At 37.9% G+C, this 230,686-nt stretch carries 224 protein-coding genes, 1 tRNA gene and 1 pseudogene (1 of these 226 running past the window's edge); 116 read left to right on the top strand and 110 right to left on the bottom strand.

Annotation, left to right across the window (positions count from 1 at the left end; genetic code table 11):
- The 5 genes from RMB06_RS14980 to RMB06_RS14960 form a co-directional block, all read right to left on the bottom strand.
- Positions 1–669 carry the 5' end (the start) of a family 2A encapsulin nanocompartment cargo protein cysteine desulfurase gene (locus tag RMB06_RS14980; protein ID WP_311080154.1) on the bottom strand. Its footprint begins 1,293 nt before the window's first position, so 669 of the gene's 1,962 nt are visible here — the first part of the coding sequence; its start codon is at positions 667–669; its stop codon lies off the left edge, out of view.
- On the bottom strand, positions 644–1,576 hold the full coding sequence (locus RMB06_RS14975; RefSeq protein WP_001107594.1) for a family 2A encapsulin nanocompartment shell protein: 933 nt from the start codon (positions 1,574–1,576) through the stop codon (positions 644–646). Before RMB06_RS14975 ends, RMB06_RS14980 begins: the two co-directional genes overlap by 26 nt.
- A 240-nt stretch (positions 1,577–1,816) precedes the next feature.
- Positions 1,817–2,758, bottom strand: coding sequence for a serine O-acetyltransferase EpsC (gene epsC / locus RMB06_RS14970; RefSeq protein WP_311080153.1), 942 nt, complete (start codon positions 2,756–2,758; stop codon positions 1,817–1,819).
- 18 nt (positions 2,759–2,776) lie between these two features.
- Complete coding sequence (locus RMB06_RS14965; protein WP_311080152.1) at positions 2,777–3,286, bottom strand: rhodanese-like domain-containing protein; 510 nt, start codon at positions 3,284–3,286, stop codon at positions 2,777–2,779.
- A 236-nt stretch (positions 3,287–3,522) separates the two neighbouring features.
- Positions 3,523–4,260 (bottom strand): SDR family oxidoreductase, encoded by a 738-nt coding sequence (locus tag RMB06_RS14960; protein ID WP_311080151.1) that lies wholly within the window; start codon positions 4,258–4,260, stop codon positions 3,523–3,525.
- A gap of 125 nt (positions 4,261–4,385) precedes the next feature.
- Here RMB06_RS14960 and RMB06_RS14955 point away from each other — a divergent pair, with 125 nt between their 5' ends.
- On the top strand, positions 4,386–5,306 hold the full coding sequence (locus RMB06_RS14955; RefSeq protein WP_311080150.1) for a LysR family transcriptional regulator: 921 nt from the start codon (positions 4,386–4,388) through the stop codon (positions 5,304–5,306).
- A gap of 38 nt (positions 5,307–5,344) precedes the next feature.
- Here the strand turns inward: RMB06_RS14955 and yghU are convergent, their stop codons facing one another.
- The 3 genes from yghU to RMB06_RS14940 form a co-directional block, all read right to left on the bottom strand.
- Positions 5,345–6,205 carry a glutathione-dependent disulfide-bond oxidoreductase gene (gene yghU / locus RMB06_RS14950; protein WP_311080149.1) on the bottom strand — a complete coding sequence of 287 codons (861 nt, stop codon included), beginning with the start codon at positions 6,203–6,205 and terminating at the stop codon, positions 5,345–5,347.
- 33 nt (positions 6,206–6,238) lie between these two features.
- Positions 6,239–6,865: a glutathione transferase gene (yfcF, locus tag RMB06_RS14945; protein ID WP_311080148.1), complete on the bottom strand. Its 627-nt coding sequence runs from the start codon at positions 6,863–6,865 to the stop codon at positions 6,239–6,241.
- A gap of 120 nt (positions 6,866–6,985) precedes the next feature.
- A complete protein-coding gene (locus tag RMB06_RS14940) occupies positions 6,986–7,891 on the bottom strand; it encodes a LysR substrate-binding domain-containing protein (protein WP_311080146.1) in 906 nt (301 codons plus the stop codon).
- A gap of 110 nt (positions 7,892–8,001) precedes the next feature.
- Here RMB06_RS14940 and RMB06_RS14935 point away from each other — a divergent pair, with 110 nt between their 5' ends.
- Together RMB06_RS14935 and RMB06_RS14930 are read left to right on the top strand one after the other, a co-directional pair.
- Positions 8,002–8,433 carry a CidA/LrgA family protein gene (locus RMB06_RS14935; RefSeq protein WP_002114274.1) on the top strand — a complete coding sequence of 144 codons (432 nt, stop codon included), beginning with the start codon at positions 8,002–8,004 and terminating at the stop codon, positions 8,431–8,433.
- A gap of 11 nt (positions 8,434–8,444) precedes the next feature.
- Positions 8,445–9,134 (top strand): LrgB family protein, encoded by a 690-nt coding sequence (locus tag RMB06_RS14930; protein ID WP_004792992.1) that lies wholly within the window; start codon positions 8,445–8,447, stop codon positions 9,132–9,134.
- A gap of 7 nt (positions 9,135–9,141) precedes the next feature.
- On the opposite strand, the gene RMB06_RS14925 is transcribed toward RMB06_RS14930, so the two are convergent.
- Complete coding sequence (locus RMB06_RS14925; RefSeq protein WP_311080145.1) at positions 9,142–10,632, bottom strand: PLP-dependent aminotransferase family protein; 1,491 nt, start codon at positions 10,630–10,632, stop codon at positions 9,142–9,144.
- 115 nt (positions 10,633–10,747) lie between these two features.
- On the opposite strand from RMB06_RS14925, the gene RMB06_RS14920 reads away from it, so the two are divergent.
- Both RMB06_RS14920 and RMB06_RS14915 read left to right on the top strand, forming a co-directional pair.
- Entirely contained in the window at positions 10,748–11,383 is a 636-nt protein-coding gene (locus RMB06_RS14920) for an FMN-binding negative transcriptional regulator (protein ID WP_311080144.1), read from the top strand.
- A 42-nt stretch (positions 11,384–11,425) separates the two neighbouring features.
- Positions 11,426–12,019 (top strand): GNAT family protein, encoded by a 594-nt coding sequence (locus RMB06_RS14915; protein ID WP_311080143.1) that lies wholly within the window; start codon positions 11,426–11,428, stop codon positions 12,017–12,019.
- Between the two features lie 8 nt (positions 12,020–12,027).
- Here RMB06_RS14915 and RMB06_RS14910 read toward each other — a convergent pair whose 3' ends face one another.
- On the bottom strand, positions 12,028–13,215 hold the full coding sequence (locus RMB06_RS14910; RefSeq protein ID WP_311080730.1) for an MFS transporter: 1,188 nt from the start codon (positions 13,213–13,215) through the stop codon (positions 12,028–12,030).
- Positions 13,216–13,624: 409 nt separating this feature from the next.
- Here RMB06_RS14910 and mdcA point away from each other — a divergent pair, with 409 nt between their 5' ends.
- The 9 genes from mdcA to madM are packed head-to-tail and all read left to right on the top strand — an operon-like array spanning position 13,625 to position 20,930.
- Entirely contained in the window at positions 13,625–15,304 is a 1,680-nt protein-coding gene (gene mdcA / locus RMB06_RS14905; protein ID WP_021510706.1) for a malonate decarboxylase subunit alpha, read from the top strand.
- Positions 15,304–16,188, top strand: a complete 885-nt coding sequence (locus tag RMB06_RS14900; RefSeq protein ID WP_311080142.1) for a triphosphoribosyl-dephospho-CoA synthase — start codon at positions 15,304–15,306, stop codon at positions 16,186–16,188. Before mdcA ends, RMB06_RS14900 begins: the two co-directional genes overlap by 1 nt.
- A gap of 2 nt (positions 16,189–16,190) precedes the next feature.
- Entirely contained in the window at positions 16,191–16,490 is a 300-nt protein-coding gene (locus tag RMB06_RS14895; RefSeq protein WP_013198183.1) for a malonate decarboxylase subunit delta, read from the top strand.
- Entirely contained in the window at positions 16,483–17,334 is an 852-nt protein-coding gene (locus RMB06_RS14890) for a biotin-independent malonate decarboxylase subunit beta (protein WP_311080141.1), read from the top strand. Before RMB06_RS14895 ends, RMB06_RS14890 begins: the two co-directional genes overlap by 8 nt.
- A complete protein-coding gene (gene mdcE / locus RMB06_RS14885; RefSeq protein ID WP_311080140.1) occupies positions 17,331–18,158 on the top strand; it encodes a biotin-independent malonate decarboxylase subunit gamma in 828 nt (275 codons plus the stop codon). Before RMB06_RS14890 ends, mdcE begins: the two co-directional genes overlap by 4 nt.
- Positions 18,149–18,757, top strand: coding sequence for a malonate decarboxylase holo-ACP synthase (locus RMB06_RS14880; RefSeq protein ID WP_311080139.1), 609 nt, complete (start codon positions 18,149–18,151; stop codon positions 18,755–18,757). Before mdcE ends, RMB06_RS14880 begins: the two co-directional genes overlap by 10 nt.
- Positions 18,758–18,769: 12 nt before the next feature.
- On the top strand, positions 18,770–19,708 hold the full coding sequence (gene mdcH, locus RMB06_RS14875) for a malonate decarboxylase subunit epsilon (protein WP_311080138.1): 939 nt from the start codon (positions 18,770–18,772) through the stop codon (positions 19,706–19,708).
- Positions 19,709–19,756: 48 nt separating this feature from the next.
- The gene (gene madL / locus RMB06_RS14870) at positions 19,757–20,173 is read left to right on the top strand and encodes a malonate transporter subunit MadL (protein WP_005132242.1); all 417 of its coding nucleotides are present in this window, start codon (positions 19,757–19,759) and stop codon (positions 20,171–20,173) included.
- Complete coding sequence (gene madM, locus RMB06_RS14865) at positions 20,166–20,930, top strand: malonate transporter subunit MadM (protein ID WP_005132241.1); 765 nt, start codon at positions 20,166–20,168, stop codon at positions 20,928–20,930. The genes madL and madM overlap by 8 nt, the downstream gene beginning before the upstream one ends.
- A 36-nt stretch (positions 20,931–20,966) precedes the next feature.
- Here madM and RMB06_RS14860 read toward each other — a convergent pair whose 3' ends face one another.
- The 5 genes from RMB06_RS14860 to RMB06_RS14840 form a co-directional block, all read right to left on the bottom strand.
- Positions 20,967–21,899 carry a LysR family transcriptional regulator gene (locus RMB06_RS14860; RefSeq protein WP_005132240.1) on the bottom strand — a complete coding sequence of 311 codons (933 nt, stop codon included), beginning with the start codon at positions 21,897–21,899 and terminating at the stop codon, positions 20,967–20,969.
- Positions 21,900–21,999: 100 nt separating this feature from the next.
- Positions 22,000–23,418 carry a PLP-dependent aminotransferase family protein gene (locus tag RMB06_RS14855; RefSeq protein WP_311080137.1) on the bottom strand — a complete coding sequence of 473 codons (1,419 nt, stop codon included), beginning with the start codon at positions 23,416–23,418 and terminating at the stop codon, positions 22,000–22,002.
- A 93-nt stretch (positions 23,419–23,511) separates the two neighbouring features.
- The gene (locus RMB06_RS14850; RefSeq protein WP_000749813.1) at positions 23,512–23,646 is read right to left on the bottom strand and encodes a hypothetical protein; all 135 of its coding nucleotides are present in this window, start codon (positions 23,644–23,646) and stop codon (positions 23,512–23,514) included.
- Positions 23,647–23,660: 14 nt separating this feature from the next.
- Positions 23,661–24,668, bottom strand: coding sequence for a cytochrome d ubiquinol oxidase subunit II (gene cydB / locus RMB06_RS14845; protein ID WP_060466432.1), 1,008 nt, complete (start codon positions 24,666–24,668; stop codon positions 23,661–23,663).
- Complete coding sequence (locus RMB06_RS14840; protein WP_311080136.1) at positions 24,661–26,106, bottom strand: cytochrome ubiquinol oxidase subunit I; 1,446 nt, start codon at positions 26,104–26,106, stop codon at positions 24,661–24,663. The genes cydB and RMB06_RS14840 overlap by 8 nt, the downstream gene beginning before the upstream one ends.
- A 643-nt stretch (positions 26,107–26,749) precedes the next feature.
- On the opposite strand from RMB06_RS14840, the gene RMB06_RS14835 reads away from it, so the two are divergent.
- The 4 genes from RMB06_RS14835 (at position 26,750) to RMB06_RS14820 (ending at position 32,224) form a co-directional block, all read left to right on the top strand.
- Positions 26,750–27,568 (top strand): hypothetical protein, encoded by an 819-nt coding sequence (locus RMB06_RS14835; RefSeq protein ID WP_311080135.1) that lies wholly within the window; start codon positions 26,750–26,752, stop codon positions 27,566–27,568.
- 133 nt (positions 27,569–27,701) lie between these two features.
- Positions 27,702–28,997 (top strand): acyl-CoA dehydrogenase family protein, encoded by a 1,296-nt coding sequence (locus RMB06_RS14830; RefSeq protein WP_311080134.1) that lies wholly within the window; start codon positions 27,702–27,704, stop codon positions 28,995–28,997.
- Between the two features lie 174 nt (positions 28,998–29,171).
- On the top strand, positions 29,172–30,563 hold the full coding sequence (locus tag RMB06_RS14825) for an LLM class flavin-dependent oxidoreductase (protein ID WP_311080133.1): 1,392 nt from the start codon (positions 29,172–29,174) through the stop codon (positions 30,561–30,563).
- A gap of 194 nt (positions 30,564–30,757) precedes the next feature.
- Positions 30,758–32,224, top strand: a complete 1,467-nt coding sequence (locus RMB06_RS14820) for an MFS transporter (RefSeq protein WP_038346933.1) — start codon at positions 30,758–30,760, stop codon at positions 32,222–32,224.
- Positions 32,225–32,285: 61 nt separating this feature from the next.
- Here RMB06_RS14820 and RMB06_RS14815 read toward each other — a convergent pair whose 3' ends face one another.
- A complete protein-coding gene (locus RMB06_RS14815; RefSeq protein WP_311080132.1) occupies positions 32,286–33,470 on the bottom strand; it encodes a hypothetical protein in 1,185 nt (394 codons plus the stop codon).
- A 441-nt stretch (positions 33,471–33,911) separates the two neighbouring features.
- On the opposite strand from RMB06_RS14815, the gene tauA reads away from it, so the two are divergent.
- From tauA to tauD, 4 genes are read left to right on the top strand one after another with little or no spacing between them, the layout of a single operon-like run.
- Positions 33,912–34,952: a taurine ABC transporter substrate-binding protein gene (gene tauA, locus RMB06_RS14810; RefSeq protein ID WP_311080131.1), complete on the top strand. Its 1,041-nt coding sequence runs from the start codon at positions 33,912–33,914 to the stop codon at positions 34,950–34,952.
- 9 nt (positions 34,953–34,961) lie between these two features.
- Positions 34,962–35,756: an ATP-binding cassette domain-containing protein gene (locus RMB06_RS14805; protein WP_311080130.1), complete on the top strand. Its 795-nt coding sequence runs from the start codon at positions 34,962–34,964 to the stop codon at positions 35,754–35,756.
- Positions 35,753–36,622: a taurine ABC transporter permease TauC gene (tauC, locus tag RMB06_RS14800; protein WP_044102059.1), complete on the top strand. Its 870-nt coding sequence runs from the start codon at positions 35,753–35,755 to the stop codon at positions 36,620–36,622. The genes RMB06_RS14805 and tauC overlap by 4 nt, the downstream gene beginning before the upstream one ends.
- Before the next feature lie 8 nt (positions 36,623–36,630).
- Positions 36,631–37,512 (top strand): taurine dioxygenase, encoded by an 882-nt coding sequence (gene tauD, locus RMB06_RS14795; RefSeq protein WP_311080127.1) that lies wholly within the window; start codon positions 36,631–36,633, stop codon positions 37,510–37,512.
- A gap of 67 nt (positions 37,513–37,579) precedes the next feature.
- Here tauD and RMB06_RS14790 read toward each other — a convergent pair whose 3' ends face one another.
- Together RMB06_RS14790 and RMB06_RS14785 are read right to left on the bottom strand one after the other, a co-directional pair.
- On the bottom strand, positions 37,580–38,314 hold the full coding sequence (locus RMB06_RS14790) for an aspartate/glutamate racemase family protein (protein ID WP_311080125.1): 735 nt from the start codon (positions 38,312–38,314) through the stop codon (positions 37,580–37,582).
- Positions 38,311–39,780, bottom strand: coding sequence for an NCS1 family nucleobase:cation symporter-1 (locus RMB06_RS14785; RefSeq protein WP_311080124.1), 1,470 nt, complete (start codon positions 39,778–39,780; stop codon positions 38,311–38,313). The genes RMB06_RS14790 and RMB06_RS14785 overlap by 4 nt, the downstream gene beginning before the upstream one ends.
- A gap of 400 nt (positions 39,781–40,180) precedes the next feature.
- Here RMB06_RS14785 and RMB06_RS14780 point away from each other — a divergent pair, with 400 nt between their 5' ends.
- Positions 40,181–40,921 (top strand): GntR family transcriptional regulator, encoded by a 741-nt coding sequence (locus RMB06_RS14780; RefSeq protein ID WP_069036383.1) that lies wholly within the window; start codon positions 40,181–40,183, stop codon positions 40,919–40,921.
- A 49-nt stretch (positions 40,922–40,970) separates the two neighbouring features.
- Here the strand turns inward: RMB06_RS14780 and RMB06_RS14775 are convergent, their stop codons facing one another.
- Positions 40,971–41,861, bottom strand: coding sequence for a LysR family transcriptional regulator (locus RMB06_RS14775; RefSeq protein ID WP_005802433.1), 891 nt, complete (start codon positions 41,859–41,861; stop codon positions 40,971–40,973).
- Positions 41,862–42,057: 196 nt separating this feature from the next.
- Here RMB06_RS14775 and RMB06_RS14770 point away from each other — a divergent pair, with 196 nt between their 5' ends.
- The 3 genes from RMB06_RS14770 (at position 42,058) to RMB06_RS14760 (ending at position 45,148) form a co-directional block, all read left to right on the top strand.
- Positions 42,058–42,744, top strand: a complete 687-nt coding sequence (locus RMB06_RS14770; RefSeq protein ID WP_001043290.1) for a hydrolase — start codon at positions 42,058–42,060, stop codon at positions 42,742–42,744.
- Positions 42,745–43,054: 310 nt separating this feature from the next.
- Entirely contained in the window at positions 43,055–44,929 is a 1,875-nt protein-coding gene (locus RMB06_RS14765) for an amidohydrolase (RefSeq protein WP_311080122.1), read from the top strand.
- A gap of 57 nt (positions 44,930–44,986) precedes the next feature.
- Positions 44,987–45,148, top strand: coding sequence for a DUF1427 family protein (locus tag RMB06_RS14760; protein ID WP_000784879.1), 162 nt, complete (start codon positions 44,987–44,989; stop codon positions 45,146–45,148).
- A gap of 69 nt (positions 45,149–45,217) precedes the next feature.
- Here RMB06_RS14760 and arsC read toward each other — a convergent pair whose 3' ends face one another.
- Positions 45,218–45,646, bottom strand: a complete 429-nt coding sequence (gene arsC, locus RMB06_RS14755) for an arsenate reductase (glutaredoxin) (protein ID WP_311080121.1) — start codon at positions 45,644–45,646, stop codon at positions 45,218–45,220.
- 84 nt (positions 45,647–45,730) lie between these two features.
- On the opposite strand from arsC, the gene RMB06_RS14750 reads away from it, so the two are divergent.
- From RMB06_RS14750 to arsB, 3 genes are read left to right on the top strand one after another with little or no spacing between them, the layout of a single operon-like run.
- Positions 45,731–46,060: a metalloregulator ArsR/SmtB family transcription factor gene (locus RMB06_RS14750; protein WP_033849748.1), complete on the top strand. Its 330-nt coding sequence runs from the start codon at positions 45,731–45,733 to the stop codon at positions 46,058–46,060.
- Between the two features lie 4 nt (positions 46,061–46,064).
- Positions 46,065–46,538, top strand: coding sequence for an arsenate reductase ArsC (locus tag RMB06_RS14745; protein ID WP_033849751.1), 474 nt, complete (start codon positions 46,065–46,067; stop codon positions 46,536–46,538).
- Between the two features lie 10 nt (positions 46,539–46,548).
- Positions 46,549–47,583, top strand: coding sequence for an ACR3 family arsenite efflux transporter (gene arsB, locus RMB06_RS14740; protein ID WP_238517403.1), 1,035 nt, complete (start codon positions 46,549–46,551; stop codon positions 47,581–47,583).
- Between the two features lie 90 nt (positions 47,584–47,673).
- Here arsB and RMB06_RS14735 read toward each other — a convergent pair whose 3' ends face one another.
- Positions 47,674–48,576: a LysR family transcriptional regulator gene (locus tag RMB06_RS14735; RefSeq protein WP_057068133.1), complete on the bottom strand. Its 903-nt coding sequence runs from the start codon at positions 48,574–48,576 to the stop codon at positions 47,674–47,676.
- Positions 48,577–48,677: 101 nt separating this feature from the next.
- Here RMB06_RS14735 and RMB06_RS14730 point away from each other — a divergent pair, with 101 nt between their 5' ends.
- The 3 genes from RMB06_RS14730 (at position 48,678) to ahpF (ending at position 51,505) form a co-directional block, all read left to right on the top strand.
- Positions 48,678–49,238: a chromate transporter gene (locus tag RMB06_RS14730; RefSeq protein ID WP_017386148.1), complete on the top strand. Its 561-nt coding sequence runs from the start codon at positions 48,678–48,680 to the stop codon at positions 49,236–49,238.
- Complete coding sequence (locus tag RMB06_RS14725; protein ID WP_311080118.1) at positions 49,238–49,759, top strand: chromate transporter; 522 nt, start codon at positions 49,238–49,240, stop codon at positions 49,757–49,759. Before RMB06_RS14730 ends, RMB06_RS14725 begins: the two co-directional genes overlap by 1 nt.
- Positions 49,760–49,939: 180 nt before the next feature.
- Positions 49,940–51,505, top strand: a complete 1,566-nt coding sequence (gene ahpF / locus RMB06_RS14720; RefSeq protein ID WP_311080117.1) for an alkyl hydroperoxide reductase subunit F — start codon at positions 49,940–49,942, stop codon at positions 51,503–51,505.
- A gap of 53 nt (positions 51,506–51,558) precedes the next feature.
- Here ahpF and RMB06_RS14715 read toward each other — a convergent pair whose 3' ends face one another.
- From RMB06_RS14715 to RMB06_RS14680, 8 genes are all read right to left on the bottom strand, one after another.
- Positions 51,559–53,565: an alpha/beta fold hydrolase gene (locus tag RMB06_RS14715; RefSeq protein ID WP_311080115.1), complete on the bottom strand. Its 2,007-nt coding sequence runs from the start codon at positions 53,563–53,565 to the stop codon at positions 51,559–51,561.
- Between the two features lie 116 nt (positions 53,566–53,681).
- Complete coding sequence (locus RMB06_RS14710) at positions 53,682–54,620, bottom strand: ABUW_2363 family tetratricopeptide repeat lipoprotein (protein WP_017399898.1); 939 nt, start codon at positions 54,618–54,620, stop codon at positions 53,682–53,684.
- A gap of 105 nt (positions 54,621–54,725) precedes the next feature.
- A complete protein-coding gene (cysE, locus tag RMB06_RS14705; RefSeq protein WP_017403186.1) occupies positions 54,726–55,538 on the bottom strand; it encodes a serine O-acetyltransferase in 813 nt (270 codons plus the stop codon).
- On the bottom strand, positions 55,531–56,370 hold the full coding sequence (locus RMB06_RS14700) for an RNA methyltransferase (protein WP_017399896.1): 840 nt from the start codon (positions 56,368–56,370) through the stop codon (positions 55,531–55,533). Before RMB06_RS14700 ends, cysE begins: the two co-directional genes overlap by 8 nt.
- A 14-nt stretch (positions 56,371–56,384) precedes the next feature.
- Positions 56,385–59,948, bottom strand: a complete 3,564-nt coding sequence (gene dnaE, locus RMB06_RS14695) for a DNA polymerase III subunit alpha (protein ID WP_064784037.1) — start codon at positions 59,946–59,948, stop codon at positions 56,385–56,387.
- Between the two features lie 197 nt (positions 59,949–60,145).
- Positions 60,146–61,213, bottom strand: a complete 1,068-nt coding sequence (locus tag RMB06_RS14690; RefSeq protein WP_014206524.1) for a type II asparaginase — start codon at positions 61,211–61,213, stop codon at positions 60,146–60,148.
- A gap of 670 nt (positions 61,214–61,883) precedes the next feature.
- Entirely contained in the window at positions 61,884–63,191 is a 1,308-nt protein-coding gene (locus tag RMB06_RS14685; RefSeq protein ID WP_002114420.1) for a dicarboxylate/amino acid:cation symporter, read from the bottom strand.
- A 473-nt stretch (positions 63,192–63,664) separates the two neighbouring features.
- Entirely contained in the window at positions 63,665–65,095 is a 1,431-nt protein-coding gene (locus RMB06_RS14680; protein ID WP_311080113.1) for a pyridoxal phosphate-dependent aminotransferase, read from the bottom strand.
- Positions 65,096–65,334: 239 nt separating this feature from the next.
- On the opposite strand from RMB06_RS14680, the gene msrB reads away from it, so the two are divergent.
- From msrB to RMB06_RS14660, 4 genes are all read left to right on the top strand, one after another.
- Complete coding sequence (gene msrB / locus RMB06_RS14675) at positions 65,335–65,754, top strand: peptide-methionine (R)-S-oxide reductase MsrB (protein WP_002114184.1); 420 nt, start codon at positions 65,335–65,337, stop codon at positions 65,752–65,754.
- Complete coding sequence (locus RMB06_RS14670) at positions 65,751–66,236, top strand: glutathione peroxidase (protein WP_002114194.1); 486 nt, start codon at positions 65,751–65,753, stop codon at positions 66,234–66,236. The genes msrB and RMB06_RS14670 overlap by 4 nt, the downstream gene beginning before the upstream one ends.
- Positions 66,237–66,244: 8 nt before the next feature.
- Entirely contained in the window at positions 66,245–67,081 is an 837-nt protein-coding gene (locus RMB06_RS14665) for an AraC family transcriptional regulator (protein WP_311080112.1), read from the top strand.
- A 64-nt stretch (positions 67,082–67,145) separates the two neighbouring features.
- On the top strand, positions 67,146–67,778 hold the full coding sequence (locus tag RMB06_RS14660; protein ID WP_311080110.1) for a LysE family translocator: 633 nt from the start codon (positions 67,146–67,148) through the stop codon (positions 67,776–67,778).
- Positions 67,779–67,832: 54 nt separating this feature from the next.
- Here the strand turns inward: RMB06_RS14660 and dapC are convergent, their stop codons facing one another.
- The 6 genes from dapC to RMB06_RS14630 form a co-directional block, all read right to left on the bottom strand.
- Positions 67,833–69,002 (bottom strand): succinyldiaminopimelate transaminase, encoded by a 1,170-nt coding sequence (gene dapC / locus RMB06_RS14655; RefSeq protein WP_311080728.1) that lies wholly within the window; start codon positions 69,000–69,002, stop codon positions 67,833–67,835.
- A gap of 25 nt (positions 69,003–69,027) precedes the next feature.
- A complete protein-coding gene (gene glnD, locus RMB06_RS14650) occupies positions 69,028–71,691 on the bottom strand; it encodes a [protein-PII] uridylyltransferase (RefSeq protein WP_000608324.1) in 2,664 nt (887 codons plus the stop codon).
- A gap of 27 nt (positions 71,692–71,718) precedes the next feature.
- The gene (gene purT, locus RMB06_RS14645) at positions 71,719–72,936 is read right to left on the bottom strand and encodes a formate-dependent phosphoribosylglycinamide formyltransferase (protein WP_311080108.1); all 1,218 of its coding nucleotides are present in this window, start codon (positions 72,934–72,936) and stop codon (positions 71,719–71,721) included.
- Positions 72,937–73,038: 102 nt separating this feature from the next.
- Positions 73,039–73,428: a tautomerase family protein gene (locus tag RMB06_RS14640; protein WP_014206529.1), complete on the bottom strand. Its 390-nt coding sequence runs from the start codon at positions 73,426–73,428 to the stop codon at positions 73,039–73,041.
- Between the two features lie 133 nt (positions 73,429–73,561).
- Positions 73,562–73,903 (bottom strand): L-valine transporter subunit YgaH, encoded by a 342-nt coding sequence (ygaH, locus tag RMB06_RS14635; RefSeq protein WP_002133404.1) that lies wholly within the window; start codon positions 73,901–73,903, stop codon positions 73,562–73,564.
- Between the two features lies 1 nt (position 73,904).
- Positions 73,905–74,627 (bottom strand): AzlC family ABC transporter permease, encoded by a 723-nt coding sequence (locus RMB06_RS14630; RefSeq protein WP_311080726.1) that lies wholly within the window; start codon positions 74,625–74,627, stop codon positions 73,905–73,907.
- Between the two features lie 121 nt (positions 74,628–74,748).
- Here RMB06_RS14630 and RMB06_RS14625 point away from each other — a divergent pair, with 121 nt between their 5' ends.
- Positions 74,749–75,219 carry a hypothetical protein gene (locus RMB06_RS14625; RefSeq protein WP_025464664.1) on the top strand — a complete coding sequence of 157 codons (471 nt, stop codon included), beginning with the start codon at positions 74,749–74,751 and terminating at the stop codon, positions 75,217–75,219.
- A gap of 71 nt (positions 75,220–75,290) precedes the next feature.
- On the opposite strand, the gene RMB06_RS14620 is transcribed toward RMB06_RS14625, so the two are convergent.
- A complete protein-coding gene (locus RMB06_RS14620) occupies positions 75,291–75,626 on the bottom strand; it encodes a hypothetical protein (protein ID WP_262451638.1) in 336 nt (111 codons plus the stop codon).
- Positions 75,627–75,797: 171 nt separating this feature from the next.
- Positions 75,798–76,505, bottom strand: a complete 708-nt coding sequence (locus tag RMB06_RS14615; protein ID WP_014206532.1) for a Crp/Fnr family transcriptional regulator — start codon at positions 76,503–76,505, stop codon at positions 75,798–75,800.
- Between the two features lie 92 nt (positions 76,506–76,597).
- Here RMB06_RS14615 and RMB06_RS14610 point away from each other — a divergent pair, with 92 nt between their 5' ends.
- A complete protein-coding gene (locus RMB06_RS14610; RefSeq protein ID WP_057062663.1) occupies positions 76,598–77,119 on the top strand; it encodes a DUF962 domain-containing protein in 522 nt (173 codons plus the stop codon).
- A gap of 43 nt (positions 77,120–77,162) precedes the next feature.
- Here RMB06_RS14610 and ychF read toward each other — a convergent pair whose 3' ends face one another.
- The 8 genes from ychF to RMB06_RS14570 all read right to left on the bottom strand — a co-directional run bounded on the left by ychF (position 77,163) and on the right by RMB06_RS14570 (position 85,645).
- Positions 77,163–78,254, bottom strand: a complete 1,092-nt coding sequence (ychF, locus tag RMB06_RS14605) for a redox-regulated ATPase YchF (protein WP_002050104.1) — start codon at positions 78,252–78,254, stop codon at positions 77,163–77,165.
- Between the two features lie 93 nt (positions 78,255–78,347).
- Positions 78,348–79,007: a methionine ABC transporter permease gene (locus tag RMB06_RS14600; protein WP_005069679.1), complete on the bottom strand. Its 660-nt coding sequence runs from the start codon at positions 79,005–79,007 to the stop codon at positions 78,348–78,350.
- Complete coding sequence (locus RMB06_RS14595) at positions 78,988–80,064, bottom strand: ATP-binding cassette domain-containing protein (RefSeq protein ID WP_311080101.1); 1,077 nt, start codon at positions 80,062–80,064, stop codon at positions 78,988–78,990. Before RMB06_RS14595 ends, RMB06_RS14600 begins: the two co-directional genes overlap by 20 nt.
- 5 nt (positions 80,065–80,069) lie before the next feature.
- Complete coding sequence (locus RMB06_RS14590; RefSeq protein ID WP_311080098.1) at positions 80,070–80,903, bottom strand: MetQ/NlpA family ABC transporter substrate-binding protein; 834 nt, start codon at positions 80,901–80,903, stop codon at positions 80,070–80,072.
- Positions 80,904–80,916: 13 nt separating this feature from the next.
- The gene (locus RMB06_RS14585; RefSeq protein ID WP_017399883.1) at positions 80,917–81,747 is read right to left on the bottom strand and encodes a MetQ/NlpA family ABC transporter substrate-binding protein; all 831 of its coding nucleotides are present in this window, start codon (positions 81,745–81,747) and stop codon (positions 80,917–80,919) included.
- A 14-nt stretch (positions 81,748–81,761) separates the two neighbouring features.
- Entirely contained in the window at positions 81,762–83,174 is a 1,413-nt protein-coding gene (locus RMB06_RS14580) for an LLM class flavin-dependent oxidoreductase (RefSeq protein WP_311080095.1), read from the bottom strand.
- Entirely contained in the window at positions 83,174–84,397 is a 1,224-nt protein-coding gene (locus RMB06_RS14575) for an SfnB family sulfur acquisition oxidoreductase (RefSeq protein ID WP_311080093.1), read from the bottom strand. The genes RMB06_RS14580 and RMB06_RS14575 overlap by 1 nt, the downstream gene beginning before the upstream one ends.
- Positions 84,398–84,409: 12 nt before the next feature.
- Entirely contained in the window at positions 84,410–85,645 is a 1,236-nt protein-coding gene (locus tag RMB06_RS14570) for an SfnB family sulfur acquisition oxidoreductase (RefSeq protein ID WP_311080091.1), read from the bottom strand.
- Between the two features lie 344 nt (positions 85,646–85,989).
- Between RMB06_RS14570 and RMB06_RS14565 the strand changes: the two genes are divergently transcribed.
- The 5 genes from RMB06_RS14565 to RMB06_RS14545 all read left to right on the top strand — a co-directional run bounded on the left by RMB06_RS14565 (position 85,990) and on the right by RMB06_RS14545 (position 90,555).
- Positions 85,990–86,754 carry a glutathione S-transferase family protein gene (locus tag RMB06_RS14565; RefSeq protein WP_086394089.1) on the top strand — a complete coding sequence of 255 codons (765 nt, stop codon included), beginning with the start codon at positions 85,990–85,992 and terminating at the stop codon, positions 86,752–86,754.
- 533 nt (positions 86,755–87,287) lie between these two features.
- Complete coding sequence (locus RMB06_RS14560; protein ID WP_068531233.1) at positions 87,288–88,181, top strand: amino acid ABC transporter substrate-binding protein; 894 nt, start codon at positions 87,288–87,290, stop codon at positions 88,179–88,181.
- Between the two features lie 94 nt (positions 88,182–88,275).
- Entirely contained in the window at positions 88,276–89,118 is an 843-nt protein-coding gene (locus RMB06_RS14555; protein WP_002114400.1) for an amino acid ABC transporter permease, read from the top strand.
- 2 nt (positions 89,119–89,120) lie between these two features.
- On the top strand, positions 89,121–89,798 hold the full coding sequence (locus tag RMB06_RS14550) for an amino acid ABC transporter permease (RefSeq protein WP_002114551.1): 678 nt from the start codon (positions 89,121–89,123) through the stop codon (positions 89,796–89,798).
- Between the two features lie 13 nt (positions 89,799–89,811).
- Positions 89,812–90,555 carry an amino acid ABC transporter ATP-binding protein gene (locus RMB06_RS14545; RefSeq protein WP_002114298.1) on the top strand — a complete coding sequence of 248 codons (744 nt, stop codon included), beginning with the start codon at positions 89,812–89,814 and terminating at the stop codon, positions 90,553–90,555.
- Between the two features lie 51 nt (positions 90,556–90,606).
- Here RMB06_RS14545 and RMB06_RS14540 read toward each other — a convergent pair whose 3' ends face one another.
- On the bottom strand, positions 90,607–91,920 hold the full coding sequence (locus RMB06_RS14540; RefSeq protein WP_311080088.1) for a DcaP family trimeric outer membrane transporter: 1,314 nt from the start codon (positions 91,918–91,920) through the stop codon (positions 90,607–90,609).
- Positions 91,921–92,265: 345 nt separating this feature from the next.
- On the opposite strand from RMB06_RS14540, the gene RMB06_RS14535 reads away from it, so the two are divergent.
- On the top strand, positions 92,266–92,736 hold the full coding sequence (locus RMB06_RS14535) for an Lrp/AsnC family transcriptional regulator (RefSeq protein WP_002050132.1): 471 nt from the start codon (positions 92,266–92,268) through the stop codon (positions 92,734–92,736).
- Between the two features lie 45 nt (positions 92,737–92,781).
- On the opposite strand, the gene RMB06_RS14530 is transcribed toward RMB06_RS14535, so the two are convergent.
- The 3 genes from RMB06_RS14530 to RMB06_RS14520 all read right to left on the bottom strand — a co-directional run bounded on the left by RMB06_RS14530 (position 92,782) and on the right by RMB06_RS14520 (position 94,997).
- Positions 92,782–93,531, bottom strand: coding sequence for a YebC/PmpR family DNA-binding transcriptional regulator (locus tag RMB06_RS14530; RefSeq protein ID WP_002114471.1), 750 nt, complete (start codon positions 93,529–93,531; stop codon positions 92,782–92,784).
- A gap of 161 nt (positions 93,532–93,692) precedes the next feature.
- Positions 93,693–94,238: a 1-acyl-sn-glycerol-3-phosphate acyltransferase gene (locus RMB06_RS14525; protein ID WP_141316714.1), complete on the bottom strand. Its 546-nt coding sequence runs from the start codon at positions 94,236–94,238 to the stop codon at positions 93,693–93,695.
- Positions 94,239–94,424: 186 nt separating this feature from the next.
- A complete protein-coding gene (locus RMB06_RS14520) occupies positions 94,425–94,997 on the bottom strand; it encodes a TetR/AcrR family transcriptional regulator (protein ID WP_005069654.1) in 573 nt (190 codons plus the stop codon).
- 278 nt (positions 94,998–95,275) lie between these two features.
- On the opposite strand from RMB06_RS14520, the gene RMB06_RS14515 reads away from it, so the two are divergent.
- Positions 95,276–96,139, top strand: a complete 864-nt coding sequence (locus RMB06_RS14515; protein ID WP_311080086.1) for an iron-containing redox enzyme family protein — start codon at positions 95,276–95,278, stop codon at positions 96,137–96,139.
- A gap of 169 nt (positions 96,140–96,308) precedes the next feature.
- Here the strand turns inward: RMB06_RS14515 and RMB06_RS14510 are convergent.
- Positions 96,309–96,385: transfer RNA gene (locus RMB06_RS14510), tRNA-Ile, on the bottom strand.
- A gap of 1,101 nt (positions 96,386–97,486) precedes the next feature.
- Positions 97,487–98,371: a LysR family transcriptional regulator gene (locus tag RMB06_RS14505; RefSeq protein WP_078220715.1), complete on the bottom strand. Its 885-nt coding sequence runs from the start codon at positions 98,369–98,371 to the stop codon at positions 97,487–97,489.
- Positions 98,372–98,460: 89 nt separating this feature from the next.
- On the opposite strand from RMB06_RS14505, the gene RMB06_RS14500 reads away from it, so the two are divergent.
- On the top strand, positions 98,461–98,898 hold the full coding sequence (locus RMB06_RS14500) for a PACE efflux transporter (protein WP_311080725.1): 438 nt from the start codon (positions 98,461–98,463) through the stop codon (positions 98,896–98,898).
- 59 nt (positions 98,899–98,957) lie between these two features.
- On the opposite strand, the gene RMB06_RS14495 is transcribed toward RMB06_RS14500, so the two are convergent.
- The 3 genes from RMB06_RS14495 to RMB06_RS14485 all read right to left on the bottom strand — a co-directional run bounded on the left by RMB06_RS14495 (position 98,958) and on the right by RMB06_RS14485 (position 102,246).
- Positions 98,958–100,373 carry a cytosine permease gene (locus RMB06_RS14495; RefSeq protein WP_033849803.1) on the bottom strand — a complete coding sequence of 472 codons (1,416 nt, stop codon included), beginning with the start codon at positions 100,371–100,373 and terminating at the stop codon, positions 98,958–98,960.
- A gap of 241 nt (positions 100,374–100,614) precedes the next feature.
- Positions 100,615–101,079 carry a hypothetical protein gene (locus RMB06_RS14490; RefSeq protein ID WP_014206549.1) on the bottom strand — a complete coding sequence of 155 codons (465 nt, stop codon included), beginning with the start codon at positions 101,077–101,079 and terminating at the stop codon, positions 100,615–100,617.
- A gap of 237 nt (positions 101,080–101,316) precedes the next feature.
- The gene (locus RMB06_RS14485; RefSeq protein WP_311080080.1) at positions 101,317–102,246 is read right to left on the bottom strand and encodes a DMT family transporter; all 930 of its coding nucleotides are present in this window, start codon (positions 102,244–102,246) and stop codon (positions 101,317–101,319) included.
- A 94-nt stretch (positions 102,247–102,340) separates the two neighbouring features.
- Here RMB06_RS14485 and RMB06_RS14480 point away from each other — a divergent pair, with 94 nt between their 5' ends.
- Complete coding sequence (locus tag RMB06_RS14480; RefSeq protein ID WP_311080723.1) at positions 102,341–103,192, top strand: LysR family transcriptional regulator; 852 nt, start codon at positions 102,341–102,343, stop codon at positions 103,190–103,192.
- A 54-nt stretch (positions 103,193–103,246) separates the two neighbouring features.
- On the opposite strand, the gene RMB06_RS14475 is transcribed toward RMB06_RS14480, so the two are convergent.
- From RMB06_RS14475 to RMB06_RS14455, 5 genes are all read right to left on the bottom strand, one after another.
- On the bottom strand, positions 103,247–103,426 hold the full coding sequence (locus tag RMB06_RS14475; RefSeq protein ID WP_057070710.1) for a hypothetical protein: 180 nt from the start codon (positions 103,424–103,426) through the stop codon (positions 103,247–103,249).
- A gap of 559 nt (positions 103,427–103,985) precedes the next feature.
- Complete coding sequence (locus RMB06_RS14470) at positions 103,986–105,005, bottom strand: fimbrial protein (RefSeq protein ID WP_199996833.1); 1,020 nt, start codon at positions 105,003–105,005, stop codon at positions 103,986–103,988.
- Positions 105,002–107,458 (bottom strand): fimbria/pilus outer membrane usher protein, encoded by a 2,457-nt coding sequence (locus RMB06_RS14465; protein ID WP_311080721.1) that lies wholly within the window; start codon positions 107,456–107,458, stop codon positions 105,002–105,004. The genes RMB06_RS14470 and RMB06_RS14465 overlap by 4 nt, the downstream gene beginning before the upstream one ends.
- 139 nt (positions 107,459–107,597) lie before the next feature.
- Entirely contained in the window at positions 107,598–108,341 is a 744-nt protein-coding gene (locus tag RMB06_RS14460) for a fimbria/pilus periplasmic chaperone (protein ID WP_311080076.1), read from the bottom strand.
- 73 nt (positions 108,342–108,414) lie between these two features.
- Positions 108,415–108,987 carry a fimbrial protein gene (locus tag RMB06_RS14455; RefSeq protein ID WP_014206555.1) on the bottom strand — a complete coding sequence of 191 codons (573 nt, stop codon included), beginning with the start codon at positions 108,985–108,987 and terminating at the stop codon, positions 108,415–108,417.
- 409 nt (positions 108,988–109,396) lie between these two features.
- On the opposite strand from RMB06_RS14455, the gene RMB06_RS14450 reads away from it, so the two are divergent.
- Both RMB06_RS14450 and RMB06_RS14445 read left to right on the top strand, forming a co-directional pair.
- Positions 109,397–109,747 carry a hypothetical protein gene (locus RMB06_RS14450; protein WP_017386793.1) on the top strand — a complete coding sequence of 117 codons (351 nt, stop codon included), beginning with the start codon at positions 109,397–109,399 and terminating at the stop codon, positions 109,745–109,747.
- 63 nt (positions 109,748–109,810) lie between these two features.
- Positions 109,811–110,023: a hypothetical protein gene (locus RMB06_RS14445; protein WP_014206557.1), complete on the top strand. Its 213-nt coding sequence runs from the start codon at positions 109,811–109,813 to the stop codon at positions 110,021–110,023.
- A 48-nt stretch (positions 110,024–110,071) separates the two neighbouring features.
- Here the strand turns inward: RMB06_RS14445 and bioB are convergent, their stop codons facing one another.
- Together bioB and queG are read right to left on the bottom strand one after the other, a co-directional pair.
- Positions 110,072–111,061 (bottom strand): biotin synthase BioB, encoded by a 990-nt coding sequence (gene bioB / locus RMB06_RS14440; RefSeq protein ID WP_005069622.1) that lies wholly within the window; start codon positions 111,059–111,061, stop codon positions 110,072–110,074.
- Positions 111,062–111,148: 87 nt separating this feature from the next.
- A complete protein-coding gene (gene queG / locus RMB06_RS14435) occupies positions 111,149–112,249 on the bottom strand; it encodes a tRNA epoxyqueuosine(34) reductase QueG (RefSeq protein ID WP_033850158.1) in 1,101 nt (366 codons plus the stop codon).
- Positions 112,250–112,275: 26 nt separating this feature from the next.
- Here queG and RMB06_RS14430 point away from each other — a divergent pair, with 26 nt between their 5' ends.
- A complete protein-coding gene (locus RMB06_RS14430) occupies positions 112,276–113,736 on the top strand; it encodes an NAD(P)H-hydrate dehydratase (RefSeq protein WP_311080070.1) in 1,461 nt (486 codons plus the stop codon).
- A 4-nt stretch (positions 113,737–113,740) separates the two neighbouring features.
- Here RMB06_RS14430 and ruvC read toward each other — a convergent pair whose 3' ends face one another.
- On the bottom strand, positions 113,741–114,286 hold the full coding sequence (gene ruvC / locus RMB06_RS14425) for a crossover junction endodeoxyribonuclease RuvC (RefSeq protein WP_002121356.1): 546 nt from the start codon (positions 114,284–114,286) through the stop codon (positions 113,741–113,743).
- A gap of 196 nt (positions 114,287–114,482) precedes the next feature.
- Here ruvC and RMB06_RS14420 point away from each other — a divergent pair, with 196 nt between their 5' ends.
- Both RMB06_RS14420 and RMB06_RS14415 read left to right on the top strand, forming a co-directional pair.
- Complete coding sequence (locus RMB06_RS14420; RefSeq protein WP_311080068.1) at positions 114,483–115,076, top strand: XRE family transcriptional regulator; 594 nt, start codon at positions 114,483–114,485, stop codon at positions 115,074–115,076.
- Positions 115,073–115,618 (top strand): GNAT family N-acetyltransferase, encoded by a 546-nt coding sequence (locus RMB06_RS14415; protein WP_057070717.1) that lies wholly within the window; start codon positions 115,073–115,075, stop codon positions 115,616–115,618. The genes RMB06_RS14420 and RMB06_RS14415 overlap by 4 nt, the downstream gene beginning before the upstream one ends.
- Positions 115,619–115,698: 80 nt before the next feature.
- Here RMB06_RS14415 and blaOXA read toward each other — a convergent pair whose 3' ends face one another.
- Entirely contained in the window at positions 115,699–116,520 is an 822-nt protein-coding gene (gene blaOXA, locus RMB06_RS14410) for an OXA-213 family carbapenem-hydrolyzing class D beta-lactamase (RefSeq protein WP_311080066.1), read from the bottom strand.
- A gap of 416 nt (positions 116,521–116,936) precedes the next feature.
- Between blaOXA and RMB06_RS14405 the strand changes: the two genes are divergently transcribed.
- Positions 116,937–117,503: an FxsA family protein gene (locus tag RMB06_RS14405; protein ID WP_002121432.1), complete on the top strand. Its 567-nt coding sequence runs from the start codon at positions 116,937–116,939 to the stop codon at positions 117,501–117,503.
- 66 nt (positions 117,504–117,569) lie between these two features.
- Here RMB06_RS14405 and RMB06_RS14400 read toward each other — a convergent pair whose 3' ends face one another.
- Positions 117,570–117,761: a hypothetical protein gene (locus RMB06_RS14400; protein ID WP_032034812.1), complete on the bottom strand. Its 192-nt coding sequence runs from the start codon at positions 117,759–117,761 to the stop codon at positions 117,570–117,572.
- Between the two features lie 259 nt (positions 117,762–118,020).
- Between RMB06_RS14400 and RMB06_RS14395 the strand changes: the two genes are divergently transcribed.
- Positions 118,021–118,269: a hypothetical protein gene (locus RMB06_RS14395; RefSeq protein ID WP_002121448.1), complete on the top strand. Its 249-nt coding sequence runs from the start codon at positions 118,021–118,023 to the stop codon at positions 118,267–118,269.
- Positions 118,270–118,397: 128 nt separating this feature from the next.
- Here RMB06_RS14395 and metK read toward each other — a convergent pair whose 3' ends face one another.
- Positions 118,398–119,564, bottom strand: a complete 1,167-nt coding sequence (metK, locus tag RMB06_RS14390; protein ID WP_005069601.1) for a methionine adenosyltransferase — start codon at positions 119,562–119,564, stop codon at positions 118,398–118,400.
- Between the two features lie 536 nt (positions 119,565–120,100).
- Between metK and tkt the strand changes: the two genes are divergently transcribed.
- Complete coding sequence (tkt, locus tag RMB06_RS14385) at positions 120,101–122,089, top strand: transketolase (RefSeq protein WP_005076314.1); 1,989 nt, start codon at positions 120,101–120,103, stop codon at positions 122,087–122,089.
- A 56-nt stretch (positions 122,090–122,145) separates the two neighbouring features.
- Here the strand turns inward: tkt and RMB06_RS14380 are convergent, their stop codons facing one another.
- Positions 122,146–122,553: an OsmC family protein gene (locus RMB06_RS14380; RefSeq protein ID WP_311080063.1), complete on the bottom strand. Its 408-nt coding sequence runs from the start codon at positions 122,551–122,553 to the stop codon at positions 122,146–122,148.
- 215 nt (positions 122,554–122,768) lie between these two features.
- Here RMB06_RS14380 and RMB06_RS14375 point away from each other — a divergent pair, with 215 nt between their 5' ends.
- The gene (locus RMB06_RS14375; protein WP_002121395.1) at positions 122,769–123,359 is read left to right on the top strand and encodes a YceI family protein; all 591 of its coding nucleotides are present in this window, start codon (positions 122,769–122,771) and stop codon (positions 123,357–123,359) included.
- 45 nt (positions 123,360–123,404) lie between these two features.
- On the opposite strand, the gene RMB06_RS14370 is transcribed toward RMB06_RS14375, so the two are convergent.
- Positions 123,405–123,995, bottom strand: coding sequence for a lecithin retinol acyltransferase family protein (locus RMB06_RS14370; RefSeq protein WP_126646049.1), 591 nt, complete (start codon positions 123,993–123,995; stop codon positions 123,405–123,407).
- Between the two features lie 193 nt (positions 123,996–124,188).
- On the opposite strand from RMB06_RS14370, the gene RMB06_RS14365 reads away from it, so the two are divergent.
- Positions 124,189–124,935, top strand: a complete 747-nt coding sequence (locus RMB06_RS14365; protein ID WP_311080060.1) for a phosphodiester glycosidase family protein — start codon at positions 124,189–124,191, stop codon at positions 124,933–124,935.
- Positions 124,936–124,971: 36 nt separating this feature from the next.
- On the opposite strand, the gene RMB06_RS14360 is transcribed toward RMB06_RS14365, so the two are convergent.
- From RMB06_RS14360 to putA, 4 genes are all read right to left on the bottom strand, one after another.
- Positions 124,972–125,202, bottom strand: a complete 231-nt coding sequence (locus RMB06_RS14360) for a hypothetical protein (RefSeq protein WP_000011679.1) — start codon at positions 125,200–125,202, stop codon at positions 124,972–124,974.
- A 248-nt stretch (positions 125,203–125,450) separates the two neighbouring features.
- Positions 125,451–126,536, bottom strand: a complete 1,086-nt coding sequence (gene trmA, locus RMB06_RS14355) for a tRNA (uridine(54)-C5)-methyltransferase TrmA (protein WP_311080057.1) — start codon at positions 126,534–126,536, stop codon at positions 125,451–125,453.
- 113 nt (positions 126,537–126,649) lie between these two features.
- Positions 126,650–127,117, bottom strand: coding sequence for a GrpB family protein (locus tag RMB06_RS14350; protein WP_064784064.1), 468 nt, complete (start codon positions 127,115–127,117; stop codon positions 126,650–126,652).
- A 105-nt stretch (positions 127,118–127,222) separates the two neighbouring features.
- The gene (putA, locus tag RMB06_RS14345) at positions 127,223–130,975 is read right to left on the bottom strand and encodes a trifunctional transcriptional regulator/proline dehydrogenase/L-glutamate gamma-semialdehyde dehydrogenase (protein ID WP_311080056.1); all 3,753 of its coding nucleotides are present in this window, start codon (positions 130,973–130,975) and stop codon (positions 127,223–127,225) included.
- Positions 130,976–131,099: 124 nt separating this feature from the next.
- On the opposite strand from putA, the gene RMB06_RS14340 reads away from it, so the two are divergent.
- Positions 131,100–131,588, top strand: a complete 489-nt coding sequence (locus tag RMB06_RS14340; protein WP_005304655.1) for an Lrp/AsnC ligand binding domain-containing protein — start codon at positions 131,100–131,102, stop codon at positions 131,586–131,588.
- 34 nt (positions 131,589–131,622) lie between these two features.
- Here RMB06_RS14340 and putP read toward each other — a convergent pair whose 3' ends face one another.
- From putP to RMB06_RS14270, 14 genes are all read right to left on the bottom strand, one after another.
- Positions 131,623–133,113 carry a sodium/proline symporter PutP gene (gene putP / locus RMB06_RS14335; protein WP_311080054.1) on the bottom strand — a complete coding sequence of 497 codons (1,491 nt, stop codon included), beginning with the start codon at positions 133,111–133,113 and terminating at the stop codon, positions 131,623–131,625.
- Positions 133,114–133,526: 413 nt separating this feature from the next.
- Positions 133,527–134,234, bottom strand: coding sequence for a Sir2 family NAD-dependent protein deacetylase (locus RMB06_RS14330; RefSeq protein WP_311080052.1), 708 nt, complete (start codon positions 134,232–134,234; stop codon positions 133,527–133,529).
- A gap of 106 nt (positions 134,235–134,340) precedes the next feature.
- Complete coding sequence (gene gcvH, locus RMB06_RS14325) at positions 134,341–134,715, bottom strand: glycine cleavage system protein GcvH (protein ID WP_005069578.1); 375 nt, start codon at positions 134,713–134,715, stop codon at positions 134,341–134,343.
- Positions 134,716–134,752: 37 nt separating this feature from the next.
- Entirely contained in the window at positions 134,753–135,778 is a 1,026-nt protein-coding gene (locus RMB06_RS14320; RefSeq protein WP_002121430.1) for an AraC family transcriptional regulator, read from the bottom strand.
- 108 nt (positions 135,779–135,886) lie between these two features.
- Entirely contained in the window at positions 135,887–136,327 is a 441-nt protein-coding gene (locus RMB06_RS14315) for a MaoC family dehydratase (protein ID WP_002121358.1), read from the bottom strand.
- Positions 136,327–138,174: an ABC transporter ATP-binding protein gene (locus RMB06_RS14310; protein WP_014206581.1), complete on the bottom strand. Its 1,848-nt coding sequence runs from the start codon at positions 138,172–138,174 to the stop codon at positions 136,327–136,329. The genes RMB06_RS14315 and RMB06_RS14310 overlap by 1 nt, the downstream gene beginning before the upstream one ends.
- A gap of 361 nt (positions 138,175–138,535) precedes the next feature.
- Complete coding sequence (locus tag RMB06_RS14305) at positions 138,536–139,072, bottom strand: DUF2058 domain-containing protein (RefSeq protein WP_311080051.1); 537 nt, start codon at positions 139,070–139,072, stop codon at positions 138,536–138,538.
- A 3-nt stretch (positions 139,073–139,075) separates the two neighbouring features.
- On the bottom strand, positions 139,076–139,756 hold the full coding sequence (locus RMB06_RS14300) for a YoaK family protein (protein ID WP_311080050.1): 681 nt from the start codon (positions 139,754–139,756) through the stop codon (positions 139,076–139,078).
- Positions 139,757–139,761: 5 nt separating this feature from the next.
- Positions 139,762–140,964: a serine/threonine transporter SstT gene (gene sstT, locus RMB06_RS14295; RefSeq protein WP_057070726.1), complete on the bottom strand. Its 1,203-nt coding sequence runs from the start codon at positions 140,962–140,964 to the stop codon at positions 139,762–139,764.
- A gap of 407 nt (positions 140,965–141,371) precedes the next feature.
- On the bottom strand, positions 141,372–141,683 hold the full coding sequence (locus tag RMB06_RS14290) for a metalloregulator ArsR/SmtB family transcription factor (RefSeq protein WP_002121379.1): 312 nt from the start codon (positions 141,681–141,683) through the stop codon (positions 141,372–141,374).
- A gap of 468 nt (positions 141,684–142,151) precedes the next feature.
- The gene (locus RMB06_RS14285; protein ID WP_002121343.1) at positions 142,152–142,715 is read right to left on the bottom strand and encodes a TetR/AcrR family transcriptional regulator; all 564 of its coding nucleotides are present in this window, start codon (positions 142,713–142,715) and stop codon (positions 142,152–142,154) included.
- A 353-nt stretch (positions 142,716–143,068) separates the two neighbouring features.
- Entirely contained in the window at positions 143,069–144,232 is a 1,164-nt protein-coding gene (locus RMB06_RS14280; protein WP_311080049.1) for a cupin domain-containing protein, read from the bottom strand.
- A 30-nt stretch (positions 144,233–144,262) separates the two neighbouring features.
- Complete coding sequence (locus RMB06_RS14275; RefSeq protein WP_311080048.1) at positions 144,263–144,856, bottom strand: Maf family protein; 594 nt, start codon at positions 144,854–144,856, stop codon at positions 144,263–144,265.
- Positions 144,856–145,239 carry a DUF2237 family protein gene (locus RMB06_RS14270; protein WP_002121396.1) on the bottom strand — a complete coding sequence of 128 codons (384 nt, stop codon included), beginning with the start codon at positions 145,237–145,239 and terminating at the stop codon, positions 144,856–144,858. Before RMB06_RS14270 ends, RMB06_RS14275 begins: the two co-directional genes overlap by 1 nt.
- A gap of 138 nt (positions 145,240–145,377) precedes the next feature.
- Here RMB06_RS14270 and RMB06_RS14265 point away from each other — a divergent pair, with 138 nt between their 5' ends.
- From RMB06_RS14265 to fba, 3 genes are all read left to right on the top strand, one after another.
- A complete protein-coding gene (locus RMB06_RS14265; RefSeq protein ID WP_057070728.1) occupies positions 145,378–146,565 on the top strand; it encodes a phosphoglycerate kinase in 1,188 nt (395 codons plus the stop codon).
- 123 nt (positions 146,566–146,688) lie between these two features.
- Entirely contained in the window at positions 146,689–146,934 is a 246-nt protein-coding gene (locus tag RMB06_RS14260) for a hypothetical protein (RefSeq protein WP_002121463.1), read from the top strand.
- 121 nt (positions 146,935–147,055) lie between these two features.
- On the top strand, positions 147,056–148,093 hold the full coding sequence (gene fba / locus RMB06_RS14255; RefSeq protein ID WP_002121428.1) for a class II fructose-bisphosphate aldolase: 1,038 nt from the start codon (positions 147,056–147,058) through the stop codon (positions 148,091–148,093).
- 118 nt (positions 148,094–148,211) lie between these two features.
- On the opposite strand, the gene RMB06_RS14250 is transcribed toward fba, so the two are convergent.
- Both RMB06_RS14250 and RMB06_RS14245 read right to left on the bottom strand, forming a co-directional pair.
- Positions 148,212–149,522 carry a peptidylprolyl isomerase gene (locus RMB06_RS14250; protein ID WP_311080044.1) on the bottom strand — a complete coding sequence of 437 codons (1,311 nt, stop codon included), beginning with the start codon at positions 149,520–149,522 and terminating at the stop codon, positions 148,212–148,214.
- Positions 149,522–151,957, bottom strand: coding sequence for an LPS-assembly protein LptD (locus tag RMB06_RS14245; RefSeq protein WP_311080042.1), 2,436 nt, complete (start codon positions 151,955–151,957; stop codon positions 149,522–149,524). Before RMB06_RS14245 ends, RMB06_RS14250 begins: the two co-directional genes overlap by 1 nt.
- Positions 151,958–152,077: 120 nt before the next feature.
- On the opposite strand from RMB06_RS14245, the gene RMB06_RS14240 reads away from it, so the two are divergent.
- The 28 genes from RMB06_RS14240 to pyrF all read left to right on the top strand — a co-directional run bounded on the left by RMB06_RS14240 (position 152,078) and on the right by pyrF (position 174,133).
- Entirely contained in the window at positions 152,078–153,091 is a 1,014-nt protein-coding gene (locus RMB06_RS14240; RefSeq protein WP_069030651.1) for an aminoglycoside phosphotransferase family protein, read from the top strand.
- Positions 153,091–153,780: an N-acetylmuramate alpha-1-phosphate uridylyltransferase MurU gene (gene murU, locus RMB06_RS14235; RefSeq protein ID WP_002121402.1), complete on the top strand. Its 690-nt coding sequence runs from the start codon at positions 153,091–153,093 to the stop codon at positions 153,778–153,780. The genes RMB06_RS14240 and murU overlap by 1 nt, the downstream gene beginning before the upstream one ends.
- An 87-nt stretch (positions 153,781–153,867) precedes the next feature.
- Complete coding sequence (gene rsmG, locus RMB06_RS14230; RefSeq protein WP_311080038.1) at positions 153,868–154,500, top strand: 16S rRNA (guanine(527)-N(7))-methyltransferase RsmG; 633 nt, start codon at positions 153,868–153,870, stop codon at positions 154,498–154,500.
- 21 nt (positions 154,501–154,521) lie between these two features.
- Positions 154,522–155,304, top strand: coding sequence for a ParA family protein (locus tag RMB06_RS14225; protein ID WP_002121458.1), 783 nt, complete (start codon positions 154,522–154,524; stop codon positions 155,302–155,304).
- Positions 155,301–156,188 carry a ParB/RepB/Spo0J family partition protein gene (locus tag RMB06_RS14220; protein ID WP_032034851.1) on the top strand — a complete coding sequence of 296 codons (888 nt, stop codon included), beginning with the start codon at positions 155,301–155,303 and terminating at the stop codon, positions 156,186–156,188. The genes RMB06_RS14225 and RMB06_RS14220 overlap by 4 nt, the downstream gene beginning before the upstream one ends.
- 50 nt (positions 156,189–156,238) lie before the next feature.
- Positions 156,239–156,874 (top strand): MotA/TolQ/ExbB proton channel family protein, encoded by a 636-nt coding sequence (locus tag RMB06_RS14215; RefSeq protein ID WP_311080037.1) that lies wholly within the window; start codon positions 156,239–156,241, stop codon positions 156,872–156,874.
- Between the two features lie 15 nt (positions 156,875–156,889).
- Positions 156,890–157,318 (top strand): biopolymer transporter ExbD, encoded by a 429-nt coding sequence (locus RMB06_RS14210; RefSeq protein WP_005069548.1) that lies wholly within the window; start codon positions 156,890–156,892, stop codon positions 157,316–157,318.
- On the top strand, positions 157,315–159,042 hold the full coding sequence (gene msbA / locus RMB06_RS14205) for a lipid A export permease/ATP-binding protein MsbA (protein WP_068611362.1): 1,728 nt from the start codon (positions 157,315–157,317) through the stop codon (positions 159,040–159,042). The genes RMB06_RS14210 and msbA overlap by 4 nt, the downstream gene beginning before the upstream one ends.
- A gap of 2 nt (positions 159,043–159,044) precedes the next feature.
- Positions 159,045–160,055 carry a tetraacyldisaccharide 4'-kinase gene (gene lpxK, locus RMB06_RS14200; protein WP_069035663.1) on the top strand — a complete coding sequence of 337 codons (1,011 nt, stop codon included), beginning with the start codon at positions 159,045–159,047 and terminating at the stop codon, positions 160,053–160,055.
- A gap of 9 nt (positions 160,056–160,064) precedes the next feature.
- On the top strand, positions 160,065–160,826 hold the full coding sequence (kdsB, locus tag RMB06_RS14195; protein ID WP_311080030.1) for a 3-deoxy-manno-octulosonate cytidylyltransferase: 762 nt from the start codon (positions 160,065–160,067) through the stop codon (positions 160,824–160,826).
- A gap of 13 nt (positions 160,827–160,839) precedes the next feature.
- A complete protein-coding gene (locus RMB06_RS14190) occupies positions 160,840–161,820 on the top strand; it encodes a DNA polymerase III subunit delta' (RefSeq protein ID WP_017482275.1) in 981 nt (326 codons plus the stop codon).
- A gap of 10 nt (positions 161,821–161,830) precedes the next feature.
- Positions 161,831–162,172: a PilZ domain-containing protein gene (locus tag RMB06_RS14185; RefSeq protein ID WP_002121335.1), complete on the top strand. Its 342-nt coding sequence runs from the start codon at positions 161,831–161,833 to the stop codon at positions 162,170–162,172.
- 17 nt (positions 162,173–162,189) lie between these two features.
- Positions 162,190–162,963, top strand: coding sequence for a TatD family hydrolase (locus RMB06_RS14180; protein WP_044100051.1), 774 nt, complete (start codon positions 162,190–162,192; stop codon positions 162,961–162,963).
- A gap of 36 nt (positions 162,964–162,999) precedes the next feature.
- Positions 163,000–163,608, top strand: coding sequence for a TetR/AcrR family transcriptional regulator (locus tag RMB06_RS14175; protein ID WP_057085321.1), 609 nt, complete (start codon positions 163,000–163,002; stop codon positions 163,606–163,608).
- A gap of 6 nt (positions 163,609–163,614) precedes the next feature.
- The gene (locus tag RMB06_RS14170; RefSeq protein ID WP_068527582.1) at positions 163,615–164,169 is read left to right on the top strand and encodes a type II secretion system protein; all 555 of its coding nucleotides are present in this window, start codon (positions 163,615–163,617) and stop codon (positions 164,167–164,169) included.
- Positions 164,159–164,539 carry a type II secretion system minor pseudopilin GspI gene (gspI, locus tag RMB06_RS14165; protein ID WP_002121425.1) on the top strand — a complete coding sequence of 127 codons (381 nt, stop codon included), beginning with the start codon at positions 164,159–164,161 and terminating at the stop codon, positions 164,537–164,539. Before RMB06_RS14170 ends, gspI begins: the two co-directional genes overlap by 11 nt.
- On the top strand, positions 164,539–165,240 hold the full coding sequence (gene gspJ, locus RMB06_RS14160; RefSeq protein ID WP_311080024.1) for a type II secretion system minor pseudopilin GspJ: 702 nt from the start codon (positions 164,539–164,541) through the stop codon (positions 165,238–165,240). Before gspI ends, gspJ begins: the two co-directional genes overlap by 1 nt.
- On the top strand, positions 165,241–166,200 hold the full coding sequence (gene gspK, locus RMB06_RS14155; protein ID WP_311080023.1) for a type II secretion system minor pseudopilin GspK: 960 nt from the start codon (positions 165,241–165,243) through the stop codon (positions 166,198–166,200).
- 228 nt (positions 166,201–166,428) lie between these two features.
- Positions 166,429–167,025, top strand: coding sequence for a 6-carboxytetrahydropterin synthase (locus RMB06_RS14150; protein WP_182923991.1), 597 nt, complete (start codon positions 166,429–166,431; stop codon positions 167,023–167,025).
- A 53-nt stretch (positions 167,026–167,078) separates the two neighbouring features.
- Positions 167,079–167,792 carry a uracil-DNA glycosylase gene (gene ung, locus RMB06_RS14145; RefSeq protein ID WP_005069527.1) on the top strand — a complete coding sequence of 238 codons (714 nt, stop codon included), beginning with the start codon at positions 167,079–167,081 and terminating at the stop codon, positions 167,790–167,792.
- Positions 167,789–168,913 (top strand): enoyl-CoA hydratase/isomerase family protein, encoded by a 1,125-nt coding sequence (locus RMB06_RS14140; RefSeq protein ID WP_238516968.1) that lies wholly within the window; start codon positions 167,789–167,791, stop codon positions 168,911–168,913. The genes ung and RMB06_RS14140 overlap by 4 nt, the downstream gene beginning before the upstream one ends.
- A gap of 5 nt (positions 168,914–168,918) precedes the next feature.
- Positions 168,919–169,422 carry a tRNA adenosine(34) deaminase TadA gene (tadA, locus tag RMB06_RS14135; RefSeq protein ID WP_002121378.1) on the top strand — a complete coding sequence of 168 codons (504 nt, stop codon included), beginning with the start codon at positions 168,919–168,921 and terminating at the stop codon, positions 169,420–169,422.
- 70 nt (positions 169,423–169,492) lie between these two features.
- Positions 169,493–169,933, top strand: coding sequence for an SRPBCC family protein (locus RMB06_RS14130; protein WP_014206600.1), 441 nt, complete (start codon positions 169,493–169,495; stop codon positions 169,931–169,933).
- Positions 169,934–169,943: 10 nt separating this feature from the next.
- Positions 169,944–170,624, top strand: coding sequence for a (d)CMP kinase (cmk, locus tag RMB06_RS14125; RefSeq protein WP_005069521.1), 681 nt, complete (start codon positions 169,944–169,946; stop codon positions 170,622–170,624).
- A gap of 111 nt (positions 170,625–170,735) precedes the next feature.
- The gene (rpsA, locus tag RMB06_RS14120; protein ID WP_002121348.1) at positions 170,736–172,409 is read left to right on the top strand and encodes a 30S ribosomal protein S1; all 1,674 of its coding nucleotides are present in this window, start codon (positions 170,736–170,738) and stop codon (positions 172,407–172,409) included.
- Between the two features lie 156 nt (positions 172,410–172,565).
- Positions 172,566–172,868, top strand: coding sequence for an integration host factor subunit beta (locus RMB06_RS14115; protein WP_002121337.1), 303 nt, complete (start codon positions 172,566–172,568; stop codon positions 172,866–172,868).
- 25 nt (positions 172,869–172,893) lie between these two features.
- Positions 172,894–173,259 (top strand): lipopolysaccharide assembly protein LapA domain-containing protein, encoded by a 366-nt coding sequence (locus RMB06_RS14110; RefSeq protein ID WP_002121360.1) that lies wholly within the window; start codon positions 172,894–172,896, stop codon positions 173,257–173,259.
- A 175-nt stretch (positions 173,260–173,434) separates the two neighbouring features.
- Entirely contained in the window at positions 173,435–174,133 is a 699-nt protein-coding gene (gene pyrF / locus RMB06_RS14105; RefSeq protein WP_206218264.1) for an orotidine-5'-phosphate decarboxylase, read from the top strand.
- On the opposite strand, the gene RMB06_RS14100 is transcribed toward pyrF, so the two are convergent.
- Both RMB06_RS14100 and RMB06_RS14095 read right to left on the bottom strand, forming a co-directional pair.
- Complete coding sequence (locus RMB06_RS14100; protein WP_064784085.1) at positions 174,130–175,041, bottom strand: lysine exporter LysO family protein; 912 nt, start codon at positions 175,039–175,041, stop codon at positions 174,130–174,132. The genes pyrF and RMB06_RS14100 overlap by 4 nt on opposite strands.
- 46 nt (positions 175,042–175,087) lie before the next feature.
- Positions 175,088–176,635, bottom strand: a complete 1,548-nt coding sequence (locus RMB06_RS14095) for an NAD(P)/FAD-dependent oxidoreductase (protein ID WP_206223051.1) — start codon at positions 176,633–176,635, stop codon at positions 175,088–175,090.
- A 121-nt stretch (positions 176,636–176,756) separates the two neighbouring features.
- On the opposite strand from RMB06_RS14095, the gene RMB06_RS14090 reads away from it, so the two are divergent.
- From RMB06_RS14090 to RMB06_RS14075, 4 genes are all read left to right on the top strand, one after another.
- Entirely contained in the window at positions 176,757–177,779 is a 1,023-nt protein-coding gene (locus RMB06_RS14090; RefSeq protein WP_262451616.1) for an AraC family transcriptional regulator, read from the top strand.
- A gap of 77 nt (positions 177,780–177,856) precedes the next feature.
- A complete protein-coding gene (zapE, locus tag RMB06_RS14085) occupies positions 177,857–178,999 on the top strand; it encodes a cell division protein ZapE (protein WP_311080014.1) in 1,143 nt (380 codons plus the stop codon).
- Positions 179,000–179,367: 368 nt separating this feature from the next.
- Positions 179,368–181,533 (top strand): malate synthase G, encoded by a 2,166-nt coding sequence (locus tag RMB06_RS14080; RefSeq protein WP_002117981.1) that lies wholly within the window; start codon positions 179,368–179,370, stop codon positions 181,531–181,533.
- A gap of 99 nt (positions 181,534–181,632) precedes the next feature.
- A complete protein-coding gene (locus tag RMB06_RS14075; protein WP_311080012.1) occupies positions 181,633–182,094 on the top strand; it encodes a GNAT family N-acetyltransferase in 462 nt (153 codons plus the stop codon).
- 56 nt (positions 182,095–182,150) lie between these two features.
- Here RMB06_RS14075 and RMB06_RS14070 read toward each other — a convergent pair whose 3' ends face one another.
- The 6 genes and pseudogenes from RMB06_RS14070 to RMB06_RS14045 form a co-directional block, all read right to left on the bottom strand.
- Positions 182,151–182,564: a biopolymer transporter ExbD gene (locus RMB06_RS14070; protein ID WP_002117898.1), complete on the bottom strand. Its 414-nt coding sequence runs from the start codon at positions 182,562–182,564 to the stop codon at positions 182,151–182,153.
- Positions 182,565–182,583: 19 nt separating this feature from the next.
- Positions 182,584–183,006, bottom strand: a complete 423-nt coding sequence (locus RMB06_RS14065; protein WP_002118000.1) for a biopolymer transporter ExbD — start codon at positions 183,004–183,006, stop codon at positions 182,584–182,586.
- 15 nt (positions 183,007–183,021) lie between these two features.
- On the bottom strand, positions 183,022–183,903 hold the full coding sequence (locus RMB06_RS14060) for a MotA/TolQ/ExbB proton channel family protein (protein ID WP_311080010.1): 882 nt from the start codon (positions 183,901–183,903) through the stop codon (positions 183,022–183,024).
- A 40-nt stretch (positions 183,904–183,943) separates the two neighbouring features.
- A complete protein-coding gene (locus RMB06_RS14055) occupies positions 183,944–184,654 on the bottom strand; it encodes a TonB family protein (RefSeq protein WP_311080008.1) in 711 nt (236 codons plus the stop codon).
- 109 nt (positions 184,655–184,763) lie between these two features.
- Positions 184,764–187,451, bottom strand: coding sequence for a TonB-dependent receptor (locus RMB06_RS14050; protein WP_057070746.1), 2,688 nt, complete (start codon positions 187,449–187,451; stop codon positions 184,764–184,766).
- A 520-nt stretch (positions 187,452–187,971) separates the two neighbouring features.
- A pseudogene (locus tag RMB06_RS14045) lies at positions 187,972–188,093 on the bottom strand (hypothetical protein).
- Between the two features lie 131 nt (positions 188,094–188,224).
- Between RMB06_RS14045 and RMB06_RS14040 the strand changes: the two are divergent.
- The 7 genes from RMB06_RS14040 (at position 188,225) to RMB06_RS14010 (ending at position 198,502) form a co-directional block, all read left to right on the top strand.
- Positions 188,225–190,015, top strand: a complete 1,791-nt coding sequence (locus tag RMB06_RS14040) for an ABC transporter substrate-binding protein (protein WP_262451613.1) — start codon at positions 188,225–188,227, stop codon at positions 190,013–190,015.
- Between the two features lie 15 nt (positions 190,016–190,030).
- Positions 190,031–191,854: an ABC transporter substrate-binding protein gene (locus tag RMB06_RS14035; protein ID WP_311080004.1), complete on the top strand. Its 1,824-nt coding sequence runs from the start codon at positions 190,031–190,033 to the stop codon at positions 191,852–191,854.
- The gene (locus tag RMB06_RS14030; RefSeq protein WP_311080002.1) at positions 191,855–193,888 is read left to right on the top strand and encodes a M3 family metallopeptidase; all 2,034 of its coding nucleotides are present in this window, start codon (positions 191,855–191,857) and stop codon (positions 193,886–193,888) included.
- A gap of 12 nt (positions 193,889–193,900) precedes the next feature.
- A complete protein-coding gene (locus tag RMB06_RS14025) occupies positions 193,901–194,839 on the top strand; it encodes an ABC transporter permease (RefSeq protein ID WP_000881922.1) in 939 nt (312 codons plus the stop codon).
- Between the two features lie 7 nt (positions 194,840–194,846).
- Positions 194,847–195,989 carry an ABC transporter permease gene (locus RMB06_RS14020; RefSeq protein ID WP_014206615.1) on the top strand — a complete coding sequence of 381 codons (1,143 nt, stop codon included), beginning with the start codon at positions 194,847–194,849 and terminating at the stop codon, positions 195,987–195,989.
- Between the two features lie 12 nt (positions 195,990–196,001).
- Complete coding sequence (locus tag RMB06_RS14015; protein WP_311080000.1) at positions 196,002–197,735, top strand: ABC transporter ATP-binding protein; 1,734 nt, start codon at positions 196,002–196,004, stop codon at positions 197,733–197,735.
- Between the two features lie 107 nt (positions 197,736–197,842).
- Complete coding sequence (locus RMB06_RS14010; protein WP_311080718.1) at positions 197,843–198,502, top strand: SOS response-associated peptidase family protein; 660 nt, start codon at positions 197,843–197,845, stop codon at positions 198,500–198,502.
- 59 nt (positions 198,503–198,561) lie between these two features.
- Here RMB06_RS14010 and RMB06_RS14005 read toward each other — a convergent pair whose 3' ends face one another.
- Complete coding sequence (locus RMB06_RS14005) at positions 198,562–198,930, bottom strand: hypothetical protein (RefSeq protein WP_005069482.1); 369 nt, start codon at positions 198,928–198,930, stop codon at positions 198,562–198,564.
- A 295-nt stretch (positions 198,931–199,225) separates the two neighbouring features.
- Between RMB06_RS14005 and RMB06_RS14000 the strand changes: the two genes are divergently transcribed.
- Both RMB06_RS14000 and RMB06_RS13995 read left to right on the top strand, forming a co-directional pair.
- Positions 199,226–200,083, top strand: a complete 858-nt coding sequence (locus RMB06_RS14000; RefSeq protein WP_057070752.1) for a 3'(2'),5'-bisphosphate nucleotidase CysQ — start codon at positions 199,226–199,228, stop codon at positions 200,081–200,083.
- A gap of 57 nt (positions 200,084–200,140) precedes the next feature.
- The gene (locus tag RMB06_RS13995) at positions 200,141–200,875 is read left to right on the top strand and encodes a histidine phosphatase family protein (RefSeq protein WP_002117975.1); all 735 of its coding nucleotides are present in this window, start codon (positions 200,141–200,143) and stop codon (positions 200,873–200,875) included.
- Positions 200,876–200,932: 57 nt separating this feature from the next.
- On the opposite strand, the gene rpsT is transcribed toward RMB06_RS13995, so the two are convergent.
- Positions 200,933–201,199 carry a 30S ribosomal protein S20 gene (rpsT, locus tag RMB06_RS13990; protein WP_002117906.1) on the bottom strand — a complete coding sequence of 89 codons (267 nt, stop codon included), beginning with the start codon at positions 201,197–201,199 and terminating at the stop codon, positions 200,933–200,935.
- A 212-nt stretch (positions 201,200–201,411) separates the two neighbouring features.
- Here rpsT and RMB06_RS13985 point away from each other — a divergent pair, with 212 nt between their 5' ends.
- The 8 genes from RMB06_RS13985 to RMB06_RS13950 all read left to right on the top strand — a co-directional run bounded on the left by RMB06_RS13985 (position 201,412) and on the right by RMB06_RS13950 (position 210,669).
- Positions 201,412–202,077 (top strand): NAD(P)H-binding protein, encoded by a 666-nt coding sequence (locus RMB06_RS13985; RefSeq protein ID WP_017399521.1) that lies wholly within the window; start codon positions 201,412–201,414, stop codon positions 202,075–202,077.
- 12 nt (positions 202,078–202,089) lie between these two features.
- A complete protein-coding gene (gene rraA, locus RMB06_RS13980) occupies positions 202,090–202,596 on the top strand; it encodes a ribonuclease E activity regulator RraA (RefSeq protein WP_311079995.1) in 507 nt (168 codons plus the stop codon).
- Between the two features lie 24 nt (positions 202,597–202,620).
- The gene (locus RMB06_RS13975) at positions 202,621–203,400 is read left to right on the top strand and encodes a glutathione S-transferase N-terminal domain-containing protein (RefSeq protein WP_057070753.1); all 780 of its coding nucleotides are present in this window, start codon (positions 202,621–202,623) and stop codon (positions 203,398–203,400) included.
- Positions 203,401–203,543: 143 nt separating this feature from the next.
- Entirely contained in the window at positions 203,544–204,476 is a 933-nt protein-coding gene (locus tag RMB06_RS13970; RefSeq protein WP_014206621.1) for a Dyp-type peroxidase, read from the top strand.
- An 81-nt stretch (positions 204,477–204,557) separates the two neighbouring features.
- Positions 204,558–204,914 (top strand): hypothetical protein, encoded by a 357-nt coding sequence (locus RMB06_RS13965; protein ID WP_005076223.1) that lies wholly within the window; start codon positions 204,558–204,560, stop codon positions 204,912–204,914.
- A gap of 134 nt (positions 204,915–205,048) precedes the next feature.
- Positions 205,049–208,510 (top strand): transcription-repair coupling factor, encoded by a 3,462-nt coding sequence (mfd, locus tag RMB06_RS13960; protein WP_311079992.1) that lies wholly within the window; start codon positions 205,049–205,051, stop codon positions 208,508–208,510.
- Positions 208,511–208,711: 201 nt separating this feature from the next.
- Positions 208,712–209,146, top strand: a complete 435-nt coding sequence (locus RMB06_RS13955) for an HIT domain-containing protein (RefSeq protein ID WP_002117900.1) — start codon at positions 208,712–208,714, stop codon at positions 209,144–209,146.
- A 56-nt stretch (positions 209,147–209,202) separates the two neighbouring features.
- Positions 209,203–210,669, top strand: coding sequence for an adenylate/guanylate cyclase domain-containing protein (locus RMB06_RS13950; protein WP_005069459.1), 1,467 nt, complete (start codon positions 209,203–209,205; stop codon positions 210,667–210,669).
- Between the two features lie 54 nt (positions 210,670–210,723).
- On the opposite strand, the gene fdx is transcribed toward RMB06_RS13950, so the two are convergent.
- The 8 genes from fdx to RMB06_RS13910 all read right to left on the bottom strand — a co-directional run bounded on the left by fdx (position 210,724) and on the right by RMB06_RS13910 (position 216,839).
- Complete coding sequence (gene fdx, locus RMB06_RS13945; protein ID WP_009387062.1) at positions 210,724–211,062, bottom strand: ISC system 2Fe-2S type ferredoxin; 339 nt, start codon at positions 211,060–211,062, stop codon at positions 210,724–210,726.
- Positions 211,063–211,079: 17 nt separating this feature from the next.
- Positions 211,080–212,939, bottom strand: coding sequence for a Fe-S protein assembly chaperone HscA (gene hscA / locus RMB06_RS13940; protein ID WP_311079988.1), 1,860 nt, complete (start codon positions 212,937–212,939; stop codon positions 211,080–211,082).
- A gap of 37 nt (positions 212,940–212,976) precedes the next feature.
- Positions 212,977–213,495 carry a Fe-S protein assembly co-chaperone HscB gene (gene hscB / locus RMB06_RS13935; protein ID WP_005076214.1) on the bottom strand — a complete coding sequence of 173 codons (519 nt, stop codon included), beginning with the start codon at positions 213,493–213,495 and terminating at the stop codon, positions 212,977–212,979.
- A gap of 90 nt (positions 213,496–213,585) precedes the next feature.
- Positions 213,586–213,906, bottom strand: coding sequence for an iron-sulfur cluster assembly protein IscA (gene iscA, locus RMB06_RS13930; RefSeq protein WP_002117986.1), 321 nt, complete (start codon positions 213,904–213,906; stop codon positions 213,586–213,588).
- Between the two features lie 30 nt (positions 213,907–213,936).
- Complete coding sequence (gene iscU, locus RMB06_RS13925) at positions 213,937–214,323, bottom strand: Fe-S cluster assembly scaffold IscU (protein WP_002117907.1); 387 nt, start codon at positions 214,321–214,323, stop codon at positions 213,937–213,939.
- A 66-nt stretch (positions 214,324–214,389) separates the two neighbouring features.
- Positions 214,390–215,607: an IscS subfamily cysteine desulfurase gene (locus tag RMB06_RS13920; protein ID WP_311079984.1), complete on the bottom strand. Its 1,218-nt coding sequence runs from the start codon at positions 215,605–215,607 to the stop codon at positions 214,390–214,392.
- 1 nt (position 215,608) lies between these two features.
- Entirely contained in the window at positions 215,609–216,082 is a 474-nt protein-coding gene (locus RMB06_RS13915; RefSeq protein WP_002117915.1) for an Rrf2 family transcriptional regulator, read from the bottom strand.
- 109 nt (positions 216,083–216,191) lie between these two features.
- Complete coding sequence (locus RMB06_RS13910; RefSeq protein ID WP_032003551.1) at positions 216,192–216,839, bottom strand: hypothetical protein; 648 nt, start codon at positions 216,837–216,839, stop codon at positions 216,192–216,194.
- Positions 216,840–217,047: 208 nt separating this feature from the next.
- Here RMB06_RS13910 and RMB06_RS13905 point away from each other — a divergent pair, with 208 nt between their 5' ends.
- From RMB06_RS13905 to RMB06_RS13895, 3 genes are all read left to right on the top strand, one after another.
- Entirely contained in the window at positions 217,048–217,503 is a 456-nt protein-coding gene (locus tag RMB06_RS13905; protein ID WP_002117904.1) for a phasin family protein, read from the top strand.
- 169 nt (positions 217,504–217,672) lie between these two features.
- Positions 217,673–217,945, top strand: coding sequence for an HU family DNA-binding protein (locus RMB06_RS13900; RefSeq protein WP_001043034.1), 273 nt, complete (start codon positions 217,673–217,675; stop codon positions 217,943–217,945).
- Positions 217,946–218,076: 131 nt separating this feature from the next.
- The gene (locus tag RMB06_RS13895; protein WP_311079981.1) at positions 218,077–219,942 is read left to right on the top strand and encodes a SurA N-terminal domain-containing protein; all 1,866 of its coding nucleotides are present in this window, start codon (positions 218,077–218,079) and stop codon (positions 219,940–219,942) included.
- Between the two features lie 48 nt (positions 219,943–219,990).
- Here RMB06_RS13895 and RMB06_RS13890 read toward each other — a convergent pair whose 3' ends face one another.
- Complete coding sequence (locus tag RMB06_RS13890; protein ID WP_311079979.1) at positions 219,991–220,953, bottom strand: AraC family transcriptional regulator; 963 nt, start codon at positions 220,951–220,953, stop codon at positions 219,991–219,993.
- Positions 220,954–221,124: 171 nt separating this feature from the next.
- Here RMB06_RS13890 and RMB06_RS13885 point away from each other — a divergent pair, with 171 nt between their 5' ends.
- Positions 221,125–222,336 (top strand): alkane 1-monooxygenase, encoded by a 1,212-nt coding sequence (locus RMB06_RS13885; RefSeq protein WP_311079978.1) that lies wholly within the window; start codon positions 221,125–221,127, stop codon positions 222,334–222,336.
- Between the two features lie 125 nt (positions 222,337–222,461).
- Here the strand turns inward: RMB06_RS13885 and RMB06_RS13880 are convergent, their stop codons facing one another.
- From RMB06_RS13880 to RMB06_RS13865, 4 genes are all read right to left on the bottom strand, one after another.
- Positions 222,462–223,667 carry an acyl-CoA dehydrogenase family protein gene (locus RMB06_RS13880; RefSeq protein WP_017386864.1) on the bottom strand — a complete coding sequence of 402 codons (1,206 nt, stop codon included), beginning with the start codon at positions 223,665–223,667 and terminating at the stop codon, positions 222,462–222,464.
- A gap of 23 nt (positions 223,668–223,690) precedes the next feature.
- On the bottom strand, positions 223,691–224,974 hold the full coding sequence (locus RMB06_RS13875) for an acyl-CoA dehydrogenase family protein (RefSeq protein ID WP_171259426.1): 1,284 nt from the start codon (positions 224,972–224,974) through the stop codon (positions 223,691–223,693).
- A 228-nt stretch (positions 224,975–225,202) separates the two neighbouring features.
- Positions 225,203–226,576 (bottom strand): AarF/ABC1/UbiB kinase family protein, encoded by a 1,374-nt coding sequence (locus RMB06_RS13870; protein WP_069140399.1) that lies wholly within the window; start codon positions 226,574–226,576, stop codon positions 225,203–225,205.
- A 234-nt stretch (positions 226,577–226,810) separates the two neighbouring features.
- A complete protein-coding gene (locus tag RMB06_RS13865) occupies positions 226,811–227,113 on the bottom strand; it encodes a hypothetical protein (RefSeq protein ID WP_005076193.1) in 303 nt (100 codons plus the stop codon).
- Positions 227,114–227,302: 189 nt separating this feature from the next.
- Between RMB06_RS13865 and ybaK the strand changes: the two genes are divergently transcribed.
- Together ybaK and RMB06_RS13855 are read left to right on the top strand one after the other, a co-directional pair.
- Positions 227,303–227,770, top strand: coding sequence for a Cys-tRNA(Pro) deacylase (gene ybaK / locus RMB06_RS13860; RefSeq protein WP_005069426.1), 468 nt, complete (start codon positions 227,303–227,305; stop codon positions 227,768–227,770).
- A gap of 157 nt (positions 227,771–227,927) precedes the next feature.
- Positions 227,928–230,159 (top strand): TonB-dependent receptor, encoded by a 2,232-nt coding sequence (locus RMB06_RS13855; protein ID WP_311079975.1) that lies wholly within the window; start codon positions 227,928–227,930, stop codon positions 230,157–230,159.
- Positions 230,160–230,686 lie beyond the last annotated feature (527 nt).

Below are 230,686 nucleotides of genomic sequence, written 5' to 3'. Positions count from 1 at the left end.
CAAGTCTAAAAAATAAAATGCAGAGCTTGCCGAACTTTGGGGAGGCGTGTTCGTTGCAAAACGATCTTCTGTCAGCAATGATTTCAGCTGATCACCATGTGGTAACTGAAAAGACTGTGCAACTGAATAATTATCTTCAACACCTTTAACAGACGGTTCTGCTGTATTGGGAGCAGAAAAATCATTTAAAAAATAATAAGGTGATTCACCTGCACCAGTGGGTAAGTTTGGTTCAATGCGTGGCACATTGGGTTCACTATGAGCAGCTTGTGGCAAATATGGTTCAAATGGTGGGCGTGGCAAATTAGCTCCACCAACCACAGGCGCAGACGCTACAATTCGGCGTTCAGGGTAGTCTGGCAAATTTGGAATATGCTCAGGATATTCCGGATTGAGACTTTTCTGAAAGGCGATATTGGGCGCACGACCACTGAGTGCAGAAAATGGTTCACCCGGTTGTGGTGGATGCGGTGGCGCTCCGACTGGTAAGTCCAAGTTAAGGCCCGATGGAGAAGCTGAACTGCTTGAGCTTGGCACTGCTGAAAAAAACTCATTAGCAAGTCGAGCAATGGTGGACTCATCAGGGAAGTTGGCTGGTGGGTTAACACCAGTCACTTTAGGCCCCGTTGAACTACCTTGCAGATTACTTGTAGTTAACTGGGTAGTCATGATATTTGTCCACCTCCACATCATCTAACACTGCTAAAGCATCGTCTGTTAATACTGCAAGTGAGCAATATAACGAGATTAGATATGACGCAATTGCGTTACGGTTAATGCCCATAAAACGTACTGAAAGCCCTGGTGACTGTTCACCAGCAAGACCCGGTTGGAACAAACCAACAATTCCTTGACGCTTTTCACCAACACGAAGCAGCAAGATTTTAGTTTTGCCATCTTCTACAGGAATTTTATTTGATGGAATAAGTGGAATTCCGCGCCATGTAATGAACTGCGAACCGAACAGACTAACCGTTGGAGGCGGTACACCACGGCGTGTACATTCACGTCCAAATGCTGCAATCGCATCAGGGTGTGCTAGGAAAAATCCCGGTTCTTTCCAGACTTTACGTAGCAAATCATCAAGATCATCTGGCGTCGGTGGGCCATTTAAAGTCGAAATACGTTGGTCATCTGTCACACTTGCCAGTAAACCATATTCAGGGTTATTGATAAGCTCACTTTCTTGACGTTCTTTAATGGTTTCAATCGTTAAACGGAGCTGTTCTTTAATTTGGTCGTGTGGGCTGCTGTAAAGGTCAGCAACACGTGTATGTACATCTAAAACAGTAGATACACCGTTTAAAAAGTATTCACGTGGCTCTGGATCATAATCGACAAAAGTTTGTGGCAAAGTTGCTTCATCACGTTGTGTGCAAGCCACTTGAATATCATCGGTATTATTGACACGGTTTAGGCGATAGATACCTGCTTCAACAGGAATCCATTGCAGTAAATGAGTCAGCCATCGGGGAGTAATTGTAGAAAGTTGGGGAGCTGTTTTTGTTGCATTGGCCAGTTGACGGGCTGCGTGGTCCCCCAGCGCAAGTTGGGCTTTGTCAGTATTTTTCGCCATGAATCATTTTTCCTTATTACTTTGGCTTTTTGAAAATAAAAATTCTAGGATGCATATAAACTAGAATTAGTTCTGGTTTTAAAATTAAAATAGCGTTATAAATTTTTTAAATAGAGAGCTTATTAATGAGTTATCTATTTTCTAAATAAAAATATATTTAAACTAGAAATAAGCATTTTATTAATCTGCACGTTCTTTGTTTATTTATCTCCTTATCTATTTATTTCACATCTATAGTTTTTAACCGGCTATATGATTTTTTTGATAAGACTCATTAGGAGACTGTAAAATCTGACTACCTGCAGCAACACTATGTGTAAGCCAGACATTCCCCCCAATAATTGACCCTCGGCCAATGGTAATACGGCCTAAAATAGTGGCGCCTGCATAAATCACGACATCATCTTCAACAATTGGATGGCGTGTATAGTCTTTTTTCAAAGCACCATCATCATTGGTTTCAAAGCGTTTTGCTCCAAGAGTCACTGCTTGATAAATACGAACACGTTCCCCAATAACGCTAGTTTCACCAATCACCACACCCGTACCATGATCGATGAAGAATCCTTTACCGATTTTTGCACCCGGATGAATATCAATACCAGTTGCAGAATGCGCCAACTCGGAAATAATGCGAGACAATAAAGGCACTTGGGCATACAGTTGATGCGCAATTCGATGATGAATAATCGCAAATATGCCCGGATAGCAAAGTAATACCTCATCCACACTATGCGCCGCTGGATCGCCTTCATAAGCAGCACGCACATCGCCGTCTAAAAGACGTCGTATAGAGGGCAAGGTATTAGCAAAATCCTGCACAATATTTTGAGCAAGTTCGTCTGGCTGTTGGACGGTGTTCGAATGACTCAAATGACGTTTTGCTTCATAGTTCAAAGCCAGTTGTACTTGAGCATGTAACGCTGTGAGTACCCGATTTAAAGTATAGGCAATATAAGAATCTTCAGTTTCTTGACGTAAGTCAGCAGGGCCTAAACGCATTGGAAATAAAATTCCGCACAGGTCATCTAAAATGGCTTTTAAAGCTTCTTTAGATGGAAGTTCGCGGCCCCCAAATTCTTTGGTCCTGTGTTGCTGCTGACGCCAGTCATGCCTTGCTTGTTGTAAACCTTGTACAACAGCATTAATATTCCATTGAGTCACAAGCTTTCCTTGATCCACTGAAAATTGATTGAAGTATTAGTCTTGTTGCCAAGGAAGTTGGTGGATGCGCCAGCCATTTTTCTGATTACGCTGTTGCTGATCATTTAGATCGCCTTCGAAGCCTTCAAGAACGTTATAAATATGCTCAAAACCAGCATTAAATGCGGCCTCGGCAGCTTGTGCTGAACGGTTGCCACTACGGCATAACAAAAGAATAGTTTTGTCTTTGCCAACTTTTGATTCGAGTTCTTTTAAAAAGCGTGGATTACGGTTAAACGATGTGCCTGTTGCCCAAGCGACATGAAAACTTTCAGGGACATAACCCACAAATTTACGTTCTTCATTGGTACGCACATCAACTAAAACTGCTTCTCCTTGTTGTACGAGCTGCCATGCATCAACAGGTGATAAACTGCCACTAAAATTAAGTTCATGTTCCTGTGCGTATTGCTGTGCTTTACTAAGAATAGTGTCTTTTGACAAAGATGTATTAGAACTCGAAGAGATAAAACCAGATGGGTTTTCTGTATTTAATTTGGCATTCATTTAAATAATTCCTTATCTTCGATTCAGATTGTTATTGTTCAATTTACGCGTTTTTAAATATAAGCAAAAATAAGTAATATCTATTTATATATATTTTTTTAATAAATAAGAAAGCTAAATATTTTATATAAAACCGTATTAATTAATCTTATAAAGTTCTTCTAATAATATGTTTAATGGATTTTAATATTTGGTAAAAACCATATGGATTAAAATAATCCATATGGTTTTTAATATTAAGCAAATCCACCATTTACTCGAATGACTTGTGAATTTACCCAACGTCCATCTGGGCCAGCTAGCATGGCAACTACACTGGCAATTTCTTCAGGTGTTCCGATTCTTTCCAAGGGAGCGAGTTTTGCAATTGCTGCCACTTGCTCATCACTTTTTCCATTATAAAAAAGGTCTGTTCCTGTCGGGCCAGGCGCAACAGCATTTACAGTAATATTTCGGCCGCGTAACTCATTTGCTAATACATGTACTAAGCCTTCTACACCGGCTTTCGAGGCAATATAGGGACCATATAAAGGAAAAGATTTGGCAATTACACTCGTTGAAAGCGTAATAATTCGGCCACCATCTGGAACTGTTTCGGCCGCATGCGCCAAAATTAAAAACGCGCCACGTAAATTGGTATGAATTACTTTATCGAAATCTGGCAGACCTTCAGGTGTAATTTTTGCCATAGGCATAATACCGGCACTATGAATCACAACGTCTAATTGACCGTTAATGGCTTTTGCTTCTTGAAACAAACGACTCACCTCATGTTCATTTGCAACGTCTGCTTGAATAGCAGAGGCTTGACCACCTTGCTCAATAATATGATCTACAGTTGCTTGGGCATGCACTTTATTGCCAGCATAGTTAACAATCACATAAAAGCCATCTTGAGCTAAACGTTCTGCAATAGCACGGCCAATACCACGTGATGCACCAGTAACCAGAGCTGTTTTTCTTGAAATATTCATTTTTAGATTGCCTGTTTGAGTAGGTATGGCTTATTTTAATAATATAGAAATATGGGATAAATCTTCATAATTGGATAAGATAATTCCATATAAATTAATAATAGATAGGGTTAAAAGAGAGCACCATGGACAAATTTGATACCTTGCAACTTTTTACCCGCATTGTAGAGCTGGGTAGTTTTAGTCAGGCAGCCGATCAGCTAAATATCCCACGTGCTACTGCAAGTAATGCCATTAAGGAGTTAGAGAGTAATTTACAGTGCCGTTTGCTAGAACGGACGACTCGGCATGTAAGACCATCACTAGATGGACAAGCATTTTATGAACGCTGCACACAAATATTATCGGAACTTGATGATGCAGAATCGTCTTTACGTAATGTAATTGCTCAGCCCCGTGGTTTATTACGAGTCGATTTATCAGGCGCACATGCGACTAAAATTGTTTTACCCAGTATCGACCAATTTCACGAGTTATATCCCGATATTGAACTGGTAATCAGTACGGGTGATCGCTTGGTTGATCTGATTAGGGAAGGGATAGACTGCGTGGTGCGAGCGGGGCGTTTGGATGATTCCACTTTAATTGCTAGACATTTGGTCGATATGCCACAAGTGATTTGTGCAAGTCCTGACTATTTAAATAAACATGGAATACCACAGCAACCAGAGGATTTGTTATCACATTATTGTGTTAATTTCTTCTCGACATCAGGCGGACGGAATTATCCATTTGAATTAATGGTGAATGGCAAAAAACAAGATTATTTTTTGAAAAGCTGGATCGCGGTAAATGATGCTGAAAACTATGTATTATCTGCTTTACGTGGGGCAGGTTTAATTCAGGTCCCGCGCTACCATGTGGCAAATGAATTAAAAAATGGGCGACTGGTTGACGTTTTATCTGAGTGGGAAATCCCGAAGATGTCAGTTTCTGCTTTATATCCGCAGCATCGGCAGCTCTCGCCACGCGTACGAGTTTTTGTTGCTTGGCTGAGTGAGTTATATACGGGTTATTTTGCTAACTTTGAATACCCGCAAAAATGAAATATCTTGCGGGTAAGTCAAAAAACTGAATGATATTTTTAAGACTGATTCTGTAATTTATCTTGAGTATTGGTCTCAAAATCGCTCGCATCATGACGTTCATGCAACTGTGTGGCTAAATCACCAAAGGTACGGTTGACCATACGGCCACGTTGTACCGCAGGGCGCGCTAAAATCGCATCTGCCCAGCGCTGAACATTTTTATATTGGTCGACACCTAAAAACTCCGCGCCGTTATACACCCAGTTTTTAAAAAGACCACCATACCAAGGGAATGCTGCAATATCAGCGATACTATATTCAGAACCTGCCAAATATTCATTTTTTGCTAGATGCTTATCTAACACATCAAGTAAACGTTTTGTTTCCAAGGCAAAGCGGTTAACCGCATATTCAATTTTAACGGGTGCATAAGCATAAAAATGCCCAAAACCGCCACCTAGGTAAGGCGCGCTGCCCATTTGCCAGAATAACCAATTGAGACATTCAGTACGTGCAGCAATATCAGTTGGAATGAAAGCTTTAAATTTTTCAGCCAAGTAAAGCAAAATTGAGCCAGATTCAAACACTCTTAATGGCGGGTTTTGGCTATGGTCAACCAATGCTGGAATTTTAGAGTTTGGATTAACTTCTACAAAGCCACTGCCAAATTGCTGTCCTTCTCCGATTTTAATCAACCAAGCATCATATTCAGCATCTTGGTGTCCTAATGCTAAAAGCTCTTCTAGCAAAATAGTGACTTTTTGACCATTAGGCGTTGCTAAAGAGTAGAGCTGAAGCGGATGTTTCCCTACAGGAAGTGTATGTTCGTAGCGAGGGCCTGAGGTAGGTTGGTTTAAATCGGTTTTTTCTCCAGTCCATTGCCAAACTTGTGGAGGAATATAGTTTGAATCGCTCATTTTTTATCTCGTGTTTGGTGTAAATATAAGGATTTATTTATGTCGCAAGGCAAGCCATTTTTGTACGGTCGGACGTTGCCATTGCTGTAATGCATAGTTTTTTAAGCGTTCTGGTACAGCATCACCATTTTGAATAAGGCGTTGCAACATCAGGGCAAGTTCAGCATCCACAATGCTCCATGAACCAAAAAGAAATTCGGCATCAGACGCAAGAAGTTTTTCTGCAACAAAGAAAAGTTTCTCCGCAGCTTTTTTGCCTTCTTCTGAAAGTGGAGTGGAGGTGGGCTGAATAAAAATAACATCGGTTGGACGCTCAGTTCTTAGTGCAACTAAGTCTGATCGGAACCATGCCTGAATTTGTCTTGCTCTTGCGCGTGCTTGAATATCTTTCGGATAAATAGCTGTGTTTGGATAAAGCTCTTCAAGATATTCCAAAATGGCGGAGGATTCTGATAAGGCAAAATCGTTATGCTCGAGTACAGGCACTTTGGCAGTTAATGACTTTGCTACATAAGATTTTTCAAACTGGCCTTGTTGGCCTAAGTTAATGGTCGCAATTTCAAATGGAATTTGTTTTTCATGTAGCCCTACAAAAACTGTAAACGCATAGGGGCTTAGAAATTGTGAATCTGTGTACAGCTTAAAATGTTCATTATTCATTGTTATTGTCCATGTCATAAAACAATCGGATATAGTCTAAGTGAGCTGATCCAAGATTGGGTAGCTTTTTTGTGGAAAAGCTTTATCGGTTTTTGAATTAAGCCATTTCAGTGTTCAACGTTAGGGCTTAATGTGCTGAAAATGTTGACGAACAATACTAAGCCACGCCTGTACCGCTGGTGAGACAGGAAGATTCTTTTTCCAAGCCATCACTAAGTGCCATTGAATATTTGGTTTCTCAAGTGGCACTGCTGCAAATAAAGTCGGGTCAAGCATGTCGGTATAATATTGAGGAAGAAGTGCGATCCCCATACGTTGTAACACCATGTCTGCTAAGAGGTGCCATTGGCTGGTCCGGCACGCAATGGTTGGGTAGAAACCATGCTGCTTACATGCATCGAGAATAATACTGTTTAAAGAGAAATTTTCAGGAAACATTAAAAATGATTGGTGTTGTAGCTCTTCTAGATTTATTTTTTTGCGTGTTGCCCAAGTCGCATCCCGACGTAAAAGAACCATTAAAGGGTAGTTACATAGCTCAATGCTATTGAAAATTTGCGTATCAAAGGGCTGCAATAAAACGCCAACGTCTAACTCGTTATTGAGTAAGGCTTGTTCAATACCACGTGAACCCACTTCCATAAAAGCCAATTCAATATCTGGTAATTGTTGATGATAATCAAATAGGGCAGTCGTTAAGAGCTGCGAGCCTAAAGGCGGAACGCCAAGTTTTAAAGTCCCAGTTTTTAATTGTTGGTAGTTTTCAATTTCAAGAAAGATGTTCTGTTCTGCCTGAAGAAGCTCGACCGCATGTTGATAAATGCGCTCTCCAATTTCAGTTAACTCGATTTGTCTTTTACGGCCATGATCGGGTTTAACCAAAAGCTGTACCTGAAGTTGCTCTTCAAGCTGCTGTAATATTTTACTAATAGTGGGTTGAGTCAGATACAACTCTTCAGCAGTACGTGTAAAGCTTTTAGTTTTTACCAGCGTAACGAAGCACTGTAGTGATTTTAGAGAAAGCATAATAAAGAATAAATTATTCCATTTTAGAATAATATTAACATAAATAATTCATATTTAGCAGGTCTAACCAAGCTAGCATAATAGTGTAGTTAACCATCTAATTTCGCAAAATGAGTACTGAATCTGCTTCTGGAACACCCAAACAACCTTCACTTTTAGTTTTAGTTAAACAAATTTTGATTTTGGCTGGATTTTGGTGGATCGGGTATCTTTTACATCAAAAGCTCGGTGTACCTGTCTCGGCAGGTATTTTAGGTATGTTTTTATTACTTTTATGCCTGTTCTTTAAAATTATCAAAATGGATCAGGTGGCAATGGGAGCAACTGTGGTTTTAGGTGAGCTATTACTGTTTTTTGTGCCTGTAGTCGTTGCCGTAGTTCAGTATAAAACCTTGTTTATGACTGAAGGGTGGCAAATTGTCTTGAGCATTGCGGTTGGGACCATTTCAGTCATGCTCAGTACCTGCCTCACGATTCACTATTACAATCGTTTGAAAGCTTATTTACAGGCCCGCAAACGCCTTCAACATAAGCATATCTAAGAGAAAATGACATGAATATCTGGTCAATTCTTTGCCTGATCTGGACTTTGGTAGCCTATGTTGTAGCAAAGAGAATCTATCAGAAAAATCCAAAACTTTGGTTATCACCAGCGATTAGCGTGCCGGTACTCACCATTATTTTGATGACGATTTTTGGAATTTCATATCAAACTTATGCTGAAGATACGCAGTGGATTGTTAATTTATTAGGACCAGCAACGGTTGCTTTCGCTGTACCGATTTATCGTTATCGGGAAACGATTCGTAAAAACCTTGGGGTCCTTTCGATTGCGATTATTGTAGGCATGAGTGTAGGTGTGATGTCAGCCTATGAGATGGCACAGTGGTTCCACTTTAGCCCTGAAGTCACCAATAGTTTGATGGCACGCTCTATCTCAACACCATTTGCCATGATTTTAGCGGAAGATATTCACGGTTCGGCAGCATTGGTTTCACTATTTACCGTTATTACGGGTTTGGTCGGTATGATTTGCGGCGATGCGATTTTAGCGATTACTAAAATCCGTTCTAATGTGGCAAATGGGGCAGCCTTCGGCAATGCAGCGCATGGTTTTGGTACAGTTAGAGCACAGCAGCGCAATAGTGAAGAAGGTGTGATTGCCAGTTTAACCATGGTCATTGCAGGTATTTTAATGGTGCTGATTGGGCCATTTGCCATTCATCTATGGTTGCTACTGTAAACTTGGTTTAAGTTGGCTTGTCATGTTGTTGAATAATCTTTGATAGTTTTTTGATGGCTTGTTTCATTAGTTCGGGTTCAAAATCGCCTAAGCCGACAATTAAACCCGAACGTTGCCGCTCTTTTGAAAATGTCGGTGAAATTGCTTTGATGGCAATGCCTGCATCGAGTGCCGAGCTTGCAACATCAATATCATTAATATGTTGAGCAAGCCATAACACCATATGCATGCCTTGATCGCCCGGCTGTAACCAAGCCAGTTCTTGAGGTATGTATTTTTCAATCAAACTAATAATGTATTCTCGAACTTCTGCATAGACATTTCGAGTACGCCGAATATGTCGTTCCAAATAACCCTCTTGAATAAAAGCAGCCAAAACGTGTTGGTCGGCAGCAGGTGGGTGTCTATCAATTAATACCCTTAGCCCACAAAAAGGTGCCACCAATTCTTTAGGCAATACTGCATAGCCAAGTCTGAGTGACGGAAATAAGACCTTACTGAAAGTCCCAAGATAAATGACTTGGTCGGGTGCCATGCCTTGTAAAGATGGGAAGGGCTGACCGTTATAACGGAGTTCGCTGTCATAGTCATCTTCAATGATCCATGCATTTTGCTGTTTTGCCCAAGCCAATAAAGCAGTGCGTCTTGCTAGACTCATCGGCATGCCAAGTGGATATTGGTGAGACGGTGTTACAAACGCAGCACGTGCATGTTTAGAAAGTTTAATTCCGGTTTCAACTTGAATACCTTCTTCATCGACAGGAACACGCACCATTCGAATATTTTGTACAGCATGCTCAAAAATAGCCGTTGTACCCCGATAAGCTGGATCTTCAACCCAAACTTCATCTTTCGCCTCAAATAAAATTTGGCTGCAAATATAAAGTGACTGTTGAATACCAGGTGTAATCACAATTTGGTCAGGTTCGCAGTGGACAGAACGTGACCGTCGTACATAGTCTGCTATAGCAACTCTCAGCGATAATACACCTTGCGGTTCGCCATAACCCGAAGGGGCACCTGCACCTCGTGATCTATATTTATTACCAAACTTACGCCAGATGTCGCTCGGTTGAGTACGACTGACGGGGACAGATACCGCAAAAGGAACATGAGGAAGTGGCTTAAATTCATCAAGCACTTTGGCATAAGAACGTGCCGATTTGGTCAAAGATATCGAGTTAGATTTATTTTCTTTTGATGAATGTTGTATTACAGATGTTTTAACCAAAGCATGAGACACATAAGTACCAGTTCGTGGTTGAGAGTCAAACACACCTTCAGCTAAAAGCTGATCGTAAGCTTCAATAATGGTTCCGCGAGCGACCCCAAGTGTTTGAGCCAGTTCACGTGAAGAAGGCAACGGATCGCCGGGCTGTAAATCACCACTTTGTACAGCTTCTCGCAAAGCTTGGGTCAGTTGAGCACTTATCTTTCCTTGGCTTTTATCAATCTTTGCAATCGACGGAAGTTCAACAACTTTTGCCATTCTTGCCATAATTCTGGTCTACTTAAAAAAATACAAAGTGGTTCTTTTTAATAAACCACAGAAACCAGAAAATTTACAACACAAAATATAAATAACCCTGATCTTTACAGTGAGGTTTTGAGCCATGTATATCCCCGATGATTTTGCAGAAAACCGTTTGGATATATTGCATTCTCTTATTACTGAACATCCGTTTGGTGTGCTTTTTACTCATGGAAGTAATGGCTTAGATGCAAATCATCTTCCATTTGAATTACAGGCAAGCGAAGGGGAATTGGGTGTACTACGTGCGCATGTTTCTAGAGTTAATCCTGTCTGGCAGGACATTAAAAATGGAGATGATGTACTCGTCGTGTTTCAAGCAGGCGATGCTTATATTTCACCAAACTGGTACCCATCCAAACATGAACAGCATAGACAAGTACCGACATGGAACTATAGGGTTGTGCATGCCTATGGCAAAGTGACGATTCGCGATGATGAACGTTACGTCCGTGGTGTTGTGGCTCGTTTAACCCGTACTCATGAAGCATCTCAACCTGAACCATGGAAAATGTCAGATGCACCAAAGGATTATCTTGAACCGATGTTAAAAGCCATTGTAGGTATTGAGATTGAAATTACCAAGTTGCGAGGAAAATCAAAACTTGGGCAAAACAAAGAACGCCGAGACATTTTAGGCGCGGCAGATGGCCTATCGAAATCTGGTCATCAAACTATAGCGAATGCCATGTACAGTGTGGCTGAGTTAAATAAATAATTTTGAAAATATAAAAGCTTAAGATCAATTGAGGAGATAAAGATGTCTTTGACTACACCTGTTGAGTTGCTAGGTAAACACGTTATTTTAAAGCCGTTAGATGTAACTCAAGCTGAAGCGCTCAAAGAGGCCGTTTGTGATGGGGAGCTTTATAATCTTTGGTATACCCGTGTGCCAAGACCTGAACAAATGGTTGCTGAAATTGAAAGACGTCTCGGTTTACAAAGTTCTGGGTCTATGTTGCCTTTTTATATTGAAGACCGAAAAACGGGGCGAGCGCTTGGCATGACGACCCTCATGCATATTGAAGAAGCACATCGCCGTGTAGAAATTGGTTCAACGTGGTACCGCAAATCTGCACAACGTACGCCTGTAAATACGGAATGTAAAAAGCTATTGTTGGCTCACGCATTTGAGACTTTAAACTGTATTGCGGTTGAGTTACGCACATCTTCTTTAAATGTTCAAAGTCAAGCCGCGATTGTACGGTTGGGTGCAAAGCTCGATGGCGTGCTGAGAAGTCATCAAATTGTAAAAGATGATATTTTACGGGACACTCACGTTTATAGCATTTTAAAATATGAGTGGCCTGCGGTTCGCCAAAATCTGGAATGGATGTTGAATAAACCGCGCTAAAAGGAATTTTAAGCAAGCTGTTTTTCTCTTTTTTGGCTTAGCCAGAAGAGAGAAGCTGCGGCAATCACCAGCCATGGTATTAAAGCCATATTCATTGCTTTCCAGCCAAATAAATCCAGTAAAGCACCTGCACTAAAAGAACAAATTAAGCCGACAACAAAAACAGTCATGTCGTTAATGGCTTGAGCCTTGGCTTTTTCAGCCGCTGTATACGTTCCTGTAAGTAAAGAAGTGCTGCCAATAAATAAAAAGTTCCATCCCACACCTAATAAAATGAGTGAGATTGCAAACGATGCGAACTGAATACCTGAGAGGGAAAAACCAATATAACTAGCAAATAATATAAGACCTACAAACATGATTTTAAGCACACCAAATCGAGCGATTAAATGTCCAGTAAAGAATGAAGGTAGGAACATACCAAGCACATGAAGCTGAATGACAGTTGTAATCGTGCCTAGTTCATGGTGTGAATGTCGCATGGCAATGGGTGTTGCGGTCATACCTAAAATCATAATGCCGTAGCCTGTGACTGCACCAAACAGAGCAACTAGATAGGTAGGCTGAAAGACAATCTGTTGCCATGGGCGACCAGCAGTAAAGTCAGACTTTTGCTCAACTGTATTGGCAATATGTAGGCTAGATAAAATGCCCATTGCCACAAGTGAAATGATACTAATAATTAAAAATGAACCGATATATTCTAAATGTTGAAATAATGGGCCACCAAAGCGCGCCAAAGTCGGACCAATCAGTGCGGCAACAATTCCACCTGCCATAACCCAAGAAATGGCACGTGAACGGAACGTATCATCTGCTACTTCACTGGCAGCAAAACGATAAAACTGAGCAAAGGATTGGTAGGCTCCGACACATAACGTGCCTAAGGCTAAGAAAGTAAGTGAACTATAAAAGATACCAATGGCAGCAATAATACCGCCAATTACACCTAAAAAAGCGCCGAAAAGAAAACCCTTACGCCGTCCTATATGTGCCATCAACATTGATGCAGGGAACATCATTAAGGCTGTACCCAAAAACATAGATGCGATGGGTAAAGTTGCAAGTATCGGTGTATTAGAAATATTTGCCCCAGCCAAACCACCAATCGTCATGACCATGATCGATACGGTTTGGTAAAGTGACTGAGAACTCGCCAAAATAAGAACTTGGCGATGCATCGTATTTTGAAGTATGAGAGCCTTTAATTATATGTGTTAATCGATGAGTCTGGGTGCTGAGTTTTTACATAGGAAGAAAGTATCAACAGCTCAGCTTGAAAATGTTGAGGCGTTCTTGGCGGTAGATATAACAATATTTCTTTGGCATAAACTATTTTTTATCAAGTAATTGCAGCTGAATAATCAGACTTAATATTCTATCATCTGATAGTTTGATACAAAATAATTGAAGCCCCAATTTTTCTAAATAAGTCTATTTATTTAAGACATTTAATATGTCTATTCTCTCAAATTCTTTTTCAGCCACCCTAAAAATAAATCATTAACCTGAAGTTAATAACAGCTCATCTAGGTTGATTGATCGAAATTCCATAAAGCGTTTTTATAGATACAGAACAAAACTGCGATCTATATAGGTAAGCACATGGAAGGATCAGTTCAGAATAAAGAACGGTTATGGACAAAGCGGCGTCATGCCAAACAATTAAAACTAGAGATGGCAAACCAATATACCGATGGTGTGGTGATTCCAACTCAAGACATTATTAAAGTTTTAGAAACCTTAATTACACCGGGTGACAAAGTTGTACTCGAAGGAAATAACCAAAAACAGGCTGATTTCCTTTCGCGTTCTTTAGCACAAACCAATCCAGATATTTTACATGATTTACATATGATCATGCCAAGCGTCGGACGTTCGGAACATCTTGATCTATTTGAAAAAGGCATTGCACGTAAGCTCGATTTTTCTTTTGCTGGCCCACAAAGTTTACGTATTAGTCAGTTAATTGAAGATGGACTGCTAGAGATTGGTGCGATTCATACCTATATCGAACTATATTCACGTTTGGTGGTCGACCTTATTCCAAATGTGGTGCTCTCGGCGGGCTTTATGGCAGACCGTCAAGGCAATATCTATACAGGACCAAGTACCGAAGATTCTCCAGCACTCATTGAACCTGCTGCTTTTAGTGACGGTATCGTGATTGTTCAGGTCAATGAACTGGTCGATGACGTCTCAGAGTTACCGCGTGTCGATATTCCTGCTTCTTGGGTTGATTATGTGGTGGTCGCAGACCAGCCATTTTATATCGAACCGTTATTTACTCGTGACCCGAAACATATCAAGCCAGTACATGTGCTTATGGCCATGATGGCAATTCGTGGAATTTATGAAAAGCATAATGTGCAATCGTTAAACCATGGTATTGGTTTTAACACTGCGGCAATTGAACTGATTTTACCGACCTATGGTGAATCTTTAGGTTTAAAAGGAAAAATTTGCCGAAACTGGACACTGAATCCGCATCCAACCTTAATTCCAGCGATTGAAACAGGTTGGGTTGAAAGCGTGCATTGTTTTGGTACCGAACTCGGTATGGAAAAATATGTTGCAGCTCGTCCTGATGTGTTCTTTACAGGTCGTGATGGTGCTTTACGTTCCAACCGTATGATGTGTCAGCTTGCAGGTCAGTACGCCGTTGATCTATTTATTGGCGCAACTTTGCAAGTCGATGGCATGGGCCATTCTTCGACTGTCACAAAAGGTCGTTTAGCTGGTTTTGGTGGTGCACCAAACATGGGGCATGATCCACGCGGACGCCGCCACGATACGCCAGCATGGCTAGATATGCGTTTGCAAGGCGCTAATGAGACAGAAACCTATTTGGCACGTGGTAAAAAACTCGTTGTGCAAATGGTAGAAACTTTCCAAGAGGGTGGCAAGCCAACTTTTGTGGATCGCCTTGATGCGATTGATGTGGCTAAAACGGCTGGTTTACCTTTAGCACCGATCATGATTTATGGCGATGATGTCACCCATTTACTGACCGAAGAAGGTATTGCTTATCTATATAAAGCAAGCAGCCAAGAAGAGCGCCAAGCCATGATTGCTGCGGTGGCAGGTGTGACCAGTATTGGTTTAACTCAAGACCCGAAAACAACAGCACGTTTAAGAAGCGAAGGCTTGGTGGTATTCCCTGAAGATTTAGGTATTCGCCGCACCGATGCAACACGTGAGCTTTTAGCTGCAAAAAATATTGCCGACTTGGTGACATGGTCAGATGGTTTATATCAACCCCCTGCGAAATTTAGGAGTTGGTAATGATGGCACAAGTTCAATATCAAACACTTAGCGATAGTCAGCTTTTAGCAGATATGGCGGTCGAGGCTTTAATTGATGAAGTTAATCTGACGCCTAAACCAGCTTTGGTCGATCGCCGTGGCAGTGGTGCACACAATGACCTGACTTTGGAGTTAATGGAGCGCTCTGCAAAAAGTTTAGGACCCATGTTTGAAGAAATGGCTCAAGCAGCCATACATCATGGTGAGGTTTGTTTAGCTTTACGTGAAGACATTGGAGAAATTGGCCGCCAAGGTGAAAAGACCATGATGTTGGCGACAGATGGTGTCAACACACACCGCGGTGCAATTTGGGCCTTGGGTTTAATGGTTACGGCAGCAGCATTGGCGCGCACCAATCAACAATATTTATCGGCTGTTGAACTATGCCAGTTAGCAGGGCAGATTGCTCAGCTTGAAGATCGTTTTATTCCAGAGCAGACCTTGAGTCATGGTCAGCAAGTCCAAAAGAAATTAGGCATCTTAGGTGCCAAAGAACAGGCTCAACAAGGTTTTCCAACTATTGTGAATTTTGGTTTAAAGCAACTTCATCAAAGTCGTAGTAAACCAATGAAAGAAGAGTTCGCTCGTTTAGATGCGTTACTTGCGATGATGACTGATCTAACTGATACCTGTGTGCTTTATCGATCTGGAACATCTGGTTTAAAGCGTATGCAACAAGGTGCTCAGCAAATACTGGATTTGGGCGGCAGCTCAAGCTTGGAAGGTCGACGTGCTTTGCATCTTTTAGAGATTGATCTGCTTCGAATGAAAGCTTCCGCAGGTGGTGCCGCAGATTTGTTGGCAGCAACATTGTTTATAGATCGTGCTGAGCAGTCATCTGTGAAAAATAAAAAGGGATTTTAATTATGGAAACACTTCATTTTGAATTTGTGGCCACAGAGCCACCTGTAAAAAAAGCACTAGTAGGATGTGTTGGCTCGGGTGATTTAGAAATTTTGATGGAACCTGGCGAAACAGGAAAAGCTTCTATTCACGTGGTGACTTCGGTAGATGGCAGTGCAGCACGTTGGCACAATCTTTTTGAACGAATTTTTACTGCGCAAATACCGCCAGCGGTCAATATTGATATTCATGACTTTGGTGCAACTCCCGGTGTCGTTCGCTTACGTCTGGAACAAGCATTGGAGGAGATAACTCATGACTGATATTCAGAGTTTGTTAAATAAACAAGATTTTATTGAACTCAGCGCAAGAGAACGCGCCAAAGCACTATTAGATGAAGGGACTTTTCGAGAGTTACTCGACCCATTTGCACGTGTTATGTCGCCTTGGTTGGCTCAGCAAAATATCGTGCCGCAAGCCGATGATGGTGTAGTGATTGCAAAAGGATCTATTCAAGAACGCCCAGTGGTTTTAATTTCTATTGAAGGCTTATTTCAAGGTGGAAGTTTAGGCGAGGTAGGCGGAGCTAAAATTGCGGGTGCCTTAGAACTTGCAGTTGAAGACAATTTGAAAGGTATTCCAACAGCGGCAATTTTACTATTGGAAACGGGCGGCGTTCGCTTACAAGAAGCAAATCTGGGTTTGGCTGCAATTGCTGAGATTCAAGCTGCAATTGTGAACTTACGTCAGTATCAACCCGTGATTGCCGTGGTTGCAGGTAGTGTAGGGTGCTTCGGCGGTATGTCAATTGCAGCTGGCCTATGTAGCTATATTGTAATGACACAAGAAGGACGTTTAGGGCTAAATGGACCACAAGTGATAGAACAAGAAGCTGGTGTACAAGAATATAACGCCAAGGATCGTCCATTTATATGGAGTATTACTGGCGGGAACCAACGGTTTGCTAGCGGTTTGGCAGATGCTTATGTTGACGATGATCGCCAGAAAATTCGTCAGCAAGTCATCGATTATTTAACTCAAGGCGTGCCACAGCAGCACCGTAGTTCAAACTACTCATTCTATTTAGCGAAGCTACAACAAGTCGATACTGCTGAGCAAATTACTCCAGCACAGGTTCAGGCTTTGTATCAAGGAGAGCAAGCATGAATATCGCCGTTGATACATTAAAAGCATCTACTCGTGGTGCACATTGGTTTAAAGCACTGACGCAAGGCTTTAAGACTGTTGATGGTTTTCCAGCTTCTATTTGGGTAGCTGATGGTCAGATTGATCAGCAAGCAGTACGTGTAATTGCAGTTGTCCAAGACAGTAATAATTTGTTCCCACGTGCAAGACAAGGTGAAGTTGGGCTGCTAGAAGGCTGGAGCTTGGCAAAAGCGGTTGATGACGTGATTCAAGCCGATGCACAGGCTGAAACTAAACGCGGCATTTTATGCTTGGTTGATGTGCCAAGTCAGGCCTATGGGCGCCGTGAAGAATTATTGGGTATTCATCAAGCTTTAGCGGGTGCAGTAGATAGTTATGCCAGAGCCAGATTGGCAGGCCATCCTGTTGTCAGTTTATTGGTAGGTAAGTCAATGTCGGGTGCTTTCTTGGCGCATGGATACCAAGCCAATCGTATTATTGCCTTAAAAGATTCAGGTGTTATGGTGCATGCGATGGGTAAGGAATCTGCTGCACGCGTTACCTTGCGGTCGGTTGATGAGTTAGAGCAATTGGCATCAAGCATTCCGCCAATGGCTTATGACATTGAAAGTTATGCCACGCTTGGTTTGTTATCTGAACTGTTATCTGTCGAAAACCCTGAACAACCGACAAACGAAGATCTTTTGTTAGCGAAGCAGGTAGTTGCTCGAGCATTTAAAGAAATTAATGCTGATCAATCTAGAGGATTGGAACAAAGACTTCACGGCCAAAACCGTCAAATGTCTAAAAAGGTCCGTGAATTATTGCGTGAGCAATGGTCATGAAACTTAAGCTCGAAGCCCATGATTTACTGTGGGGCATGACAGTTGATTGCTTGGCTGATGATGCTCCACTTTGGGTGAAAGAGGTATTGCAACGAGGTGATCCTGTTGTAGTTCGACGGGCAATTATTCCTGTAGATCAGGTGGCTGTGGGTGTAAGAGGGAAATTTCGCTATCAACGATATGCAGCTCAAATGCCGCGATCAGCGATTAGCAGACAGCTTAAGCCAGAAGCGCTGACTCACGTAGATAAGCAACAGTTTGAGCACTTGGCAGAACGTTTACAGAGCATTTCCAGCATTATGAAAAACTTTTCAGGATGTTGGGGATATACAGGAAGTTTCGGGTTTGAACTGGCAACGGGCATTAAAACAGTAACCGAGCAAAGTGACATTGATTTGTTGATTCGAGCTGAACAACCTTTTGCCAAAAAGGAGGCAGTTGAGCTACTCGAAAATTTTCAGCAAGCAGGGCTGAATGTGGATATACAGCTACAACTTTCACAAGGTGGGTTGGCGTTAAAAGAATGGGCTGGGAACAGTGGAAAAGTTCTATTGAAACGTCCTGACGGTGCTGTTTTAGTAGAAAACCCATGGAATTAGGGAATAGATATCATGGCTTCAATTTGGGTATATCCGGGACAAGGTGTGCAACGAGGCAATATGTTGCACGACTTAGCTCAAACCGCTCTAGTTAAAGAATACCTTGAGCGTGCATCGGATGCACTCAAAGAAGATGTCTTGATGCTAGATAGTCCGGCTGCATTGCAATCGACACGTGCAGTACAGCTTTGTTTACTGATTTCAGGTGTGGTGAGTTCAGCTTTATTAACAGCGGAAAACTTAACACCTGATTATGTGGCTGGTCTATCAATTGGTGCATGGTCTGCTGCAGTTGTAGCAGAAGTTTTAGCCTTTGAGGATGCTGTTCGTTTGGTTGCCTATCGAGGTGAACTCATGCAAAACGCCTATCTTACAGGCTATGGTATGACTGCCTTGATTGGTACAGACCGTGCAGCTGTTGAAACATGGGTCAAACAGATTTATGAAATAGCGCCAGAGGTGTTTGTCGCAAATATTAATACACATAACCAGATCGTTATTTCAGGAAGTTTTGAGGCCATGAACCAAGTTGCTGTTTTGGCAAAGCAACAAGGCGTGGTGGCAAAAAAATTAGATGTATCGGTGCCATCACACTGTGAATTATTAAGTCAGCAAGCAACGCAACTTGCAGCGTCTATGGAGGGAGTGACTTTAAAGCAGCCTAAAATACGTTATTTAAGTGGTACAACGGCTCGTACGCTTAGCAGGCCAGAACAGATTGGTGATGACTTGGCTTTTAATATGAGTCGAACTGTAGATTGGGAAAGTACCATCCAAGCTGCATGGGAGCGAGGTGTGAGGTTACAAATCGAAGCTTTGCCGGGAACGGTGCTTACTACACTTGCACGCCGAACATTTAAAGAAGGAACCGTGTTGTCATTTCAAGCGACACGCATAGACACTATTCAGATGGCAATGCAAAAAGAACAGGCGAATAGTTTTTCTTTTTGAGTCAGATTTTACAAAAGCATAAATGATCCAAGGATATGAGGGATTGTCATGATTATATATGGAGTTGGTTTACTCGCTCTTTGCACCTTGGTGGGTGTTATTGTCGGCGATTTGTTGGGCGTTTTATTGGGTGTAAAGTCCAATGTTGGTGGCGTGGGTATCGCCATGATTTTACTCATTTGTATACGGTTATGGATGGAAAAACGTGGTGTTATGACAGTTGAAACCGAAAAAGGCGTTTCATTCTGGGGCACCATGTATATCCCTGTTGTTGTTGCTATGGCAGCACAACAAAATGTGGTTACAGCATTATCTAGTGGACATATGGCACTGTTTGCTGCGGTAGTTTCAGTTATCGTTTGCACACTCACCATTGCAGGCTTAAGCCGCTACAACAAGGCAAGCCCTTTACCGAAGGAAGAAGACACCACATTAAACCGCATTGGAGGCAAAGTTCATGGTTGAATTATTATTAAAGGACTTAACCCATTTAGGTTTAATTACAGCTTTCGCTTTAATTGCTTTAATTATGTGGTTGTCGACCAAGCTATCTAAATATTTAACCAAGGGACGAGTGCATGCTTCAGCAATTGCGATTGTAATTGGTTTAATCTTGGCATGGTTTGGCGGAAAAATGACAGGCGGTGAAAAAGGGATTACCGATCTTGCACTCTTTACCGGTGTCGGGCTTATGGGCGGTGCAATGCTTCGTGACTTTACCATTGTCGCAACTGCATTTGAGGTACAAGCGACTGAGGCGAAAAAAGCCGGGTTTATTGGTGCCTTCTCTTTATTTCTCGGAACCATTTTGCCATTTATTGTCGGTTGTATGTTTGCGTGGATTTTTGGCTATCGCGATGCGGTGAGTATTACTACAATTGGTGCGGGTGCAGTGACTTATATTGTGGGACCAGTGACAGGTGCTGCCATTGGAGCAAGTTCTGAGGTTATGGCGCTTTCAATTGCAACGGGGCTGGTGAAAGCAATTTGTGTAATGGTTTCAACACCGCTTACAGCAAAATTTATGGGATTAGACAATCCACGTTCTGCCATGATTTTTGGTGGCTTAGCAGGAACTGTAAGTGGTGTGTCAGCTGGTTTAGCAGCTACAGATCGCCGTTTAGTGCCTTACGGTGCGCTCACGGCAACGTTCCATACAGGTCTTGGCTGCTTAATGGGGCCAACTGTTTTGTTCTTTGCAGTTAAAGCTTTAGTCGGTTAATAAATATTTAATACTCAGCCAAAAAGACCGTTGCTACTAACAACGGTCTTTTTTATTTTTGAAATTAGAGGCAAACATTCGACATTCAGCAATCAGAGCAAGTAAGTTTGGATCGCGCTCTTTACTTTTTAAAAAGACGAGACCAATTTCTTGTTGCATGTGATATTGCTGTTTGAGTGGAATAAGTTTAACTGAACTTTCATAAACCGCAGAAATACGGCCGGGTAGTAGAGCAAAACCGACACCTGAGCTGACCATACTAATTAAGGTAAAAATATCATTGACCTGTAAAGCAACTTTAGGTGAAAAACCAGCTTTTTTAAAAATGATGTCACTGTCGTTATGAGTTGCAAAACCCTTGGTTAAAGTTAAAAAAGTTTCTTCTTTTAAAAGGCTTAAATCAATGTCTTTAAAATCGGCATATTTTGAATCTTTATTGACGGCCAAAAAAATGTCGTCTGAAAACATCGGCAAAATTTCAAAGTCATCATCTTGAGTGGTTTCATTTAAAGCCACGATAATGGCATCCAGCTCGGTTGCTTTAAGCTTTTTCACCAAATCCTGATTTGAACTCAGCAATAGTTGAATATCAAGCTCACTACGTCTGAGTTTAAGACCGCTAATCACATTTGGAATCGTATTTACAGTTAAAGAATAAAGAGATCCTAAATGTAAAACCTTGGCTGCAAAACCAGCGGCTTCTCTGGTTTTATTTACGGTGATAAAAATGTCTTGTACGATTTTTTGTGCCCGTTCTTCAAAGACATAAGCACTTTTTAAAGGAATGAGGTTACGGCCTTCATTTTTAAAAAGAGGGCAACGTAAAGCGCTTTCTAAAGAATGTAAGGCTTTATGAACACTGACATTGCTCAACTGCATTTCTGTGGCTGTTTTAGACAAATTTCCACAGCGCATGAAAGCCAAAAAAATCTGTATTTTTTTAAGGGTGAGTTCTTCATCAATTTCCATATTAATCCTTTGAACCTGCTTCCCTAAAACCAATAGATTTGAGCTATAAAGTTACCACAAAATAAAGTCTATAAAATTGTGCTTAGGTCGAAGCATTTCTTTAGAGACTTGCTTCAACTCTTTGTTGAATGGTTTTGATAACCTGATCTAATGCGCTTTGAATTTTAGTGTTCCATTCAAAAGAACAGTTAATTCTCAAATAATGCTGCTGTGCGGGTAAAACACTAAACAGAGGGCTTGGTGCAACGCCAATATCTTGCTGAATCAACTCTTCATAAACTTGCATACTGTCTAGCGTACTAGGAAGTTTGACCCATAGAAAATAGCCACTTGGGTAGTAATACACTTCGCAAGAGCTAGGTAAATGCTGCTTTAAATAGTGATAAAACTGCTTTTTATAACGCTCAAGTGAAAGTCTAAGTGTACGCAAGTGCTTTTCATAATGATGATGAGATAAAAACTCAACCAATGCATTTTGAATGAGAGCATTTACTGAAATGGTGCTCATAAGCTGCAAGTGTTGAATATGGTCTGAAAATTTACCTGCATAGACCCAACCGACCCGAAAACCTGCACCTAATGTTTTAGAAAAAGACGAGCAGTGAAGCACCAGATTTTGTTGGTCAAAATACTTCATTGAAAGTGGTTTTTGGCCACCATAGAAAAGCTCTTCATAGACATCATCTTCAATCAAATAAATTTGGTGTTCATGAAGCAACTTGGCAATTTTATATTTAATGTGATCACTGACTGTAAAACCAATCGGGTTATGGGCATTCAGCATGAGCCAACACACCTTGATAGGATATGTTTGAATGACTTGTTCAAAAGCTTCTAGGTCAAAACCATGTTGAGGATGTTCAGGAATGGTAATCACTTTAAGTCCTAAACGCTCTGCAGCTTGCCAAGCGCCGTAAAACACGGTTTGCTGTAATAAAATATAATCGCCAGGTTGAGCAACAGCTTGTAGAGAAAGATTCAGTGCATCCAAACCTCCAGATGTAATGACAATGTCATCTGGATCAGTCTGTATGCCTTGCATACAGTAGCGCTGAGCAATCAGTTTTCTTAAGGCTAAATTGCCTGGCGGTAGGCTCGTGGTCTGGTCATAACTTTGTCTTTGGCGCGCAAGCTGTCCCATAATTTGAATGAGTTTGGGAGCTGTTAAAAGCTGACTGTCTGGAAAAGCTGAACCAAAAGGTACGACAGATTCATGTTGAATTGACTTAAGATATTTAAAAACTAAGGAATTAATTTCAATTTTAGAGTTCAGTGAAACAACTGAATATTGCTCTAAAGGTTTAAGTGCAATTTGCTCGGCAACAAAGTACCCTGACTTTTCTTTTGAATAGATCAGACCTTGTGATTCAAGCTCCTGATAAGCATTCATTACGGTCATTAAACTAAAGCCAGAGCGTTGTACCTGATCTCTCAATGACGGTAATTTTTCATGCGCACTTAAAGTGCCGCTTTCAATGAGTTGGCGAATGCTATGGGCAAGTTGTTCTGATTTATACATGTATGAGCTGCACGAAATAAAAAAAGATGCACTGAATCAATAATAAATGCCGTTTGCAGAATCTACAAACGGCATTTGTTTATAAAATTGGAATTACTTTAAGTAAGGGGCTGCATAAATCAATATCACTTTAAACAATCCAGCAATCACAGCTAAGGCTAAAAAACCACCGAGCCATAGCAGAATAAACCATTGGGTTTGATTGAGTTTAACAGATGACTTTTTCATAAAACCCTCCATACTTAATGATAGCCTTCATCACCTACACGGACTTTGTCTCTAAATACCCAGTAAGACACAATGGTGTAAGCAATAATGATTGGAATCAAAATAAGTGCACCGACCAAAGCAAACATTTGGCTTGAATGTGGTGCTGCGGCCTGCCAAATTGTGACTGATGGCGGAATAATATATGGCCATAAACTAATTACAAAACCAGTAAATGCAAGGAAAACGAGGGCCAATGTATATGCAAATGGTTTGAGGTCGTGATCTTGCTTTTTACACGCTGATAAAATCAGGCCAACAAACAATAAGACCAAAATAGGCACAGGGCTAAAATAGAACAGATTTGGTAAAGAGAACCAGCGATCTGCAATTTCAGGATGAGTCAACGGCGTATATAAACTCACACCACCAAAAATAATGAGCAATGCAATAATCAGCTTTGGCATAAGCTCATACATACGTTGCTGCAAGCCTTTTTCAGTTTTTAAGATGAGCCAGCCACAGCCCAAAGTTGCATACATCGCAACTACACCAATACCTGTAAAGATCGTAAATGGAGATAACCAGTCAAATGGACCACCAGCATAAATACCATTTTCGGTTTTAATCCCTTGGATATAGGCACCTAAAATAATCCCTTGCAGGAAGCTAGTTAAAACTGAACCCCAAATAAAAGCCAAGTCCCAAAGGTGTTTGGTGCGATGAGCTTTAAAGCGGAATTCAAACGCCACGCCACGGAAAATCAGGGCAATCACCATGAAAATGATCGGTAAATATAGTGCTGATAAAACTGTTGAATAGACCAGTGGGAATGCAGCATATAGACCAGCGCCGCCGAGCACCATCCACGTTTCATTACCATCCCAGACAGGGGCCACGGTATTCATCATCACGTCACGTTCTTGGCTGTTCTTAATGAAGGGGAACATAATCCCGATTCCTAAGTCGAAGCCATCCATGACTACATAAATCATGACACCTAAACCGATAATACCAACCCATATTAAAGAAAGATCAATCATGACGGTTCTCCCCAGAGTTTTGTTTGCTGTCAATATTTTCATCGACTGCACTAAGTGGACGCATTGGTGTTTTAAAGTGTCCTACGCCACCAGTTTCAACATTTGGTGAATCAATGAATGATGGACCTTTGTTAATTAGTTTTAAGGTGTAGTAGATACCGCTACCAAAAACGATGGTATAGACCACCACAAAAATAAACAGGCTCAGTCCGACCTGATCTGCGGAAACCGTATGTGAAAGTCCATCTTTAGTTCGCATAATGCCGTACACCACCCATGGCTGACGGCCAATCTCAGTAGTTACCCAACCTGCAAGCATAGCGACATAACCAGATGGTCCCATCACCAATGCAAATTTATGGAACCACGAAGTTTCATAGAGTTTTCCACGCTTACGTAACCAAAGCGCAATGAGTGACAAAGTGACCATGAGTACACCAAGACCCACCATCACACGGAAGCTCCAGAAAACAATCGTTGAATTTGGACGATCTTCAGGTGCGAAATCTTTTAAGCCTGTCACTTGGCCATCTAAGCTATGCGTTAAAATTAAGCTACCCAAATAAGGAACACCCACTTCGAAGTGGTTACGTTCTTCTTTCATATCTGGAATTGCAAATAGCAATAATGGCATAGGTTCATTGTGATTGGTTTCCCAGTGACCTTCCATTGCTGCAAGTTTGGCTGGTTGATGTTCACGGGTGTTTAAACCATGGTTATCGCCAATTACTACTTGCAAACATGAAGTCACAAGCACCATCCAGAGACCCATCGAGAACGATTTTTTCACCAATTCATCACGACGGCCTTTTACTAAATGCCATGCAGATGTTCCGACGACCAATAATGATGAAACTAAGAAGGCGGCTGCACCCATGTGGGCAAAGCGGTAAGGGAAGGATGGGTTAAAAACAATTGCAAACCAGTCTTTTGGCACAATAATGCCATTTTCGATGGCAAAGCCTTGAGGGGTCTGCATCCAGCTATTCGAAGATAGAATCCAGAACATGGAAATACATGTTCCGATGGCCACCATAAGTGTTGCGAAGAAATGGGCTCGAGGACCAACCCGTCCCCAACCAAATAACATAATGCCTAAGAAACCTGCTTCTAAGAAGAAGGCACTCAAGACTTCATAGGTAAGTAAAGGACCAGTAATACTTCCGGCGACGCGTGAAAATTCACTCCAGTTAGTACCGAACTGGTAACTCATGACCACGCCCGAGACCACACCCATACCAAAGGCAACGGCAAAGATCTTAATCCAGTACTTAAATAGATCTTTATAAATCGGGTTTTGGGTTCTTAACCATTTCCACTCTAACACTGCTAAAAAGCATGCAAGACCAATGGAAGTGGCCGGAAAAATAATATGGAAGGATACTGTAAAAGCAAATTGTATTCGCGCTAATTCTAGAGCGGTTAGACCGAGGCTCATAAACTTTCCCCCTGTGAACTAGCTGATGATGGTTAAATGAGTTAAATACTTATTTTCAGGCAACAAAGTATTCTGACGATTAAACTTGCTTCTGTGATAAATGTTCTTAGCAAGTAAAATGCCAACAGGGTTAAGCAATATAATTGCTTGATATTTCAAGAGAATAGACTGATTAATTGTTCTCAATCTGTTAACAAAGTTTATGCTTGATGTTGCATTTGTAAAAATGCATGTTGCATTGAAACATTGATGAAATATCTGGCGATATGCAATAGATCGTCTCATGAAAACTACCTACCTTAAGAAGTTTCCTTAATCATGCACTTACTATTTTTGTATATGTAGATACAGAAATTTTTTATAAAACTATAACAGTCTGAAGCACTCATGAGGTGTGCTATAGTTTTTTTTCAAATATCTGTAGCTATGTATCCATTCTTCAAAAGTCCAAAATAAATGAACAAGATTTACGAATGGCCAAAATCACTTTCCAAAACAAAGTAAATGCGACTTTGGGTAATAAGCGCAGAATAGTTTCTTCTCTTTTATTCCTTTGTTGTTTTACGTGAGGTCTGGTTGTTACGTAGGTTATTAAAGACCTGATTTAAGTGTAGCTCTTCTAAAATAGCTTGGATGTTAAAAAATGTTTATTACTTCTCAACTCAATGTCCTGCATAAAATTATTAAAAATCAGCCTATTCCTGTATCTATATTGGCTCAGTTAGAGCAAACCTACGTTAATTTTGAAGCTACTTTATTGAGAGCGAAAGTACTCAGAGACTTTTCTAAATCTGAAACTGTATATTTGATCCAATCTCATATTGAGGCACAGCAAAGTAGTGTGGCCTATCTATTTTCACCATTTATTTTTGCTAACTTAAACAAGGCCGCTATTTATACAACGCCTGCAACTGCGCCTGTGCTTTCTATTCTTAATAAATATTACCAAGCTGAGAAGAAAGTACTCTTTAAAGTAGATGACGTTTTAGAAAGTCTAAAAATTTATATAGATTTGGAACTTGCAGAGCTTAATGAAGTTGAGTTTATTTATTTAAGCTTAATCAAGGCACTGTGCCGAAGTGATCTATCAACGGTTTTTTTAATTACGAGTTTAGACGTAGATGTCGAGCATTTAAAAACACTAGAGCAATTTTTAAAGGTCAAAATTTATTGGATTAAAACCACAAAAGATGATGACTTAAAAAACCTTAATGGCTTAGAAATGCGGAAATTATTATTCAAAAATAAAGATGAAACTTATGTCAAATTATGCGCGAAATTCGCTCAAATGAACGCAGCATTGGTTGGTTTATGCGATACCTTTACTGCTGGTCAAATGACCCACTTAATTGATGATATGTTTTATTCAGAGCATATTTTTGAAAAATTATCTGTCTATTCAGAATATATACAAACACTTCTACAAAGCCAGCAGAGCATTAGACAAAAAGAACTATCTTAGGCTTGGGAGATGAGCTTTTTATGTTTGTGTTTGGGTTCTTATATAAAGAATGAATACAGTTATAAAAAAATAATCGTTTTCATGTGAAATAAATATTTTATGGTAAAAGCAAAGCAATATTGGTTTTACTTACATGACAAATTTAAATTTTGAGCATCATCTCGGTTCACTAACGCATGCAGCACTTAGTCAGGCTTCAATTATTTCTCGGGTGTGGGGACAAGGACCTTCTGAACGTTATGATGAGTTGGCAAAAAACTTTAGACCGACTTTTGCCCGTATTAAAGAAGGGGCTTTAATCCGTGAGCAGCAGCATATTTTGCCGTATGAACAACTTCAATGGCTTAAGGATATTGGTTTTACGCGCTTAAGACTTCCCAAAGCTCATGGTGGCTTTGATGCAACCATTCCTGAACTATTTGCATTGCTCATTGAACTTGCCGAGGCCGATTCAAACTTACCGCAAGCTTTGCGTGTGCATTTTGGTTTCACTGAAGATGTCTTGGTAAGTAAAGACAAAGCGTTTCAACAGCGTTGGCTTAGCCGAATTGCCAATGGGGAAACAGTCGGTAGTGCATGGTCTGAAGGCGGGAAAGAGTCAATTGATCAGTTCGAAACTCATTTGTATCGAGATAGTGAAGGAAAAATTCGCGTTAAAGGCAAAAAATATTACACCACTGGTAGCCTATATGCAGACTGGGTGGACGTTGGTGTAACAGATTTAAAGGGTGAAGCTGGCTCCGTTGTTGTTCGCCGTGAAGATGAAGGTGTTGAAATTGTTGATGACTGGAATGGCTTTGGTCAGCAACTCACCGCGAGTGGTACAGCATATTTCTATGATGTATTGGTCGATGAAACTGAAATTTTACCTGATGATGACCGTTTTAAATATTCAGCGGCTTACTATCAACTGGTTCAACTGGCAATCATTACAGGTCTAGGACGTGCTGCAACCTATGATGTTTCTCAAGCTGTTGCTAAACGTACCCGAAACTACACGCATGCAAATGCCCAATTTGTAAAACAGGATCCGCAAATTTTACAAGTCGTAGGCCAAATTCGTGGTGCAGCTTACAGTGCAGGAGCGATTGTTGAAAAAGTTGCACAAAGCTTACAGCGTGCTTACTTAGCTGCATTTCAAAATAATGAGCAGCTTGAAGAGGAGCAAAATGCGCTTGCCGAACTTGAAAGTGCGCAGTCTCAAACGGTTATTACCGATCTAATTTTAAATGCTTCTACAATTTTATTTGACGCTTTAGGTGCTTCTGCAACAGACAAAGATTTAGGTCTAGATCGATACTGGCGTAATGTACGAACTTTATCTTCACATAACCCGAGAGTATTTAAAAATCGAATTGTCGGTGATTTTAGTGTAAACGGCACATTACCTCCGTATCAATGGCGAATAGGGAATGTTGATAAACAATAAATTATAGTTTTAGATATTAAGCTGCTATTTTTAGCGGCTTAATATTATTTTTGTTTTTTAATAAAATATAAAAATCTATTAGAATAAAATCATATTTTGTTTGGGGTTTATATTATAAAGAAAACATAAAAATTGCTTTAGTATAAAAATAAATAAAATGCTGGCTGATATTTTATGACTAAGAAAATTAGTTTTAATGCTTTTGAAATGAATTGTATTGCCCACCAATCTCCTGGATTATGGCGGCATCCTCAAGACCGATCTGTTGAATATAAAGATTTAGAATATTGGACAGATTTAGCGCAAATTCTTGAGCGTGGTTTTTTTGACGGTATTTTTATTGCAGATGTGCTTGGTATTTATGACGTTTATCATCAAAGTGCTGAACATGCCTTAACAGGTGCGGTACAAGTTCCGGTCAATGATCCACTACAGATCGTGCCAGCGATGGCAGCAGTCACAAAACACTTGGGTTTTGGTGTCACAACTTCGATTTCCTTTGAACATCCTTATCCTTTTGCTAGGCGTATTAGCACGTTAGACCATTTAACCAAAGGGCGAGTTGGTTGGAATATCGTGACGTCTTATTTGGAAAGTGGTTCGAAAAACTTGGGCCTAAAAACTCAGGTTAATCATGACAATCGTTATGATATTGCTGATGAGTACTTAGAAGTCCTTTACAAACTTTGGGAAGGGTCTTGGGAAGAAGGTTCGGTACTTCGTGACCGTGAAAGCGGTATTTTTGCTGACCATAAAAAAGTGCATCCAATTCAGCACGAGGGTAAATATTTTACTGTACCGGGCATCCATATTTGTGAACCATCACCGCAGCGAACACCAGTACTCTACCAAGCGGGGGCTTCATCACGCGGGCAGAAGTTTGCTAGTCAAAATGCCGAATGTGTATTCATAGCAGCGCCGTCTAAAATTGCCACTAAAAAAGTGGTACAAGGCATTCGCCAGAAATTGGCTCAAGAAGGCCGCGACCCGTACTCTGTCAAAATTTATGCGCTTTTGTCGATTGTCACTGATGAAACCGATGCAAAAGCACAGGCTAAGTTTAAAGAATATCAAAGCTATGGAAGCTACGATGGTGCATTAACATTGCTGTCTGGCTGGTCGGGTGTCGATTTTTCACAATATCAACCGACCGATAAAGTTGAATATATTCAAACCAATGCCATTCAATCTTTATTAGATTCTTATGTAAATGCAGATCCAGAACGTGTTTGGACCATTGAAGAAATTGCAAACTGGAACAGCTTAGGTGGTAATGGACCTGTATTAGTGGGTTCGGCAGAAACTGTTTCAGATGCTCTACAACAATGGGTTGAAGATACCGATATTGATGGCTTTAACCTTGCCTATATTTTGGCGCATCAAACCTTTGCCGATGTAGTTGAGTTTATTGTGCCAGAGTTGCAAAAACGTGGGGTATATCAAACCTCATATACACAAGGAACATTAAGACAAAAACTATTTGGTGCTGGGCCATATTTGCCTGAAAATCACCGAGGTGCAAAATATCGTAATCTAAAAGAGTTAAAACTTGCTGAGGCGAGTTAATATTTTAGAAAACCTTTAAATAAATAGCTGGTTAAATACCAGCTTTTATTTTGTCTTTTTATATCGGTTTTACTGCTGAGTAAATAATGAAAAGATAATTCTATAATTTAGATTAAAACATCAGATTAATTTGTTTTTATATGATGTGAATAATCATTATTTTGTTCCTGTTATTAAAATTCAGGAATTATTAAGTGAGCACACAAGAACTCGATCATAACCATCGTTATGAAATTAAATCTCCCGATGATGTTTCACAATTAATTTCCAAATTTGCAGGGAAGGGTAAATCGAATAAAGTTATTTGGTTGGCACTGATTGGGGTGTTTATTGATGCCTACGATTTAACAACGCTGTCCTTTGGTATTGAGCAAGTTATCTCAGAGTTTTCTTTAAGCCCTGTGATGACTGGTGTGGTGGCTTCAGCAATTGTCTGCGGAACCATTGTGGGTAACCTGATTGGTGGTTGGCTGACAGATAAAATTGGCCGTTATCGGGTCTTCATGGCGGACATGGTGCTGTTTGTCATTGCGGCAATTGTCGCTGGTTTTGCTCCGAATGTATGGGTTTTGATTTTAGCCAGATTCATTATGGGAATTAGTGTTGGTATTGATTTACCCGTTGCAATGTCATACTTATCTGAGTTTTCCAAATTTAATGGTAGTAGCAATAAGGCAGCGCGTCTAGCCGCATGGTGCCCAATGTGGTATGCCGCTTCTTCGGTGTGTTTTGGCCTAGTTCTGGCGCTTTATTTTCTTTTACCCCCTGAGCATAGCAACTGGTTATGGAGAGCATCTTTAATTTTTGGAGCAGTGCCAGCGTTACTCATTATTTTTATTCGCGGTAAATATTTAACTGAATCACCAATCTGGCTTGCAAACCAAGGCGATTTAAAGGGGGCAGCTCGAGTTCTACAAGAATCCTATGCAATTAATGCAGTCGCTACAGTTGAAAAAGTAGAAAGAACTGCTGAAAAGAAAAAGCGCGAGGGGTTTGCGGTTTTATTTAATAAAACCTATTTGCCAAGAACGATTGTGGCAATTGTGATTCACATTTCGGTGGCATTTCAGTACACGACCATTGCATTCTTTTTACCTTCTATTTTAACGCGATTCTTTCATACAGATGTCTTGACGACCATTACTACAACACTCGGACTCAATTTGCTGTTTGCATTTACGGGTGGGCTGTTAGGTGTATTTGTTGCTAGCAGATTTAAATCTCGTCATGTGTTGCTTACAGGCTTTTTACTCCAGTTTATAGCCCTCATTGCGTTAGCATTAATTGGTGAACCCGGTAATAGCTTTTTACTTTACACAGCAATTGGCATGCTGGGTTTGTGGCTTTTTGCTGAAGGTTTTGGGCCTGGGGCACAAATGATGGTTTATCCAACCATGGCTTATCCTGCTTCGATTCGTGGTGTTGGAGTTGGCTTTAACCGTGCAGTAACGGGTGTTGCTCAAGCAATTGCTTTGTTTGTTTTACCAATCTGGATGGCGGGATATAAAACCGATGTTTACCTGATTATTTCTATCTTTGCATTTATTCCTTTAATTGTGATTGGACTACTGATTAAGTTTGAGCCTACCGCCCAAGATGTTGATGTTATCGATGAAGATAAAACAGAACTTCCTCTCAATAATTCACCAGTAATCGATTAGAGTAAAAATAAATATCTAGATAAAAATAAAGGCCAACATCTGTTGGCCTTTATTTTTAGAATTAGAAGTAATAAGCAAAAATTACAAATGCTTTTTTATTCCATTTATCATTAGTTCCACCAGCCGCAAGGCCTTCACTGTCTCCTAGATATGGATCATGTTTACCCATTAGTAACTCAGCTTGTACTGTCAATTTTTGATAGTTAAAGGCAATGCCGGGAATAAAACGGGTTGAATCTTTAAAGCCATCTTGCTCTTTTCGATAAGAACTATAGTTTAAATACGGGCGAACAGAAGTAATTGGTCCAAACTGCTGAGGAAATAGATAGCTCAGTTCGGCTGAATAAATCTGACCTTTGGTTGCCGAATTAAATGAATAATCGAAACCGCCCAAAGTCAGATGATCTTTATATTCATTGTCGGCATTATCAATGTCTTGATAACCAGCCAAAAGCTGTAAATTCCATTGGTTATAATTGGTATTGCTAAAAACTGAATAGACTTGGCGATCGCCATCTTGCCCTGAACGTTTATTTTCAATGGTGGAATACCATGCAGAGGCGCCCAGTTGGGTAGAGAAATTTTCTTGGCCTAAGACATTCTTAAATGTATGAGCACCGCGAACAACAATCGAGTTCTTTTCTTTAGTGTTGGTGCCTTGTGGTACTGAGTCATCCGCATTGACAGGATTGATACTAAATCGACTCGAGTCTTTGCTTTTACCTCTATAGGTGCCACCATCGGTAGGATAAAAAGCGAGTTGTGCTTCATTGGTTCCATCATTGAAATCATATTTCACCCCAAGGTTGTGTACATCTTCCCAACCGGCACTATTGGCAATGCCTAAATAATAAGTATTTCCCCAAAAGCGACCCAAGCCAAAAGGAACGGGGTTTAAGCCAGCAATAATTTTACTGTTGTCATTAATTTTATAACCCATCCATGCATCGGTGAGCCAATTGGCATCGCCTAAATGCCCGTAATATTCATAAACCCGATAATCTAAGCGGCCAATCCATTTCGGGGAGTTGTAATCTAGCCATAATACGGCGTCATTAAAAGAAAATTTACTGGTAGAGGGTTCAGAGTCAAAATCATAAACATATTTAGCCCGAACAGTACCACTTACTTTAAGTTCACCTTCTTCAGCATTGCCAAAGGTAAGCGCTGCATGACTTGAGAGGCTGAATGTAATTAAAGACGTTGTAATTAATGTTTTTTTCAAAATTTGAGAATGTTTAAACAAAAGAATTTTTCTCCTCTTAAAAATAAAAATTAAATTTGCGTCATGTATAAACCAGAAAAAGATTTGCCCAAATCTCAATATTTGCAGAAGATTTAAGATAAAAAGATAATAAAATCTGAACTTTATATAAAAGAATGAAAATTAATTAGATGCAAAACTCTGGATGCAATAAGCAAAAATAAAAATGATCAAATAGGAGAGGATAAAATACTTAGAGGGTGTCTGTCAGGTTTTCCTAGCCATATGATTTGTGAATATCGTTTTTAGTTATTGATATATAAGTATTTTAATTTTTATTTTAATCTGTAAGTTTACTTAGAATTTGCTTTTTACCAAAAGATAAAAACTTATAAGGAAAAGTTATTTATAAAAATTAGATAAGCAACTCATATTTTTTTATTTTTCATTATAAAGCCGGCTGCATACCATGGGCTTATATTATTGAAAGATCATGAAATTATGAGCACAAAGACCAAACCGTTGATTATCACGGCAATTGTGGTTGTAGCAATTGTTGCATTTATCGTATGGCAAAATAAGAAAGATAATAATACGGGTGCTTCAGTTCGTGACAACAAACCTGTCGTGATTGCTTATCAAACTGGGGTTGACCCAAGCAAAGTTGCACAGGCTAACGGAGATTATGAAAAACATAGTCAAAGTACTATTCAATGGAAAAAATTTGATGCGGGTTCAGATGTTGTAAATGCACTTGCTTCAGGTGATGTGGTACTTGGCAATATTGGTTCAAGCCCACTTGCTGCTGCGGCAAGCCGTGATTTACCGATTGAAGTATTCTTAATTACTTCAAAACTTGGTGGGTCTGAAGCATTAGTAGTGAGTAATAAATCAGGCATTAAAACCCCTCAAGATTTAATTGGCAAAACCATTGCTGTACCTTTTGTTTCAACAACCCATTACAGCCTTTTGTCTGCACTTAAACATTGGAACATTCCAGAAGACAAAGTAAAAATTATTAATTTGCGTCCACCTGAAATTTCAGCTGCATGGGAACGTGGTGACATTGATGCTGCCTATGTGTGGGAACCAGCTTTAAGTAAAGCTAAAGCATCTGGTACGGTTTTAACCGACTCAAAACAAGTGGGTGAGTGGGGTGCTCCAACTTATGACTTATGGGTTGTGCGTAAAGATTTTGCAGAGAAAAATCCTGATTTCTTAAAAGCTTTTGTTAAAACTACGCTTGAGCAGCTTGAAAAATATAATCAAGACCCAGCTGCTTACGTTAAAGATGCCGATAACGTGCAAAAAATTGCGCAGCTCACAGGTTCTGATCCAAAAGATATCCCGCTTTTATTAAGTGGAAATATTTACCTTGACTACGCTCAGCAAAAACAAACTTTAGATGGTGAATTTGCGCAAAATATTTTTGATACAGCGAAGTTCTTAAAAGGTCAGGGCAAGGTCGATCAACTTAAAGCCGACTATAAAGGCAACGTGAATTCTTCATTTTTGCAGCCTTAAGGAGTTGTCATGAGTGTACTAGAAGCCAAACATATTCATCTGACTTTTCCTAAACAGCAAAAGCCAGTTTTACAAGACATTAACCTAACCATTGAAGAGGGTTCTTTAACCGTGATTTTAGGCGAGTCAGGCTGCGGAAAAACAACTTTGCTTAATATCTTGGCAGGGTTTCAAAAGCCGAGTTCAGGTGATGTGCTTGTAAATCATGAAGTGGTAAATGGACCCGATGTAACCCGCGCTGTCGTGTTTCAGGATCACGCCTTACTTCCTTGGTTGAATGTTGCAGATAATGTTGGCTTCGCTTTGCAGTTAAAGGGTTTAAAGCGTGCAGAGATTGAAGCGCAAGTGAGTGCAATTTTAAAAATTGTGGGTTTAAGCCACGTTGAAAAAGCCAATATCTGGGAACTTTCCGGTGGTATGAAACAACGTGTTGGTATTGCCAGAGCTTTGATTAGTCATGCACCGTTTATTTTGTTAGATGAACCTTTTGCTGCATTAGATGCTTTTACGCGTGAAAACATGCAGCAGTTAGTGCTCGATTTATGGATTCAACAAAATAAAAGCTTCTTTTTAATTACTCATGACATTGAAGAAGCATTATTGCTCAGCAATCAATTAGTTCTGATGACAGCACATCCAGGCAAAATTGTAGAAACTCTACATCTCGATTTTGCTAATCGATATCGTCAGGGCGAGTCTATTCGCTCAATTAAATCGGACCCTCAATTTATTCAGCTCAGAGAACAGCTGTTTGAAAGTTTAAGGGCACAAAAACAAAGCGGTAAGGAGGCGTTAACCACATGAGTACTAAAGATAACGTCTATGAATATGACAAAGCAGGGCTAAAACTTAAGCCAGATGTGCAAACAGAAAATGCTTCATTTCTATCGTCATTTTTTGAGAAGCATCGCACTTTGGCAGTTAGCATAATTAGTGTGGGAAGTGTGGTTGCACTCTGGTTCCTCATTACTGCTTTGCATGTCGTACCTGAACTGTTTTTACCGAGTCCACAGGCAGTCTGGCAAAAATTTATATCGGTCAGCCAAGAAGGCTTTATGAAGGCTACTTTGTGGCAACATTTGGCAGCCAGTATCTCACGTGTATTTTTGGCTTTGATTGCTGCCGTGGTGATTGGTGTTCCGCTGGGTTTGTGGATGGGGCTGAACAAATGGGTTCGCGCTGTTCTAGATCCTTTGGTTGAGTTATTACGTCCAATTCCACCGTTAGCTTATTTACCCTTACTTGTTATTTGGTTCGGTATTGGCGAAACCACAAAAGTACTTTTGATTTTTTTCTCGATATTGGCGCCTGTCATTATTAGTAGTGCGCATGGTGTGTTAAGCCATCAGCTAAATCGTGAACGTGCGGCATTGTCGTTAGGGGCAAGTCAGTCACAAGTCTTTTGGCATGTCATTTTACCAACAGCTTTACCTCATATTATTACCGGTATTCGTATTGGTCTTGGGGTGGGTTGGTCAACATTAGTTGCAGCAGAGTTGGTTGCAGCGGATCGTGGTATTGGTTTTATGGTGCAATCGGCAGCACAGTTCTTAATTACCGATACAGTGATTCTGGGCATTATTGTGATTGCGATTGTCGCAGTTAGTTTTGAGCTGTTTTTACGTTGGTTACAAAAACAGTTTTCTCCTTGGTATGGTCAGCAGTTGTAGTAAAGAAGATGAATACAGTAGTAGCAAACTTAAATATTGAAGTGATCAAGCCTACCATTGGCGCAATTATTCACGATATTGATTTGAATGCGTTAAATGAACAGACAACGCAACAAATCCAGCAGGCTTTGCTTGATCATCAGGTCATTTTTTTTCGAAAGCAACAATTAGCACCGCAAGCACAAGCAGACTTGGCACGTAGTTTTGGCACCTTACATGTGCACCCGATTTATCCGTCAATTGAAGATGTGCCGGAAGTCATGGTGCTTGATAGTTGGAAACAAGACTTACGTGATAATGAACTTTGGCACACAGACGTGACTTTTAGTAAAACTCCACCATTGGGCTGTGTATTGCAAGCCATTAAAATTCCACCTGTAGGTGGCGATACATTATGGTCGAGTAACACAGCAGCTTTTAAAGGGCTGACGCTTGAGTTACAGCAAAAACTACGTGGCTTAACTGCAACCCACGATATTCGTAAGTCTTTTCCACTTGAACGTTTTGCCCATAACGAAGAAGAGCGTGAAAAGCTGTTGCAAACCTTTAAGCGTAATCCTCCAGTGGTTCATCCAGTGGTGCGTACCCATCCGGTCACAGGCGAGCCTTTGTTGTTTGTAAGCGAGGGCTTTACCACACAAATTAATGAGTTACCTGAACAAGAAAGTGAGCAGTTGCTTAATTTCTTGTTTGAGCATGCGACCCAAGAGCAGTTTCATTTACGCTGGAAATGGCAAGATGGTGATATTGCGATTTGGGATAACCGCTGCACACAACATAAAGCATTATTTGATTATGGCGATGCTCATCGCATCATGCACCGTGCAACTATTAATGGTGATGTGCCGTTTTATAAAGAAGAAGAACAGCCAGAGTTAGCAGAGGCTTAATTCCTTTAATTATTCTTTGTTTCAATTCCAACGTAGCGTTTTGAGTTGGAATTGAAACAATAACTCTTTAGTTCATTCCAAATCCTGACAATATGCCTGTGTAGTTCTTTACAGGAGGTGAGGCCCAATCACCAACTTTGCTGGTTTTTAAATTTAACTGAACTAACATTTCAGCTTGTTTAACGGCTGCAGCAACGCCGTCAATAACAATCACTCCCAACTCGTTTTGTAGCTTTAGACATAAATCACTCATACCTGCACAGCCCAAAACAATCGTATCGCTTTTATCTTCCGCTAGTGCTTTTTTGCATTCATCTCGGACAATTCGGTAGGCGTCTGAGTCAGGAAGCTCCAATTCTTCAACGGCAATGTCACAAGCTCGAACATTTTTGCAAAATGGCGTAGCCCCATAGCGATGAGCCAAATGCCAACTCATATTCACTGTGCGTTGTAAGGTTGTGACTACACTAAACCCAGTACTGATATAACTTGCAGTTCGCATAGCTGCTTCGGCAATCCCAATCACAGGAGCTGAAGTCATTTCACGTGCAGCATAAAGCGCAGGATCACCAAAACAGGCAATAATATAGGCATCTACACCTACAAATTCACCTTGGCGTATTTCTTCTAAGACACCTACGGCACTTAGAGCTTCATCATAATAACTTTCAATTGTTGCAGGGCCCATTTGAGGACTCACTGCAATAATTAGAGTATCAGAATTTGCGACTATCTTTGCTGATGCAGCAATTTTGTCTGTCATGCTTTGGGTGGTATTGGGGTTAATAATTTTAATTTTCATTGTACTTTTGCCTTAGTCATTGTCGATTTAGCATGGGCAAGCGGTTGATTAAGAAATCGGTAAATGACAAAACCGAATCCCATCCCAATAAACCATGTGAAATTAGCCAGCCCAGACAGTTGTGGTAAAAGTACGCAGAGAATAGGAATTAATGAAGCTGGAATTAAGGCATAAAAGGCAGAGTAGTTATATCCATTTTTGTACCAATACGAACCTTTAGTATCTAAAGTATATAAATCATCTACCACGATTTTTTGTTTTTTAACGAGGTAAAAATCGGCTAACAATACACCAAAAAGTGGACCGATAAATGCACCTAAAATATCAATGGTGTAATGGATCACTTGAGGGTTATTAAACAAATTCCATGGGGTAATGAAAATCGAACCGACTGCTGCAATCATTCCACCCATGCGCCAGCTAATTTTGCTCGGTGAAACATTAGAAAAATCAAAGGCAGGTGAAACAAAGTTAGCGACAATATTAATTCCGATGGTGGCAATCATTAAGGTCAAGCTGCCTAAAATCACCACAAATGTATTATCAAGTTTTCCAACCATCTCGACAGGGTCTGTAATGAGCTTACCGTAGACTGGAAGCGTTGCCGCAATACATACAACAGTAAGTAAAGAAAAGCCTAAGAAATTAATTGGTAGTCCAAGAAAGTTGCCCATTTTAATGGCATTAAAGCTTTTGCCATAACGAGAGAAGTCACCAAAGTTCAGCATTGGTCCAGAAAAATATGAAACAACAAGCGCAATAGCACCAATCATGACGGGTACAACCGCAAAACCGTCGTATTGAACACCGCTCAAGTTTAAATCAATATTTTGCCAGCCAGCTTTCCAGATGAGCCATACTGCCATAGCAAACATAACTACGTAGACAGCTGGGCCTGCCCAGTCAATAAACTTACGAATACTGTCCATGCCAGACCAAAAAACAATCGCTTGCAGTAGCCAAAGCAGCATGAAGCCAACCCATCCTAAATAGGAAAGCCCAAGAAAGCCGTAAGTTGAAACATCAGCATAGGCTGACCATTCTGGAAAGAACTTTAAAATGACCAATAAAAAGGCACTTGAGGCCAAATAGGTTTGAATGCCATACCATGCAACAGCGATAAGACCCCGAATAACAGCAGGAATATTTGCACCAAGCACACCGAAAGTGGCACGACAAATAACAGGATAGGGCGTACCTGTTTGTTGGCTAGACTTGGCAATCAGATTTGTAAAAAACTGAACTATGGCAATGCCGATGAGTAAAGATAAAAGTACCTGCCAGCTATTTAGCCCAAGTGCAAAAAGGCTCCCAGCCATGACATAGCCACCGACACTATGAACATCAGACATCCAAAAGGCAAAAATATTATAAGCGCCCCAAGTTTGCTTTTTTAAAGGAGCTAGGTCTTGATTTGTTAGCTTTGCATCATAAGAAAGTTTAATTATTGCTTCGGTATTATTCATCTTGAACACTCACTTCCCGTATGTTGGGCGGGCACGTTCTTCAGCAGCTTGAAACTCTGGCTAAAAGAATGAAGTTAAAATTGTGCACAATATGTATTTAGATTGTGCACAATTATATTGAGCAAAAGTTATGCCAAACTTGAGATGTGGTATTGATGAGTGATTTCGCTTGATACGATTTTGGAATATGAAGAGACAGATTTGTAAAATGATAAGTGCTTAATTTTTTTATAAAAAGTAAATAAATTTAGGTGTATAAGTTGATATTTTAAGGTTTATTTTTGAATTGTTCAGCAGCACATAGTTGCTGTGGAAATGAGAGTAATATTCCCAAAAGGTTAAGTTAAACTTACACTACAGTTATTAGATAAAGTTTTAAAAAGAGGAGGCATTAATAAAAATGGAGAAATCAATGCCATCGAATGCACCAAAAAAAGCCGTAGAAATGAGCAATGATGAAATTGATGACCATATATATAACGCTATTGTAGATGCTATTTTAAATCGACAACTCGTTCCTGGCGCACGTTTAGTTGAAGCACCTTTGTGTGAGGCATTTGGTGTAACGAGGGGAGTGTTAAGACGTGTTTTCGTCAAACTCGCACATGATAAGGTCATCGAAATTCAGCCCAATCGTGGGGCACTCATCGCAAAGCATAGCGTTCATGAGACAAAAGAGGTCTTTGAAGCACGCAGCATGCTTGAAATCGCCACTGTAAAAAAGCTCGCTCAAAAGTCACATAACCTAGATTTTAGTGAGCTTCGAGGCTTAGTAGATCAAGAGTCTCATGAGCGTTTAGCTGGCAATTGGGCCGAGTGGATTAAGCTATCAGGGCAATTTCATTTAAAGCTAATTGAAGCAAATCAAAATACGATTATGACCAGTTATTTGCAGACGCTTATTGCAAGGACTTCGTTATTAATTGGCTTATATGAAATTCCAAAACATAATAATTGTTCGGCTGATGAACACCGTGCAATTTTAGATGCAATTGAGCAGGGTGATGAAAAACGAGCAACTCAATTGATGGAAGAGCATTTAGAACACTACGCGACAACATTTGTTGAACAAGACAGTACAGCAACAGCAGAGCAAAATTTATTAAATTTATTTAAAAATAAGAAGATTGAAACCATTTAAACTAACTAAAAAATAATGGGCCATTTCTTCTGGAAAAGGCCCCAATTGGTTATTTTATGGGAACGATTTGACGTGTTAGAAAATCAATAAATAATTTTACTTTCTTCGATAAAATCTTACGGTTTGGCCATGTAACATATAAGTGAAGCGGCTGACTGGTGTAGTCTTCCAAACATTTCTGTAATTTACCTTCTTTGTAGTAAGGCTCTGCAATAAACTCTGGAAGAAAGACGATACCATGATCTTTCAAGCACATATCTAATAATAATTCACCATTATTACAGGTCATCACAGGGAAGCAATTAAAAGACACTTCTTTTTGATCTTTTTGGAAAATCAATTTCTTATGTCGGCTATCCTGATAATAAATTAGAAACTTATGTTCTTTAAGTTCTTCTAATGAATCTGGTAATCCATGCTGATTAAAATACTCAGGGGTTGCATATAAATATCGTTGATAGGTATTTAATATTTTACTATTTGCTAAGTTTGGAGGAGAGCCATCTACACGAATGGTTAAATCAAATTTATTATTATTCATATCTAATAGTTGATCAGTCATGAATAAATCAATTTTGATGCTCGGATATTTCTCTATAAAGTCCGAAATGATATGTTGAAGAAAAATATTGCTAAAAGACATTGGCGTATTGAGTTTGAGCTCGCCTTCAGGGTACTGCTGATTGTAGCTAATTTCGTATGCAGCCCATTCGAACTCACTTAAAATGACTTTGCTATGTTGATAAAACTTTTCCCCACAAGAGGTGAGGTTCATCTGTCTTGTGGTTCGAGTTAAAAGTGTGGTTCTGAGGTCGTTTTCGAGGTAGCAAACACGTTTTGCCACTAAGTCACGAGAAATATCGAGTGCTCTGGCTGCGCTACTAAAATTCCCATGTTCTACAACACTTACAAAAGTGGAAATACAGTCTAATCGATCCATGGATAAGCGAATGGTAAAAAATATATATCAATGATTAAACTATAAAAATTAAAAAGCAATCATTGTTTTGATTGTATTCGTACAGAATACAGATTCGAGCTGATTTACTGTCTATGCTTTTACATTTTTATCTGTTTTCATAATAACCAGTAAGCAATTTTAATGCATTACTCATAAGGAATAATGGAGTTTACCCATGAATAAATCACTTTTAGAACAACTATCACCAACCAATTGTCAGGTTATTTTTATTGATCATCAGCCGCAAATGGCTTTTGGGGTACAATCAATAGATCGCCAAGTATTAAAGAATAATACTGTAGGATTAGCAAAAGCAGCTAAAACATTCAATATTCCTGTCACCATTACGACGGTTGAGACTGAAAGCTTCTCTGGTCATACCTATCCAGAACTTTTAGACGTATTTCCAGATGCTCCATTACTAGAACGTACTTCAATGAATTCATGGGACGACCAAAAAGTACGTGATTCGCTTGCAAAAAATAATCGTAAAAAAGTGATTGTTTCAGGCTTATGGACTGAAGTGTGCAATAACACCTTTGCTTTTGGCGCCATGCTTGAAGGCGATTATGAAATTTATATGGTTGCAGATGCTTCTGGTGGCACATCAAAAGAAGCACATGACTATGCCATGCAACGCATGATTCAAGCGGGTGTTGTTCCAGTAACTTGGCAACAAGTCTTACTCGAATGGCAACGTGATTGGGCACATCGTGATACGTATGATGCAGTTATGGCAATTGTACGCGAACATTCTGGTGCTTATGGTATGGGCGTTGATTATGCCTATACGATGGTACATAAGGCGCCTGAACGTACAACATCAAAACATGAAGTACTTGCACCAGTTCCTGCAAAATAAGAAATAGTTGAGTTAAGGGTATTTCGATATTTAAGTTGATTTATTCGATTTTTGACTATATTGGATAAGTGGAAAAGCCATCTGCAACTGTTCGAGGCAGGACAAAATCTGAAAAGATTGTAATTGAACGAGTTTTGCAGATGGCAATGGTTTTGGTTACTTTTCCCGAAAGAAAAGTAACAGAATTAACTCCTCTTATTGGATGTAAAACGGTCAGACTCCGTCGTGTAAAATCAAAAAGAATAATGAAATATATATGTTGCTATACCTTTATTTTTTAGAACGATAATTCACAAGAATGGAGTTCAGAATGACCGAAATAAACCTCATACTCATAAACGGTAAAATCACAACACTAGATCCTCACAATCCAGAAGTACAAGCGATTGCGATTGCAGAGGGTAAAGTCGTACGTACGGGCACAAATGATGAGGTTATGAAGCTCGCAACACCTACAAGCAAAGTCGTAGACTTAAATGGTCGTCGCGTTATACCGGGTCTAAATGACAGTCATCTGCATATTATTCGTGGTGGCCTAAATTACAATATGGAACTGCGCTGGGAAGGTGTGCCATCCGTTGCTGATGCATTACGCTTACTCAAAGAACAAGCCGATAATACTCCAGCCCCACAATGGGTTCGCGTAGTAGGCGGTTGGACGGAATTCCAGTTTGCCGAAAAGCGTTTACCGACTTTAGAAGAAATTAATAAAGCTGCACCAGATACTCCTGTATTCGTTTTACATCTATATGCCAGTGCTTTATTGAACCGAGCTGCACTTGATGTATTAGGCTTTAACAAAGATACACCTGACCCACCTGGCGGCAAGATTGTACGAAATGAAAAAGGTGAGCCAACAGGTCTCTTGCTCGCTACGCCATCGGCTATGATTTTGTATTCGACCTTAGGGAAAGCACCGAAATTGCCAGTTGAAGATCAAGTCAATTCAACTCGACATTTCATGCGTGAGTTGAACCGATTAGGTATTACTTCAGCAATTGATGCGGGCGGTGGCGGTCAAAACTATCCTGAAGATTATGATGTGATTAAGCAATTGCATGATCAAAATCAAATGACGGTGCGAATCGCTTACAACCTATTTGCTCAAAAGGCTGGCCAAGAGCTTGATGATTATCGCCGTTGGACAGAAATGACATTTCCGGGTGATGGTGATGAGCTATTTAGAATGAATGGAGCAGGTGAGAACCTGACGTGGTCGGCTGGTGACTTTGAAGACTTCTATGAGCCACGTCCAGATTTACCAGAAAAAATGGAAGGTGAGCTCGAAGCTATTGTAGAGCACTTGGCTGAAAAGAAATGGCCATTCCGTATTCATGCAACTTATGATGAAAGTATTAATCGCTTACTGAATGTATTTGAGCGCGTCAATTCAAAACAGCCATTTGCGACACGATTTATTATTGACCATGCCGAAACTGTATCTGAGCGTAATATCGAACGTATTGGTGCGTTGGGTGGTGGTATTGCCATTCAACACCGTATGGCATATCAAGGTGAGATTTTCGTAAAACGCTATGGTGCTGAAGCCGCTCAGGCAACGCCACCAGTCAAGAAAATGTTAGAACTTGGTGTTCCTGTGGGTGCGGGGACAGATGCGACTCGTGTTGCCTCTTATAACCCTTGGGTGTGTTTATATTGGTTGAGTACGGGTAAAACAGTGGGTGGATTACCTTTGTATGAGGAAAAAAATCTATTAGATCGTCAGACAGCACTCAAACTCTGGACTAAAGGTTCCGCTTGGTTCTCTGGTGAAAAAGATGTTAAGGGCTCATTAACAGCAGGGGAACTTGCTGATCTGGTGGTATTGTCTGATGACTACTTCAAAGTTGAAGCAGAAGATATCCAGTGGATTGAGTCTGTACTCACTGTCTTAGGTGGCAAAGTGGTCTATGCAGGGGCAGAGTTTAAGCAAGACGATCCGCCGTTACCGCCAGCATCTCCAACATGGTCACCAGTAAAGCGCTTCGGTGGTCAGTGGCGTTTATCCGAAAATCGTAATGCACCTTCTAATCAATCATTACAGTCACAAAGTGCTTTGTGTGCATGTGCTAGCAGCTGTGGAATGCATGGACACAGCCATGCTTGGATGTTTGATGTTCCTGTAAATGATAAGGACAAAAAATCTTTCTGGGGCGCACTTGGGTGCTCGTGTTTTGCATTTTAAATAAAACAGTATGGGAACCTGCTTCATTAAATGGCTTAATTCTCTAAGGTATGTACGATGAAAATGTACTTGTTATCTTTGGCTGTAGGGTTGCTTGTTGGTGTCTTATATTATGTTTTAAATGTTAAGTCACCAGCTCCACCTCTTGTTGCATTAGTCGGTTTATTAGGCATGGTAATAGGAGAGCAACTGCTTCCTTTTATTAAATCCTATTTTTAATCCGTTTCATTCAGAAAAAGCTAAATGGTGCCATGCCATTTAGCTTTTTATATTAATAAGTATCTTTAATTACTTTATACGACGGCCTTGTTCATCAATGATTACTTCACCATCTTCTTTTGCAAAATAGCCTAAGTTTTGTGAATCTAAAATGTCCAGTACAATTTCAGAAGGGCGGCAAAGTCGCGTGCCTTTTGGTGTAACCACAAATGGGCGATTAATTAAAATTGGGTACTGAACCATAAAATCAATTAACTGCTCATCGGTCCAATGATCTTGTTCTAACTCTAAATCTTTGTAGGGATCAACATTTTTACGAATTCCTTCACGTACAGTTAGGTTTGAATCCTTAATGAGTTGAATTAATTCATCTTTACTAGGTGGAGTTTGCAAATATTCAATAACGATAGGCTCAAACCCAGCATGACGAATAAGCGCCAAGGTATTGCGTGATGTGCCACAAGCAGGGTTATGGTAAATCTTTACTAGCTCAGTCATGGTAAATTTATTGTCAAATTAAGATATTGCATTTATATATGGATATCCGTATATTTGCAATAACGAATATACTCTGTTGAAGATATGATCAACCAAGTCGATTTCTTTAAATGTCTATCTGACCAAACTCGGTTAAATATTCTTAAATTAGTTCTAAATAAACAAAATATTTGTGTTTGTGAGCTAACAGAACAGCTTGAGTTGAGCCAACCGAAAATCTCTAGACACTTAGCCTTATTAAGAACTCATGGCATTTTACTTGATGCACGACAGGGGCAATGGGTGTATTACAGCGTCAATCCAGATTTACCCAATTGGGCTGTTGAAGTTTTGAAAACTATAGCAAACCAAGATGAAAATTTAGTGAATCAATCATCTTCACAGTTTTCTTCTATTTCTACCTATTGTGGGTGAGGCCATGAAATTTTTATTTTTATGCACTGGAAACAGTTGCCGTAGCATTTTGTCAGAAGTTTTATTTAACAGCCGTGCACCAAAAGGTTGGAAAGCTTATAGCGCTGGTAGTAAACCATCAGGACAGGTACATCCATTAACCATTGAAACACTTGAAAACTTAGGTCTTTCAACAGATGGGCTATGGAGTAAAACTATTGATGACTGCGAGCAGTATCAACCAGATGTTGTGATTACAGTATGTGATTCTGCTGCACAAGAAGCATGCCCACTTTATTTAGGTGGCGCAATCAAAGCACATTGGGGTTTAAGTGACCCATCTCACTTAGACTTGCCGAAAGAAGAAAAGCTTAAAGCATTCCAAGAGACTGTAGATCATATCAACCGTCGTTTAGATGCATTGTTTGCACTTGATGTTGCGAACTTAAGCCGTTCACATTTGATTGCTGAGATTAATAAAATCTCTCATATTGAGTAAGAGAGCCGAGATGACTAAGCAAAAGCTTTCTTTTTTAGATCGTAACCTGACGCTATGGATTTTTATTGCCATGGCTTTAGGTTTGGCAATTGGGGTGTTCTTTCCTCAAGCCTCGGTTTCTTTGAACAGAATGAGTGTAGATAACGTTAATATTCCGATCGCAATCGGCTTAATTTTGATGATGTATCCACCTTTAGCAAAGGTTGATTATGCTGCGTTACCAGAAGTATTTAAAGATAAGAAAACCTTAACTTTATCGTTGGTACAGAACTGGATTATTGCACCGGTTTTAATGTTCATTCTTGCGATTGTTTTTCTGCATAGTTATCCGGAATACATGACAGGCCTGATTTTGATTGGTTTGGCACGTTGTATTGCAATGGTTTTGGTGTGGAATGGTCTGGCTTGTGGTGATAACCAATATGTTGCAGCGTTGGTTGCATTTAACAGTATTTTCCAAATCTTATTTTTCAGTACCTACGCATGGTTGTTCTTAACCTTTTTGCCGCCTTATTTTGGTGTGGCAGGGCAAGTCATTGATGTGAATTTCTGGACTATTACACATGCGGTTTTGGTGTACTTGGGTATTCCATTTTTGATGGGCTTCTTGACGCGTTTGATTTTAGTCAAGTCGAAAGGGTTGGAATGGTATCAAACTAAATTTTTACCAAAAATTAGTCCAATTAGTTTAATTGCTTTACTTTTTACAATCGTGGCGATGTTTAGCCTAAAAGGTGGTGATGTAGTGAGCTTACCTTTAGATGTATTACGTATTGCGATTCCACTCACGATTTACTTTGTGGTGATGTTCTTCATTAGCTTCTTTATGAGTAAACGTATGGGGAATAACTATCCACGTACCACTGCTATTTCGTTTACTGCGGCTGGTAACAATTTTGAGTTAGCTTTAGCGGTTGCCATTGCAACATTTGGTTTGGCATCACCTGTGGCATTTACCACAGTGATTGGACCATTGGTTGAAGTTCCCGTTTTAATTTCACTCGTTTCAGTTTCTCTTTGGCTCAAGAAAAAGTATTACTCTTAAAAACGTAGCAAAATTTAAAGTATTTTTTGTTAAAAATGACTTTAAAAAAGTGCCTTTATATAGGCACTTTTTATTGTTTAGCTTTTACACTCAGGCCATTGTGGGCAAAAGTTTTTGTAATAGTTCAATAAAGTTTGAAACTTTGGCAGAACTCTCATTTTCCCGAGTAATCAGGTAAAGAGGCGCATTTAGTTTCATTGAATCATCAAACTCGCGATATACAATTTCATGTTCCCAAAAATTATGCATTGAGGCCGGCACAATCGTTATACCAATTCCAGCAGCGACTAAATTTAATGTAGCGGTAGGTCGAGGCGCTTCTTGAATAATGCGTGGACTAAAACCTGCTTGGTAGCAACTATATAAAATATTGTCATATAAACCTTGTCCTGAAGAACGACGGTATAAAACAAAATTTTCATTTGATAAGTCATTTGAACTAATTTTTTCTTTTTGTGTAAGTGGATGGCCTATAGGCAATGCCACCATCATTGGCTCATCTAATATATGGTGATGTTTTAACCCAATATCACGGCTGATCGGTGCTCTTAAAAAAGCAATATCAAGTTTCTCGGAGATTAATCGATCTAATTGTTTTTGGCTGCCTGCTTCTTCAAGTTTGGTTTGTACGTTTGGATATATTTCTCGATATGAGCGCAATACTAATGAAATAAGCGGATGTAAACCTGCGGAACTTGTAAAACCAATGTTGAGTTGTCCAGTTTTACCTTGGCTAACATCTTGGACTAATTTTGGAATATGTCTGGCATGTTCTAATAAAAGTTGTGCTTCTTTAAATAAGGCTAAACCAGCCTCAGTTGGTTCAATTCCTCGAGGCTGGCGAATAAGTAATTGTGTACCAAGTTCTTCTTCGAGTTTTTTAAGTAAACGCGTTAGAGGCGGCTGTTGAATAAACAATCGGTTTGCGGCATGCGTAATATTCCTTTCTTCAACTACCACAACAAAGGCATGGAGCTTATGTAAATCGAGCATAGGAATACCTTTATGGTATGGTTAGTGAAAATAAAAGCATTTGTAGATATATCACAAAAGTATCATTCTATCTTGGTCAGATAAAGTGAAAAGTAACGAAAATGAACCATGTTGAGATTGCTGTGCAGAAGGAGAGTGTCCCGACCTGCACAGAGTTATTTTTAGGTTTTTTAACATTAGGTTTAATTGGATTCGGTGGCGTGCTGCCTTTAGCCCGTAAAGTTATTGTAGAGCAGAGACAGTGGTTAAGCCCTGAAAAATTCACTGAGTTACTTGGTCTGTGTCAATTTTTACCAGGCGGCAATATTATTAATTTATCGGTTGCGATTGGCATGGAGTTTCGCGGTGTTCGTGGGGCAGTGAGCTCACTCATTGGTCTGATCCTTGCACCTACGATAATTGTTGTACTTTTACATTATGTCTATGAGCAGTTCCAAGATAATTTAATGGTTAAGCATCTTTTCGAAGGTTTAGCGGCGGCGGCAGCTGGACTTCTGGTTGCAACAGGTTTGAAAATGCTTAAGCCATTATTACGTAATCCATTAGCGATTTGCGTAGTTCTCGCTGCAATTATCAGTATAGCTTTTCTGAAAGTTCCATTACTTGTGACCATGCTGATTTTGTTGGCATTCTATTCAGCTATTATTTGGAGACGTGTGTAATGGGTGCAGTTCTACTTACTTTAGCGATCATTTTTACTCAATTGTCTCTTATTGCATTTGGTGGCGGGAATACAATTTTGCCTGAGATGCAACGCCAAGTAGTTGATATTCATCACTGGATGACGGCACAAGAATTCAGTGCATTGTTCGCCATGGCTCAAGCTGCACCTGGTCCGAACATGATGATTGTACCTCTGGTGGGATGGCATGTAGCAGGGTTACCAGGTCTACTCGTGACTTCTACCGCTAAATTTTTACCTTCCTCTCTTATTACTGTATTTGTGATGAGAGGCTGGTCAAAATTTAAAGATAAGAAATGGCGCCGTGTTTTACAGCTTGCTTTACAACCTGTCACTGTGGGAACTGTACTTGCCAGTGCGTGGATTATTTCTGAGGCAGCGGCAATAAATACTTTACTCATTATTATGGTAGTCATTGCAACTTTATTATCTTTAATTAAAAAGGTTCATCCTTTACATGTTTTGATTGCTGGGGCTGTATTTGGTGTGGTCTTACTCTAGTTTAACCAGTTTGCCGACCTGCGCTGGATGAGTTCAGGTTGGCTTTTTTTGATTTGAAGTAAATAACAATTAAATCTAAAAAACCGATTAAATCTATAAAAACATACTGTTTCACCTATTCTGTGTTTTCACGTACTATGCATCTATTGAAAGAATTTGGATGCATTGGAGTAAAAACAGATGTTAGATCAAAACATTAAAACTCAATTAAAAGCTTACTTAGAACGTCTAGAAAGTCCAATCGAATTAGTTGCTGCTTTAGATGAATCAGATAAAGCAGCTCAAATTAAAGAGTTGGTGAGTGAAATCGCTGAGCTTTCTGACAAGGTGACTGCCCGTTTTGATGGCAACAATACACGTCGTCCAAGCTTTGGGGTGGCTAAAGCAGGTGAACAACCTCGTGTGTTCTTTGCAGGCTTGCCAATGGGCCATGAGTTTACATCTTTGATCTTGGCACTGTTACAAGTGTCTGGCTATGCACCTAAAGTGTCGGATGAACTACTTAACCAGATTAAAGGTTTAAATCTCAAAACCAACTTTGATGTATTTGTATCACTCAGCTGTCATAACTGTCCGGATGTAGTACAGGCACTTAACCTGATCGCGATTTACAACCCGAACACCACAGCAACCATGATTGACGGTTCATTCTTCCAAGACGAAGTTGAGCAACGCAAAATCATGGCAGTACCGATGGTATTCCAAGACAATGAGCACATTGGTCAAGGTCGTATGACCCTTGAAGAGATTGTGGGAAAACTTGACACCAACTCAGCTGAAAAAGATGCGGCAGCACTCAATGCCAAAGATGCTTTTGATGTATTGGTGATTGGTGGTGGTCCTGCGGGTGCAACAGCTGCGATCTATGCTGCACGTAAAGGTATTAATACCGGTATCGTGGCTGAACGCTTCGGTGGTCAGGTCATGGACACCATGGACATTGAAAACTTCACCTCTGTGCAAAAGACTCAAGGTCCTAAGTTTGCTGCCGAGATGGAAGCCCATGTTCGTGAATATGATGTCGATATCATGAACCTGCAACGTGTCAGCAAAATCACGGGTGCCAACCAGACTGCAAATGGCTTGGTTGAAGTTGAACTTGAAAACGGTGCAAAACTTGAATCGAAAACGGTGATCCTTTCAACAGGTGCACGTTGGAGAGAGATGAATGTACCGGGTGAGCAAGAATACCGTACCCGTGGTGTCGCGTACTGCCCACACTGTGATGGTCCATTGTTCAAAGGCAAACGTGTTGCCGTGATTGGTGGCGGTAACTCAGGTGTTGAGGCAGCAATTGACCTTGCAGGGATTGTTGAGCATGTAACTCTGGTTGAATTCGATACCAAACTTCGTGCTGACCAAGTGTTGCAAAACAAATTGCATAGCTTGCCAAACACAACGGTGATTATGAATGCCTTAAGTACAGAAGTGTTAGGTGATGGCTCACAAGTGACTGGTCTTAAATATAAAGACCGTGCGACGGATGAAGAGCATGTGGTCGAGCTTGCAGGGATCTTTGTACAGATTGGTTTATTGCCAAACACTGACTTCTTGAAAGACAGTGAAGTTGAATTAACCAACCGTGGCGAGATCATTGTGAATGACCGCAACGAAACCAATGTGCAAGGTGTGTTTGCTGCAGGTGACTGTACCACTGTACCTTACAAGCAAATCATTATTGCTACAGGTGAAGGCGCTAAAGCATCACTCTCAGCGTTTGATTACATCATCCGTTCTGGGCAATAAAATTTAAGTCCAAAACGAAAGAGCCAAAGGATAACCTTTGGCTCTTTTTCTTTTTATGGTTTATATAAACCGTGTTCGACTAAATGCTCTCGTAAAATACGACGTAACTCTAATACAGCTTGTGGTGTCAGTTGGATTGAATGACCACCTGGAAGAACTTTCTCAGATTTTGCACCTTCTAAGTGAGCACTCTTATAAGGGACAATACCATCGGTAATCACATTTGGATCATCGCTCTTGGTGATGTTACCCATAATAGAGTGGAAAACTAATCCTTGGTGTGGATTAATATCTTTTGTGAGTTCCATAAATTTAGATTGATGACTTAGATCGCTCGGTCCATTTTGAATCAAACCATTATCAATATTACTCAAGAAATCTTTAACATCTAAATTTTCAGTTGTCAGTGAAGTCGCTACAGCCGACAAAAATGCACCCGGTAAACGAATAATTTTACGTGCTGCCAAGGTAAACCAACGATCCGCATAATCTGTACCGCGATGAGGAGAAGCCAAGAAGATCGCACGATCAAAATTATTGATTGAATGCATTTGCAATCGTTCAGTAACCATTGGATGTTTTTTAAAGCGATTTTGCTGACGGATCGTCATTAACTCTAAGGCAGGTTTAGTAATATCTCCATCACTGACCAGTAAACGGCTGATAATACCTCCCATGCTATGTCCAACAAGAACTGCATCATGCGCAGCAGGGTCACTTGGGTTTAATGAACTAAAAGCTTGTTTGAGTAGTGCATAAATCTGAAAACGACTTTCCAAAATTGGCATGTTGGTCGAATAGAAAATCTGCCAAACTTGGTAATTGTCTCTTAAAACCGTATCGCCCATAACATCATTGGTCAGTGCAATCCATGCCTCGGGGCTACTTGCTAAACCATGTACCAACACGATAATTTTTTTGTTCGGATTATACGGTTCAAGCATATAGAGATGCGGCATAGTTAAATGCTGATCGCGATCAATCAGACTCAAATAGGCTGCAACTCCTAAATTGTTTTCGGCTAACCATAGGCCATAAGGAGCTGAAAAGTTAGCTGCTAGCGGATATTGCTTGCCTGCTACATTAATATTATCTGTTCGATATGGGTCATAAACTCGAATCACGAATTCTGGATTATTAATAATTTCTTCGACAGTGGTCGCGTGTTTGGGTTCAGCTACAATAGTCGCAGCTAAGTAGCGTGCATTATGAATATTTGGATTAACACCATTTTTATAATTATATTTAAGTGGGTCTAGGATATATTCATTAATATCTTCATTTCCTGAACTCGGAAAAACAGCCACAAATTCGGAGCCAAAACCATCGCGGCGGTTAATGGTTCTTAAGCCAGAAAAATTCAGGTTATAACTTGAAATTAATTTTTCTAGTTTTTGACCCGTTAATTGTTTATGAAATTCAAAGTCTATTGAATAAACACTCTTACCAATATGGATTTGTGGCTCTACCACATTTTTTTTCGGGTATCTTAAATCATAAACACTGACCATTTTGGCAATGGCTTGATTATAAAAGTCGCGTATTTGAACTTGTCTGTTATCAAAAATACGGTCGTTAGGCTTACGCTTTGTGGAAAATAGATAGGCATAGCTATAGCGAATACTTTTATCTAATAGACTCAATTGCTGGTCTAAGCAATCATCATATCTATTCAGAATATTCTTTTGTTCTTCTTCAGATTTATGTTTAGTAAATCTACTTACTTTACAGTCAGATGTATCTGATAAAACCATTGCTTTTGCGAGATACATTTCGCTTGCTGCTGATAAGAACTGTTCATCTAAAATTTGAGGAAGGTTTTTGAGTTGATTTACACAGGTTTCAGGGGTATCTGTACAAACTTTAGCTTCTTGACCAGACATTGATAAAACATTCAGACTCGCTTCGCTGAGTTTATCTTGGGTAAGAATACTATTACGTTCATTTGCAATCGTTACATTCAAAGCTTGCTGTTTAACATTTACGACCTGACAACCACTCAGAATTGAACCGAGTAGTATGACCGTCAACAGTGTTTTGCTTCTTTTTATTGAAAACATTATGGTCAAAATATAGTGGCTCAATGGTAGGTAGATCATACAAATTTTAAAATGTTTTTCAAATGATCAAATATAAAAAAGGGCTGTCAAAACAGCCCTTTTTTATAGAATTAAGCTTATTTTTTAGGTGCAGCAGGAGTAGTTGCTGACATTGCTGGGTTAGTTAAAACTTGCCATACGTTCCAACGACCTTGTTTTTCAATTTCTTGAATTAAACGGTCAGCAATTTCCGCTTCGTCTGGATATTTAACTTTATAGTTCTTTAACGTCTGGATCGCGTTTTTCTTTTGCTCCATTGCAATATAGTTATTTGCAGCAGCTAAATATGCTTCTTGAACATTACCTTTAATGGCTTTGTCTAAATATGGAATCGCTTCACGTTGACCGCCACCTTCAGATAAACCAAAACCGAACCAGAAATTTGTCTCCGCATCATCTGGATTAATTTTTAAAAGTCTTTGAGCATATTCTAAAGATTTAGTGGTATGAACAGTACCTAAATCAAGGTTACGTGCAAGAACACTTGCTTTAAAAGCACGAATTAAAATATCAAATGATGCATTTGGATTTGCAGCAAGTGTATCAAGTTGTTGTGTTACTTCTTTAAGTTTACTTTCAAAGCCTTTACGTTCTTGACGGTCAGTAAAGCGAGGTGGGTAATGACGTGCTTTACCTTCCACTAATTGTAAGAAGTCATCAATAGTAGTCACGTCAATTTCATTTTCACCGGCTAAAACTGCGTATTTCATTGAACGCTGTGAATTATTGACAGTCGGAACGATCAGTTTATTGACGTCGAGAGTAAGCTGTTTGGTTGGATCATCTTGACGATTAACGACCATTTTGGTTACAGGCTGTGCAGCAGCGTCTTTTAATGCAACTTCAAATGCCGGTGGCTGATCATAGTTAAAAGGGTTTAGCGCATAAAAAGGAGGAGTAAGCTCTGGTTCCTTGAAAACAAAAGGCTCAATTTTTTGTTCTTTTACGGGTGCCATTGTACAAGCGGTTAAACTTGAGGTCGCAAGGATTATATATGCCAAAGGCTTAAAATTCATAGGATCTTCCGTTCATTTTAGTAAAGTCAGATTTGGTACAGGTAAGTCTAGGAAAAGCTAAACAGACATGCAAGGGTAAGCGTGTTACATTATGAATCAAGAATATTACGTTTTTGATGTCTTATCTTGCGCACCGCATTCACGACGAACTTCTTCAATAATTTTCAGTTCTTCATCACTAAAAGGCTGTTCATCCTGACTTTCTTTTTTGAAGCTCGGGTCTAGCTCTGATAAACGTTGGCATAAATTATTCATACGCGTTTCATTATGCTGAATACGATCAAGTAAAACGCGCATACCCTCTAATATAGGGTCAGACTGATCAGCAGTTGTCGCATATGGAGCGAAACCAATACTTTGCGCATAATCACGGCGACGTTCTTCATCTTTATTCTTGTCAGGTGCATCTTTATAAATATAGCGAGCAGGGTTCCCTACAGCGGTCACGCCAGCAGGAACAGCTTTAGTCACCACAGCATTTGAACCGACTTTAGCGCCTTTACCTATTGTAAATGGACCTAAAATTTTTGCACCCGCACCAACAACAACGCCATCTTCTAAAGTTGGGTGGCGTTTACCTTTATTCCATGTTGTTCCACCTAGGGTCACACCATGATAAAGCGTAACATCATCACCAATTTCAGCAGTTTCACCAATCACAACACCCATACCGTGATCAATAAAAAAACGTTTACCGATTTTAGCGCCAGGATGAATTTCAATGCCTGTTGCAAAACGACTAAATGAAGAAAGAAGGCGAGCAGCACCTTTACAATCTTTTTGCCATAACTCATGTGCGACACGATGCATCATAATCGCATGAATGCCAGGGTAGGTCGTGAGAACTTCGAGTGTATTGCGGGCAGCAGGATCTCGCGCAAATACAGCCTTTATATCTTCTTTCAGCTGTTTAAGCATTGGGTTGATCCTCCTTGTCAGATAATGCTTTTTTCCATTTACCACTGGTTAGGGCTTGTACACGACTAAAAATACCGCGAAGTAAATGATATTCCATACGATCTAATTGTATACGACCAAATAAACGACGCAAGCGTAAAGGTAACAAACGTGGATTATCTGGATCTAAAAATTCAATTTCAGTCAGCATTTTCTCTAGATGAGGATAAAACTCTTCCATTTGTTGTTGAGTCACCAATGGTTCATCCCATTGCATGCTTTGACCTTGGACTAATGGCATTTCATCTGTATCTTGATCCACGTTTTGTTGTTCTAGAGCAGACATGCGAAGTTCGTAACATACGACTTGAATTGCTTGCGCAACATTTAATACGCCATAGTCCGGATTTACAGGAATTGTTAAATGATAATTTGCCAGTGCTAATTCTTCGTTGGTTAAACCACGATCTTCACGGCCAAAAACAATCGCAATTTGTTGTCCTTGAGTAGTGGCTTTAATGGCTTCTTTAGCTGCAGGTCGTACATCAAGTAGAGGCCAAGGAATAGTACGGCTGCGTGCACTTGTTCCAAATACTAAATGGCAATCTTTAATAGCATCTTCTAAGGTGTCGACAATCTCAAGATGTTCAAATAAATCCTGGGCACCAGCAGCAAGCGCTTGTATGTCTGGGTGAGGATATGTTTTAGGTGCAACAAGAACTAATTTAATTAGCCCCATTGTTTTCATGGCACGTAAAGCGCTGCCAATATTGGCAGGCAAGGTAGTGTTTACCATGACAATACGCACTTGTGCTAATTGTTTTGACACAGTGTTGTGATCAAACGAACTCATAAGATTTCCAGAAATTACGAATATTGAGAAACTTCGCTTTGGTATAAATCCAATGCATCGTCCATAGTCATGTCCGCAGGAGGGGAAGCAACGGTTTGCGGACGAGCAGGTTCTGCTGCTTTAGCTGCTTTCGACTTTACTTGATATTCAATATAAATATTATCTTTACCAAAATAATCTCTGAGTTTAGCAAGTAATTCATCGAGAGGAGCAACTTTCCATTGCGGACCAAGTTGAAGCTCAGCTTGAGCATAAGGTTGATCAATCAGGAGTTGTAAAGTGATATGTTGATGCATATCTACATTGCAAAATGGCAAGATTATGTTTTGTAAATCTTTTGCCAAAGTGGCTTGCATAAACTCTTCTGTTAATTTGATCTGAATACTGTTAGCACGTTTTTGTCGTATTTCATTTAAAGTAAAAGCCTTAGTTAAACGGCCCATCGGACGTTCAAAGCCTTCTCTTTCATAAATTTCGCCTTCAAAGACGACAACACGCTCAACTTGGATAATATCTTTAAAACGTTGGAAACGTTCATGGTTGCAACTTACTTCAATACGAGCTGTACCATCATCTAGTACAATAACTACGCGATTTGGGAAGTTTGCGACGTCAATAACTAAACCTGCATACACTGTTGTAACACCGCGACGTGTAGCCGTAATTTCATTTAATTTTACCGGAATAAAAGCTTTAAGTTCTTGTCGGTAAACATCAATTGGGTGACCAGTGAGATATAGGCCAAGCGTGTCTTTTTCGCCTTTTAGACGAACTTCATCACTCCACGGTTTAACAGGTTTAGCTGGCTTACGCTGAACTTCTTCAACCTCACCAAATAAATCCATAATACCGCTTTCACGGTTACTGCGCGCTTGTTCAGCAGCTTGAACAGCTTCAGGCAATTGTGCCATTAAGCTTGCACGTTCAATTCCCAAGCAATCGAGTGCACCCGCACGAATTAAAGCTTCAAGAGTACGCTTATTGATTTTCTTCAAATCAATACGATGGCAAAAATCGAATAGATCTGTATAAGGACCAAATTGTCGACGAGAGTCAATAACTGACTGCATTGCTTGTTCGCCAACGCCTTTAATTGCACCTAAACCATACACAATAGTTTTATCATCGCTCGCATGGAAATGATAAGTCGACATATTGACTGATGGTGGTAAAACTTCTAGGCCATTATTTCGGCAGTCATCAATTAAAAATACAACACTGTCAGTGTTCTGCATTTCCGATGACATTACTGCTGCCATAAACTCAGCAGGATAATGTGCTTTTAACCATGCAGTATGGTAGGCAACGAGGGCATAAGCGGCGGCGTGAGATTTGTTGAAACCATAGCCTGCGAACTTTTCCATATAGTCAAAGATATGGTTGGCTGTACTTTCATCAATTCCTTTTTCAGCAGCACCTGCCAAGAAGATTTGGCGTTGCTTAACCATCTCCTCAGGTTTCTTTTTACCCATTGCACGACGTAGTAAGTCCGCGCCACCGAGCGTATAACCCGCACAGATCTGTGCTGTCTGCATCACCTGTTCTTGGTAAACCATAATCCCGTAAGTTGGCTCTAATACACCTTCAAGAAGTGGGTGAAGATATTCAAAATCTCCACCATGCATACGGTGAATAAAGTCAGGAATAAGATCCATTGGACCAGGGCGATACAATGATACGAATGCAATAATCTCTTCAAATTTACTTGGACGTGCTTCTTTGAGCATTCGTTTCATGCCGACGGATTCAAACTGGAATACCGCTGTTGTATTTGCATCGGCAAAGACAGAGTATGCTTTAGCATCATCAAGTGGAACATGCGAAATTATGAGTGGATCATTACTATCGCGATTTTTATTAATATTTTGAATTGCGTCTTCAATAACGGTTAAGTTACGTAAACCCAAGAAGTCGAATTTGACGAGACCTGCTGCTTCTACATCGTCTTTATCATATTGAGCAACACGGCTAGTTCCATCTTCATCACAAAGCACAGCCGAGAAATCGGTAATCTTACCTGGTGCAATAACGACACCACCAGCATGTTTACCAGTATTTCGGGTGATACCTTCCAATTTTAAAGCCATTTCCCAGATTTCACTCGCATCATCATTATCTGGGTTAGATGGATTGGTAACGATATCTTTAAGCTGAGGTTCCATCTCGATAGCAGTGGCTAAGTCCACACCGAGCGGTTTAGTCGGTACCATTTTTGAGATACGGTCAGCTAAACCATAAGACTTACCCAATACGCGGGCAACGTCACGAATTGCACCTTTTGCCGCCATCGTACCGAAAGTTGCAATTTGTGATACGGCTTCACGGCCATAAGTACGGGAAACATAATCAATAACGCGGTCACGTCCGGCAATACAGAAGTCGACGTCAAAGTCGGGCATCGAAACACGTTCTGGGTTTAAGAAACGTTCGAAAAGTAGATCGTAACGAAGAGGATCAAGGTCAGTAATTTTTAAGCTATAGGCAACGAGTGAACCCGCACCTGAACCACGACCAGGTCCTACAGGAACGCCATTATTTTTTGCCCACTGGATGAAGTCCATGACGATAAGGAAGTAACCCGGGAATCCCATTTTGAGGATAATGCCGACTTCGTAATCAATTCGTTCATCGTAAGGCTTACGAATTTCTGGCCAGTCTTCGCCACGTTTTTCGACAGGGTAAAGATAATCTAAGCGTTCTTCTAAGCCTACTTTTGACAAATGCTCAAAGTAAGTGTCGATGGTAAAGCCATCTGGAATTGGATAGTCAGGTAAAAAGTAGGTGCCTAGTTGTAAGCTAACATTACAGCGTTTTGCAATATTATAGGTATTTTCGATAGCACTTGGGATATCTGAAAATAACTCAATCATTTCATCGGAGGTTTTAAAATGTTGCTCAGGACTATATAAGCGTGGACGACGGTCATCTGCTAATACATAGCCATCAGCAATACAAACACGTGCTTCGTGAGCCTCAAAATCTTCTTTTTCTACAAAGTGCACATCATTATGCGCAACTACACCTACATTATATTGGGCCGCAAGTTTAGCGGCTTCTTGAATAAAGTCTTCTTCACCGGGACGATCGGTACGTGTTAAAGCCAGATAAACACGGTTACCAAATTTTTCGATCCATGCTTCTAAAAGCGGAGCTGCTTTTTGAGGGTTAGATGAGCAAAGCATCTGACCCACATCACTATGTTGGCCAAGTAAAACGATAATATCTTGATGCTGTTCAAGTACCCATTCTTTTTTTACACATGGAATACTGAGTTGTTGACCTTCAATAAAACCGCGTGAAACGATTTCGGTGAGACTTTTCCAGCCTACATTACTCATTGCAAGTAAAGTTGCACGATGTTGGGCATCATCAAGGCGAATTGTGCTACCTAAAAGCGGTTTAATCCCTTTTTTTAAACAGGAATTATAAAATTTTACCGCAGCATGAAGGTTTGATAGATCGGTTAATGCCAGCGCAGGCATTTGGTCTTTAACCGCAGCGTTGACCAAGTCAGGTATGCGAACTATCGACTCTGTAATCGAAAATTCTGTATAAATACCGAGATGAACAAACTGCATAAACCAATCCTTAATACGACTGCAGCATAGTTTAGCACGCAAAGTTAAAACGAAATGCTTAATATTTTGGCAAACTGTTAAGGATTTTATTATTTAAGAAGAATGATTTGAATATCTATTATACAGATTTAATATAAAAGAGCTTATTTTTAAGAAATAGGACCAACCCAAACTTGTGTTTGGGCTGGTTGAAAAACTTAGTACTGCCAGAACATGCGCTGAATTTCTTTCGTGTCATTCGTCTTAGTAAGAGCTAAAGCTGCAAGAAGACGCGCTTTTTGAGGGTTTAAATCATGTGCTGCTACCCAACCATATTTAGAGTCAGGTTGTTCTGCATCACGTAATACGAAACCTTGTGCAACACGTGATGAACGGATAATTTGGATACCGTTTTTGTCGTGAAGATTTTGTAAGGTTGGTACGATATATTTTGGTACAGAACCGTTACCCGTACCAGCATTAATAATCGCTTTAGCACCAGCTTTTGCATATGCTTCATATGCATCTGGAAGCATAGAGTCTGAACCATAAACGATTTGTACGGTTGGAAGTGCATCGCCTTTAATATTTTCAATATTAAATTCTGAAGCATTGGTATGACGTTTTACAGATTGTCTGAACCAATACGGCTTGCCTTCAACTAATGTACCTAAAGCACCCCATTGGCTAACAAAAGCATTTGTATGAATGTTAATGCCTTTAGTTACATCACGTGCAGCAAATATAGAGTCGTTCATGAGAACCATAACGCCTTTATTTTTTGCATCATCAGAAGCTGCCAAAGCAACTGCACTATAAAGGTTAAGTGGACCATCTGCTGAAAGAGCAGTTGAAGGACGCATTGAACCAACAAGTACAATTGGTTTATCAGTATGAACAACCAAATTTAAGAAAAATGCTGTTTCTTCTAAAGTATCTGTACCGTGTGTAATCACGACACCATTAACAGATGGCTTTTTAACAAGCTCATTCACTTGACGAGCAATTTCTAATAATTCCTTGTCAGTAATACTCTCAGAAGCGATTTGTAATGCTTGAATACCAGTTACATTTGCCAAATCTTTGATTTGTGGAACTGCGTTAATTAGCGTATCAACAGGAACTTTTGCAGCAGTATAAGTTGCACTATTTGCTGAGCTTGCGCCAGCACCAGCGATAGTACCGCCAGTCGCAACTACAACAACATTATTTTTTGCATAAAGTGGGAGAGAGCAGGCTAATAAGCCCATCGCTAAACCTAAAGATTTAACAGTTTTAGTCAACATCGAAAATATCCTTATGAAGTGACGAAGTAAAAGTTTGTTGAATATGACTGCTTTTCCTAAGCAAAATACATACCATGTAAAACATATTCATAACTTGTTTGAATAAGAAGCATCCTTGAATAGCATTTTGTTTTATCAACAATTGCTTAGTCATTGCTTTTATTTAGCGCTAATAAATAACATGAATAAAATAAAAAATCTATTAAGTTTTTCTAATTTATCTTGATTTATTTACTTTTTAATATAAATAAAACAAATGATTTTTTTATCAGTATAAAATTAAAAAATAATAGACATGTTTAAGTGGGTTTTTGCCATATGATATTTTTATATTGTTGATTTTTATTGTTATAATTTAATATTAAGATAATTTTAAATTTTCCTGTGTAAGTTAAAAAATAATTCCATTAACTTAATATAATTTAATTGTTGTAAATTGAATTAAAATTTAATCACTTGGTATTTATTTTCAAAAATATAAAATTTGTTTGAATAATTTTTATTCTATTTTTAAGGTTTGTTTTAAGAAAATTTAATAGCAGTTTAAAGTCATTATTTAATATAAAAATATATGTGAATTTCTGCCATCAATTTTAAAATAAAAAAAGAGCAATTTTATAAGGTCATATAAAATTGCTCTTAAGTTGGGAGAGTGGGAGAAAAGAGAAACTTATGCGGTCGTTTGTTCTTGAGTTGATTTAATTAATACTGGCTCTGGTAGTTCTTCAGTATCAGCCACTTTATCGCCTTCAAGTTTGGCAACAACTGCAGTAGCAATACTGTTACCTACTACGTTTGTTGCAGTACGGCCCATATCAAGGAACTGATCGATACCGAGTAATAAAAGGATGCCAGCTTCAGGTAAATGGAACATAGTGAGCGTCGCTGAAATAACTACAATAGAAGCTCGAGAAACACCTGCAATACCTTTACTTGTTACCATTAGAGTTAACAAAATTAAGATTTGTTGAGTGAAACTAAGATCAATATTGTAGGCCTGAGCAATAAAGAGCACTGCAAACGTGGTGTACATCATTGAACCATCAAGATTGAATGAATAACCTAAAGGTAATACAAAGCTCGTTACTTTTTTAGGCACGCCAAATTTATTTAGTGCATCCATAACTTTAGGATACGCTGATTCACTTGAAGCTGTAGCAAAAGCAAGCGTTACAGGTTCACGAATTAATTTACCTAAGCGGAAAATATCTTTTTTAAGTACGATTGCACCTACAGAGAATAAGATGATCCACAGTAATAAAAGACCGAAGTAGAACTCTGCGATTAAGATGCCATAATCAACAATCAAGCCTAAACCTTGTACTGTAATTGCTGAAGCGATTGCTGCAAATACTGCAACAGGTGCAAACATCATGACGTAATCAGTAATACGGAACATGATTTTGCTGAGTTCATCAGTCAAACGAATGATAACTGAATCTTTTTCTTTGCCTTGATTTACAAAAGCAAGGGCTGAGCCAAAGAAAATAGAGAAAACAAGGACTTGCAAAATATCGTTATTTGCCATTGCTTCGGCAATACTGCGTGGGAAAACATGGCTTAAAAATGATTGTAGAGTGAAGCCTGTAGTCGCTGGAGCAGAAGAGCTACTCAATTGTTGCGCAGTTGGTAATACTAAATCTAAAGCTGCACCTGGTTGGAAAAAGTTTGCCAGACCCATACCGATAGCAAGCGATACGAATGAAGCAGTAATAAACCAAGTCATTGATTTAAGGGTGATACTGCCGATTGATGTAGATTTCCCCATTGATACAATGCCTGAAACAATAGTGGCAAATACCAATGGAGCAATAATCATTTTGATAAGGCGTAAAAAGATATCTGTAGGTATGTTGAGATAAGAAGCGATTTGCTTCAATTGTTCACCCTCATTAAAGAAGTGGTGACAAATCCAACCTGTCAGTATGCCAAGTAAAATAGCAACAACAATATACTTGAGCAATTTCTTCTGCTTCATATGAACCTCTATCCATTTGATTCAATCATCCTTTGACGGGATTTGAATGATTGAAAGCTTTCCTTGTTAGTTCAGTTCGGTCGTTCTAACGATGTTATCTTCCTAGATCTGTATCTGTTTTAACCGAATCGAATATGGCGATGTTGTTATGGAGATGGATTGTTGCTCGATTTTGAAGCGGTGTGAAATGCAAAAAAATATTGATCCATGCATTTTTTGCATAATAAAGGTTAAGTAGATTGAAGAAAATCAAGTGATTTTAAACGTATGGTAAAAAATATATAAATCAAAAAATTAACTAATTTTTAAATTTAAAAGAATTATAAAATTTATAAAAATTATTTAAATACAATAATTTATTTGTGTTGATAAAATTGTTATGTGATTAGGAGATTCTTCTTTTATAAAAATGAAAAAAATAGAATTATAAAAAAGGCACCTATTTGGAGATGCCTTTTTTTGTTATGCATTTTTTAACGGCGATTGGCTAAGAAACGACCTAGACGGGTAATTGCTTCACGTAATTCATTTTCAGCAGGTAAGAAAACCACGCGGAAATGATCAGGTGTTGGCCAGTTAAAGCCTGTACCTTGCACCAATAAAACTTTTTCTGCACGTAGCAAATCAAGCATTAACTTTTCATCATCTTCAATTGGGTAGATAGTGGGGTCAAGGCGCGGGAAACAGTACATTGCTCCATCTGGTTTTACACAGCTTACACCTGGAATTTCATTAAGCATTTCCCACGCAATATTACGCTGTTCATATAAACGGCCACCAGGACGGATCAAGTCATTAATTGATTGATAACCGCCTAGGGCAGTTTGAATCGCATATTGAGCTTGAACGTTTGCACATAAGCGCATTGACGCTAACATGTCTAATCCTTCGATATAGTCGGCAGCACGGCTTTTATCACCCGTAATTGCCATCCAACCTGAACGGAAGCCTGCAATACGATAAGCTTTTGATAAACCATTAAAAGATACGCAAAGCTGGTCGCCCGCTAATGATGCTACTGAAACATGTTCAATACCGTCATAAATAATTTTGTCGTAAATTTCATCAGCAAATAAAATTAGATCATATTTTTTTGCAATCGCTACAATCTGTTCAAGAATGTGGCGTGGATATACCGAACCCGTAGGGTTGTTCGGGTTAATGATGACAATACCGCGAGTATTCGGAGTAATCTTACTTTCAATATCAGCAATATCTGGGTACCAGCTATTTTCTTCATCACATTTATAATGAATTGCTGTGCCGCCTGAAAGATTAACTGCTGCTGTCCAAAGCGGATAGTCCGGCATTGGAATCAGCATTTCGTCTCCGTCATCTAATAGACCTTGCATAGCCATTACGATAAGCTCAGATACGCCATTACCAATATACACGTCATTGACATGCATATTGAGAATTCCTTTTTGCTGGTAATACTGACAAATTGCTTTACGAGCAGGGAAGATACCTTTTGAGTCAACATAACCAATTGCATTTGGTAAGTTTAAAGCAACATCATTAATAATTTCTTGGGGTGCTTCAAATCCAAAAGGAGCAGGGTTGCCGATATTCAGCTTAATGATTTTATGTCCTTGCTCTTCCATTTCATTGGCGGCTCGTAAAACTGGTCCACGGATGTCATAACAAACATGCTCAAGCTTCGATGATTTTTTGATTTCTCGAGTAGATGGCATGGAATGGATGGTAGCAGTATTTTTAGACATAACGGGATTCACTTTTGCATATCGGTATAAATAACTTTTAAATGTTTTAACTGTTACCAAATTTAGATCATGTTGATCTTTCAATAGTTCAACAATTTTTTCATGGGTAAAACCCGATTGTTGATATTGTTTGATAATTGGTAGTAGTTGTTGGAAAACCACACTTTTTTTCTGAGACATGTTCTGTCCTATACAACCGTGCGCACTTAGAATAGCACTATGTTTGCTTGCTTTAAAGAAGATTAGTAATAAATTTGCTTACTTTTGATTTTGTATTTTGCTTACTTTTTGCTTTTTTTTCTTTATATGTTTAAATTCCAACAAATTTTACGTTCAGAGACTAGTGTTTTTGTGATGAATGGCGTAAATATAAAACTCGATCATCAGAAATGTTTACTTCAGAATAAAAGGTGTATGTCATGGGAAAAGTCAATAAAACAGACCGGGAATGGCAAAGAGAGTTATCACCAGAAGAGTATCGGATTACACGACAAAAAGGCACTGAACCTGCATTTACGGGGCAATACTGGAATACTAAGCAACATGGTACCTATGTTTGCCGTTGCTGCGGCGCAGAGTTGTTCTCATCAGATACCAAATATGATAGCGGTTGCGGTTGGCCAAGTTTCTTCCGTCCGATCAATGGTGCTGTCATTGATGAACATGAAGATTTAACGCATGGTATGGTCAGAACTGAAATAGTTTGTCATGATTGCGAAGCTCATTTAGGGCATGTATTTGAAGATGGACCACAGCCGACTGGTTTGCGCTACTGTGTAAACTCGGCATCATTACAACTGAAAACAGAAGAAAAAAATGATGAGGAAACCTATCCATGAGTAATATTTATCAGTTTGAAGCTGAGCTGTTAGAGGGTGAAGTTAAGCAATTGGCTGATTACAAAGGTAAAGTTTTACTAATTGTAAACACTGCCAGTAAATGTGGTTTTACACCACAATTTGCTGGCCTCGAAAAACTTTATGAAAAATATAAAGATCAAGGATTAGAAGTTTTAGGTTTTCCCTGCAACCAGTTTGGTGGGCAAGATCCAGGAAGTAATAAAGAAATTGGTAGCTTCTGTCAGCGTAACTATGGAGTGAAATTTCCCATGTTTGCTAAAGTTGATGTAAAAGGCCCAGAAGCCCATGTGATTTTTAGATATTTAACACGTGAAGCTAAAGGTATTTTAGGTAGTAGTAGCATTAAATGGAACTTTACCAAATTTTTGGTCGGTAAAGATGGCGCTGTTTTAAATCGCTATGCACCTACGACTAAGCCAGAAGCTTTAGAAGCTGATATTGAAAAAGCATTAGCTAGTTAATCGTTTAAATGAACGCTATTCCACAAGCTTTTGAGTTTTGGCAAGATGGGCGAATGCCGTATGTTGAAACCAGAAGATCCTGTTTTAGCCGAACGTGTTATAAGTCTCATAGTCATCCAACGTTTTCTATCGGGGCTATAGACGAGGGGAATAGCGTTTTTCAAAGTTCATTTGGTATACCCCAAAAGATTGATGCTGGTACTTTGGTGATCGTACCCGCACATATTGAGCATTCATGTAACCCTTTGCCAAATCAGGCTTGGAGCTACCAGATGCTACATTTGGATATAAGGTGGTTAAATCAGCTGTATTCAGAATTTCGAGAACATGGTCTGGATTTGCATCTGCCTCAGCATAAGCCGCTCATAATAAAAGAAGAAACTTTATATCAGGCTTTTTCTGATATGAATGAAACTTTGTTTGATCCTGAAAAATTAATTATTGAAAAAGAACAGTCGCTGATCTATTGCCTTACCCAGTTGCTACTTCCTCATTTCGTATTAGAAGAAATACAAAAAACTGAATATTTATATGAAGATTTTTTGGACTTAATTCATATTATTAAATCGTCAGAACGATTTATTTCTCTTGAAGAGCTTGCAGAGCAGGTTGGTCTTAGTCGATATGCAATCATTCGTTTATTCAAGGCCAATGTTGGTTTAACTCCACATGCATTTCAAATTAATTTAAAGATTAATCAAGCCAGAGCTCAATTAAAGCAAGGGATTTCACTCGCAGAGCTAGCTGTCAATTTAGGCTTTAGTGATCAAAGCCATTTTCATAAAGCTTTTAAAGCACATACGGGAATTACTCCTCGACAGTTTCAACTTGCAGCCGCGCAATAATTTACAAGAAATTATTTTTCTCTATTTTTAAGCTACTCCATACAGTTTTAAAGATGAAATCGTTATGGAAGTTTTTTTGGTTATCGCCTTTACTCACTTTTTAGCACTACTATCTCCAGGTCCAGATTTTTTTCTTATTTTGACCAGCCTTTTGCAAAAAGGAGCGCGTTATACCTATGGCGTTATTCTGGGAATTACTTTGGGTAATGCTGTTATCTTAATGGTGTGTATATTTGGATTTATGGTGCTTGGCAATTTAAGCACAACGATTCTTTTAGTACTTAAATGGCTGGGGGCTGGGTATTTAGTTTATTTGAGTTTTCTTTGTTTTAGAACCACTCAAGGAACAAACTTAAATATTACTGTTGCTGAAAATAGTTTGGTTGAACAAGAGTCTAGTTATAAGAGTAAAGTTAAAAGCTTAGCTCTGGGTTTGCAATCCAGTCTTCTTAATCCTAAAAATATTATGTTTTATAGTAGTTTAATGCTACTTATTCAACAGGAATTTAGCTTATTTCAAAAATTACTAATGAGTATATGGATGACAGGAGTGGTTTTCGGGTGGAATTTATTATTAGTTCGTTTATTGCGTCAAGAGCGTGTATTAGCACAGATTAAACGCTCTGCTAGAGGAATATATTATTGCTCCAGTCTGGCTTTCATTTTTTTCGCAGTGTTATTGGTTGCCTATAGTTAAAGCAGATCGCATAGCCTTCTAAATAAAACTGAAGGCTATGCAATTTTGCTGGGTTTAAAGAACCGCTTTTAAACGTTTAACAACTTCTTCACATTGTGCCAAATCTGCTACTAAAGCCATACGCACATGATTGGCACCAGGGTTACCTTGTTCGGTATCACGAGATAGATAACGACCCGGTAAAACTTTAATGTGTGCTTTTTCCATTAGCATCTTGGCAAAAGTTTCATCATTATCGACTTTTAACCAGTAATAAAAACCGGCATCAGGTTTTTGTAATGGGAGGAGATGACCTAGCTCAGATTGGAATAAATCAAACTTTGCACGATATTGCTTACGGTTTTCTTCAACATGGTTTTCATCGTTCCACGCTGCGATTGAAGCAAGCTGGTGTTGTACTGGCATTGCAGCGCCGTGATAGGTGCGGTATTGCAAATATGGCTTTAACAGATCGGCATCACCCGCTACAAAACCTGAGCGCAAACCCGGCAAGTTTGAACGCTTTGAAAGTGAATGAAATACGATACAGTTTTTGTAGTCATCACGGCCAAGCTCAGCACAAACTTCTAATAGACCAGTAGGTGCTTGGTCAAACCAAAGCTCTGAATAGCATTCATCAGAAGCAATAACAAAATTATATTGATCAGATAAGGCAATTAGCTTTTTAAATTGTTCTTTGGAAAGCACAGTACCTGTTGGGTTACCCGGTGTACATACAAAAAGTAGGGCTGTCTTTTCCCAAACTTCTGCGGGTACTGCATCAAAATCACCTAAATAGCCATTTTCTTCCGTGCAATTAATGAAGTATGGCTTTGCACCTGCAAGTAAAGCTGCACCTTCATAAATTTGATAAAACGGGTTCGGCATCACCACATAAGGTGCATCTTCACGATTAATTAATGCCTGTACAAAAGAGAAAATGCCTTCACGTGTACCAGAGACGGGCAAGATGTGGTTTTCAGCACTAATGCTGTTAAGTTTAAAGCGCTTAGTTAACCAATCTGAAATGCTCTGGCGAAGCTCTGGTAAGCCTTTGCTGTTTGGATAAGTTGATAAATGGTTAAAGTTATCAATAATAGCCTGTTTAACAAACTCTGGTGCTGGATGCTTAGGTTCGCCAATTGATAGAGGAATCAAGGGAAGGTTAGCAGGAGTAGTATCCTTAAAAAGTTGGTTTAACTTTTCAAATGGATACGGGTGTAATAACGACAAGCTAGAGTTCATTAAACAGTTACCAAGTAGTTGAGTTTCAGTGCTGACAAATTTGATTAGATGCTTCATCTAATGCAGCTTTCAGTTTTTCCGAGAAGAGTTTGACCTCTTCGTTATTCAGCGGTTTTCCATCTTTTTTAGTGACAAAGAAAATATCTTCGGCACGTTCGCCTAAAGTTGCGATTCGGGCTGAATGGATGTCTAAACCTTGCATCATAAATAAACCACCCACGCGCGCAAGTAGGCCGGGGTGATCGAGTGTTGAAATTTCGACCATATTTTGCTGTAAGGCTTCATTTAATGTTACATCGACTGTATTTTCAATATCGAAATGACGTAATTGACGTGGAATACGACGTTGCATGAGTCCCGGGTACTGGTCTGGTTGGCTAAGCGCTTTTACTAATGCATTTTTAACGGTTTCTTCACGCTCTGGGTCGGTAAGCAATGTACCGAAACGATCCAGTACTACATAGGTATCTAAGCTAAATGCTGTACTGGCCGTGATAATTTTTGCGTCCTGAACGTCTAGGTTCATTCGGTCTAAAACGGCAACAGTGGTGGCAAATAGGTTAGGTTGATCGCGTGTATAAATAAAGATTTGCACCGCATCTTGAGCTGCTTTACGGTGAGCACGCAAGAGGACTAATGGCTCCGGATTATCACCATGTTTTAAAATTGCTTGTGTGTGCCATGCAATTTCATCCGCCGATTCTTTAATGAAGTATTCATCACCTAGCTCTTGCCATACTTTTTCAACATCTGCCAATGCGAAGTTATTTACCAATAATTCACTTGCTGCAAACTTGGTGTCTTCAATTAACATTTGGTAGTCAACAGGACGACCTAGACCTGTACGGATTACATCACGAGCGTGCGTATAAAGCTGACGCATAAGCGATGCACGCCATGTGTTCCATAGTTTTGGATTTGTCGCGTTAATATCGGCAACCGTTAAGGTATATAGATAATCAAGATGCTCCATATCACCCAGTTTTTCAGCGAAATCTTTCACGACATCAGGATCAGAAATATCTTTTTTCTGAGCGGTCAAAGACATGAGCAAATGGTTTTGAATAAGCCATGCAATTAATTTACATTCACGCTCTGTAAAGCCATGTGCACGGCCAAACTCAATTGCATCTTCTGCGCCGAGTTCGCTGTGGTCACCACCACGACCTTTTGCGATGTCATGGAATAAAGCAGCAATGAACACAATATCTTGACGAGCAAGACGTTGGAAAACTGAACTTACTACAGGGAATTCTTTGGCAAATTCAGGTTCTCTAAAACGATTTAAATTACGCAGCAATAATAATGTATGAGCATCGACCGTATAGATATGGAATAGGTCATATTGCATAAGGCCCATAATTTGGCCAAAAGCAGGAATATAGTTTCCTAAAACACCATATCGTTTCATCGCAACCAAGGTATCGTATAAACGATATGGTGAGCGAATAATCGACATAAACAGTGCTTGATGCTCTGGATTATCACGATAACTTTGGTTGATTCGTTTCGCAGCAAGAATAAGTAAGCGTAAAGTTCGAGCGCGGATTCCTTCAATATCCGGTCGATTGGCTAAAATATAGAACAACTCTAAAATCGCGCTTGGATGCTCTGCGAATATTTTGTGATGTTGTACGGCAAGTTTATTATCGACAATTTTAAAGTGATCGTTAACAACTTCAATTTTGCGTTCATAGTTGGGCAGTCGAGGAGTAATCACTGACTCGCTAAAATACGCAAGCAACATTTCATTGAGTGTTGAAACTTGCTGCGCCGTACGGTAGTAGCGTTTCATGAACTGCTCAACACCATAATTTACAGGTTGGCCTTCTTGACGAACATATCCAAATTTAGCGGCAATTTCCCTTTGATGGTCAAAGAGTAAACGATTTTCATCACGTTTAGCTAAACGGTGTAAATGATGTCGAATTTCCCAAAGAAAACTTTCAGCTTCTTCTAAAACTGCCAATTCAAACTCTGAAATGAAACCTAAATGCACTAAGTCATAAATACGGTTTACGCGAAAGTGACGTTTGGCAATCCAGCCAATTTGGTTAATGTCACGGATACCGCCCGGTGCATTTTTAATGTCGGGTTCTAAATTACTTTCAGTATTGTTGTGTTGATGGTAACGCTTGGCTTGTTCGGCCATTTTTGCGTCATAAAATGTTTTATCTGTCCATGTCTGCGAAACAATACGGCGAGGCCATTTCGCAAGCTGACTATTGCCAGTAATTAACCGCGCCTCAATTAAAGTGGTTGCAACGGTTAAATCGGTAGCGGCCTGTTCAACACAGCTTTGAATCGTGCGAACACTAATGCCAGGTTTAAAGTTTCCAACGTCCCATAAAGAAGAAATAAATGTAGAGATACGTTTTTCGTTTTCTTCGTTAATTTCATGCTCCGATAGGATCATGATATCGACATCGGAATAGGGCAACATTTCACGGCGCCCATAACCGCCTACAGCAAAAAGGCCCAGTTCTGTCTGATCGAGTTCAGCATGTTTCCATAAAAAGATCAGTGCTTCATCTACTAAATCTGAACGGGCTTTAATGATTTCACGAATAGATTGCCCATTTTCATATGAATCTTGCAACTGTTTTTCTACATCCGTTCGCCACTGATTAATGGCTTTAATATCATGATGACTTGAGACATAGTTCAACAATGGCGATATATTGATCATGAAAATGGGTCTACCAATAAGTAAAAATTAAGAGTTTGTTTGAACGCTTATTTGATCAGCGGTTTCTTTCGCTAAAGTACGAGCAAGATCAGTATTTTCAGCACGAGCGGTTGCTACACCCATACGACGACGTTTGAAACCTTCTGGTTTGCCAAACAGGCGTAAATCGGTGTCTGGGTGTGTTAAAGCTACATTGAGATTGCCATAACTTAAATTACTGGCATCAACTCCAGCATAAATTACTGCACTTGCTGCAACACTGTGGCGTGCAGTGTTTACAGGTAAACCTAAAATTGCACGTGCATGCAGTTCAAATTCACTTTGAAATTGTGATGCTAGAGTTACGAGTCCTGTATCGTGTGGGCGAGGTGAGACTTCACTAAACCAAACCTTGTCGCCTTTAATAAAAAGTTCTACACCAAAAATACCACAGCCACCAAGTGCAGTTGTCACTTTATTTGCAATACGTTTTGCTTCTTCGAGTGCCGCCGCCGTCATTGGTTGAGGTTGCCAGCTTTCTACATAATCCCCGGCATCTTGGCGGTGACCAATTGGGTCACAGTAATGAGTTTCGATTTCACCAGTTTCAGGGTTTTTAGCGCGAACGGTAAGTAATGTAATTTCAAAATCAAAATCAATTTGAGATTCAATAATGACCGTACCTTGATTAACACGGCCACCTTGCATTGCATATTCCCAAGCATCATCAACTTCATCGAAACTTTTTACACGAGACTGGCCTTTACCTGAAGAAGACATGACCGGTTTTACAAAGTTTGGATAACCAATGTCATCGCAAGCGGCGCGGAAGCTTTCGAGCGTATCAGCAAAGCGATACGCAGAAGTAGGTAGGCCAAGTTCTTCAGCCGCAAGGCGGCGGATGCCTTCACGGTTCATTGTGAGGTTTACAGCTTTAGCAGAAGGGATGACAGTTGCTGTTTTGCTCGCTTCAATTTCAAGTAAAACTTCTGTTGCAATTGCTTCAATTTCTGGAACAATTAAATTTGGCTTAATTTTCTCGATGAGTTGTTTTAATTGGGCAGGATCTGCCATGTTTAACACATAAGAAAAATGTGCAACTTGCATTGCTGGTGCGTGATCATAACGGTCGGCTGCATGTACTTCTACACCAAGGCGTTGTAAGGAAATTACAACTTCTTTGCCAAGCTCTCCTGAACCTAACAATAAAACTTTAAATGCAGAAGATTGAAGTGGGGTACCGAGTGTCACGCTCATGCGAATCATCCTGACAAAATTATTTTTTTAAGCATAGCAGAACTTATGGTGGAGTTAAGCCTTATCATGCATAAAAAAAGTAATTTTGTCGGACAATTAAAAAAGTGGTTTTTAGACATTAACCTGATAGTTTAAAAGCAACTCATCAGCATTTTTACCACGGATGCCCCAATTTTCTTTAGGTGTTTCAAAAATAGTAATTTCAATGTCTTGTGGAGAAATTTTACATTGCTCTTGAATATTACGGAATAAGGTTTGAATAAGCTGCTTTTTAGTGGCTGCACTGCGGCCTGCAAACATTGAAAGTTCGATAATAATGTAATGCTGGCTTCTGTCAGAAGGGTAAATGAAATTTCCTGGTTTAAGGCTAATAAAACGTTGAAATCTTTTCTCAACAGGATATTTCAATTCTTCAATAAGCGCCTGATGGATTGCATGAGAAAGTAATTCTCGATACTGCATAATGGTTTGTTCATTTGCATAAATTTTAACTTGTGACATTTTTATCTCTATATAAGTAGCTAAGGTTATCTTTTTAATCAATTCAAAAAATTAAATTTTCCAAGCCAGAAGTTTCAATCTTAAACGCCTCTGGCCAGATTTTATTTTATATAAGGAAGATAAGTTTATCTATTTATAAAGGTAAATAAGTATAGATCAGACCATAAACAATTGCGGCAGTTAAAGTTGCTGGTACGATTTTCTTAAATTTAAAATAAAGACCTGCTAAAACTAAAAAACCGATAAGCATTGCGAAACTCTTATTGGGAGTTTCAAGGAGAGGTGGAAGGGTAGCAACTACAAGCATGGCACTAATTGCAGATATTCCAATACTCCCTAAGGCAATTTTGATCCAGATTGAGCCGCGTCTTTGTTGGCTGCCCTGTAGTTTTTGTATTACGAAAAAAGGTCCAAAGCGTGAAGCAAAATTGGCTATACCCACAATAATGCCGACCAGAATAATTTCTAGGTTCATATTAAGCCTCAACCTCATCATGCTGTTTCAGCACATAATGTTTAAATAGACCAGCTAAAATTCCTGAAAAAATACCTATAAAAATAGCGGCTGATAAGTTAATCCAATAACACGCCAGAGCTGAAACTACTAAAGATACAGCAACAACAAGGCTATGCTTTCTTTCAAACGCTGCTAATAAAAAACTTAAAAATAAAGCAGGTAACAAGAAGTCTAAAGCTGCTTTTAAAAACTTTGGTAAATGAGCAACTTGATCGGCAAATAATCCACCTAATAAAGAGCCACTTGCCCAAGCCATCCAACTAAATAGGCTTAAGCCAAGCATCCAAGACTCGGACCATTGTTGTTTGCGCTGTGAAAGTTGGATCATTCCACTGGCAAAAACTTCATCGGTTAAGCCCCAAGCCCATACTGCGGTTTTCTTAAGATTTAATTTGTTTGGAATCAGGTTGTATAGAGCAGGTCCATAAAGGACATGGCGAATATCTAGTGCAATGACTGTTAATGCTGTTAGCCAAATGGATGAACCGCTAGCCAAAAGCGCGACAACCAAGAATTGGCTAGCGCCTGCGTACATTGAACAAGATAGAAAAAAGGCTTCCCATGGTGTAAAACCAAACTGAGATGCAGAAACGCCAAAGGCAAAAGAAACGGGTAAATAAGTGAGTACGATAGCTTGGCTATCTTTGGCGCCTTGCCAAAAAGTTGCTGTTTGGGCAGGCATCAATTGTTGTTCGGACACAATACACCTTGGCAATAAACCAAATGATAAAAATACTTGAAAGATTGAGTATTGTAGCCGAATTTAATAGCATAGTGCCGAAATGTTTAATCGGCAGTTTGATATGTTCAAGGCAAAGATTCGTTTAGTTTATATCGCCATGATGAGTGCAGGTATTTTTACATTACAGGGCTGTGATAATGGTAATCAAGGTGCAGAAAAAAAAGTAGAAATTAAGCCAGCACCGAAACTAACCAATGATGCAACTGTTTATGCTCAAAAAGCATGGACATTGATTAACACGGTTGAGCATTTAGTTTATGAAAAACAACTCAGCCAAATTGATGACAAAGTTCGTAAACCTTTACGTCAACTGAGTACAGACTGGCGCATTAATGTAAAAATGACGGATTCGGTGACAGAAGGGAAATATGCACTCTGTCGTAAGGCTCTGACAAGTTTAGATATATGGGCACGCGAAACGCTAGAAAACAATAGTTCAGTTGCCCAAAAACAAGCGGACTATGAGCGAGATAAAGCGCAATGTAAGGATGCGATCGATACACCAAATCTTGGAAATACGTCGCCAAAATAAAACTAATGAATCTAAAAAAAGCGAGATGACCAATCTCGCTTTTTTTGCTTTTAAACGATAATGAATGTGAATTACGGTTTTGTGGCAGCTTTAGCGGTGTTTGCAGTCTTCACAGCATCTTGTTTCATTTGATGAGTCATTTGCTGTGATTCATGTTGAGAATGAGTCGCGCTGGTCATTGCATTATGTTTTTGAGTGCTTAAGTCTTTTTTAACATCCTGTTTAGTTTTAGTTACCTCTTTCTTGGCTTTTTGAGCGGTAGCTTTTCCATGTACCGCTACACATTTTCCACCTTTGTGATTTGGTCCTGTACCGCCTTGTAGTTGAGTCCCTTTTGGACATGCAAATGCCGAAACACTTAACATAGCCAATACGCCTGCTGTAAGAATTGTTGATAATTTTTTCATGTTAATCAGTGCCTTGTTGAGTATTATTGCTCAGCTTGAGTGTAGGGTGAAAATATCTGCTTTAACACATTTATTTTGTGGAAATAGAGTTTGAACAATGTTTTGATTTGCAGTGTTATCTAATTTTTTAATTTAATTTTAAGTTTTTATTATTTAGCCGCTTTTAAAAAATTAGCATTGTGCTTGAGCAACTATTTTCAATTTCTCAATATCTAGAATCTCAATTTTTCTAAAAGCAATTTTGATGATTTTCTGTTTTTCGAGCAGGCTCAGCTCATGATTGATCGTCTGTCTAGATGTGGTCAGCATATTTGCCAACTGTTCTTGAGAAATATGAATTTGACGATCTTGAATAAGAATATGATTCCCATATCCTTCTAAAATGAATAGAAGACGCTGAGCAAGCCGTTGAGAAATACTGCGTGTTTGTATCGCAATCTGTTCTAAGAAAACGTATCTAAGTTTTTGACTGGTTAAACGTGCGAAAAAATACCAATAATATGGATTGTCCTTGAGTAGATCATTTAATGGTTTTGCAGGAATATGTAGAACTGTGCTTTTTTTCAAGGCAATCGCATCGTGTGAGCGCGGTTCATGATCAATCAATGATATTTCACCAAACCACATAATCGGCTCAGCAATAGCAGAAAGTGCTTCATTACCATTTACATCGACATAACCCAAGCTAATTGAGCCTTCAAGTACGGTATAAATACCATCAAATAGATCTTGAGCATGGAAAACATAGCTATTTTTCTCAAAGGTGATTTGCTTGCCATGTTCTAAAATAAAATTTTGGAATGTTTCCGGAAGCACACTAAACCATGTGTTTTCTTTTAGTCGGTTAATATAAATTAGGTCCAAAATTCGGTCATCCATGAAAAAATTCATTACTTTGTCAAATAGCTGACAACTTTACGTTTTCCTTATATGTACAGTATGACTATATGTAAGTGAATAGGGAATAACTCATGTCAAATCTGGAGCAAGAGCTTAGCAAATATGCGGCTTACCACTTAAATCATAAAAATATTTTGACGCATTTTATCGGTATTCCGCTCATCGTGTTTTCAATTTTGTGTTTAACCGCAAGAGCTGGAGTCGATATTGGTAGTTTTAAGCTTACTTTAGCCATAGTGCTGATTGTAGCTAGTACGATTTATTATTTATTGCTAGATAAAATTTTTGGTTTACTCATGCTCATTATCTTGTTTGCTGTGTATCCACTAGCGAGCCAAATTGCTCAATTGTCTTTAGGAGAATGGTTAGCAGCAAGTATTGGCTTCTTTGTTGTCGGTTGGGTCTTTCAGTTTGTGGGACATTATTTTGAAAAGAAAAAACCGGCTTTTGTTGATGATGTGATTGGACTTGCGATAGGGCCGTTATTTGTATTGGCAGAATTTATATTTATGCTAGGTTTTAGAAAGCCTTTGCATGCACGTATTTTACAAGAGGCGCGCAGTAAACGAGAGGCGATGGATTTAAGTCATTAAATGTAAAAAAGCCCCAACATATTGGGGCTTTTTTAGCTTTAACTTAAACGTTAAAACGGAAGTGCATTACATCGCCGTCTTGAACAACGTAAGTTTTACCTTCTAAACGCCATTTACCAGCTTCTTTAGCGCCGTTTTCACCGTTGTATTGTACGAAGTCATCATATGCAACAACTTCAGCACGGATGAAGCCTTTTTCGAAGTCGGTATGAATCACACCAGCGGCTTGAGGAGCGGTTGCGCCAACTTTTACTGTCCATGCACGAACTTCTTGTACACCAGCAGTGAAATAAGTCTGTAAACCTAAAAGCGCATAACCTGCACGAATAACCACATTTAAACCTGGTTCTTCCATGCCCATTGCTTCTAGGAACTCAGCACGGTCTTCATCTTCTAATAATGAAATTTCAGCTTCGATTTGGTTGCAAAGAGGAACAACAATCGCATTTTCCTCAGCAGCAAGTTTTTTAACAGCTTCTAAGTGTGGGTTGTTTTCAAAACCGTCTTCTGCAACGTTTGCAATATACATGGTTGGTTTTAAAGTCATTAAACCAAAACCACGAACTAATTTGCGTTCGTCATCAGACAAATCAGCTGCACGCGCTGGTTTACCTTCGTCAAGTAACGGTTGGATTTTTTCTAAAACTGCTTTAGTTGCTACAGCTTCTTTGTCACCACCTTTAGCAACTTTAGTTAAACGTAAAATTGCTTTAGCAACAGTTTCAAGATCGGCAAGCGCAAGTTCAGTATTAATAGTTGCGATGTCGTCTAATGGATCAATTTTACCATTTACGTGAATCACGTTTTCGTCTTCGAAACAACGTACAACATGAGCGATTGCATCAGTTTCACGGATGTTAGCAAGGAATTGGTTACCTAAGCCTTCACCTTTTGATGCACCAGCAACAAGACCTGCAATGTCCACAAATTCCATTGTAGTTGGCAAAATACGCTGTGGTTTAACAATCGCAGCAAGTTTGTCTAAACGTGGATCTGGTACAGGAACAATACCTGTGTTTGGTTCAATGGTACAGAAAGGGAAGTTTTCCGCTGCAATCGCTGCTTTCGTTAATGCATTGAAAAGGGTAGATTTCCCTACGTTTGGCAGACCAACAATACCGCAATTAAAACCCATGAAAACCACTCACAAATGTGTAAATTAAAAATTGTCGCTGATTTTACATGAAAGCCATGACAAAGTCATGGCTAGAGCAGGGTTGTATTGCGTTTAAACTTTACGTTTATCAAGTTGCTGGGCTAATGCATCGCCAGTCGCTTGTACCAACATGACTAAAACAATGAGCACTAAAATTACAGCCAACATAATTTGCATATCAAAACGTTGATAGCCATAACGATAAGCAATGTCTCCTAGACCACCTGCACCAATAGCACCAGCAATCGCAGAGGAGTTAATCATAGTCACAATAGTCACGGTAAAACCCGCCACAATACCCGGCAAAGCCTCTGGTAAAAGTACATGCCAGATAATTTGTTTACGGTTACAACCCATGGCTTGTGCTGCTTCAATTAAGCCTTGATCGACTTCGCGTAAGCTGACTTCTGCAATACGCGCAAAGAAGGGAATTGCCGCAATCGTCAATGGAACAACGGCTGCCCAAACCCCATAACTTGTCCCGACAATCCAGCGAGTAAGCGGAATAAGTGCAACCATTAAAATAAGAAAGGGTACAGAGCGAGTAATGTTGATGACCCAACCCAAAGCTTGATTAATCTTTTGTGACGGATGAATGCCGTGCTCAGAAGTACTGACTAAAACAACAGCAATCGGTAAGCCAATTAAAAAAGCAATAAATGCAGATGCACCTACCATGAGTAAGGTATCTACAGTTCCAGTAATTAATAAATCAATGAGCTGGTCGTGCATAGCCAAGTACCTCAAATTGTGCAATTTCAGTTAATGCATCTTGTCGTATAGATGAAATATCAATTTCTACGTTAGGAATACCGACTAAAAGTGAACCAATAATATGCCCTTGAATGGTATCGACCTGACTTTGATATAAATTGATGGGCGCTTTAAATTTGGCAAGTAATTCTTGAATATCAGGAACCTGATGTGCTTCAGCCTCATATTTCAGTTTTACAATAATATGAGTCGAATCTTCATCGGGTAGAGGACTGATTTTAAAAGGCAGGGTAATTTGCTCAAGGTTTAACAATTCTTGAGTAATTTGTTGTTCTGGTCGTGAAAATACAGACCAGACTTGTCCAGCCTCTACTATCTCACCTTGATCAATCACCACCACTTGATCACAAATTTCTCGAATGACCTGCATTTCATGAGTGATGAGTACAATCGTTAGACCCAGTTCCTGATTAATCTTTTTAAGTAAAGCCAAAATAGTGGCGGTACTTTCAGGGTCAAGTGCCGAGGTGGCTTCATCACAAAGTAAAATTTCTGGGTGGTGAACAAGTGCACGTGCAATACCGACACGTTGCTTTTGTCCGCCTGAAAGTTGCGATGGGTAGTAGCCAGACTTATCTGCAAGACCTACGAGTGCCAGAACTTCATTTACACGTTGGTCGATATCTGCTTTGTTGTAATTGGAAACTTTTAAAGGCAATGCCACATTTTCCCAGACCGTTTTTGCAGACATCAAATTGAAGTGTTGGAAAATCATTCCAATACGTTGGCGAGTTTGAATAAGCTCGGAATGGCTCAATTCAGCAATGTTTTGTTGATGAATATGAATACTGCCTGTATTTACTTGTTCTAAGCCATTTAAAGTGCGGAGTAGGGAAGATTTTCCCGCACCACTTTTACCAATAATGCCTAAAATCTTACCTTGAGGAATATCAAGGTTAATCTCTTTTAAAGCATGCAGTTTTTGACCTTGCGATTGGTAAAATTTATTCAAACCACGAATTTTGATATGAGGTAGAGAAAAATCAACTTGTGATCCAAAACTCACCATTGTCATTCTCCTTATTTCCAGCCTTGAAACCACATACCTTGGCCAAAGTCTTTATCCAGAATATCTCGTGCTTGTTTTGAGTTCTGGAATGCTTTAACAAAGGTTGCAAGTTTTTGGTTTTTATCTTGGTAATCGCGACGGGTCACAAACAAAATTGCATATTTTTTATCGATTGGATCTAAAAATAATGCGCTATGTGGGTCGGTTACCTTTGCCATTTTTAAGTAGTGAGGGAAGCCGAAAATTAAATCGACATCGTTATATGCATGTGCGGTTTGAGGGCCTTCAACTTCAACAAAGCTTAGCTGTTTAGGATTAGCAATAATGTCTTGAGTGGTTGAAAGTTCATTATTAATGTCTTTAAGCTGAATTAAACCTGCACGGTGCAATAAAATTAAAGCACGGGCTAAATTGACCGGATCGTTTGGAATAGCAACACGTGCATTTGAAGATAAGTCTTTAAGTGATTTATATTTTTTTGAATATAAACCCACATGACTTCCTGAACCCACACCAAATGCATGTAAGTCATAACCCGTTTCTTTAACAGCATTACGTAGAAATACGCTTTGCTGGAAAAAGTTTGCATCAATATCGCCGTTTTGTACGGCAACATTTGGTGCTCGCCAATCAGAAAATTCAACGAGTTTGACATGAACGCCTTGCTTTTCTACTTCATTGGCTACGCTTTGTAATAGCTCAGCATAAGGTGGGCTAATGCCAATCGTTAAAACATCATTGGCTTGTTTATTTTTAATATAACGGTAACCGACGAGGCCAAGAACTACGATTAAAATCGTAATTCCGAGTAACCAAGGCTTATGTTGTTTAAACTGAATCGCCATAATTTTTCCGTTATTACTTCCAACCAGGGAACCAAAGTGTTGGCCCAATCTCAGCATCTAACACAGCTTTAACTTTTGGCGAGTTTTGATAGATCTCAACAAATTTCTTTAATTTGTCGCCCTTATCTTGATAGTCATCACGCACTACAAACAAGATTGCATAACGTTTATTGGTATTGTCATCAAGTAAAAGTGCACTTTCTGGGTCAGCTGTTTTTGCTAAACGTAGGTAATGCGGATAACCAAAAGCCAAGTCAACATCATCAATTGCACGAGCAGTCTGTGGCCCTTCAACTTCTACGAATTGCAAATTTTTAGGATTTGAAACTACATCTTTTAGTGCAGATAAATGATTATTTGAATCTTTAAGCGTTATTAATTTAGCTTGCTGTAAAAGTAGCAGGGCACGACCTTGATTGACTGGATCATTTGGAATGACTACACGTGCGTTTTGTGGCAATTCATCAAGGCTTTTATATTTCTTTGAATAAAGTCCCACATGTGATGCTGCACCCACTGCAAATGCCTTTAACTTAAAGCCGGTTTCTTTAATTGCATTGTCTAAGAAAGGTTGGTGCTGGAAAAAGTTCGCATCAATATCCCCGTGATTTAAAGTAATGTTTGGTGTATTCCAGTCAGAAAATTCGACCAGTTTTACATTTAAACCCTGTTTCTTTGCTTCATCGGCAGCAGCTTGTAAAGTTTTTGCAAATGGTGGGCTAATACCAATCACAAGTTCATTTGAGCCACTTTGGCGATGTTTATTCCAAAAGAATAAAGCAACAACAAGGACTACAACGACTAAGCCTACGCCTAGCCATTTTTTTGAGGCTGTTTGAGCCATGTCTATCTCCAAATTTAAGCGGTTATTTCTTCAATTGTTGTTAGGTTTTTGCTGTTGTTATAGGGACTACATCGGAACGCTTGAACAGGGTGTTGTTTTGGTAATTGATCACCCCGATTAAAAATTTTGTTCCGCAGTGAACCCGTTTTATATGCAGTTTTATAGCGACCACGCTGTTGTAGCTCAGGAATAACCAAGCGAATAAAGTCGTGGTGAGACTCTGGTGCAACTGTACGTGTCAAATTAAAGCCATCAATATCTGTTTCATCTAAAAGATGAATTAAGTATTCAGCAACTTCTTCGCCACTACCCACAATGAGTGGGTAACGACCACCTAAAATATGCTGAGCTTTTAAGTCATTTTTCGTGATTTGTTGCTCTTTAAATTTTTCGGTAATCGAAACAATACTGTTACTTTTTTGGTAAGGAATCGCTTCATCGTCGGCAAATTTACTTAAGTCGATACCAGTTGAACTCGCATAATGTGCTAAGCCTGCTTCAGGACTTGCATATTGACGATATTCATTCAGTTTCTGTACGGCTAGATCATGTGTTTCGGCAACAACAACGGTTATACCGACAAAGACTTTAATATCATCCGCTGAACGGCCTTGCTGTTCTGCAAGAGCACGAATCTTTTTCACTTGTTCGCGTATTTTTTCGGGTTTGTCGCCGCCAATAAATACACACTCAGCATGACGAGTCGCAAACTGCATACCTTTGGGTGAAGCACCTGCTTGAAACAGTGTTGGAGTGCGTTGCACAGAAGGAGACACCTGAAATATACCTTCACTTTGGTAATATTTTCCGTGGTGGTGAATGGTGTGAACTTTAGATGGATCTGTAAAAACACGCTGTACTTTATCTTTTTTAACGGCGTCGTTTTCCCATGAACCTTCCCAATATTTATAGCAAAGCTCTAAAAATTCTTCAGCTTGTTCATAGCGAGCATCGTGGTCTTTTAAACCTTTTTGACCAATTAAGCGTTCCGCACTATCTAGATAACCTGTCACGATATTCCAGCCAATACGACCTTGAGTTAAATGGTCGAGACTCGCAAAGCGGCGTGCAAATTGATATGGATGTTCATAGCTCAAATTCACAGTGACACCAAAACTTAAGTTTTGAGTAACTGCTGCCATAGCTGAAATAAGTGTAGATGGGTCATGGCTTGGAAGTTGAATGGACTCTTTTAAAGTGAGATCAATACCATTTTGATAGACGTCATACACACCTGTAATGTCCGCAATAAATAAACCATCAAATAAACCACTTTCTAAGGTCTTAGCTTGTTCTGTCCAATAGTTCAGTTCATTAAAGCGGTGTGATTCATCACGTGGATGTGTCCATAAGCCATGATTGATATGTCCAACACAGTTCATATCAAAGGCGTTTAATAAAATCTCTTTCGCTTTAAAATCTGCCATTACAATGTCCCCCGGCGAGGTGGTAGAACACCGTTAAGAACGTAGTTCCCAATAAAGTAATATTTCCATCGTGCGGCATCATGCAACGTATGTACCCGCGCATTACGCCAGAAACGGTCTAGGCCATCTTGTGATTGACTACCACGGCTACCAGCAAGTTCAATCAGCTTAGACGATGCTTTTAGGGCGATATCGCTACTATGAGCACGTACTTTAGCCACATCAATTGAAGCTTTAGCAATAGTTTCAGGTGTGGTCTCAATTTTTGCGGCATCGATTGATTGCGCAGCTTGTTTTAATAACACTTCACTTGCTCGTACATCTACGGCAATGCGTCCTAGTTCATAAATCGTTAAAGGATCTTGGTTGGCTGTTTCTACTTGTGAGTCAATCCATGGACGAGCTTGATGTACTCTTTGCAAGCTTTCTTCAAAGGCTGCACGTGCAATACCGACCTCAATCGATGCATGCATAATTTGCGCAAAAGGACCCACTAAGGTTGGTTGTAAAAATGCAGTATCAAAAGGAATAACATCATCTGCATCGACAAAAACCTGATCAAATTTAACTGTACCGCTGCCTGTAGTTTTCTGTCCAAAGCCAGACCAGTCATCAACAAGTTTTAATCCTTGTGAACCACTTTTTACAAAGGCTAGATACTCTCGACCCGCATCGTCTAAAACTAAGGTTGGAATACGGTGAGCAAATAAACTTCCTGTGCAGTAAAACTTTTCACCCTGAATGAGATATCCATTTTCGTGAGGACGGATATTGGTTTGTTTGTGAGTTGAAGTTTTAGTTTTAAACTCGGCAAGTGCATTCCCAAAACGAGTGCCATTTAAAACTTCGCTGTATAACCGTTGTTTTTGAGCTTCTGTGCCTGTATTGCGTAACACTTCCAAGGCATAGAAATGGTTTTGGGGAATTTGTCCGATTGAACCATCGGCACCGCTTAAAATCGCAATCACTTTAGCAACTGTATGGCTTGAAACTTCGGCACCGCCATATTGCTTTGGCACTGTAATTGCCCAAAGACCAGATTGGCTCAAAGCATCGATTTCGGTATACGGTAAAATTCGTTTAGCGTCTCGCTCAACTGCGGTTTTTTTAAATTGCTCAGCAAACTCTTTGGCAACTTCTAATGCTTCAGCATCATTTTGAATAATGTGCGCTTGACCAGATGCCGATGTTTGTTTGGTTTGAACTGATTGATATGAAGTCATGACAATTTCTCCTTAAATCCAAGCATGGCGGGCAGGGAAATGACCATTAAGGTAATAATTGCCAATGGCATGTAATTTCCAGCGAACAGGGTCGTGTAAGGTATGTACACGGGCATTTCGCCAATGTTGATCTAAATTGTGTTGGCTTAAGCTTGAACGACTACCGCCTAGTTCTAATAATTTTTCAGAGATTTGTAGAGCAGCATCATTGGCATAGACTTTCGCTTCAGCAACCAAAATTGAAGCTTTAGCTACTTGCTCATCAGTCACAGTTTGAAGTTGGTCAAGTTCATCTAAATATTCAGCAGCTTCATCTAATAATAAAATTGCAGCATCTAGCAAAATATTTAACTTACCTACCTCTTGCAGGGTGTAATGTTCAAAGCTAGCTTTTTCAACATTTGCATCAATAATTGGACGTGCTTTGTGTATGGTTGATAAAGTATCTTCAAAAGCAGCTTCAGCGATGCCGACATCAATTGCTACTTGTAATAACTGCGAATAGGCACCCCGATAGGTTGGGGTTTGGGTCAATAATCGCTCATCAAAAATAAGTTCAGGATTAACTTCAACTTGATTTAATTTAACTGTACCGCTCGCTGTAGTACGCTGACCAAACCCATTCCAGTCATTAATGACTTCAATACCTTGAGCGTCTCGGTTAACAATGACTAAAACCACATGGCCTTCGGGATGAATTGCTTTAATTGCGAGCCAATGCGCAAAGCTCGTACCTGTAGAATAAAACTTTTCGCCGTTTAAAATATATTTGCCGTTCTCAACAGTAAGAGTGGTTTTTAAGGTTTTTGAATCATGGGTATTACGTTCTGGCCCACCGTTGGCAAGACGTTTACCTGCTAATATTTCTGAAAAGATAAATTGTTTTTGTTGTTCTGTACCCATGATTTCAATCAGGTTTAACAGACTAATCTGATTTTGTGGAATCTGACCAACATTCGCATCACCTTTACTCAAAATACGGAAAACTTGAGCCAAAGTTTTATTCGAAACAAAAGCACCGCCGTATTTTTTCGCAATGCGAATACCACCTAGGCCTTTTTGGCTAAAGCTTTCGATTTGCTCATGCGGTAATAAGCGTTGTTGATCACGTGCATTACGACCCTCTAAAGTATAATCAGCCACTTGATAAGCAGCATTAATGGCTTGTTGATCATTTTGAATGATTTGGACGTATGCTGTCGTTTTAGATAGAGAATTAGACATAATGACACCTTGTATTGCTGTCATTACCTTACAAAAGAAATATTTTTCCACTAAACGAGGACTTATGCTCAGCTTATGAAATAAAGTGCAAAGCATTTTTTTTGCTTTTTAATGAAAAAATAGAGATATTGAAAGATTATAAAAAACAATATCTTAGAATTGTTATGCGGAAAAATAATAATAGAATTGGTTTTAATATGAAAAAGAGCAATAAGTACGGTAAAAAAAGATATAAAAAAATAGACTTAAGTGTCAGTGAAAAATGAGCACAATATCCATTGTTTTAACTAAAAATAGCTTCTAAAGTATCTACTTACCGACGACCATTTTTGTACAAATAGTCAAATAAAAATAAACGTGGAGATTTTATGCGGGTTTTGTATCAGTTTCCTTTGTCCCATTATTGTGAAAAAGCTCGCTGGTTGTTAGACCATAAAGAACTTGATTATGTGGCTCATAACTTAATTCCAGGCTTTCATCGTGCTTTTGCACAACTCAAAACAGGCCAAAATTTACTGCCTATTTTGAAAGATGACCATCAATGGATTGCTGAATCGACTAAAATTGCACTTTATCTGGATGATACTTATCCGGAGCATTCACTGTTACGTCGTGATGAACAATTAAGGCAGCAAACATTAAAAATAGATAACTTGGCTGATGAGCTGGGTATTCATGTCCGTCGTTGGGCTCTAGCTCACACGTTGGCGCAAGGAGACCATGCTTTAGAAATTATGATGGGTGAACAAGGCTATTTACGTCAGTTTGAAAAAATATCGAAGCCATTCCTCAAAACACTGGTAAAGAAGAACTATAAACTTGAAGAAGAGCTGGTCAACCAGTCAAAAGAACGTATGGATGAACTCATAAATGAACTAAATAACTGCTTAATCGAAAATCAGGCACGTTATATGGTAGGCGATCGCTTAAGTCTTGCTGATATTTCTGTATGTTCTATGCTTGCTCCTTTATTAGAAATAAAGGGTACGCCGTGGGAGCGGGAAGAGGCTGAAGGTGTTTCGGAAGAATGGAATAACTATCAACAAAATTTACTCGATTTACCTCTAGGTCAGTATGTTTTAAGAATATATCAAACTGAGCGTAATGCGCGAGTAGATTGGCGCGGAATTTAAAATTATAAAATGCCCTGAGAAAATCGGGGCTTATTTTTATCTTTGCTAGTTATTTTATTAATGTAGATATTACTATCAATTTTCTAAATGATTTTTATTAAGCCATTTGTTTATATTATTTTGATGCCAAAATTACTTTTTACAATATAAATTCCATTTTATCTAAATGACTAATAACTTTAATTTTTATGATTTTTTGGAAAATACCATTTTTATAAATACTATTTTTAGCCAAAGTTAAGCCACTTTATTGTGCATGTGTTTACAATGTAATCAATAATTGCCACATTTAAGTGTAAATAGATGAGCTTAATAATAGACAGAAGATTAAAACATAGATTAAAGTAGAAACATGTGAGCAGTTTTAAAGGTATTAATTCTGCAAAACAGATTGAATAGAATAAGTGAAGCAAATGGATGGGTCCGACTTGGAAAAGTTGGCTCGATAATTGCAATTTAATAAAAAATCACTCTATTGCTCTATATGAATGATTCTATAGATAAATAGAGAGAATGATCATCAAGGAGTTCTTATGAAACGTTCTGCAACCTCTCTCATTATTTCAACAGTTATGCTTTGTACGGTTGGCGCTACTTCTCAAATTCAAGCAGCAGATACATTAGCTAAAATTAAAAGTACCGGAAAAATCGTAATTGGTCATCGAGAATCCTCAGATCCAATTTCATATGTTGTTGCAGGTAAACCAGTAGGTTATGCAGTCGATATCTGTAACCAGTTTGCAAATGACATTAAAAAAGAATTGAAAATGCCTGGCTTAAAAGTTGAGTACAAGGCAGTAACTTCATCAACACGTATTCCTGAGCTTTTGGCAGGCAATATCGATATGGAATGTGGTACCACTACAAACTCTAAACAACGTCAGCAACAAGTTGGTTTCTCAACTAACTACTATGCAACAGAAGTGCGCATGGCTGTTAAAGCAAACTCTGGCATTAAGAGTTTGGCGGACTTAAATGGTAAAGCAGTTGTTACTACTCAAGGCACTACATCTGACAAATACATCAAGATGAATGAAAAAGGTCAGGCAGTTAATGTTCAAAATATTTATGGTAAAGATCATGCTGACTCTTTTGCCATGATGGCATCTGGCCGTGCTGCTGCATTTGTAATGGATGATAATATTTTAGCAGGCTTGATTGCGAAGTCTTCTACACCTAAAGCTTTCGCAATTGTAGGTCCGGTACTTTCATCTGAACCTTATGGAATTATGCTTGCTAAAGATGATCCAAAATTTAAAGCGATTGCAGACCGTACTGTAAATAACTTGTGGAAAACTGGTAAAATGGACACTTTATATAAGAAGTGGTTCTTATCTCCAATTCCACCAAAAAACACAAATTTGAACATGCAACAAAGTTCATCTTATAAGAAATTAAAAGCTAACCCAACAGATGCAGGAATCTAACTGGATCTTTTTGTCCTAAATTTACTTGTGTAAGTGTAAAGATTCATTTGCACAAGTGGTCTATTTTCTAAAGATATTAATTTAAGGGGCAAACATGTCAGTCGGCTCGCTAAACTGGACTATATTCTGTGCGGAGTCTAATGAATATGGTGTCGATAAAGCCGCATGGGCAGAATCAGTTTGTAAAGCTATTGGTAGCTCAAGCTACAATGCTTATGCTGAGGCACCCACATGGTTACAAATGTTAGGTTCAGGCGTGTTCACTATGGTTTGGACAGCTATTATAGCCTTTCTTATCGCATTTTTATTAGGTTCTCTCCTAGGGGTAATTCGTACATTACCCAACAAACCTCTCGCATTTATCGGCAATTGTTACGTTGAAATTTTCCGTAATATTCCACTTATTGTGCAACTATTCTTCTGGGCTTTTGTTTTTCCCGAGTTTTTACCGGATAGCTTAAGTGCAGGTAGTGGGGATGTAGTTGCTGGTGGTTGGTGGAAAAATATTTTAAATCAGCAACCGGCGGTTATTGGTGTTTTTGCATTAGGTCTCTACACGGCTGCACGTGTATCTGAGCACATACGTGCCGGAATTAATACCGTTTCTCGTGGACAGAAGTTCGCAGCTTCCGCTATGGGTTTTACTACTGCACAAAGCTATCGTTATGTCATTTTACCGGTTGCATATCGTACCGTATGGCCAACGATTACATCTGAAGCAATGAACGTTTTTAAAAACTCAGCTGTTTTATATGCGTTGAGTGTGTTGAATTTCTTTGCTTACACGAAAACCATGCGTGAAGAAACTTCTCAGGACATTATCATTCTTATTCTCTCTACGCCTGTTTATTTGATTATCACTTATAGCATTAAGTTTGTGATGGCATGGATTGAGAAACGAATGGCTGTACCTGGCTTAGGTTCAGGAGGGAAGTAATCATGGATTTTTCTTTATTACAAAACCCTGATGTGATCGCGGCACTCAAAGAAGGTTTCATTTTTACGCTTACCGTAACGGTATTAGCAATGATGGGCGGTATCCTAATTGGAACCCCATTGGCAATGATGCGTTTATCTAGTAATGCCATCGCAAGTAATTTTGCAAAATTTTATGTTGATCTGTTTCGTGGTATTCCACTGATTCAGGTGATCTTTATCTTCTATTTTTTGTTGCCGAAAGTATTTGAGTTTCAATCTGATACTTATTGGGGACCGTTGTTTTCGAGTGTTGTAACTTTTGCCATTTTTGAAGCAGCTTTTTTCTCGGAAATTGTACGTTCTGGAATTCAGTCTATTTCAAAAGGTCAGGTACATGCAGGCTATGCGCTAGGTTTTACCTACGGTCAATCAATGCGCTACGTGGTATTACCTCAAGCCTTCCGTAATATGCTCCCAGTATTGTTAACTCAAACAATCATTCTATTTCAGGACATCTCTTTAGTTTATGTGATTAGTGCACCAGACTTTTTAGGCCGTGCAGATACATTGGCTAATACTTATGGACCTGAAACAAAAGCAACATTCTATTTAATCGTCGCTGTAGTGTATTTCTGTAGTTCGTTTGTGCTGTCGCATTTAGTCAAACGCTTACAGCAAAAAATTGCCATCATTCGCTAATTGGAGATTTTAAATGCCAATGATAGACATCCAACATATCTCTAAATGGTATGGTGATTTTCAAGTTTTAACAGATTGCACGACGAGTATTGAAAAAGGTGATGTCGTTGTTGTTTGCGGACCATCTGGTTCGGGAAAATCAACACTCATCAAAACAGTAAATGCTTTGGAACCATTTCAACAAGGTGACATTATTGTTGATGGAATTTCACTTAAAGATCCAAAAACAGATCTTGCTAAATTCCGTTCACGAGTGGGAATGGTCTTTCAACACTTTGAACTTTTTCCGCACATGACTGTTTTGGAAAATTTAACCATTGCTCAAGTTAAAGTGTTAAAGCGTTCAGTTGCAGATGCTCGTGCAAAAGGTTTGAAATATTTAGAGCGTGTAGGCTTACTTGCTCATAAAGATAAATTTCCAGGGCAGTTATCGGGTGGTCAGCAGCAACGTGTAGCGATTGCACGTGGCTTGTCTATGGACCCAATCTGTATGTTGTTTGATGAACCAACTTCTGCACTTGATCCTGAAATGGTCGGTGAGGTTCTTGAAGTTATGGTGCAGCTCGCACATGAAGGCATGACCATGATGTGTGTTACTCATGAAATGGGCTTTGCTAAAAGAGTATCTAACCGTTTAATTTTTATGGATGAAGGTAAAATTTTAGAAGACTGCCCAACCCATGAATTCTTTGATAATTTAGAAGCTCGTCATGAGCGTGCTAAACTTTTCTTAGAAAAAATTCAGGCGATGCACTAATAACCCTAATAAAAAAAGAGCCATTAAAGGCTCTTTTTTTATATCTAATTTTTAGAAGCTATACTTTGCTAGCAGGTTGATACGTGAATAATCACCCTTGTCACCTGCAAAAGTTTCACGTTGACCGTAAGTATATTCGGCTCCTAAATCAATATTTTTAGTTGGGTTCCAGATTAAATTGACTAAAGCGTTATAAATTTCTTTGTTATAGCTAGTATTGGTTAAATTGCTATTTGCATAGACATTATCATCTTTGTATTGAATACCACCTACAGCAAAAGTAGAACGCAGAATAGGGCTCCATTTACGTTGATATCCAATTACTGCGCTATCAAATTCTCCTAAATTAATATCTTGTGTTGCTGTGTCATAGTTATAAGCCGAATTGCTATAAAGTAAATAACGGCCATCGCCTTTAACATGATAGTAATTAGCAACCACGCTATCTTGAGGCGTTAAATCATATTTACCACCAACGCCTACACCCCAGCCAAATTTCTCTTCAGAAGTACTATCTTTTGGAGCCACACGGTTTTCATGGGCAAGACCATGTAACTGTAATAGGCCTTTGTTATCCGTAGTTTTGAAATCATATCGTGCTGTTAAAGCAGGAAAACGGCTTCCACCGGCAGCATTACCAGCTTTTTCAACATCGCCACCCTCTAAGGCAACTAATATTTTCTGTTGTGCATTAATTGGTTGGGTGTAACGGACCTGTACTGTACGTGTAGTACCTGTACCGATAGCGCCATTAAAATCTACTGTTTCTGGTGATGTATCTGTGTTTACAAAAGGTGATGTCGTTTGACCAGCTAACCATTTTCCTAAAGACATATAGGCATGACGAACACGGAAAGTACCATTGCCATTATCTCCATTGCCACCCATGAAATCGGCTTCAATTTTACCTGTTAAATCTCCATATTGAGTTGGACGAGTAATATCTAAGCCAATTCGTGAAGTTGCTGCAGATACATTTAGTGAGTCTTGTTTTGGATCATCTTTATTCAGTGGATAATTGGCACCATTTGAAATACTGCCATTTGAACCTTTAAAGTCATAGGTTGCATCTGCGCGAACACTACCATAAAGCTTGACTTGAGTTTGCCCATCGGCCATAGCTATCCAACCTGGTTTTGATGCAGGGGGTGTAGGGGTGGTAGGTGCTGCGGGAATTGTTGCTGGAGCAATGACAGTTAAAGCTGTTTTTTGTTGATCAGATAGTTTCTGGACGAGTTGTTTTAACTCCTTTACTTCATCACGTAAGGCGTTAACTTCAGCATCTGTAGCGGCATGCACAGGCATCGTCACGCTCATTGCACCTAAAGAACTCATTGCTAACACTAGTGTTTTGATCTTATTCACAGGAACTCCCCCGACATGGATAAAAATTTTCCTGCAAATACATAACAAAAATGATGCCAACTTTAAGAAACTTGAAAAATAGTCAAATTTTGATGATTACTTCCTTTTTAGCCTCAAATGGTAGTGAGAATAAGAATTTTGCATCGATAAATCAGATTTAAGCATAAAGCTGACTCTCTAAAATGAACCGCACATGACAGTACTTGCACGTTTAAAAGGCATAAAAGACTTAAGCTCTATAGAAGAAATATGGTTTTGTTGGCCATAAACCTTTGTATTTTCAATGCAGAGGTAGTGGTATAGGGTTATACTGTCTTCACTGTGAAATTCTGGCTGGAGATAAGAGTGGAGTTAGATCGTTTTGATAAACAAATTCTAGAAATTTTGTCTCATGAAGACTTAAATTTGAATGAACTTTCAGAACGGATCAATCTGTCAGTCAGTTCTGTGCATCGCCGTATTAAGCACCTGATTGAAGCCAACATCATGGGACAGCTCAAAAGGGAAATTAATTTTAGTAAGCTTGGTTTTACTTTACATATTTTATTGCAAGTTTCATTGAGTAAACATGATAGTGAAACATTTGATAAGTTTCTGTCTGAAATAGAAGCAATTCCAGAAGTAACTAATGCATTCTTGGTAACGGGTCAGAGTGCTGATTTTATTTTAGAGCTTGTAGCACGCAACATGGATGACTACAGTGAAATTTTATTAAGACGTATTGGAAAAATCGACAATGTAGTTGCTTTGCATTCTAGCTTTGTCATTAAAGAATATAATGTATTTAATTGCTATAACTTGCTCAACAAGCTATAAAAAAACGCACCAAATGGTGCGTTTTCTTTGATTCAAATGTTTGATTTAAGCATCAAGTTGAGCCAAAACCTCATCCGAGAATTCAACGTTAGTATAAACGTTTTGTACATCGTCAAGATCTTCAAACATATCAATCATTTTAAGAATTTGTTTTGCTTGGTCAACATCTGTAATTTCAGCTTTTGTAGATGGACTCATCACAACTTCTGCGTTATCAGATTTTAAACCAGCAGCAGTAAGGGCGTCTTGCACTTCACCGAAAGTTTCTGGTGAAGTGATTACCAAAATTTCATCTTCTGAAACTTCAATATCTTCAGCACCAGCTTCTAAAGCAACTTCCATGATTTTATCTTCTAAAGAAACATCTTCAAAAGTAATCTCACCACGTTTAGTAAATAGATAAGATACAGAACCTGCAGTTCCTAAGTTACCATTTGTTTTACTAAAACAGTGACGTACGTCTGGTACTGTACGGTTTAAGTTATCTGTCATTGTTTCAACAAGAACAGCAACCCCGCCAACACCATAACCTTCATAAGTTACTTCTTTTAGATCATCATTATCTTCACCACCAGCACCACGTTGGATAGCACGGTTAATGGTGTCACGTGTCATATTAACTGAGAGAGCTTTTTCAACTACTGCACGCAGACGAGGGTTGCTAGCAGGATCTCCACCACCAAGTTTGGCAGCAGTCACAATTTCACGAATATATTTAGTAAAAACCTTACCGCGACTTGCATCTTGTTTAGCTTTACGATGCTTAATATTGGCCCATTTAGAATGACCCGCCATGGACGTGAACTCCAAAAAAAGAAAATGCAAAAGTGCTGGAATATTAGCATAGGCTTGGTTTTGTTGAAAACTGTTGCCCTGCGTTTTGTTAGCCAATTGAATAAGAACAATAAGCTTAAGACCTAATGATTGAGATTAGGTCAAATCAAGTCCAATTTGATTTAGTTAATTTTTACATCTATACCAAATTGAGCGTACAGCTCTTTAATGGTTTCCAAGTCTTTTTGTAAATCAGTCGGGTAAATTTTACCTAAAATTCCACCTTGTTTACTTCGAGCATTGGCATACATTAAAACAATAGGAACATTGGCTGCTTTTGCAATATGCCAAAAACCTGTACGGATAGGCTTACGTTCAGAGCCATCTTTAGCACGTGTAGCTTCTGGAGCAATCACTAAGTTAAAAGTTTCATGGGTTTGAAATTGTTCAACCATTTGCGAAACGATATCTTTATTTGCTTTACGATCAACAGGAATGCCACCCAATTTTTCTAAAATTGGCTTAAGTGGGCCTTTGAAAAGTTCTTTCTTTATTAAAGTATGAATTTTGATGTCTAACATTTGGAAGAGGGCAATCGAGAGCACTGCATCTAGATTTGAGGTATGTTCAAAGCCAATAATAACTTGTTTTTTCTCAAGAATTTGTGGGTCTACATTGTAGGTCCAACCAACGGCTTTAAAGATAGAGTTACCTAGAAATTTTTTCATACATCAGTGCAAATTGATAAATTTTCAGGATTCTAATATGAGTTTGTAAAAAAGCCTAGAAAAATTATGAAAGCTAAAGTAGAGCATAAAAGTTAAGGATTATCTAAGTTCTAAAATACTTTAAAAGTTCTTTTTTTATTTTTCTCAAACTTCGTCTGAAAGTAATAAACCTAGATAATTTTAAAATTAAGATACTGGCTGTGGTATCTCTTCATTAATTAAATATTCAATATATTTCCAAATTTTTTCAGGGTTAATAAGGTTTTTATCTGTCGTTCCATCAATAATCATCCCATCAATAATAGAAATAATGATATGAACAAGGGGTGTTGGATTTTCTATACCTAATTGATTAAGCTTTTCATGTAATAGATTAGTCAACCATTTTGTATATTCATAAAATGGTTCACGAATTGAAGTATATTGTTTAGATACTTCAATAAATGCCTTTTTAAATAAACAGCCATTAAATGTTTCGCTATTGATCCATTCAATATACCAATTAAAAATAATATGAATTTTCTCAAGAGGACTAGCATCTTGATGTAAACTTAATTGTTCATTGATTGAGTTTTGAATATTTATGTTTCGATGTTGCAAGCATTCCATAATTAAATTTTCCTTTGACGGAAAATATTTATAAAAAGTCATTTTTGCAACATTTGATTCAGCAATAATACGGTCAACACCAGTAGCATTGTACCCAATCTGATTAAATAAATTTAAAGCAGTATTTATAATATCTTCTTTTTTTGACATTACTATTCCATATAGTTAAAACTAATTATAACTTAATCTAAAATATTAAATTTTTAATACAAATTATGATAATAAAAAACTGATTTTGATTCAAGTTGAGATTGTGATAATGATTATCATTAATTGGATTTTTTTAAAATTTTTTATTTGATTTCGTACGATTTTAATTCTAATATTAATCAATGAAGGAACATATTTAAATATTAATTTAAGTCATTGTTTTTATAATAAAATATGTAAAAATCGATCATGCTTCAATAAGTTTAATGAGAGCGGATATGCCTAAGAAATTTGAGAATTTTAATAATCCTAGAAAGAAAGCACTCGCAGGGATGAAACAGAGCATTTCAGCTGAACTATGGGAAAAAAATTCAAACTTTTTGACCCGATTAAGAGCAAAGATTGCGAAACATCCTGTATCTCATCATCCTGCAATCGATACTTTAAATAATGGCGAAATTAATAAAGAAGATTTAAAAAAAATTCATTTAGAGTATCGCCATGCAATTGTGCAAACTTTTACTGATGCATTGCTCATGGCCCAATTTCAAACTAAACAATTAGAGCCGAGATTGCATGCCGGTGCAAAAATGTTCCCGCGTTTTCTTTTAAGTTTAAATATTTTTGATGAATTTGGATTTCGGCCAGGATTGGATAAAGATGGCTACTATCAGGGAAATCCTGAATATGCTCATTATCCTTTATTTGAAGATATATTGAATGATTTTGGTATTACAGAACATGATCGCCTAACTTATCATCCGACTGAAATTGCAGATCAGGTGAGAGTATTTTTAGAAAATGCTTATGATGACTATAAAGCTGTTTCTGCCTTGTTAGCAGTCGCAGAAGAAGAAGTCATTCTATATAGTCCACCTTTACGTAGAGCAACTAAAGCAGTTGGGCTAGATGTGGAGGGTGGTGGTTATTATCATGTACATGGTATCTCTGAAGATGAAAGTGCCGAAGCAGCAGATGACGATCATGAGGAAGACTTATGGTATGTCTTGATGCAAGCTTGTACAGAAGAAGACTATAGCTATATTGAAAAATTATGCTTAGAGTATTGTGATTTATGGGAAAAGTTTTGGGATACACAATTAGAGAATTCTGAGCCCATGCGAAAGCAAATCTTAGCTTAATAGATGAAAGATGGATATTTAGTATGGAACGTAAGTGTATTTTAAAACATCTAAAATTTAGGGATAAAATAAATTTAAATTTTGAGTATTTTTTATAAGAGTAAAGCATATTCTATTTGGATATATATTAAAAAACCCCATAAACTTTTTGTTTATGAGGTTCGGTATTTGGTGGGCCCACACAGACTTGAACTGTGGACCAACGGATTATGAGTCCGCTGCTCTAACCAACTGAGCTATAGGCCCTATAAGTCAGAAAAGCTTTTAATCTCAATGCTTTTCAGTGCGTGCAATACTAATCAATTTTTTAATTAAACACAAGTCATTTTCTGAAGTAGACGCAAACTAAACCCAAAAATATTGTGTCATATTGGCTAATATTTCAAGCGATAGTGATTCTAGCTTATGTGTAGTTCAAGAGTAAAGTGGGAGAAGTTATTTATCGATCAATTAGAATTTATTCCAACAATCTATTGTGACGATGACTTAATTGTATTTGTAGTTTGAGACATTAATTTATATAAAATAAATTTTGTTTAAAATATAAGCAGGAAGTGTGGATGTGCTGTTTGAGTATTGTGAAAATATAGAATTAGAAAAACTTATTTAAGATAATATAAATAGAGATTAAAAATACTATATAAAAGTTTATATATTTTCATATTGTAATTAAACTTTAGGTATAACAAATCGTCTTTTAATTATATCTTTCGAAAAATAATAGTTGAAATAATTCTCTTAATAAGTTCTAGTCTATATAGTAAAGAACATAGACTATTAGGGCTAAATGACTTTAGAAAATAGCATCATTAATTTTTAGAGTAGGTCGAAATTTAAACTCAACTTAAAAAGTAAACACTGAGATATAAAGTTAGCAACTTTAATAATGAAACATAAAAGTAACAAATAAAGGGATTCAATATTTTTTGATGCAAATAAATTTAATTAAAATATAATAATTTTTCTTAAGGTGTTTTTTGTGTTTTTCTAAAAAAGCTGTTAAGGGCGGTAATAGAAATTTTTATCATTAAACTATCTTTCCTTCTCTAAAGTATTTTCTATATAAAACATAAATTGTGATTGTTTTCACAATAGTGTAAGTGTTTGTATCTTATAAATTTTATTCTTGACTAAAACACTTGTTTTTAATAAAGTATAAGTGTATTTTTTACAAAATAAAATATTATTGCTTAATCCTGAAATACAGCAACAGGCCTACTTTCTAAGTAGGCTTTTTGTTTTTAGTAGTATTTAGATATAGAGTACAGAGTAATAAACTTAAGCTTTAAATAAACTAGATTTAACAAGAATTAAAACTATAAAAATCCTTAGACTTTCAGAACTAGCCTATAAATTTTCTTGAATAATTTGAATTAACTCTCTAGCTGCTTTAGGTAAAGGTCGGTCTTGGAGCCAAATTAAATAAATAGATAGAGGTAGATGATTTTTCGTATTTTTAAAATCTAAAAGGACTAAGTGACCTTGATCAATTTTATCTTGTACTAGTGATAACGGAAAATTTCCCCAACCAAGTCCAGCTTCAACCATATTAATTGCTGTTTGTAGACTATTGGTTTTCCAGTACATTGCACCAATAATTGAACGGGGATCTTTCATTTCATGTTCACTACTCGCCACAACAATTTGTCTAATATTAATTAATTCCTCTATAGAAAATTGCTTTGTTTTATCTTGTAGTAGAGCGTGGTTAGAAGAAATCGTAGCCGCCACTGTTTCAGTCATTACCAATTGTAGATTCTCGCGCATTTTTATATTGAGGTCTGAACCCGCTAAGCAAAGACTGATTTGCTCCGTATAAAGTAAATTAACAATGTCGTCTTGGGGAGCAGTAATAACTTCTATGTTTAGTAAAGGGAATTTATCGGCTAGTTTCTTTATTGAATGGAATAATAATTTTGTATTTACATCGGAAACAACGCCAATACGCAATTTACTTTCAAGTCCTAAAGAAAGTTCATGTGCATGAGTGCTAAATAGCCTAAGTTGTTCAGAAATGATCCGTGCTTGAGGTTCCAAGGCTAATGCTGTAGCGGTAGGAATGACCTTTCTAGGAGTTCGTTCAAATAATATATAACCCAATTCTGCTTCTAAATTAGCAACGGCCATACTTACTGCTGAGGGGACTCGATTTAGTTTACGAGCAGCCGCAGAGAAAGAACCTGTATCGAGTACCGTTATGAAAAGTTCAATATTTTCACTGTTAAAATTCATTTTGATATCAGCTGAACTGAAAGCTATTAACTTTATATATGATTTTGACTGAAATTAAAATATAAGGAATTAAGCAGAGTTTAGTGATTATGCAAGGTATAAAGCGTCGAATTGTATATGTTTCTTCCTATGAAATAATCGGAATGGTTATTTCATCAGTAGGGTTAGCGATTTTGGCAGGTGATAGTGTTGAACATACTGGACCCTTATCCGTCATGATTACGACCATCGCTGTAACTTGGAATTTTATCTACAATATTTTATATGAGAAATGGGAAGCTAAACAAAGCAGTTATATCCGTACAGTTAAGCGTAGAGTTGGACATGCCATCGGTTTCCAGCTTACTTTGGTTCTGTTTTTAATTCCGCTTATTTCATGGTGGATGGATATTTCCCTGATTGCTGCTTTTTGGTTAGATGTGGCCTTTATTATCATTATTCCTGTCTATACTTTTATATTTAATTGGAGTTTTGATAAGTTATTTGGATTGCCTATTTCGGCACAGGCTAAAGCGCTAGCAGAATAACCGTAAAATTATTTTATAAGCTATCAAGGTGATTAACTTTGATAGCTTATTAAGTTCAATTATTTAATTTGATCAATCACTAATTGTTTTGAAAACTTGAGTTGAGCTTTCTTGGCGAAAATGTAGTAAATCAATGCAGTAGAGATAAGTCCTACAAGCCACGATAAATCGATTCCTCCTAACATTGCCGCAATTTGACCCGTATAGAATTTACTATCAATAAATGGTAGTTGAATCAAAATACCTAGAAAGTAGCAGGTAATTCCAATCCGATTCCAACGGCCATACTTACCATTTGGATCATAGAGTGCATCTACATCACATTCTTCTTTAGAGATAAAGTAGTAATCAACAAGATTAATGGCACTCCACGGAATAAAAAAGGTGAGTAAAAACAAAATAAATGCTTTAAAGGCGCTTAAAAAAGTATGTTCACCTATAATTGCAATAAAGGTTGAGACTACAACCATAGCAAGGACAATCAGTAATCTTGTTATTTTTGAGATTTGATTTGTCGATTTGAAACTATTCCAAATCGTAGCAATACACATAAAACTGCCATAGGCATTTAAGGTCGTTAGAGTAACTTTCCCAAAAGCGATACTAAAATATAGAAAGATCACGACGAGGGCAATTGGGTTCATACCAACAACATATTGAACTTCATTTCCTACAAAATTGCCGTTCGCAACCTGAGCGATTAAAACGCCTAAGCTCATAGAAATTTGTGAGCCAATTAAAGAACCTAAGCCGACAGCCCAAAAAACACGAGATGAAGATGTTTTAGTTGGAAGATATCGAGAATAATCTGCAACATAGGGACCAAAAGAGATTTGCCAAGAAGCAGAAAGGGAAACTGCTAACAAGAATGAAGACCAGCTGAAATGACGTACTGCTAAGAGTTCAGAAAAATCAGAAAGTGCGAAGATCTGAGTCAAAATAATCACAAAAGCAATCAAACCAATAATACTGGCTACTTTGCCTACCAAATGGATTAAACGATATCCAATCGTTGCGAATAAAATGATTAAACTTGCATAAATTAAGATACCAGTTGTGTTGCTGACATGTGCCAAATGTGCAATTGCTTTACCCGCTAATACCTCTCCAGTTGCGGTAAAACCAATATACATAAGGCAAACAAGTATGATTGGAATGCACGCGCCATAAACCCCAAATTGCACACGACTTGAAATCATTTGAGGGAGGCCAAGTTTAGGACCTTGGGCAGCATGCAGTGCCATGACGGCAGCACCAAAACATTGTCCTACTAATAAGCCGATAATAGACCAAAAAACATCTCCGCCTAACACAACGGCTAGCGCGCCAGTCACAATGGCTGTGATTTGTAAGTTGGCACCAAACCATAGGGTAAATTGAGCAAATACTCCGCCATGTCTTTCATTTTCAGGAATAAAGTCGATGCTTCGGTTTTCTATAAAACTACTATTAGGTTTACCAGCCGATGAGTCCATTTCACTCTCCTTATCCTTTAAGAGCCATCCTATTCTTATTTATTCATATTTGTATAAGCAAATATAATCATGTATATACAAGTAAATTTAAGAAGAATCAAATATTTTTGAAGTATTGGACGTTAAAATTGAGTTAAATAATTCATAGATAAATAGAAAAAGTATTTGACTGATTTTATTTTTTAAAAGTTAAATGATAAAAAAATAATATATGAAAAAGCCCTCTACAGAGGGCTCGATTTTATGCATTTGCGTCTAAAACTAGTTGGAAATAAGTGGGAAGTTCAGAAAATTGTACCAGTTGGGTCTTATCTTCTTGCTTAAAATAATACTGATAATTTGGAGTGTCTAAATGGTTATCTAGATATTGGGTTGCATCTGTAAACTGTGCTTTTGCAATAGGCTTATCTTTCTTGCATTTAATAATAACAGGATTTACGGAGTTTAATTTTACAGGAACGCCATTTTCAAATTTAGCAGTTTCAATCAATAAGGAAATTTTGAAATCTCCGAAGGTTACACAGAAGTGGCCTCCATTTTCTGTCTTAATTTCTCTGTCAGAGAAAAGATCTTTAAATAAATTCTTAAGGGATTCTCTGTGTTTATCTAAGGCAACTTGAAATTCATGATCTCGTTGCTCGATCTTTTCTTGCTCTTCTTGTAGCAATTTGGCTTGCTTTTCAATTGTTGTAAAATCCAGCTTCATTTTAATATCTCCTTTGGTTGTTTTAAAACTATATATGGCAATCTTTTATTAAGTTTTAAAGAAACATACAGTATTTGTTACAACGGAATAATTAAGATGAGCTTTTGTATAAACCATCACAATTGTAAAAAAATATTTTGAAAATATAAGAATTTAAAGAAATTGTTGAGGAATAATTTATATATTTGAAATGCTGCTACATATTAAGAATAGATTTTTAATGTAGCAGCATATTTCTTATTTTGTACAATGTTTTGCCATAAGTGGAGTGCTTTTAATTTTAAAAAAACCTCCGCTACTCATTACACCAAGCATCACTAAAACTGTTCCTACTAACTGCCAGATATTGAGGGCTTGTCCAGTAAGTAGAGCAATTATCATACTGAACACTGGCACAAAGTTAAAAAAGACAGAAGCACGACCAGCACCTAACTTTTGTATACCATTAAACCAGAATAAATAAGCAATCATGGTAGAGCAGATAACAACATATCCCATGGCTAAATGTGCATTTAAAGGTGCAGATGCAATTGCTGTAAGAGGATCTTCAAATATCACACTCAACAAACCAAGTGTTATTGCCCCGAACAACATAGAAAAAGTTGTTGTTTCTAAGGGAGTAGCATTTTTTACATAACGGCGAGACAGTACATTTGCAAGACAAAATCCAAATGCGCCCAATAATATAAATAGATCTCCAATGTCTATTTTGAGGTGCAGCAAAGTCGTTATATGTCCCTGACTAATCACCAGTAACACGCCACTTAAGCCAAATAAAACGCCTAAGAATTTATTCGTAGTAAGTTTTTCACCATCTAAAAGGATTGTCATTAATAGAGTCATTAATGGCGTGGTTGCCATAATCAAAGCACCGTTAACAGCTGATGTGGTTTGAAGTCCATAAAAACAGCCGATGTTGAAACCCGCAATTCCGATAATACCAATAATCAAATAGATTACTAGATTCTGTCTTAAGGTTGCCCATCTAAGCTGGCCTGTTATTGAAAAGATTAAGAGTAAGCCTAGACTTGCAATAAAAAAACGTTCAGACGCAGCAGATAACGGGGGCATATGTTGAATAATATAAGACATTGCATTAAATGCTGATCCCCAAAAAAACATCGTTAAGACAACACCAGCATAGGCATAAGCCACCGTTCTGTTCATGGACAGGCTCCCATTAAGAAAGGTTTTATTCTCGACAAATCTATAAAGGTGTACAATTCCATATTAATACACTTCTAATGTGAAAATTTGCACAATGATTGATTGGGAAAATTTGCATTACTTTTCAGTTTTTACCGAAGAAAAGTCTCTTTCCGCTGCTGCCAGAAAATTGGGAGTAGACCATGCAACCGTGTCTAGAAGAATTGCCCAGCTAGAACAAAATTTAAAACTTAAATTAGTTGATCGTAGGCCACGGACATACATTCTGACTCCTGATGGGGAACGTCTTGCACAAGTAGTTGCTCGTATGATGGAAGAAACTTTTTCTATTGAACGTTTAACACAAGCAGGTCAGCAAGAAGTAATGGGAAGTGTTTCTATTAGTATGCCCCCTTTAACTGCTGCACATCTCATCATGCCCCATTTGTGTAAATTTTATCGCCATTATCCGCAATTAAAATTACGGGTGCTCGGTGATGTTCATTATGTTTCTTTACAGCATAGTGAGGCTGATATTGCGGTACGATTTGGACGTCCCAAAGATGAAAATTTAGTTGCTCGAAAAGTAGGTGAAATACCTTTTGGAATATATGCAGGTCCAAATTATTTAGCTTCAACAGATCCTGAAAATTATGATTGGATTAGTGTAGAAGTGGGGGGAGTGCATGGTCAAAAACAGCAAAAGTTAAAAGAAAGGTTAAATCATAAAGAACCTATAATGGTTACTAATAATCCCGAGTTACAGTGGAGAGCTGCATGTGGGGAAATTGGTTTAGCGGTCTTACCAGATTTTTTAGGAGCTCTTAGTAATTTGGTCAGATTACAAGATGATTATCCGATGAGTGCTGAAATATGGTTAGTCACACACGAAGATTTACGGCATAGCCCTGCAATACGTGCAGTAATGGATTTTCTAGTAAGCTGCTTCGAGCCTTTCAAAATATAAATTTTCTTTAATAAACAAGGTGAATATAGATAATTATATCAAAGTGGTTTTCATCTAGTTATCAGAAAAAAAGCCTGCATCTTCACGTGCCTGTTTTAAAGCTAAAATAAAAGATATTAGTAAAAGTAGTCCTATGAGGAAAAGAAAAAGATCAATTTTACTGATCGCGTAACCTATACTTATAGCTCCTAGACTTAGTAAAACAATACATAATATTTTCCAAAAAATGAGCATGTTACGTTCTGATAAAAGCCTAAGAATATTGTTTGTAATTGAAGGGGATTTCTAAATTTATTTATGTTTTTTTTATTATAGATTATGTAATTCTTTATAGTTTTATAAAATTCGTTTTTTATTAAGCTTTTGAAAAATAAAATAAATTATTTTTAGGTCATGTATATCGATTTCTTTCTTTTTTCTTAAAATTAAGTTTTTATTAATTAATAGAATGATAATTCTTTAGAAACACTATAAAATAGGAATGTAAAAAATAAATTTAATTTTTTAAATAATATAAAACAATAGCTTACTGTGGTTATTTAAATTTTTGTTAAAAAAAAGACTTGATTTTTAAGCTAAATTTTGGAATTATAGTTATGCAAATTGTGATCTATTTCCCACAATTTGTATTTCAGGTTAAGTGGTTATCACTAATGCTCATTTGCTATTTTTGCTTATGAGCATTTTTTTATGTGACTTTTTAATATAACTACAAAATTTCTGAAACGTTAAATTTTAAGATTATTTAGCTGAGCTAAGCTTAATTATTTTTTAATAAATTTTAAGAGATAAATTAATCATATTGAATAGTTACAGTTGCTGTTGCCGTAACCTCGCCCGCGCTTACATAAGCCGCTGTTTGATAGTAACGAGCAGTTAAGGGGATGTCGTACTCTATAGTCTGATTAGAGCTGACTATGCCTATATTTTGTTTTATTGTTTTTTGAATTGGGTTATTGGTACCATTCATATTCCATAATAGTTCTACACCCACACCATTGGCTTTGGTTGAGTTTGCTGCACTATTATTAATGACCTGATTATTTTTGGGATCAGAATTATAGTCAAAACTTAAGCTGATGGTGTTACTTGTTGCTATACCCGAGTTGTTTTCACCGCCGTTACATAAAATCGATAGATTAAAACTCTGCTCGCCTTGTGTTGAACCAATCGCTTTAAAACCTGACTTTGTAACAGTCGGGAGTTGAATAGGTATATCTACACCATTTTGAATTTCACACGATGAAGACGCGATCAGAATAGGAGCATTACTTAATACTGTAGTAGTTAAAAATGGTCTGTTTTGTTGACCTGATACATAATAGGTGCTGTAACGTCCTGCTACTAATGCTCCTGAACCTGTGGTCATGGACGTTTTAATAACTTCCATAACAAAATATCCTGGTGAAAGGGTATATGCAGTATTTGGGGTTAAAGTACGTCTATATGGATAATACCCAGAAAAATCTGAAGCATCTGCTGCTTCACGATAAAGACGAATACCAATACCGGGAATATTGGTTGCATATACATTATTACCTATTGGGCTAACTGGATAATTTAAGGGGAGAGCCGCAATAATTTGATCACTAGCACGACTACATGTTGCAGTGGAATTATTGGGAGAAATTGTAAAAGTATTCCTTTGTAAGATAGTCCCTATAGGGTCAGTCGGTTTTACGACGATTTTACCAATGTTCATCGGGATATCGACGGTGGTAAATCCCTTACTTAAATTACAATTTGCATTTGTATGGCTATAAGCAAATAGACTCACTGCCAAAAATCCAATTTTTTTTAAAATCTTATTCATTTACAGACTGCCTTTGTCATAATAATTGATTGATTGTTATGCTTTATTTGATCCGTGATATCGTATTCAAGTTCGCATTTTTCAGTACTCCTTTCTCCCCATTTCACATATAAACGGTCATGGGTTAAGGGGGTTCGTAAATAAATACGGCTGCCTTGCGCAACAATACCTATTACTTCGTTATTTTGGTTATATACCTGTGCGGCAAAAGGCAAATGTGAGCCATCTAAAGTTGTTGGGCTGATAAAAAGTGCATAACCTTTTTTTGTTGAGAATTGAACTTTAGTGATTGAGCCTGCATAGGGAGCAATACGTAAGCTACTTTCAGCTAGTTCAACCTGTGTGGACATGTTTTGCGGATCAAGGCTAATGTCATTCATATGGTAAGGCGTAACATAGGGGATAACCGCATATCCATTTTTGTTTATGCTGAGACCTGGTGTATTACCGACTTGTGCTCCTTTTGCATCTGGTGCATAAACTAAAACCATTGTTTGAGCTTGATCTGGACCAAACAGAATTCCTTGGGGGTGAGCAACGATATTGCCACTCAAGTTAAGCATTTCTTGTTGATATGAGTCAGCGTAACTAAATGAAGCACCTAATGTTGTGTAGTTTGTCTTATAGTTGCCATTGATATTTAGATTCGTTTGACCATGGTTTTGACTGGAAATTGATGCGCCGTAATTCAACTGGTTTCCTGTAAAACCGCTAAAACTCAGAATTTGGCTATCTTCACTTATAAGACTATTAAAATTTAAAGAGCTTTTCTTAAAATCTAAGGGAAAGGATAGAGAAATGAGGTATTGAGTATCTTGGTTAGCTCGCCCGCCAGCTTCAATAGTTTCACTATTAATTGCAGAGAAACTATAAGTTAAATCTTTAAATTGGTTGCTATAGCCTAATTGGAATTGCTTATTAGTAGTAGACTGGTTCCAATAGTTTGTCCACGAACCTACTAAATAGAAATTTCCCCATTGGTTTGGAAGAGCTTGATTTAAATTAATCTGGAATTCACTTTTTTGCTTACCTACCGAAAAACTATCAATATTTTGCTCTTGTAAGTCTTGAATTAAAATTGCGTCACGCAGTTTGAGATAGTTTTGTGTTGAATAACGATAAGTTGCTAGTGTTAGGTTAGTATGCGTTGGAGCAAATAACTTATTGTAACTTAAACGATAACTTTGCCCTGTCTTTTTAGTTGAATGGGAAAAACTGGCATTTGACTGATTTGCATCAAAAGAAATAGCGCCAATAGGCGTTGAAAAAGCTGTACCTAACAATACAGAGAAATACTGCTGCGTTCCTTGAATTGCGCTATAAGTTGTAAGGTAATTATTGATTCCGCGTTGATATTTACCCTGTATTAGCCATGGAGTTAAATTAATGTTTGGGTCTCGAAATTGTCCTAAAGTGAATGAATATCGGCTCATTTGAGGACGTAGCATTTCAATTACAGAAGCATATGGAATAGAATATTTTTGAACTATTCCATTAGATTCAAGTACTGAAACTTGTAACTCACCTCCAAATCCTGTGGGATAGAGATCATTAATTTCAAAGTTTCCTGGTGGGACTGTGGTTTGGTAAATTAAATTACCTTGTTGTCTAACTTCGACTTTTGCATTGGTTTTGGCATAACCTCGAACTCTTGGAGCATAACTGAGCATACTATTTGGAAGCATTCGGTCATCACTTGAAATATTCATTCCACGATAGGGCAAAGAGTCAATAAAATCGCTATTAGTAAAATAATCTCCTAAAGTCACAACACCGTGGATATCTGGAAATGCCTTTTGTATATATGTATTTGTCGAGGTATAAGAAGAATTATTAGATTGAGAATTAGATTGGCTTTGCCATTTCCATTGTCCATTATGGCGAAACTGCCAACTTGCTAAATTTGTTCCAATATTGGCTCCCATAAAAGCATAACGATTTTCATGTTGTTCATTGACTATTCGATATGCTGTGGCGTTATAGCTTAAAAAAGCTGCATTAATACCGCGATCCCACAAATGCGGATCGATGTAACCTTGCGCATTTTTTTCTAAGACGACTTGCGGGAGCGAAATATCAATTCTTAAACGGGAACTATCAAATACATAAAAAGCACTATCTATCCATGAAGCGAGAGCTTTACATGAAAGAGACGAAGTAGAGTCATGTTGACTTAGAACATTAGCTTTTACGCCATATTCAAGTAACGTGGCTTCTGTAAAACATGTTTCAGCATTTGCGTTAGGAGCTGAGGCAGTAAATCGCATACGCCGTTTACCCAGCCATTGACCATTAAGATAAACATCTAAGCTATATTCACCAGATAAGATCGGGTTGCCGTATTTGAAGCGAGCTATATCAATTTTTTGTGCATTACCCACTAAGAAATTGCTATCAAATTCAGCCTTCGTAAAATGTGGAACATCAGTATTATTTTCAGCATATATAGCCACAGGCATGAATAGCGTAATACTTGAGACGACATACCAAGTAAAGGGGCTTTTTAAACATATATAAGGTATAAACCATTTAGACATAGTTCTAGAGCCTATTCATGATAGGTTTTAAATTTTTTTAAGTAATACAATGAGGTTAGAATTTTATTGGGTGCTCAACTCGTCCACCGTAATCATTGATATACACAAAGCTCATATCTGCTAAGTTTTTATTTTTTAGTTTAATTTTATCCTCTGAAAAAGGGGCAATCATTAAGCCTTGTTGCAATAAGTCTGTTTTATGGCTTTCACTTCCTTGAAAAATGGAGGTGATAGTAAGAAAAAAAGGTGTCGGATTTTTTATCATTAGATATTGATCATTTATTTTCCACTCGACTTTGTCACTTAGTTGATCAATATTTTCTTTTAGATCTATAGGGCGGTAAAAAAATTTAATTCGCGAACGAACAGCGAGTTGCAAAAAATTGTTAGAGGTTGTTGTGGTTTGACCTTGTTGAGTTCTCCCTTCAGGTTTAGGAGGTATATCTAAAACATTAAGCCAAAAAATTGATTCTTGTTGTTGGCTTAGTTGATATGTAGTAGGCAACGCTGTAATTCTTAAGGTTTGTCCCTTAGTTGCCTCTACTCGTGAAATTGGTGGAGTAATAATGAAAGGTACATTTGTTTCATCTGGTGTTGACTTTGCATTTCCATCATCGATCCATGCTTGAACAAGAGACGGAGCCGTGCCGTTATTACTCAGTTGTAATGTGATCTCACGGGCATTTGAAGGATAAATGACACGAGTACCATGTAAAACAATCTCAGCATGACCTGTAGTAGTGAGCGCTACTTGCAGACAAACTAATCCCCAAAAAAATTTACGACCACGAAAAAGCATCAGTCATATTCTCAATAACAAATAATAGGAAGGAGATAGCTTCTATTCATGAATAGAAGCTTCAATTTTAAGTTTATTGATAAATGATCGTGTATTTTACTTGCGATGTTACCGTACCAGCAGTAGAAGCACCTGTAGCATAATATTCAGCATAATAGTTAAGATCAGCACTACCGCCTGCTGAAACATTTACCCATTGTGAATTCGTTTGAGTTTCATTTGTGCTTGTAGCAAGTACAGGAATTACAGCATTATTACTGCCAAGTAATTGAATATTTACATTTGTTGCTGCACCAGAAGTTGCTTGGTTTAATAAACGACCCGTATTAAAGTCAACGGTTGCGCCTGGTTCAAAATAAGTTGCGACTTTACCTGCAGCGGTACAGTTCGTTAAATTAATTTGAAAAGGTGTACGACCAGCTACATCACCAGCATTTTTTAAGGTTTGAGATGAAACAGTAGGCAAATTGATTGTTAAATTTTTATCTCCAGTATCAATAGTACAAGTATTATCCGTGACAAGACCATTAATAGTAATTGTGCCATCTGCTGCTTGTGCATTTGCTATATTTAAGAGAGAAACTGCCGCCACAAAAATAAATTTTTTCATAAAATCCCCAGAATAGCTTTTTAAAATAAAATCCATTACTTTTCAGTAAGTTTATTCTGATTAAGTAAGGCGAAGGAAATATATCACTTTTCAATCAAAAAACAAGAAAAACATTATATTTATATATATTTTGATCAATTGTTTTTATTAAGAAAAATTAAAAAATTTATTTTTTATCATTTGGTAAAATAATTAATTAGTTTTTATTTAAAATAGAATTTAAAAATTAGTAATATCTAAGTGATTGTATTGTATTGAATTAATGTAATTTTAAAATATTTAAGATAATAAATATCTAATATATTTGATTAAGTTATTGTTTTTTAAAAATAAAATTATTTTGTGTATATCTTATAAATATATTTAATTTTTTAAGAATTTTTTAAGATTCAATTCCTACTGTTTTAGTTGTAATTCAATAAAAGATAATCTGGAGTTCAGTTCCATGAATACTATGAAGTATAGCTATAAACCTAATTACTTTTTCTTTGCTCATAAATTAGTTTTATTTTTAAAGGATTATCTCATCAAGCATCCGACGGAGCAGCAAACAACATTTAACTTGCAAACGATTTATGACATCTTTAGCCATGATCTTGCTTCAAGTACGACAAACCTTGAAGGTATCTTAAATATTGCAGATGAATATGTCTTTGAAACAGAAGATGGCTTACTTCCATTAATTAGCAAGCATTCAGTCAATCTCAAAAATCATGTACTTTCTTTAGAATTTACACCTCAAGCCTTGGCAAGTCTATTGTCAGGTCATTCGTTAGTAAATCCTAAAGCAGCTTAGATTTTCTTTTAAGGTAGAGTGAACTCATATAAAATTCATAAAATTTATTTTTAAGAGTTATTTATGAGTAAAGACTTCAAGGCCTTAACTTATATTGCGGATGAAAATGTAGCAGATACAGTGACTTGGCTTTTACACCATCAAGATGTTTTTGATTCTTTTAATTTTGATGTGTTGAACCAAGAATTCACAGTAACACATGCAGCAGGAAAAGATATTATTCGAGTCGGAACCTTTCTGAATGCTACTTACGGAATATTAGTAACTTCTATATAAATGAAAAAAGCCCTGAATAATCAGGGCTTTTAAATTTTCTAATTTGAGTTAAGCACTCATTGCATCTACTGATAAATCAGCAACTGTTGGCTTTGGTTTTTCAGCTGTTAAACCTAGTTTATTAAATAAAGCTTGGTCTTTACCTTCACCGGCATTTGGTGTGGTTAGTAGTTTATCACCAGAGAATAATGAGTTTGCACCCGCCATAAATGCTAATGCTTGGTCTGAATCACTTAATGATTCTCGGCCAGCAGAGAGACGGATATAACTATGCGGCATGATAATACGCGCCACAGCAATAGTACGAATCCACTCAATAACATCAAGCTTTTCAACATCAGCTAAAGGTGTTCCTTCAATAGGAACAAGCATATTGATTGGCACAGATTCAGGATGAATTGGTAGGGTAGCTAGTTCATGTAATAAACCAATTCGGTCTTCACGACTTTCGCCTAAACCCACAATACCGCCACTACAAACTTTCATACCAGCTTGACGAACATAATCAAGGGTATTTAAACGGTCATCAAAAGTACGAGTACTAATGATGTGAGAATAATACTCACGAGATGTATCTAAATTGTGGTTGTAGTAATCTAAACCAGCAACTTTTAGGCGTTCTGCTTGAGATTGGTTAAGCATCCCTAAAGTCATACAGGTTTCCATACCTAATGCTTTAACTTCACGTACCATTTCTAAAACATAAGGCATATCGCGCTCATGTGGGTTACGCCAAGCAGCACCCATGCAAAAACGTGAAGAACCTGAATCTTTTGCAGCTTTCGCTTCACTAATCACTTTTTCAACAGCAATACGTTTTTCTGCTTCTAGTTTTGATTCGTAATGTGCCGATTGTGAGCAGTATTTACAATCTTCAGGACATTTACCCGTTTTAATAGATAAAAGGGTACTGACCTGAATTGAATTGGCAGTGAAGTGCTCACGATGTACTTGCTGAGCCTTGAAAACTAAATCCAAAAAAGGTTGTTCATATAAAGCTTGGATTTCTTCACGATTCCAATCATTACGTAGAGTCATTGTCATATCCATGATGATGGCATTAATTCACTATACATAATCATACAGAATTCGTATTAAAGCTATAGGGCAAAAAACATCATTTTTTTAATTTGATAGCTGAAGTTGATTAAGTTGCTGTTCAATTGCCCAATCAATATGCACATTGACGATTTCGTCATGTAAATTTTTGCCATTTTGTAGGTGATCTACAATTTCTTTTGAATAAGGAGCATTTCCTAATCCGATTGCAATATTACGTTTAAATGATTGATAACCTGTCCGGCGGATAGGGCTACCTTCCGTATTGGCTAAAAAAGTGGCTTCATCCCACTGCCAGATATCAAGCAGACTAATATTATCTAACCCATGTCTAGGATTAAAATCAGAAATAGATGCTGTTTTGGCAAAGCTATTCCAAGGACAAATTAACTGGCAGTCATCACAACCAAATATTCGGTTTCCAATACCTGCACGTAATTCTTCAGCAATAATTCCTTTATATTCGATTGTTAAATAGGCAATACAACGTCTTGCATCTAACATATAAGGCTCGACAATTGCTTGCGTCGGGCAAATATCAATACAAGCGCTACAAGAACCACAATGTGCTGTTGCAGGCTCGTCGAAAGGTAAATCGAGTGACGTAAATAGCTCACCTAATACGAAAAAAGAACCTGACTTTTTATGAATGAGCAAAGTATGTTTACCCGTCCAACCCATTCCAGCACTTTCAGCTAATGATTTTTCAAAAATAGGTGCCGAATCTGCAAAAGGACGAGATTCAAAGTCACCAACTTTTTCACGAATTCGTGTTGCTAGGGTTTTCAATCTACCACGCATGACTTTATGGTAATCACGGCCACGTGCATAGCGGGCGATAATGGCAGAATTAGGCTCTAAAGGTACATATCGTGGTTTTGGCGATTCCACAAGATAATTCATGCGGACACAAATAATACTTTTTGTGCCAGGCACTAATAGTGTTGGATCAGCTCGTTTTTCTAGATTTTCTTCTAAATAAGTCATATCTGCATGATAACCACGTTCAAGATACTCTAAAAAACGTGGCATTTGCTCTTGAGCATCTGGTTTTGCGATGACACAATCAGCAAAACCCAAGTCTAATGCTTGAGCTTTGATCCATGCTTTTAATTCATGTGGATCAATTTGTTGCACTGCAATGCGTGATGTGTCGGAAGATGTCATAAACCAAAATGCAAGAGGATAATAATATGCAGGCGGTAGTTTACCATAGCGATGATATTCGAGCATGGGAGCGGCGCTGGTTTGCTGCGCAAAACTCCCCATTAGGTTTAATGCAACAAGCGGCTTGGTCAATTGCCCAGCAACTTATTGAGCTTTTTAAAGATCGGCCTATCAAGAATATTGCTGTTTGGTGCGGGCAAGGCAATAACGCAGGTGATGGTTACTTTATAGCAAGTTATCTGAAGCAAGCTGGATTTCAGGTTGAAATCTTTGCAGCTCAATTCGGTGAGTCAGCCGATTTACATTATGCAGCGCAATTTGCTAGAGAAATAAAAGTCCCAATTCATTCAAATTTTGAGATTAAAAGAACATTTGATTGTCATATTGATGCTTTATTTGGCATAGGCTTAAATCGTGAATTAAATACTAATTGGCAACAGGCTATTCAACAATTTAATGAACAATCTGGTCTAAAAATTTCAGTTGATATACCGAGTGGATTACAAGCAAATACAGGACAAGTCTTACCTTGTGCAGTGAGAGCTGATCATACCTTTACTGTTTTAGGCCTTAAAGCAGGATTGTTTACAGGACAAGGAAAAGAATATGCGGGACAAGTTTGTTTAGTTAGTCTAATTCCTATAGACAACGAGTTGAAACCCTTAGCTTATTTGTCACCCACAAACATTAAACTTCCTCAGCGTATGGCATTTGGCCATAAGGGAAGTTATGGGCATGTTTTAGTGGTGGGTGGACATGAGCAAATGGGCGGTGCAGTTATTATGGCTGCTGAAGCTGCCTTTCATGCGGGTGCAGGCAAAGTGACAGTGGTTTGTCATCGCAACCACCATCAGGCCATTTTGTCGCGGGCACCTAATATTATGCTTCGTGATATTAATGCTTTAGATGAAAACAATATTAAAGAGATTCTATCTCAGGTCGATGCAGTCTGCTTTGGAATGGGATTAGGCCGTGACGATTGGGCAAAGCAGATTTACCAACAATGGTTTAATTTGTTAAATCAGAGTACACGCCTAGAAGTTGTTTTAGATGCAGATGCTTTATGGTTTCTGGCTAAACAGCCTGAAAAGTTAAATACACATATTTATGCCACACCTCATCCTGGTGAAGCCGCTACTTTACTTAGTTGCTCTACAGCGCAAATTGAAAATGACCGAATTGCTGCAATTTATGCCTTACAACAAAAATATGCAGGCCATTGGGTGCTTAAAGGAGCGGGTAGCTTAATTTTAGAAGATAATTTGTATATCTGTACGCAAGGTAATGCTGGTATGGGAACCGGTGGAATGGGAGATGTGTTAGCAGGAATGATTGCGAGCTTAAAAGCTCAGTTCCACAAAGGTATTGCATTACATGAGATAGTGACTCTGCATGCTCAAGCAGGTGATGAACTTGCAAAACAAGGTATGCGTGGTTTACAGGCTTACCAAATGAATCAAGCCATTAGTCAGGTTGTAAATCAATAAATTTTTAACGTCTACGACTGCTAGAACGACTTCGCCCACGTGCCATACCACCTAAGGCATTTAAAACAGAAAGTTTACTCATGCTTCCCGATGCATGAGCATGGCAAATGGCAGCAGCAAGGGCATCGGCTGCGTCGGATTGAGGTTTAATCGTCAAATTAAGTAAACGCATCACCATCATTTGGACTTGTTCTTTATCGGCAGCGCCATAACCAACCACAGACTGTTTAATTTGACGAGCAGTATATTCTGCAACTTGTAAATCTAAATTAACTAATGCTGCTATGGCAGCACCACGGGCTTGTCCTAATTTTAAGGCAGAGTCTGGGTTTTGAGCCATAAAGACTTGCTCAACCGCAGCTTCAGTTGGACCATGGAATTTCACAATTCGCTCAACGCCAGCAAAAATACGTTTTAAGCGTTCTGGCATTTCTTGAGTTTCTGTTCGGATTGTACCGGCATCAACAAAACGTAGTTTACTACCATCTTTTTCAATGATTCCATAACCTGTTAAGCGTGAACCCGGGTCAATACCAATAATCAATGCCATGTGAAGACTTATATAAATAGTTTAGAGAGTATTGTTACATAGCCAAAAAGGTTCTGCATGCGTAATTTAAAGAATGCTGCGATGAATGGTTATTTTTCGGTTTTATCGAACCAATTTATATCTTTAAAATCATTTGATGTAATTCTATTTTAGTGGAATACTTATCTATAATTTTGGAATTAAAGTTTATCGGTGGATGGAAGATATTAATATCCGCATTGCGCAGCAAGTGCGTGAAATACGTCTAGCGCGTGGATATACCCTAGATATTCTCGCTAGTCGATGTCAGGTAAGCCGTTCTGCAATTTCACTCATTGAAAGAGGAGAAGCGAGCCCTACAGCTGTTGTTCTTGAAAAGCTAGCAAATGGTTTAGGGGTGCCTTTGACTCAGCTATTTGATTCCCCCCCGAATACTCAATCGCCTCAACCTATGGTACGGCGTACTCAACAAGCAGAATGGAAAGACCCGGAAACGGGATATATTCGCCGTCAAGTTTCGCCTCCAAATTGGAAATCTCCATTTCAAATCGTTGAAATTGAATTTCCAGCTCAGTCACGAGTTACTTATGAAACAAGTGCGAATTCCAAAGTTATATTACAGCAAATTTGGGTGATAGAGGGGCAAATTGATATTCAACTGGGTGAAAACTTTTATGCTTTACAAAAGGGTGATTGTTTGGCGATGCAATTAGATCAACCGATCATATATAGCAATCCTTCTTCTAAAGCTGCTCGATATATTTTAGTTGTATGTAATGAGCTCATCTCTATTCTTAAGGAATCTTCATGATTAAAAATCTTAATCCAAATTTACATTTAATCGATTGTCATGAAGCTACACATGCAAAGGCTATATTAGATATTTTGAATGAAGCAATTATCAATTCTACCGCTTTGTATGACTATTTGCCGCGCTCTGAAGAGTCAATGAAAAACTGGTTCGGGGTTAAAAGAGAAAATGGTTTTCCTGTCATTGGTATTGTAGATGAGACAAACAAGTTATTAGGTTTTGCAAGTTGGGGAACGTTCAGAGCTTTTCCTGCCTACAAATATACGGTCGAACATAGTATTTATATTCATCATGAACATCGTGGTAGCGGATTAAGCAAAATTTTAATGCAAGAATTGATTAAGCGTGCTCAAGAGGCAGACTTACATGTATTGATAGGCTGTATTGATGCAACCAACCAAGCAAGTATAGGTTTGCATGAAAAAATGGGCTTTATTCATGCAGGTACTTTTAAGCAAGTCGGTTTTAAGTTTGGCCAATGGTTAGATGCTGCTTTTTATCAGTTAAATTTAAATACACCGCATACGCCAGTTGACGGATAAATAATAAGGTTTTCAAATTTCAAGTTTAAGCAATAGCCTGGTTTATAATGTGAAATATGAACCCGGCTAAAGAGTCTAAACTATAAAATACCGAGTTGTTCTAATCCCTTATAAGCAATTTCTTTTCGAATAGAACTAGGTATGCCTTTTTTCATTTCTAAATTGAGTGAGAACGCTACAATTTTTCCTTGAGGTTGAACGACCCAGCCTGTTAACCAGCCCACTTGAGGCTCCACATCCCATCCCCAACCACTTTTGGCATAAATTTTCCGTCCATTTTTTTCTTCTATGAACAGCATAGATTGAACTTGTTCTTGCACATTCTTGCTAAAAGGAAGAGTTTTATGGGCTAGTTCATAAGCAAACTGGGCTTCTTGTTGAGGTGTAATTTTAAGTGGACCAACAAGCCAAAAATCATCTACTTTTGAACCAATATCAGCATTACCGAAACCAATGCGTTTTACCTCTTTAGACATAAGATCAAGGCCAATTCGTCGAGCTAGTTCCTGATAAACTGGAATAGCAGAAGCTTTCATCGCATCGCCTAGAGTCATGTCCTTTTCCCAATCAGGAAACAAACGCTTTTGCCCATCCCATTTAAACACTTCAGTTGGTGTTGCTTTATGATGCTCAAGTCCTATCAAAGCATTTAACATTTTAAAGGTAGAGGCGGGAACATATTCGGTTGATGATCTTTTAAGATCATTGCCATAGATTTCCTCTGTTTGCCCACGTTTTATAACTAAAACACCTTCAGTTTGTGCTTGTTCAAACAATGATTTAATTTTCTCTGAGTTTTTATTGGTAGAAATTGACTGTATTTGATGTTGTTGTACGGTATTAAAAGAACATGCCGACAAAAACATCGTACCAATGGCAAAGAAAAGAGCTTTTTTAGTCATGAGTTTATGTGGGTTTAAAAGAATTATTCTTTAATTTAACTTGAATAGAGGTACTTTTAGATAGAGAAAATGTAAGTGATTTAGGAAATTCTATATCTATGCACTACTTTTTAAAATTTTATAAAACAACTATATAAATAAAGGAATATATCCAATTTTTCTAAGAACCTAAGTTTTCAACTAGACTAAAAAACTGCTTTCTTGAAGGACTTTTCGTTTAACTAGAGTAAAAAAATTAAAATCTAATTGAAGTCGCACTTGATAAACTTGATACAGCACTCATTAATAATAAAGCATGTTTGTTTTTATCGAGTTAAAATCAAATGTACTCTAGTATTGCAGACTCTGGCTGTTTCGATAGGGTTGGGGCAAATAAACTGCAATGAATTTTCTTTTTGAGATAGATAAAGTTTTACATGAATTTACTTCTTATTGTAGTTCTGGGCGCGATTGTTGAAATTGCCGTATGGATTGGCGTAGCACAGTTCATCAGTGGATGGTATGTGTTCTTTTGGTTCATTCTTGCTTTCTTTATTGGTTTGGGGCTTATTCGCAGAAGTACTGCTGGTATTATGCCTCAATTACAGCAAATGCAGATGACTGGCCAACTCGGTAATGACCCAACAGTAACTAAAAAACTTGCTTATGCTTTTGCAGGTTTCTTATTAATGTTGCCAGGCCTTGTTTCTGATGTGTTAGCGGTTTTAATTTTGATCCCTGGTGTTCAAACTGCTTTCCGTAATATAGCCATGAGAACTCTTGCAAAACGCCAACAAGCTATGATGGATAAAATGATGGGTGGTATGGGCGGTAATATGGGTGGGCAAAATCCATTTGCTGATCTAATGCGCCAAATGCAAGATATGCAGAATCAACAAGGTGGTGGTAGCCAAGGTCAATACCGTGATTCAAGCATTATTGACGGAGAAGCGCGAGAAGTCACTCCAGATCACAAGAAAATTGAACATAAAAATAAGGATTAATAAATACCTTATCTAAAGGCCTAAACCTCTAAAGTTTAGGCCTTTTTTATTTTAAGAAAATATAAATTATTTAGTTAGATGTTCAGTCACAACAGAATCTGTTTGAGCCACTTCAGTTGGGCTTTCTTGTGGTTTTGTTTGAGGTTGGTATTTGTTTGAAGCTAAGGCTGTTTGCTTATTCTCAGATTGTTGATAACCTCGGCTTCGGTTGGCTCGTTCGCGAAAGCCACCTTTATTAATGAGCTTTGTATGTGACATGCATTTGCCTAAAATGTGAGATTATTCGCTTATTTTAACAAATTTGGCAAAATATCAAAATAAGAAAAATAGTCCTATAAAAATAATATTTAACTTATATATATGTTTTTAATTAATATTTTTTAATTGACTCAATTGTTCATCCAGATTGAATTATCTATTCATTTCACATAGGATAAATATAAAGGATGTATAAATTAAAAAATGTAGCAAACCTATTAAAACAACAACGGTTGAAATGAGGGAAGGAGGGTTACCTATGCTATATCAATACCATTGTGCGTGTTGCGACAAAGTTGTGGCATCAACTGATAAATCATGTCCATATTGTGGTTCACAACATATTCGAAGCCCGTATGGCTTATGGATGTTTTGTGTGATGGCTTGTCTAGCTGTTGTCGTTGTATTTAAAGTTGTCCATATTTATATCCAGAACCATCAAGATACTCCAACGCAGTCAACTTTACTGGATGTATTAAATCAGGATGATAAAACGACAAGACAATAGATTTTGATTACAACTACAAATGATATGGCGTCAAGGATGATTGCTAGAAGATTAAACCCTACATACCATAAAATTTGAACTATAAATAAAAAAGCCCGCTCAATGGCGGGCTTTTTTACGATTTTATTTTAGAGGCCAGCAGCATCTTTAAGGGCATCAACTTTATCAGTTTTTTCCCAAGTAAATGCAGAGTCAGAACCTTCGCGACCAAAATGACCATAAGCCGCGGTTTGTTTGTACATTGGTTGAAGAAGATCCAACATACGAGTAATACCAAACGGTCTTAAATCGAAATGATCACGTACAAGTTGAATAATCAACTCATCAGAAACTTTTGCTGTACCAAAGGTATTAATTGAAATCGAAGTAGGTTCTGCTACACCAATTGCGTAACTCACTTGAATTTCACATTTGTCAGCAAGACCAGCGGCTACAATATTTTTTGCAACATAACGACCAGCATAAGCAGCAGAACGGTCAACTTTAGATGGATCTTTACCAGAGAAAGCACCACCGCCGTGACGAGCCATACCGCCGTATGTATCAACAATAATTTTACGACCCGTTAAACCACAGTCACCTACAGGGCCGCCAATAACGAACATACCTGTTGGGTTAATGTGGAACTTAGTAGCTGCATGGAACATTTCAGCAGGGATGATCGGTTTGATAATTTCTTCAATAACTGCTTCTTTAAGCTGGCTTTGAGAAATTTCAGGATCGTGCTGAGTAGATAAAACAACAGCATCTAGACGTACAGGCTTGCCATTTTCATAGGCAAAAGTAACTTGGCTCTTTGCATCTGGGCGTAACCATGGAAGGGCACCTGAACGACGAAGTTCAGCTTGACGCTCCATTAAGCGGTGAGCATAAGAAATCGGCGCAGGCATAAGCACGTCTGTTTCACGGCTTGCATAACCGAACATTAGGCCTTGGTCACCAGCACCTTGATCTTCTGGTTTTTGACGGTCTACACCTTGAGCAATTTCAGGTGATTGTTTACCAATCATATTGATTACAGCACACGTTGATCCATCAAAGCCAAGATCAGAGTGGTGATAACCAATACCGTTAACAGTATTACGAACAACAGCTTCAACATCAATATTAGCAGTCGTTGTTACTTCACCAGCAAGTACAACAGCGCCTGTTTTTACCAGTGTTTCACAAGCAACACGTGCGTATGGGTCTTCTTTTAAGATTGCATCCAAAATAGCGTCGCTAATTTGGTCGGCCATTTTATCGGGATGACCTTCGCTTACAGATTCCGAGGTAAAAACAGCGTACTCGCGCATGAAAGTCCTATCTTGGTTATTTCAAAAGACATAATATGTTACATCGACTTGAGCTTGAGGACCAGTTCATACTGACTAAAAAGCATGAATTTATTTCATTTATAGTGTGTTTTAATTGATAAGTGTATTAGTAAAATTGATATAGAAAGCTTTAATTTAAAGTATTTATATTTTAACAACTTGTTGGTAGTGTGTTTTTTAAACATATAACTTAATAAAAATCTTAAATATCAGAATTTGAATTTTAAAGTAAAGAAACATGATCAACGCATACAGGATTGGCTAAAAATTTTATCGATATATCAAAAGCTAACCAGATAAATGCTCTTACATTTAGTCATTGTGCAGAAAAATAAACACTGTTTTATATAACTTAAAGATTCAAATGTTTTTTGTGTAACCAAGAAACGGTTAAAAATAAAGAAATATACCGTGTTGGGGTTTACCCTAAGCCTTTTTTTTAAGACAATATAGCGGCATTGAATGGTTATTCATCTTCTTCTTTTCATCAATCTATTAAAATTGGATTCTGATCTATGACGACCCCTTTAAACGAACGTCGTATTGCAAATGCAATTCGTGTATTGGCAATGGATGCTGTGCAACAAGCAAACTCAGGGCATCCAGGTGCTCCAATGGGGATGGCAGATATTGCTGACGTCGTCTGGCGTGAGTTTTTAAATCACAACCCAACAAATCCACAATGGGCAAACCGTGACCGTTTCGTTTTATCAAATGGCCATGGCTCAATGTTGCAATACGCTTTGCTTCATTTAACAGGTTATGATCTTTCAATTGAAGATTTAAAACAGTTCCGTCAATTGCATTCTAGAACTCCTGGTCATCCTGAATATGGCTATGCACCGGGTGTAGAGACGACAACTGGTCCTTTAGGTCAAGGTATTGCTAATGCTGTTGGTTTTGCTTTAGCAGAAAAAACATTGGCTGCTCAATTTAATAAAGATGATTTAAAAGTTGTTGACCATTTCACTTACTGTTTCTTAGGTGATGGCTGTTTAATGGAAGGCATTTCTCACGAAGTATGTTCTTTAGCTGGCACATTACAACTTGGTAAATTGATTGCTTATTATGATGATAATGGCATTTCAATTGATGGTGAAGTAGAAGGTTGGTTCAGCGACGATACAGAAGAGCGTTTCAAAGCTTATGGTTGGCAAGTTCTTCGTGTAGATGGTCATGATGCTGATGCGATTCGTCAAGCGACAATCGAAGCAAAAGCTGAAACTCAGAAACCAACAATCATTATGTGTAAAACGATTATTGGTTTAGGTTCACCAAATAAGCAGGGTAAAGAAGACTGTCATGGTGCGCCATTAGGTAAAGATGAAATTACTTTAACTCGTGAAGCATTAGGCTGGAACGAAGAAGCATTTGTTATTCCTGCTGACGTATATGCTGCATGGGATGCAAAAGCAAAAGGTAGTGAGTCTGAAGCAGCTTGGAATGCGGTATTTGCACAATATCAAGCAAAATATCCAACTGAAGCGGCTGAGTTACTTCGTCGTATTAGTGGTGATTTACCAGCAGAATTTGCAGCACAAGCAGATGCTTTCATTCGTGAAACAAATGCGAAAGGCGAGACAATTGCAACTCGTAAAGCAAGCCAAAATACATTACAAGCATTTGGTCCTTTATTACCTGAATTATTAGGTGGTTCTGCTGACTTAGCAGGTTCTAACTTAACACTTTGGAAAGGTTGCCAAGGTGTTCAAGAAAACCCAGCAGGTAACTATGTCTACTATGGCGTACGTGAATTTGGTATGACTGCGATCGCTAATGGCGTTGCATTGCATGGTGGTTTCGTTCCTTACGTTGCAACATTCTTAATGTTTATGGAATATGCACGTAATGCAGTACGTATGTCTGCATTAATGAAACAACGTGTAATTCATGTTTATACACATGACTCAATTGGTCTAGGTGAAGATGGTCCAACTCACCAACCGATTGAACAAATTGCTTCATTGCGTGGTACACCGAACCTAAATACATGGCGTCCTGCAGATACTGTAGAAACTGCAATTGCTTGGAAATCTGCTTTAGAACGCAAAGACGGTCCTACAGCACTTATTTTCTCTCGTCAAAACTTACCATTCCAAACGCGTTCTGAAGAGCAAATTCAAAACGCTGCTAAAGGTGGTTATGTACTTGCTCAAGAAAAAGGCGAATTAAAAGCAATTATTATTGCAACTGGTTCTGAAATTTCTTTAGCAATGGAAGCTTATGCACAACTTGAAGGTGTACGTGTAGTTTCTATGCCATGCGCGGAAGAATTTATGAAGCAAGATGCTGCATATAGAGAAGCAGTATTACCAGCTCATATTCGTGCACGTGTGGCAGTTGAAGCAGCTCATGTTGACTACTGGTGGAAGTTTGTTGGTCTTGATGGCAAAGTAATTGGTATGACAACTTATGGTGAGTCTGCACCAGCAAAAGATTTGTTCCAATTCTTTGGTATTACGACTGAAGCTGTTGTTGCAGCAGTAAAAGAATTAACTGCTTAAATATTAAAGTAGTGTAAAAAAGCGCTCCTAGTGGTGCGCTTTTTTTATTTAAAATTTTAAATGCTAAGTTCTGTTTGGATACTAATCTGAGAGGTTAATAACTTATGAATAGGGCAGTTCTCGGCAACTTTTAATAAACGCTTGTGTTGGTCTTCAGTAAACTCGCCTTTGAGTGTGATTTTCCGTTCAATATTATTTTGACCTTTCTCAGGTTCGCCATTTGGATTTAATGCTAAATCCACTTGAACATGATCTAGCTTAATTCCTTTAAGATTCGCATACATTTCTAAAGTAATGGTAGTACAAGCTCCTAAAGCAGATAATAAAATCTGAACGGGGTTTGGAGCAGTATCTAGGCCACCTTTATCAGTTGGTTCATCTGCAAACCATTGATGACCTGAAGGATCGGTGAGAGTTACCTGATATGGAGTAGAAGTGCTTTGTGCTTGAGCAGTATTAGCCATATTTTACCTTATTATGAATCAATAAATTTGAAGTAAAAATAAAATTCTAGAATTCGAACACGGTATGACAGTACCGCTACTTTATAATATAGTTTTTGAATAACAACTGTAACGCTTTTATTGTTGCATGGATGAAACATATCGTTTTATAAAGAATAGTGAATTAAATTACTTGATGTATACACTAACGACTATATCAATAAAGGATACGAAAAATGCATCTTAAAACATTAAGCTTCGGTTTGGCAGTAGCATTAGCTAGTTCAGTTACTTTAGCTGCACCAGTAGACTACAAAATTGATCCAACACATACAGCTACTGTTTTCTCATGGAATCACTTTGGTTTCTCTACTCCAAGCGCTAACTTCTCGGATATCCAAGGTGTAATTAAAGTTGATAATGCTAAACCAGCAAACTCATCTGTAAATGTGACTATTCCTTTAAGCAGTGTAAATACAAACGTACCTGCTTTAGATAAAGAGTTCCAAGAAGAAGCTTGGTTTAATGCTGCTAAATATCCAAATATTACGTTTAAAAGTACTAAAGTTGAAACCAAAGATAAAAAGCACTTTAAAATTACTGGTGACTTAACTGTTAAAGGCGTAACTAAGCCAGTTGTACTTGACGCTGTTTTAAACAAGCAAGGCGAGCATCCAATGGCTAAAGTTCCAGCAATTGGTTTTAATGCGACAACTTCATTCAAGCGTTCTGACTTTGGTTTAGGAAGTTATGTGCCTAATGTTGGTGATAAGATCACTGTAAATATTACCACTGAAGCAACTGCTGCTAATGCAGCTAAAAAATAAGCTATAAGTTTTCTAAAAAGCCCTCAAATATGAGGGCTTTTTTATTTAGACTGGCTCTTTTTTATCTGGGTCTATAAATACTAAAGGCGCTGAAGGATCGATATTTCTTTTCTGCGATTTTTCTCTTAAGAACTGGTAAGTAGGGACTTTTCTTTTTGCCTGATCGCGCAGTTTCTTTTTAATATAAAGAACCAGAGCAAAACATGTAGTTGCAACGGTGAGCATCATACCATTCATATAGCTCATGATTGAGCTTACATAGCCAATAGTTGTTAAACGATGCATCATACGTTCAACTTGAGTGCTACTTTCAATGCCCGTAATTGCCCAACTACATAGATGTTCACAGTTATTAATAATCAAATGATAGTGGTTTTCATGCATACGTGAACGCATTCGGCGAACCACAATCTTTCCTTTATAACGAGGTCTGTCATAAGAACGGACGTGTATTTTTTTGCCATGCGAGAAAGCATCTATTGAAGTGATTTCAATCGGGCGTTTTTTGATGAAATGAGCTAAGCCGGAATAATGGATAACTCGACCTCTCCCTGCATATATACCATGATGGCTATAGCCGAGATGCTTTACGATGAGGTGAGCCCCTAAAGGGTAGCGTTTATTCGGTTGTTGCATGCTTACGCTGATCCAATAAAGTGTAAATGGCTTTTATTGAAAAGCTACTAAACATTATAACCAATATCAGCAATTTGCAGTGTATTGATTACGTCGAATGAAAGAATTTGATGCATATCCAATCTATTCATATTTCTTGTATATAATTTAAGAACTTAATATGAAGGGAAAATGTCATGTCAGGTGTTATTCAATGAAATGGGTCGTCGGGTGCTTAGCTTTGTATGGGCTTTTATTTCAGACTGCATATGCTATAGCACATCAGCAGGTTAAAACGGTCGAAGGTGATCAATACGATGTGGTCTCGATCAGTGATTTTAAAGTATTACGCTTGTTTTTAAAGAATCCTAATAATCAGCAATACTATAAAAGCTTTAATAAAATTAATGAACAATTAAAGCAGTGCGAGCAGCTTAGCTTTGCAATGAATGCGGGGATGTTCCATTTAGGATTTTCTCCAGTAGGGTTGTATGTTGAACCAGCTAAGGTAATTCAGCCCTTAAATGAGCATAAAGGATTGGGAAATTTCTTTTTACAGCCGAATGGTGTATTAGCTTGGAATAAAAAACAGGCATTTGTTTTAACTACGCAACAATATAGCCGAAAAAATTTGAAAGTTGATTATGCAACACAATCTGGGCCAATGTTAGTTATTGATGGAAAGATAAATTCCCTTTTTTTACCAGACTCTCAATCAAAGAAAATTCGTAATGGAGTTGGTATTCGAGATAATAAACTTTACTTTGTAATATCGAAAAATAGGGTGAATTTCTATAATTTTGCCGAGTTTTTTCAAAGAAACCTTAAGGTGGAGCAGGCTTTATATCTTGATGGTTCTATTTCTAGTTTATATATGCAAAAGAACAATCGGAACGATCAGCAATTTCAAATGGGACCAATGGTCGGTTGGGTAGACGAGTCCAATTGTGCATTGAAGTGAAATATAAAAAAAGCCAGTACAAGACTGGCTTTTTAATTAATGAATAGATGGTTTTTGAGTGAGTTCATTTAACTCTTTTCGGCTATAACCACGGGAAATAAGAACTTTTTTAATTCCCTTAATGACATCTTCATCTGTTGCTTGTGCAAGTGCACTTAGAAGTTGTTCATTAGTTTTACATGAGCAGTCATTTTCAACACAAGCAGTTTGGTTTTTATGCTCGTTATGCTGTTGATCTGCCAAGAACAGCTTTTGCCAAAAACTCATAGAGCCTTCATATACAACCTAACATAGCTCGAAATATAGCCAATCTAAAATAAAATACAAGACTCCATAAGTGATAAATCCACCAATTGAACTCGAGAATTTTCGATGGGAATGCTTGAGTTAAACGAAATTATGACGAATAGATGACTTGATATTTTTTGAAAATTTAAATACTTAACTAATAAAACGTAAAAAAATAAGGAGGTATATAACCTCCTTATTTAAAACTTTACAATGAAAGATTTTGTTTAAATCTTCTCAAGTAAAACACCAGACTCGACATGATGCGTATAAGGGAACTGATCAAATAAGGCGAATTTATTCACTCGATGAGTTTGACTGAGAGTTTTTAAATTTTCATATAGCGTGTCAGGGTTACATGAAATGTAGATAATACGTTCAAAACCTTGTAGAAGTTTTAAAGTCTCATCATCAATTCCTGCACGCGGTGGATCTACAAATACGGTGTCAAAGTCATAGCTCTGAATATCAATATTCGCTTCTTGTAGACGGCGGAATTCGCGCTCACCTTGATAAGCTTGAGTAAACTCTTCAGCCGATAGGCGTGCTACTTGAATATTATCGATTTGGTTTTGTTCTATGTTCCATTGAGCTGCATAAACAGAGGATTTTGCAAGCTCGGTAGCCAATACTCGTTCGAACTTTAAAGAGAGCGGAAGCGTAAAATTACCATTACCACAATAGAGTTCTAATAAATGTTTCTTTGATCCTTCAGCTGCATCACATGCCCATTGCAGCATTTTTTTGCAAACTTGTGCATTAGGCTGGGTAAAGCTACTTTCGATTTGTTTATATTTAAATGAACGATTTAAAAGTTCGAATTCTTCAACAACGAAATCATCGCCAATAACAATTTTCTGGCCACGACTACGGCCCATAATCTTAATATCTAATTTATCGGCAAGCGCTTTAGCTGCTTGTTCCCATTCTTGATCCAGTTTACGGTGATAAATTAGGGTAACCAACATTTCTCCGCTAAGTGTTGCGAGGAAATCAGCTTCAAATAAACGGTTAGAGAGCTTAGGCTCAGCCTTGAGTTCTTCCAAGAGCTTTGGCATTAAATCATTGATGCTATGATCTGCAATTGGAAACTCATCAATGCGTACAACGGTTTTTTGCTTGTCGTCATCATTACGCTCAAACATGGCATAGAACATATCATTGTCTGTATGCCAGATACGAAATTCAGCACGCATACGGAAATGTTGTTCAGGTGATTCAAACACTTCTAATGTAGGTGGTGTAAATTCAGAAAATTGAGTAGTAATACGTTCAATTTTAGCTTGAAGTTGTTGACGATAAGAAGAGGTCATAGACAAAGAAAATTTAGACAGAATCAAATAGTGAATGGTATCAAAAAAATTGAACTTACAGGAGCCAATTTTAACCAGATATTCATAAGAGAAGGGAGGTGTCTAAACTACAGCTAATTTAAAACACGATTAATAAAATCTGATTTTATTGTTCTATATTGATCGGGGTCTAAATGGCTACACTGTAATTTTAATTCATTATATTCATTAACCAACTTGGGTGAGCTTATAAGCTTATTTTTAAATGTTAAGAAAAATGTGAATATTGAATCCGTGACTACAATTTGAAATGCTACATCATCATTGTTGAGTGATTCGAGCATACAAAGCTCATGTGTTCTTAATGTATTTTGTTTTTCGATAAAATTAAGTGTTTTTAATTGTTCTATTGCGAATTCGAATTGCTCAGACATAACTTCAATATAAATATCTAAATCACCTTTTGAAATTGCATTCGGTATTGCAGATGAACCAATATGCTCAATTTTGGCAAATGGTAGAAGTGTGGAAATATCTTTTTGATATGAATTAAAAAGCTGAGCGCATCTTTGTTGATATTGTTCTGGTTCTAAAAAGACCATTATTAGAATCTCAATTTGATAAAATTTATATAGTTAAGAATAGATTACTTTATTAAATAAAAAAGCCCAAATACTGAGATTCGGGCTTTTTAGAAAAATTATCAATTAATCAGTCATTGTCATTAAGCTTGCGTTACCACCAGCTGCAGCTGTATTCACACTAATTGCACGTTCAATCACTAAACGCTCAAGTGGAATAGTTTCATTCGGCTCAACATGCGTAATACCGACAATTGCACCAGAACGAGTAGCAATCGCTTGCTGTAATGAGAAGATCTCTTCGCGATTACCATGATGTAAAACTGCATCAAAATCATCTGATGCGATATTTTTAACTGTAGTAATTGCAGCAAGCACATCTTTTGGCAATGTTTGTTTGTATTTTGCCAATAACGGACTATTTGGCATTACGGCCGCTTGGCTACCCACTGCAAAAATTGCGAGCAACTGATGCAATTGATTTTGTTCAGTGTCTGCAATTGAAAGCACACGATGACGCGGCAAAATAATATATTGGTTACTTTCCCCAGTAGGGCCTTGTAACTCATAGAATTTACCTACACCAAATGGTTCAATCTCACGATTTGCTTGCAGTAAATGCTGTTTCGCCCAATTTTGTAAGCTCTTATAAACCTCACGGTTAAAGCCTTCAAAAGCAGTTTGCTCAGTTTTCATAGCAAATGGTGTTGCCAATACTTTGTTTGAACACTGCTGCATCAAGCGATACATGTAAAGCGGACCACCAGCTTTCGGGCCTGTACCAGATAAACCCTCACCACCGAATGGTTGTACACCAACGACAGCACCCACAATATTACGGTTGATATAAAGGTTACCCACTTCAGCATGCTGAATGACTGTTTGGATGGTTTCATCAATACGGGTATGCAGACCCATTGTTAAACCATAACCTTTGGCATTAATACGTGAGATCAACTGCTCAAGCTCGCCATACTTATAGGTAATGATGTGGAGAACTGGACCAAAAACTTCGCGCTGCAAATCATCAAGGTTAGGGAGTTCAATTGCTGTTGGTACAACAAAGGTTCCTTTATCTAGTTCATTCTGGCTTGTTGCTCCAAACATCAACTGATGTACTGGATAGCCTTTCGACTTCATTTTTTGGATGTGTTGATCAATCGTCTGTTTTGCTTCGTCATCAATAACAGGACCAATGTCAGTTTTTAAAATTGCAGGGTTCCCTACAATTAACTGTTGCATTGCACCTTTAAGCATTTTAATAACGGTTGCAGCGCTGTCTTCTTGTACACATAAAATACGTAAAGCAGAGCAACGTTGACCCGCGCTATCAAAGGCGGAACTTACAACATCGAGTACGACTTGTTCAGTTAATGCAGATGAATCCACAATCATTGCATTTTGACCGCCAGTCTCTGCAATGAGAGGAATAGATTGACCATTTTCAGATAAACGTTTCGCAACGGTTTTCTGTAAAATTTTTGCAACTTCAGTCGAACCAGTAAACATGATGCCATCAATACGGCTATCTTGGCTAAGCTGAGCACCTACTGTTTCACCGCGGCCAGGAAGTAGCTGTACAGCACCATGTGGAATACCAGCTTCCCATAAAATCTGAACTGCTTGAGCTGCGATTAATGGGGTTTGTTCAGCAGGTTTAGCAATAACGCAGTTACCACTGACTAATGCTGCAGCAATTTGGCCAGAGAAAATTGCAAGAGGGAAGTTCCACGGGCTAATACAAAGTACAGTACCTAAAGGCTGAATAGCTGTATTTGCAGGAAGATTCTCAACTTGAGTTGCGTAATAACGTAAGAAATCTACAGCTTCACGAACTTCTGCAATCGCATTGGCATAAGTTTTCCCACTTTCACGGCAAAGTAATACCATCAACTCTTGAATGCGGCTTTCCATTAGGTCAGCTGCATGTTTTAAGTGTTGAGCACGCTGTTCTTTAGGCGTATTTGACCATTCTGACTGAGCTTGTTCAGCTGCATTAAGCGCAATTTCAACATGCTTAAGATCAGCTTCTTGCACATAACCAACAATTTCATCATTTTGTGCTGGGTTTGTAATTGCAACAGAATGACCTTGCTCTAACGACTCGTTATTTGCCAATAATGGATGACTTTGCCAAATACGATTACGTAATTCTTGAGCTGTGCTATCTAATGCTGCAAGTGGGGTGTCATTTGCTAAGTCATAACCTTTAGAATTTTTACGAAGCGTTCCGTACATATCTAAAGGTAGAGGAATAGATGGGTGTTTTAAGCCAACTGAACCTTCAAGCTTAGCTGCATGATGAATATCGTAAATTGGAGACTGGATAAGATCTTCAACTTTAAGTGTCTTATCGGCAATACGGTTAACGAATGAAGTATTCGCGCCATTTTCAAGTAAACGACGAACTAAATAAGCTAACAACGTTTCATGGTTACCAACGGGAGCATAAATACGGCATGGTACGCCTAATTTATTTTGCTCACGTGGACCAACAACTTGTTCATAAAGCGGTTCGCCCATGCCATGTAAGCATTGGAACTCATATTGACCAGCATAATATTTGCTTGGATCAGCTAAATGATAAATCGTTGCCAATGTTTGGGCATTATGAGTGGCAAATTGCGGATAGATGAACTCAGGCGCTGCAAGTAATTTTTTAGCACAAGCGATATAAGATAAATCGGTATGTACTTTACGAGTGAAGACAGGGTAGTCATCCATACCTTCGATTTGCGCTTTTTTAATTTCGCTGTCCCAATATGCGCCTTTTACAAGGCGGATCATGAGACGCTTTTGGCTGCGTTTAGCAAGGTCAATAATATAATCAACCACGAAGAAACAGCGTTTTTGATAAGCTTGAATTACGAAACCAATGCCTTTCCAGTTCGCAAGTTCCGGCTCGAAGCAAAGACGTTCAAGTAACTCAAGAGAAATTTCTAAACGTTCTGATTCTTCAGCATCAATATTTAAACCAATATTGTATTTTTTAGCCAAAAGAGCGAGTTCAAATACTTTACCGTAGAGTTCTTTGTGAACACGTTCAATTTGCGCACGTTGATAGCGAGGATGTAAAGCAGAAAGCTTAATTGAAATACCTGGGCCATCATAAACGCCTTTACCATTAGATGCTTTACCAATTGCATGAATGGCTTGTGTGTAATCGCTAAAGTAGCGTTCAGCATCATGTTCGGTTAAAGCTGCTTCACCCAACATGTCATAAGAATAGCGGAACCCTTTGTCTTCGAGTACTTTGGCGTGGTCTACAGCTTCTTCAATGGTTTCACCAGTCACAAACTGTTCACCCATCATACGCATTGCGACGTCAACGGCTTTACGAATAATACCACGACCACTACGTGCTAAAAGACCAGTAAGTACACTTGAAAGACTAGTTTGCTTAGGGGTTTCCATCAGCTTACCAGTTAACATGAGACCCCATGCTGCAGCATTTACAAACATTAAGCTGCTTTGGCCAACGTGTTCTTTCCAGTTACCTTGATTGATTTTATCTCGAATAAGCAAATCACGTGTTGCTGAGTCTGGAATACGAAGTAAAGCTTCGGCAAGACACATAAGCGCCACGCCTTCTTGTGAAGAAAGAGAGAATTCTTGTAATAACCCTTGAACAATACCTGCTTTACCCGAAGAGGTCTTACGTTCACGTAAATTATTGGCAAGATTAAAAGCAAGATCATAAATTTTATGATCTAAATCATCAGATACCGCGGCAGCTTGTAATAGCTCTTCTACAGCTTCTGGTTCAGCACGTCGCCAAGCTGTATTAATGCGTTGTTCAAACTCACTTTTATCGTTAAATTCGGTGATATAGCCTTGGTGAGATTTATCCATTTGATGAAAAGTATCCATTGTGTTCATATCAGTTTCCGCCAAGCAACTCTCATACTCCCTTCTTGAGTAGAGAGGTTTAGATAATTTATCATTACAGAAGAAACACCGAATAACTCACTATATTTAGCCCATTTTTTAGAGGAAAATTCAGATGAATGGCCCAATATTAAGCCTTGACCGTACTGATTTAAAAATTTTGGATATTCTTCAAACAGATGGGCGAATTTCTAATAGTAAATTGGCGGAACTTGTTAACTTGTCGCCAACAGCTGTTATGGCTCGAGTGCAGAAGTTGACAAAAGATGATTTTATTTTGGGATATGAAGCAAAATTGAATCCGGTTAAGTTAAACGCAAATTTTTTGGTGTTCGTTGAAGTATTACTAGATAAAACCACACCTAATGTTTTAGATGAGTTTATTGATGCTGTGGTTCACTATCCAGAAATTGTTGAATGTCATATGGTGAGCGGTGGCTTTGATTTTTTAATTAAATTACGAAGCGGCAGTATGGAAGAATTTAGACGTATTGCAGGGCAGGTGCTGTGGCAATTGCCGGGGGTAAAAGAGACTCGTAGTTATCCAGTTATGCAAGTTGTAAAAGATACTTCAAAAATTAAAATCAAAACTAAAAATAAATAAAGGGGCCGAAGCCCCTTTGATTTATTTCAATAACTTATACGCTTTCTTTGTAGAGTTCATCTGCTTTTTCAAAGCGGCCAGTTACTGTTGTATTTGGCGCTTTAGTTAAAAGACTCACTACAATGATGCTGATAAATGCAAGGATAAAGCCTGGGATAATTTCGTAAACACCAGTGTCTGCGAAAAGATTTTTCCAGCCAATCACTACAACTGCACCAACGATCATACCCGCTAGAGCACCTTGTAAATTCATACGTTTCCAGAACAATGACAAGATGATAAGCGGACCAAATGCAGCACCGAAACCAGCCCATGCATAAGCAACAAGGCCAAGAACTTTACTGTCTGGGTTACCAGCAAGAGCAATCGCAAGAACAGCAATTGCAAGAACCATAACACGGCCAACCCATACAAGCTCTTTCTGAGATGCATTCTTACGAATGAAACCTTTGTATAAATCTTCTGTTAATGCACTTGAACATACCAAAAGCTGACAGCTCAATGTACTCATCACGGCTGCTAAAATCGCAGCAAGAATGATACCTACAATCCATGGATTGAATAAGATTTTAGTCAATTCCATAAATACTGTTTCAGGATTTTTGCTTACAACTGCTGCTAGTTCAGGGTGTTGCTCAAAGTAAGCAATACCGAAGAAACCAGCACCGACTGCACCAGCTAAACATAAAATCATCCAAGTCATACCAATACGGCGCGCAGCAGGAATTGATTTTACAGAGTCAGCAGCCATGAAACGTACAAGGATATGTGGTTGACCAAAGTAACCCAAACCCCATGCCATGGAGGAGAGAACCGCCACAATACTCAAATCTGAGATGATGTTAAACGCATGTGGACGAGCAGTTTCAATAAGTGTCACAAATTGTGTTGTATCGCCGATTGCAAGATAAGTTACGATTGGTGTTAATAACAAAGCAAAAATCATTAGGCCAGCTTGGAACGTATCGGTCCAGCTAATCGCTAAGAATCCACCGATACAAACATAACTGATGGTTGCAATTGCGCTGAGCCAAATAGCAGTGGTGTATGACATTCCGAATAAATTTTCAAATAAACGGGCGCCTGCTACCATGCCTGAAGCACAATAAATTGCGAAGAAAACCAAGATGATAACGGCAGAGAAAATACGAAGTACTTTTTTCTGATCGTCAAAACGACTTGTAAAATAATCTGGCAACGTGAGTGCATTATTTTGGACTTCAGTATGAACGCGTAATCGACCAGCAACCAGTAGCCAGTTAAGCCAAGCACCGATAATGAGACCAATTGCAATCCACGCTTCAGATAAACCAGAAAGATAAATTGCGCCTGGTAAACCCATGAGCAGCCAACCACTCATGTCTGATGCGCCTGCGGATAATGCAGTTACGAAACTGCCTAAACTACGACCACCGAGAATATAATCTGAGAAGTCGCTTGTAGCACGGTAGGCAAATAAGCCGATAAGTACCATTGCTACGATGTACACCATAAACATGATGAGGGTGGGATCAAAATAACTCATAATGGATGTGTGTCCTTATATCCATAATCCGTGATTGTAACCTAATCCAGGTCGCTGTTTTCTTGTACGGCATCCAAGAGGTTGAGATTCAACCACAAAAGATTTTTTTTGCACTGTTATTTTTATATTGTACTTTTGTATCATTGTGTAACTTGAAATAAATTGATTTTATAGATGTAAAATTATAATATTAATCATTAACTTATAATTTTTTAATATTTATTTTTTTTTAAATTTTTCAGCAAAAAAACGCCATTCTGCAAAAAACTAAATCGATATAGAGTTATAAATAGGCTATTAGTCAAAAAAAATTTATAGAAATTGAGAATAAAGTTAAAAAAAACGACTTTTTTTTGTTCATTTAATAATTTTTTTTATGTACGTTGGGCTTATTTAGTGTCTAAAAATAGCAATTAGCCGATTAAATTTTCAAAAAGTTTATGCATTCCTTGAGTCGCTGACATCTTTAATAATTCATATTGGTGGGGAACACGCAGATGATCCGCATTGGGATCTATATAGTAGGCTTTACATTGATTTGAAGTTTCATGAACTAAAGCCGCAACAGGATATACGCTTAATGTCGAGCCGATCACAATAAAAATATCTGCACTTTGTACTAATTGAATTGCTTCTTCATAAGCGGGTACAGCTTCACCGAACCAGACTACATGTGGACGCAGGGGATAGCCATCTGGGCAAAAGTCTTGTTCTAAATCTAGCTTCCAGCCATTAATATCGTAAAACTGTGTTGTAAATTGTGCATTCGGGCCAGAGCTTTTCGCTAAACGAATGTTTCCATGCAAGTGTAAAACGTTAGAACTCCCAGCCCGTTCATGTAAATCATCAATATTTTGAGTAATCACTTGTACGTCAAAGTAGTCTTGTAGTTTGGCAATATATTGATGAGCTTCGTTAGGTTCAGCCTCTAAAATATTTTTACGTCGCTCATTATAAAAGCGTTGAACTAAAGCAGGATTCTTTTGCCATGCGTCAGGTGTGGCAACTTGTTGGATGTCGTAATTTTCCCATAAGCCATTGCTGTCACGAAAAGTGCTAATTCCACTTTCGGCACTCATGCCAGCGCCAGAGAATACAACAAGCTTTGTCATAGAAGTCACCGATTCGTAAAACTGAATTTGAATAGATTTTGAATAGATAAAGAAAAAACCAGTTTAAGACTAAACAAACTGGTTTTTATTAAATATGAAAAGCTATAGCTATCTTTTATAAGCCAGCTTCATATTCTGCATTTGTTAAAAGTTTTTCAACATCTGCAATGTTGTCTGGTTTGATTTTATAAATCCAGCCTTTTCCATATGGATCGTCATTTACAAAATCAGGATCATCTTCAAGGTCAGTATTTACTTCTACTACAGTGCCTGAAACAGGAGCATGGATGTCAGAAGCAGTTTTTACTGATTCAACCACACCAGCTTGTTCGCCAGCAGTAACTTTACTCCCAACTTCCGGAGTTTCAACGTAAACCAAATCGCCAAGTTCATCTTGTGCATGATCGGTAATCCCTGTAATAACAAGATCACCCTCAATCTTTACCCACTCATGTGTACGTGCATACTTCAGTTCCGAAGGATGATTCATGGTAACTCCTTAAGCTTGTGTCCAATAGTTTTAAACATTATAAGTATGGGTCTTTACGCCAGTTGCTTGGGCTACGGCCACTCCAGCGTTTAAAAGCACGGCTAAAATTTGCAACGTCTGAATAGCCAAGTTCATCTGCAATTTGTTCCAGACTATAATCTGTACGTGAAAGTAGAGATGTTGCATGTCGATAGCGCACTTCATCAACCAATGTAGAAAATGAAGTTCCTTCAGCGGCTAATTGGCGCTTTAGCGTGCGGTCTGACATGTGTAGACATTCAGCTACATTTTCAATGCTTAAATAATGTTGTTCAGAATTACTTAAAATATCACGAACTCGCATTGCTAAGCGACGGCGCTCACCTAAAGCGGAAAGTTCGGCTTCGCACTGATTAATAGCAACCTGACTTGCGATAGGATCAGCATTAACTAATTTAATTCCTAAGTATTTTTTATCAAAACTTGAAATCAGATGTGGCTGGTTGAAGCGAATTGTGCTGCTTAGTTTATTTCTATACTTTTCAAAGCCTTCTGGTTCAGGAAAGTCCAAATCTACATCACCAGCTAAATCTTCGATACCCGTAATCGCTTTTGCCATACTCATAATACCAATGGTCAAACCTAAAACGATTTCTGTTCTTAGAGGTTCAAGTTCGATGTCACACTGTAATTGTAGGGTAGCTTTTGGCCCAAACGTTGAAAAATAGAGTTGTAAAAAAGGTAGACGTAGTTGAATAAAGCGTGCTGCAAGGGCAATTGCTTCTGTAATATCTTTGGCTGTCATAATCGCATAGCCAATGAAGCCATGAATCGAAATACGCATTTGAGTACCAAGATGGTACCCCAACGTGGTTTCACCAGTTAAATTAAGCGCGTGTTTAACTAGTTCATTTGCTACAGGTGTAGAAATACGATAATCAGGATCGGCCAGTTGCTCACTAGTAAGATGAAATGGAGCAAATAATGTTTCATCGTTATATCCCCAACGCGAAACAACATCTAATAGCAATAAGCCATAGACTCCCGGAATACCTTGATCTTGACGAGCTGAGGTAATTTTCATATGCGTTCCATTGCTCTCATCAATTTGTCACATGCATTTCTTACACATCTTGTCATGAAATATAATCTGAGTTTATAAAAACTGTTAGACAATCATATCAACCATGTTTTAAACATTCTTTTTAAAGACAACAATTTTTGTTGTTGAAATAAGTAATACGTCGCCATTTTGATTTAAGGCTTGCGTAACGTAACTTACAATACCACGATCTAATTTTGTTTTGGATGGTGTGATCGCTGAAATTTCTGCTTCCACATGAATTTTATCACCTGGCCGAGTGGGGCGTGGCCACCGTAAGCTAGATTCTGAACCAATTAGGCCGCCATGAATCGGCATACATTCCGTCCATAACCGCATAGTAATTGCAGAAGTATGCCAACCGCTAGCAGCAATTCCTTGAAAAATTGGATCGTGCTTAGCTTGTTCTTCATCTATATGGAAGGGTTGAGGGTCATAGGAGCTTGCGAATTTTTTGATTTCATCTAAGGTAATTTCATATTCACGGCTAATGAAACGATCACCAATTTTCAAATCTTCTAAATAAAGCATTAATCTTGACCCTGTAATACTTTTTGTTCAATTAGGAAACCCCCTGTTTGACGTTTCCATAACTGTGCGTATATACCATTTTGCGCAATTAACTCTTCATGAGTTCCTTGCTCAGCAATTCGACCTTCATCAAGAACGATTAAACGGTCCATTTGTGCAATAGTAGATAAACGGTGTGCAATTGCAATAACGGTTTTATCAACCATCAGGTCATTTAAACTTGACTGAATTGCTGCTTCAACTTCTGAGTCTAAGGCACTAGTTGCTTCATCTAAAATAAGAATAGGAGCATCTTTTAAGAATACACGTGCAATGGCAATACGCTGTCTTTGACCACCAGAAAGTTTAACACCACGTTCACCTACTTGAGCGTTATAACCACTACGTCCTTTTAAATCAACTAATTGCGGAATAAATTCAGCAGCTTTGGCTTTATTTACAGCATTCTCCATGTCTGCATCAGATGCATCTGGGCGACCATATTTAATATTTTCTGCAACTGAGCGATGTAATAAAGACGTATCTTGAGTAACTAAAGCAATATTAGCTCTTAAACTATCTTGAGTTACATCTTCGATGTTTTGGCCATCAATTAAAATAGCACCTTGCTTAAGATGGTAAAAATGTAAAAGCAACTGAATCAGCGTAGACTTTCCTGCGCCAGAACGGCCCACAATTCCTATTTTTTCACCTGCTCTAATATGCAAGTTGAAGTGATCAATCACATTTTTATTGTTATAAGCAAAACTTACATCTTTAAATACAATCTCACCTTTGGTCACTGCAAGTGGTTTCGCATCTGGTTTGTCTTGAATATTGATTTTTTTACCTAATGTTTGCATACCATCTTGGATGGTTCCAACATTTTCAAATAAGGCTGACATATGCCACATCATAAATTCAGCCATACTATTAAGTTTTAAAATCATTGCAGTAGTTGCTGCGATTACACCTAATGCTGCTAAACCTTGGGTCCATAGCCACACAGAAGTACCAATTACACCTACAAACAAAACAGCAGACAACATATTGATGCTGACTTCAAAGAGAGTGCCTAAACGCATTTGGGCATAGACTGTGGTCATAAACTCTTTCATCGATGCTTTTGCATATTGGCTTTCACGACCAGCATGAGCAAATAGTTTTACTGTTTGGATGTTGGTGTATGCATCTGTTACGCGGCCCGTCATGATCGCTCTAGCATCTGCTTGTTGTTGAGAAACTTTACTTAAGCGGGGGATGAAGAACCATGCACTTAATAAGAATAGACTTAACCAAACTAAAAGTGGAATAAGTAAAATTGGTGAAATTGCGCCAAGAACAATGCTGACTGTAATGAAGTAAATGCTGACGTATGCCAACATGTCACCCAAAATAATCCAGAACTCACGGATTGCTAATGCTGTTTGCATAACCTTCGCAGAAAGTCGTCCTGCAAAGTCGTTATGGAAAAAGTCTAAGCTTTGTTTCAACAAAAGATTATGGAAACGCCAGCGCAAACGCATTGGGAAGGTGCTATATAAAATCTGATGTTTGATAATAGATTGAATATTTACAAAAAAGATGTTGGTAAATAAGACCGCAATCAAAATGAGTAAATCAGTAGCATGCTGACTTAAAAAGCTTTCCGGATGACTTTTACTTAACCAGTCTACGAGTTGTCCAATCTTTGAAAAAAGTAAGGCTTCAAAGCTTGCAGCACCTGCTGTAAAAAGAATGAGTAAGAATAAATAAGGGCGTAGGCCTTCCGTAGCTTGCCACACAAATGGGAAAAAACGAGTCGGTAAAGGTTCATCTAAACCTTTAGTTGGGTAGGGATCTACAAGTTTTTCAAACCACTTCAGCATGAATTACTACCTTTGACACAAAAGCCACTTAATTAAATCTTTGCAATTTAATTTGCAAAAAGTCAGTTAGATCAATATCACTTAGGGTTTTGATCTTGTGAATATATGCAAATACACATGAACTGATAATGTTGTACGTCTTAAATTAATACATGACGCAAAAATGGAGACTCGAAGAAATCTTCAAGAACGTCGCGAGGACTAAAAATATTATTCATTATATCGAGATTAATAGATAAAGGGTGAAGGAATTTATTCTTTAAGTATTTTTTATTAGTATTTTGAACATTTGTTAAATTATTACAGCTACACATATTAGAAAAGGCCTTTAGATTTTGGTCATAAAGGCCTAAGTATCGTATTACCACATTAAGTCATCTGGAATAACATATGCTGCATATGGATCTTCCTCATCAGTGGCTTGTTCGTTTTTCTCAGCATTATTAATCAAAATGAAGCCTTGCATTTTTTGATCAATTTTTTCACCTAAAGCTTTTGGAAGATAGGCGTATTGATCTTGATCTTTAGCAATAACTAGGCTACCTGCAACAAGTGCATTATAAACTTGCTGAGATAGATACACTTTTTTGATTTTATTTTCATCAATAAATTGATAAGCTACATCCCCAGCAAAATCAGTAATTTTGTGCTGCTTAATCATCTGAATGATTGATGCTTTAAGTGCTCTTTCTTCAAGCTGTTTCTGTTTTTCTAAATTTAAAGCCTGATCTTTAGCTAACTTTTCTTGTTGAGCTTTTTCAATATTTGCTTTGATTTCAGCTTCATTACTTAGCCCAAGACGTTGTTCGTGATGAGCTTGCTTTGTTAATTTTTTTGCTTTTTTATTATCAACTAAACCAGCTTTTAATAGCTGTGCTTGTAAGGCATTTTTAACCATGTCTTAGTCCTTGTGTGAAGTTGAAGTACTATAGAGATAAACTATCCAGTAAGAAATACTTAAGGCTAAGCTTAAAATTGCTGGCAACAAAAATGATTGTAGTTTCAAATATGGATGTACTGAAGCTGCAAGAATTCCACCCAGTAAGAAGCCAGCAAGAATAAGTAAATGTAAAACAATACGTCGATTTTCTACAATTAAGCCTCTGGCTTTATACCCAAGTGCTAAACCAATATCAGTCAGCACACCAGATAGATGGGTGGTGCGAATAATTGTTCCTTTGTAGTGGCTTACCATCGCATTCTGTAAACCCATTGCCGTACAAGCCCATAATAATCCATAGCGTGGAAAATAAGGAAGCAATAACCAGCAAAGGAAAATGAATAACGCAACAAGGCTCAAAGGTAAGCCATAACGACGACCTAGTCGAAAATGACTGCTACCTAAAATAAAACCACTATAAAATGAACCGCAAACATAGCAAATAATCACTAGAAGTAAAAAAATGATATGTTCGGGTTGCCACGCTACCAAACTCATAGCCAGCATACTAACGTTGCCAGTCATATGTGAAATAGATTGATGCAAAAGAGTAATTAACCCTAATACATTAATCATTCCGGCATTAAAAGCCAGTAAAAAGGCTCCAAGTTGGAACCAGTTTGGTAGACGTTGAAATGGCATTTTGTTTAAGACGTTTGTTTAGAGCGAATATCTACAGCTGCAGTAAATAATACATCTGTAGATGAGTTAAGGGCTGTTTCTGTAGAGTCTTGCAATACACTGATAATCATACCAACCGCTACAACTTGCATCGCAATTTCTGTTGAAATACCAAATAGACTACAAGCTACAGGAATAAGTAGTAAAGAACCACCAGCAACACCAGAAGCACCACAAGCTGAAATAGTAGCAACAACTGATAAAATAACCATTGTCGCAAAATCAACATGAATACCAAGCGTATGTACAGTAGCTAATGTAAGTACAGTAATCGTGACTGCTGCACCTGCCATATTTACTGTTGCACCTAAAGGAATAGACACACTAGCTGTAGATGGGTTAACACCTAAACGCTCTGCCAAATCTAAGTTAACTGGAATGTTTGCTGCTGAGCTTCGAGTAAAGAAAGCTGTAATACCACTTTCTTTTAGACACTTGAATACGAGAGGGTATGGATTTCCACGTATAGTAAGGGCAACAAGAATAGGATTGATAACTAAAGCAACAAAGAACATGGTACCTAACAATACCACTAATAATTGTGCATAGCTTTCAAGTGTTGCAAGACCGGCATCGGCAAAAGTCACAGCAACTAATCCGAAAATACCGACTGGTGCAAAAGCAATTACTTTATGAATAATAGCGCTTACAGCATGTGAAACATCCTGCATCACTTGTTTTGTGGTATCTGAACTATGGCGCATAGCTAAACCTAGGCCAATTGCCCAAGCTAAAATACCAATAAAGTTAGCTTCACTAATTGCTTGAACAGGGTTCGCAATAAAGCTTAAGAGCAAGTTTTTTAATATATCTGCGAGACTACCAGGCGCTTGTAAGTCATTATGTGAAACTGTATTGAGGAATAATGTGCTTGGAAAAGAAAGACTGACAATCACAGCTGTGAAAGCTGCAAGCAACATACCTGCCACATATAGAATCATAATTGGGCGTAAATTGGCGCTATGACCCACTTGGAAGTTGGCAATAGAAGAAAGCACCAATACAAAAACTAAAATAGGGGCAACCGACTTTAAGGCTTTAATGAAAAGCTCACCAAATAAACTTAAGTAAGGCGTAACGTTCGGAAATAGTAATGCAACGCCTATCCCTAGAATAATGGCGATAATAATCTTAGTGACTAAGCTTAATCGAGAAAAGAATGCAAGCATATAAAGGCCTTATTAACCTAATCATGGCTAAAGGTTGAACAAGCGGAGTATTTTATACTTAAGTGATGTGAATCTTAAGCTTTTTTATAGCACCTATAAGTATTTATACTTGATGGTAATATTAAATAATTGTTTTTATTGGTCTTAATTTAATATTTTAAATTTTATAGTTGGTGGTTTTGCTTGTTAATTGCTCATTAAAAAACTAGGTATATCAAAAAGCTGTGAAAGCATGGAATAGGCTAAAGACAATATAGGGTCAAAAAGTTAAATATGGTTGAGCTTTTTAGAAAAGCTACGCGAATTTTCAAAACTTTGTGCTTGGATTGGACTCTAAGCTTTCAAGCTGAAAAATCGCATATTTCAGGAAGTTACTACTATTATTATAAATTTATAATTTAAAAATATTATTTACTTGCACAGTACAGCTGATGAAGCGTATTTAAAATTGAATGCATATTGTCATCCTTAATTGAATAAAAAATTTGCTTGCCATCACGCCGGGTTGATACAACATCACTTTTGCGTAGCATCATAAGTTGTTGTGAAAGAGTGGGCTGGGTAATTTGGGTTTTCTCTTCAATTTGAGAAACATTTAACTCCTCATAAGCTAAGTGACATAAAATTAATAAACGATCTGTATTAGCCAAAGATTTAAGAATTCCAACGACTGAATCAGCCGCATTTTTCATTTCTTCGATTTGGAGTCCATCTTTCATACTTTATACCTATATCAATATAGCGGGCATAGTATAGATTGATCTTATGAAAATGAATGTAGCAAAACTAATCAATCCAATTGTTTTTGTTGAAAAGCAATATAAGGGGAACTGATAAATAAGTAGTCTTTCTAATTAAAAACAACTATTTGTATTTCTTTTGTGTCTAAAATGTTTCTTTGTGTTATAAGTGTAATTGTTAAGTATAAGTGAAACGAGGTCAATCTAAAACAATTCCAATTTGCTTCCAATAAATAGTTAAATCTAATTTATCTTGAGATAAATCATAAAAAAGGATTGAGTTTTTATTTTTTAAATATATAATCTTTTTTGTACAGACAGGTCTGTATATTTTGGTTCAGTAAGGTCGAAAAAAACGTCTAATTGTGAGCCAAAATGACTTTCAGACGCAGCGTGATACATAAGAAGAATCATTAAATATAAGAAGAAGAATATCACGCTTTATTTTTATGCCGCTCTTTCGAAATCGATTAATTTTTCTACTCGAGTCCAGTAATCATTAATTTTTATTGAACCATGTTCGACTTGAGCCTGTATGGTCATACCTTCCAAAATATTAACGAGTAGTAAAGATAGGGGAACTGGCTCTTTTACATCATACTGGTTAAGAAGATTTTGCATGAGTTGGGTCAACCAAGCTTTATACAAAGTGGCAGGTTGATGTGTTGAAGGATATTGTTTTAAAACCTCTTCCAAGGCTTTTTGAAACATGCAGCCATTAAAATCTTCACTATTAAACCAGTCGGAATACCATAAAAATACTGCTTTAATTCTCGCAAGAGGGTCTAACTCATCATGTTTTGATAAGGCAGAAGTAAGAGAGTTTTGTAGAAGCGTATTTCGAAGAAGTAGACACTCTTCAATTAATTTTTCTTTTGATGGAAAATGCTTATAGAAAGTCATTTTTGCAACGCCAGATTCATTAATGATGCGATCTACACCTATAGAATTATAGCTATACGAGTTAAAAAGTCTTAATGCAGTGTTAATAATGTCATCTTTTTTCGACATATTTTAGCCTCTCACAAATGAATTGCTATTAGCTTGAACGGTGATCTTTATCAATGAGAATCTAGATAATTTAATTTTACAAGGTATTGTTTGTTATTGATAGAAAAAAGATATTATTTTTTTAAACGCTGAAGTTTTACTTTTAAGGGAAAGGTAAAGAGTTTTAGGCTATATATTTAAATAATTATACTCCTTTTTTCAAAATCTTTTAACTTCAATATTTTTGCGATAAATCGATTTTAAAATTTAAAAGGGAAATTAATAAACAAAAAACAAATCTATTTTTGAGTTTGTCGGCCAATTTAAAAATGGACTTCCCATTGCTTTGAAAAGTCCACTTTTATTAAAGTTTCTTACTCTGAAGGAGGTAAAAGCATCAAAATAGATTCATTGAGTAAGTAAGCAACATTTTCAAGGATTTCAAGCTCATTAAATTCGCTATTGAAAGCTAAGCTTTCTCCATCAGCAATAGCTTTTAATTTTGGTGCGAAAGTTTCAGCTATACATAGCGCTTCGCCATTTCCCCAGAAGTTTAGAATTCCGTTATTTTCTGTATAAAGTAGGCGAGAGGCAGGTTCTAATAGAACTTCATAACCTTCATGTAAGATCTCTTGAAGATCATCGGCTTCGATCTCATCAGGTTCTGGAATATTATCTGGATATTTAGGTTCGCTCATATATGACATGATTGCTGCATCAAGTGCTGCAGAGTCTTGCAACTGAGCTAAAACTAAGTCTTTTAGATAGCTTAGTTCAGTTGAGTTAATTTCACCAATTTGACTCATTTGTTTGCGTGCGATATCTACAACAGGATTTTGAAGTAAAGTATTAGCTGAAAATTGATCGCTAATACGTTCCATCATTCCTGCAACGTTTGGCATGCGAAAGCCAAATGAGAAAGTTAGGCAGTCATCTTCGGCGACCCCATAATGTGCCATTCCAGGTGGAACATAGAGTAAATCGCCTGGTGCTAAAACCTCATCAAATTGCACATCTATTTCTGGTAAGAGTTTTAGTGGTTGATTGGGTACAAATGCAGTATTTACATCGCACATTTGACCTAGTTGCCAGCGACGATGACCATGACCCTGAACTAAAAACACATCATAGAAATCGAAATGTTTCCCAACTGAACCACCCTTAGGTGCATAAGACACCATAATATCGTCGCGGCGCCATTGAGGAATAAAAGGAAATTTTTTCCAAAGTTCAGAAAGATCAAAAGAGTAGTGATCTACTGCTTGTACTAAAATCGACCATAATTTTGGTAGCTTTTGAAAATCACCTTTGGTTAAAGGTGAAGACTTTACGTGCCATTCATTTGGATTTTTATCTTTTTGGCGAATCAGTCTGGCACTTGCATGTTCTTCCAAGGCAAGTTCTTGCACATCCTGGGGTTGTAAAAGACCTACAATCTCTGGCAATCCGTTACGCACCAGTAAAGGTTTTTTCTGCCAATACTCTGCTAAAAATTGCTCGGCAGTAATGCCGCCTAAAACTGTTAAAGGTTCTGTCATGGAAATAACCTATTTATAAAATATCTAGAATTAAGGAATTTGTAGATCAAGTTGCCTTAAAATATGGCAAAGTTGAATCATAGGAAGACCCATCAGTGTGGTCTGGTCTTGGCCTATCATTTTTTCAAACAAGCTAATTCCTAAACTTTCACACTTAAAGCTGCCAGCGCAATGTAGTGGCTGATCTAATAAAACGTATCGTTCAATTTCAGCTTGATTCAGGTTTCGAAATTTAACTTGATAATGTTCAACAAGCGTTTGTTCAAAGTTTCTATCGAGCCATTGCACGCTAAGCGCTGTACTAAAAAAAACAGTTCGACCAGAATTTTCGGCTAGTTGTGCTTTAGCATTTTCACTAGTCATCGGTTTGCCAATAAAGTCATGCGGAGCATGTTCTTGCCAAGCAACTTGATCTGAACCAATAACGATGGCTGATGGGTTCTGTTCAGCAATCACTTGAGCTTTTGTGAAAGCGAGCCTTTTTGCAAGTTCATCGGCATGGGTTTCATCGCGAGGACTTTCATCAATATCGGGACTAATACAAATATAATTAATTCCAAGACGGTCCATTAAGTCTTTGCGAGTTTGACTACTCGATGCCAAAATAATTTGTGGCTGAACCATTACACTGCAAATTCCATTAATACATCTAAAGGTACATAGCTTAATACAGCTTGATGACATGCATGTATTTTAATAGGAGGGGCTTCACCAGCTTGATAAGCCTCTACCCAGCGAGTTACGCAGATACACCAGAAATCACCCGGTTTCAGACCAGGGAAACCTACTTCTGGCAAAGGAGTAATAAGGTCATTACCAATTTTCTGAGAGAAATTTAAGAAATCAGAGGTCATTTGTGCACATACGGTGTGCTGACCAAGGTCTGTTACTGCTGTGTGGCAGAAACCATTTCTAAAATAGCCTGTAATAGGGTCAAAGCAACAACTTGCTAAAGGTTCCCCTAAAACATTTAAGCGATTGATTTGTGGATCTGGATGAATAGACATAATGGGTGAAATATCAAATAACTACCTCTATCATAATCAAAACTGGGGCTTTCTACAGCTTTTATGCAAAAAAACTAACCTTTTTTGATGTAATCATTTAAAATTGGCGCGTTTTTAAAATCATAAAGAGAGCTTTACATGAATTTTCAGCGTATGACTGACCTTAACTTAACAGGCAAACGTGTCCTTATTCGTGAAGATTTAAACGTTCCTGTCAAAAATGGTGTGATTACTAGCGATGCTCGCTTACGTGCAGCATTACCAACTATTAAAGCTGCTTTAGATAAAGGCGCAGCAGTGATGGTATGTTCACATCTAGGTCGTCCTGTTGAAGGTGAACCAAAGCCAGAACAATCACTTGCACCAGTCGCTGCTTATTTAACAGAAGTATTGGGCCAAGAAGTTAAATTATTAACAGATTATCTAGAAGGCGTTGAAGTTGAAGCTGGTCAAGTTGTATTGCTTGAAAATGTACGCTTTAACCATGGCGAAAAGAAAAATAATCCAGAGCTCGCTCAAAAATATGCTGCATTATGTGACGTATTTGTTATGGATGCATTTGGTACTGCCCATCGTGCAGAAGCATCTACTGAAGGTGTAGCTCGTTTCGCTCCAGTTGCTGCTGCTGGTCCTTTGTTGGCTGCTGAGTTGGATGCACTAGGCCGTGCAATGCAAACTCCTGAAAAACCAATGGTTGCAATTGTTGCTGGTTCTAAAGTTTCAACTAAACTCGATGTTTTAAACTCACTTTCTAGTATCTGTGATCAACTGATCGTTGGTGGCGGTATTGCAAATACATTCTTAGCAGCTGCTGGCTTTAACGTTGGTAAATCATTATATGAAGCTGACTTGGTTGAAACTGCTAAACAAATTGCTGCTAAAGTAAGTGTCCCACTTCCTACAGATGTTGTAGTTGCGGATGCATCGCAAATTAATTTTGAAGATTTCTTAGGTTCTTTAGCAGCAGCTCAAGCTGTTGTGAAGAAAGTAGAAGATGTGACTGCAAATGATATGATTTTAGACGTTGGTCCAGAAACAGCTAAAGCATTTGCTGATATTTTAACAACATCAAAAACGATCCTTTGGAATGGTCCGGTAGGCGTATTTGAAGTAGATCAATTTGGTGAGGGTACCAAAGCGCTTTCTCTTGCGGTCGCTCAATCGGAAGGATTCTCGATCGCTGGTGGTGGAGATACATTAGCTGCGATTGATAAATATAACGTCGCTGATCAAATTGGTTATATTTCTACAGGTGGTGGTGCATTCCTTGAGTTTGTTGAAGGAAAAACATTGCCAGCAGTTGCTGTTTTGCTTGAACGTGCTTAATACTGTTATATAGAAATAAGAAGGGATTGGGTAACCAATCCCTTTTTCATTGATAAGTCATTAAACTGTCATATATTTGCAATAAAATGTCGAGTATTAAATCACCAACTGTGGAAAATAGTGATGAATTTAAAGCTTACATTTGCTGCTATGTTAATTGTACCGATGATGTTGACTGCTTGTGCTAAGAAAGATGAAGCATCTCAAGCGGGGCAAGAATCAGCTGCATCTACTGCTGTTTCTGAAAAAGTAACGCCTGAGCAACAAGCAGCAATTGATGCGATTGATAAGCCAGTTCTAGATGAAAAGAATACAGATGTGGTTGAAGGTAGTGCGCCAAGTGAGGCTGCTGCTTCAGAAACACATTAATTTGTTGTTTTTTGTTAAAAAATCCCTGCAAATGCAGGGATTTTTTTTGAAATACTGTGATTTGTTGCTGAATTGAAATAAATGACAGGGTAGAATAAGCCGCACTACCTGGGAGGATATTATGGCACTCATTTCAATGCGCCAGCTCTTGGATCACGCTGCTGAACATAACTACGGCGTACCAGCATTTAACGTAAATAACTTAGAACAAATGCGTGCAATTATGCTTGCCGCGGATGCAACCAATTCACCTGTAATTGTTCAAGCATCAGCTGGAGCTCGCAAATATGCAGGCGCTCCATTCTTACGCCATCTTATTTTGGCTGCAATTGAAGAATGGCCGCATATTCCAGTGGTAATGCATCAAGACCATGGAACAAGCCCCGATATCTGTCAGCGTTCAATTCAGCTTGGCTTTAGCTCAGTGATGATGGACGGTTCATTAGGTACAGATGGTAAAACACCTACTTCTTACGAATACAATGTTGATGTAACTCGTAATGTCGTTGCTTTAGCGCATGCATGTGGTGTTTCTGTCGAAGGTGAGATTGGCTGTTTAGGTAGCCTTGAAACTGGTATGGCTGGCGAAGAAGACGGTGTTGGTGCTGAAGGTGTACTTGATCACTCACAACTTCTTACTTCTGTTGAAGAAGCGACTCAGTTTGTTGCCGATACTAATGTAGATGCATTAGCGATTGCTGTAGGTACTTCACATGGTGCTTACAAGTTCACTCGTCCACCTACAGGCGATATCTTGGCAATTGACCGCATTAAAGAAATTCATGCAGCGTTACCAAATACTCATCTTGTTATGCATGGTTCAAGTTCTGTGCCGCAAGAATGGTTGAAAGTAATCAATGAGTTTGGCGGTGATATTAAAGAGACTTATGGTGTACCTGTTGAGCAGCTTGTAGAAGCAATTAAACATGGTGTGCGTAAGATCAATATCGATACAGACTTACGCTTAGCATCTACTGGTGCAATTCGTCAGTTTATGGCTGAAAACCCAGCTGAATTCGATCCACGTAAATACTTTGCTAAAACTGTAGATTCAATGAAGCAAATTTGTATTGATCGTTATGAAGCGTTTGGTACAGCTGGAAATGCTGACAAGATTCGTCCGATTTCTTTAGAGAAAATGGTTGATCGCTATAAATAATTCCCGTCAGGGTTTAATTTATAGAAACCGGTTATTTATATAACCGGTTTTTTATTACATACATTTCATTCATAAAAAAACCTGTGATAAACACAGGTTTTGATGGAGATAAAAAGACTTACTTTTGTAAGTTCTTTTTATCTAGACTTGGATCTTTGATTTCTACATATGCATTTGCACGTACTTCACGTAACCAGCTATCAATCTCAGTGTTAAATTGGCGTTCACCTAAAATTTGACGTGCCATACGCTCTTGATATTCGTGCGTCATATCTTTTTCACGTTTCTCTGTTACTTGTAAGATATGCCAGCCGAATTGAGTTTGGAAAGGTTCGCTAATTTCACCTACTGGAATTTCCTGCATTTTTTTATCAAATTCAGGAACCATCATTCCAGGTGTTACCCAACCCAAACTTCCACCATCACGTGCTGAGCCTGTGTCATTTGAATAGGTTGCTGCAAGTGTTGCAAAATCTTGACCAGCTTTTAAGCGTTTATAGATGTTATCAATAATTTGCTTAGCATTCTCAAGAGTCACTACTTCAGATGGCTGAATGAGAATGTGGCGGGTTTGAAATTGAGGTACTAAAGCTTTTTGCTCATTTTGTTTGCGTTCAAGAAGCTTTAAAACATGTACACCATCACGTACTGAAACTAAGTCAGTCGTTTGACCATCTTGTAATGGTGTAATACGAGCCGCAAGTTCAGCAGGAATATCAGACAGTGGGCGGAAACCCATATCAGCACCTTCAACTTTTACATTTGCAGTTGAAAGTTTTTTCAAAGCATTTATATCATTACTTTGAGCAAGCTTTGAACGCACTTCTTGAGCTACAGATTGAACTTCTTGTGCATTGTCACCAGAAATGCGCATATGAATTACATGTGCTTGATTACCTAGCGCAGCTTGTCCCTGAGGTGATTTTAAGAAGTTTTCTACATCTTGATCACTAATTTTAATACGAGACATCACTTGTTGTTGGCGCAAACGGCTAATCGCTAAATCTTCAGCGATTCGGCCACGTAAACTTTCATAAGTTCCCGGAGCCATAGCATCTAATTTTTGCTGGAAAGCTTCTAAACTTTTACTTCCAGATTGACTTGCTACTTTTAAGACTGCTTCATTTAAGCTTTTTTCATCAGGTTTGATGCCATATTTTTTAACTTGTTCAAGTTGTGCCTCACGCAAGATGAGTTGATCTAATACCTGAAACTGTAAGTATTGCTGAGGTGGCACTTCTTTCTTTTGAGCTTGCAGTTCATGAGCTGCTTCAGCCATACCTTGTTGAAGATCGCTTTTTAAAATTACGCTATTGTCCACAATTGCCACAACTTCATCAGCGGGTTGGGCAAAACTATGCATTGATGAAGAGATTAGGGCAGCAAGTGTAGTTGCTTTAAAAAACTGTTTAAGATGCTTTGTCTTCATTAACGTTGTGTCCAAGATTGATTAATTTTGTTAAAACCTAAAACGCGATTTTCAAGTAAAGACGCGAGTTTATTGTTTAAACCACCTAAACCTTTTAGTGTAATTTCGGCCATGATCGCGCGCTTTTCACTAACATCTGGAGATTTTGGATCGTCTAGATCGTTATAGTATGAACGGCCATAGACAGAAATACCCCAGCAACATGACTCATAGTTAACTCCTAGCAAGAGTTCGCGGGCAACATCATTGTCCATGTCATATTGTACGTGGCCCATAATACGCCAATTGTCTTTAATTGGTTGTATAAACGATGCAACCACTTGGTCATAAGTATCTTGACGACCAGGAATGTCTTTACGATAGAAATAGCCTAAGTTATATAGATTTCCTTTATCACCTGTATAGTAAAGCTGGAAGTCACGTTGAGCATTGTCACCATTCGACATCCAAGCTGAGTTGGCAGCAATGGTAAAGTTTTGATTAAGTTGGCTAGATAGGCTAACAACAGGACCAGTGTTACGCTCGGTGTCAAATTCGTCTTGACCTTGTTTTAAAGTGACACGTCGATCTTCGAAATAGTAACTTTGGCCTACGCTTGCACGTAAACGTTCTAAACCTACTGTGTCAAAAAGGCTATAACTCACACCCAATGATAAAAAGTTGTTGTCTTCAAGGCGGTCATGACCATAAAAACGGTAAGGGTTAAATAATTGATCATAACTTACTGACGCAGTGGTTGAGTCAAAGTTAGGATAACCATCTTGATTTTTGTATGGCGCATATGCATAGAAAGCACGTGGTGTAAGTGTTTGTAAGTACTTACCATCACGTTCAAAGTTTAGCCCAGTGTCTAAAGTAAACTGAGGTACAACGACTGATTTATTTTCAGAACCGCCAGGGTTATTTAACTGAGTGTCTTTATCATAAAATGTTTGAATAGAACGTACAGAAACTTCAGGGATCACAAATGCTGCTGGTGTACGGTAATTATAGCGCGTTGCAAACTGGTTATAGAAACGTGTACCACTACTTTCTTGGGCAGAATCATCATTAATTGATTTCTTAAAGTATGCAGTATCGTTATTAAATTCGTATTGTAGTCCTAGTGGATTACCAGTGACGTAATTTAATAAGAATTGTGGTAAACGTGCATATGGTTTGTCTGCATCCTTAACTTGAGGATCAAGTGTCTGGAAATCTTCGACCTTAAGCTGTGCTTTTAATCCTGGAATACCATGTTGGTAGTTAAGTTCCCAAGCTCTACGTAAGTTAAGATCAGTTTTAGAGTTAGGACTGCTATCTAAGTCGGAGAAATAATCTTTATCAGATGCATAGTTATATTCGAGGTTAGTAGACCACTGGTCGTTGATATCCCAATTATGTAAAAAATGGAAATCTTTACGATCTTTGTCATCATAACCTTTGTCAGATGGCAAGATGCCACCCCACATTTCACCAGCACCAAAGCCATCAGTTAAATATCTAAATTCACCTTTTAGCATTGCACCGCGGTCTGCTAAATATCGCGGAGTAAGTGTCAAATCATAGTTAGGTGCAAGGTTTAGATAAACCGGAACAGAAAGCTCAACACCGCCATCGTTTGAGAAACCAAATTGTGGGTTGAGGATACCTGTAGTACGGCGGTCATCAATCGGGAAGTTAAAATAGGGAACAGCTAGAACAGGAACGTCCTTAACATATAATTTTGTTCCACGAGTTACGCCGCGTCCAGTTTCCTGATTTAACTCAATTTTATTGGCTTGGATTTTCCAACCAGGTTTTTGGCCTGGTGGGCAAGTCGTATAGGTTGCATCATTAAGAACCATAACATTTGGTGAGGTTCTTTCGATTTTTCCTGCATGACCATGGGCATGTTGCTGTTCAGAAATATAAAAACTATTGTCTAAATTCCCGGTTTGGGTTTTTAGGTTGTAATTAATTTCATCACTCTGTGAAAGTAACCCGCCTTGAGCTAACTGTACTCGACCTTGTGCATGCGCAAAGGTTTGGGTTTTATCAATCGTTACTTTGTCAGCACGAACTGTGCGTCCTTCCTGATCAATAACGACATCACCTTCTAAAACAGAATCACCCGCTGGATTGTAATGTCCGTAGTTAGCCGTAACGACAGAAGTCGCTTTGTCGGCATCTAAAGCTTTGGTCTCAGGGTTAATCGGTGTAACCCATGTGCCTTGGCAAAATGCCGAGCTTAAATATTTATTGTCACGAAGCTGGGCTTCAGGTGCAGATTTATCAACATAATATTGCTGAAAGAATTCTTGACCTGGGTAAGCTTCCTTAATGCTCGCTTTAAGTTGATTATTGTCTATATTGGAGACAACATCAGTTGACTCAGCATAACTTGATTGTATGGAGCCACATAAGAGCGTAAAAATAGCTGTCGCTAAAGGATTAAATTTAAACTGATGCTTCATTGTCTCATTAACCAAGTATGCTAATTCACAATTAATTATTGTCGCATCATAGAGAAAAAGTTTATAAGTGGCTACACTTAACCCTTCAAAAATCTCAGCTTGTTTTAGATTTTATTGCAAATGAATACACAACGTGAACAATTGATATATACATGGCTTACATCTGTTCTTGAAAATGATCAATTTAAGATCGCTTTTTTAGCAGGTGATGCAAGCTTCCGCCGTTATGCGCGTATCGAGTTACAAAATAAAACGTATATGCTCATGGATGCCCCTCCAGAAAAAGAAGACTGTGTTCCGTTTGTGACCATTGACGAGTTTTTTGCGAGCCATGGCGTACGTGTGCCTCAGATTGTTGCGAAAGATCTGGCTCAAGGTTTTCTATTGTTAGAAGACTTTGGTGATGTGCTTTTGTCGACATTATTAACTAATGAAACTGTTGATAAATACTACGAACAAAGTTTTAAACAACTTATTCAATTGCAATCTATTGACGGGACTAATCAGTTCCCAGCTTATTCTTACGAAAAATTAATGTCGGAAATGCATCTACTCACAGACTGGATGTTACCGTCGCTTTCTATTCAGCCGACTGCTGAACAGAAAAAAACGATTGATAATGCATTTGACTTCTTGGCTCATGCTGCATTAGCCCAACCACAAGTTATTGTACATCGAGATTTTCATAGTCGAAATTTGATGAAAATTACCGATGAGCAAGAATTAGGGGTAATCGACTTCCAAGATGCTGTTATTGGCGCTGATACATATGATCTAATTTCGATTACTCGTGATGCATATGTTCAATGGAACGCTGATCGTGTTTATCAATGGTTTAAAGTGTTTTATGACCTGTTACCAGCGTCGACTAAACAGAACCGTAGCTTTGATCAATTTAAACGTGATGCAGATTTAATGGCGATTCAACGCCATATTAAAATTCTAGGTATTTTTGTTCGCTTGTTTGAACGCGATGGTAAGTCAGGTTATTTGAAGGATTTACCACGTGTCATGTGGTATTTGCTTGAAGAAAGCCGTGGTTACGCTGAGCTTGAAGAGTTTATGGTATTTATGAATAACAACGTGATGCCTAAATTTATCGAGAAATATGGTAGCTATGAGGTAGCAGCATAATGAAAGCAATGATTCTTGCTGCTGGCTTGGGCAATCGTATGCGTCCACTTACGCTATATACACCAAAGCCTTTGCTCGAGGTGGGTGGTAAACCCCTTATTGTATGGCACATTGAAAAACTTAAGAAAATTGGTGTGACTGAAATAGTCATCAATTCTGCATGGTTGGCCGACAAACTTATCAGTAGTTTAGGTGATGGCTCTCAATTTGGTGTTGATATCCGTTGGACACGGGAGGATGAAGGGCTAGAAACAGCTGGTGGAATTATTAATGCTTTGCCACTGCTTGGAACAGATCCTTTTATTCTGGTGAATGGGGATGTATGGACCACAATGGATTTTGAAGGTCTGCGCCATATTAAGCTAAATGATGATTTGGCACATCTTGTATTGGTTGATAATCCTAAACAGCATCCTGAAGGCGACTTTACATTATTGGATGGGCGCGCTTTTACATTCGATCAAGATGTGACGGGCGAAAACCTCACTTTTAGTGGTCTATCTGTTATTCATCCTAAACTTTTTGACGGATTGGAAGCGGGTAAGCGTCCTTTAGCTCCACTATTGAAGCAAGCGATGCATAATCAGAAAATATCTGGTGAAAAGCTTAAAGGTGCATGGGTAGATGTGGGAACGCCTGAGCGTTTAATGGAGCTAGATTTGCAAATTCGTGAAGGCTTCTACGATTAAGTGTGTAATCCCTAATCGTTAACTAGTGTTCCACGATGCATAAATGGGTATACTTTGTTTTAAATTTTACTTAGATGTTATCTGTTTATGCATCCGTTTTTTCAAGAGTTACAACAGGGTAGTCAAAAATTAGGTTTATCGCTTAGCGATGAAGCTTTGACATTATTGTTGAAGTATCAAGATGCTTTGGTACTTTGGAACAAAGCTTATAATCTAACAGCGATTCGTGATCCGAAAGAAATGTTAGTGAAGCATTTGTTAGATAGCCTAAGTATTTTGAAAGATTTGCCAACAGGCCGTTTGCTTGATGTAGGTACAGGTGGTGGTATGCCGGGCATGATCATTGCTTTATGTCAGCCGGAACGCTCATGTGTATTACTTGATTCAAATGGTAAGAAAATTCGTTTTTTGAAACAGTTTATTGCTGACCTTAAGTTAAAAAACGTAGTAGCCGTGCAAACACGTGTTGAAAATCAAGATACAATTGATGAGCTTGGTCAATTTGATGTGATTACAAGTCGCGCTTTTGCTTCTTTAATGGATTTTGTGGATGCAGCTCAGCCATACTTGCATCAAAGCAGTATAATTGCAGCAATGAAAGGAGTTGTGCCAGTTGAGGAAATTGAGCAACTTAAGTATGACTTTTCATGTAAAGTGATTGAGCTGCGCGTACCAAGACTTGATGAACAACGTCATTTACTTTTACTTCAACGTATTTAAATAAAAAGTATTAGGGTTACCATGGCTCAAATTATTGCGATTGCAAACCAAAAGGGTGGTGTTGGTAAAACAACGACTGCAGTAAATCTTGCAGCGTCTCTAGCTGTATTAAAGAAACGTGTATTACTTGTAGATATGGATTCACAAGGTAATGCTACGATGGGGTCTGGTATTCAAAAGAACGATCTTTTGTATTCCATTACGGATGTTCTACTTGGTGAAGTACCAATTGAAACGGCCATTCAAAAAGCAGAAGTTGGATATAAAGTTTTAGGGTCTAATCGTGAACTTTCCGGTGTTGAGCTTGCTATTGCAGAACAAGAGGGCCGTGAATTCATTCTAAAAAATGCTTTGAATGAAATTCGAAACTCATTTGATTTTATCATTGTGGATTGTGCGCCAAGCTTGAGTTTGATTACTGTCAATGCTTTGGCAGCTGTAGATAGTGTAATCATTCCAATGCAATGCGAATATTATGCGCTAGAAGGTTTAGCTGATTTAACCCAGACTATAGATCGTATTCAAAAGGCATTAAATCCTGATTTAGAGATTATTGGTGTATTACGTACAATGTACGATGCACGAAATGCTTTAACACGTGATGTATCTGCTGAGTTAGAACAGTATTTCGGAAAAAAACTTTATGATACTGTCGTTCCGCGTAATGTTCGCTTAGCAGAAGCGCCGGCGCATGGTTTGCCTGTTATCTATTTTGAGAAAAGTTCTAAAGGTGCAGTTGCATACTTAAATCTTGCAGCTGAGATGTTGAAGAAAAGTAAAGTGAAGAAAGGAAGTAAAGTATGAGCATCAAAAAACGCGGATTGGCTAAAGGACGTGGTTTAGATGCATTACTTGGTTCAATTCAAAAAGAAAAATTACAACTGGAAGCACAGGCACTTGACCACGGACAGTTGAAACAAATTGATGTAAATTTATTGAAACGTGGTGAATATCAACCACGTCGCTTTATTCATGAGCATGATTTGCAAGAGTTAGCATCTTCTATTGAAAAACATGGAGTGATGCAACCTATTGTAATTCGTCCAGTTGATGATGAATCACATCCATACGAAATCATTGCGGGTGAACGTCGCTGGCGTGCAGCGCAACTTGCGGGTTTAACTGAAATTCCTGCAATTGTTCGTGATTTAAATGATCAGGTTGCCATTGCGTTAGCACTTATTGAGAATATTCAGCGTCAAGATTTAAATCCGATTGATCAGGCTATAGCCTTGCAGCGTTTTCATGATGAATTCGGTTTGAGCCATCAAGAAATTGCTGACACAGTAGGGAAAGCACGTACTACGGTAAGTAATTTACTTCGTTTGTTGAGTTTGGCGGATGAAATTAAAGATTTCATGCAGCAAGGCCAGCTTGATATGGGGCATGCTCGAGCTATCTTGACGTTAAAGGGTAAAGATCAATTAGACGTTGCTAAAATCGTAATTGAAAAAGGACTATCTGTTCGTCAAACAGAGCAATTGGTGCGTGATAGAAGTGAGCCTAAGCAGGAGAAGGAAAAAGCACCTGTAGCACCTGATATTGAACAATTGACACAAAAATTATCAGAGCGTTTTGGCGCTAATGTGAAAATTGATCATAATCAAAAAGGTAAGGGTAAGCTTGTTATTCATTACCATACCTTAGATGAGTTAGATGGCATTTTAAATATTTGTTTGCCTGATTAATTTGCATTTGGGTCATATATTTCTAATTTTATATTCTTGGGGAAGAAGATATGTGGGAACTTGTGAGAGCGGGTGGCTGGTTGATGCTGCCTTTAATTCTGTGCTCAATTTTAACTGTTGCGATCAGCATTGAACGTTTTGTTCGGTTAAGACGTTCACAAGTTCTACCCAAAGCATTAATTGATGATAGTTCGTTAAGAACTGAAGATATTGTGGAAAATTTGGAACAAAATGTAGAAGTGCAAAACAGCGCATTGGCTCACATTTTAAAAGCAGGTTTTAATCATCGTGAGCATGGCGAGCAATTTGCACGTGCACAAATGGAAGTAGCCGCTTCTCAAGAAATTTCTTATTTAGAGAAAAATATTAATTTTTTGGGGACTTTGAGTGCTGTGGCGCCTTTATTAGGGCTGCTTGGTACAGTAGTTGGGATTATTGAGTCATTCCTTGTGATTGATTTTGGATCGGCAGGTAGTCCAAGTTTAATGATTCCGGGTATTTCTAAAGCGCTTATTACTACAGCTGTGGGAATGTTAATTGCGATTCCTGCTTTAGTTGCCTATCGCTATTTCCAAAGATTAGTACAAGATTATATTGCTGAACTAGAGCAGCAATCGACTTTATTTCATGCCTCATTGTTCTATAAACGTTCCTCGTCTATAGCAGAACATCGTCGTGTTGGATGATGGGTGAATAGCCAGATGAAATTTAAACGTTCTCAGGTTGAAGACATTCATATCAATTTAACGCCTATGATTGACTGTTTGTTGTTCATTTTGGTTTTTTTATTACTATCGACTACTTTTAATCAGCCAAGTCGCCTCAATTTAACGTTACCAGATGCACAAGGTGTTCCACCAAAACAGTACGATCACAAAATTGAAGTCGTGGTAGACTCTTCTGGTCATTATGCTGTAAATGGTCAGGCACTTTCGTCTAAAGAGGTTGCTGATCTGAGTACTGCGATTAAGCAAGTTGCTCAAGAGCGCCGTGATTTTATGTTTATCATTGCTGCGGATGCCAAAGCGTCTCATCAGGATGTAATTCGCGTTATGGATGTAGCAGGACAACTCGGTTTTGTTAACATCAATATTAGTACCAAAGTTCCTTCTAGAGGTTTTTCTGAGTGAATCAAGATTTTAAGGTTTATTTGCGTCTCATAGCCTATTTAAAACCTTATTGGGGCGTGGCCTTATTAGTTCTTATCGGGTTCGGTATTAACTCAGCAACAGAAGTCTCCGTTGCTAAATTGATTAAATTTATTATTGATGCAATCCAAAATGGCAGTAGAGGTGATTTGGATTGGTTCCCATTATTAATCATTTTATTGGTTTTTTTCCGTGGTTTAGGCCTTTTTATGGGAGGTTACTATACTGCGGTGATTTCACGTAGTTTAGTTTTTAGTATTCGCCAAGAAGTTTATGCCAAACTTTTAAGACTACCGGCACAATATTACCTAGATAATTCATCTGGCCATATTACTGCCAAGATTATGTATAACGTTGAGCAGCTAACGGCAGCTTCTTCGGAGTCATTAAGAACCATTGTTAGGGATGGGATGATTACTCTGGGACTGTTAGGCTACCTGTTTTATACCAATTGGCGTCTTACGCTATGTATTTTTGTATTTTTACCTGTAATTGGTGTATTGGTACGTAAAGCTTCAAAACGTATGCGAAAACTCTCATTACAGGTTCAAGATACGATGGGTGACGTGAACCACGTTGTTCAAGAGAGTATCAATGGTAATGCTGTAGTAAAAACTTTTGCTGGTGAAGAGTCTGAACAAGAACGGTTCTATAAGTCATCAGAAGAAAACTTAAAACGTGGTTTAAAAATGGTAATTGTACAAAACCTGAATAGTCCTGTGGTTCAGGTAGTAATGGCTTGTGCGATGGCCCTTATTGTATGGTTAGCTTTACGACCACAGATTTTAGGTAATACTAGTGCTGGTGAGTTCGTGGCTTACCTTACAGCTGCTGGTTTATTAGCAAAACCAGTAAAAAACTTAACTGACGTTAATGAAAAGTTACAACGTGGTTTAGCAGCAGCTCATTCTGTTTTTGAACTATTGGATTTGCCTGAAGAGCAAAATAATGGTCAGTTGAAACCTAAACTAAATGGTGCGATTCGTTTTGATCATGTGGCATTAAATTATGCTGATGGCGTACAGGCTATTAAAGATTTCTCTTTAGATATTCTTCCTGGTCAAACTGTAGCATTAGTTGGACGTTCAGGCGCTGGTAAAAGCTCATTAGTTAATATGTTGGTACGTTTCCAAGAAGTATCAAGTGGGCAAATTTACTTAGATGGTTTGCCAATTAATGACATTGAGCTTTCTTGTCTGCGTACACAAATCGCAATGGTAAATCAGCAAGTTGTATTATTTAATCGTACTGTTCGTGAAAACATTGCGTATGGTCAGTTGCAAGGTGCATCAGATGAGGAAATTCATGCCGCTGCAAAAGCTGCATATGCACATGACTTCATTATGAATTTACCAAATGGTTATGATACTGTTTTAGGTGCACAGGGCCTAAACTTATCTGGTGGTCAGCGTCAGCGAATTGCTATTGCTCGAGCAATTTTAAAGAATGCTCCAATACTAATTTTAGATGAAGCTACAAGTGCTCTTGATAATGAATCTGAACATTTTATTCAGCAAGCATTTGATGAAGCGATGCAAGACCGCACTACGATTGTCATTGCTCACCGTTTATCAACAATTGAGAATGCTGATCGTATTGTAGTGATGGATCAAGGACAAATTGTTGAACAAGGTACTCATCAAGAACTCCTCGCAAAACATGGTGCTTATTATCAATTACATCAGCGTAATTTCGAGGATAACTAAGCATGTCATTAGCCCAGCTGATCCAGAGTGCATGGAATAAACAATCGAGTTGGTTGATTGTTTTACGTCCATTGTCTTGTTTGTATCGGGCTGGGTTTTTACTAAATCGTAATCTTTATAATTCAGGTTTTAAGCAAGTTTATAAAGCGCCTGTACCTGTGATGGTTATAGGTAATATCACAGTAGGTGGAAGTGGAAAAACTCCCTTGCTAATACAACTGGTGAATTATCTACAGCAGCATAATGTAAAAGTAGGGGTAATTAGTCGGGGATATGGGGGTAATGGTCCTTTTCCACTGCTGGTTACCTCGGGCGGCCAAGTAGCTCAAGCTGGGGATGAGCCAGCATTAATTGTTCAGGCTACAAGTGTACCAATGGCAGTAGGCCCTAATAGGCAGGCCGCAATAGAGTTATTACTTGAGTCATCAGAAATAGATTTGATTATTAGTGATGATGGGTTGCAGCATTGGGCATTAGATCGACAGATCGAGTGGATTGTACTGGATCAAAATCGTGGTTTAGGGAATAAAAAACTATTACCTGAAGGTTATCTGCGAGAGCCTGTTGAACGTTTAGAAACTGGAACAGTGATTGAGCATACTCATAAACCTGCTACAGAATTAAACATGTATCTCGAGACAGGACAGCCATATTTACTTAACCCTTTATCTAATTCTAAACCAAGCTTTAATCTTGAGAATAATTATCATGCTGTAGTTGGTATTGGCTTTCCTCAACGGTTTTATCAAACCCTTAAAGATCTAGGGTTGAAGCAATTCGAAGAGCATGCCTTTCAAGATCATCATGATTACACAATCAATGATTTAATTTTTAATGATGAGCTGCCACTTATTACAACTGAAAAAGATGCAGTTAAACTATTACCGTTACTTGAAAAACATCCTGAATTTAAACAATCTATTTGGGTAGTTCCTGTTAAAGCTGTCCTGTCTACACAGTGTTATCAGGTTTTAAAAATGCAATTGCAAGAACTTGATATTCAATTATCTTAGGAAGAAAAAATGAAACACATCGTCATTCCAGCACGCTTCTCAAGTTCGCGTTTGCCAGGTAAACCATTGTTGCTTATTCATAACCGTCCTATGATTTTACGTGTAGTGGATCAGGCAAAAAAAGTCGAAGGTTTTGATGATTTGTGCGTGGCAACAGATGACGAACGTATTGCTGAGATCTGCCGTGCAGATGGAATTGATGTAGTTCTTACCAGTGCTGATCATCCTTCGGGTACAGACCGTTTAAGTGAGGTGGCTCGCATTAAGGATTGGGATGCAGACGATATTATTGTAAATGTTCAAGGTGATGAACCTTTGTTGCCAGCTCAACTTGTTCAACAAGTTGCAAAAGTTTTGGTAGATAAACCAAATTGTTCAATGTCTACGTTGTGTGAGCCGATTCATACTTTAGATGAGTTCCAGCGTGACAGTATTGTAAAAGTAGTCATGTCTAAACAAAATGAAGCCTTATATTTTAGCCGGGCTACCATTCCTTATGATCGAGATGGGGCTAAGCATGATGAACCGACTTTACATTCACAAGCATTTCGTCATTTAGGTTTATATGCTTATCGAGTGAACTTATTACAAGAATACGTAACATGGGATATGGGGAAGCTTGAAAAGTTGGAGAGCCTTGAACAATTACGTGTTTTGGAAAATGGTCATCGAATTGCAATTGCTGTAGCCGAAGCCAATTTGCCACCAGGTGTGGACACTCAAGCTGATCTTGATCGCTTAAATAGTATGCCTGTTGAATCTTTTGAATAAGCGTTAATTTTTAATGAATCCGAATGTAACTTCAAAGGTTTATCCTTGGCAGCAAACAACATGGGACACCTTGACAACAAGGTTTCCCAATATTGGACATGGTCTCTTATTTTACGGCAAGCAAGGTTGTGGAAAACATGCTTTTGCTAAGCAGTTTTTGGCATGGGTACTTTGTTTAAATAAGCAGCCGCAGGGCCCTTGTGGTGAATGTAGTAGTTGCCAATGGTTAAAATCAGACACTCATCCCAATTATGTTCATATCACAACGGATGAAGAAAATAAAAAACAGAATGCAAAAATTAAAATAGAAAAGATCCGTGACTTACTACCTTTCGTACAACAAACGGGAGAAGGTTGGCGCGTTATTGTGATTGAGCCTGCAGAAGCACTTAATTTGGCATCTTCAAATGCTTTGCTAAAGACTTTAGAAGAACCAGGCGAGCGTGTTGTTTTAATTTTATTAGCTGATCACTATCTTAAACTACCGGCCACTATTCGTAGCCGATTGCAACATTTCGCTTTAGATCGTATTTCATATGAGCAAGCTACTTCTTATTTGAATGAGCATTTATCTGAACTTGCGGAAGTGCAGCCTGATTTACTGCTTGGCTTATCTAATGATATGCCTTTACAAGCAATAGAAATTGCTCAAAGTGACTGGTTTGCGAAAAGGCAAGTTTTCTTAAATGATTGGCTTAAAATTGTTGCTCAAAAAAATATGCCTTTATTTTTCTCAGGCAAATGGCAAAAAGAATTAAGTTTTAATGATTTTATAATGCTTTTTGAATACTTGTTGGGTGATTTAATTTGTGTCAAGCTAAACCAACCACAGAAAAATACTGATTTAGATTTTGATCAGTTAAGCCCATATTATGATTTAGAAAGCTTATTTAATATTTATAGTGAATTACAGCAAGCAAAAAAGCTTGTTGAACAAAATGTACAAAGCCAACTTATTATTGATCAATTATTTATAACGTTAATGAATATTTAAGGGGAAAACTATGCAGCCGCAAATGGGGGGGATTATTCAGGTAAATATTCCTGATAAAGCTACTTTGCAAGCAAGCTATATGGGATATGTGCAAGGTGGAGGCCTATTCGTACCATCAAAACAAAAGGTAAAGATGGGACAAGAAATTTTCATTTTAGCGACTTTGCCTGAGCAGTCTCAAAAAATTCCTCTAACAGGCAAAGTAATCTGGATCTCCCATAAGCAAAGTGGATTTAAACCTCAAGGTTTTGCTATTCAGTTAAGCGGAGATAAGGGAATTTACTATAAAACTGAGGCAGAACGAGTTTTGGCTGGTAGTATGTCTCTAGACCGTCCAAGTTATACGATGTAATTAAATAGGAAAGAAAAGTGTTTGTTGATACGCATTGCCATTTAACGATGTTAGATTTAACACCTTATAACGGTGATCTGGACCTTGCGCTTGCAGCGGCGCGAGCAGAAGGAGTGTCTAAGTTTATGGCAATTTCCGTTGATCTCGATGACCATATTGCATTGGCTGAAATTGCAAATAAACATGCAGATGTTGGTTATACGGTAGGTGTACACCCTTGTGAGGATGTGGACACAATGGCACGTGCAACAACTGAGTATTTGGTTGAATTGGCTCAATCAGAAAAAGTATGGGCTTTAGGTGAAACTGGACTGGACTATTATCACAGTACTGATTTTATTGAAGAGCAAAAAGCATGTTTTGCAAGACATATCCAAGCTTCAAAAATTGTAAAAAAACCAGTTGTCGTTCATACCCGATCAGCAAAGCATGATACGGTAGATATTATCCGTGCTGAACACTCAACACATGGGATTCTGCATTGTTTTACTGAAGATTGGGAAACTGCTAAAGCTGTACTTGATTGTGGTTATTACATTTCTTTTTCCGGTATTGTGTCATTTAAGAATGCACAGGATTTGCGCGATGTAGCTAAACAGGTTCCACTAGATCGCCTTTTAATTGAAACAGATAGCCCGTATTTAGCACCTGTCCCATATCGTGGTAAAACAAATGAACCAAAATATGTGCCTTATGTAGCCAAAGCGCTCAGTGATGTATATGATAAATCGGTTGAGGAAATTGCAATGATCACCTCACAAAATTTTGAGAACTTGCTAAAAGCGATTTAGGTTATAGAAACTATATAAGAGAGTAATTGCGTGAAGATGGATCGTCAGGCTCAGTTCCGAGCAAGAGAAGTATTAATATTTCAGGTTGCGGAACAATTGTTGCTAGAAAATGGCGAAGCCGGAATGACACTCGATGTCTTGGCTGCTGAGCTTGATTTAGCAAAAGGAACTTTGTACAAACACTTTCAAAGTAAAGATGAGTTGTACATGCTGTTGATTATTCGTAATGAGCGTATGTTACTTGAAATGGTTCAAGATACTGAAAAAGCCTTTCCAGAGCATTTGGCCTTTTTCATGTTGCATCATTTACATCATCCTGAACGAACAGTTTTATTTCATCAAATTGAAGAAAAACTCTCAATCACTGCTCAAGGCGTTCATCATCTTTTTCATGAACTTTATCAAGTGCGTAAACAGAGATTGCGAATTATCATTCGGATGACAGACCATTACCTGGAATCTATTCAAAGCAATATGCCTACACGAGATTATCTTGCTTCTATTTGGTCATTAACTCATGGTGCAGCAGCTATTCTTAATTCAAGTTTTTATCAACGATATTTAGGTTCAAGAGACACTTTAAGAGTGGCTTATATTGATCAGGCTTTAGCCTTACCTAAACAAGCTATTGAGCAATATGCTTAGGTCGATATGAAATCTCAATCACCACTTAAATCCCAAAAAGGTTTTACTCTCATAGAAGTGATGGTGGTGATTGTTATTATGACGATTATGACTTCTTTAGTTCTACTCAACATAGGTGGGGTTGACCAAAAGAAAGCGATGCAAGCAAGAGAGTTATTTTTGCTGGATATGCATAAAATTGGTAAAGAGTCGCTTGATCAGTCTCGTGTTTTAGCTTTATCTACTGTCAGTGAAACAGATGTTTCACCATTTTCTTATGAATTGTATGAGTATCACGACCAGAGTAAATTACAGGTCCAAGATTTAAAAAATCGCTGGCAGAAATATTCTGAGTTTAATACACGCCAGTTGCCTAAACATGTATCGTTTACAATACAACCTTTAGATGAGCAAAACTATTCAAAAGCTACGAATACCGATTTAATTGGAGGGCAGGCTCCCCAGTTAATCTGGTTCGGTAACGGTGAAGCTAAAACTGTGAAAATACAGTTTTACTTTGAACAAAAACCAATTGGTTCAGAAATACAAATTGATCATTTGGGTAAAATAAATGAAATCTAAAGGCTTTACTCTATTAGAAGTAATGGTTGCTTTAGCAATTTTTGCAGTAGCGGCTGTCGCGTTAACTAAAGTAGCCATGCAATATACTCAATCTACCTCAAATGCAATTCTTAGAACCAAAGCTCAGTTTGTAGCAATGAATGAAATTGCTTTAATGGAGATAAATCAGGAATGGCTTGAAGGTACTCAAAGTAAGCAAGTTACTTCTCAAGGCGAAACATGGCAGATTGACAAATCTGCACAATCTACAATTAGCCCGAATGTTCAGAAAGTTGATTTGCAAATTAGCTTATATGATTCTGATAAGGGCAAAGTTCAAAATGGTATTACTCACTTGGTGTTTTTTAATTATCCAATGAAAGCAAAATAATGATAAAGAATAAAAGTTTTCGCTATCCAAGCACCGCTTCACGTCTTGCGACACGATCGAGCAGTGCTCGATTAACTCGTGCCTCAGGATTTACTTTAGTTGAGCTTTTAGTTTCAATTGCAATTTTTGCTATTTTATCTTTGTTGGGGTGGAAGGTTTTTGACTATTTATTAAAAGTTCGCGATCGTAATACTCAACATGAAGTGCAGCTATTTGAATTACAAGATGCTTATCAACAAGTTTTGCGTGATACATTGCAAATTATACCTTTATCAGCCAATCAAGGCGGGCAATTGCGCCCAGCTTTAGAAATTGATAATCAAGTTCTTCGCTTTAGTAAGGCGGGGGTTACTGATCCATTAAAGCAAGGATTATCACCTTTTGAGCGTATCGAATATCGATATGATCCTGATCAAAAAAAGCTTTATCGCCTAAAATATAGTAACTTAAATACTTCAAATAGAGAGCAACCCTTATCAAGTACGCTGTTGAGCCAAGTTGAACAATTTCAAATTATGGTTTTGACACCTCAAGAAGTAACAAAGTGGCCTGAAGTTAATATTGACCCTACAAAACCTGATGAATTTAGGAAGTTGCCAAAAGGAATAAAAATGCAACTCACGGTTGCAGGTGTAAGTTATGAGTGGATTTATAGCTTAAACCAAGGTGACTTATCGCTCTCCAAACAGGGAGGTCAATAAATGTTACTCTATAAAAAAAATCAGCAAGGTGTAGCGTTACTCACAATTTTGATAATGGTTGCTTTGGCTACAATTTTAGCTGCCTCTATCGCAAAGCATCAAACTAATACGATGGAAAATACGGGTTATTTGATGCGTCAAAATCAGTCATTACTTTATGCAAAAAGTGCAGAAGCTTTTTTTTCTGAATTATTAATTCAAGATGCAAATAATGCTGGTGGTATCGATCATTTAAAGGAAAGTTGGGCTCAGCCAATGCCACCTTTTCCAATAGAAGATGGAGTTGTATCGGGGCGCTTACTAGATGAGTCAGGAAAATTTAATATAAACAATTTAACGACCAATGAAGGCAAGGTAAACGAAGCTGCTAAAAATTGGTTTGAGCGATTGCTTGTGCGTGTAGGATTACCAGCAGAGTTAAGTCAAGCAGTTATTGATTGGCAAGATCCAGATGATGAACCAAGCGGCCCTATGGGGGCAGAAAGTAACTATTATGAAGGACTTGACCCTGGCTATTTGGCTTCAAATGCTAAATTTCATCGTATAGAAGAGTTGAAATTGGTAAGAGGTTTTGAAGGCAAGAAATATGATTTAATCGCACCATACATTTCTGCATTACCTGAAAATACAAAAGTGAATGTTAATACCGCATCACCATTAGTATTAGCGAGTATTGATCAAAAATTAGATTTAGGGACTATAGAAAAAGAACTTCAATTACGCCAACAGAATTTAAAGTTCTTTCAAAATATTGATGAATTATGGCAATTGAATGCTTTTTCAGCAGTTGATGCGCAAAAGAAAACTGAAGTTAATAGCCTTTTAGATGTGAAGTCGAACTTTTTTCAAGCACAAATCGAGGTTGTGTTGAATAATAGAAAAAGACAGTTTACAAGTGCCTTAATGCGCAGTGATAAGCAGGTTTATGTATATTCTAGAAATATAGTGCCTTTTAACTAATTGAAAAATTATGATTTATTTACTTTAGATGTTTTTTGAAGTTTGTAATTATAAATTTTTCTGAAGTTAAATATTAAAGTAAATATAAACTTTCTATATGTTTATATTCAATATTTCTTCATCAGTCTTATCATACTTTTTGCTAATTGTTTCTAATTGAAAAGTGGTGCGAAATTTTCGTCTTTTGCTTTATAATAATGTTCTTAGAAGGAATGATCGATTTGGCACATGTTAATTCGTAAGTTATTTAAGTTTGAAAATGCACATGTTGTACGTAACTGTACATCGGATCGTTGTAAGCGATCAATTCATGGACATAGCTATAAAGTTGAGTTATTGCTTAAAGCTTCGAAATTAGATCATGGGCAAATGGTTTATGATTTTGGACTCCTAAAAGGAGTAATAAAAGACCTATTCGACAGCTTTGATCACGCAATCTGTTTTTGGGAAAAAGATGATTCTCAATATATTGATGCATGTCAGACTTTTAGTGCTCGTTGGATTTCTTTACCTGTTTCACCGTCGGCTGAACAGTTTTCACGTATTTTCTTTTATCTAGCTCAGCAAGTTTTACAATCAACAATCACTCAAAATGGGGAAGGTGATGTTGAAGTATATTCTGTTATTGTTCATGAGACTGATACTGGATATGCTCAGAGCTTTATTGAAGATATTCAAAACGAACAAATGGGTATTTTAAGTCTTGATGGAATTGTTTTTTCAGAACAAATTCAGATAGAGTGGGCAAATCCACAAATGTATGAAGACTTGAAAAAAGGGATTAAATTTAATAATCCTCAAGTTGATTTGCAAGTCGAAGTATAAATCGAATTACTTATTTTATTTGTAGAATTGAAAATTGATCTAGGATGACATTAATGCAATTAACTGAGCAACAGCAAGATAAACTCAGTAAAGTTCAATTAGAAGAAAGTTGGAAAAGATCTTTAGCACCTTTTCTATTAAGTCCTCAGATGGATAGTTTGCGCGATTTCTTATTTCAACAGAAACAAGCTCAGAAAATAATATATCCGCCTAGTAAACAGATCTTTAATGCTTTAAATACCACACCACTGGCTGATGTGAAAGTTGTGATTTTAGGGCAAGACCCCTATCACGGGCCAAACCAAGCGAATGGATTAAGTTTCTCTGTTCAAAAAGGTATTGCATTACCACCATCTTTGCGCAATATTTTTCATGAATTACATACAGATTTGGGTATTCCAGCTCCTCGCCATGGTGACTTAACAAAATGGGCTACGCAAGGCGTACTTTTACTCAACAGTGTGCTTACCGTGGAGGCTGGACAGCCGACTTCACATCAAAAGCAGGGTTGGGAAGCCTTTACTGATGAAGTTATTGATGTTCTAAATGAACAGAGACAACATATAGTATTTATTTTGTGGGGTGCTTATGCACAGCGCAAAGGACAACGTATAAATAGAGATAAACACTTGGTTTTAACAGCCGCACATCCATCACCTCTTGCTGCAAATAGAGGGGGATTTTTTGGATGCAAAGTGTTTTCAAAAACAAATCAATATTTGAAACAACATGGCATTGAGCCCATAGACTGGCAATTGGACGCATGATGAACTCTCCCAATGTAAATAACTATCACCCGGACTTGGTGGTTGAAGAAGCAAAAAATGGCTGGCGTATAGTACGTTTGAATCGTCCTAAATCGTTACATGCTTTAGACGAATCAATCGTAACGGCATTATTGCGTGTATTTGAAGATTTCCGTGACGATGAACAGGTTAAAGCAATTTGGTTAGACTCAACTACACCAAAAGCTTTTTGTGCAGGTGGTGATGTTAGAAAATTACGCCAACTTGTTATAAATCAAGAAGTCGATACCGCAAATATGTTCTTCCAGCAGGAATATGCTTTAGATTTACTTTTACATAATTATGCTAAACCGGTTGTGGTTTGGGGAGAAGGTTATGTAATGGGTGGTGGTTTAGGCTTGTTTATGGCTGCACCATTCCGTCTAGTGACGCCATATTCACGTTTAGCAATGCCTGAAATTAATATTGGTTTATATCCTGATGTTGGTGCGAGCCGTTTCTTGGCAGATCGTGGTCCAATAGGTTTGTTTACGGGTTTAACAGGTTCAATTATGACTGCTGCTGGGGCGTATAGCATCGGTTGGGCAACACATATTTGTGAAGCTCAGCGTGATAATGTTTTGCAAAAAGTTTTAAATATTAACTGGGCTCATTATCCTGCAGGGGATTTCCGAGCAATTGATGATACTTTAAATAGTTTGCACCGTCCTGTTGCGGCAGGTCCATTGCAAAACTCACTTGATGTAATTCATAGCGTTTGCCGTGGTTTTAATTTTGAACAAGACTATCAAGCTATTGTTAGCTTACGTGATGCGAGCAGTGATTGGTTACGTCAAGCGAGTGAGAATTTGCAAAAAGGATCTCCTAGTACTGCGGCAATTACTTGGTTACTGTGGCAATGGGGCAAACAAATTCACTCATGGGATGAGGTCTTTGATCTAGAGGCTCAGATTTCTGAGTGGAAAATACGTCATCCTGACTTTGTGGAAGGTGTTCGCGCACGCTTAGTTGATAAGGATTTATCACCTGAATGGAAGCCATGTGACGATCTAAGCTTAAGAGGTATATTGGCTGATTGCCCGCCAGTGACTTCAATTGATAGCTGGAATGCCTTACTTAGACAGCACGGTGTGATCACCTAAAATAAATGACTGAATATAGTGATGAATACTGGATGCAGCTTGCTTACGAGCAAGCTGAATTAGCCGCCCAGCAGGGTGAGATACCTGTTGGAGCGGTTCTGGTGAGCCAAAATCGAGTAATTGGATCTGGTTATAATGCTCCAATTACTTTATTAGATCCAACCGCACATGCAGAAATTCAAGCTATCCGTGCAGCGTGTTCCTCTTTAGAAAATTATCGATTACCCGAAGATACAACTTTATATGTCACTCTTGAGCCATGTACTATGTGTGTAGGTGCGCTCGTACATGCAAGAATTAAACATGTAGTTTTTGGTACGCCAGAACCTAAAGCAGGTTCTTTGGTGAGTGCACGTCAGTTATTACAGCAAGGTTATTATAATCATAGGTTTACATTTCAGAATGGTTGTCTACAAGAAAAATGTGCTCAACAGCTTAGCCATTTTTTTAAACAAAGACGTGAGCAAAAGAAACAAGAGAAACAACAAAAAACGTCCTTAAATGATTAAAAATTAACATACTCTTATGGCAAACTAACGCGGTTTTAATGTCATGATTCTATTTAATAAGGACGATCCAATGCGTAATGTAATTACCGTAGAAAAAGAATTTAATGCTCCTCTTACTGATGTATTTAATTTGCTCTCTAAGCATTCAACTTACAATACTGCTTTTGCACCTTTACAGGTTGTGCGTGTTAAAGACTCCGCAGATTCTAAAAGACCTGATGGACTAGGCTCAATTCGACGTATGGGATTTGGTCCAATTAAGCCACTTAAAGAAGAAATTACATTGTTGGAAGAAAATAAAAGTATTGAGTATAAATTAATAGACAATCCTTTGATTAAACACCATTTAGGCAGAATCGAGTTTTCTGAGATCACACCATACATTACTTTAGTTACATACCGCATCGAGTTAACGGCAAAAGCGCCAGTGGTCAGTAAATTAATCCTTGCACAGCTAAAACTAGCCATTACACTAGGCTTTTCGAGATTAGCTAAAGCATTTGCTTCTTAGTGAGAGTTCAATGACAGTTCAAATTATTACTATTGATGGTCCGAGTGGTTCGGGTAAAGGAACATTGGCCGCAAAACTTGCAGCACATTATCAATATCATTTACTCGATTCGGGTGCCTTATATCGTTTATTAGGGTTGTCATTACATAAACACGATTTATTAGAGAAATTAGACAGTCAGCTTGATGAGTGTATCCAATATGCACGTCAACTGGACATTAAATTTGAAACGTCTACCTCAGGGATTTTGGTCTTCTTGGATGGAGAAGATGTATCTCAAACAATCCGTACAGAGCGAGTTGGTGAGTACGCTTCAAAAGTTGCAGTGGTTCCAGAGCTTAGACAGGCACTATTTGAAAGACAAAGAGCTTTTGCGCAAAGTCCTGGTTTAGTTGCAGATGGCCGTGATATGGCAACATCTATCTTTCCAGAAGCTAATGCCAAAATTTATCTGACAGCTTCGGCCGAGTCGCGCGCTGAGCGAAGAGTAAAACAGTTGCAGGGTATGGGGCTAGATGCTAAAATAAACGACATTTTAGCTAATATACAGGCACGAGACAAAAGAGATATGGAGCGAGAAGTTGCTCCACTCAAGCCAGCCAAAGATGCTTATATCATTGATAGTTCGGAATTAACGATCGATCAGGTATTTAAGTTAATGGTTGATTATGTCGATAGCCGTACTATTTAGTAAATAGAATTATCAGTTGAAGCATAGCTTGATCAGTCTATAAAGACTATGTTGATACTTAACTAAACCGGCCTTGTCTGATCCAAGACCGCTGAATTTATCAGGTATATCATGACCGAATCTTTTGCAGCCCTCTTTGAAGAAAGTGAATTAAACCTCAACGTTGAAAAGGGTGCAGTCATCCAAGGTGTTGTTGTAAACATCGATAGCGACTGGGTAACTGTTGACACTGGCCTAAAGTCTGAAGGCATTGTTGACCGTGCTGAATTTTTAAATGAACAACGTGAACTTGAAGTTCAGGTTGGTGATACTGTTGACGTAGTTGTTGAAGCTCTTGACAACGGTATGGGTCAAACAGTTTTATCACGTGAAAAAGCTAAGCGTGCTGAAACTTGGACTAAACTTGAAAAAATCTTTGAAGATGGCGAAATCGTTACTGGTGTTATCTCTGGTAAAGTTAAAGGCGGTTTCACTGTTGACATCGGTCCTGTTCGTGCATTCTTACCAGGTTCATTAGTTGACACTCGTCCTATCCGTGACACTACTCACCTTGAAGGTAAAGAGTTAGAGTTCAAAGTAATCAAACTTGATGCTAAACGTAATAACGTTGTTGTATCTCGTCGTGCTGTTATGGAAGCTGAATCTTCTGCTGACCGTGAAGCATTACTTGCTCAACTTGAAGAAGGTCAAACAGTTACAGGTACAATCAAAAACCTTACTGATTACGGTGCATTCGTTGATCTTGGCGGTATTGATGGTCTTCTACATATCACAGATATGGCTTGGAAGCGTATCAAGCACCCTTCAGAAGTTGTTGAAGTTGGTCAAGAAGTTACTGTTAAAGTACTTAAATTTGACCGTGAACGTAACCGCGTATCTTTAGGCCTTAAACAATTAGGCGAAGATCCATGGTTAGCGATCATGAGCCGTTACCCTAAAGGTTCTATCGTTAAAGCTCGCGTAACTAACTTAACTGACTACGGTTGTTTCGCTGAAATTGCTGAAGGCGTTGAAGGTTTAGTTCACGTTTCTGAAATGGACCACACTAACAAAAACATTCACCCATCTAAAGTTGTTCAGATTGGTGATGAAGTTGATGTTATGGTTCTTGAAGTTGATGAAGAACGTCGTCGTATTAGCCTTGGTATCAAACAAACTCGTGCTAACCCATGGGAAGAGTTTGCTAAAGCTCATGAGAAAGGCGAAAAAGTATCTGGTACTATCAAGTCTATCACTGACTTTGGTATCTTCATTGGCTTGAACGGCGGTATTGACGGTTTAGTACACTTGTCTGATATTTCTTGGAACGAGCAAGGTGAAGAAGCTATTCGTCGTTACAAGAAAGGTGACACTGTTGAAGCTGTTATCTTGTCTGTAGACGCTGAAGGTAACCGTATCAGCCTTGGTATCAAGCAATTGAACAGCGATCCGTTCAATGACTTCTTAGCTGCTAACGAACGTGGTGCTTTAGTTAAAGGTACTGTAACTGCAGTTGATGCTCGTGGCGCAACTGTTAAGTTAGCTGACGAAGTTGAAGCAACTCTTAAAGCTTCTGAAATCAACCGTGACCGCGTAGAAGATGCGACTAAATTCTTAGAAGTTGGTCAAGAAGTTGAAGCGAAGATCATCAACGTTGATCGTAAATCTCGCTCTATCAACTTGTCTATCAAAGCAAAAGACGAAGCTGAAGAGAAAGAAGCAGTTGCTAGCTTGCGTACAGCAACTACAAGTCAAGACAATGGTCCTAAGACTATTGGTGACTTGATCAAAGCACAAATGAAGTAATAAGTTAACAAAGTACAGTTTCATGTAACGGAATTGTACTTTTTATACAAATTACTGTAAACGGTAGCCTAGTATTCAACATACTGCGCTACCGTTTTGTATTTAAACAGGTTATTATCGAACGACATAGAGTAGCAATAAATAACGAGGTCGTAGATGACTACTGAAGCTCTTAATAAGTCTGATTTGATTGAACGCATTGCGCTAAAAAACCCACACTTAGCTGAACCTTTGGTGGAAGAGGCGGTTAAAATTATGATTGATCAAATGATAGAAGCACTATCAACTGATAATCGAATTGAAATCCGTGGTTTTGGTAGCTTTGCTTTACACCACCGTGATCCAAGAGTTGGTCGCAATCCTAAAACAGGAAAATCAGTTGAAGTTGCAGCTAAAGCTGTTCCACATTTTAAACCCGGAAAAGCCCTTCGTGACGCAGTAAACGAATCTGGGAAATAAATAAAATTTATAAGTCGGGGTGCCTATGCGTTATATTTTAATTGCATTGCTTATTGTTGTATTTGGCTATTCTTTAGCACTTGTTTTGCAGAATCCAACAGAACTTTCTGTTGATTTGTTATTTACCCAAGTTCCAGCTATGCGTTTAGGCTTATTATTGCTACTCACATTAGTACTAGGAACAGTGGTCGGTCTTTTACTTGGTGTACAGGTTTTCAGAGTATTCCAAAAAGGTTGGGAAATTAAACGCCTGCGTAAAGATATTGACCATTTAAGAAAAGAACAAATCCAAAGTGCTCAATTAGCAGCGGCTGAAGCAGCTGCAAATGTAAGACATGAAAAAACCGTTGTAGATATTTATCCGCAAGATAAAAATTCTACTCCGCTATAATCCCCGTACTACTCTTTATTAATGAGTAAAGAGTAGTATCTCTCTAAATTTTATCTCTTCTTTTATTCTTCTTAATATAAATGCTTTTTCTTATCGCTTTAATTTTGGAAAGCAGCTCTCTACATTCCTTTATTCCTTCATGAGTTGTCTATTATAATAACGCTGATTTTATATGATGGAAGAAAGTCTCTTGAGTATCATTGTTGCGTTAGATGCAAAAAGCCAATATGACGCTTTAAAAATTGTTGAACAGCTTGACCCTGCTTTATGCCGTGTAAAAGTGGGTAAAGAGCTTTTTACTCATGAAGGCCCATCTGTTGTAAAAAAACTGCAAGAACAAAATTTTGAAGTTTTTCTTGATCTTAAATTTCATGATATTCCAAACACTACAGCTCAAGCAGTATGTGCAGCAGCTGATTTAGGTGTATGGATGGTAAATGTTCACGCTTCAGGTGGCCGTAAAATGATGGAAACCTGTGTGGAGCGTTTAAAAGCGGGTAACTATCAAACCCAACTTATTGCTGTGACAGTACTCACATCAATGGGTCGTGAAGATTTGAAAGATATTGGTTTAGATATTGAACCTGTAGAGCATGTGAAGCGCTTAGCTAAATTAACTAAAGAAAGTGGCTTGGATGGGGTGGTTTGTTCTGCTCAAGAAGCTAAGATTCTTCGTGAATTGATCGGGCAAGACTTCTCTCTGGTAACACCAGGAATTCGTCCAGAAGGTTCTAATGCAGACGACCAAAAACGTATTGTAACTCCAAAGCAAGCTATGCTTGATGGCTCTACGCATCTGGTAATTGGTCGACCGATTACTAAAGCAGAAAAGCCAACAGAAATGTTGAAATCTATTCTTGCTTCGATTGCCTAAAAATTTAGGAATAAGCTAATTAATAACGGGGCGAGTAGGCTTAATAATAAGCCGCTCATCATGGCATGTGGTACATAATGTGTACCACATGACTGTTTTACCATTGCTAAGGTAACATCCATGGAGGTTGCACCCGCACTTGAGATAGCAGGGCGTGGAAAACGCCAACCCATGGTATACATTAGAAAAATAGCAACAATTTCTCTAAATAAGTCGGTTAATAAGGCCATTCCACCCAACTCTGCCGAATGTAATTGCGTAAATAAGATGCCTGACATTGAATACCAGCCATAGCCTTGTGCTAAAGCTAAAGTTTCATTAAGTGTAAAATGCTTGTTGAGCAAATAGTAATTCAAAAGGCCTGCTATACATGACCCTATAAAAGCGGCTAAGGGTACAATTAAAATTTTCCAGCTTAACCATGTGCGGTTAAAGTGGGTGAAGGCAAGTTCGATACCAATTAAAAAAATAAAAAGTAATAACAAATACCAGCTATTAAATGCGATATGTGAGGTGAATTGAGTAATGATAGCGCCGAATAAAACACCGACACCTAGTGCAAGAAAAGCCTTCGCAATATTCTTTAAAGCATTTACAAAAAGTTGTAGGGAAATTTTGCCTTTAACACTTTGTTTATCAAAAATTGTATAAGCAAATAAACACGTAAAGAACGAACCAAAAGAAGTGGTAAGAGCAATGATAATAGCGGGTGGGAGTATGGCAGAAGGATTCTCGATTTGATCAAGTGCCAAGGTTAATTCAAAAGCTACACTAGCTAAAAGAATATAAGAAAAATAGGGCAGTATTTTAAATATAAATTGTCGGATATTTAGAGATAGTTTGGGTGCTAGGAAATAACCGAAAGCAAGTGCTAAAAAAATTTGAATGATAAGATAAAAAGATTGCATATAATAGGTAGATTGTTATCAACCTACCTATTATGTCTTGAACATTTTAAGCTGCATAGCTCTGTGAGCTTTTATTTAAAAGTAAGTAGTCTTTGGGCTTAACTTTACGTGTTTCTAACCAATACTTCCATGTGTAAGTTGGCCATAGTGAAAAGTTTCTACCATCGGCAGATTGATACCAACTACTACAGCCGCCAGCTTGCCATACGGTTCCTTGCAGCTGCTTTTGAACACGTTCGTTAAAAGCGTCTTGAATGTCAGGCTTGATCTCAATTGCTTTTTGACCAGACTCTTCTACTAACTGAATAAGCTGTAAAATGTAATTTACTTGAGATTCAATCATAAAAATAATCGAATTATGGCCTAGAACTGTATTAGGGCCTACTAGTTGGAATAGGTTGGGAAAGTTTTTAGTCATAATGCCGTAATAGCTTTCAGCACCATCTTTCCATGCTTGTTTTAACTCGATTTGATTACGTCCGATACATGTGAAATGTTTTAAATAAATACGTGGGTCAGTAATAAAACCTGTACCGTAAATTAAACAATCAATAGGTCGTTCTCGACCATCTTTAGTAACAATACTGTTTTCTTTGATCTCTTGAATACTATCAGTTACTAGCTCAACATTTTTTCGGTTAAAGGTAGGAAAGTATTTATTTGAGATAAGAATACGTTTACATCCCATAACGAAGTCAGGTGTGAGTTTTTTTGCTAACTCTTTGTCTTTAACTTGAAAACGGATGAATGCTTCTGCCAATTTTTGGCCATACTTCATGATTTGAGGTTGAACAATGGGTACAACGCGAGATTCATTACTCCAGTAAAGACGACTACGATGAATCTGGCGATAAATATTAGAAGATTTGAATAATGCTTTACTTAAGCTTGAATATTTGCGCTCATCTCGTGGTATTACCCATGCAGCTGTTCTTTGAAATACATAGAGCTGTTTAACATCTTTGGCTATTTCAGGAATATATTGAATTGCGCTACCACCTGTACCAATAGATGCGACTGACTTTCCGTTTAAGTCATAGTCATGTTCCCATTTTGAGGAATGAAATACTTTTCCTTTAAATTTTTCAATTCCTTTGATAGAAGGAATTTGTGGGATGTGTAGGGGACCAGATGCAAAAACTACAAATTGAGCTTCTATAGAAGGTTGGTCCTTAAAATCTAGAGTCCAGACATGACGTGTTTCATCATATTGGACATGAGTTACGTCATGGTTAAATTTACAGTAATCTTTAATTTTATATTTCTGTGTAATGTCTTGAATATAATTAAAGATCTCTGGTCCCTCAGCATAGCGTTTTGTCCAATCTGTTTTTGGTGCAAAAGACAATGAATACATGTGAGATTGAACATCACATGCTGCACCTGGATAACGATTTTCTCGCCAAGTTCCACCGACATCATTTGATTTTTCTAAAATAACAAAGTCTTGCTGTTGATTTTGTAGTAAACGGATTGCCATTGCTAGGCCACCAAAGCCAGCACCAATAATAGCGATTTTAGTTTTTTGAATAGCATCTTGCTTTGCGTTTAGCATTGGAAACCCTGCATAAGCTGAAAAGAGGATTGCACGCAAGACTAACGTTTTTTAATCAGTTTAAACATGATTGTATCGACGTGAAAATTGATAGATTCGGCAATTAATTTTCTTGCTTCTTTATAGTAAAACATTTCAGTCTAGGGAAATTGATAGAAGAATGAAACGGTCGATACTTGGTTTAATCTATTTAATTCAAGGAATGCGCAATGCTGGCATTGATGTCGACTCACGTTTGGCCGATATAGGTATTAAAGTCGATGCTCTAGACCCGAGTTCCACAATTCATGATCGTCTTGAATGGGACATTCAACAAATAATTAGTAAAAATGTAGAGCCTGAAAAGGGTTTATTTATTGGACAGCATTACGCTTTAGCGGGTTACGGCCCATTGCTTATGTTACTTGTTACAAGTAATGATATTCAAACTGCTTTAAATAAAGGTATAAAATATCAAAAGCTTACACACTTATTTGGTAGCTTAGCTTTATACGAAACTGATGAGCGGACCATTTTAAATTATTTGCCGGTTGATTTAAAAACGGAAATTGGTCAGTTACGGGCACAATGTGAAGTCTCTGGAACTTATAAGTTTATTCAAGATATTTATACGATGATGGGATTACAAATGCCTACGATGCGTATAGAACTCCCATTTGAAAAGCCTGCTGATATAGATACTTTGTCACGCTATTTTGCATATTATGGCGAAGATGTGCATTTTAATGGTAAATATGCGGCATTTAGCCTAAGTAAGGATGTACTTGAAATCAAGATTCCTTCTGCCGATATCATCACACATCGTATCTATGAATCAAAATGTATTGCAGAAATAACAAGATTAAATCAACAAGATCATCAAACTCCACATATCATACAATGTGTGCAAGATTATCTTGAACTGCAACAAGGAATTATCCCGAGCATGGCGGAAACGGCTTTTGCACTGAAAATGCCTGAAAGGACATTAAGGCATCAACTGCAACAGCTAAATACGAGTTATAAGCAAATTCGTGAACAAATTATCAAGAATAAGGCATTGAAGCTTATGGAATATAGGGAATACTCAATAGAAGTTGTTGCCGAATTACTCGGCTATTCTGAACCGGCGGCATTTAATCATGCATTCAAACGATGGTTTGGACAGAGTCCTCGACAATATGCAAAAGAGTCATCGTCGTAACTCTTGATGCTAAAAGCTAATGTGGTTGAACAAAATGTTCGCTATACTCTCATCAGTTAAAATTGAAATAAAACGATATGTTAAATTTAAAATCTTCTCATAGTACTGCATTCACACCTTCTTCCCCAGCAGAACGCTATGCTGAGGCTTTAACTTCAGGTCAATTTATGGCAGATGAAGCGCAAGCACAGGCAGTGCAAGAATTAGATCGCGTATGGAAAGAACTTTTAAACCGTTATAAAGCCTCAAAAAAAGCTTTCCGTCGTTTCCGTCGTCAAACTTCACCTAAAGGTGTATATATGTGGGGCGGAGTAGGCCGTGGAAAAACTTGGCTTATGGATCAATTTTATGAATCTGTGCCATTTCGCCGTAAAACGCGTATGCATTTTCATCATTTCATGCAACATGTTCATAAAGAGCTAAATAAGCTTTCAGGCCAACGTAATCCACTTGAAATCGTAGCTGACCAAATCTATAAAGATGCTGTCGTTATCTGTTTCGACGAGTTCTTTGTATCAAACGTAACAGATGCAATGATCTTAAGCGATTTATTCCAAAAATTGTTTGTTCGTGGTGTGACATTAATCGCAACATCAAACATTGCACCAGATGGCTTATATAAAAACGGTATTCACCGTGATCGTTTCTTGCCAACCATTGAAATGGTTAAAAAGAACTGTGCTGTTTTAAATGTAGATGCAGGTGTGGACTATCGTTTGCGTGTACTAAAACAAGCTCAATTATTTAAATCGCCATTAACGAATGAAGCTCAAAGCTGGATGGCTGAACGTTTTAGTGCTTTAACTCATACACAAGCTCATTCTCAAGAGCCGATTGTGATTAATAATCGTGTTGTCGAGACTTTGGGACATACAGAAGATGTGTTGTGGTGTGAGTTTTCTGAACTCTGCTTTAAACCACGTAGCCCAGCAGATTTTATTGAAATTGCGAATATTTATAATACGGTTCTAGTGAGTAATGTTCCTCATTTGACAGATTTCTTGTCAGAAGGTACTCGTCGCTTTATTTATCTAGTAGATGAGTTTTACGATCGAGGTGTGAAATTACTTTTAACGTCTCAAGATAGTATTATTGATATATATCAAGGTGAAAAGTTAGCATTTGAAATTGAACGTACGCGTTCACGTTTGCTAGAAATGCAGTCTGATGAATATTTACATTCTGAACACCGACATATTGATGCTACAAAAACCTCTTAAGTAAAGTAGATATGAAAAGCGCTCTAGATTGAGCGCTTTTTTATAACAAAAAATAGATAAATTTAATTAAATAGTGCTTTTTCACGCAGCAAAGTTTGATATAACTAAATACGCTTTAGAAAAACAAGATAGTGAAACTTTTTGTCTGTTAACAAAAAGTCTAGTTTCAGTATCTTTAAATATTGAATAAATTGCTGGGAATCATAGTTAGAATTTTAATATTTCCTATATAGAAAAATTTATCTTTGTCAATAGTTTTGCAAGGGAAAATGCTTACTATTTAGGAATGTGATATTAGTATTCAGCTTAATTTAAATCGGTATACTAGGATTCTCTTGGTATAAAAAGTAGCAACTTCAGGAAAGACAATGACTGCACGTATTCAAAAAGGCAAGTTAGCGATTGCTAAAGAACTTTACGATTTTATCGAAAATGAAGCTTTACCAGGTTCTGGTTTAGATAGTGAAACTTACTGGAAGAACTTTGAGCAAGTTGTTGTCGATCTTAGCCCAAAAAATAAAGCATTATTGGCTAAGCGTGATGAATTACAAGCAAAAATTGATGAATGGCACCGTAACAACAAATTTGAATTAGGTGCTTATAAAGCGTTCTTAACTGAAATTGGTTATTTATTACCAGAAGTTGAAGATTTTCAAATTACTACTGAAAATGTAGATGAAGAAATTGCGTTGTTGGCAGGACCACAGTTAGTTGTACCTGTACGTAATGCACGTTATTGCTTAAATGCAGCAAATGCCCGTTGGGGTTCTTTATATGATGCACTTTACGGCTTCGATGTAATTTCTGAAGAAGGTGGAGCTGAAAAAGGTAAAGGATATAATCCTGTTCGTGGTGCAAAAGTTATTGAGTTCGCTAAGAATTTCTTAAATGAAGTTTTCCCGCTTGCTCAAGGTTCACATGCAGATGCAACAAAATATGCAATTGAGCAAAATAAACTCGTTGTAACTTTGAAAGATGGTTCAAAAACAGGTTTAGCTCATGAAGCCCAGTTTGTTGGTTTCAATGGTGAAGAAGCAAATCCTTCAGAAGTTGTACTTTTAAGTAATGGTCTTCATGTCATTATCGAAATTGATGCAAATAGCCCAATTGGACAAACTGATCCAGCGGGTGTTAAAGATTTAACATTTGAAGCGGCAGTAACCACAATTCAAGATTTGGAAGACTCTGTTGCGGCTGTCGATGCAGAAGAAAAAGTTGAAGGTTACCGTAATTGGTTAGGTTTAATGAAGGGTACACTTCAAGAATCTATTGAAAAGAATGGTAAAACGATTGTTCGTGATCTAAATAAAGATCGCGAAATTAAAAACTTAATTGGTGGTACAACAAAACTTCATGGTCGTTCACTTATGTTACTTCGTAACGTAGGTCACTTAATGACTAACCCAGCTATTTTGGTAGATGGTGAAGAAATTTTCGAAGGTATTATGGATGCATTGGTAACTCCATTGTTATCAATTGCTGATATCCGTAGTACAAACGAAAATAAAAACTCTCGTAAAGGTTCTATGTATATTGTTAAGCCAAAAATGCATGGTCCTGAAGAAGTTGCGTTTGCTGTAGAGTTATTTGAACGTGCTGAACAGGCGATTGGATTACCACCTAAATCGTTAAAAATCGGTATTATGGATGAAGAGCGCCGTACATCTGTAAACTTGAAAAACTGTATTGCTGCTGCTAAAGACCGTACGATCTTTATTAATACTGGCTTTATGGACCGTACGGGTGATGAAATCCATACTTCTATGGAAGCTGCACCTGTTGTTCGTAAAGAAGCGGTTAAAACACAAAAATGGATTGCTGCTTACGAAAACCGTAACGTTGCGATTGGCTTGAAATGTGGTTTACAAGGTAAAGCACAGATTGGTAAAGGCATGTGGCCAAAACCAGATAGCATGAAAGATATGTTAGCAACTAAAGCTGCACATCCAAATGCGGGTGCTTCATGTGCTTGGGTTCCATCTCCAACTGGTGCTGTTCTTCACGCGATGCATTACCATCAAGTAAATGTAAAAGCACGTCAAGATCAGTTAAAAGCTGAAGAAATGTTGTCATTAGATGACCTATTAACACCTCCATTTGCACCTGATACAAATTGGTCAGCGGAAGAGATTAACAATGAACTTGAAAATAACTGCCAAGGTATCTTGGGTTATGTTGTTCGTTGGGTTGACTTAGGTGTAGGTTGTTCGAAAGTTCCTGATATTAACAACGTGGGCTTAATGGAAGACCGTGCAACATTACGTATTTCTTCTCAACACGTTGCTAACTGGTTACGTCACGGTATTGTAACTCGTGAACAAGTTGAAGAAGTGCTTAAACGTATGGCAAAAATTGTTGATGAGCAAAATGCGAATGACCCATTGTATAAACCAATGGCAGCTAACTTTGAAACAAATATTGCTTTCCAAGCAGCTTCTGACCTTATCTTCAAAGGTTGTGAACAGCCTTCTGGTTATACTGAGCCGTTACTTCATGCTGCTCGTTTGAAGTTAAAAGGTTATACAGGTGATTAATTTCATCCTGTTTTGAAAAAAGCCTCTTCGGAGGCTTTTTTTATTTTCGGTATATTTTGTGCTTATAGGAAGGGAATTTATAGCTAAAAGGTTTTGAATTTGATTAGTCTAAAAGATCTTGATCGTGAGAATTGGATTCTATGTGCAAAGCTGTCGTTGGATGAATATCAAAAGGACTATGTTGCACCAAATGTATATTCTATTGCTGAGTCTAAAGTGGAAGAACATTACTGTCCACGAGTGATTTGTTCAAATGATAGAGTCATTGGATTCTTAATGTACTGTGCCGAAGTTGACCCACCTGATGAGACATTATTTTGGTTGTTTCGTTTTATGATTGACAAAGATCATCAAGCCAAAGGTTATGGTACCAAGGCATTGCAAATGGCAATTGATGAAATAGCTGCAAAAGGAGCTAAACGAATTCGAACGATGTATAAATCTTCTAATAACATTGCTGGAAAACTTTATAAAAAAAAGGGTTTTCAAGAAACTGGAGAATATGATGAGTGTGGAGATATTATTTTAGAGTTGAATATTTCGCTTCAAAAAAAACGCTAACTGAAGATTCAAGTTAGCGCAGGAGTTAATAGAGTTAAATATATTGAAAAGCAATATTAGTTACTGCTCACAATTCCAATTTTAGTGACACCTAAACGTTGTGCAGTAGCCATGACCATCGCTACATTCTTATATTCAGCCATCTGGTCTGGTTTGAGTTTGATCTGGTCTTGATCTTTTTTAGCAACAACACCTTGAAATAAAGTCTCTAGCGCCTTTCGGTCAGAAACCTCTTGGTTATTCCAAAATACTTTTCCTACCGCATCAATTCTTACATCAATCACTTCAGGTGGCTTTTCATTTGTTGGTGGCGGTGTGCCATTTGGCAAATTAATATTAATAGCGTTGTTTGGTGCAGGTATGGTAATAATAAACATAATAATGAGTACCAACATGACATCAATAAGAGGTGTCATGTTGACTTCTAACATCACATCGTCATCATTATTTGAACCGACATTCATACCCATAAAATTCTCCTTAAGTTAATTACGGGGAGGCTGGAGGGGTAGTAACAAAAGCAATTTTGCCAATACCAGCTTCTTTGGTCGTACTAATGACCTGATCTATCGCTTCAAAATGGGTAAGCTGATCACCCCGAATATGAACTTCTGGCTGAGGTCTTTTTTGTGCAACTGCTTGAAGTTTTGCCAGCAATATCTCTTTACTAGGCACATAACTTTCGTTCCAGAAAATATCGCCTTTCTTATTTACTGAGAGTTGAATATTTTCAGGCGTGGTTGCATAGGGAGTATTTTTTTCTTCTGGTAGTTTCACTGGAACCGTATGTGTGACTACCGGAATAGTAATAAGAAAAATAATAAGTAAAACCAACATGACATCAACCAAAGGTGTCGTGTTAATTGTGCCAATCATTTCATCATCATCTTCAGAACCAACACTCATACCCATAATGTTTGCTCCCGATTATTTAATACTGCGATTAACTGAATTATTGGTATTAATTTCTCCACTTAATAAAACCGCGTGTAAATCTGAACCAAATGAACGGACATTTTCCATAACTGCTTTATTACGGCGTGTAAGCCAGTTATAACCAAGTACAGCAGGTACTGCGACTGCAAGACCAATCGCTGTCATAATCAGAGCTTCACCAACGGGGCCTGCAACTTTATCGATAGATGCTTGACCTGAGATACCAATGGCTGTTAATGCGTGATAAATTCCCCATACAGTACCAAAAAGACCAACAAATGGTGCAGTAGAACCTACTGTTGCTAAAAAGGCTAAACCACCGCCTAAATGATTTTGTATTTTCTCAATTGCGCGTTGAATTGAAATGCTCACCCATGTATTAAAATCGATTCGTTCAAGTAAAGAACCGCCATGTGATTTAGTTGAATTAATGCCTTTTTCTGCAATAAAGCGATAAGCGCTACTTTGTTCTAAACCTTCTGCAGCATTATCAAGGGAAGTTGCTTCCCAAAAGTGTTTTTCAGCTTCTTTGCCTTGGCGTTTGACTTTACCTTGCTGCAATAGTTTAGAGATGATGATGTACCAAGTTCCAATCGACATGAGTACTAATATAAATAAAGTAGACTTAGCAACTAAATCACCTTCGCGCCAAAGGGCTTCTAGGCCATAAGGGTTTTTAACAGTTTCACTCGTTGCGGGTTTCGGTGGTGGAGTTGGAGTATTTGTACTTGATGTAACTTCAGTAGTTGCTGTGGCCACAGGAGTATTGCTTGTTTCTTCTGCGAAAACTGAGCTTAATGGAAGTAACGAGCAAGCTGCGATTAGACTTGCAGAAGCGAAACGAACTAACGGTTGAGTTGATTTTTTCATCATATATCTCCAATATTTTTTAATTTCTTGCTAATTCAATTGTTTATTCAATTACAAATGGATATTCAATTTCATACCAATCTTGCTGAGGTACACCATCTTTCATTGCTGGTTTGAACGTACATAAGCTGTAAGCTTTAGTTGCCGCTTTATCTAAAATCTTGCTGCCACTCGATTTTTTTACTTTGGCATCAATAACTTTGCCGGATGTATCAACCAGAACACGTATTCGCACTGTCCCTTGTTCTTCATTCATAAGTGCTTCGCGTGGATATTCTGGTTTTTCACAGCCAGCAGAACCCTCTGAAACACCACGACTCACACCAGCTGGTTTTGGTGCCGGCGCAGCAGCCACTGGAGCAGGTGCAGCAACAGGGCTGGGTGATGGGGTACTAGGTGCAGCAGGAGCTGGGGTAGCCACTTTAGTCGGTTGAGCCACCGGTGTCGTTTTTTGTACAGGTGTAACTTTTTCGACCTGTTTCACTGGCTCAGGAACCTTGGCAACTTTTTCTACCATTTTTGGTGGTTCAGGTGGTTTTTCCTTTGATTTCGGCTCTTCCGGCTTTGGTGGAGGAGGCGGCTTAATATCCTGAATAATTTGTAATTCCACAGGTTTTTCTGCTGGTTTTTGAATATTGTTTGCTAAACCTGACATCAGAATATAGGCAACAAGAAGATGCAGAAAAATAACTGCAGCAATACCAATTAGGCGTTTGGCAGATTTATTTTCTATGTCTGTAAAAGTCATGCCCATAGTTACTCCTGAAACTGTAGACAAACAATTTTTAAAATGACTGTTTGGCTAAGAATGAGTATTTGTTCTGCAAACTAACCGTTGAGAGTTATATTTGCAGAACAACCATTTAGAACTTATATGTACCTCGTACAAAGTAAGTACGTCCTAAAGGATCTGCGTAACGTGGGTCATATCCCATTTGGAAGTTGTCGCCAACATTTGAAGCTGGTGGGTCTTCATCAAAGATATTCTTAATGCCCGCTGTAACTTCTAGATTTTTAAAGCCTTTGTATGTGCCTGAAATATTATAGGTTGTATAGTCGCTCACTTTGTGATTTCGATAGCCTGCCTTAACAGAAGAACTTGAATTTTGATCCTCATAACCGCGTGAAAAATTTTGTTGTAGGTTTAAAGCCCAATTCTCATAATTCCAATTTAGGTTTGCAGTATGTTTCCAGCGAAGAATAATAGCTTGGTAGTCTAGACCGCTATAAGTGCCTGCAACACTTTTCCATTCACCATTTTGCTCGGCTTGATATTTGTAATCCGTAATATATGTTCCATCAATATTGAAACCAAAACGACCTGTAGCAGTCATTGGAGAAACCCAACTTAAGCCCACATCGAAACCAGATGTTTTAATTCCACCTAAATTTTGTTGTGTTGTAATAATATAATCTAATGAGCCATCAGGATTACGTACAAATTTGTCTGCATATTTCACAGGGTCATCAAAAATAGCAGTTTCTGAAAGCGTAGCAATTTGCTTATCTACTTCAATATTGAAATAGTCGAGAGTCAAGGCTAAATTTTTAATTGGTTCAAATACTAAGCCAGCAGTAAAAGACTTTGACTCTTCCGGATCAAGACTTTTATTTCCCCCATTTTGTCTATCAAATTGCATATTACAATCACGTTCTCTTACACCACCTGGTTTTAAGACATTCCCTGGGCAGAGTACGGGATCATAATAGTATCCACCCGTATTGGTTACGGAGTTTGGTCCATTCACTTCCCAAAGTGTTGGAGCTCTGAAGCCCGTACTATAAGTCGTACGGAACATTAACTGTTTAATAGGTTCCCAACGAAGTGCAAATTTTGGATTAAACGTATCGCCAAAATCGTTGTAGTCATCATAACGAGCAGCGATTTGAGCTTCTAAAGTTTTATGAAGGGGGATATGAAATTCGGTAAATACCGATTTAATATTACGATCGCCAGTATTTACTGGCTCATCAGGATCGACACCTGTACTAGGTGCAACTCGGGCAACATCAGTAACGACTTTTGAAGTCCAATCTTCATAACGATAGCTTGCTCCAACTGCAAAAGCCACATCTCCTGCTGGTAATTTAAATATAGGTCTACTTGCAGTGAAATCGACTGTAGTTGTATCTAGATTGGCTTTTAAATATTTACCTTCAACACCTAACTGGTTCCATACATTGGCATCTTCAGGACTTTGCGGTCCGAATGGGTTTAAAATACCATTGTTTAAAGCTTCTTGTGTTTTGTCAAAGTTTAAATAGCCACTTACTACTGCATCCGATGCACTACTATGAGCATAGGTAACGCCGGAGTTAATGTCCCAACCATGAGTTTCACCCTCAATACCAGCAAATATTCTATGTGATTGATTAATACTATTACTTACACGATTACCTGATTGTGAACGCAAATATAGAGGGATAGTTCCAGTAGCGCCTGCTAAAGCTGGAGTAATACCTTTACCTGGATAATATTTACTACTAGGGTCAAGCGTCAAATCAAAAAATACATCTGGTGCGACTGACGTTGTAACTTCATTTCTTGCATATAAATATTCTGCAATCGCGTTAAAATTATCATTTAATTTAAAAGTAGCTCGGCCCATAGCTGAGATGTCTTCTGTCTTTGGAACAATACCAATTACTGCTTGGCTGTTATATTTACAAATTTGACCATCAGTCTCTACTAGAGGGTTATTACCACAACCTGTAGATGCATAGGGATTACCTAATCCAGGTACATTGGCAGGGAATGAACCACTACTAGTTTTATGGATTCCTAATTCAGGTAATATGCCTCCACGTCGACTAACTTTACGATCTTTGGCCATGACATCGTCGCCTTTGCGATAGTCCACAACACCAAAAACATTGTAGCCATTTTCGTCTAAATCACCGAAGCCGCCAAAGATACTGTAGTCTTGTTGCTCACCGCCTTTTTGTTCTGGTTTTTGATAGCCAGCAGTCAGATTAAGTCCTGTAAACTGTTTTTTGGTAATGAAGTTAATTACCCCGCCAATTGCATCAGTGCCATAAATGGAAGAGGCACCATCTCGTAAAACCTCAATACGGTCTAACATTGCGAGTGGAATAATATTTAAGTTGGTAACGCCACTGTCATAGGCGTTTGCAGCCAATCGACGGCCATTAAGTAAAACAAGTGTCTTATTGGCACCTAAGGCTCTAAGGTTCGCTGCTGAACCCACCGTCTTACTTGCGCCTACATTACTTGCAGTCACAAAGTTCGATTGGTTTGCACTGATCTTTGCTAATGCTTCCTCTGTTGTTGTTACCCCTTGTTTTAAGATTTCATCAACTTTTACGATGGTAATGGGGGAAGCACTTTGTGCTGCAACTCCTTTGATTGAAGAACCTGTAACGGCAACTTTTACGACTTTTGTTGGTTTTTCATCAGTACTTGATTGTTCAGTTTCTGCTGCCTGTGCCAGGGTAAGACACATCATACTTAAACTAAGGGTGCTTAATTTAAGAATTGTTTTGCTGATCTTGGGGGTTGCCTGAGATCGAACATTGTATTTTTTTTTCATCGTGGATTTGATCCCTTTTTGTTGTCGTTAGCGATATTGCTGGAAAGTTTTTAAGCAAAGCAAGTGCCAACTATATATTTTTCTTTTTTTAGTTTATGCAAAATATTGATATATATTGATTTTATTATGGTTCAGCACGAAGGTTCATCTTTTATTAAACAAAAATAAATTTTCCGTTTGGAAAATTTTTGAAGGCTGGCCAAAAGTTTCAAATTTTTTTGTATAAAAAATATACATTGCTGGACTCTTCACATGCTTAATAAATAAAAATGTATCGTTTTAGAACCTTTTTATATGTAATGTTATACTATTTGTAATGCTGGGATTTGTTTAATTTTTTATTTTAAATCAATTGTTTATTTTATATTTATTTGTTAATTTGGCTTGTCTCAATATGAATCATAATGTGTCATTAATGTATTTTATTTGTGCATTTAAGGTATTGGATGATTAACATATGCAAATATAATATTTGGCAAAAAGTTACTTTTATTTATATAGTTCAAACCATTTTAAGTACCTAATAAAAATATGAATTTCTAATATTATTAATTATTTTGTGATGAATATTAATAAATGGCATGAAATTCGCTTTATTTTCAGTAGTTACAAAAGATTGGGTTTTTGACTTTGTTTTTCCATTTGTTCAAATAAAAATGCTCATAGAAAAGTAAAGAATTAAACCTAAATAGGCTTATCTGTTGAAAAAGAACTTTTCTTATGCAGATTTAGATGTTACTCAAAAGGATAATATCTTTTAAAAAACTAATTACGTGGGTATGAACTTGAAATTAAAATTTTTTAAGCTCGCCATTTTAAGTCTGGCTATTACATCAGTTCCTTGTGCTTACGCAATTACGCCAGCGCAACCAAACAAAATTTTGCATGTTGCCTATGAAGCCCCAGATGATGGCTTCGATATGGTCAAAACCACCAATTTCTATAGCGCTAATATTGCTGAGGCAATTTTTGAGCCTTTACTTAAATATGACTATCTGGCACGCCCATTACAGTTAGCTCCCTATACAGTAGAGAGCCTGCCCAAAGTGGAACAAGACGGTAAAGTTTATACTTTTAAAATTAAGCCAGGTATCTATTTTACCAATGATCCCGCTTTTAAAGGTAAACGCCGTGAGCTAGTAGCCGAAGACTACGTCTATACAATTAAACGGATTCTAGATCCTAAAAATAGAGCACCGTCTGTTTCATTCATTGATGGTAAGTTACTAGGTGCCGATACGGTTGTAGCTCAAGCAAAGAAAACTGGAAAATTTGATTATGCTGCTCCAATTGCAGGAGTTAAAGCGCTTGATCGATATACTCTACAATTTACCTTAACTCGCCAAGACTATAATTTTCCTTATATTCTTGCCTATATTACTTTTGGCGGAGTTGCTAAAGAGGTTGTTGATTATTACGGTGACCGTATTGGTATGCATCCCGTAGGTACAGGCCCTTACATGTTAAGTAAGTATGTACCAAGAAGTAAGGTCGAGTTGATTGCTAATCCTGATTATCGTGGTTTTGTCTGGAACTTTAAGTCGACAGGAACACCTTGGGATAATCAGCTTGTTAAGGAAATGTCTGGAAAGAAAATGCCACAAATTGGAAAGGTTGTGGTCAGTATTATTGAAGAACAACAGTCAAGATGGTTAGCTTTTCAGTCGGGACAATTAGATTTTGACAAACTTACAGCAGATGCCGTTCCTCAAGCCTTAGACGGAAATCAACTCAAAGCCTCTTTCAAGAAAAGGGGAATTAAACACTATCCAAATAAAGATCCCGAGATTACCTATACCATGATGAACATGCGTGATCCGGTCATTGGTGGTTTTAGTCCAGAAAAGATCGCTCTTCGTAGAGCAATTACTTTGTCGTATAACCAAAAAGAAAGTATAAAACAGGCTTATAAAGGGCAAGCTGTTCGGGCTGAAATGTTTATACCTGATGGTGTAAATGGCTATAACCCGAAATATAAAAGTAGCGTAGGATACAACCCGCTGCTAGCAAATAAACTACTTGATTATTATGGTTATAAAAAAGGAGCTGATGGTTATAGAACCCAGCCAAATGGAAAACCTTTAATTTTAAAAATCAATACAGAAAATAGCTCAGCATCAGTTATCCATTCCGAACTCTGGAAAAAGAATTTAGATGCGATTGGCATTCGAGCTGACTTTAAGGTGAGTAATTTTGCAGATAACTTAAAAGCCGCAACTCAATGTAAATATATGATCTGGAGTGGGGCGTGGATTGCCGACTATCCCGAAGGAGATAATTTTGCACAGTTGCTTTATGGACCAAATGCTGGTCAGGGAAACCATGCTTGTTATCAGTCTAAAACATATGACGCTCTTTATACTCAGGCCATTCATTTACCACCGCAACAACGTCTACCATATTATGAAAAGCTCAATCGCCAGATTGAAGCTGATAACCCATGGATTGTTCATGTAACTCGAATTCGTAACTGGTTAGTACGGCCACAAGTTCAAGGTTTTAAACCCCATCCTATGATGAATACAAACTGGCAATATCTTGATATTACTCCTATTAAAAAATAATTTTAGATAAAGATCATGATGACTGAAAATTTAAAACAAAAGCTCAAGCACTGTAGTATCAGCTTGCTATTCGCTAGTATGGCCTTAACGGGATCTACAAGTATTTTTGCGAAAAGCCCAGCCGATCCGAATAAAGTTTTACGTTATGTATTTCCAACAGCTGAGACAGGTTTCGACCCGGCTTATATCCATGATTTATATTCGGCGCATGTAACCACTTCGATATTTGAAACTCTATATACCTATGATTATTTAGCAAGGCCGGCAAAGCTTATTCCGCAAATAGCAACTGCTATGCCAGAAGTTAGTGCCGATGGTTTGACCTATACCATTCGCATTAAGAAGGGAATTTATTTTACACCAGACCCTGTTTTTAAAGGCAAACCTAGAGAATTAACAGCCAATGATTATGCGTACTCTTTTAAGCGTTTATTGGACCCGAATCTGCGCTCTCCAAATAGCTGGTTATTAGAAAACAAAATTGAAGGTATGGATGCGTTAGTCAAAGCAGCTAATAAATCCGGAAAATTTAACTATGACCAAAAGGTAAGTGGTTTACAAACACCTGATAAATACACTTTGGTAATTCGTTTAGTTAAGCCAGACTATAACTTTCCTTTATTACTGGCCCATGACCCGACAGGTGCAGTGGCACGTGAAGTCATCGAAAAGTATAAAGACAAAGCCGGTTATGTTATGGGCCATCCTGTAGGTACAGGTCCTTATGTGCTGAGCAAGTGGGTACCAGCATCGCGTATTGTTTTAAAAGCGAATCCTGATTATCGGGGCTTTACTTGGAACTTTAATGCCAGCAGCCCTGAAGATCAGGCAATTGTGAAGCGACTTAAAGGTAAAAAAATGCCTCAAATCGGCACAATTGATATTCAGGTGATGGAAGAAAACCAATCGCGGTGGCTAGCATTTCAGCGTGGTGAGGTTGATATATTTCAGCTTGAAGGCCAACTGGTCGCAAAAGCGGTTAAAGACGGTAAATTAAGACCTGAACTTGCTAAAGAAGGTGTGCAGTTATCTCGCATTGTTGACCCCGAAATTAGTTATATTTATTGGAATCTTAAAAATCCAGTTGTTGGGGGAATGAGTAAAGAGAAAATTGCTTTACGCCGTGCGATTGCGATGTCTCGTTCAATAGATCAAGAAATTAAACTAGTAAGAAATGATGATGCACAGCGTCTACATTTTCCAATTCCACCAGGTGTAGTGGGTAATGACCCTCAATACAGAACCAGTACGCCATATTCTGTGAAAGCAGCAAATTTACTATTAGATCGATATCACTATAAAAAAGATGCCTCAGGTTGGCGTACGCAACCAGACGGAAAACCACTTGTCATTGAATATATGGCGCGTAGTGACAGTATTGGCCAGCAAAGCGCTGAGCTGTGGAAAAAAAATTTTGATAGTTTGAATATCCGTATGGTCTTTAAACCCATGCTCTTTGCAGATCTTATTCGTGCGCAAAAACAATGTGACGGGATGTTCGGGTCTTCTGCATGGATAGCCGATTATCCAGATGGGGATAATTTTATGCAGAATTTTTATGGACCTAATACACATATGACGAACTGGTCTTGTGGCTCTATTCCAGAGTTTGATCAGTTGTATCGCCAAACGCAACAAATGCAAGCAGGTGCTGAGAGAGATGCACTTTATCGAAAAATGACACGGTTGTTAGAAGTGTATATGCCTGTCCAAATCTCATATGCACGCTACCGGAATATGCTGGCTCAACCCAAAATCATTGGATATAAGAAGCATCCAATTTTACATGCAGAGTGGATGTATTTCGATATTGATACAAATACTAAATCTAATCATTAAATGAAAAAAATTGGAGATACGATGAAAAATAATGCACTGAAAATGACAACCTTATGTATGTTGACCATGGGTATAAGTCAATTTGCAACGGCAGAGACAACACGTCCTACTTTGCCATTACTTAAAGCACAACAACTTCCAGCATGGTGTGATGCGAATTTAAAAAAGATTCAGAAAGAGATTTCAAATTTTGAAAAAACGCCTGTTAAAGATAATGCAGCAGCGGCACCTATATTGGCAAAGTGGGATAAAATTTTTGCGCATTTTGAAGATTTCTCAGGTCCTATAAGTCTATATAGTAACGTAGACCCAGATGCAAAGTTACGTAAGGCAGCTGAAGACTGTGAAATCAAAATTAATCAGTTTCATACTGATATATTCCAAAATTCAAAATTATATAATGTCATTAAGAATACAAATGCTACTGATCCGATAGATCAAAAATACCGTCAAGATATTCTAGATCAGTTTGAAGACACAGGGGTTCAATTAGAACCAGCAAAACGTGCAAGAATGAAGGCTATTCTGGATGAGCTCACCAAACTCGAACAAGAATATGCGCGTAATGTCCGTGATAATCCAGAGAAACTTGAGTTTACTCCTGAAGAGATGAAAGGCTTACCTCAAAGTTATATTTCAGCATTAAAGAAAAATGCTAAAGGCAACTATTTATTAGGTTTTGAATATCCTGAATATCGTCCTTTTATGGAGTTGGCAGATAATGATGATGCCCGGAAAAGATATCAAATTGCCTTTACTCGACGTGGTACTGAGCAAAATTTAAAACTACTCAAACAAGCAATTGATTTGCGTTATGAGCTTGCCCAGTTATTTGGAAAAGCAAGTTATGCAGATTGGGTTTTAAAAGACCGTATGGCTAAAACGCCTGAGGCTGTAAATCAATTTTTAGCAGAAGTCCAAAAAACAGTAGCGCCACTTGAACGTAAAGAAGTAGAAGAACTTCGTGAATTTAAAGCACAAACCTTAAAAACGCCTTTAGAGAAAACTGAGATCACACGTTGGAGTGAAGCTTACTGGAGTGAAAAGCTTCGTAAGAGTAAATATCAGATTGATCAAGAAAAACTTCGTGATTATTTTCCGACTTTAGCTGCTCAAAAATGGTTGTTTGCTATTTCATCTGACCTTTATGGTATTGATTTTAAACCTGTCAAAGTTAAAGCATGGCAGGACGAAGTTGAATATTACGATGTGGTTGACAAAAAAACAGGAAAGCTTCTTGGTGGCTTATATATGGATAAATTCCCTCGTGAAGGGAAGTATGGCCATGCTGCCGTTTGGGGAGTATATGGTGGTAGTACATTAACAAACCGCTTACCAGTTTCAGCCCTAGTCACGAACTTTAATCGTAAAGGGCTAAATAGCGATGAGCTTGAAACTTTTGTCCATGAGTTTGGCCACGCTTTACACGGCATTTTATCAAATACACGTTATGCCAGTCAGTCAGGAACATCCGTAGAACGTGATTTTGTAGAAGCGCCATCTCAAATGTATGAAGAGTGGGCACGCCGTAAAGAAACTTTATCTAAAGTGGCCGATTATTGCGATCCAGCCTGCCCACGTGTTGACGATGAGTTAATTGCCCGATTAAAAGCAGTACATAACTATGGTCGTGGCTTGCGTTATGCCCGTCAGACCCTTTATGCACAGTACGATATGTCATTGCATACTGCTGATGCTTTAAAAGTGAAACCTTTAGAAAATTGGCAAAAAATGGAAGCTGCTACAGCTTTGGGTTATGTACCAACAACAGAGTTTCCTGGGCAGTTTGGGCATTTGATGGGCGGTTATCAAGCTGGTTATTACGGCTATATGTGGTCTGAGGTTTTAGCTTTAGACATGCTTTCTGCTTATGGGGACAACCTTAATAACCCGCAAGTAGGGCAACGTTACCGTCAAACGATCTTATCGCAAGGTAGCCAAAAACCAGCAGCTGAATTAGTTAAAGATTTCCTTGGCCGTGATCCTGACAATAAAGCATTCTTTAACGAAATTACCGGACAACGGGTTAAATAAGGAATTATCACTATGCTGGCATATGTTATTCGGCGTTTATGGCAGATGATTCCAACTATGTTGGGGGTAGTCTTACTTATTTTTATTCTTTTTAACTGGGTAGGTGGCGATCCTGCTTATATTTTAGCGGGCAAGATGTCTAATCCTGAGCAGATTGAAAACATTCGTAAACAGCTAGGTGTAGATCAGCCTTATTACGTTCAGCTCTGGATTTTTATTAAGCAGATTCTCACTTTTGACTATGGTGCAAGTTGGAGTACTGGCGAACCTGTTTCTCAAATTATCTTAACTCGATTAGGACCATCGCTCACACTTTTAATTCCACTCACTATTTTACAAACGGTTATTTCAATTATTTTAGCATTGGCTGTTGCCGCGGTACGAGGCTCTCTAACCGACCGTATGGTTATGATGCTATGTACCATTGGCATGTCGATCAGCATCTTAGTTTACATTATCGTTTTTCAATATGTTCTGGCGTATCAGCTAAGTTGGTTTCCTGTACAAGGCTGGAGCGACACCTTTACTGATAACTTATTTAAGTTTGCCTTACTACCAATTCTAATCATGCTGGTGGTGAGTATTGCACCGACTTTACGTTTATATCGTAGCTTTGTGCTTGATGAAATTAATCAGGACTATGTTCGAACAGCACGGGCTAAAGGTGTGGGTGAAAGCCGAATCTTAGGTGTACACGTACTACGTAATGCTTCAATTCCGATTATTACCGACGTGATGTCAACTTTACCTGCACTGCTCATAGGCGCATTTTTAATTGAACGTTTTTTTGGTATTCCCGGGATTGGTAGAGAGGTGATTATTGCAGTTGAGCGAAGTGATTTTCCTGTCATTAAAGCGATTACAGTTTACATCGCCGCTGCAACCATGATTTTTAACCTGATTGCCGATTTGGTCTACAAAGTGGTTGATCCACGTGTACAGTTGAAGTAGGTGGGCTATGCTGAGCGTTTTATCAAAAAGAAAACAACAAACAAAAGCCGAAGCTCATTCATCTGGCCTGTGGAAACTTGCCATGCGTCGTCTTCGGGCCGACAAGATCGCAATGTCATCGCTAGTGATTGTATTGCTTTATTTTATTATCTTGGTTCTATCAATGACGGGCGTGATTGCATCTGACTGGAATAAAGAGGTAGCCGTAAGTTATGCACCGCCTACATTTATAGGGGCAGATAAGACAACAGATGCAGGGCAAAAGGCGGCAGCGATTGAAGAAGAGTTACCAGAAAATCCAGTCGATCCTTTAAAAGATGTAATTGATAAGCTTAAGGCTGAAATTAAACAAGAAAAGAGCTCTGGAAGTGCAATTGATTATTATGGTGTAGTTGACCCATTAGCCGATGATATGAAAGCGATCGATCAGCAACTTGGAGGACATTTACTTGATCAACAAGCAGAACTGAAAAGTACCCTTGTGTTTGGAGCTGATAAATGGGGACAGGACGTTTTAAAGAAAACTATTAAAGGTGCTGAAACTTCAATTATTGTTGGGGTGATATCGGCTTTACTTGCAGTAGGAATTGGTACACTTTTAGGCGCAATTTCTGGATATTTCGGTGGTTGGGTTGATGATATTCTCAACTGGTTTTATAACATTTTTACCTCAATTCCATATTTGTTATTAGTTCTCGCGATTGCTGCAGTACTTCAACAAAAAGGCATTCTATCTATTGTTCTGATTTTGGGTTTAACGGGCTGGACAGGTGTTTATCGATTAATTCGTGCCGAATATATGAAACACACTGCACGTGAGTACGTTCTTGCTGCCAAAGCAATTGGTGTTGGTCACTTCCGCCGTATGTTCATTCATATTTTTCCAAATGTCAGCCATATTGCTTTAGTCCAGATGTCAATTTTGGTGGTGTCTTTCATTAAATCTGAGGTCATCTTGAGTTTCTTGGGTTTTGGTGTACCAGTAGGCGTAGTGTCTTGGGGAAGCATGTTAAATGAAGCACAAAGTGAACTTCTTTTAGGTAAGTGGTGGCAACTTGTCGCAGCCTCTGTCGCAATGGCTGTTTTGGTTACGGCATTTTCAATGTTTACTGACGCACTTCGTGATGCGTTAGATCCAAAGCTAAAATAAGAGGAAGGTCAAATGTTAGAACAAGAAAATAAGAATGCGCCGTTACTGCATGTTAAAAATTTACGAGTAAGTTTTAAAGGTGAAGATAAGCAATATATTGAAACCGTAAAAGGAATTACTTTTGATATTCCTGCAAATACTACGGTTGCTTTAGTAGGTGAGTCGGGTAGTGGTAAATCGGTTACTTCTTTGGCAACTATGGGATTGCTGCCTGTAGGTCAGAGTAAAATTGATGAGCAAAGTAAAATTATATTTGAAGGCAAAGATTTACTGAGCTTATCTCGTACAGAGATGCGTAAAATTTGTGGCAAAGATATTGCGATGATTTTTCAGGAGCCGATGTCATCATTAAATCCAGTTTTTACGGTTGGCAATCAAATTGCAGAAGTGTTGTGTTTACACATGGGATTGAGCCGTAAACAGGCTCGACAACGTGTTTTAGAGTTGCTTAAAGAAGTAGGTATTCCTTCACCTGAAACTAAAATTGATGCCTATCCAAACCAACTTTCGGGTGGTCAACAGCAACGTGTCATGATTGCTATGGCGATTGCGTGTGAGCCTAAACTCCTTATTGCCGATGAGCCGACTACGGCACTTGATGTCACGATTCAAAAGCAAATTATTGATTTACTCGAGTCATTGCGTAAGCGCCGTCAAATGTCGATGCTTTTTATTACCCACGATTTAGCATTGGTCGGTGAAATTGCAGATAAAGTCATTGTAATGCGTCATGGCGAGATAAGAGAACAAGGTGCTGCTGAGCAGGTCCTTGAACAGCCTAAAGATGTATATACGAGAGCTTTGTTATATTGCCGCCCGCAAATGTCTCAACGGCCTTATCGTTTGCCTGTAACGGATGATTTTATGCGTCAAGAAGACGATGTATTGGTCGAACAAAGTTTTGATGTTTCAGCAATTCCCGAGCGCAAACGTGGTTTAAATGGCGATGAGAAAATCATCTTGGAAGTAAAAGACCTGAAAAAAAGCTTTTATAGCCGTAAAGGTCTATTTGGCAAAGAAGAGTTTCAGGCTGTAAAAGGAGTTTCTTTTAAGCTGGCTAAGGGAAAAACCTTAGGATTAGTTGGTGAGTCAGGTTCAGGTAAAACGACTGTTGGGCTATTACTCATGCGCTTACATCAGGCATCTGGTGGGCAGGCTTTCATCGAAGGTAAAGATATTCTTTCATTAACTGAAAAAGAGTTTGCAAAATATCAGCGAAAGATTCAGATCATTTTTCAAAATCCATATGCCTCTCTTAATCCACGTTTTACCATTGGGCAGATATTATTAGAGCCTATGCAAATTCATAACATTGGTAAAGATGATGCAGAGCGTAAACAAATTGCCTTTGGACTGCTTGAGCGAGTGAATCTGCCTGAACAAGCTTACTACCGATATCCTCATGAGTTCTCGGGTGGACAACGTCAACGTATTGCCATTGCACGCTGTTTAACGCTAAAGCCTGAAATTTTAATTTGTGATGAATCTGTTTCGGCGCTCGATGTTTCAGTTCAGGCACAAGTACTTAATTTATTGCAAGACTTACAAGATGAGTTTGGACTAAGTTATATATTTATTTCACATGACTTATCGGTTGTGAAATATATCTCTGATCAGGTCATGGTCATGAATAATGGCGAGGTTGTAGAAATAGCCAATTCAGATGAACTCTATGCACATCCTCAACATGATTATACTAAACGACTATTACAGGCGATTCCTCAAGGGATTCAACACGTTTCATAAGCGTAAAGTTATGTCGTGAAGGGCACTTTCGAGTGCCTTTTTATTTGGTTTATGTGGTAAATGCTTATAAAATAAAAGAAGTAAATGTAGAGTATTTTATTCTTGTTATGTGCGCTAATTTTAAACCTTTAACGCTTGCCCAATTACAGCAACTTCAGTTGCCTGTGGTCGGCTTTAGCTATGCCGAAGAGGTTTATCCTGCAGGAACAATGCCACTATTATTCAAATCACCACAAGGGTTTGAATGGCGCGAAGTGATGTTTGGATTGGTTCCCAAATGGGCTGAAGATACCAACATAGCGAAACATACTTACAATGCCCGTTATGAAACGATTTTCCAAAAACCGAGTTTTCAAGAAGCTGCACTTAAATGTAAGTTTGGTGTGATTCCGGTGACTGAATTCTATGAAAGTAAATATATAAATGATAAACCTGAGCGGTGGGGTGTACGCCGTAAAGATGGACAGGCTTTTTTTATTGCAGCAATCTATGAAATTTGCAAAATTAATGAGATGGTTATTCGTTCTGCAAGTATGTTGACCATGGACGCTATAGACCATCCAATGATGAAAGACTTTCACGAGCCGGGCGATGTTAAACGATCAGTTATTGTGATTCCACACGACCGACTAGATGAATGGTTAAGTTTAGAATCACCTGATATTTCCAGCTTTATCGAAGGTTTTCCAGTTGAAGAGTTTGAATGCTCTCATGTACCAAAAGAAAAAATTATAAAACCGACACCACAGTTAAGTATGTTTGACTAATCTATCTAAAATTAAGATGAGGTTATTGATCTCAAATTTGAATCAATAACCTATATCACTTATTCAATATTTTTACTTAATGTTTGTACCTCGGAATCTTCAGCTAAATAGCTCAATTCAATGGGTGAAATCACAAAAGTGGTATTATCTGAGGTCTGTTTAAATACAAAACCATACTCAAAAGATTGGCTATTTTTACTGGGTAACCAGAATAGATAAGGACAGCCTGTATAACTACCATCCCAACCCATTTCTCTAGCGAGAGCTAAAGCTGTATCAGATTTCGCTATGATTTCTTTGAGAGATTCTTTATCTCGTGTTGAAACATCACCATCATCATCTGCAAATGTTTGTAGAAACTCATTTAAGGGCTTAAGGTCTTCCCAGTTATGTTCTATTGTTGAGAAATGATATCCATATAGCATCATGTGCACTTTCTTCCATCTTGTTATTGTGTCCTTGAACATACCAAGAAATATATGAAAAGGAAATGGATAAATCTGATTTAAGTTGTTTATTTTTCATAACTTATAGATTGTTTTTTGTACGGAATAAAGACTTTTATAAATATTAAAATTATTCATATTACTTAAATAATATAGGCGGAAAGTAACAATCCTAATGATTAGGATAAATGACTATTTTAGTAAATCAAACTGTTGGCGAATATAGAATTGTTCATAATTCACCTATAATAGAAATGAAACTATGTAGAGCATATTTATGTTTATAACAACTACGCGCCCACAAGATAATTTAATTAACCAACTTCTGCCGATTTTGGAACAGGCGAGTCAGATTTTACTAGAAGAATATCAAAATTATTCTGCGGGTTATGAGTTTACTATTCATGAAAAGCAAGATGATTCACCTGTAACCCAAGCAGATCTAAAGGTAAATAGATTTTTATTAAAGCATCTTGCAGAGATTACTCCAGAGTTGCCTGTATTGTCTGAAGAAAGTGATTATAGTGCCCGTCATGACTGGTCTACATGTTGGATGTTAGATCCGCTTGATGGTACGAAAGAGTTTATACATGAACGTGATGAATTTACGATCAATCTAAGCTTGATCAACGGCAAAGAAACAGTTTTCTCAGTTATTGCCGTGCCATGTGAACAAGTTGTGTACTTAGGATATCTACAAGATTTACCTTTTAAATATAGCTTTAGCCAACAACAATGGTATCAATATCAGGTCAATTCAACTTCGTTAGATGCCCCTATACAAATAGGACTTAGTCACGGTAGTAAAAATCCAAAATACCAAAAATTTATTCAACCTATAGAAAAAGAACATCGTATTATTCGACGAGAAGCTGGGAGTGCCTATAAGTTTTGCATGATGTTAGAAGGTGAAATAGATATTTACCCACGCTTTCATCCTACTTCTGAATGGGATACCAGTTCTGGTCAAGGTCTCTTAGAAAGTATAGGCGGTGGTTTACTTACTCTGGATGGAAAACCTTTTGAATATAACCAGAGACACACGGTTTTAAATAAGGGCTTTATCGCTTTTCGTGATCAGGAAAGCAAAAAAATAGCATTTGAAGCATTAGCCCAATCAGGCGTTATAGATTGAGAGTTATGCCAGACATGTTATAGTGGCAAAGTATTGAAAAAAGATGACAAGATAAAGATGGCACTCGATTTATTGCCTAAAAGTATGTTTGAAGCAATTGATTTATTGCCCGATGCTTCAACTCCTGTAACCTTATTTACGCGCCATTCTTTAAGAGAACTTGTAGATGGGCAGGGCTTGGCTGGTTATGATCTCCAACTTACTCCTCAAGGACGTGAGCTTGCGCAGGCATGGGGTAATTACTTAATCAAAAATACAGATCGTGTTATTCAGCATTGTATTTCAAGTCCAATACAACGCTGTGTTGATACGGCTGCACTCATGATTGAAGGGGCTGACGATGTAAGTCCTCAATCAAATACTCATACAATTGAAATTATTGAGCAAGGGCTACTTGTTGAACCAGGTAGCTTTGTGTTGGATATACAACAAGCTGCTCCTTATTTTAAAAAGCAGGGCGCTTTAGGCTTTATTAATAGTTTTGTAAATAATGCATTACCGGGTATGAAACATCCTATTACGGGTGTTTTAGATGTACTAGAGCTTATTTACCGAACTCATCCAAAAACTAAAGGCGGTCTTAGTTTAGCCGTGAGTCATGACACGATTATTGCAGCAATTGTTGCTGTAATTTCTGGCGAAAATAAAATTAAGAAAGAAGACTGGCCGGAAATGATGGAAGGATTATTTGTCTGGTTTGAAGGTGAAGAGTTTCCAAATTGTAAATTAAAGTGGATTTGGAGAGGAAAAGCCTATGAGCTGAATGTAGCTAAATTTCATAAAGTGCTATAAGCTCAAAAACGATAGATAATAAAAAAAGCCCTATTGGGCTTTTTTTATATGTTCAAATTAGTTAGCTAACGCTTTAACTTGAGCATTTAAACGGCTCTTATGACGAGCAGCTTTATTTTTGTGGATGATGCCTTTATCAGCCATGCGGTCGATTACAGGAACAGCTTTTTTGTAAGCTTCTGTAGCAACAGCATAATCACCACCAGCGATTGCACTTAAAGTACGTTTGATGTAGGTACGAACCATAGAACGCAAGCTTGCGTTGTGTTTACGCGCTGTAACGTTTTGACGCGCACGTTTTTTAGCTTGAGCAGAGTTTGCCACTCTTGCACTCCTTGAAAATAAGTTGGTCTGGGCGGGCTGTGGTCAATTCAGTAAACTGGTGTAACCATCACCAGCCCGTAAACAAGTGCCATATTGTGATGAATCAACACCGTGAAGTCAAGCCTTGCGAGCATTTTAAGCGGTTTTAGGGGCTGCTAAAACGGTAAGAAAAGGTTAAATTTGATACAAACTTAAAGAGGGTTGGATAAAAAATGACTATAAGTACTAAAAAAGCAATTGTGATAGGTGCTACGGGACTTGTGGGTTTAGCGCTTGTCGAACAGCTTGAGCAAACTCCGGAATTTGAAGCGATTACTGTTGTGGTCAGAAAAGAATCACAACTACTTAATACATATAAAAAAGTTACTCAACTCGTTATAGAGGATTTTTTATTACTCAATGATGAAGATGTGAATGGCCATACCCATGCATTTAGCTGTCTTGGAACAACATTAAAAATGGCTGGTTCAAAACAGGCTTTTTACGCTGTAGATTATGAAATCAATGCTCATTTAGCAGATTTAGTGCAAGATAAACATATTCATCTATTGCTAGTGAGCGCCCTTGGAGCAAATGCAAATTCTCCAATTTTCTATAATAAAGTGAAAGGACAGTTAGAAGATTATATTGAGAGTCTAGAACTCGAAAAGCTATCTATTTTTAGACCGTCTTTACTAATTGGTAAACGCAGCGATGTACGGTTTATTGAAGACTTAGGGCAGAGTCTATTTAAACTTATCGAGAATAAATTTCAAAAGCCATTCAAATATAAGCCAGTAACTGCCGAGCAATTGGCTCATACGATGGTCGTAGCGGCGCTAACGCAAATTGAAGCCTTTAAACGATATGATAATCTGAGCATACAACAAACTCGATAAGGGAGTATTAAAGTGTCGACAGTACCATTTGTAACATGTGATTTATTAGATGATAACCCTGAAAAAGGCTTGCAGGTTGTAATCCCATCAATGGATGGCAAGTTCTTTCAAAGTTATGGAGCTCGTAAAACTTTTGGGGGACAGGTTGTAACAGTAAAGTGCTTTGAAGATAACTCACGTGTAAAAGAGTTATTGGCAACAGATGGTACAGGTAAAGTATTAGTTGTGGATGGTGGTGCATCTATGCGCTGTGCGCTCATAGGTGATTTGATTGCTGAGTCAGCAGTTAAAAACAACTGGAATGGTGTAGTGATTTACGGTTGTGTACGAGACGTTGATGCACTTGCGACCTTAGATTTGGGAGTACATGCATTGGCTGCAATTCCACAAAAAAGTAATCGTAAGGGCATTGGTGAGGTAGATATTAATTTGTATTTTGGTGGAGTCACAATTCAATCTGGTGATTTTATCTATGCTGATAATAATGGGATTGTGATAGCAAAAGAAAAATTAGTCTAATTCTCTAATATAAAGGAAGGCACGATGGTGATTCATCAAATTAAAGTACTTCAAGCAGTTGTATCTGCAATTGCTGAAGGTGGTAGAGGTGTTTCAGGAACAGCATTTCCACAACAACCTGTAAAGGCTTTGAAATTATATGAATTTGAAGGTTCACCATTTTGCCGTCGTGTTCGTGAAGTGATTACTCTTTTGAATCTGGACGTTGAAATTTATCCATGCCCTAAAGGTGGAACAAAGTATCGTTCAGTTGTAAAAGAAAAAGGCGGTAAATTACAGTTTCCATTTTTAATTGATGAAAATACTGGCGATCAGCTATATGAATCACAGGATATTATTCATCATTTATTTAAACATTATGGTAAGACAGGGAAAACGCCGCAGAAATTTTCGAGTTACCCAAACATGCCTTATGTTGCAGTTGCTGGAACTCTATTAAATGGAGCTCGCGGAATATGGATAAATAAAAAAATTGTTAATAGAGCTGCACCTGAACAAAAACTTGAGTTATGGAGTTTTGAAGCAAGTCCGTATTCACGAATTGTAAGAAGTCTACTCTCTGAACTTGAGCTTCCATATATTTTGCATAATGTAGCAAAAGAGAGATGGCAAGATATGGGACCTGCTATTCTTCGCTTAAAACCAGGGAAATATATACCTTTAGAAGGTGGAAAAAGGGAAAAGCTGTTGCCTATTATGCAAGATAAAATGCAGGTGCCGTATTTGGTGGATCCAAATACGGGAGTGAAGATGTTTGAGTCTGCTCAAATCGTAAAGTATTTAAAAAAGCAATATGGACGTTGATTAAGCTTAATCTGTGTAAGAGTTTAAGGCGTTTTGCTTAAGCTCTTATTAACATCAGATTTCTTAATAGGTTGTATGAAAAAAATATGAGTATGCTAAATTAATAAGCTTAAATACCTAAAAAGGCATATTTTATGGAATGTATGAGAATTCAACCTGTAACGAGTGCTCCTGGTGAAAATGCATTATTTATTGTATTGGGGCTAGCTCAAGGTGATTCTGTAATAGAAAAAGTAAAAGATTTTGCTGCTAATTTTTCAGCACTAACCAGAAGTCTCTTTAATCGTTACCCAGATAGTAAATTTAATGCCACTTTAGGTTTTAGCTCCAATGCATGGGATATATTATTTCCAGAGCAATCCAAGCCTCAAGAGTTAGAGCCATTTCAAGAAATTAGAGGCCCGAAATACACAGCTGTCTCAACTCCGGGTGATTTATTTTTTCATATACGTGCTGATCGTCAGACTTTATGTTACGAGCTGGGTAATATAATTAATCAACAGCTTGGTAAAGTAACATATCCAATTGATGAGGTTCATGGTTTTCGTTATTTTGACGGTCGTGCAATTATTGGCTTTGTAGATGGAACAGAAAACCCTGAACCTGTTATTGCAGCGCAGTGGGCATTAGTAGGCGATGAAGACCCTGACTTTATCGGGGGAAGTTATGCTTTTATCCAGAAATATACACATGATATGGATAAATGGCGTTCATTAACTGACGAAGAACAAGAAAAAGTGATTGGCCGTAAAAAGTTCAATGATGTTGAGCTCGGCGATGATGAAAAACCTTTAACTGCTCATAATGTCGTTAGTAAAGCTCATGATGCAGAAGGCAATGAACTTAAAATTATGAGAGCTAATATGCCTTTTTCAAATCCTTCTAGAAATGAATATGGTACATTCTTTATTGGCTACTCGCGTAAATTTAGTACAACCCGACAAATGCTTGAGAACATGTTTTTAGGTAACGAGCATGGTAATCTGGATCGGTTACTTGACTTTAGTACTGCTCAAACAGGTACTTTATTTTTTGTACCGACTGTAGATTTTCTTGATGATTTAGGCGATGAATAGTCGTTAGTTTAGAAGACTCAAATGATGGGAGTGACTAGATGACTTCCATTATTTAAATTGAAATAAATATGATGTGATGAAATGTTTAAAAAGATAACGCAGCTTTTTCAAGGCTCAAAAGAAACGCCAGAACAACTTTACTTGCAAGAGAATCAATTAAAATTTGATTCTGAACGTGGGCCTATCATTAATGATGTAGTGATTAATCAGAAGTGGTCAGAGCATCTTGAATATTTCTCAAACCGTAAATTACAGAATTTTGATAATCTTCAAAAGTTATTTCAAATTACGCCACAAATTAATGAAAAGATTGATTTAGAAATCGCAACACAGCGCTATGTTGCAAGATTGGAAAATAATCAAGAAAAGCTACTTCAACTCAAAGCGATTATACAAATTTTAAATCAATATTACGTTTTGTTTTTGCGTGATAAATAATCATAGTTGATTGATTAAAAAATATAAAAAGTAGGGCCAACTAGTAGTTTGATTTTCAAAAAAATAACTCATTTCACTAAAAACATCATGCTACTATTGAGCTCATATCTTCTTAGCTGATAAAAGCCATATACATGTTTCAACAAGAAATCTCTCAATTGAATTTACAACAGCTCAAAGCCGGTGAAAAGCGTTGGGTAGGGTCGTTATTAGGTTCGTCTGCTGCATTATTATTCAAAGAAATTGCCGTTCAGCATTCATCTTTGCTCGTTGTAGTAGCTCGAAATAACCAACATGTTGCTCAGTTAGAAAGTGAACTTGAATTTTATGGCATAAAACCGACAATTTTCCCTGATTGGGAGATTTTGCCGTATGACCGCTTGTCACCTCATCAAGATATTGTTTCAGAGCGACTCGCGATTTTATCCAATATGCCGCAAAAAGGTGTATTGCTCATTTCAGCAAGCACTTTAGCTCAAAGAGTTGCACCATATTCTTGGGTTTTAGGGGAGCATTTTGATATACGTGTGGGGCAAAAATTTGATTTAGAACAACAGAAGCTACGTTTAGTACAAGCTGGGTATCATTTAGTAGATACGGTTTATGACCATGGTGAGTTTGCTGTACGTGGTAGCATTATGGATATTTTTGCATCTGGTCAGGATGCACCTATCCGTATTGACCTTTTTGATGATGAAATTGATACTTTAAAATTCTTTGATCCAGAAACGCAAAGAACAACAACTACTTTAAAAAGTTTTACCGTCTTACCAGCAAAAGAGTTCCCATTAAAAGAAGCTCGTTCAATTTTTAGAGACCGTTATTCTGAACTTTTTCCGACTGCAAATCCTAAGAAAAACCCAATTTACCAAGATGTTCTTGATGGAATTGCATCTCCAGGAATTGAGTTTTATTTACCGTTATTTTTTGATAAAACTTACATGCAATCTCAAAGTACACTTACAACGTACTTTCCAAAGAATTGCATTGTAATTACAAATAATGATGTGGATAGTGATTTAACCAGTTTTTGGAAAGAAGTTTTCCGTCGCTATGAAGATAGACGTCATAACGCAGACCAGCCAATTCTCCCACCTGATGAGTTATTTATTGCACCAAATAACTTACTAAGTGCTTTAAATCAGTTCCCACGTATGCTTGTGAGCGCTGAAGCAGTTGAAGAAAAAGGTGGGGCTCTAAATCTTAAGGTTGAGCAACCACCTAAGTTGCCTGTTGATCCGAAAAAAGACAAACCATTTGCCGTAGTTAAAAAATATATTGATGAAGCAAATCATCCTGTTTTATTGGTTGCAGAAAGTGCTGGTCGACGAGAAAGTTTAAGAGATGGTTTGCGTGCCAGTCTGGGAGATATTCCTAGTGTAGATAGTTTTGAGCAATTCCAGAAAAGTCAGTTTGCGATTGCTATTACGAATGCACCATTAGACCGTGGTTTGCTTTTAACCGATCAATTGTCTGTTATTTCAGAAAATCAGTTGTATGAGCATCGCGTAGTTCAACGTCGTCGTAAACGTCAGCAAGAAGTTTCAGAAGAATTCCTAATTCGTAGTTTGACCGAATTAAGCATAGGTGCTCCTGTTGTTCATATTGACCATGGTGTAGGGCGTTACGCTGGATTAATTACTTTGGCAATTGAAGGGCAAGATTATGAATTCTTGCAACTAGACTATGCTGAAGAGGCAAAAGTTTATGTGCCCGTGACTAACTTGCACCTCATTAGCCGCTATAGTGGCGGAGATCCAGATTTAGCACCATTACACAAAATTGGAACTGACGCGTGGAGTAAGGCTAAACGTAAAGCTTTAGAACAAATTCATGATGTTGCAGCAGAGTTGCTACATATACAAGCACGTCGTCAGTCAAAACCTGGCTTTGGTTTTGGAGTCGATCAGTCACTTTATATGCAATTTGCGAGTGGATTTGCGTACGAAGAAACACTTGATCAAGCCAATGCTATTGAAGCGACGCTTTATGATATGCAACAAGCTAAACCGATGGATCGACTTGTTTGTGGGGACGTTGGTTTTGGTAAAACAGAAGTTGCAATGCGAGCAGCATTTGTTGCGGTGCAAAATGGTAAGCAGGTCGCTGTATTAGTACCGACGACATTACTTGCTCAACAGCATTATGAGTCTTTTAAAGACCGCTTTGCCGACTGGCCTGTTCGTATTGAAGTATTATCACGCTTTGGTTCAAATAAAACCCATACGAAAAATATTGAAGACCTTGCTGAAGGCAAAGTCGATATTGTGGTGGGCACCCATAAACTTTTACAAGAAAATGTACAGTTTAAAGATTTAGGCTTAATGGTGGTCGACGAAGAGCACCGTTTTGGGGTGCGTGATAAAGAGCGTATTAAAGCATTACGTGCAGATGTAGATATGCTAACGCTTACAGCTACACCAATTCCACGTACGCTTAATATGGCTTTTTCGGGAATGCGTGATTTATCTATCATTGCTACACCGCCAGCCCGTCGTTTAGCTGTTAAAACCTTTGTACAAGAACATACTGAAGCGTCGATTAAAGAAGCGATTTTGCGTGAGTTACTACGTGGTGGCCAAGTATATTTCTTGCACAATGAAGTTGATACGATTGAGAGAGCAGCTGAAAATATTCGTGTGCTTGTCCCTGAAGCTCGTGTAGCTGTTGCACACGGACAAATGAGGGAAAGAGAACTTGAGCAAGTCATGCAACAGTTCTATCACAAAGAATACAATGTATTGGTATGCTCAACCATTATTGAAACCGGAATTGATGTTCCAAATGCCAACACTATTTTGATAGAAAGGGCTGACAAACTTGGTTTAGCTCAACTACATCAATTACGTGGCCGTGTAGGACGTTCACATCACCAAGCTTATGCCTATTTATTGGTTCCTTCGATAAAGCATTTAAAAGGTGATGCTGAAAAACGTCTAGATGCAATACAACGTGCTTCAACTCTAGGTGCTGGTTTCATGCTGGCTACAGAAGATTTAGAAATTCGAGGTGCCGGTGAGCTTTTAGGTGAGCAGCAAAGTGGCTCAATGCAGGCAATTGGATATAGCTTGTATATGGAAATGCTGGAAAAAGCTACTAAAGCGATTCAGCAAGGGAAAACGCCGAATTTTGATGCACCTTTATCATTAACAGCAGAAATTAATTTACATATACCTGCTCTTATTCCAGATGAGTACCTAGGTGACGTGCATCAGCGTTTATTATTCTATAAGCGTATTAGTAATACAGATACCCAAGAAAAGCTCGACAATATCCGTATGGAGCTTATTGACCGTTTTGGGGTTCCACCGCAATCAGTTAAACACTTATTTAGTGTTCATCAAATTCGACTGAAAGCTGAACAGCTGGGAATTACTAAAATCGATATTAATACTCAAGGTGGCAATATTGAATTCTCGCCTGATACACCTGTTCAGGCCATCAGTATTATTCAACTCATGCAAAAACATCCAACCTATTATCGTATGGAAGGTGGTCAACGTTTAAAGGTTATGGTTCAGCTTGAAGAGCAGGAAAAACGAATCCAATTTATTAATGATTTATTAGCGAAATTATTGAATGAATTACATGCTTAAATAGTGTTTTAAAGTGATTTTCATTCTATATAAATCCTTTGTATGTTGATAACAGAATTTTATGCACGATTTCTCGGTCTATTGGGTGAATAAGTGCATAAAATCATTGTTATTTGTAATCAAACCAGACACTAGCAATACTCACATCAAAACTGATGTGATAGTATTAGCCATTATTGTTTATTGTCATTTATAAAAGATATGTTTAGTTTGCATCCACAACTTGCTCAAGATACTTTTTTTGTAGGCGATTTTCCGCTTTCAACATGTCGTTTAATGAATGATATGCAATTCCCTTGGCTGATTTTAATCCCTCGTGTGCCGGGAATCACAGAATTATATGAGTTGAGCCAAGCTGACCAAGAACAGTTTTTACGTGAATCAAGTTGGTTATCTAGCCAGCTATCTCGTGTATTCCGCGCTGATAAAATGAATGTTGCCGCTTTGGGGAATATGGTGCCTCAATTGCATTTCCATCATGTTGTACGTTATCAGAATGATGTTGCATGGCCTAAACCAGTATGGGGTACACCTGCGGTTCCTTATACAAATGATGTGTTGGCTCATATGCGTCAAACTCTTATGCTTGCGTTACGTGGTCAAGGTGATATGCCATTTGATTGGCGCATGGACTAAATCAATGCAACGCCACATTCATATGAATGTGGCTACATTGAGGTGTGGAGGATAGGGTGCAATTAGAGAGGTTTATCGATAGAGAGCCTAAGCAATTTGCATATTTTCATCGTTTGATGGGATATTCAATTCTGTCATTAATTTTAGTGATCTACGCTTTTACCTCACCTAATACTAATTATCAGATCTATGTTCCACCCTTTTTCCTATTTCTGCTTTTTATTAGCTCGAAGTTAGAACACTGGCTTCAGTACCAATTCGATAAAAAAACTCAAAAAAGTGTTTTCTTTGCAATCGATGCAATTGTTGTAGCAGTTACTTTGGCAGGTCTGCATCTTAATTTAGTACCTACATTTATTGCACTTTTTGCCTTGTTTTATTCAGCAATTAATAGTCGTATTTCTTTCGCAGTCATTTGTTTGACGAGTTTGTTAGGCGCGATTATTTTTTATTTAAGTACTTTCTTTCTATTTGGTTTTTATACATATTTTGAGCCTACTAGCCAAGAGTTGACAGTAATAACTCTTCTTGGTTTGGTTATGTTTATTACCATTGGAAATTATTACCAACATCGCTGGGTTAAAAAAATCAGTCAGCAGCGTCAACATTACTATGACCAAATGACCCGCTATATTGCTTTTGCTAATCAGCTAAGCCGTTATGCGCCACTACAGTTGTGGCAGTCTATTATGCGCGGCGAGGCTGAAGCAAAGATTGAATATAAGCGTAAAAAAATGACTGTGTTTTTTTCTGATATTCAGGGTTTTACAGAGTTATCAGAAACTTTGATTCCAGATGATTTGGCATTTTTGCTTAATGATTATTTAAGCCATATGACTGAAATTGCTAAACAGTATGAGGCTACTGTCGATAAATTTATGGGGGATGCCATCCTCATATTTTTTGGTGATCCGAATTCACAAGGTGTGGAGCAAGATGCCAAAGCATGTGTAGAAATGGCAATAGCTATGCGTCAGCAAATGAAATTGCTACGTGAGCGCTGGAAAAAAATGGGTTACTCAGCATTGCATATCCGGATGGGTATTAGTACTGGTTATTGCCACGTAGGAAATTATGGGGCAACACATCGTATGGCTTATACGATTGTAGGTCGTGATGTGAATTTAGCGGCTCGTCTACAATATGCTGCTGAAATAGACGAAATCTTAATTTCAGATGATACTTATCAATTAATCAAAAGTGATTTCCTGTGCGCACCTAAAACACCGATTTATCTAAAAGGTATTCAAGGTGCCGTAAAGACATGGCAAGTGATGGAGAAATATACAGGGAATAAGTCAGATCATCAGCAATGGTTTGATTATGAATATAAAGGCTTTCACTTGGTACTTAACTTAGAAGAAGTACAAAACTATGAATATCCTGAATTAGTAGAAGTGCTTGAGAAAATGATTCAACGAATTAAAGTTCAACAAACTTTAGTAAATACTCAAGGTATTGCACAGTTAAGACTTGAAGATGAAGTTAAACCTTTAGAGATAGACCAACAAGATCAAGTTTAGAGTTTATAAAATATAAAAAAAGCTGCTTTTAAAGCAGCTTTTTTATTAACACCATTAATGATTTTCTGAAGCGTGGTTGATTGTATATTTAGGGATCTCAATTTCTAAATCTTCATCAACAATTTTTACTTGGCATGAGAGGCGAGAATCTGGTTCAAGACCCCAAGCGCGATCTAAAAGATCTGCTTCAACATCATCCATTTCTTCTAGGCTATCAAAACCTTTACGAACTACTACGTGACATGTTGTACAAGCACATGACATGTCACATGCGTGTTCGATTTTAATTCCTCGATCAAGCAAACTTTGGCAAAGATTTGCATTCTGTTCAACTTCAAATTCTGCACCTTCAGGACAAAATTGAGCGTGAGGAAGTACTTTAATGCGGGGCATATTGATCACCTATACCTTTAGTTTGAATTTGACCAATCTTCAAGTTTTGTACCTTTTAAGGCGTGGTCAATATGTCGATTCATACGTAGTGCAGCAAAAGCATCACTATGTACTTTAAGTTGTTCTACAGCTTTTTCAATCGCTTGAATATCATTGCCTTCAAGTTGTACTTTAAGCGAGTTTTCAGCGGCTTTAAGTGCTTCGAGCTGTTCATTATTGAGTAAATCAGCATCCAGTTTCAAAGCTTGTTCTAATGCTTCAAGCTCGCGTTGGGCCTCAACTTTGGTTTCTTTTAAATGACGCAGATTTTTGTCTTCTTCTGCATGTTGGAAACCTTCAATTAATAAGCGTTCAGTGTCAGACTCTGATAAACCATAAGATGGTTTAATATCAATTTGAGCTTGTACACCTGAAGTTGTTTCACGAGCTGAAACAGTAAGCAAGCCGTCTGCATCTACCTGAAAGGTAACTTCAATACGTGCTTGACCAGCAGTCATTGGAGGAATGCCATGAAGAACGAATCTTCCTAAAGATCGACAGTGTTCGACTAAATCTCTTTCACCTTGAACTACATGAATCAGCATGGCAGTTTGGCCATCTTGATAAGTAGTAAACTCTTGGCGGCGAGCAACCGGAATAGCTGTATTACGAGAAATAAGACGCTCTACTAATCCACCCATGGTTTCTAAGCCAAGAGAAAGAGGAGTAACATCTAAAAGTAGTGAGCCGTCTTGGCTGTTTCCAATTAATTGATTGGCTGTAATAGAAGCACCAATCGCTACTACTTCATCAGGATTAATTGTGCAAAGTGGTTCTTGGTTAAATACATTGCGAACTGCTTGCTGCACAGCATACGAACGGGTAGAACCACCTACTAAAACAACATTTTGAATATCTGATAACTCAAGTTTTGCATCACGTAAAACACGTTTGCAAACACTGATTGTTTTGTCTAAAGCAACTTGAATAATGCTCTCAAAGGTTGAACGATCAAGTGTTAGTACATTTTCAAGTAGTTTTAATTGAACGGATTCTTGTGCAGAGAGTTGTTCTTTTGCTTGGCGAGCAGCAACAATAAATACTGCATAGTTTTCATCACTTAGCGTATCAATATTTAATTGTTTTTTAGCCCACTTAACAATGAGACGATCTAAATCATCACCGCCTAAAGCAGTATGACCACCTGTGGCTAATACTTCAAAGACACCTTGTGAAAAACGTAGGATTGATACGTCGAAAGTACCACCACCTAGGTCATAAATCACATAGTTATGATCTGTAGCTAAATTTGTTTCTTGATCTAAACCATAAGCTACAGCAGCAGCAGTTGGCTCATTTAATAGACGTAGTACATTCAACCCAGCCAGCTGTGCAGCATCGCGTGTTGCTTGACGTTGTGCTTCATCAAAATAAGCTGGAACAGTAATTACGGCTCCATTTACTGGGTTTTGTAAGCTAGATTCAGCACGCTCTTTTAGTTGTTTTAAAATTTCAGCTGAAATTTCCACAGGCGTTTTACGACCAGAACGTGTCTCGAAAGCTGGCATCTCATTTTCAGAACCCACTAATTCATATGGGTGTTGAAATTTGATATCTGCTTTTGAGCGTCCCATAAAGCGCTTTACAGAAACAATTGTATTTTTTGGATCAGCAATAATGAAAGGTTTTGCTTCTTCACCATAATGAGTGACATCATTTCCATAATGCACAATAGAAGGAAGAAGTCGTCTTTCTTTTTCGTCGTTAAGGACTTTTGGTTTGCCTGATAACACTGTCGCAACTAAAGAATGTGTTGTTCCTAGGTCGATACCAATCGCAATGCGGTGTTCATGTGGGGCACTGGATTGACCCGGTTCAGCAATTTGCAAAAGTGCCATGAGTTAAATCCTTTGAATATAAATTGGAAAAAGCAAATTAAAAATCATCGTCTAAATCAAAGTTGTCTTCATCATCCAACAGTTGATCTTCTGCTTTTTCAATATCGTTAAGAACGCGCTGAAAGAAACGTAATTTACGTACAGTATCTCGAGCTTCGCCCCAATCTTCATCTGAGTAGTCAATTTTAAATTCGCGAACTAAGCCCTCAATCCACTGAAAAACTTCTTGCTTAAGAGTACTCAAATGCTCTTGTGAAGTTGCTTCATCAAGTTGCTCTCGAAGCTCTAGAGCTGATTGTAGGAACTCAAAATCACTAATGGATTGATCGAGGTGATGATCTTGCTTTTTTAACGCTAATAGATAAGCAGCGCGGCTATCTACTTGCGAAAGTACTTTAAAAGCTTGATTGATTTCACTTGATTTGATCAATGCCTGATCTTTATCTTCTGCTTTATCTGGGTGATATTGCTGTTGCAAACTTAAGAAACTAGATTTTAAGCTCGCCAAATCGATATCGAGTTCTACGGGTAAATTGAACAACTCAAAATGATTCATTAGAAAGGAGGTCCACGTTAATTAAATACATTAAAACAGTGCTATAAAAAGTCACTGTTTTAATGAAAAGGATGGAAGGAGAAGAGGGAGTTATACAGTGAAAGACTCACCGCAACCACATTCACCTTTTTTATTGGGATTGTTAAATTCGAACCCTTCGTTAAGGCCATTCTTTACGTAGTCCATTTCTAAGCCTTCTAAATAGACAAGACTTTTTGGATCTACAAAAACCTTAACGCCAAATTGTTCGAAAACTTGGTCATGTTCATCGACAGAATCAACAAATTCGAGAACATAAGCCAACCCAGAACAACCAGAAGTTTTCACACCCACGCGAATGCCTTCACCCTTACCTCGATTTTTAAGGTAATTGCTAATATGAGTCGCAGCATTTTCAGTTAAATGAATCATGAAAACTCCAACGTTTACAATGGTAACAAATTAAGCTTTAGATTTTTTACTGCGGTAATCATCAATCGCAGCTTTAATTGCATCTTCAGCTAGTACAGAGCAGTGAACTTTTACTGGAGGAAGAGCAAGCTCGGTTGCGATATCAATATTTTTGATCGCTTGAGCTTCATCAAGAGTCTTACCTTTTAACCATTCAGTTACAAGTGAGCTTGATGCAATTGCAGAACCACAACCATAAGTTTTGAAGCGTGCTTCTTCAATCACACCACTATCATTTACCTGAATTTGTAAACGCATCACATCGCCACATGCAGGTGCACCCACCATGCCTGTACCAACATTTTCAGAGTTTTTATCTAAAACACCAACATTACGTGGGTTTTCGTAATGATCAATTACCTTTTCGCTATAAGCCATTTCGCTTCTCCAAACCTCGGGGTCAGCCTAATATTAATATGAGGGTTAAAACACTAATTTCAATAATTAGTGTTCTGCCCATTCAACTGTAGAAAGATCGATACCTTCTTTGTACATATCCCAAAGCGGAGAAAGTTCACGTAATTTCTCAACAGCGGCTTTGGTAATTGTAAGCACGTGGTCAATGTCTTCTTCAGTTGTGTATTTACCAAAACTAAAGCGGATTGAGCTGTGTGCTAGCTCATCAGATAAACCTAATGCGCGAAGAACATATGAAGGCTCTAAAGTTGCAGAAGTACAAGCAGAACCACTTGATACAGCAGCATCTTTAAGCGACATCATTAAAGATTCACCTTCAACAAAGTTGAAGCTAACGTTTAAATAGTTTGCAACGTTTTGAGTTGGGTGACCATTTAAGAACACTTGTTCAAGGTTTTGTAAACCGTTCCAAAGTTTGTCACGAAGTTTACGGAGACGCTCTTGTTCTGCATGCATTGTTTTGCCTGCAATTTCAAAAGCTTCACCCATACCAACGATTTGGTGAGTAGCCAAAGTACCAGAACGCATACCACGCTCATGACCACCACCATGAATTTGTGCTTTTAGACGAACACGCGGGCTACGACGTACATATAATGCGCCGATACCTTTTGGACCATAAATTTTATGAGCAGAGAAACTCATAAGGTCAATTTTCATCGTAGATAAGTCGATATCAATTTTACCAGCTGCTTGTGCTGCATCTACGTGGAAAAATGTTTTGTTGGCACGTGTTAATTCACCAATCGCCGCTACATCTGTGACTGTACCAATTTCATTGTTTACCATCATAAGAGAAACAAGAATAGTATCTGGGCGAAGGGCAGCCTTAACCATTTCAGGAGTGATTAAACCTGTTTGTGGTTCTGGCTCTAAATAAGTAATTTCAAAGCCTTGTTCTTCTAATTCACGACAAGGATCTAGAACAGCTTTGTGTTCAATTTTACTTGTAATGATATGTTTGCCTTTAGATGCATAGAATTGAGCTACACCTTTAAGGGCAAGGTTATCTGATTCAGTTGCACCAGAAGTCCAAACGATTTCACGTGGATCAGCTTTAATTAAATTTGCTACTTGCTCACGTGCATATTCAACTTTTTCTTCTGCCTGCCAGCCATAAGCATGGGAACGAGACGCAGCATTACCAAAGGTACCGTCGAAAGTTAAACACTCCATCATACGTTCTGCAACTTGCGGATCTACTGGAGTGGTTGCTGCGTAATCAAGATAAATTGGACGTTTCATATCAAATACCTGTACCCGATAAAAGAGCTGAATCTGTGCCAGTCACATTTTGGCGTAATGCAACAGTTTGAACGTTGTCTCGGCTAATGAGGTCGGCAAGAGAGATTTTTGCTAAATAGTCGGCAATATGATGAGAGAGTTCTTGCCATAAATCATGAGTGAGACACATTGCACCATTTTGGCAGTTACCTTTATGGTCACAACGTGTTGCATCAACCGTTTCATTTACAGCTTCAATAATTTCTAACACAGTAATTTCATCAGCATTTCGAGCCAAATGGTAACCACCATTTGCACCACGAACACTAGAAACTAACCCATGACGCTTAAGTTTTGCGAATAACTGTTCTAAATAAGCAACTGAAATGGATTGGCGTGCGGCAATTTCGGCGAGCGTGATCGTTTGTTCAGTTGGCTGCAAAGCTAAATCAAGTAGAGCAGTCACTGCGTAGCGACCGCGAGTTGTAAGGCGCATGATTCGATACACATGTTAAGACTAGATAATAGGATTTTATGAATCCCGACTAAAATAGTCAAGTTTTTTTATTTTTAATTCAAGTGTAGGAACAAAATAGAAAAATAAATTAGGCAACCCACAAATTATATATGAAATAAACAACAAATATTAGGCTAATTATACCAAAGGAGAAGTTAATATTTCGTTGACGTCGTTGTAAGCGAGTAATTCGATTTTGATACTGTTTAATTTCGACGTGAAGGGAGTTGATCTCTGATCTTTGTTGATCAATTTTCTCAAGTAATGGAGCGATCCGTTTACGTGAAGCAAGGGTTTCAGCTTCATCATCTGAAGTGTTAAACCACTGTTTCCAGTCAACTAGCAATTTTGGAAGAGTTAAATGAGAAATTAAATCTAGAAGTTCCTTTTTCGTTTCCTCATCACCATCAATACGCATATTTTTAAGGCTGCGTTGGTTAGAAAAACCAAAAATTTTAATTAAATCGATAAGCGTACTATTGATCTCAAGATCAATACGTCTATCAAAAGAGTGAATATCGAATAACAAACCTTTTTCTGTAAATTGAACATAGAAGTCAAAGAAAGGTAAATAGCTATTAATACGAATCGTTGTTTTGTTCAAAATAAACTTTTTCGCTTGCAAGCGAAGGGCACCATCGTGGGTGAGAATAAATGAAAAAAAAGTTTCTAAAATAATTAGAACAATATTCAGCAACAGACGCGGATGTTTTTGTCTTTGTTGCGTTTCACTCATAAAAGTTTATCCTTAGAAATAGCAATTAACTGAAGAATGGGACATCCTATCCCAAACTTAACACAATGTCGTGTTAAATATATTTACATGACTTATTTGCTTTGTAGAACAGTTTTGTAAATGGATCAAGTCTTTACTTTGATATTATAGAAATATTTTGTGGTCAAATCAGTCATCATTTCTCTCATCTGATTAGGAGTTTAGATTAATGGATAATGCAAATACAGATACCCAGATAGAAGAGTCGGAAGAAAAAAATAAATTAAAATCAAAAAGTTCAAGAAAATCAGCTTTAGATTTTAGGAAGTATACTAAGCAAATTTGGCTAGCAGGACTTGGTGCTTTTTCACGTGCGGAAGAAGAGGGAAATAAGCTCTTTGATTCTTTGGTTAAAGTGGGTGAGGAGCTAGAATCAAAAACTGGAGACTTGGCAGACAATACTGTTGGCAAGGTCACAGAAAAAGCAAAAGAATCTGTATCTGAAACAAAAGACAGAGTAGAAAAGATTCTTGATACGAGTGTTAATCACTCTTTAAACCGTATTGGGCTGGTGACGCCGAAGGATTTGCAACACATCGAACAGCTGCTTGTACAACTGCATATTAAGGTGGATGCTTTAATAGAAGAAAATCAACATTTGAAAGAAAAATTGAATAAAAAGTAAAAAAATGTTGGGATTTAGCAAATATATAACAGTTTTTTAGCATTTATTTTTGCTAAAAGCCCTGCTCTAGTATTGCGTTTTCCCCTAAAGCATTGCTATAAAGGCGTCATGGCCTTTTAAACTATAGCCTTGGACCTTAAACAAACGATATTAAGAGGATGTTTTATTCATGAATAAATCAGAATTAATCGATGCAATTGCTGAAAAAGGGGGAGTATCTAAGACTGATGCAGGCAAGGCACTCGATGCGACAATTGCGTCAATTACTGAAGCACTTAAAAAAGGTGACACAGTAACTTTAGTTGGTTTTGGTACTTTCAGTGTTAAAGAACGTGCTGCACGCACTGGTCGTAACCCTAAAACTGGTGAAGAGCTTCAAATTAAAGCAACTAAAGTACCTAGCTTTAAAGCTGGTAAAGGTCTTAAAGATTCAGTAGCTTAATCTTTTAAGATGAATAAACGCGCCAATATAGGCGCGTTTTTTATTAAATATCTGAATTGACCAATATTGCTCATTCATTGATTGTGGTTTTTCAGTTAAAATTCTCCTCGAAATAAAATATTGGAATACTTATGGAATCGTTTCGTACAGTCATTAAGGGTTGGCTCGGCAAAGTCCTTCTAATTTTGTTTTTGACCCCTTTAGCACTTGTAGGTATTGAAGGATATTTTAATAGGGGAAACAAGGCTGACGTTGCTAAGACAGTAAATGGCCAAGAAATATCTAAAAAAGACCTTGAAACTTTAACTCAGTCTTACAAAGAACAATATTTAGCTGCTGTTAAAGGAGATGAAAGTTTACTTAATTTGCCTGTCATTCAGGCTAAGGCACTCGATATTTTGGTGTCACGTAATCTATTAATACAGCAAGCAGAAAAATTAGGTATCTCTTTGAGTGATGCTCAAATTGAGCAAATGTTAGCTCAGCAGCCTAGTTTGCAAGAGAATGGTCAATTCTCACAAAAACTCTATGAAAATTACTTACGTTCTATTGGCATGACGAGTCAGGGGTTAATAGCAAGCCTACGTCAAGATCATGCTTTGAAAATGTTAACGTCAACGTTTGCTGATTACTCTTTAGTAAGCAAAGTTGATCTAATGCAAATTGCGAATTTGCAAACTGAACAACGTACGTTACATTTAGCTAGTATTAAATTAGATGCTTACAAAACAGGTTTAACGGCATCTAATCAAGAAGCTACAGATTACTATAACAAGCATCAAAATGAATTTAAGCAACAGGCTTCAGTTGATGTTGATTATGTTGTCTTATCTCCATCAATGATGACTAAACCAGCTCCTGCAACCGAAGCTGAACTTCAGCAAGCTTATGCAAAGTTTGTTGAAGCTCAGAAAAAAGATGCTAAACGAACTGTAAAGCACATTTTAATTACTACTGATGCTCGTGATGATGCCGCTGCTCAAAAACTTGCAAAAGAAGTTTATGCGAAAATTCAGGGTGGTCTTTCGTTTGCACAAGCTGCATCGCAGTTCTCTGAAGATCCTAGTTCAAAAGCAAAAGGTGGTTTAGTTGAAGCATATGCTCCAGGTGTTTTCTCGGATGCATTTGATAAAACTGTTTTAAGTTTGAAAAATGGACAAGTTTCGCAGCCAGTAAAAACACAATATGGTTATCATATTATTGAAGCAGAAACTCAAGCTAACCAAATCCCTTCATTTGAAGCTGAGAAAGCGCGTTTAACGGCTGAGGTTGAAAAGAATAAAGTTGCTACGGTTTATTCAGATGCCGTAAACAGTTTGAATGAAACAATTGTTGGTAATGATTCTTTAGAAGCTGTTGTACAAGAAGTAAAAGGTGCAAAAATTGAATCATTGAATGGTGTAACTTTAGCAACTCAAAACCCATATTTAAGTGATCCAAGTGTCAAAATTAAGTTATTTAATGATGATGTGAAAAATGGTGACCGTAATGCATCATCTAATATTCAATTAGCAAATGGTGATACGGTATGGGTTAAAGTGCGTGATTACCACGCAGCTGGTGTAAAACCATTAGCGCAAGCGATGAATGAAGCAAAAGCCAAAGTTATCGATGCAAAAGCGCGTAAAGCAGCCCAAGCAAAAATTGCTACCATGTTGACTGAGTTTAAAACTCAACCAGCAGAACAAGTAGTTGCTAAAAATAAAGTCGCATTTGAATCAGCTGGCGTATTTAGTCGTTCACAGGGTTTAAAGCGTGAAATTGAACGTGCAGCATTTAGTTTAGCTACCCCAAAACCGGGTATGTGGTCTGTTACAACAGCAAACTTGCCAAATGAGCTGGTAGTCGTTGCAGTTTCAAATGTAAATTCATCAGCCGCTAATGCTATTCCTGCTGATCAATTACAACAGCTAAAACAACTTTATCGTCAATCTCGTGGTCAACAAATATTGGAAGATTACAGTCAATATTTAAAATCACATGCAAAAATTAAATAATAATTTGATCAAATAAAAAAAGCGCTTCGGCGCTTTTTTTATTTTCTATTAATCGAGATGATGTTCGATATATTGCTGTCGATATTGTTTAGGTGATAAATCAAAAATTCTTTTAAAGGCCTGACTAAAAGCAGTCTCGGATGAATAGCCGACTTTGTTTGATATTTGCTGAATTGAAAAATTACTTGTGCGTAAGTACTGACTTGCTAAACGAAAACGGTAATGTTGCAAATAAGTTAGAGGTGGTTCCCCAATAATACTATTAAATAGATTTGCGAATTTGGACCGTGACATACAGCATTGTTCTGCTAAAGACTCAACTGTCCAAGCGACTTCTGGTTGGCTGTGAATAGCAGATAGGGCATTACTTAATTCAGGATGGGTTAACGCACTTAGCCAGTTTTGTTGATCTGTCATTTGTTGAACGTGATCACGGATGCACTCAATGAGAAGAATACTGACTAAATGATCAATAATTTTGTCATGTCCCGGCCTGATTTTTTGAGTTTCAATTGCTAAAAAATAAAGCCCAATTTGTAGCCATTCTGGTGGGTTGGTTTGATTTTCGTGTTGAATATGCATGATCGAAGGCAATGCATTAATCAGAGGGCCTGCCATATGAGTATCAATCTGACAGCGCAAACACAGTAATAAGGTTTTATTATGAGAGGAGGTGCCAAATTCAATTGCGTCTTGTCTATGACCGTTAAAAAGCGAAGTAATATCTAATGAATCTACTAATTTAGTTGCTGTTGATTTTGAGTCGGTGGCATTATGTGCCTTTCCAGAAGGAATTAAAATAATATCACCAGCTGTCGCAATTATTTTTTCTGACGCATTAAGTTGAATATATACTGAACCAGTTAAAACAATATAGGCAAGTAAAGCAGATTGATCTTGTGTTTTAAAAGCCCATTCTCCTTGTGCTTTTAAATAGATGTATTCAGACTTATTAAGGTGAATATCATCAAAAAATTTACTTAGTGCATCCATCTTTAAATGATCAATCATTATTTTAATAAAATTATAGTGAGCTATAAGAATAGATCAACATGTGTTTTTAGGACAAAAAAGTGGAAGAAAATGCCAAAGACTTTGAAATAGGTTTTTTGGACGGTTACTACTGTTAAGTAAGTACTATTTCTTTAACTATATAGATATATAGAAAAAGGAAATATGACTATGAATGCACCAGTAAATGTTCAGCAAGAACTTATGCCAGTGCCAGCGTCTATGCGTGAGATAGATCGTAAGCGCTATTTATGGATGATTAGTCCGGCTCTACCTGTAATTGGTTTAGGTATTTTAGCTGGATACCATTTTGGTCCACGCCCATTAAAGAAAGTATTTGCTTTAGGTGGTCCACTTTTATTACACGTTGTGATTCCTGCAATTGATACGATTATTGGTAAAGATGCACGTAATCCAACCGACGAAGAAATTAAGCTTCTTGAAAAAGATCCGTATTATTCACGGTTAGTGAAGAGCTTTATCCCATTACAATATGCTGCAAATGTTTATGCATGTTATTTAACAAGCCGTAAAACTACGTCATTCATTGATAAAATTTTGCTCGGTGTTTCAATGGGGGCGATTAATGGTATTGCGATTAATACAGCCCATGAATTAAGTCATAAGCATGATCGTATTGATCATATTTTATCTCATCTTGCTTTGGTTCCTACAGGTTATAACCATTTCCGTATCGAACATCCTTATGGACACCATAAACGTGCAGCAACTCCTGAAGATCCGGCTTCTTCACGTATGGGCGAAACATTTTATGAGTTCTGGCCACGTACAGTTATAGGTTCTTTTAAGTCTGCAATTGAAATCGAGAAAAATCGTTTAAAACGTAAAGGAAAAGAGTTCTGGTCAGCAGATAATGAATTATTACAAGGCTGGGGAATGAGCGCTGCTTTCCATGCTTCTATGGTGGGAATTTTTGGTAAAAGCACAATTCCATATTTAGCGACACAAGCATTTTACGGCATTAGTCTTTTTGAAATTATTAACTATATTGAACATTATGGTTTACTACGTCAGAAAAAAGAAAATGGTCAATATGAGCGCACAATGCCAGAGCATAGCTGGAACAATAACAACGTAGTAACAAACTTATTTCTGTACCAGTTGCAGCGTCACTCAGATCATCATGCTTATCCGACTCGTCCATTCCAAGCATTACGTCATTTTGATGAGGCGCCAGAATTACCAAGTGGTTATGCAAGTATGTTATTACCTGCGTTAATTCCTTCGTTGTGGTTCAAAATAATGGATAAGCGAGTTTTTGATCACTATAAAGGTGATTTGAACAAAGCGAATATTTCACCAAAACGACGTGCAAAAATCTTCAAAAAATTTGGTGCAGTAGATAAATCATTAGAAGCATAAAAATTGAATAAATAATATATATTCCTGAAATACCAAACCCTCTAATCATGTGATTAGAGGGTTTTATCTTTTAGATAAATCTTAGAGTTATGAAGCAAGAGAGTTTAGATTCTCTTGCGTCTTTTTTATTTTAATTCACTGGAAGATTTACCAAGCTCACGACGCGCAATAATTAATTGTTGAATTTGCTGAGTACCTTCAAAAATATCAAGAATCTTTGAATCACGTGCCCATTTCTCAAGTAATTCATCTTCGTTATAGCCTAGACTTGCTGCTAACTCGACACATTTTAAAGTGATCTCGTTACCAACACGACCTGCTTTTGCTTTTGCAATAGAAGCTTCTTTAGAATTTGGCTTTTTATTATCAGCCATCCATGTTGCTTTTAACATGAGCAGACGAGCAGCTTCCCATTCAGCCTCCATGCGGTAGATTTGTGCTGCAAGGTTAGAAGCATGCAGATAGGGAGTCGAGTAGTCAGGATCAAGCTGATCTTTAAAAATCTCTTTAATACGCTCTAGTGAAGCTTTCGCACAACCGATTGCCATTGCTGCAACTAGAGGGCGTGTATTGTCAAAAGTTTCCATTACTCCGGCGAAACCTTTAGCAACATCCACTTCGGCATTACCCAAAAGGTTCTCTGCTGGTACACGGCAGTCAATAAAACTGATGACTGCTGTATCTGATGCTTTAATTCCTAATTTATGTTCGAGACGTTCGACCTTCATACCGGGCGTACCTTTAGGTACGACAAATGATTTAATTGCTGCACGTCCAAGTTTACGATCGAGCGTAGCCCAAACAACGACAGAATCTGCACGTTCGCCTGAAGTTACAAAAATCTTTTCACCATTTAGAATGTAGTCATTGCCATCTTTGGTTGCTGTGGTACGGATAGCGGCAGAGTCGGAGCCACAACCAGGTTCTGTGATGGCCATTGCTGCCCATGTTCCTTTGAACCGTTCTAATTGCTCATCATTTGCGACAGCAGCAATTGCTGAGTTTCCAAGACCCTGACGAGGCATACTCAGTAATAAGCCTGTATCGCCATAACACATCTCAATAATTCCAAGAGCGGTCGACATGTTGGTTCCATTGCGAATACCTTCATTGTCGGTATCACCGCGCTTTCCAGCACCCGCAGCACCAGCATTAATTCCTTCACCACCTTCATTCATGCCATCAATGAGGGAGGCAAGCATATCAAGTTCTTTTGGATATGCATGTTCAGCTTTATCATATTTACGGGAAATCGGGCGTAAAACATTGATCGCAACATCATGTGCCTGATCAATCATCATTTTGAATTTTTTAGGATTTTGTAAATTCATTAAAGTATCCTCTGATTGATCTTTTAAGCATGTAAGCCAGATTGTAAAATTGCAGTAGCCCGTAAATCGCGGTACCAACGTTCAACAGGATGTTCTTTTGTGAAACCATGTCCACCAAGAATTTGCACACCGTCTGTGCCAATTTTCATGGATTTTTCAGCACAAAGTAGATGGGCTAAGTAAGCTTCGCGGTGAAATGGCTTGCCTGACTCTGCAAGGCTTGCTGCATTTAAAATCAACATACGCATTGCATCAATTTCAATTGCCATATCTGCAATCATGAAAGCGACACTTTGACGATGTGAAATAGGTTCACCGAATGCAGTTCGTTCATTGGCATATTTAATACAGTAAGCTTTTACAGCTTCACATGTACCTACAGCCATTGCACACCACATTAAGTTGCCTAAATCTACAAAGGCTGTGTAATCAAAATCTGTTGCACCTAAACGTAGAGCAGGAGTGTGATTAAAGCGAAGAGTTGCTGTTTCTGTGGCTTTAAGACCCATGGCCGGAGTGTTTTTTATTGAAATTGTTTCATTACACTGCACGACGAATACGTCTGGCTTGCCGTTAAAGTCTGCACTTACTAAAAATACATCAGCTAAATCGCCTAAAATCACTAATGTTTTTTCACCATCAATAAAAAACTGATCGTTTTCAAGTGATGCTTTTGTTTTTAAAACATAAGGGTTAAATGCTGGAGTTGTTTCTTGAACAGCAAAAGTTGCTGTAATGTCTGAGTCTTCTGCAAAACATGGTAGGTACATCGACTGAACTTCAGCAGAACCCCAACGTGTGATTGCATTAATAACGCTAAATGTACTGAGTAATCCTGCTGTAAGACTAAAATCACCTTCAGCTAGTTTTTCAGCAATTAATAAGTTACTAACGATATTTTGTTCGGCCGCTACTCCACCGAGTGCTTCTGGAAGTGCATAGTAGTTAAGTCCTAAATCTTCAACATATTGCCAAAGACTTTCAGGAAACTGAGCTTCCTGATCGGCATTATGAGCTAACCCCAATAAAACCTCTTGAGCAAATTGAGACATTGCTTCAGAAGTCATTTGTTGTTCTTCGGTTAAACTTAAATCAAATAAATTTTTTTGTTGGCGAGGTAAACGTTGTTGAGAGATTTGCTTGGGCTTAAATGCTTTTTGAGTCTGCGTTAATGCTCTAAAGCCAGCTTTTGAACCTTGATAAAGAGATTTTTCAACAAATTTACGCAACTTGAGTTGATCAAGTACATCGCTTCCAGCCAATCTTGTGATCAGCGATAAACCCAAACCCTGAGCTTTATTGATCATACTTGTCATGATTATGGTGTCCTAACACATTGTTATTGTTTTATGCTGACACGCCTCATATTAAAAAACTATGTCGTTACTGACATTCGAAAAATGAGTAGATAAATGGTAAATAGAAAATAAGAAAATTATAAGTTTTTGATTTTATTTATTTAAAATAATTGCAATGTTGGGGAGCCGAGAAGGATTGACTAGAATGACATGGAATCATTCTAGTCATTCATTAAATCAAGCAAAGTTACGAATCATACGTCGTACATTGGTTTTTGCATCAATAACCGTCATAAATGTGTAGGCTCCAATGAATTTACGGCTAATGAACATAAACTCTTTGGGAGGAACTGAGAAATAACGTGACGCCATTGATTTACTAGCTTGTTGCATAACACGGCTATGGAGCTGGCTTTTCTTCCAGTCATAACGTTCGTGTTCATCCATAAGACCAGCGGGCATATCTGGGTTATTTGCAGGAGTACTGAATGCTTCTGTCGCAAGTAAAAAGACATCAGCCATACCTGGCTTAATACTTTCAGGCATTGCATCAAAAAACTCGTAACCAGTCATGGCTTTCACCATTGCATCTTTATTATGTTGATAACCTGCCTGAATGAGTTGACGGGCAACTGTTAGCAAGTGTTCATCAAACTGGCGAATAGCACCAAAATCTAATAATACAATTTTGTCCTGAATGTCTTGACCATTACCCAAACGAACAAGGTAATTACCAAAGTTAGGGTCAGTCTGCATTTCACCCCATTCAAAAATTTCACGAACCGCGATCTCTAATGACGCTTCCCCAAGTTGATTACGACGTTCCTGAGGTAATGACAACATCACAGGACTGTTGATTGGTACACCACGTTCAAAAGTCATGCAGAGCACTTGATTTGTGCAATATTCATCTACAATTGTAGGGACAATATAGCGCTCATCATCTTTTAAGCGTTCACCAAAGCGACGAGTAGTGGCAGCTTCAACATCATAGTCAACTTCGCGATGCATCATTTCACGTACTTCATCAAACCACTGATCAAATTCACGGGTTTGTGGAACCATACGCGTCAGTTTAAGCATGTTTTTAAACAAGCTCATATCGGAGTCAATAGCATTTGCAACGCCCGGATATTGAATCTTTAAAACTAACTCTAAACCATCTGATTTACGCGTTGCACGGTGTACTTGTGCGAGAGAGGCCGTACCAATTGGTTCATGATCAATCGTTAAATCATTTAATTTAGCGCCCAATTGCTCTTGAAGGTGCGGCTTAATTGCAGGCCAATCTAAAGCAACTGTCTGGTTATTTAAAGTGTTTAATGCTTGTGTAATTTCTTCAGGTAAAAAATGTTCACCATAAAGGGCCATCATTTGGCCAATCTTAACAATAGAACCCTTAAGTTTACCTATTTCAGAAACCAGATAATTAGCTTGCTCACTCATCGCTTTTTTGCGTTTCTTTTCTTTTTCTTCCTCATTAGAAAATAAAGAAGAGGCACTTGCAGTTGCCCAACGTGTTCCTGCAAGTAAAGAAGCTTTCGCGATTGATAAGCGTCGATCCATGGAAGAAGTTTTTAAACTCTTAAGCTTATCTTTCTGATTTGACATGAAAATAGAATCCTATGCGCATCATGCAGCCAAACGCTGGTGATCTAAAATTGTAACGAATATTACATGTTTTGAGCGTATTAAAATAGTTCTCTCAGACTGAATGATCAGTCGAAATGGCTATCTTTATTTCATTAACTTTAAAATAGCCTAAGCAATTTTAAAATTTAAGAAACCTACAGCGTTCAGGTGAGTAAAACTTGGGTAAAAACGGATCTTTCACAAAAACTTAAATTACATTTTAAATTGGATCTTCAATTCAGACTTCTGCATTAAGTGAAGGCGATTGGACTGAATATGCTGTAATAACATTTGTTTGACTGAATCATGCATAAAACCAAGTGCATGAGCTTTTACAATAATAATGCTGGGTAAGGTATAGAAAAAATACTTAACATCCTCGAGTGTTGCATTATTAAAGATGCCTTGTTCAATTAACGTCTGCTGTAAAAACTGCTTTTCATTTAAGACATAATCTGAAGATTCATCCCAAAAACGGTGACGCATAGCCATCAGATTGTTGTGTTTATAACTCATAAAATTGTCAGCTCAGACTTAAATCTAAATAAAATATATGGAGTCGAGCCATGAATATCAAGTTGAGATTATTTTTTATTCAGTTGCTGTTTGATTTTTTATGTAATTCTTGTAAATAGCCTAAGCAAATTTAAAAATTTTTCTAAAAAAACTATAATCCAAATAATTTCATCTATAACACTATTTATTATGACTCCTGCATGTAGACTGTTAAAAAGCAATAAAATCGAATTTTCTATTCATGAATATGAACATGATTCAAATGCTAAAAGTTTTGGATTAGAAGCAGCAGAAAAACTAAATTTAGATGTAAGGGAAGTATTCAAAACTTTAATGGTGAGTGATGATAAGAATTTTTTTGTTGCAGTATTGCCAGTTAATCACCAATTAAATTTAAAAAAAGTGGCTATGGCGTTTGGCTGTAAAAAATTGCAGATGGCTAATCCTAAAGACGCTGAACGTTTAACAGGATATTTGGTCGGAGGGATTAGTCCTTTAGGTCAAAAGAAACGCTTAAAAACCGTTATTGATGCATCTGCACAAGAGTTCAGCAAAATCTATGTGAGTGGAGGAAAACGGGGACTAGATATTGGCTTAAACCCGAAAGATCTAGCACAACTCTTAAATGCTCAATTTGTTGATGTGCTTGATGAGTAAAATAAATTTTTTTCTTATCTCATTAAATTAACTAATTTTAAGCTAGGTAGTATTAAATCAAGTTTTTTAATAAAAACAATTCTCATTATTATTTATATTTAGTATTATCCCGAGCCTTATAACTATCTAATAACTTTTGGGTTTGGAGAAAGGGAAAATGAATCAATACAAAAAGGTTGGGGCTAACTCAAATCATCTGATGTATGCAGAATCACGATATTTTAAATTAAAACCTTGTTGTATTGCTCTAGCAGCAATATTTGCGCAGCAGATTTATGCAAATACAAATATTGAAAAGGTAGCTCTTAATAATCAACCGACACAAAAGCCTATAGCTCAATTGCAAAAAATTATAGTCACGGCGACGAGGACGCCAAAAAATATTGCTGAAATTGCAGGCACAGTTCAAACGATTGAAAAGCGACAAATTGAACAACAGGCAACTGCTGGACGAAAAATTGCCGATATACTGGCTCAGTTGGTTCCATCACTTGGGGTGAGTAGTGGAACAACTACCAACTATGGGCAAACAATGCGTGGTCGTGATGTCATGATTATGATTGACGGCGTATCGCAAAATGGCTCACGCGATGTTGCTCGGCAGCTAAATAGTATTAGTCCAGGCATGATTGAACGTATTGAAGTTCTTTCAGGAGCTACAAGTATTTATGGATCAGGTTCTACCGGCGGGATTATTAATATTATTACGAAACGTGCTGATTCGACTAAACCAGTAAGTTTTGAAACTAAACTTGGTATTACGTCTTCCGATACATTTCGAAGTGATAGTCTAGCTTATGAAATTGGCCAATCTATTTCATTTAATAAAGATAATATAAATGGTTTCTTAGGGGCTAATTTCACTAGTCGCGGATCTCAGTTCGATAGCCATGGTGATCGTATTGCTATAGCACCTATGCAAGGTAGCCGTCCTGATACTGATACAATTGATGTTAATAGTCGTATAAATATAGATTTAGCTGATAACCAATCACTAAGTTTGGGTGCACAGTATTATAAGGATGAACAAGATACGAATTATGGTCCTGATTATGGGAAAAATTATATTTATGGAGGAGCGCCTAACTCATATATTGGGAAAAAGGGTTTAGAAATATCTAATCAGCCTTTTACAGAGCGCTATGCATTCAACACTCAATACCAAAATAAAGATATTTTAGGTCAGGTCTTAAATTTAGAAGGATATTACCGTAAAGAAGATGCTCGTTTCTTTCCAGTCTTTTTAGGAGGGGAAGGTACAGAAGCAAAGCAATCTCAATCTGAAATCGAAGTGGCTGGTCTGCGTTCAACAGTACAAAGTGATTTAAATATTATGAATCGTGATCTTAATCTAACTTATGGTTTAGATTATGAACATGAAAAAGATCATCAACATTATGAGCATTTCACAGCATTTAATACAGGTTTGACCTATAAACCTACAGGTAAAGCTTCCGATGCCGGTCCAAATACAACAATTCAAAGTGCTGGCATTTTTATACAAGGTGATTACGCTTTAACAGACCGTATGAATGTCCAGGCTGGTACTCGTTACCAATATATCAAAGCTGAAACAGAACAGTATTCGACTAAAAATGGGATACAACCAAGCGGATCTGTAAATGACGATGCTGTTTTATTCAATTTGGGAGCGATATATAAATTAACAGATGAGCAGCAAATATTTGCTAATTTCTCTCAAGGTTTTAGCTTTCCAGATGTACAACGGATGATGCGTGATGCATTTAATATATCAACCGCTAATATCCAACCTATTAGTGTAAACAGCTATGAATTAGGCTGGCGTTTACAAGGAGAGCAGAGTCTAAATCTAGGTATAACAGGTTTCTATAATACCTCAGACAAAGTTGTTCAATTCTACAAGAACAGTAATAAAGAAACTGTTGCTGAGGTTATGGACAAAGACCAGCGTGTATATGGTGCTGAACTAACGGCGACCTACCCATTTATGGAAGAGTTTAAAGTTGGGGGAACACTGGGTTATACGCGTGGTCAATACAAAGATACTGAGGGTAAATGGAAAGAGTTGAATGCTTTTCAAGTTTCACCAATCAAAGGTACGGTTTTTGCCGAATGGAGTAGCGATGAGGGTTATGGCGCTCGTGTGCAAATGCTTGCTATAAAAGGTACAAATGAAGCAGTAAAAGATGGTTCACTTTCAGCTGTAAAAATTAAAGGCTATAGCACGATGGATGTTTTGGCACATTTTCCAGCTTGGAAAGGACGTATAGATTTTGGTGTATATAATGTTTGGAATAGAGACTATCGAACTGTCTATAGTCAACAAGCAGAAAAAGTATATGGGCTGGTAGAGAGTATTCCAGCTGAAGGACGTACTTACGGCCTCAGTTATACATTTAATTATTAATATGAGGCAATAGAGGGAATATCTATAAATTATAGGTATTCCTTAATAAATATAAAAAAATAGCAAAATAAACTTGCATCAATAAATGAAAATGATTATCATTATCTATATTGAAAATTGAGAAACGTTCTAGTAATTAAGATTAACGTCTACTACTGTAATGCTAAGTTTTAGGCGATTTAAAGTTATACCAGAGACTCCAATAACAATGGTGTTGAAAAATATGAGTTGATTTCTGGTATGTGAGCGCCTGCAGGATATTATAAAAATAGGCAGGTTCAACTAGCGGTAAATGGAACAAAGAAAAATAAACATTATCAGCGCAACAAAAAGAACTAACCAAAAGCAGCAGGCGAGGATGGCCTGCTGCTTTTGTAGTTAAAGTTGATTTCATAATTATTTATATATTTCAACTCTTTTGGATGTTTAACTTGACTCAGTAACAGATCGATTATATTTTTGATTAAAAAATAACCACTAATGTTTCATTTATTAACATCCTGCCTTTTTAGCCATTTTTTTGTATA

Origin of the sequence: Acinetobacter sp. V104_13, assembly GCF_031798995.1 — a bacterium.
Taxonomy (GTDB): domain Bacteria; phylum Pseudomonadota; class Gammaproteobacteria; order Pseudomonadales; family Moraxellaceae; genus Acinetobacter; species Acinetobacter pittii.
The sequence above is the reverse complement of the archived record's forward strand: the minus strand, read 5'-3'. Positions and strand labels throughout refer to the sequence as shown.

Excerpts from the sequence above, each read along its gene's own strand:
- RMB06_RS14975 (WP_001107594.1), bottom strand. The coding sequence starts at position 1,576 with ATGGCGAAAAATACTGACAAAGCCCAACTTGCGCTGGGGGACCACGCA.
- RMB06_RS14965 (WP_311080152.1), bottom strand. The coding sequence starts at position 3,286 with ATGAATGCCAAATTAAATACAGAAAACCCATCTGGTTTTATCTCTTCG.
- RMB06_RS14960 (WP_311080151.1), bottom strand. The coding sequence starts at position 4,260 with ATGAATATTTCAAGAAAAACAGCTCTGGTTACTGGTGCATCACGTGGT.
- RMB06_RS14955 (WP_311080150.1), top strand. The coding sequence starts at position 4,386 with ATGGACAAATTTGATACCTTGCAACTTTTTACCCGCATTGTAGAGCTG.
- yghU (WP_311080149.1), bottom strand. The coding sequence starts at position 6,205 with ATGAGCGATTCAAACTATATTCCTCCACAAGTTTGGCAATGGACTGGA.
- yfcF (WP_311080148.1), bottom strand. The coding sequence starts at position 6,865 with ATGAATAATGAACATTTTAAGCTGTACACAGATTCACAATTTCTAAGC.
- RMB06_RS14940 (WP_311080146.1), bottom strand. The coding sequence starts at position 7,891 with ATGCTTTCTCTAAAATCACTACAGTGCTTCGTTACGCTGGTAAAAACT.
- RMB06_RS14935 (WP_002114274.1), top strand. The coding sequence starts at position 8,002 with ATGAGTACTGAATCTGCTTCTGGAACACCCAAACAACCTTCACTTTTA.
- RMB06_RS14930 (WP_004792992.1), top strand. The coding sequence starts at position 8,445 with ATGAATATCTGGTCAATTCTTTGCCTGATCTGGACTTTGGTAGCCTAT.
- RMB06_RS14925 (WP_311080145.1), bottom strand. The coding sequence starts at position 10,632 with ATGGCAAGAATGGCAAAAGTTGTTGAACTTCCGTCGATTGCAAAGATT.
- RMB06_RS14920 (WP_311080144.1), top strand. The coding sequence starts at position 10,748 with ATGTATATCCCCGATGATTTTGCAGAAAACCGTTTGGATATATTGCAT.
- RMB06_RS14915 (WP_311080143.1), top strand. The coding sequence starts at position 11,426 with ATGTCTTTGACTACACCTGTTGAGTTGCTAGGTAAACACGTTATTTTA.
- mdcA (WP_021510706.1), top strand. The coding sequence starts at position 13,625 with ATGGAAGGATCAGTTCAGAATAAAGAACGGTTATGGACAAAGCGGCGT.
- RMB06_RS14900 (WP_311080142.1), top strand. The coding sequence starts at position 15,304 with ATGATGGCACAAGTTCAATATCAAACACTTAGCGATAGTCAGCTTTTA.
- RMB06_RS14895 (WP_013198183.1), top strand. The coding sequence starts at position 16,191 with ATGGAAACACTTCATTTTGAATTTGTGGCCACAGAGCCACCTGTAAAA.
- RMB06_RS14890 (WP_311080141.1), top strand. The coding sequence starts at position 16,483 with ATGACTGATATTCAGAGTTTGTTAAATAAACAAGATTTTATTGAACTC.
- mdcE (WP_311080140.1), top strand. The coding sequence starts at position 17,331 with ATGAATATCGCCGTTGATACATTAAAAGCATCTACTCGTGGTGCACAT.
- RMB06_RS14880 (WP_311080139.1), top strand. The coding sequence starts at position 18,149 with ATGGTCATGAAACTTAAGCTCGAAGCCCATGATTTACTGTGGGGCATG.
- mdcH (WP_311080138.1), top strand. The coding sequence starts at position 18,770 with ATGGCTTCAATTTGGGTATATCCGGGACAAGGTGTGCAACGAGGCAAT.
- madL (WP_005132242.1), top strand. The coding sequence starts at position 19,757 with ATGATTATATATGGAGTTGGTTTACTCGCTCTTTGCACCTTGGTGGGT.
- madM (WP_005132241.1), top strand. The coding sequence starts at position 20,166 with ATGGTTGAATTATTATTAAAGGACTTAACCCATTTAGGTTTAATTACA.
- RMB06_RS14860 (WP_005132240.1), bottom strand. The coding sequence starts at position 21,899 with ATGGAAATTGATGAAGAACTCACCCTTAAAAAAATACAGATTTTTTTG.
- RMB06_RS14855 (WP_311080137.1), bottom strand. The coding sequence starts at position 23,418 with ATGTATAAATCAGAACAACTTGCCCATAGCATTCGCCAACTCATTGAA.
- RMB06_RS14850 (WP_000749813.1), bottom strand. The coding sequence starts at position 23,646 with ATGAAAAAGTCATCTGTTAAACTCAATCAAACCCAATGGTTTATTCTG.
- cydB (WP_060466432.1), bottom strand. The coding sequence starts at position 24,668 with ATGATTGATCTTTCTTTAATATGGGTTGGTATTATCGGTTTAGGTGTC.
- RMB06_RS14840 (WP_311080136.1), bottom strand. The coding sequence starts at position 26,106 with ATGAGCCTCGGTCTAACCGCTCTAGAATTAGCGCGAATACAATTTGCT.
- RMB06_RS14835 (WP_311080135.1), top strand. The coding sequence starts at position 26,750 with ATGTTTATTACTTCTCAACTCAATGTCCTGCATAAAATTATTAAAAAT.
- RMB06_RS14830 (WP_311080134.1), top strand. The coding sequence starts at position 27,702 with ATGACAAATTTAAATTTTGAGCATCATCTCGGTTCACTAACGCATGCA.
- RMB06_RS14825 (WP_311080133.1), top strand. The coding sequence starts at position 29,172 with ATGACTAAGAAAATTAGTTTTAATGCTTTTGAAATGAATTGTATTGCC.
- RMB06_RS14805 (WP_311080130.1), top strand. The coding sequence starts at position 34,962 with ATGAGTGTACTAGAAGCCAAACATATTCATCTGACTTTTCCTAAACAG.
- tauC (WP_044102059.1), top strand. The coding sequence starts at position 35,753 with ATGAGTACTAAAGATAACGTCTATGAATATGACAAAGCAGGGCTAAAA.
- tauD (WP_311080127.1), top strand. The coding sequence starts at position 36,631 with ATGAATACAGTAGTAGCAAACTTAAATATTGAAGTGATCAAGCCTACC.
- RMB06_RS14790 (WP_311080125.1), bottom strand. The coding sequence starts at position 38,314 with ATGAAAATTAAAATTATTAACCCCAATACCACCCAAAGCATGACAGAC.
- RMB06_RS14785 (WP_311080124.1), bottom strand. The coding sequence starts at position 39,780 with ATGAATAATACCGAAGCAATAATTAAACTTTCTTATGATGCAAAGCTA.
- RMB06_RS14780 (WP_069036383.1), top strand. The coding sequence starts at position 40,181 with ATGGAGAAATCAATGCCATCGAATGCACCAAAAAAAGCCGTAGAAATG.
- RMB06_RS14775 (WP_005802433.1), bottom strand. The coding sequence starts at position 41,861 with ATGGATCGATTAGACTGTATTTCCACTTTTGTAAGTGTTGTAGAACAT.
- RMB06_RS14770 (WP_001043290.1), top strand. The coding sequence starts at position 42,058 with ATGAATAAATCACTTTTAGAACAACTATCACCAACCAATTGTCAGGTT.
- RMB06_RS14765 (WP_311080122.1), top strand. The coding sequence starts at position 43,055 with ATGACCGAAATAAACCTCATACTCATAAACGGTAAAATCACAACACTA.
- RMB06_RS14760 (WP_000784879.1), top strand. The coding sequence starts at position 44,987 with ATGAAAATGTACTTGTTATCTTTGGCTGTAGGGTTGCTTGTTGGTGTC.
- arsC (WP_311080121.1), bottom strand. The coding sequence starts at position 45,646 with ATGACTGAGCTAGTAAAGATTTACCATAACCCTGCTTGTGGCACATCA.
- RMB06_RS14750 (WP_033849748.1), top strand. The coding sequence starts at position 45,731 with ATGATCAACCAAGTCGATTTCTTTAAATGTCTATCTGACCAAACTCGG.
- RMB06_RS14745 (WP_033849751.1), top strand. The coding sequence starts at position 46,065 with ATGAAATTTTTATTTTTATGCACTGGAAACAGTTGCCGTAGCATTTTG.
- arsB (WP_238517403.1), top strand. The coding sequence starts at position 46,549 with ATGACTAAGCAAAAGCTTTCTTTTTTAGATCGTAACCTGACGCTATGG.
- RMB06_RS14735 (WP_057068133.1), bottom strand. The coding sequence starts at position 48,576 with ATGCTCGATTTACATAAGCTCCATGCCTTTGTTGTGGTAGTTGAAGAA.
- RMB06_RS14730 (WP_017386148.1), top strand. The coding sequence starts at position 48,678 with ATGAACCATGTTGAGATTGCTGTGCAGAAGGAGAGTGTCCCGACCTGC.
- RMB06_RS14725 (WP_311080118.1), top strand. The coding sequence starts at position 49,238 with ATGGGTGCAGTTCTACTTACTTTAGCGATCATTTTTACTCAATTGTCT.
- ahpF (WP_311080117.1), top strand. The coding sequence starts at position 49,940 with ATGTTAGATCAAAACATTAAAACTCAATTAAAAGCTTACTTAGAACGT.
- RMB06_RS14715 (WP_311080115.1), bottom strand. The coding sequence starts at position 53,565 with ATGTTTTCAATAAAAAGAAGCAAAACACTGTTGACGGTCATACTACTC.
- RMB06_RS14710 (WP_017399898.1), bottom strand. The coding sequence starts at position 54,620 with ATGAATTTTAAGCCTTTGGCATATATAATCCTTGCGACCTCAAGTTTA.
- cysE (WP_017403186.1), bottom strand. The coding sequence starts at position 55,538 with ATGCTTAAACAGCTGAAAGAAGATATAAAGGCTGTATTTGCGCGAGAT.
- RMB06_RS14700 (WP_017399896.1), bottom strand. The coding sequence starts at position 56,370 with ATGAGTTCGTTTGATCACAACACTGTGTCAAAACAATTAGCACAAGTG.
- dnaE (WP_064784037.1), bottom strand. The coding sequence starts at position 59,948 with ATGCAGTTTGTTCATCTCGGTATTTATACAGAATTTTCGATTACAGAG.
- RMB06_RS14690 (WP_014206524.1), bottom strand. The coding sequence starts at position 61,213 with ATGTTGACTAAAACTGTTAAATCTTTAGGTTTAGCGATGGGCTTATTA.
- RMB06_RS14685 (WP_002114420.1), bottom strand. The coding sequence starts at position 63,191 with ATGAAGCAGAAGAAATTGCTCAAGTATATTGTTGTTGCTATTTTACTT.
- RMB06_RS14680 (WP_311080113.1), bottom strand. The coding sequence starts at position 65,095 with ATGTCTCAGAAAAAAAGTGTGGTTTTCCAACAACTACTACCAATTATC.
- msrB (WP_002114184.1), top strand. The coding sequence starts at position 65,335 with ATGGGAAAAGTCAATAAAACAGACCGGGAATGGCAAAGAGAGTTATCA.
- RMB06_RS14670 (WP_002114194.1), top strand. The coding sequence starts at position 65,751 with ATGAGTAATATTTATCAGTTTGAAGCTGAGCTGTTAGAGGGTGAAGTT.
- RMB06_RS14665 (WP_311080112.1), top strand. The coding sequence starts at position 66,245 with ATGAACGCTATTCCACAAGCTTTTGAGTTTTGGCAAGATGGGCGAATG.
- RMB06_RS14660 (WP_311080110.1), top strand. The coding sequence starts at position 67,146 with ATGGAAGTTTTTTTGGTTATCGCCTTTACTCACTTTTTAGCACTACTA.
- dapC (WP_311080728.1), bottom strand. The coding sequence starts at position 69,002 with ATGAACTCTAGCTTGTCGTTATTACACCCGTATCCATTTGAAAAGTTA.
- glnD (WP_000608324.1), bottom strand. The coding sequence starts at position 71,691 with ATGATCAATATATCGCCATTGTTGAACTATGTCTCAAGTCATCATGAT.
- purT (WP_311080108.1), bottom strand. The coding sequence starts at position 72,936 with ATGATTCGCATGAGCGTGACACTCGGTACCCCACTTCAATCTTCTGCA.
- RMB06_RS14640 (WP_014206529.1), bottom strand. The coding sequence starts at position 73,428 with ATGTCACAAGTTAAAATTTATGCAAATGAACAAACCATTATGCAGTAT.
- ygaH (WP_002133404.1), bottom strand. The coding sequence starts at position 73,903 with ATGAACCTAGAAATTATTCTGGTCGGCATTATTGTGGGTATAGCCAAT.
- RMB06_RS14630 (WP_311080726.1), bottom strand. The coding sequence starts at position 74,627 with ATGCCTGCCCAAACAGCAACTTTTTGGCAAGGCGCCAAAGATAGCCAA.
- RMB06_RS14625 (WP_025464664.1), top strand. The coding sequence starts at position 74,749 with ATGTTCAAGGCAAAGATTCGTTTAGTTTATATCGCCATGATGAGTGCA.
- RMB06_RS14620 (WP_262451638.1), bottom strand. The coding sequence starts at position 75,626 with ATGAAAAAATTATCAACAATTCTTACAGCAGGCGTATTGGCTATGTTA.
- RMB06_RS14615 (WP_014206532.1), bottom strand. The coding sequence starts at position 76,505 with ATGGATGACCGAATTTTGGACCTAATTTATATTAACCGACTAAAAGAA.
- RMB06_RS14610 (WP_057062663.1), top strand. The coding sequence starts at position 76,598 with ATGTCAAATCTGGAGCAAGAGCTTAGCAAATATGCGGCTTACCACTTA.
- ychF (WP_002050104.1), bottom strand. The coding sequence starts at position 78,254 with ATGGGTTTTAATTGCGGTATTGTTGGTCTGCCAAACGTAGGGAAATCT.
- RMB06_RS14600 (WP_005069679.1), bottom strand. The coding sequence starts at position 79,007 with ATGCACGACCAGCTCATTGATTTATTAATTACTGGAACTGTAGATACC.
- RMB06_RS14595 (WP_311080101.1), bottom strand. The coding sequence starts at position 80,064 with ATGACAATGGTGAGTTTTGGATCACAAGTTGATTTTTCTCTACCTCAT.
- RMB06_RS14590 (WP_311080098.1), bottom strand. The coding sequence starts at position 80,903 with ATGGCGATTCAGTTTAAACAACATAAGCCTTGGTTACTCGGAATTACG.
- RMB06_RS14585 (WP_017399883.1), bottom strand. The coding sequence starts at position 81,747 with ATGGCTCAAACAGCCTCAAAAAAATGGCTAGGCGTAGGCTTAGTCGTT.
- RMB06_RS14580 (WP_311080095.1), bottom strand. The coding sequence starts at position 83,174 with ATGGCAGATTTTAAAGCGAAAGAGATTTTATTAAACGCCTTTGATATG.
- RMB06_RS14575 (WP_311080093.1), bottom strand. The coding sequence starts at position 84,397 with ATGACTTCATATCAATCAGTTCAAACCAAACAAACATCGGCATCTGGT.
- RMB06_RS14570 (WP_311080091.1), bottom strand. The coding sequence starts at position 85,645 with ATGACAGCAATACAAGGTGTCATTATGTCTAATTCTCTATCTAAAACG.
- RMB06_RS14565 (WP_086394089.1), top strand. The coding sequence starts at position 85,990 with ATGCGGGTTTTGTATCAGTTTCCTTTGTCCCATTATTGTGAAAAAGCT.
- RMB06_RS14560 (WP_068531233.1), top strand. The coding sequence starts at position 87,288 with ATGAAACGTTCTGCAACCTCTCTCATTATTTCAACAGTTATGCTTTGT.
- RMB06_RS14555 (WP_002114400.1), top strand. The coding sequence starts at position 88,276 with ATGTCAGTCGGCTCGCTAAACTGGACTATATTCTGTGCGGAGTCTAAT.
- RMB06_RS14550 (WP_002114551.1), top strand. The coding sequence starts at position 89,121 with ATGGATTTTTCTTTATTACAAAACCCTGATGTGATCGCGGCACTCAAA.
- RMB06_RS14545 (WP_002114298.1), top strand. The coding sequence starts at position 89,812 with ATGCCAATGATAGACATCCAACATATCTCTAAATGGTATGGTGATTTT.
- RMB06_RS14530 (WP_002114471.1), bottom strand. The coding sequence starts at position 93,531 with ATGGCGGGTCATTCTAAATGGGCCAATATTAAGCATCGTAAAGCTAAA.
- RMB06_RS14525 (WP_141316714.1), bottom strand. The coding sequence starts at position 94,238 with ATGAAAAAATTTCTAGGTAACTCTATCTTTAAAGCCGTTGGTTGGACC.
- RMB06_RS14520 (WP_005069654.1), bottom strand. The coding sequence starts at position 94,997 with ATGTCAAAAAAAGAAGATATTATAAATACTGCTTTAAATTTATTTAAT.
- RMB06_RS14515 (WP_311080086.1), top strand. The coding sequence starts at position 95,276 with ATGCCTAAGAAATTTGAGAATTTTAATAATCCTAGAAAGAAAGCACTC.
- RMB06_RS14505 (WP_078220715.1), bottom strand. The coding sequence starts at position 98,371 with ATGAATTTTAACAGTGAAAATATTGAACTTTTCATAACGGTACTCGAT.
- RMB06_RS14500 (WP_311080725.1), top strand. The coding sequence starts at position 98,461 with ATGCAAGGTATAAAGCGTCGAATTGTATATGTTTCTTCCTATGAAATA.
- RMB06_RS14495 (WP_033849803.1), bottom strand. The coding sequence starts at position 100,373 with ATGGACTCATCGGCTGGTAAACCTAATAGTAGTTTTATAGAAAACCGA.
- RMB06_RS14490 (WP_014206549.1), bottom strand. The coding sequence starts at position 101,079 with ATGAAGCTGGATTTTACAACAATTGAAAAGCAAGCCAAATTGCTACAA.
- RMB06_RS14485 (WP_311080080.1), bottom strand. The coding sequence starts at position 102,246 with ATGAACAGAACGGTGGCTTATGCCTATGCTGGTGTTGTCTTAACGATG.
- RMB06_RS14480 (WP_311080723.1), top strand. The coding sequence starts at position 102,341 with ATGATTGATTGGGAAAATTTGCATTACTTTTCAGTTTTTACCGAAGAA.
- RMB06_RS14475 (WP_057070710.1), bottom strand. The coding sequence starts at position 103,426 with ATGCTCATTTTTTGGAAAATATTATGTATTGTTTTACTAAGTCTAGGA.
- RMB06_RS14470 (WP_199996833.1), bottom strand. The coding sequence starts at position 105,005 with ATGAATAAGATTTTAAAAAAAATTGGATTTTTGGCAGTGAGTCTATTT.
- RMB06_RS14460 (WP_311080076.1), bottom strand. The coding sequence starts at position 108,341 with ATGCTTTTTCGTGGTCGTAAATTTTTTTGGGGATTAGTTTGTCTGCAA.
- RMB06_RS14455 (WP_014206555.1), bottom strand. The coding sequence starts at position 108,987 with ATGGATTTTATTTTAAAAAGCTATTCTGGGGATTTTATGAAAAAATTT.
- RMB06_RS14450 (WP_017386793.1), top strand. The coding sequence starts at position 109,397 with ATGAATACTATGAAGTATAGCTATAAACCTAATTACTTTTTCTTTGCT.
- RMB06_RS14445 (WP_014206557.1), top strand. The coding sequence starts at position 109,811 with ATGAGTAAAGACTTCAAGGCCTTAACTTATATTGCGGATGAAAATGTA.
- bioB (WP_005069622.1), bottom strand. The coding sequence starts at position 111,061 with ATGACTCTACGTAATGATTGGAATCGTGAAGAAATCCAAGCTTTATAT.
- queG (WP_033850158.1), bottom strand. The coding sequence starts at position 112,249 with ATGACATCTTCCGACACATCACGCATTGCAGTGCAACAAATTGATCCA.
- RMB06_RS14430 (WP_311080070.1), top strand. The coding sequence starts at position 112,276 with ATGCAGGCGGTAGTTTACCATAGCGATGATATTCGAGCATGGGAGCGG.
- ruvC (WP_002121356.1), bottom strand. The coding sequence starts at position 114,286 with ATGGCATTGATTATTGGTATTGACCCGGGTTCACGCTTAACAGGTTAT.
- RMB06_RS14420 (WP_311080068.1), top strand. The coding sequence starts at position 114,483 with ATGGAAGATATTAATATCCGCATTGCGCAGCAAGTGCGTGAAATACGT.
- RMB06_RS14415 (WP_057070717.1), top strand. The coding sequence starts at position 115,073 with ATGATTAAAAATCTTAATCCAAATTTACATTTAATCGATTGTCATGAA.
- blaOXA (WP_311080066.1), bottom strand. The coding sequence starts at position 116,520 with ATGACTAAAAAAGCTCTTTTCTTTGCCATTGGTACGATGTTTTTGTCG.
- RMB06_RS14405 (WP_002121432.1), top strand. The coding sequence starts at position 116,937 with ATGAATTTACTTCTTATTGTAGTTCTGGGCGCGATTGTTGAAATTGCC.
- RMB06_RS14400 (WP_032034812.1), bottom strand. The coding sequence starts at position 117,761 with ATGTCACATACAAAGCTCATTAATAAAGGTGGCTTTCGCGAACGAGCC.
- RMB06_RS14395 (WP_002121448.1), top strand. The coding sequence starts at position 118,021 with ATGCTATATCAATACCATTGTGCGTGTTGCGACAAAGTTGTGGCATCA.
- metK (WP_005069601.1), bottom strand. The coding sequence starts at position 119,564 with ATGCGCGAGTACGCTGTTTTTACCTCGGAATCTGTAAGCGAAGGTCAT.
- tkt (WP_005076314.1), top strand. The coding sequence starts at position 120,101 with ATGACGACCCCTTTAAACGAACGTCGTATTGCAAATGCAATTCGTGTA.
- RMB06_RS14380 (WP_311080063.1), bottom strand. The coding sequence starts at position 122,553 with ATGGCTAATACTGCTCAAGCACAAAGCACTTCTACTCCATATCAGGTA.
- RMB06_RS14375 (WP_002121395.1), top strand. The coding sequence starts at position 122,769 with ATGCATCTTAAAACATTAAGCTTCGGTTTGGCAGTAGCATTAGCTAGT.
- RMB06_RS14370 (WP_126646049.1), bottom strand. The coding sequence starts at position 123,995 with ATGCAACAACCGAATAAACGCTACCCTTTAGGGGCTCACCTCATCGTA.
- RMB06_RS14365 (WP_311080060.1), top strand. The coding sequence starts at position 124,189 with ATGAAATGGGTCGTCGGGTGCTTAGCTTTGTATGGGCTTTTATTTCAG.
- RMB06_RS14360 (WP_000011679.1), bottom strand. The coding sequence starts at position 125,202 with ATGAGTTTTTGGCAAAAGCTGTTCTTGGCAGATCAACAGCATAACGAG.
- trmA (WP_311080057.1), bottom strand. The coding sequence starts at position 126,536 with ATGACCTCTTCTTATCGTCAACAACTTCAAGCTAAAATTGAACGTATT.
- RMB06_RS14350 (WP_064784064.1), bottom strand. The coding sequence starts at position 127,117 with ATGGTCTTTTTAGAACCAGAACAATATCAACAAAGATGCGCTCAGCTT.
- putA (WP_311080056.1), bottom strand. The coding sequence starts at position 130,975 with ATGAACACAATGGATACTTTTCATCAAATGGATAAATCTCACCAAGGC.
- RMB06_RS14340 (WP_005304655.1), top strand. The coding sequence starts at position 131,100 with ATGAATGGCCCAATATTAAGCCTTGACCGTACTGATTTAAAAATTTTG.
- putP (WP_311080054.1), bottom strand. The coding sequence starts at position 133,113 with ATGAGTTATTTTGATCCCACCCTCATCATGTTTATGGTGTACATCGTA.
- gcvH (WP_005069578.1), bottom strand. The coding sequence starts at position 134,715 with ATGAATCATCCTTCGGAACTGAAGTATGCACGTACACATGAGTGGGTA.
- RMB06_RS14320 (WP_002121430.1), bottom strand. The coding sequence starts at position 135,778 with ATGAAAATTACCTCAGCTCGTCAAGATCAAGGTATTCCGGGAGTCTAT.
- RMB06_RS14315 (WP_002121358.1), bottom strand. The coding sequence starts at position 136,327 with ATGCTTTATTTAGAAGATTTGAAAATTGGTGATCGTTTCATTAGCCGT.
- RMB06_RS14310 (WP_014206581.1), bottom strand. The coding sequence starts at position 138,174 with ATGCTGAAGTGGTTTGAAAAACTTGTAGATCCCTACCCAACTAAAGGT.
- RMB06_RS14305 (WP_311080051.1), bottom strand. The coding sequence starts at position 139,072 with ATGGTTAAAAATGCCTTACAAGCACAGCTATTAAAAGCTGGTTTAGTT.
- RMB06_RS14300 (WP_311080050.1), bottom strand. The coding sequence starts at position 139,756 with ATGCCATTTCAACGTCTACCAAACTGGTTCCAACTTGGAGCCTTTTTA.
- sstT (WP_057070726.1), bottom strand. The coding sequence starts at position 140,964 with ATGCTTGCATTCTTTTCTCGATTAAGCTTAGTCACTAAGATTATTATC.
- RMB06_RS14290 (WP_002121379.1), bottom strand. The coding sequence starts at position 141,683 with ATGAAAGATGGACTCCAAATCGAAGAAATGAAAAATGCGGCTGATTCA.
- RMB06_RS14285 (WP_002121343.1), bottom strand. The coding sequence starts at position 142,715 with ATGTCGAAAAAAGATGACATTATTAACACTGCATTAAGACTTTTTAAC.
- RMB06_RS14280 (WP_311080049.1), bottom strand. The coding sequence starts at position 144,232 with ATGACAGAACCTTTAACAGTTTTAGGCGGCATTACTGCCGAGCAATTT.
- RMB06_RS14275 (WP_311080048.1), bottom strand. The coding sequence starts at position 144,856 with ATGGTTCAGCCACAAATTATTTTGGCATCGAGTAGTCAAACTCGCAAA.
- RMB06_RS14270 (WP_002121396.1), bottom strand. The coding sequence starts at position 145,239 with ATGTCTATTCATCCAGATCCACAAATCAATCGCTTAAATGTTTTAGGG.
- RMB06_RS14265 (WP_057070728.1), top strand. The coding sequence starts at position 145,378 with ATGAATTTTCAGCGTATGACTGACCTTAACTTAACAGGCAAACGTGTC.
- RMB06_RS14260 (WP_002121463.1), top strand. The coding sequence starts at position 146,689 with ATGAATTTAAAGCTTACATTTGCTGCTATGTTAATTGTACCGATGATG.
- fba (WP_002121428.1), top strand. The coding sequence starts at position 147,056 with ATGGCACTCATTTCAATGCGCCAGCTCTTGGATCACGCTGCTGAACAT.
- RMB06_RS14250 (WP_311080044.1), bottom strand. The coding sequence starts at position 149,522 with ATGAAGACAAAGCATCTTAAACAGTTTTTTAAAGCAACTACACTTGCT.
- RMB06_RS14245 (WP_311080042.1), bottom strand. The coding sequence starts at position 151,957 with ATGAAGCATCAGTTTAAATTTAATCCTTTAGCGACAGCTATTTTTACG.
- RMB06_RS14240 (WP_069030651.1), top strand. The coding sequence starts at position 152,078 with ATGAATACACAACGTGAACAATTGATATATACATGGCTTACATCTGTT.
- murU (WP_002121402.1), top strand. The coding sequence starts at position 153,091 with ATGAAAGCAATGATTCTTGCTGCTGGCTTGGGCAATCGTATGCGTCCA.
- rsmG (WP_311080038.1), top strand. The coding sequence starts at position 153,868 with ATGCATCCGTTTTTTCAAGAGTTACAACAGGGTAGTCAAAAATTAGGT.
- RMB06_RS14225 (WP_002121458.1), top strand. The coding sequence starts at position 154,522 with ATGGCTCAAATTATTGCGATTGCAAACCAAAAGGGTGGTGTTGGTAAA.
- RMB06_RS14220 (WP_032034851.1), top strand. The coding sequence starts at position 155,301 with ATGAGCATCAAAAAACGCGGATTGGCTAAAGGACGTGGTTTAGATGCA.
- RMB06_RS14215 (WP_311080037.1), top strand. The coding sequence starts at position 156,239 with ATGTGGGAACTTGTGAGAGCGGGTGGCTGGTTGATGCTGCCTTTAATT.
- RMB06_RS14210 (WP_005069548.1), top strand. The coding sequence starts at position 156,890 with ATGAAATTTAAACGTTCTCAGGTTGAAGACATTCATATCAATTTAACG.
- lpxK (WP_069035663.1), top strand. The coding sequence starts at position 159,045 with ATGTCATTAGCCCAGCTGATCCAGAGTGCATGGAATAAACAATCGAGT.
- kdsB (WP_311080030.1), top strand. The coding sequence starts at position 160,065 with ATGAAACACATCGTCATTCCAGCACGCTTCTCAAGTTCGCGTTTGCCA.
- RMB06_RS14190 (WP_017482275.1), top strand. The coding sequence starts at position 160,840 with ATGAATCCGAATGTAACTTCAAAGGTTTATCCTTGGCAGCAAACAACA.
- RMB06_RS14185 (WP_002121335.1), top strand. The coding sequence starts at position 161,831 with ATGCAGCCGCAAATGGGGGGGATTATTCAGGTAAATATTCCTGATAAA.
- RMB06_RS14175 (WP_057085321.1), top strand. The coding sequence starts at position 163,000 with ATGGATCGTCAGGCTCAGTTCCGAGCAAGAGAAGTATTAATATTTCAG.
- RMB06_RS14170 (WP_068527582.1), top strand. The coding sequence starts at position 163,615 with ATGAAATCTCAATCACCACTTAAATCCCAAAAAGGTTTTACTCTCATA.
- gspI (WP_002121425.1), top strand. The coding sequence starts at position 164,159 with ATGAAATCTAAAGGCTTTACTCTATTAGAAGTAATGGTTGCTTTAGCA.
- gspJ (WP_311080024.1), top strand. The coding sequence starts at position 164,539 with ATGATAAAGAATAAAAGTTTTCGCTATCCAAGCACCGCTTCACGTCTT.
- gspK (WP_311080023.1), top strand. The coding sequence starts at position 165,241 with ATGTTACTCTATAAAAAAAATCAGCAAGGTGTAGCGTTACTCACAATT.
- RMB06_RS14150 (WP_182923991.1), top strand. The coding sequence starts at position 166,429 with ATGTTAATTCGTAAGTTATTTAAGTTTGAAAATGCACATGTTGTACGT.
- ung (WP_005069527.1), top strand. The coding sequence starts at position 167,079 with ATGCAATTAACTGAGCAACAGCAAGATAAACTCAGTAAAGTTCAATTA.
- RMB06_RS14140 (WP_238516968.1), top strand. The coding sequence starts at position 167,789 with ATGATGAACTCTCCCAATGTAAATAACTATCACCCGGACTTGGTGGTT.
- tadA (WP_002121378.1), top strand. The coding sequence starts at position 168,919 with ATGACTGAATATAGTGATGAATACTGGATGCAGCTTGCTTACGAGCAA.
- RMB06_RS14130 (WP_014206600.1), top strand. The coding sequence starts at position 169,493 with ATGCGTAATGTAATTACCGTAGAAAAAGAATTTAATGCTCCTCTTACT.
- cmk (WP_005069521.1), top strand. The coding sequence starts at position 169,944 with ATGACAGTTCAAATTATTACTATTGATGGTCCGAGTGGTTCGGGTAAA.
- rpsA (WP_002121348.1), top strand. The coding sequence starts at position 170,736 with ATGACCGAATCTTTTGCAGCCCTCTTTGAAGAAAGTGAATTAAACCTC.
- RMB06_RS14115 (WP_002121337.1), top strand. The coding sequence starts at position 172,566 with ATGACTACTGAAGCTCTTAATAAGTCTGATTTGATTGAACGCATTGCG.
- RMB06_RS14110 (WP_002121360.1), top strand. The coding sequence starts at position 172,894 with ATGCGTTATATTTTAATTGCATTGCTTATTGTTGTATTTGGCTATTCT.
- pyrF (WP_206218264.1), top strand. The coding sequence starts at position 173,435 with ATGGAAGAAAGTCTCTTGAGTATCATTGTTGCGTTAGATGCAAAAAGC.
- RMB06_RS14100 (WP_064784085.1), bottom strand. The coding sequence starts at position 175,041 with ATGCAATCTTTTTATCTTATCATTCAAATTTTTTTAGCACTTGCTTTC.
- RMB06_RS14090 (WP_262451616.1), top strand. The coding sequence starts at position 176,757 with ATGAAACGGTCGATACTTGGTTTAATCTATTTAATTCAAGGAATGCGC.
- zapE (WP_311080014.1), top strand. The coding sequence starts at position 177,857 with ATGTTAAATTTAAAATCTTCTCATAGTACTGCATTCACACCTTCTTCC.
- RMB06_RS14080 (WP_002117981.1), top strand. The coding sequence starts at position 179,368 with ATGACTGCACGTATTCAAAAAGGCAAGTTAGCGATTGCTAAAGAACTT.
- RMB06_RS14070 (WP_002117898.1), bottom strand. The coding sequence starts at position 182,564 with ATGGGTATGAATGTCGGTTCAAATAATGATGACGATGTGATGTTAGAA.
- RMB06_RS14065 (WP_002118000.1), bottom strand. The coding sequence starts at position 183,006 with ATGGGTATGAGTGTTGGTTCTGAAGATGATGATGAAATGATTGGCACA.
- RMB06_RS14060 (WP_311080010.1), bottom strand. The coding sequence starts at position 183,903 with ATGATGAAAAAATCAACTCAACCGTTAGTTCGTTTCGCTTCTGCAAGT.
- RMB06_RS14055 (WP_311080008.1), bottom strand. The coding sequence starts at position 184,654 with ATGGGCATGACTTTTACAGACATAGAAAATAAATCTGCCAAACGCCTA.
- RMB06_RS14050 (WP_057070746.1), bottom strand. The coding sequence starts at position 187,451 with ATGAAAAAAAAATACAATGTTCGATCTCAGGCAACCCCCAAGATCAGC.
- RMB06_RS14035 (WP_311080004.1), top strand. The coding sequence starts at position 190,031 with ATGATGACTGAAAATTTAAAACAAAAGCTCAAGCACTGTAGTATCAGC.
- RMB06_RS14030 (WP_311080002.1), top strand. The coding sequence starts at position 191,855 with ATGAAAAAAATTGGAGATACGATGAAAAATAATGCACTGAAAATGACA.
- RMB06_RS14025 (WP_000881922.1), top strand. The coding sequence starts at position 193,901 with ATGCTGGCATATGTTATTCGGCGTTTATGGCAGATGATTCCAACTATG.
- RMB06_RS14020 (WP_014206615.1), top strand. The coding sequence starts at position 194,847 with ATGCTGAGCGTTTTATCAAAAAGAAAACAACAAACAAAAGCCGAAGCT.
- RMB06_RS14015 (WP_311080000.1), top strand. The coding sequence starts at position 196,002 with ATGTTAGAACAAGAAAATAAGAATGCGCCGTTACTGCATGTTAAAAAT.
- RMB06_RS14010 (WP_311080718.1), top strand. The coding sequence starts at position 197,843 with ATGTGCGCTAATTTTAAACCTTTAACGCTTGCCCAATTACAGCAACTT.
- RMB06_RS14005 (WP_005069482.1), bottom strand. The coding sequence starts at position 198,930 with ATGATGCTATATGGATATCATTTCTCAACAATAGAACATAACTGGGAA.
- RMB06_RS14000 (WP_057070752.1), top strand. The coding sequence starts at position 199,226 with ATGTTTATAACAACTACGCGCCCACAAGATAATTTAATTAACCAACTT.
- RMB06_RS13995 (WP_002117975.1), top strand. The coding sequence starts at position 200,141 with ATGGCACTCGATTTATTGCCTAAAAGTATGTTTGAAGCAATTGATTTA.
- RMB06_RS13985 (WP_017399521.1), top strand. The coding sequence starts at position 201,412 with ATGACTATAAGTACTAAAAAAGCAATTGTGATAGGTGCTACGGGACTT.
- RMB06_RS13975 (WP_057070753.1), top strand. The coding sequence starts at position 202,621 with ATGGTGATTCATCAAATTAAAGTACTTCAAGCAGTTGTATCTGCAATT.
- RMB06_RS13970 (WP_014206621.1), top strand. The coding sequence starts at position 203,544 with ATGAGAATTCAACCTGTAACGAGTGCTCCTGGTGAAAATGCATTATTT.
- RMB06_RS13965 (WP_005076223.1), top strand. The coding sequence starts at position 204,558 with ATGTTTAAAAAGATAACGCAGCTTTTTCAAGGCTCAAAAGAAACGCCA.
- mfd (WP_311079992.1), top strand. The coding sequence starts at position 205,049 with ATGTTTCAACAAGAAATCTCTCAATTGAATTTACAACAGCTCAAAGCC.
- RMB06_RS13955 (WP_002117900.1), top strand. The coding sequence starts at position 208,712 with ATGTTTAGTTTGCATCCACAACTTGCTCAAGATACTTTTTTTGTAGGC.
- fdx (WP_009387062.1), bottom strand. The coding sequence starts at position 211,062 with ATGCCCCGCATTAAAGTACTTCCTCACGCTCAATTTTGTCCTGAAGGT.
- hscA (WP_311079988.1), bottom strand. The coding sequence starts at position 212,939 with ATGGCACTTTTGCAAATTGCTGAACCGGGTCAATCCAGTGCCCCACAT.
- hscB (WP_005076214.1), bottom strand. The coding sequence starts at position 213,495 with ATGAATCATTTTGAGTTGTTCAATTTACCCGTAGAACTCGATATCGAT.
- iscA (WP_002117986.1), bottom strand. The coding sequence starts at position 213,906 with ATGATTCATTTAACTGAAAATGCTGCGACTCATATTAGCAATTACCTT.
- iscU (WP_002117907.1), bottom strand. The coding sequence starts at position 214,323 with ATGGCTTATAGCGAAAAGGTAATTGATCATTACGAAAACCCACGTAAT.
- RMB06_RS13920 (WP_311079984.1), bottom strand. The coding sequence starts at position 215,607 with ATGAAACGTCCAATTTATCTTGATTACGCAGCAACCACTCCAGTAGAT.
- RMB06_RS13915 (WP_002117915.1), bottom strand. The coding sequence starts at position 216,082 with ATGCGCCTTACAACTCGCGGTCGCTACGCAGTGACTGCTCTACTTGAT.
- RMB06_RS13910 (WP_032003551.1), bottom strand. The coding sequence starts at position 216,839 with ATGAGTGAAACGCAACAAAGACAAAAACATCCGCGTCTGTTGCTGAAT.
- RMB06_RS13905 (WP_002117904.1), top strand. The coding sequence starts at position 217,048 with ATGGATAATGCAAATACAGATACCCAGATAGAAGAGTCGGAAGAAAAA.
- RMB06_RS13900 (WP_001043034.1), top strand. The coding sequence starts at position 217,673 with ATGAATAAATCAGAATTAATCGATGCAATTGCTGAAAAAGGGGGAGTA.
- RMB06_RS13895 (WP_311079981.1), top strand. The coding sequence starts at position 218,077 with ATGGAATCGTTTCGTACAGTCATTAAGGGTTGGCTCGGCAAAGTCCTT.
- RMB06_RS13890 (WP_311079979.1), bottom strand. The coding sequence starts at position 220,953 with ATGATTGATCATTTAAAGATGGATGCACTAAGTAAATTTTTTGATGAT.
- RMB06_RS13885 (WP_311079978.1), top strand. The coding sequence starts at position 221,125 with ATGAATGCACCAGTAAATGTTCAGCAAGAACTTATGCCAGTGCCAGCG.
- RMB06_RS13880 (WP_017386864.1), bottom strand. The coding sequence starts at position 223,667 with ATGAATTTACAAAATCCTAAAAAATTCAAAATGATGATTGATCAGGCA.
- RMB06_RS13875 (WP_171259426.1), bottom strand. The coding sequence starts at position 224,974 with ATGATCAATAAAGCTCAGGGTTTGGGTTTATCGCTGATCACAAGATTG.
- RMB06_RS13870 (WP_069140399.1), bottom strand. The coding sequence starts at position 226,576 with ATGTCAAATCAGAAAGATAAGCTTAAGAGTTTAAAAACTTCTTCCATG.
- RMB06_RS13865 (WP_005076193.1), bottom strand. The coding sequence starts at position 227,113 with ATGAGTTATAAACACAACAATCTGATGGCTATGCGTCACCGTTTTTGG.
- ybaK (WP_005069426.1), top strand. The coding sequence starts at position 227,303 with ATGACTCCTGCATGTAGACTGTTAAAAAGCAATAAAATCGAATTTTCT.
- RMB06_RS13855 (WP_311079975.1), top strand. The coding sequence starts at position 227,928 with ATGAATCAATACAAAAAGGTTGGGGCTAACTCAAATCATCTGATGTAT.